General features: G+C 58.6%; 190 protein-coding genes, 3 tRNA genes, 3 rRNA genes and 13 pseudogenes (2 of these 209 running past the window's edge). 108 read left to right on the forward strand and 101 right to left on the reverse strand.

Annotation, left to right across the window (positions count from 1 at the left end; translation table 11 throughout):
• From ACYZT2_RS01870 to rrf (ACYZT2_RS01880), 3 genes are all read left to right on the forward strand, one after another.
• A 23S ribosomal RNA gene (locus tag ACYZT2_RS01870) occupies window positions 1-1,718 on the forward strand (it extends 1,174 nt beyond the left edge of the window).
• A 171-nt stretch (window positions 1,719-1,889) separates the two neighbouring features.
• A 5S ribosomal RNA gene (rrf, locus tag ACYZT2_RS01875) occupies window positions 1,890-2,005 on the forward strand.
• A gap of 107 nt (window positions 2,006-2,112) precedes the next feature.
• Window positions 2,113-2,228: ribosomal RNA gene (gene rrf / locus ACYZT2_RS01880) — 5S ribosomal RNA — on the forward strand.
• A 65-nt stretch (window positions 2,229-2,293) separates the two neighbouring features.
• Here rrf (ACYZT2_RS01880) and ACYZT2_RS01885 read toward each other — a convergent pair.
• From ACYZT2_RS01885 to ACYZT2_RS01900, 4 genes are all read right to left on the reverse strand, one after another.
• On the reverse strand, window positions 2,294-3,490 hold the full coding sequence (locus ACYZT2_RS01885) for a PepSY-associated TM helix domain-containing protein (RefSeq protein ID WP_461969653.1): 1,197 nt from the start codon (window positions 3,488-3,490) through the stop codon (window positions 2,294-2,296).
• Between the two features lie 71 nt (window positions 3,491-3,561).
• On the reverse strand, window positions 3,562-6,063 hold the full coding sequence (locus ACYZT2_RS01890; protein ID WP_461969655.1) for a TonB-dependent siderophore receptor: 2,502 nt from the start codon (window positions 6,061-6,063) through the stop codon (window positions 3,562-3,564).
• Window positions 6,064-6,150: 87 nt separating this feature from the next.
• Window positions 6,151-7,164, reverse strand: coding sequence for a FecR domain-containing protein (locus ACYZT2_RS01895; protein WP_461969657.1), 1,014 nt, complete (start codon window positions 7,162-7,164; stop codon window positions 6,151-6,153).
• Window positions 7,164-7,664, reverse strand: coding sequence for a sigma-70 family RNA polymerase sigma factor (locus ACYZT2_RS01900; protein WP_461969659.1), 501 nt, complete (start codon window positions 7,662-7,664; stop codon window positions 7,164-7,166). Before ACYZT2_RS01900 ends, ACYZT2_RS01895 begins: the two co-directional genes overlap by 1 nt.
• Before the next feature lie 298 nt (window positions 7,665-7,962).
• On the opposite strand from ACYZT2_RS01900, the gene ACYZT2_RS01905 reads away from it, so the two are divergent.
• Window positions 7,963-9,843: a methyl-accepting chemotaxis protein gene (locus ACYZT2_RS01905; RefSeq protein ID WP_461969661.1), complete on the forward strand. Its 1,881-nt coding sequence runs from the start codon at window positions 7,963-7,965 to the stop codon at window positions 9,841-9,843.
• Window positions 9,844-9,998: 155 nt separating this feature from the next.
• On the opposite strand, the gene ACYZT2_RS01910 is transcribed toward ACYZT2_RS01905, so the two are convergent.
• The 5 genes from ACYZT2_RS01910 to ACYZT2_RS01930 form a co-directional block, all read right to left on the reverse strand.
• Window positions 9,999-10,466, reverse strand: a complete 468-nt coding sequence (locus ACYZT2_RS01910) for an SRPBCC family protein (protein ID WP_461969663.1) — start codon at window positions 10,464-10,466, stop codon at window positions 9,999-10,001.
• 29 nt (window positions 10,467-10,495) lie between these two features.
• Window positions 10,496-13,912, reverse strand: coding sequence for an amino acid adenylation domain-containing protein (locus tag ACYZT2_RS01915; protein ID WP_461969665.1), 3,417 nt, complete (start codon window positions 13,910-13,912; stop codon window positions 10,496-10,498).
• A gap of 13 nt (window positions 13,913-13,925) precedes the next feature.
• Complete coding sequence (locus ACYZT2_RS01920) at window positions 13,926-14,855, reverse strand: diiron oxygenase (RefSeq protein WP_461969667.1); 930 nt, start codon at window positions 14,853-14,855, stop codon at window positions 13,926-13,928.
• Window positions 14,852-15,628: a DUF3050 domain-containing protein gene (locus tag ACYZT2_RS01925; RefSeq protein WP_461969669.1), complete on the reverse strand. Its 777-nt coding sequence runs from the start codon at window positions 15,626-15,628 to the stop codon at window positions 14,852-14,854. Before ACYZT2_RS01925 ends, ACYZT2_RS01920 begins: the two co-directional genes overlap by 4 nt.
• 907 nt (window positions 15,629-16,535) lie before the next feature.
• On the reverse strand, window positions 16,536-17,246 hold the full coding sequence (locus tag ACYZT2_RS01930; RefSeq protein WP_461969671.1) for a GntR family transcriptional regulator: 711 nt from the start codon (window positions 17,244-17,246) through the stop codon (window positions 16,536-16,538).
• 266 nt (window positions 17,247-17,512) lie between these two features.
• On the opposite strand from ACYZT2_RS01930, the gene lapG reads away from it, so the two are divergent.
• The 3 genes from lapG to ACYZT2_RS01945 all read left to right on the forward strand — a co-directional run bounded on the left by lapG (window position 17,513) and on the right by ACYZT2_RS01945 (window position 20,916).
• A complete protein-coding gene (gene lapG / locus ACYZT2_RS01935) occupies window positions 17,513-18,205 on the forward strand; it encodes a cysteine protease LapG (RefSeq protein ID WP_461969673.1) in 693 nt (230 codons plus the stop codon).
• Between the two features lie 14 nt (window positions 18,206-18,219).
• Window positions 18,220-20,166, forward strand: coding sequence for a cyclic di-GMP receptor LapD (gene lapD / locus ACYZT2_RS01940; protein ID WP_461969675.1), 1,947 nt, complete (start codon window positions 18,220-18,222; stop codon window positions 20,164-20,166).
• Window positions 20,167-20,643: 477 nt separating this feature from the next.
• On the forward strand, window positions 20,644-20,916 hold the full coding sequence (locus ACYZT2_RS01945) for a DUF6124 family protein (protein WP_123357192.1): 273 nt from the start codon (window positions 20,644-20,646) through the stop codon (window positions 20,914-20,916).
• A gap of 156 nt (window positions 20,917-21,072) precedes the next feature.
• Here the strand turns inward: ACYZT2_RS01945 and ACYZT2_RS01950 are convergent, their stop codons facing one another.
• Together ACYZT2_RS01950 and ACYZT2_RS01955 are read right to left on the reverse strand one after the other, a co-directional pair.
• Window positions 21,073-21,411 carry a tryptophan synthase subunit beta gene (locus tag ACYZT2_RS01950; RefSeq protein ID WP_429431170.1) on the reverse strand — a complete coding sequence of 113 codons (339 nt, stop codon included), beginning with the start codon at window positions 21,409-21,411 and terminating at the stop codon, window positions 21,073-21,075.
• Between the two features lie 147 nt (window positions 21,412-21,558).
• The gene (locus ACYZT2_RS01955; RefSeq protein ID WP_461969677.1) at window positions 21,559-33,585 is read right to left on the reverse strand and encodes a retention module-containing protein; all 12,027 of its coding nucleotides are present in this window, start codon (window positions 33,583-33,585) and stop codon (window positions 21,559-21,561) included.
• Between the two features lie 358 nt (window positions 33,586-33,943).
• Here ACYZT2_RS01955 and ACYZT2_RS01960 point away from each other — a divergent pair, with 358 nt between their 5' ends.
• The 5 genes and pseudogenes from ACYZT2_RS01960 to ACYZT2_RS01980 all read left to right on the forward strand — a co-directional run.
• A complete protein-coding gene (locus tag ACYZT2_RS01960; RefSeq protein WP_038978391.1) occupies window positions 33,944-35,296 on the forward strand; it encodes a TolC family outer membrane protein in 1,353 nt (450 codons plus the stop codon).
• A 39-nt stretch (window positions 35,297-35,335) separates the two neighbouring features.
• Window positions 35,336-37,492, forward strand: a complete 2,157-nt coding sequence (locus ACYZT2_RS01965; protein WP_461969680.1) for a type I secretion system permease/ATPase — start codon at window positions 35,336-35,338, stop codon at window positions 37,490-37,492.
• Window positions 37,482-38,849, forward strand: a complete 1,368-nt coding sequence (locus tag ACYZT2_RS01970; protein WP_461969682.1) for an HlyD family type I secretion periplasmic adaptor subunit — start codon at window positions 37,482-37,484, stop codon at window positions 38,847-38,849. The genes ACYZT2_RS01965 and ACYZT2_RS01970 overlap by 11 nt, the downstream gene beginning before the upstream one ends.
• 299 nt (window positions 38,850-39,148) lie before the next feature.
• Window positions 39,149-39,772: pseudogene (locus ACYZT2_RS01975) on the forward strand (TauD/TfdA dioxygenase family protein); the annotation flags it as partial.
• A 1-nt stretch (window position 39,773) separates the two neighbouring features.
• Window positions 39,774-40,259, forward strand: a pseudogene (locus ACYZT2_RS01980) (ABC transporter permease); the annotation flags it as partial.
• Window positions 40,260-40,406: 147 nt separating this feature from the next.
• On the opposite strand, the gene ACYZT2_RS01985 reads toward ACYZT2_RS01980, so the two are convergent.
• The 3 genes from ACYZT2_RS01985 to ACYZT2_RS01995 are packed head-to-tail and all read right to left on the reverse strand — an operon-like array spanning window position 40,407 to window position 42,069.
• Entirely contained in the window at window positions 40,407-40,763 is a 357-nt protein-coding gene (locus tag ACYZT2_RS01985; RefSeq protein WP_461969684.1) for a DUF6124 family protein, read from the reverse strand.
• Window positions 40,760-41,518: a slipin family protein gene (locus tag ACYZT2_RS01990; RefSeq protein ID WP_008009522.1), complete on the reverse strand. Its 759-nt coding sequence runs from the start codon at window positions 41,516-41,518 to the stop codon at window positions 40,760-40,762. Before ACYZT2_RS01990 ends, ACYZT2_RS01985 begins: the two co-directional genes overlap by 4 nt.
• 2 nt (window positions 41,519-41,520) lie before the next feature.
• On the reverse strand, window positions 41,521-42,069 hold the full coding sequence (locus tag ACYZT2_RS01995; protein ID WP_461969686.1) for an NfeD family protein: 549 nt from the start codon (window positions 42,067-42,069) through the stop codon (window positions 41,521-41,523).
• A 215-nt stretch (window positions 42,070-42,284) separates the two neighbouring features.
• On the opposite strand from ACYZT2_RS01995, the gene ACYZT2_RS02000 reads away from it, so the two are divergent.
• Both ACYZT2_RS02000 and ACYZT2_RS02005 read left to right on the forward strand, forming a co-directional pair.
• Window positions 42,285-42,752, forward strand: a complete 468-nt coding sequence (locus ACYZT2_RS02000) for an aminoacyl-tRNA deacylase (protein ID WP_461969688.1) — start codon at window positions 42,285-42,287, stop codon at window positions 42,750-42,752.
• Window positions 42,753-42,854: 102 nt separating this feature from the next.
• On the forward strand, window positions 42,855-43,100 hold the full coding sequence (locus ACYZT2_RS02005; protein WP_008068578.1) for a DUF2789 domain-containing protein: 246 nt from the start codon (window positions 42,855-42,857) through the stop codon (window positions 43,098-43,100).
• A gap of 145 nt (window positions 43,101-43,245) precedes the next feature.
• Here the strand turns inward: ACYZT2_RS02005 and ACYZT2_RS02010 are convergent, their stop codons facing one another.
• Complete coding sequence (locus ACYZT2_RS02010) at window positions 43,246-43,386, reverse strand: type II toxin-antitoxin system RelE/ParE family toxin (protein ID WP_461969691.1); 141 nt, start codon at window positions 43,384-43,386, stop codon at window positions 43,246-43,248.
• Complete coding sequence (locus ACYZT2_RS02015; RefSeq protein ID WP_008068580.1) at window positions 43,383-43,661, reverse strand: hypothetical protein; 279 nt, start codon at window positions 43,659-43,661, stop codon at window positions 43,383-43,385. The genes ACYZT2_RS02010 and ACYZT2_RS02015 overlap by 4 nt, the downstream gene beginning before the upstream one ends.
• A 197-nt stretch (window positions 43,662-43,858) precedes the next feature.
• Between ACYZT2_RS02015 and ACYZT2_RS02020 the strand changes: the two genes are divergently transcribed.
• The 8 genes from ACYZT2_RS02020 (at window position 43,859) to ACYZT2_RS02055 (ending at window position 51,794) form a co-directional block, all read left to right on the forward strand.
• Window positions 43,859-44,287 (forward strand): MarR family winged helix-turn-helix transcriptional regulator, encoded by a 429-nt coding sequence (locus ACYZT2_RS02020; protein WP_461972968.1) that lies wholly within the window; start codon window positions 43,859-43,861, stop codon window positions 44,285-44,287.
• Window positions 44,284-46,353, forward strand: coding sequence for an FUSC family protein (locus ACYZT2_RS02025; RefSeq protein ID WP_461969694.1), 2,070 nt, complete (start codon window positions 44,284-44,286; stop codon window positions 46,351-46,353). Before ACYZT2_RS02020 ends, ACYZT2_RS02025 begins: the two co-directional genes overlap by 4 nt.
• A complete protein-coding gene (locus tag ACYZT2_RS02030; RefSeq protein WP_461969696.1) occupies window positions 46,350-46,559 on the forward strand; it encodes a DUF1656 domain-containing protein in 210 nt (69 codons plus the stop codon). Before ACYZT2_RS02025 ends, ACYZT2_RS02030 begins: the two co-directional genes overlap by 4 nt.
• Window positions 46,556-47,443, forward strand: coding sequence for an efflux RND transporter periplasmic adaptor subunit (locus tag ACYZT2_RS02035; protein ID WP_461969698.1), 888 nt, complete (start codon window positions 46,556-46,558; stop codon window positions 47,441-47,443). Before ACYZT2_RS02030 ends, ACYZT2_RS02035 begins: the two co-directional genes overlap by 4 nt.
• A complete protein-coding gene (locus ACYZT2_RS02040; protein WP_461969700.1) occupies window positions 47,440-48,888 on the forward strand; it encodes an efflux transporter outer membrane subunit in 1,449 nt (482 codons plus the stop codon). The genes ACYZT2_RS02035 and ACYZT2_RS02040 overlap by 4 nt, the downstream gene beginning before the upstream one ends.
• A gap of 81 nt (window positions 48,889-48,969) precedes the next feature.
• Window positions 48,970-49,605, forward strand: a complete 636-nt coding sequence (locus ACYZT2_RS02045; protein ID WP_123357223.1) for an NADH:ubiquinone oxidoreductase subunit N — start codon at window positions 48,970-48,972, stop codon at window positions 49,603-49,605.
• Between the two features lie 239 nt (window positions 49,606-49,844).
• Complete coding sequence (locus ACYZT2_RS02050) at window positions 49,845-51,356, forward strand: YdgA family protein (RefSeq protein WP_461969703.1); 1,512 nt, start codon at window positions 49,845-49,847, stop codon at window positions 51,354-51,356.
• 99 nt (window positions 51,357-51,455) lie between these two features.
• Window positions 51,456-51,794 (forward strand): hypothetical protein, encoded by a 339-nt coding sequence (locus ACYZT2_RS02055; RefSeq protein WP_461969705.1) that lies wholly within the window; start codon window positions 51,456-51,458, stop codon window positions 51,792-51,794.
• Window positions 51,795-51,890: 96 nt separating this feature from the next.
• Here the strand turns inward: ACYZT2_RS02055 and ACYZT2_RS02060 are convergent, their stop codons facing one another.
• Window positions 51,891-52,949: an IS110 family RNA-guided transposase gene (locus ACYZT2_RS02060; protein WP_461972970.1), complete on the reverse strand. Its 1,059-nt coding sequence runs from the start codon at window positions 52,947-52,949 to the stop codon at window positions 51,891-51,893.
• Window positions 52,950-53,289: 340 nt separating this feature from the next.
• Between ACYZT2_RS02060 and pgaA the strand changes: the two genes are divergently transcribed.
• From pgaA to pgaD, 4 genes are read left to right on the forward strand one after another with little or no spacing between them, the layout of a single operon-like run.
• Window positions 53,290-55,770, forward strand: a complete 2,481-nt coding sequence (gene pgaA, locus ACYZT2_RS02065; protein WP_461969707.1) for a poly-beta-1,6 N-acetyl-D-glucosamine export porin PgaA — start codon at window positions 53,290-53,292, stop codon at window positions 55,768-55,770.
• A 12-nt stretch (window positions 55,771-55,782) separates the two neighbouring features.
• Complete coding sequence (gene pgaB / locus ACYZT2_RS02070) at window positions 55,783-57,780, forward strand: poly-beta-1,6-N-acetyl-D-glucosamine N-deacetylase PgaB (RefSeq protein WP_461969709.1); 1,998 nt, start codon at window positions 55,783-55,785, stop codon at window positions 57,778-57,780.
• A gap of 1 nt (window position 57,781) precedes the next feature.
• The gene (gene pgaC / locus ACYZT2_RS02075; RefSeq protein ID WP_461969711.1) at window positions 57,782-59,137 is read left to right on the forward strand and encodes a poly-beta-1,6-N-acetyl-D-glucosamine synthase; all 1,356 of its coding nucleotides are present in this window, start codon (window positions 57,782-57,784) and stop codon (window positions 59,135-59,137) included.
• Window positions 59,134-59,661, forward strand: coding sequence for a poly-beta-1,6-N-acetyl-D-glucosamine biosynthesis protein PgaD (pgaD, locus tag ACYZT2_RS02080; protein ID WP_461969713.1), 528 nt, complete (start codon window positions 59,134-59,136; stop codon window positions 59,659-59,661). The genes pgaC and pgaD overlap by 4 nt, the downstream gene beginning before the upstream one ends.
• Window positions 59,662-59,814: 153 nt before the next feature.
• On the opposite strand, the gene ACYZT2_RS02085 is transcribed toward pgaD, so the two are convergent.
• Window positions 59,815-61,344: an FAD-dependent oxidoreductase gene (locus ACYZT2_RS02085; protein ID WP_461969715.1), complete on the reverse strand. Its 1,530-nt coding sequence runs from the start codon at window positions 61,342-61,344 to the stop codon at window positions 59,815-59,817.
• Window positions 61,345-61,481: 137 nt separating this feature from the next.
• Between ACYZT2_RS02085 and ACYZT2_RS02090 the strand changes: the two genes are divergently transcribed.
• The 7 genes and pseudogenes from ACYZT2_RS02090 to ACYZT2_RS02120 form a co-directional block, all read left to right on the forward strand.
• Window positions 61,482-62,042 (forward strand): YbhB/YbcL family Raf kinase inhibitor-like protein, encoded by a 561-nt coding sequence (locus ACYZT2_RS02090; protein ID WP_461969717.1) that lies wholly within the window; start codon window positions 61,482-61,484, stop codon window positions 62,040-62,042.
• An 86-nt stretch (window positions 62,043-62,128) separates the two neighbouring features.
• A complete protein-coding gene (locus ACYZT2_RS02095; protein ID WP_461969719.1) occupies window positions 62,129-63,874 on the forward strand; it encodes a vWA domain-containing protein in 1,746 nt (581 codons plus the stop codon).
• Window positions 63,875-63,891: 17 nt separating this feature from the next.
• Window positions 63,892-64,473, forward strand: a complete 582-nt coding sequence (locus ACYZT2_RS02100) for an RNA polymerase sigma factor (protein WP_461969721.1) — start codon at window positions 63,892-63,894, stop codon at window positions 64,471-64,473.
• Window positions 64,470-65,090, forward strand: coding sequence for a hypothetical protein (locus tag ACYZT2_RS02105; protein WP_461969723.1), 621 nt, complete (start codon window positions 64,470-64,472; stop codon window positions 65,088-65,090). Before ACYZT2_RS02100 ends, ACYZT2_RS02105 begins: the two co-directional genes overlap by 4 nt.
• 21 nt (window positions 65,091-65,111) lie before the next feature.
• Complete coding sequence (locus tag ACYZT2_RS02110; RefSeq protein WP_207189013.1) at window positions 65,112-65,378, forward strand: hypothetical protein; 267 nt, start codon at window positions 65,112-65,114, stop codon at window positions 65,376-65,378.
• A gap of 67 nt (window positions 65,379-65,445) precedes the next feature.
• Window positions 65,446-65,538, forward strand: a pseudogene (locus ACYZT2_RS02115) (type II toxin-antitoxin system HicA family toxin); the annotation flags it as partial.
• Window positions 65,535-65,717: pseudogene (locus ACYZT2_RS02120) on the forward strand (type II toxin-antitoxin system HicB family antitoxin); the annotation flags it as partial. The pseudogenes ACYZT2_RS02115 and ACYZT2_RS02120, both read left to right, overlap by 4 nt.
• A gap of 180 nt (window positions 65,718-65,897) precedes the next feature.
• Here the strand turns inward: ACYZT2_RS02120 and ACYZT2_RS02125 are convergent.
• From ACYZT2_RS02125 to ACYZT2_RS02155, 7 genes and pseudogenes are all read right to left on the reverse strand, one after another.
• Complete coding sequence (locus ACYZT2_RS02125) at window positions 65,898-66,191, reverse strand: DUF3077 domain-containing protein (RefSeq protein WP_461969726.1); 294 nt, start codon at window positions 66,189-66,191, stop codon at window positions 65,898-65,900.
• A 363-nt stretch (window positions 66,192-66,554) separates the two neighbouring features.
• A pseudogene (locus tag ACYZT2_RS02130) lies at window positions 66,555-66,722 on the reverse strand (transposase); the annotation flags it as partial.
• Between the two features lie 269 nt (window positions 66,723-66,991).
• Window positions 66,992-68,611, reverse strand: a complete 1,620-nt coding sequence (locus ACYZT2_RS02135) for a type I restriction-modification system subunit M (protein ID WP_461969728.1) — start codon at window positions 68,609-68,611, stop codon at window positions 66,992-66,994.
• Window positions 68,604-69,842 (reverse strand): AAA family ATPase, encoded by a 1,239-nt coding sequence (locus ACYZT2_RS02140; protein WP_461969730.1) that lies wholly within the window; start codon window positions 69,840-69,842, stop codon window positions 68,604-68,606. Before ACYZT2_RS02140 ends, ACYZT2_RS02135 begins: the two co-directional genes overlap by 8 nt.
• On the reverse strand, window positions 69,839-71,095 hold the full coding sequence (locus tag ACYZT2_RS02145) for a restriction endonuclease subunit S (RefSeq protein ID WP_461969732.1): 1,257 nt from the start codon (window positions 71,093-71,095) through the stop codon (window positions 69,839-69,841). Before ACYZT2_RS02145 ends, ACYZT2_RS02140 begins: the two co-directional genes overlap by 4 nt.
• Entirely contained in the window at window positions 71,085-74,123 is a 3,039-nt protein-coding gene (locus ACYZT2_RS02150) for a type I restriction endonuclease subunit R (protein ID WP_461969734.1), read from the reverse strand. The genes ACYZT2_RS02145 and ACYZT2_RS02150 overlap by 11 nt, the downstream gene beginning before the upstream one ends.
• A 150-nt stretch (window positions 74,124-74,273) precedes the next feature.
• Window positions 74,274-74,350 (reverse strand) — tRNA-Arg (locus ACYZT2_RS02155).
• Window positions 74,351-74,699: 349 nt separating this feature from the next.
• On the opposite strand from ACYZT2_RS02155, the gene gabD reads away from it, so the two are divergent.
• From gabD to ACYZT2_RS02170, 3 genes are all read left to right on the forward strand, one after another.
• Window positions 74,700-76,142, forward strand: coding sequence for an NADP-dependent succinate-semialdehyde dehydrogenase (gabD, locus tag ACYZT2_RS02160; protein WP_461969736.1), 1,443 nt, complete (start codon window positions 74,700-74,702; stop codon window positions 76,140-76,142).
• 188 nt (window positions 76,143-76,330) lie between these two features.
• Window positions 76,331-77,608 (forward strand): 4-aminobutyrate--2-oxoglutarate transaminase, encoded by a 1,278-nt coding sequence (gene gabT / locus ACYZT2_RS02165; RefSeq protein ID WP_461969738.1) that lies wholly within the window; start codon window positions 76,331-76,333, stop codon window positions 77,606-77,608.
• A gap of 123 nt (window positions 77,609-77,731) precedes the next feature.
• Complete coding sequence (locus ACYZT2_RS02170; RefSeq protein ID WP_461969740.1) at window positions 77,732-78,946, forward strand: HDOD domain-containing protein; 1,215 nt, start codon at window positions 77,732-77,734, stop codon at window positions 78,944-78,946.
• Between the two features lie 126 nt (window positions 78,947-79,072).
• Here ACYZT2_RS02170 and ACYZT2_RS02175 read toward each other — a convergent pair whose 3' ends face one another.
• On the reverse strand, window positions 79,073-80,062 hold the full coding sequence (locus ACYZT2_RS02175; protein ID WP_461969742.1) for a GGDEF domain-containing protein: 990 nt from the start codon (window positions 80,060-80,062) through the stop codon (window positions 79,073-79,075).
• A gap of 249 nt (window positions 80,063-80,311) precedes the next feature.
• Window positions 80,312-81,493, reverse strand: coding sequence for a delta-9 fatty acid desaturase DesA (desA, locus tag ACYZT2_RS02180; protein WP_461969744.1), 1,182 nt, complete (start codon window positions 81,491-81,493; stop codon window positions 80,312-80,314).
• Window positions 81,494-81,640: 147 nt separating this feature from the next.
• On the opposite strand from desA, the gene dibA reads away from it, so the two are divergent.
• From dibA to ACYZT2_RS02210, 6 genes are all read left to right on the forward strand, one after another.
• On the forward strand, window positions 81,641-83,560 hold the full coding sequence (gene dibA, locus ACYZT2_RS02185) for a phosphodiesterase DibA (protein WP_461969746.1): 1,920 nt from the start codon (window positions 81,641-81,643) through the stop codon (window positions 83,558-83,560).
• Between the two features lie 286 nt (window positions 83,561-83,846).
• Window positions 83,847-84,029 (forward strand): sulfur starvation response protein OscA, encoded by a 183-nt coding sequence (gene oscA / locus ACYZT2_RS02190; protein ID WP_274075040.1) that lies wholly within the window; start codon window positions 83,847-83,849, stop codon window positions 84,027-84,029.
• Between the two features lie 143 nt (window positions 84,030-84,172).
• A complete protein-coding gene (locus ACYZT2_RS02195) occupies window positions 84,173-85,186 on the forward strand; it encodes a sulfate ABC transporter substrate-binding protein (RefSeq protein ID WP_461969748.1) in 1,014 nt (337 codons plus the stop codon).
• Window positions 85,187-85,408: 222 nt separating this feature from the next.
• Window positions 85,409-86,227 carry a sulfate ABC transporter permease subunit CysT gene (gene cysT / locus ACYZT2_RS02200; RefSeq protein ID WP_007899634.1) on the forward strand — a complete coding sequence of 273 codons (819 nt, stop codon included), beginning with the start codon at window positions 85,409-85,411 and terminating at the stop codon, window positions 86,225-86,227.
• Window positions 86,228-86,239: 12 nt separating this feature from the next.
• Complete coding sequence (gene cysW / locus ACYZT2_RS02205) at window positions 86,240-87,109, forward strand: sulfate ABC transporter permease subunit CysW (protein ID WP_007899636.1); 870 nt, start codon at window positions 86,240-86,242, stop codon at window positions 87,107-87,109.
• Window positions 87,110-87,112: 3 nt separating this feature from the next.
• Window positions 87,113-88,102 (forward strand): sulfate/molybdate ABC transporter ATP-binding protein, encoded by a 990-nt coding sequence (locus ACYZT2_RS02210; protein WP_461969750.1) that lies wholly within the window; start codon window positions 87,113-87,115, stop codon window positions 88,100-88,102.
• Window positions 88,103-88,192: 90 nt separating this feature from the next.
• Here ACYZT2_RS02210 and ACYZT2_RS02215 read toward each other — a convergent pair whose 3' ends face one another.
• Window positions 88,193-88,711, reverse strand: coding sequence for an Mpo1 family 2-hydroxy fatty acid dioxygenase (locus tag ACYZT2_RS02215; RefSeq protein WP_461969752.1), 519 nt, complete (start codon window positions 88,709-88,711; stop codon window positions 88,193-88,195).
• 84 nt (window positions 88,712-88,795) lie between these two features.
• Here ACYZT2_RS02215 and ACYZT2_RS02220 point away from each other — a divergent pair, with 84 nt between their 5' ends.
• The 4 genes from ACYZT2_RS02220 (at window position 88,796) to ACYZT2_RS02235 (ending at window position 91,552) form a co-directional block, all read left to right on the forward strand.
• Complete coding sequence (locus tag ACYZT2_RS02220; protein ID WP_461969754.1) at window positions 88,796-89,482, forward strand: Crp/Fnr family transcriptional regulator; 687 nt, start codon at window positions 88,796-88,798, stop codon at window positions 89,480-89,482.
• A 118-nt stretch (window positions 89,483-89,600) separates the two neighbouring features.
• Complete coding sequence (locus ACYZT2_RS02225; RefSeq protein ID WP_461969756.1) at window positions 89,601-89,966, forward strand: response regulator; 366 nt, start codon at window positions 89,601-89,603, stop codon at window positions 89,964-89,966.
• Window positions 89,967-90,078: 112 nt separating this feature from the next.
• Window positions 90,079-90,327 (forward strand): helix-turn-helix domain-containing protein, encoded by a 249-nt coding sequence (locus tag ACYZT2_RS02230; RefSeq protein ID WP_447787870.1) that lies wholly within the window; start codon window positions 90,079-90,081, stop codon window positions 90,325-90,327.
• Window positions 90,320-91,552: a type II toxin-antitoxin system HipA family toxin gene (locus ACYZT2_RS02235; protein WP_461969759.1), complete on the forward strand. Its 1,233-nt coding sequence runs from the start codon at window positions 90,320-90,322 to the stop codon at window positions 91,550-91,552. The genes ACYZT2_RS02230 and ACYZT2_RS02235 overlap by 8 nt, the downstream gene beginning before the upstream one ends.
• A 128-nt stretch (window positions 91,553-91,680) precedes the next feature.
• Here ACYZT2_RS02235 and ACYZT2_RS02240 read toward each other — a convergent pair whose 3' ends face one another.
• On the reverse strand, window positions 91,681-92,685 hold the full coding sequence (locus ACYZT2_RS02240; protein ID WP_461969761.1) for an AraC family transcriptional regulator: 1,005 nt from the start codon (window positions 92,683-92,685) through the stop codon (window positions 91,681-91,683).
• A 100-nt stretch (window positions 92,686-92,785) separates the two neighbouring features.
• Here ACYZT2_RS02240 and ACYZT2_RS02245 point away from each other — a divergent pair, with 100 nt between their 5' ends.
• The 8 genes from ACYZT2_RS02245 (at window position 92,786) to ACYZT2_RS02280 (ending at window position 100,509) form a co-directional block, all read left to right on the forward strand.
• Entirely contained in the window at window positions 92,786-93,859 is a 1,074-nt protein-coding gene (locus tag ACYZT2_RS02245; RefSeq protein WP_461969763.1) for a fatty acid desaturase, read from the forward strand.
• A gap of 471 nt (window positions 93,860-94,330) precedes the next feature.
• Complete coding sequence (locus ACYZT2_RS02250; RefSeq protein ID WP_461969765.1) at window positions 94,331-94,912, forward strand: alpha/beta hydrolase; 582 nt, start codon at window positions 94,331-94,333, stop codon at window positions 94,910-94,912.
• 56 nt (window positions 94,913-94,968) lie between these two features.
• The gene (locus ACYZT2_RS02255; protein WP_461969767.1) at window positions 94,969-95,901 is read left to right on the forward strand and encodes a sigma 54-interacting transcriptional regulator; all 933 of its coding nucleotides are present in this window, start codon (window positions 94,969-94,971) and stop codon (window positions 95,899-95,901) included.
• 302 nt (window positions 95,902-96,203) lie between these two features.
• Complete coding sequence (locus ACYZT2_RS02260; protein ID WP_461969769.1) at window positions 96,204-96,986, forward strand: MetQ/NlpA family ABC transporter substrate-binding protein; 783 nt, start codon at window positions 96,204-96,206, stop codon at window positions 96,984-96,986.
• A 560-nt stretch (window positions 96,987-97,546) separates the two neighbouring features.
• Window positions 97,547-98,212: an amino acid ABC transporter permease gene (locus ACYZT2_RS02265; protein ID WP_007941049.1), complete on the forward strand. Its 666-nt coding sequence runs from the start codon at window positions 97,547-97,549 to the stop codon at window positions 98,210-98,212.
• A complete protein-coding gene (locus tag ACYZT2_RS02270) occupies window positions 98,193-98,852 on the forward strand; it encodes an amino acid ABC transporter permease (RefSeq protein ID WP_461969771.1) in 660 nt (219 codons plus the stop codon). Before ACYZT2_RS02265 ends, ACYZT2_RS02270 begins: the two co-directional genes overlap by 20 nt.
• Entirely contained in the window at window positions 98,849-99,631 is a 783-nt protein-coding gene (locus ACYZT2_RS02275) for an amino acid ABC transporter ATP-binding protein (RefSeq protein WP_461969773.1), read from the forward strand. Before ACYZT2_RS02270 ends, ACYZT2_RS02275 begins: the two co-directional genes overlap by 4 nt.
• Window positions 99,628-100,509: a transporter substrate-binding domain-containing protein gene (locus tag ACYZT2_RS02280; RefSeq protein ID WP_461969775.1), complete on the forward strand. Its 882-nt coding sequence runs from the start codon at window positions 99,628-99,630 to the stop codon at window positions 100,507-100,509. The genes ACYZT2_RS02275 and ACYZT2_RS02280 overlap by 4 nt, the downstream gene beginning before the upstream one ends.
• A 146-nt stretch (window positions 100,510-100,655) precedes the next feature.
• On the opposite strand, the gene ACYZT2_RS02285 is transcribed toward ACYZT2_RS02280, so the two are convergent.
• Window positions 100,656-101,852, reverse strand: a complete 1,197-nt coding sequence (locus ACYZT2_RS02285; RefSeq protein WP_461969777.1) for an AAA family ATPase — start codon at window positions 101,850-101,852, stop codon at window positions 100,656-100,658.
• 157 nt (window positions 101,853-102,009) lie between these two features.
• Between ACYZT2_RS02285 and ACYZT2_RS02290 the strand changes: the two genes are divergently transcribed.
• From ACYZT2_RS02290 to ACYZT2_RS02305, 4 genes are all read left to right on the forward strand, one after another.
• A complete protein-coding gene (locus tag ACYZT2_RS02290; protein WP_461969779.1) occupies window positions 102,010-103,113 on the forward strand; it encodes an efflux RND transporter periplasmic adaptor subunit in 1,104 nt (367 codons plus the stop codon).
• The gene (locus ACYZT2_RS02295) at window positions 103,110-104,177 is read left to right on the forward strand and encodes an efflux RND transporter periplasmic adaptor subunit (RefSeq protein ID WP_461969781.1); all 1,068 of its coding nucleotides are present in this window, start codon (window positions 103,110-103,112) and stop codon (window positions 104,175-104,177) included. The genes ACYZT2_RS02290 and ACYZT2_RS02295 overlap by 4 nt, the downstream gene beginning before the upstream one ends.
• Complete coding sequence (locus ACYZT2_RS02300) at window positions 104,174-107,227, forward strand: efflux RND transporter permease subunit (RefSeq protein WP_461969783.1); 3,054 nt, start codon at window positions 104,174-104,176, stop codon at window positions 107,225-107,227. The genes ACYZT2_RS02295 and ACYZT2_RS02300 overlap by 4 nt, the downstream gene beginning before the upstream one ends.
• A gap of 100 nt (window positions 107,228-107,327) precedes the next feature.
• Window positions 107,328-109,586, forward strand: coding sequence for a glycoside hydrolase (locus ACYZT2_RS02305; protein WP_461969785.1), 2,259 nt, complete (start codon window positions 107,328-107,330; stop codon window positions 109,584-109,586).
• A 40-nt stretch (window positions 109,587-109,626) separates the two neighbouring features.
• Here the strand turns inward: ACYZT2_RS02305 and ACYZT2_RS02310 are convergent, their stop codons facing one another.
• The 12 genes from ACYZT2_RS02310 to ACYZT2_RS02365 all read right to left on the reverse strand — a co-directional run bounded on the left by ACYZT2_RS02310 (window position 109,627) and on the right by ACYZT2_RS02365 (window position 122,220).
• A complete protein-coding gene (locus ACYZT2_RS02310) occupies window positions 109,627-110,256 on the reverse strand; it encodes a class I SAM-dependent methyltransferase (protein ID WP_461969787.1) in 630 nt (209 codons plus the stop codon).
• A gap of 195 nt (window positions 110,257-110,451) precedes the next feature.
• Complete coding sequence (locus ACYZT2_RS02315; protein WP_030128490.1) at window positions 110,452-111,096, reverse strand: methionine ABC transporter permease; 645 nt, start codon at window positions 111,094-111,096, stop codon at window positions 110,452-110,454.
• Window positions 111,086-112,219 (reverse strand): methionine ABC transporter ATP-binding protein, encoded by a 1,134-nt coding sequence (locus tag ACYZT2_RS02320; RefSeq protein WP_461969790.1) that lies wholly within the window; start codon window positions 112,217-112,219, stop codon window positions 111,086-111,088. Before ACYZT2_RS02320 ends, ACYZT2_RS02315 begins: the two co-directional genes overlap by 11 nt.
• Before the next feature lie 2 nt (window positions 112,220-112,221).
• Entirely contained in the window at window positions 112,222-113,031 is an 810-nt protein-coding gene (locus ACYZT2_RS02325) for a MetQ/NlpA family ABC transporter substrate-binding protein (protein WP_461969792.1), read from the reverse strand.
• A gap of 129 nt (window positions 113,032-113,160) precedes the next feature.
• Window positions 113,161-114,519, reverse strand: a complete 1,359-nt coding sequence (locus ACYZT2_RS02330; protein WP_461969794.1) for an LLM class flavin-dependent oxidoreductase — start codon at window positions 114,517-114,519, stop codon at window positions 113,161-113,163.
• The gene (locus ACYZT2_RS02335; protein WP_461969796.1) at window positions 114,519-115,712 is read right to left on the reverse strand and encodes an SfnB family sulfur acquisition oxidoreductase; all 1,194 of its coding nucleotides are present in this window, start codon (window positions 115,710-115,712) and stop codon (window positions 114,519-114,521) included. Before ACYZT2_RS02335 ends, ACYZT2_RS02330 begins: the two co-directional genes overlap by 1 nt.
• A 38-nt stretch (window positions 115,713-115,750) precedes the next feature.
• On the reverse strand, window positions 115,751-116,992 hold the full coding sequence (locus tag ACYZT2_RS02340) for an SfnB family sulfur acquisition oxidoreductase (protein ID WP_461969798.1): 1,242 nt from the start codon (window positions 116,990-116,992) through the stop codon (window positions 115,751-115,753).
• Window positions 116,993-117,463: 471 nt separating this feature from the next.
• The gene (locus ACYZT2_RS02345) at window positions 117,464-118,222 is read right to left on the reverse strand and encodes a hypothetical protein (RefSeq protein WP_461969800.1); all 759 of its coding nucleotides are present in this window, start codon (window positions 118,220-118,222) and stop codon (window positions 117,464-117,466) included.
• Window positions 118,223-118,727: 505 nt separating this feature from the next.
• Complete coding sequence (gene tcyN / locus ACYZT2_RS02350) at window positions 118,728-119,477, reverse strand: L-cystine ABC transporter ATP-binding protein TcyN (protein ID WP_008068688.1); 750 nt, start codon at window positions 119,475-119,477, stop codon at window positions 118,728-118,730.
• Window positions 119,478-119,481: 4 nt separating this feature from the next.
• A complete protein-coding gene (gene tcyL, locus ACYZT2_RS02355; protein WP_253417273.1) occupies window positions 119,482-120,147 on the reverse strand; it encodes a cystine ABC transporter permease in 666 nt (221 codons plus the stop codon).
• The gene (tcyJ, locus tag ACYZT2_RS02360) at window positions 120,147-120,944 is read right to left on the reverse strand and encodes a cystine ABC transporter substrate-binding protein (protein ID WP_461969803.1); all 798 of its coding nucleotides are present in this window, start codon (window positions 120,942-120,944) and stop codon (window positions 120,147-120,149) included. Before tcyJ ends, tcyL begins: the two co-directional genes overlap by 1 nt.
• 283 nt (window positions 120,945-121,227) lie before the next feature.
• On the reverse strand, window positions 121,228-122,220 hold the full coding sequence (locus tag ACYZT2_RS02365; protein WP_461969805.1) for a D-cysteine desulfhydrase: 993 nt from the start codon (window positions 122,218-122,220) through the stop codon (window positions 121,228-121,230).
• Between the two features lie 190 nt (window positions 122,221-122,410).
• Here ACYZT2_RS02365 and epsC point away from each other — a divergent pair, with 190 nt between their 5' ends.
• Window positions 122,411-123,337 carry a serine O-acetyltransferase EpsC gene (gene epsC / locus ACYZT2_RS02370; RefSeq protein ID WP_007903111.1) on the forward strand — a complete coding sequence of 309 codons (927 nt, stop codon included), beginning with the start codon at window positions 122,411-122,413 and terminating at the stop codon, window positions 123,335-123,337.
• A 427-nt stretch (window positions 123,338-123,764) separates the two neighbouring features.
• The gene (gene betT / locus ACYZT2_RS02375) at window positions 123,765-125,720 is read left to right on the forward strand and encodes a choline transporter BetT (protein WP_174160214.1); all 1,956 of its coding nucleotides are present in this window, start codon (window positions 123,765-123,767) and stop codon (window positions 125,718-125,720) included.
• Window positions 125,721-125,744: 24 nt separating this feature from the next.
• Here betT and ACYZT2_RS02380 read toward each other — a convergent pair whose 3' ends face one another.
• On the reverse strand, window positions 125,745-126,005 hold the full coding sequence (locus tag ACYZT2_RS02380) for a hypothetical protein (protein WP_461969808.1): 261 nt from the start codon (window positions 126,003-126,005) through the stop codon (window positions 125,745-125,747).
• Window positions 126,006-126,330: 325 nt separating this feature from the next.
• Here ACYZT2_RS02380 and ACYZT2_RS02385 point away from each other — a divergent pair, with 325 nt between their 5' ends.
• Entirely contained in the window at window positions 126,331-126,795 is a 465-nt protein-coding gene (locus tag ACYZT2_RS02385; protein ID WP_173667514.1) for a type II toxin-antitoxin system HicB family antitoxin, read from the forward strand.
• A gap of 165 nt (window positions 126,796-126,960) precedes the next feature.
• Window positions 126,961-127,998 carry an L-glyceraldehyde 3-phosphate reductase gene (mgrA, locus tag ACYZT2_RS02390; RefSeq protein WP_461969810.1) on the forward strand — a complete coding sequence of 346 codons (1,038 nt, stop codon included), beginning with the start codon at window positions 126,961-126,963 and terminating at the stop codon, window positions 127,996-127,998.
• Between the two features lie 165 nt (window positions 127,999-128,163).
• Here mgrA and tauD read toward each other — a convergent pair whose 3' ends face one another.
• The 7 genes from tauD to ACYZT2_RS02425 form a co-directional block, all read right to left on the reverse strand.
• Complete coding sequence (tauD, locus tag ACYZT2_RS02395) at window positions 128,164-129,006, reverse strand: taurine dioxygenase (RefSeq protein ID WP_461969812.1); 843 nt, start codon at window positions 129,004-129,006, stop codon at window positions 128,164-128,166.
• Window positions 129,007-129,126: 120 nt separating this feature from the next.
• Window positions 129,127-129,960 (reverse strand): taurine ABC transporter permease TauC, encoded by an 834-nt coding sequence (gene tauC, locus ACYZT2_RS02400; protein WP_461969814.1) that lies wholly within the window; start codon window positions 129,958-129,960, stop codon window positions 129,127-129,129.
• Complete coding sequence (tauB, locus tag ACYZT2_RS02405; RefSeq protein WP_461969816.1) at window positions 129,957-130,751, reverse strand: taurine ABC transporter ATP-binding subunit; 795 nt, start codon at window positions 130,749-130,751, stop codon at window positions 129,957-129,959. Before tauB ends, tauC begins: the two co-directional genes overlap by 4 nt.
• A gap of 16 nt (window positions 130,752-130,767) precedes the next feature.
• A complete protein-coding gene (gene tauA, locus ACYZT2_RS02410) occupies window positions 130,768-131,745 on the reverse strand; it encodes a taurine ABC transporter substrate-binding protein (protein ID WP_461969818.1) in 978 nt (325 codons plus the stop codon).
• Between the two features lie 242 nt (window positions 131,746-131,987).
• Window positions 131,988-133,571 carry a glutamate--cysteine ligase gene (gene gshA, locus ACYZT2_RS02415; RefSeq protein ID WP_461969820.1) on the reverse strand — a complete coding sequence of 528 codons (1,584 nt, stop codon included), beginning with the start codon at window positions 133,569-133,571 and terminating at the stop codon, window positions 131,988-131,990.
• A 383-nt stretch (window positions 133,572-133,954) separates the two neighbouring features.
• Window positions 133,955-134,338, reverse strand: coding sequence for a PaaI family thioesterase (locus ACYZT2_RS02420; protein ID WP_461969822.1), 384 nt, complete (start codon window positions 134,336-134,338; stop codon window positions 133,955-133,957).
• Window positions 134,338-136,662 carry a Tex family protein gene (locus ACYZT2_RS02425; protein WP_461969824.1) on the reverse strand — a complete coding sequence of 775 codons (2,325 nt, stop codon included), beginning with the start codon at window positions 136,660-136,662 and terminating at the stop codon, window positions 134,338-134,340. Before ACYZT2_RS02425 ends, ACYZT2_RS02420 begins: the two co-directional genes overlap by 1 nt.
• Before the next feature lie 118 nt (window positions 136,663-136,780).
• On the opposite strand from ACYZT2_RS02425, the gene ACYZT2_RS02430 reads away from it, so the two are divergent.
• From ACYZT2_RS02430 to ACYZT2_RS02440, 3 genes are all read left to right on the forward strand, one after another.
• On the forward strand, window positions 136,781-137,050 hold the full coding sequence (locus ACYZT2_RS02430) for a hypothetical protein (protein ID WP_461969826.1): 270 nt from the start codon (window positions 136,781-136,783) through the stop codon (window positions 137,048-137,050).
• Window positions 137,025-137,765, forward strand: coding sequence for an osmolarity response regulator transcription factor OmpR (gene ompR, locus ACYZT2_RS02435; protein ID WP_007903084.1), 741 nt, complete (start codon window positions 137,025-137,027; stop codon window positions 137,763-137,765). The genes ACYZT2_RS02430 and ompR overlap by 26 nt, the downstream gene beginning before the upstream one ends.
• A gap of 113 nt (window positions 137,766-137,878) precedes the next feature.
• Window positions 137,879-139,192 carry an ATP-binding protein gene (locus tag ACYZT2_RS02440; protein ID WP_461969829.1) on the forward strand — a complete coding sequence of 438 codons (1,314 nt, stop codon included), beginning with the start codon at window positions 137,879-137,881 and terminating at the stop codon, window positions 139,190-139,192.
• Window positions 139,193-139,232: 40 nt separating this feature from the next.
• Here ACYZT2_RS02440 and rimK read toward each other — a convergent pair whose 3' ends face one another.
• Together rimK and rimB are read right to left on the reverse strand one after the other, a co-directional pair.
• Window positions 139,233-140,138 carry a 30S ribosomal protein S6--L-glutamate ligase gene (gene rimK, locus ACYZT2_RS02445; RefSeq protein WP_008005189.1) on the reverse strand — a complete coding sequence of 302 codons (906 nt, stop codon included), beginning with the start codon at window positions 140,136-140,138 and terminating at the stop codon, window positions 139,233-139,235.
• Window positions 140,135-140,614: a retropepsin-like aspartic endopeptidase RimB gene (gene rimB / locus ACYZT2_RS02450; protein ID WP_461969832.1), complete on the reverse strand. Its 480-nt coding sequence runs from the start codon at window positions 140,612-140,614 to the stop codon at window positions 140,135-140,137. Before rimB ends, rimK begins: the two co-directional genes overlap by 4 nt.
• A 214-nt stretch (window positions 140,615-140,828) precedes the next feature.
• On the opposite strand from rimB, the gene ACYZT2_RS02455 reads away from it, so the two are divergent.
• The 3 genes from ACYZT2_RS02455 (at window position 140,829) to ACYZT2_RS02465 (ending at window position 144,085) form a co-directional block, all read left to right on the forward strand.
• Complete coding sequence (locus tag ACYZT2_RS02455) at window positions 140,829-141,236, forward strand: RNA-binding S4 domain-containing protein (protein WP_007903079.1); 408 nt, start codon at window positions 140,829-140,831, stop codon at window positions 141,234-141,236.
• A gap of 225 nt (window positions 141,237-141,461) precedes the next feature.
• Window positions 141,462-142,364 (forward strand): Hsp33 family molecular chaperone HslO, encoded by a 903-nt coding sequence (hslO, locus tag ACYZT2_RS02460; RefSeq protein ID WP_038978495.1) that lies wholly within the window; start codon window positions 141,462-141,464, stop codon window positions 142,362-142,364.
• A gap of 179 nt (window positions 142,365-142,543) precedes the next feature.
• Window positions 142,544-144,085 (forward strand): phosphoenolpyruvate carboxykinase, encoded by a 1,542-nt coding sequence (locus ACYZT2_RS02465; protein ID WP_461969835.1) that lies wholly within the window; start codon window positions 142,544-142,546, stop codon window positions 144,083-144,085.
• A 53-nt stretch (window positions 144,086-144,138) separates the two neighbouring features.
• Here the strand turns inward: ACYZT2_RS02465 and ACYZT2_RS02470 are convergent, their stop codons facing one another.
• Window positions 144,139-146,028: a hypothetical protein gene (locus ACYZT2_RS02470; RefSeq protein WP_461969837.1), complete on the reverse strand. Its 1,890-nt coding sequence runs from the start codon at window positions 146,026-146,028 to the stop codon at window positions 144,139-144,141.
• Between the two features lie 555 nt (window positions 146,029-146,583).
• Here ACYZT2_RS02470 and ACYZT2_RS02475 point away from each other — a divergent pair.
• Window positions 146,584-147,840, forward strand: coding sequence for an IS256 family transposase (locus ACYZT2_RS02475; RefSeq protein WP_461969170.1), 1,257 nt, complete (start codon window positions 146,584-146,586; stop codon window positions 147,838-147,840).
• A gap of 107 nt (window positions 147,841-147,947) precedes the next feature.
• On the opposite strand, the pseudogene ACYZT2_RS02480 reads toward ACYZT2_RS02475, so the two are convergent.
• Both ACYZT2_RS02480 and ACYZT2_RS02485 read right to left on the reverse strand, forming a co-directional pair.
• Window positions 147,948-148,236, reverse strand: a pseudogene (locus tag ACYZT2_RS02480) (helix-turn-helix domain-containing protein); the annotation flags it as partial.
• An 82-nt stretch (window positions 148,237-148,318) separates the two neighbouring features.
• Window positions 148,319-148,672 (reverse strand): DUF1493 family protein, encoded by a 354-nt coding sequence (locus tag ACYZT2_RS02485; RefSeq protein WP_461969839.1) that lies wholly within the window; start codon window positions 148,670-148,672, stop codon window positions 148,319-148,321.
• A gap of 206 nt (window positions 148,673-148,878) precedes the next feature.
• Here ACYZT2_RS02485 and ACYZT2_RS02490 point away from each other — a divergent pair.
• Together ACYZT2_RS02490 and ACYZT2_RS02495 are read left to right on the forward strand one after the other, a co-directional pair.
• Window positions 148,879-150,088: pseudogene (locus ACYZT2_RS02490) on the forward strand (S-type pyocin domain-containing protein).
• Window positions 150,085-150,315 carry a DUF7683 domain-containing protein gene (locus ACYZT2_RS02495; protein WP_461969841.1) on the forward strand — a complete coding sequence of 77 codons (231 nt, stop codon included), beginning with the start codon at window positions 150,085-150,087 and terminating at the stop codon, window positions 150,313-150,315. Before ACYZT2_RS02490 ends, ACYZT2_RS02495 begins: the two are co-directional and overlap by 4 nt.
• A gap of 18 nt (window positions 150,316-150,333) precedes the next feature.
• Here the strand turns inward: ACYZT2_RS02495 and ACYZT2_RS02500 are convergent, their stop codons facing one another.
• The 4 genes and pseudogenes from ACYZT2_RS02500 to ACYZT2_RS02515 form a co-directional block, all read right to left on the reverse strand.
• Entirely contained in the window at window positions 150,334-150,516 is a 183-nt protein-coding gene (locus ACYZT2_RS02500; protein WP_461969843.1) for a YhfG family protein, read from the reverse strand.
• Window positions 150,517-150,641: 125 nt separating this feature from the next.
• Window positions 150,642-150,940, reverse strand: a pseudogene (locus ACYZT2_RS02505) (hypothetical protein).
• A gap of 336 nt (window positions 150,941-151,276) precedes the next feature.
• On the reverse strand, window positions 151,277-151,441 hold the full coding sequence (locus ACYZT2_RS02510; protein WP_461972972.1) for an antitoxin PaaA2 family protein: 165 nt from the start codon (window positions 151,439-151,441) through the stop codon (window positions 151,277-151,279).
• A gap of 83 nt (window positions 151,442-151,524) precedes the next feature.
• The gene (locus tag ACYZT2_RS02515; RefSeq protein ID WP_461969845.1) at window positions 151,525-151,818 is read right to left on the reverse strand and encodes a hypothetical protein; all 294 of its coding nucleotides are present in this window, start codon (window positions 151,816-151,818) and stop codon (window positions 151,525-151,527) included.
• A 310-nt stretch (window positions 151,819-152,128) separates the two neighbouring features.
• Between ACYZT2_RS02515 and ACYZT2_RS02520 the strand changes: the two genes are divergently transcribed.
• A complete protein-coding gene (locus ACYZT2_RS02520) occupies window positions 152,129-152,632 on the forward strand; it encodes a polysaccharide deacetylase (RefSeq protein WP_461969847.1) in 504 nt (167 codons plus the stop codon).
• A 285-nt stretch (window positions 152,633-152,917) separates the two neighbouring features.
• Window positions 152,918-154,852: a RecQ family ATP-dependent DNA helicase gene (locus ACYZT2_RS02525; protein ID WP_461969849.1), complete on the forward strand. Its 1,935-nt coding sequence runs from the start codon at window positions 152,918-152,920 to the stop codon at window positions 154,850-154,852.
• Window positions 154,853-154,876: 24 nt separating this feature from the next.
• Here the strand turns inward: ACYZT2_RS02525 and ACYZT2_RS02530 are convergent, their stop codons facing one another.
• Window positions 154,877-156,379, reverse strand: coding sequence for a Fic family protein (locus tag ACYZT2_RS02530; RefSeq protein ID WP_461969851.1), 1,503 nt, complete (start codon window positions 156,377-156,379; stop codon window positions 154,877-154,879).
• A gap of 309 nt (window positions 156,380-156,688) precedes the next feature.
• On the opposite strand from ACYZT2_RS02530, the gene ACYZT2_RS02535 reads away from it, so the two are divergent.
• Entirely contained in the window at window positions 156,689-157,915 is a 1,227-nt protein-coding gene (locus ACYZT2_RS02535) for a 3-hydroxyacyl-CoA dehydrogenase (RefSeq protein WP_461969853.1), read from the forward strand.
• 191 nt (window positions 157,916-158,106) lie between these two features.
• On the forward strand, window positions 158,107-158,538 hold the full coding sequence (locus ACYZT2_RS02540; RefSeq protein ID WP_461969855.1) for an acyl-CoA thioesterase: 432 nt from the start codon (window positions 158,107-158,109) through the stop codon (window positions 158,536-158,538).
• Between the two features lie 69 nt (window positions 158,539-158,607).
• Here ACYZT2_RS02540 and ACYZT2_RS02545 read toward each other — a convergent pair whose 3' ends face one another.
• The 4 genes from ACYZT2_RS02545 to ACYZT2_RS02560 all read right to left on the reverse strand — a co-directional run bounded on the left by ACYZT2_RS02545 (window position 158,608) and on the right by ACYZT2_RS02560 (window position 163,620).
• Complete coding sequence (locus ACYZT2_RS02545; protein WP_461969857.1) at window positions 158,608-159,102, reverse strand: glycine zipper domain-containing protein; 495 nt, start codon at window positions 159,100-159,102, stop codon at window positions 158,608-158,610.
• 353 nt (window positions 159,103-159,455) lie between these two features.
• The gene (locus ACYZT2_RS02550) at window positions 159,456-161,804 is read right to left on the reverse strand and encodes an FdhF/YdeP family oxidoreductase (protein WP_461969859.1); all 2,349 of its coding nucleotides are present in this window, start codon (window positions 161,802-161,804) and stop codon (window positions 159,456-159,458) included.
• Complete coding sequence (gene fdhD / locus ACYZT2_RS02555) at window positions 161,801-162,640, reverse strand: formate dehydrogenase accessory sulfurtransferase FdhD (RefSeq protein ID WP_461969861.1); 840 nt, start codon at window positions 162,638-162,640, stop codon at window positions 161,801-161,803. The genes ACYZT2_RS02550 and fdhD overlap by 4 nt, the downstream gene beginning before the upstream one ends.
• A gap of 92 nt (window positions 162,641-162,732) precedes the next feature.
• Window positions 162,733-163,620, reverse strand: coding sequence for a LysR family transcriptional regulator (locus tag ACYZT2_RS02560; RefSeq protein WP_461969863.1), 888 nt, complete (start codon window positions 163,618-163,620; stop codon window positions 162,733-162,735).
• Window positions 163,621-163,757: 137 nt separating this feature from the next.
• On the opposite strand from ACYZT2_RS02560, the gene lysM reads away from it, so the two are divergent.
• Window positions 163,758-164,198: a peptidoglycan-binding protein LysM gene (lysM, locus tag ACYZT2_RS02565; protein WP_461969865.1), complete on the forward strand. Its 441-nt coding sequence runs from the start codon at window positions 163,758-163,760 to the stop codon at window positions 164,196-164,198.
• A gap of 123 nt (window positions 164,199-164,321) precedes the next feature.
• Here the strand turns inward: lysM and yrfG are convergent, their stop codons facing one another.
• Complete coding sequence (gene yrfG, locus ACYZT2_RS02570; RefSeq protein WP_461969867.1) at window positions 164,322-164,984, reverse strand: GMP/IMP nucleotidase; 663 nt, start codon at window positions 164,982-164,984, stop codon at window positions 164,322-164,324.
• 90 nt (window positions 164,985-165,074) lie between these two features.
• Between yrfG and nudE the strand changes: the two genes are divergently transcribed.
• Complete coding sequence (nudE, locus tag ACYZT2_RS02575; protein ID WP_461969869.1) at window positions 165,075-165,641, forward strand: ADP compounds hydrolase NudE; 567 nt, start codon at window positions 165,075-165,077, stop codon at window positions 165,639-165,641.
• The gene (gene cysQ / locus ACYZT2_RS02580) at window positions 165,638-166,471 is read left to right on the forward strand and encodes a 3'(2'),5'-bisphosphate nucleotidase CysQ (protein WP_461969871.1); all 834 of its coding nucleotides are present in this window, start codon (window positions 165,638-165,640) and stop codon (window positions 166,469-166,471) included. Before nudE ends, cysQ begins: the two co-directional genes overlap by 4 nt.
• Window positions 166,472-166,607: 136 nt before the next feature.
• On the opposite strand, the gene ACYZT2_RS02585 is transcribed toward cysQ, so the two are convergent.
• The 6 genes and pseudogenes from ACYZT2_RS02585 to ACYZT2_RS02610 form a co-directional block, all read right to left on the reverse strand.
• Complete coding sequence (locus ACYZT2_RS02585; RefSeq protein ID WP_461969873.1) at window positions 166,608-167,063, reverse strand: thioesterase domain-containing protein; 456 nt, start codon at window positions 167,061-167,063, stop codon at window positions 166,608-166,610.
• Between the two features lie 40 nt (window positions 167,064-167,103).
• Window positions 167,104-168,501 carry a sigma-54-dependent transcriptional regulator gene (locus ACYZT2_RS02590; protein WP_461969875.1) on the reverse strand — a complete coding sequence of 466 codons (1,398 nt, stop codon included), beginning with the start codon at window positions 168,499-168,501 and terminating at the stop codon, window positions 167,104-167,106.
• Window positions 168,498-170,306: a sensor histidine kinase gene (locus ACYZT2_RS02595; protein WP_461969877.1), complete on the reverse strand. Its 1,809-nt coding sequence runs from the start codon at window positions 170,304-170,306 to the stop codon at window positions 168,498-168,500. Before ACYZT2_RS02595 ends, ACYZT2_RS02590 begins: the two co-directional genes overlap by 4 nt.
• A gap of 106 nt (window positions 170,307-170,412) precedes the next feature.
• Window positions 170,413-170,958 carry a dTDP-4-dehydrorhamnose 3,5-epimerase gene (gene rfbC / locus ACYZT2_RS02600; protein WP_461969879.1) on the reverse strand — a complete coding sequence of 182 codons (546 nt, stop codon included), beginning with the start codon at window positions 170,956-170,958 and terminating at the stop codon, window positions 170,413-170,415.
• 131 nt (window positions 170,959-171,089) lie between these two features.
• Window positions 171,090-171,341, reverse strand: a complete 252-nt coding sequence (locus ACYZT2_RS02605; protein ID WP_461969881.1) for a colicin E3-like toxin immunity protein — start codon at window positions 171,339-171,341, stop codon at window positions 171,090-171,092.
• 15 nt (window positions 171,342-171,356) lie between these two features.
• A pseudogene (locus ACYZT2_RS02610) lies at window positions 171,357-172,033 on the reverse strand (colicin E3/pyocin S6 family cytotoxin); the annotation flags it as partial.
• A gap of 194 nt (window positions 172,034-172,227) precedes the next feature.
• Between ACYZT2_RS02610 and ACYZT2_RS02615 the strand changes: the two are divergent.
• The 12 genes and pseudogenes from ACYZT2_RS02615 (at window position 172,228) to ACYZT2_RS02670 (ending at window position 185,212) form a co-directional block, all read left to right on the forward strand.
• Entirely contained in the window at window positions 172,228-175,140 is a 2,913-nt protein-coding gene (locus ACYZT2_RS02615; protein WP_461969883.1) for an aminotransferase, read from the forward strand.
• A 303-nt stretch (window positions 175,141-175,443) separates the two neighbouring features.
• A complete protein-coding gene (gene aguB / locus ACYZT2_RS02620; RefSeq protein ID WP_461969885.1) occupies window positions 175,444-176,322 on the forward strand; it encodes an N-carbamoylputrescine amidase in 879 nt (292 codons plus the stop codon).
• A 3-nt stretch (window positions 176,323-176,325) separates the two neighbouring features.
• Window positions 176,326-177,432 (forward strand): agmatine deiminase, encoded by a 1,107-nt coding sequence (gene aguA / locus ACYZT2_RS02625; RefSeq protein WP_461969887.1) that lies wholly within the window; start codon window positions 176,326-176,328, stop codon window positions 177,430-177,432.
• A 245-nt stretch (window positions 177,433-177,677) separates the two neighbouring features.
• Window positions 177,678-177,890 carry a hypothetical protein gene (locus ACYZT2_RS02630; RefSeq protein WP_461969889.1) on the forward strand — a complete coding sequence of 71 codons (213 nt, stop codon included), beginning with the start codon at window positions 177,678-177,680 and terminating at the stop codon, window positions 177,888-177,890.
• Between the two features lie 354 nt (window positions 177,891-178,244).
• Window positions 178,245-178,916, forward strand: a complete 672-nt coding sequence (locus tag ACYZT2_RS02635) for a DsbA family protein (RefSeq protein WP_461969891.1) — start codon at window positions 178,245-178,247, stop codon at window positions 178,914-178,916.
• 17 nt (window positions 178,917-178,933) lie between these two features.
• A pseudogene (locus ACYZT2_RS02640) lies at window positions 178,934-179,319 on the forward strand (nuclear transport factor 2 family protein).
• Between the two features lie 237 nt (window positions 179,320-179,556).
• On the forward strand, window positions 179,557-180,843 hold the full coding sequence (locus tag ACYZT2_RS02645; protein ID WP_461969893.1) for an OprD family porin: 1,287 nt from the start codon (window positions 179,557-179,559) through the stop codon (window positions 180,841-180,843).
• A gap of 485 nt (window positions 180,844-181,328) precedes the next feature.
• Window positions 181,329-182,750 (forward strand): group II intron reverse transcriptase/maturase, encoded by a 1,422-nt coding sequence (ltrA, locus tag ACYZT2_RS02650; RefSeq protein WP_461968168.1) that lies wholly within the window; start codon window positions 181,329-181,331, stop codon window positions 182,748-182,750.
• A 246-nt stretch (window positions 182,751-182,996) separates the two neighbouring features.
• Window positions 182,997-183,743 carry a 2OG-Fe dioxygenase family protein gene (locus ACYZT2_RS02655; RefSeq protein ID WP_253547144.1) on the forward strand — a complete coding sequence of 249 codons (747 nt, stop codon included), beginning with the start codon at window positions 182,997-182,999 and terminating at the stop codon, window positions 183,741-183,743.
• 46 nt (window positions 183,744-183,789) lie between these two features.
• Entirely contained in the window at window positions 183,790-184,203 is a 414-nt protein-coding gene (locus tag ACYZT2_RS02660; protein ID WP_429432617.1) for a GNAT family N-acetyltransferase, read from the forward strand.
• Window positions 184,200-184,916, forward strand: coding sequence for an AzlC family ABC transporter permease (locus ACYZT2_RS02665; RefSeq protein WP_007897519.1), 717 nt, complete (start codon window positions 184,200-184,202; stop codon window positions 184,914-184,916). The genes ACYZT2_RS02660 and ACYZT2_RS02665 overlap by 4 nt, the downstream gene beginning before the upstream one ends.
• Complete coding sequence (locus ACYZT2_RS02670) at window positions 184,895-185,212, forward strand: AzlD domain-containing protein (RefSeq protein ID WP_038978526.1); 318 nt, start codon at window positions 184,895-184,897, stop codon at window positions 185,210-185,212. The genes ACYZT2_RS02665 and ACYZT2_RS02670 overlap by 22 nt, the downstream gene beginning before the upstream one ends.
• On the opposite strand, the gene ACYZT2_RS02675 is transcribed toward ACYZT2_RS02670, so the two are convergent.
• On the reverse strand, window positions 185,129-186,055 hold the full coding sequence (locus ACYZT2_RS02675; protein WP_461969896.1) for a LysR family transcriptional regulator: 927 nt from the start codon (window positions 186,053-186,055) through the stop codon (window positions 185,129-185,131). The genes ACYZT2_RS02670 and ACYZT2_RS02675 overlap by 84 nt on opposite strands.
• 623 nt (window positions 186,056-186,678) lie before the next feature.
• Between ACYZT2_RS02675 and ACYZT2_RS02680 the strand changes: the two genes are divergently transcribed.
• Together ACYZT2_RS02680 and ACYZT2_RS02685 are read left to right on the forward strand one after the other, a co-directional pair.
• Window positions 186,679-187,089, forward strand: coding sequence for an MbcA/ParS/Xre antitoxin family protein (locus ACYZT2_RS02680; RefSeq protein WP_305424164.1), 411 nt, complete (start codon window positions 186,679-186,681; stop codon window positions 187,087-187,089).
• A complete protein-coding gene (locus ACYZT2_RS02685) occupies window positions 187,089-187,766 on the forward strand; it encodes an RES family NAD+ phosphorylase (RefSeq protein WP_461969899.1) in 678 nt (225 codons plus the stop codon). Before ACYZT2_RS02680 ends, ACYZT2_RS02685 begins: the two co-directional genes overlap by 1 nt.
• Window positions 187,767-187,840: 74 nt before the next feature.
• Here the strand turns inward: ACYZT2_RS02685 and ACYZT2_RS02690 are convergent, their stop codons facing one another.
• A complete protein-coding gene (locus tag ACYZT2_RS02690) occupies window positions 187,841-188,122 on the reverse strand; it encodes a DUF3077 domain-containing protein (RefSeq protein WP_461969901.1) in 282 nt (93 codons plus the stop codon).
• A 710-nt stretch (window positions 188,123-188,832) separates the two neighbouring features.
• Between ACYZT2_RS02690 and ACYZT2_RS02695 the strand changes: the two genes are divergently transcribed.
• The 3 genes from ACYZT2_RS02695 to ACYZT2_RS02705 are packed head-to-tail and all read left to right on the forward strand — an operon-like array spanning window position 188,833 to window position 190,460.
• Window positions 188,833-189,054, forward strand: coding sequence for a tautomerase family protein (locus ACYZT2_RS02695; RefSeq protein ID WP_461969903.1), 222 nt, complete (start codon window positions 188,833-188,835; stop codon window positions 189,052-189,054).
• The gene (locus ACYZT2_RS02700; protein ID WP_461969905.1) at window positions 189,051-189,707 is read left to right on the forward strand and encodes a DsbA family oxidoreductase; all 657 of its coding nucleotides are present in this window, start codon (window positions 189,051-189,053) and stop codon (window positions 189,705-189,707) included. The genes ACYZT2_RS02695 and ACYZT2_RS02700 overlap by 4 nt, the downstream gene beginning before the upstream one ends.
• Before the next feature lie 42 nt (window positions 189,708-189,749).
• Window positions 189,750-190,460, forward strand: coding sequence for an SDR family NAD(P)-dependent oxidoreductase (locus tag ACYZT2_RS02705; protein ID WP_461969907.1), 711 nt, complete (start codon window positions 189,750-189,752; stop codon window positions 190,458-190,460).
• 294 nt (window positions 190,461-190,754) lie between these two features.
• Here the strand turns inward: ACYZT2_RS02705 and ACYZT2_RS02710 are convergent, their stop codons facing one another.
• The 3 genes and pseudogenes from ACYZT2_RS02710 to ACYZT2_RS02720 all read right to left on the reverse strand — a co-directional run bounded on the left by ACYZT2_RS02710 (window position 190,755) and on the right by ACYZT2_RS02720 (window position 194,572).
• Complete coding sequence (locus ACYZT2_RS02710; RefSeq protein WP_461969909.1) at window positions 190,755-193,127, reverse strand: TOTE conflict system archaeo-eukaryotic primase domain-containing protein; 2,373 nt, start codon at window positions 193,125-193,127, stop codon at window positions 190,755-190,757.
• Between the two features lie 196 nt (window positions 193,128-193,323).
• Window positions 193,324-193,599, reverse strand: coding sequence for a hypothetical protein (locus ACYZT2_RS02715; protein WP_461969911.1), 276 nt, complete (start codon window positions 193,597-193,599; stop codon window positions 193,324-193,326).
• A pseudogene (locus ACYZT2_RS02720) lies at window positions 193,596-194,572 on the reverse strand (integrase domain-containing protein). The gene ACYZT2_RS02715 and the pseudogene ACYZT2_RS02720 overlap by 4 nt, the downstream one beginning before the upstream one ends.
• A gap of 1,144 nt (window positions 194,573-195,716) precedes the next feature.
• On the opposite strand from ACYZT2_RS02720, the gene ACYZT2_RS02725 reads away from it, so the two are divergent.
• Window positions 195,717-197,705 (forward strand): RNA-binding domain-containing protein, encoded by a 1,989-nt coding sequence (locus ACYZT2_RS02725; protein WP_461969913.1) that lies wholly within the window; start codon window positions 195,717-195,719, stop codon window positions 197,703-197,705.
• Window positions 197,706-197,714: 9 nt separating this feature from the next.
• On the opposite strand, the pseudogene ACYZT2_RS02730 reads toward ACYZT2_RS02725, so the two are convergent.
• From ACYZT2_RS02730 to ACYZT2_RS02790, 13 genes and pseudogenes are all read right to left on the reverse strand, one after another.
• A pseudogene (locus tag ACYZT2_RS02730) lies at window positions 197,715-199,027 on the reverse strand (tyrosine-type recombinase/integrase).
• Between the two features lie 172 nt (window positions 199,028-199,199).
• Window positions 199,200-199,275, reverse strand: a tRNA-Thr gene (locus ACYZT2_RS02735).
• Between the two features lie 78 nt (window positions 199,276-199,353).
• Window positions 199,354-200,178, reverse strand: coding sequence for an FkbM family methyltransferase (locus tag ACYZT2_RS02740; protein ID WP_461969915.1), 825 nt, complete (start codon window positions 200,176-200,178; stop codon window positions 199,354-199,356).
• A 343-nt stretch (window positions 200,179-200,521) separates the two neighbouring features.
• Window positions 200,522-201,751: a methyltransferase gene (locus tag ACYZT2_RS02745; RefSeq protein WP_461969917.1), complete on the reverse strand. Its 1,230-nt coding sequence runs from the start codon at window positions 201,749-201,751 to the stop codon at window positions 200,522-200,524.
• Window positions 201,732-202,421 carry an ABC transporter permease gene (locus ACYZT2_RS02750; protein ID WP_461969919.1) on the reverse strand — a complete coding sequence of 230 codons (690 nt, stop codon included), beginning with the start codon at window positions 202,419-202,421 and terminating at the stop codon, window positions 201,732-201,734. The genes ACYZT2_RS02745 and ACYZT2_RS02750 overlap by 20 nt, the downstream gene beginning before the upstream one ends.
• Window positions 202,421-203,113 carry an ABC transporter permease gene (locus ACYZT2_RS02755; RefSeq protein ID WP_461969921.1) on the reverse strand — a complete coding sequence of 231 codons (693 nt, stop codon included), beginning with the start codon at window positions 203,111-203,113 and terminating at the stop codon, window positions 202,421-202,423. Before ACYZT2_RS02755 ends, ACYZT2_RS02750 begins: the two co-directional genes overlap by 1 nt.
• A 78-nt stretch (window positions 203,114-203,191) precedes the next feature.
• Complete coding sequence (locus ACYZT2_RS02760; protein WP_461969923.1) at window positions 203,192-203,938, reverse strand: ABC transporter substrate-binding protein; 747 nt, start codon at window positions 203,936-203,938, stop codon at window positions 203,192-203,194.
• 13 nt (window positions 203,939-203,951) lie between these two features.
• A complete protein-coding gene (locus ACYZT2_RS02765) occupies window positions 203,952-204,725 on the reverse strand; it encodes an ABC transporter ATP-binding protein (protein ID WP_052962829.1) in 774 nt (257 codons plus the stop codon).
• Between the two features lie 358 nt (window positions 204,726-205,083).
• Entirely contained in the window at window positions 205,084-205,449 is a 366-nt protein-coding gene (locus tag ACYZT2_RS02770) for a PIN domain-containing protein (protein ID WP_461969926.1), read from the reverse strand.
• Window positions 205,394-205,846 carry a hypothetical protein gene (locus ACYZT2_RS02775; protein ID WP_461969928.1) on the reverse strand — a complete coding sequence of 151 codons (453 nt, stop codon included), beginning with the start codon at window positions 205,844-205,846 and terminating at the stop codon, window positions 205,394-205,396. Before ACYZT2_RS02775 ends, ACYZT2_RS02770 begins: the two co-directional genes overlap by 56 nt.
• A 6-nt stretch (window positions 205,847-205,852) precedes the next feature.
• Window positions 205,853-206,269 (reverse strand): hypothetical protein, encoded by a 417-nt coding sequence (locus ACYZT2_RS02780; protein ID WP_461969930.1) that lies wholly within the window; start codon window positions 206,267-206,269, stop codon window positions 205,853-205,855.
• A 37-nt stretch (window positions 206,270-206,306) separates the two neighbouring features.
• Window positions 206,307-207,281 carry an alpha/beta hydrolase family protein gene (locus tag ACYZT2_RS02785; protein ID WP_461969932.1) on the reverse strand — a complete coding sequence of 325 codons (975 nt, stop codon included), beginning with the start codon at window positions 207,279-207,281 and terminating at the stop codon, window positions 206,307-206,309.
• A gap of 69 nt (window positions 207,282-207,350) precedes the next feature.
• Window positions 207,351-207,999, reverse strand: a pseudogene (locus tag ACYZT2_RS02790) (DUF1016 N-terminal domain-containing protein).
• Window positions 208,000-208,261: 262 nt separating this feature from the next.
• Between ACYZT2_RS02790 and ACYZT2_RS02795 the strand changes: the two are divergent.
• A complete protein-coding gene (locus ACYZT2_RS02795) occupies window positions 208,262-208,711 on the forward strand; it encodes a carboxypeptidase regulatory-like domain-containing protein (RefSeq protein WP_461969934.1) in 450 nt (149 codons plus the stop codon).
• 85 nt (window positions 208,712-208,796) lie between these two features.
• Here ACYZT2_RS02795 and ACYZT2_RS02800 read toward each other — a convergent pair.
• The 5 genes from ACYZT2_RS02800 to ACYZT2_RS02820 all read right to left on the reverse strand — a co-directional run bounded on the left by ACYZT2_RS02800 (window position 208,797) and on the right by ACYZT2_RS02820 (window position 213,025).
• A tRNA-Phe gene (locus ACYZT2_RS02800) sits at window positions 208,797-208,872 on the reverse strand.
• Window positions 208,873-208,975: 103 nt separating this feature from the next.
• Window positions 208,976-209,248 carry an oxidative damage protection protein gene (locus tag ACYZT2_RS02805; RefSeq protein WP_461969936.1) on the reverse strand — a complete coding sequence of 91 codons (273 nt, stop codon included), beginning with the start codon at window positions 209,246-209,248 and terminating at the stop codon, window positions 208,976-208,978.
• The gene (gene mutY / locus ACYZT2_RS02810) at window positions 209,245-210,312 is read right to left on the reverse strand and encodes an A/G-specific adenine glycosylase (RefSeq protein WP_461969938.1); all 1,068 of its coding nucleotides are present in this window, start codon (window positions 210,310-210,312) and stop codon (window positions 209,245-209,247) included. The genes ACYZT2_RS02805 and mutY overlap by 4 nt, the downstream gene beginning before the upstream one ends.
• The gene (locus tag ACYZT2_RS02815; protein ID WP_461969940.1) at window positions 210,309-212,543 is read right to left on the reverse strand and encodes an AsmA family protein; all 2,235 of its coding nucleotides are present in this window, start codon (window positions 212,541-212,543) and stop codon (window positions 210,309-210,311) included. Before ACYZT2_RS02815 ends, mutY begins: the two co-directional genes overlap by 4 nt.
• 77 nt (window positions 212,544-212,620) lie before the next feature.
• Window positions 212,621-213,025: an acetyl-CoA sensor PanZ family protein gene (locus ACYZT2_RS02820; RefSeq protein ID WP_461969942.1), complete on the reverse strand. Its 405-nt coding sequence runs from the start codon at window positions 213,023-213,025 to the stop codon at window positions 212,621-212,623.
• Between the two features lie 336 nt (window positions 213,026-213,361).
• Between ACYZT2_RS02820 and ACYZT2_RS02825 the strand changes: the two genes are divergently transcribed.
• The 7 genes from ACYZT2_RS02825 to ACYZT2_RS02855 all read left to right on the forward strand — a co-directional run bounded on the left by ACYZT2_RS02825 (window position 213,362) and on the right by ACYZT2_RS02855 (window position 219,180).
• Window positions 213,362-215,026, forward strand: a complete 1,665-nt coding sequence (locus ACYZT2_RS02825; protein WP_461969944.1) for an OFA family MFS transporter — start codon at window positions 213,362-213,364, stop codon at window positions 215,024-215,026.
• Between the two features lie 275 nt (window positions 215,027-215,301).
• Window positions 215,302-215,895 carry an imidazoleglycerol-phosphate dehydratase HisB gene (hisB, locus tag ACYZT2_RS02830; RefSeq protein WP_007939452.1) on the forward strand — a complete coding sequence of 198 codons (594 nt, stop codon included), beginning with the start codon at window positions 215,302-215,304 and terminating at the stop codon, window positions 215,893-215,895.
• A complete protein-coding gene (gene hisH / locus ACYZT2_RS02835; protein WP_461969947.1) occupies window positions 215,895-216,533 on the forward strand; it encodes an imidazole glycerol phosphate synthase subunit HisH in 639 nt (212 codons plus the stop codon). Before hisB ends, hisH begins: the two co-directional genes overlap by 1 nt.
• A complete protein-coding gene (locus ACYZT2_RS02840) occupies window positions 216,534-216,791 on the forward strand; it encodes a DUF2164 domain-containing protein (RefSeq protein WP_461969949.1) in 258 nt (85 codons plus the stop codon).
• A gap of 42 nt (window positions 216,792-216,833) precedes the next feature.
• Entirely contained in the window at window positions 216,834-217,571 is a 738-nt protein-coding gene (gene hisA / locus ACYZT2_RS02845) for a 1-(5-phosphoribosyl)-5-[(5-phosphoribosylamino)methylideneamino]imidazole-4-carboxamide isomerase (RefSeq protein WP_123500042.1), read from the forward strand.
• 9 nt (window positions 217,572-217,580) lie between these two features.
• Window positions 217,581-218,351 carry an imidazole glycerol phosphate synthase subunit HisF gene (gene hisF, locus ACYZT2_RS02850; protein ID WP_007897430.1) on the forward strand — a complete coding sequence of 257 codons (771 nt, stop codon included), beginning with the start codon at window positions 217,581-217,583 and terminating at the stop codon, window positions 218,349-218,351.
• A gap of 73 nt (window positions 218,352-218,424) precedes the next feature.
• Window positions 218,425-219,180 (forward strand): substrate-binding periplasmic protein, encoded by a 756-nt coding sequence (locus ACYZT2_RS02855; RefSeq protein WP_461969953.1) that lies wholly within the window; start codon window positions 218,425-218,427, stop codon window positions 219,178-219,180.
• 38 nt (window positions 219,181-219,218) lie between these two features.
• Here ACYZT2_RS02855 and ACYZT2_RS02860 read toward each other — a convergent pair whose 3' ends face one another.
• The 5 genes from ACYZT2_RS02860 to gpmI form a co-directional block, all read right to left on the reverse strand.
• Window positions 219,219-220,637 (reverse strand): trypsin-like serine peptidase, encoded by a 1,419-nt coding sequence (locus tag ACYZT2_RS02860; protein ID WP_461969955.1) that lies wholly within the window; start codon window positions 220,635-220,637, stop codon window positions 219,219-219,221.
• A 200-nt stretch (window positions 220,638-220,837) separates the two neighbouring features.
• A complete protein-coding gene (locus ACYZT2_RS02865; RefSeq protein WP_461969957.1) occupies window positions 220,838-221,623 on the reverse strand; it encodes a divergent polysaccharide deacetylase family protein in 786 nt (261 codons plus the stop codon).
• A 1-nt stretch (window position 221,624) separates the two neighbouring features.
• The gene (locus ACYZT2_RS02870) at window positions 221,625-222,950 is read right to left on the reverse strand and encodes a S41 family peptidase (protein ID WP_461969959.1); all 1,326 of its coding nucleotides are present in this window, start codon (window positions 222,948-222,950) and stop codon (window positions 221,625-221,627) included.
• Window positions 222,951-222,981: 31 nt separating this feature from the next.
• Window positions 222,982-224,274, reverse strand: a complete 1,293-nt coding sequence (locus ACYZT2_RS02875) for a murein hydrolase activator EnvC family protein (protein WP_461969961.1) — start codon at window positions 224,272-224,274, stop codon at window positions 222,982-222,984.
• 252 nt (window positions 224,275-224,526) lie between these two features.
• Window positions 224,527-226,056 carry a 2,3-bisphosphoglycerate-independent phosphoglycerate mutase gene (gene gpmI, locus ACYZT2_RS02880; protein ID WP_461969963.1) on the reverse strand — a complete coding sequence of 510 codons (1,530 nt, stop codon included), beginning with the start codon at window positions 226,054-226,056 and terminating at the stop codon, window positions 224,527-224,529.
• A gap of 153 nt (window positions 226,057-226,209) precedes the next feature.
• On the opposite strand from gpmI, the gene ACYZT2_RS02885 reads away from it, so the two are divergent.
• From ACYZT2_RS02885 to secB, 3 genes are read left to right on the forward strand one after another with little or no spacing between them, the layout of a single operon-like run.
• On the forward strand, window positions 226,210-226,623 hold the full coding sequence (locus ACYZT2_RS02885) for a rhodanese-like domain-containing protein (protein WP_038978558.1): 414 nt from the start codon (window positions 226,210-226,212) through the stop codon (window positions 226,621-226,623).
• Between the two features lies 1 nt (window position 226,624).
• On the forward strand, window positions 226,625-226,879 hold the full coding sequence (grxC, locus tag ACYZT2_RS02890; protein WP_018929204.1) for a glutaredoxin 3: 255 nt from the start codon (window positions 226,625-226,627) through the stop codon (window positions 226,877-226,879).
• A 55-nt stretch (window positions 226,880-226,934) separates the two neighbouring features.
• On the forward strand, window positions 226,935-227,420 hold the full coding sequence (gene secB, locus ACYZT2_RS02895; RefSeq protein WP_007897410.1) for a protein-export chaperone SecB: 486 nt from the start codon (window positions 226,935-226,937) through the stop codon (window positions 227,418-227,420).
• A gap of 131 nt (window positions 227,421-227,551) precedes the next feature.
• On the opposite strand, the gene ACYZT2_RS02900 is transcribed toward secB, so the two are convergent.
• On the reverse strand, window positions 227,552-228,007 hold the full coding sequence (locus ACYZT2_RS02900) for a tRNA (cytidine(34)-2'-O)-methyltransferase (RefSeq protein ID WP_007949025.1): 456 nt from the start codon (window positions 228,005-228,007) through the stop codon (window positions 227,552-227,554).
• Between ACYZT2_RS02900 and ACYZT2_RS02905 the strand changes: the two genes are divergently transcribed.
• Window positions 228,006-228,446 carry a hypothetical protein gene (locus tag ACYZT2_RS02905; RefSeq protein ID WP_461969966.1) on the forward strand — a complete coding sequence of 147 codons (441 nt, stop codon included), beginning with the start codon at window positions 228,006-228,008 and terminating at the stop codon, window positions 228,444-228,446. The genes ACYZT2_RS02900 and ACYZT2_RS02905 overlap by 2 nt on opposite strands.
• A gap of 553 nt (window positions 228,447-228,999) precedes the next feature.
• Here the strand turns inward: ACYZT2_RS02905 and ntrC are convergent.
• On the reverse strand, window positions 229,000-229,005 hold the 3' portion of the coding sequence (gene ntrC / locus ACYZT2_RS02910; protein WP_461969968.1) for a nitrogen regulation protein NR(I). The gene runs 1,431 nt beyond the window's last position; only the last 6 of its 1,437 coding nucleotides appear in the window; the start codon falls outside the window, past its right edge — the gene reads right to left on this strand; its stop codon occupies window positions 229,000-229,002.

A 229,005-nucleotide genomic window follows, 5' to 3' on the forward strand; every position in this document is an offset into this window, starting at 1 on the left:
GTAGAGGAGCGTTCTGTAAGCCTGTGAAGGTGAGTTGAGAAGCTTGCTGGAGGTATCAGAAGTGCGAATGCTGACATGAGTAACGACAATGGGTGTGAAAAACACCCACGCCGAAAGACCAAGGTTTCCTGCGCAACGTTAATCGACGCAGGGTTAGTCGGTCCCTAAGGCGAGGCTGAAAAGCGTAGTCGATGGAAAACAGGTTAATATTCCTGTACTTCTGGTTATTGCGATGGAGGGACGGAGAAGGCTAGGCCAGCTTGGCGTTGGTTGTCCAAGTTTAAGGTGGTAGGCTGAGATCTTAGGTAAATCCGGGATCTTAAGGCCGAGAGCTGATGACGAGTTACCCTTTGGGTGACGAAGTGGTTGATGCCATGCTTCCAAGAAAAGCTTCTAAGCTTCAGGTAACCAGGAACCGTACCCCAAACCGACACAGGTGGTTGGGTAGAGAATACCAAGGCGCTTGAGAGAACTCGGGTGAAGGAACTAGGCAAAATGGCACCGTAACTTCGGGAGAAGGTGCGCCGGTGAGGGTGAAGCATTTACTGCGTAAGCCCATGCCGGTCGAAGATACCAGGCCGCTGCGACTGTTTATTAAAAACACAGCACTCTGCAAACACGAAAGTGGACGTATAGGGTGTGACGCCTGCCCGGTGCCGGAAGGTTAATTGATGGGGTTAGCTAACGCGAAGCTCTTGATCGAAGCCCCGGTAAACGGCGGCCGTAACTATAACGGTCCTAAGGTAGCGAAATTCCTTGTCGGGTAAGTTCCGACCTGCACGAATGGCGTAACGATGGCGGCGCTGTCTCCACCCGAGACTCAGTGAAATTGAAATCGCTGTGAAGATGCAGTGTATCCGCGGCTAGACGGAAAGACCCCGTGAACCTTTACTATAGCTTTGCACTGGACTTTGAATTTGCTTGTGTAGGATAGGTGGGAGGCTTTGAAGCGTGGACGCCAGTTCGCGTGGAGCCAACCTTGAAATACCACCCTGGCAACTTTGAGGTTCTAACTCAGGTCCGTTATCCGGATCGAGGACAGTGTATGGTGGGTAGTTTGACTGGGGCGGTCTCCTCCTAAAGAGTAACGGAGGAGTACGAAGGTGCGCTCAGACCGGTCGGAAATCGGTCGTAGAGTATAAAGGCAAAAGCGCGCTTGACTGCGAGACAGACACGTCGAGCAGGTACGAAAGTAGGTCTTAGTGATCCGGTGGTTCTGTATGGAAGGGCCATCGCTCAACGGATAAAAGGTACTCCGGGGATAACAGGCTGATACCGCCCAAGAGTTCATATCGACGGCGGTGTTTGGCACCTCGATGTCGGCTCATCACATCCTGGGGCTGAAGCCGGTCCCAAGGGTATGGCTGTTCGCCATTTAAAGTGGTACGCGAGCTGGGTTTAGAACGTCGTGAGACAGTTCGGTCCCTATCTGCCGTGGACGTTTGAGATTTGAGAGGGGCTGCTCCTAGTACGAGAGGACCGGAGTGGACGAACCTCTGGTGTTCCGGTTGTCACGCCAGTGGCATTGCCGGGTAGCTATGTTCGGAATAGATAACCGCTGAAAGCATCTAAGCGGGAAACTAGCCTCAAGATGAGATCTCACTGGGACCTTGAGTCCCCTGAAGGGCCGTCGAAGACTACGACGTTGATAGGTTGGGTGTGTAAGCGCTGTGAGGCGTTGAGCTAACCAATACTAATTGCCCGTGAGGCTTGACCATATAACACCCAAGCAATTTGCAGGCTTCGAGCTGAAAAGCGAAAAGGCACCAGATTGCGGTGTGTGAAGACGAAACGAACCGAAAGTTCGAGATACTCACAAAACACCAAGCTGTCACATACCCATTCGCTGGAGCGTGAGCCGCAAGGCAAACGACCTGGCTACCGAATTTCTTGACGACCATAGAGCATTGGAACCACCTGATCCCATCCCGAACTCAGCAGTGAAACGATGCATCGCCGATGGTAGTGTGGGGTTTCCCCATGTGAGAGTAGGTCATCGTCAAGATCAAATTCCGAAACCCCTATCTGCGTATGCAGGTAGGGGTTTTGTTTTAGTAGAAGTCACCGATTTTGCCAGCACGTTACCACTGTAACGGGCTGGTCACAGAATTTCTTGACGACCATAGAGCATTGGAACCACCTGATCCCATCCCGAACTCAGCAGTGAAACGATGCATCGCCGATGGTAGTGTGGGGTTTCCCCATGTGAGAGTAGGTCATCGTCAAGATTGAATTCCGAAACCCCTGTCTGCTTATGCAGACAGGGGTTTTGTCTTTCTGGGCTATAGAAACCTCAATCCGGTATGGGGCACATCCCGCTCTTGCGTGCCTTGCTACTCCTTCGAGCCAGCAACTTGCGCCACCAGATATAGATTCCCGTCACCGACAGTACTGCAATGAAAACACCCAACAACACGATCATCACTTGCCCGGTGAGCCCAATGATTCGCCCTCCGTGTATCGGCAATTGCAGCCGATAAAAACGCTCCCCCAAGGTGCCTTGGCCTGCGATTTCCTGTCCCAGTAAACGCCCGTCCGTGCCATGGAAGAACAGCCAGGACTTTCCATGGGCCTCGGTATCATGTTGCCCAAACCCCGCCCCATAAAAGTTGTACTCAAAGCTGTAATACAACTCCCCGATCGCTGCTGTCAGCCCCAGCCTTTGCCCTTCCTGCAACGCACGTTCATAAGCCTGTTGATAACTCAGCCGCGTAACTCCCAGCTCCTCGGCAGGCATGCGTCCGCGGGCCTCGTAAACGCTCGGCTCAATCGGTGAAAACAGTGAAACGGCAGGCTTGAAGACCTGGCTCGGCAGGTTCATGGCGACACTGCTGACCGCAATCGGTAGCAGCAATAACCAAAGCCACAAACCACCGGCCCGATGCAGGTCGAAGTTCCGCCGGTAGGCATGCCCGCCTTTGATCTTCCAAGCAGTCGACCACTTCTTCCAGAATGGTTTCCCTCGTGGAAGCGTCAGCCAAAGCGCGATGAAACAATCGACAACCCAGGCGATCGCGACCAGTCCCATTAACAACAATCCCCAGTTATTCGGCAGAACCAGGTTGTAGTGGAACTCAAGAATGAACGGGATGAAGTTCTCTCGCTGAAAGCAGCATTCTCCCCAGAACCGCTGCCCTTTCTGCTCGCCATTGATCGGGTCCAGATAGAACACCTGATTGGGTTCGGCAAAAGGTTTTCCGGTCGCAGGGTCATTGCGCGGTACCGCAGCCAGCAATGCGGTATGACCCGGTTCTGACGGGTACTCCATGTACCAGACTTGCAACCTCGGATGCTCCGCTTGCAGGTTGTCGACCAAAGTGCCGGGCGGCAAACGCTGACCGTCGGCAGACGCTGAATAGAACTCCGGATTGAGCCACTCATCCAGCTCATGATTGAACGCCAGAATGCTGCCCGTAAGCCCGGCCATCAGCAAAAACAGCGCAGTCGCGAGACCGATGTAGCGATGAAGTAAAACCAGAAATGCACGCATGGAATTTTCCTGCAGAGACGAAAAAGCCAGCCCCTGGATTCAGGGGCTGGCTTTTTTTGGATAACAAGTCGTTAGAACTGGTAGCTCACGGTAGCGGCGACGTTGCGCTCTTCACCCAAGTAGCAGAAGTTCAGGCTGGCGCAGGAGGCCATGTAGGACTCGTTAGTCAGGTTGTTCGCATTCAGACGTACGTCCACGCCCTTCAAACCCACCTTGCCCAGGTCATAGCCGACAGACGCATCGAACAATGTGTAGGACGGCACCTTCAGTGTGTTTTCCGCATCGGCCCAGCTGTAACCGACGTAACGCACGCCGCCGCCCAGACGCAGGCCATCAAGCGCTGCGCTGTCGAATTTGTAGTCCGCCCACACCGAGGCCATATGACGTGGCGCCTGAGTCGGCGAGTTGCCCTTGTTTTCGATTACGTCGGTGTCGGTGCTCAACGTACTGATCATCGACTTCGAATACTCGATGTCGGTGAAGGTGTAGCTGCCGAGGACTTTCAGGTTATCGGTCAGCTGCATGTGCGCTTCCAGTTCCAGACCTTGGGAGCGGACGGCGCCTACAGCGCGATAGAAGTTTTCCTGCGGCAGTTTGGTCGCCAGGTTTTCCTGATCGATGCGGAACAGCGATGCCGTGAACAAGTTGTCGGTGCCCGGCGGCTGGTATTTCAGGCCCACTTCCCACTGGGTGCCATCGGTCGGTGCCAGAGGATTGCCGGCGCTGTCCGCGTAGGAGTTCGGGTTGAACGACTCGGAGTAGCTGATGTACGGCGCAATGCCGTTATCGAACAGGTACAACGCCCCAGCCCGGCCCGTCAGCTTGGTGCGTTCGTCACTGATTTCCGTGCCTACAGGGCGTCCCGCTTCAGTCAGCCGGTTTTCATCGGAGGTTTCAACCCAGTCCTGACGCAGGCCCAAAGAGAAGCGCCATTTATCCATCTCGATCAGGTCTAGCAGGTAGACGCCGGTCTGTTCCAGGCGGCGCAGATAGCTGGTCGGGCTGTAGAAGTCGCTGGCCGAATTACCGTACACCGGATTGAACGCATCGATCGGCGCAAGACCGCCACTGGTCCAGTCGACCACCGTTTTGCGTCGCTGGTAGTCGGCGCCCATCAGCACGGTGTGTTGGGTTGCGCCGGTGAAGAACTCGGCTTGCAGCATGTTATCGACGATAAAGGCGTGGAGCTTTTCGTCGCCGCCGGTGTAATAGCGGTTCAACTCGTTACTGGTGGGAGTGGTCCAGCCATACGCGTAAACCTGATCGATCTTCACCTTGGAGTCGAGATAACGGAAGTTCTGCCGCGCGGTAAAGACGTCGTTGAAGCGGTGTTCGAACTGATAACCGAAGGACTGTTGATCACGCTGGAAACCATCAACGCCCGGCTCGCCTTCGAAGAAGTTTGGAGAGATCCGATTGCCGTTGCGCTGATGGATTGTGCCATCGGCCGGGACGCCGCCGTGATAGCCACCGTCGGGATCGTGTTGCAGGTAGGCTTGCAGCGTCAGCGAGGTATCTTCGGTGAAATCGATGCTGACCGTCGGTGCCAATGCGAAGCGCTTTTCCTTGTTGTGGTCGAACTGCGTGTCGGACTGATCCGCCAACCCTGTCAGGCGATAGGCAATACGTTTGTCATCATCCACCGGCCCGCTGAAGTCGAAACCCATGCCGCGCTGGCCTTGGGTGCCCACCGTGGCCTGAACCTGATGATAGGGCTCATACAACGGTTTCTTGCTGGTCAACGCCACCAGCCCGCCCGGTGAACTGCGACCGTAGAGCACCGACGACGGACCTTTGAGAATATCGACCCGTTCGAGGAAATACGGGTCCACCTGCATGGTGCTGTAGGTGCCGCTGTCGCCCATGGATTTGAGGCCGTCGAGATAGATGTTATCCACCGAGCCGTCGTTGAAACCGCGCATCGCCACGTAGTCATAACGGTGGGTTGCGCCGTAAGGGTTGGTCAGCACGCCGGGGGTGTAGCGCATCGCCTGGGACACGGTTTGCGAGCCTTGGTCGTCCATTTGCTCGCGGGTCACCACGGACACGCTTTGTGAGGTTTCCAGCAGGGCGGTACTGGTTTTGGTGGCGATCTGGCTGTGTGTCGCGTTGTAGCCATCCATACTGCCCAGCGCATTACCCAAGGCGAAGCCTTTGATGTCGGTGGTGGGCAGCGCCAGGGCTTCGGTTTCAGCAACGGGCCGCAGCACATAGCTGCTGCCATCCTGACTGACGGCCACCAGCCCTGTGCCATTGAGAAAATGGCTTAATGCCTGATCCGCCGAATAGTCGCCCTGTAATGCCGGCGATTGAAGGCCCTGAGTTTGAGCCGGAGTCGTCGACAGCGTGATGCCCGCCTGCCGCGCGAATTGGTTGAGCACATCGTTCAAGGGGCCGGCGGCAATGTTGTAGCGGTGGCTAGTGGCTTCGCTGGCCTGGGCTGCAACGCCAAGTGTCGGCAGCAGGCCGACACCCAATGCGGTCGAGAACAGCGCCGCCCGGATGGCGTGGCGCAATACGCCTGATTCCGCGGCGAAATGGAGAGGGTTCTTACTGATGGCGCGCACAGTCATTGTAGGTTTCCGTAGGAAGTCGCTGAAGGCAGAGTTGAAGTGCTTACTGACTAAGCCGGACTTGTTTGGAAAACCCGCCAAAAAAATTCAGGCGTGTCGCTCCAGCGTCACCCACCAGCGAGTGCGATAGCGCAGTTGCACCGGCAGGGTGTGCGGCAAGATGGCCAGCAGTTTGTCGGTGTCTTCGAGACGGAAAACCCCGGACAGCCGCAAATGGGCAATGTCCGCTGCGCAGGTCAGATAACCGGGACGGTAACGCCCGACTTCATTAATGAAGTCCCCGAGGCGCATGTTGCGGGTGACGATCAGGCCGTCGACCCAGGCGCCGGCATCCATGTCTTGAGGCGGTGCCAACTGTGCGCGACTGCGATCGATCAGATAACTCTGCCCGGCCTGCACCTGAATCGGCGGGCCGTCGGCGGCCCGTGGCGAATGGATTGCGACCATGCCGCTGGTAACGCTGAGCCTTGTGCAGTCGGCGTCCTGACGAACGATGAAGCGTGCAGCCACACTGTCGAAAACGCCGTGACGGCTTTGCACCCGCAACGGTCGATTAAACGAAACCCCTTCACTTGCCCCACCGCACGTCACGATGATTTCGCCGCGAGTCAGTCTGATCAGGCGCTGCTGCGCGGTGTAGTCCAGATCCACCGCGCTGGCGGTGTTGAGTTCCAGGCGCGCGCCATCCGGTAACTGGAAACCACGACGCTCGCCCGTGACGGTGGCGAAGTCGGCGGTCCACTGTTGCCAACCGACCAGATCCTTGCCCAGCCATGCCGCCGAACCCATCAATAACGCGCCCGACAGCAGCTTCAACGCCTGGCGCCGCCCGAGTCCCTGTGCGCTGTTTTCCAACGTGTTGAAAGCGACTTGGGCGCCGGGCACCGCGCGCAGATTGCTGCTCAACTCGGCTTGCAGGGACTGCACCCGTTGCCAGGCCAGTTCATGCTCACGGTGCTCCGCGCGCCAGACGTTGCATTGCTGGCGCAGTCTGGAATTGGTCGCGTTGTTACGCAGGCGCAGCAGCCAGTGGATGGCTTGCTTGACCACCTGCTGATGGGGTTCGCCGCGGCGGTTCAGTGCTGAGTTATCCACAGGCATCACGCTTCATACCGCAGCACGTAGCAGTGATACAGCGCGTCGGCCACATAACGTTCCACTGAGCGGAGGGATAATCCCATGTGTTCGGCGATCTGCTTGTGGGTAAGCCCTTCGCACTGGGCCAGTAGAAATGCCTGACGCACTTTCGGCTTCAGGCCTTCAAGCATGCGAGCGATGCTTTCCAGCAATTCGAGCACCAATGCCCGCGCCTCGGCGCTCGGGGTTTCGGCCTCGGGCAAATGGGCGGTGGTTTCCAGGTACGCGCGCTCGATTTCCTCACGGCGCCAGTGGTCGATCACCAGGCCGCGGGCGATGGTTCGCAGAAAGGCGCGGGGGGCCTTGAGCTCCAGGCGTTCGGTTCTTTGCAGCAGACGGACGAACGTGTCTTGAGCCAGATCCGCCGCATCGGCCGCGTTACCCAATCGAGCGCGCAGCCACGTGTTGAGCCAACCGTGATGACTGCTGTAAAGCGCCTGTACTGCAAACTCAGGTGAAGACATGAACGCGACAGCCCGACGTCACAAATGATAATTAGTCGCATTGTCATCAAGGGTCGAAAAATTTGCAACTGCCGTTCGAGCAACCACCAGCAAACACTGTTATTCGGGCGCTCTAGCACACCATTCGGCGGGTATCTGACGGGTTTCGTACAAATCCCTAAGATTTCTCCCACTCGTGCCGACAGACTGGTGAGACATGCGTGCACCAAAGTAGAGCGGCCTCAGAATGTCCGTCTGCGCTGTTACATGGAATGTTGCAACCCGGAACGCCCACTTTTTGCATAAGAAGTCCCATGAAATGAATCTCAAGTTCAGCCATAAAATCCTGCTGGCCGCTTCAGGCGTCGTGGTGCTGGCTTTTGCGTTGTTCACTTTGTACAACGACTATCTGCAGCGAAACACCATCCGACAAAACCTCGAGTCTTCCGTTGAGCAAGCTGGCGAGCTGACCGCCAGCAGCGTGCAGAACTGGATGAGCGGCCGCGTGCTGGTCCTGGAAAACCTCGCGCAGAACGTCGCTCATCAAGGCGCCAATGCCGACTTGTCGGGGCTGGTCGATCAACCTGCCCTCACCTCGAACTTCCAGTTCACCTACGTCGGGCAGGCCAATGGTGTGTTCACCCAGCGCCCTGACGCGAAGATGCCGGACGGCTACGATCCGCGTCAGCGCCCCTGGTACAAACAAGCCGTGGTCGCCGACAAGACCATGCTGACCCCGCCTTATATGGCAGCGGTCGGCGGGTTGGTGGTGACCATCGCCATGCCGGTGAAAAAGCAAGGCGAACTGCTGGGCGTCGTCGGCGGCGACCTGAGTCTGGAAACCCTGGTGAAGATCATCAACTCGGTAGACTTCGGTGGCATCGGTCACGCGTTTCTCGTCAGCGCCGACGGTCAGGTGATCGTCAGCCCGGACAAGGATCAGGTGATGAAGAACCTGAAAGACATCTATCCGGGTTCCAGCGTCCGAATCGGGAAAGGCATCCAGGAAGTAGAACTGAACAAGCAGGACCGCATCCTCTCGTTCACGCCGGTGAGCGGTTTGCCGAATGCCGAGTGGTACATCGGTCTGTCGATCGACAAGGCCAAGGCCTATGCACCACTGAGCCAGTTCCGCACCTCGGCGCTGATCGCGATGTTCATCGCCGTGACCGCCATTGCAGTGCTGCTGAGTCTGCTGATTAATGTGTTGATGCGTCCGCTGACCACGATGGGCCGTGCGATGCAGGACATCGCTCAGGGCGAGGGCGACCTGACCCGTCGTCTGGTCGTAGAAAGCAAAGACGAGTTCGGCGAGTTGGGCGGTTCCTTCAACCAGTTCGTGGAGCGGATTCACGCGTCGATTTCCGAAGTGTCCTCGGCGACCCGTCAGGTTCATGACCTGTCGCAACGGGTGATGGCATCGTCCAACGCTTCGATCATCGGCTCCGACGAACAAAGCGCCCGCACCAACAGCGTGGCTGCGGCGATCAACCAATTGGGCGCCGCCACCCAGGAAATCGCCCGCAACGCGGCCGATGCTTCGCAACACGCCAGCGGCGCGAGCGAGCAGGCCGATGACGGTCGTCAGGTGGTGGAAAAAACCATCCTGGCCATGACCGAGCTGTCGCAGAAAATCAGCCTGTCCTGCACGCAGATCGAAACCTTGAATGCGAGTACCGACAACATCGGCCACATTCTCGATGTGATCAAAGGCATCTCCCAGCAGACCAATTTGCTGGCGCTCAACGCGGCCATCGAAGCGGCCCGTGCCGGTGAGGCCGGTCGTGGTTTTGCGGTGGTGGCGGACGAGGTGCGTAACCTTGCACATCGCACCCAGGAATCGGCGGAAGAGATCCACAAGATGATCAGCTCGCTGCAGATCGGTTCTCGCGAAGCGGTGACCACGATGAATGCCAGTCAGGCGTCCAGCGAGCAGAGCGTCGAAGTAGCGAACCAGGCCGGCCTGCGATTGGTCAGCGTGACCCAGCGCATCGGCGAAATCGACGGCATGAATCAATCGGTAGCCGCAGCGACCGAAGAGCAGACCGCCGTGGTTGAGACCCTCAACGTCGACGTCAACCAGATTAACCTGCTGAACCAGCAGAGCGTGGCCAACCTCAATGAAACATTGAAGGATTGCGATGCTTTGTCCCAGCAGGCCAATCGGTTAAAGCAGTTGGTTGATAGTTTCAAGATCTGATTGAGGTCAGTTCTACCGCGTTATCGTTCAATCGCGAGCAGGCTCGCTCCCACATGGGATTTTCAGTGATCACAACATTTGTGAATGACTGAGAACCCCTGTGGGAGCGGGCTTGCTCGCGAAAGCGGTCTAGTAATCACCGCTGAACCGAAGCCTTACACAAACAGCTTCAACACATTCCCCATCGCGTCATCGGCAAACCCCTGAACGAAATTTTTGAACCCCGGTAGAGCTTCGGCGCCACCCTGGGCCGGTTCGGCGATGATGGTCCAGGTCGCCCGCGACTTGCCCGCCCCCAAGGATTCAACATTCATCGCCGCCCACAAATTGGCCACGCCCAACGTGTTGTAGATCGTCGTCCAGGTCATGTTCAGCGTCTGGTCGTCCCGGGAGTTGAGTTGTTCGACCACCAGGTTGCCGTCCTTGAAGAATTTCTTGCGTAGCGACGACACGCCTTCGCCGGTCATCTCGATGTGCGACAGCGCCGGAATGAATTGATCGAAGCCGGCAAAATTGCCGACCACCGCCCAGACTTGTGCCGCATCGATCGGTACTTCCACCGAAGACACAACGTGGCAGCCGTGAGGATTTTTGATCAGGGTATCGGGTTGCAGAGTATTCATGGTTTTGCTCCTCGCAGGATTAGGGTGAATCAGATGAAGTTGATTTCTTTGAGGTAGTCGCAGCCGCGCCGCAGCAGCGCCGGAGATTTTTCCGGGTAGTGCGCGCCCATCTGCCGAACGCCGGCCTGGGCGTTGTCGTGGCCGATCATCGAGATGTCGCCGATGTCTTCTTCGAAGCCGTTGAGGTAGAAACCCAGCACGCCAAACAGCGCGTTATCGCTGTCGACGCGGTCCAGTTGCTGCTGCCAGTCGGCGACGCTGACCATGGCGAATTCCCGACCGGCCTCGCGAAATGACGCTACGTAGGAATCCCAGCTCAGGGGCTCGGGGTTGTGCAGGTTGAACACCGCTTTTTCGGCCTGGTAACGGCTGGCGTGGAAGGCGATGAAACGGGCGAGGAAATCCACCGGCATCAGGTCGAAATTCAACGCGAACTCCGGCACTTGGCCGAGTTGGATCGAGCCCTTGAGCATCAGCATCAAGCGATTCTTGTGGGGCTGGCAGACACCGGTGAGGCTGTTGAAGCTGATGTTGCCGGGGCGATAAAGATTGACCCGCACCCCACGCTCCCGCGCTCGTTCGAGAATCCGCTCGCCGACCCATTTCGACAGGTTGTAGCCGTTCTTGATATAGATCGGTGGTGTCTGCGCGGCGGGCAATTCCAGGACTCGGCCATCGTCGGAAATCGTGCTGGACGCCGAGAGCGTCGAGACGAAATTGAAAATTTTCTTGCTGCGCCCTTCACACAAGCGCAGGCACTCGAAAATCGGCTCGACGTTGTCCCGCGCCAACGACTCGTAATCGAGGACGTGATTGACGTTGGCGGCGTTGTGCACCAGCGCGCCGAACTCGCGGTCCAGCTGCTCGTAAACATCTTCACTGAGCCCCAGTTGCGGGCGAGTGATGTCCGCCGCGTAAACTCGCACCCGGCTCAGGTCCAGATGCTCCAGACGGTTTTCCCGCAACGCCTGAGCAAAGCGTTGCGCCGCCGATTGCCCGCCGCCATCGCGCACCAGGCACGCTACTTCGCTGGCGCCCCAGGCCAGCAGTGCTTCGACGATATGAACACCGACAAAGCTGTTGGCGCCGGTGACGATCACCTTGTGCACATCGCCCATTCGGCTGATCGGCAACGGCTCGATATTCAGTTCGCGGAAGGCATCGGCCAGGGCTTTTTTGCTCAGCACTTCCTCGGTCCCGGAGCCGCGCACCAAGGTCGCCAGTTTCGCAATCGTCGGCAGCTCGATGAAGCGGTTGATCGAGATACTGCGGCCGAACTCCTCACGCAAACGCAGCAACATGCGCGACAGCAGGATCGAGTGCCCGCCGAGATTAAAGAAGCTTTCATCGGTAGAAATGTCACTGGCGGGCAGCTCCAGCAGTTCGGCCCAGATCTCCAGCAATAGCGCTTCATCGGCGCTGGCGGGCAAACGTCGTTGGCTGTTTTCGGTCACGTTGACGGGCAGTTCCATCAGCGCTTTACGGTCGACCTTGCCGTTGCTGGCGAACGGCATGCTCGCCAGTTCGGTCCATGCGGTCGGCTGCATGTAGTCCGGCAGAAACTGCATTGCGTGGGCTTTCAAGGCTTCGCGAGCCGCACCGGGTTGCTCTTCCTGAGGCTGCGCGAGAAAGGCCAGAATCCGTCGATGACGGTCGATGACCACCGCCACCTGACGGTACAGCTGACTGTCGCGCAGGCAGCGTTCGATCTCTTCCGGCTCGACCCGAAAGCCGCGAATCTTCACCTGATTGTCTCGCCGCCCGCACAGCTCAATACCGTCGCGGGTCCACTTGGCCATGTCGCCGGAGCGGTAGGCGCGCAGGCTCTGGCCATTCGGCAGACTCAGGTCCAGATAACGTTCGGCAGTCTGCTGCGGGTTGTTCAGGTAACCCAGACATACCCCTGGGCCGACGATGTACAACTCACCGACGGTTTGCTCGGCCACCGGTTGAAAGTCCTCATCGAGGATCAGCACTTGGCTGTTGGCAATCGGTGCACCGAGGGTCCGGTTGCTGTCGCCGGTACGCAGTTGTCGCGCAGTGATCAGTACCGTGGCTTCGGTCGGGCCGTAGAGGTTGTAGAGATTGCCTTGGCGAGTCAGTTGCTCGATCACATAAGGTTCGCAAACATCGCCACCGGTCATCACATGGTCGAGGACTTGCAACTGCTCCAGCGGCAGGATGCTCAACAGCGCCGGTGGCAAAAAGGCGTGGCTGAGTCGTTGGTGACGGATCAGCTCGACCAGTTGCAACGGGTCGCGACGTTGATCCTCGTTGGGCACGATCAGTTCGGCGCCCTGAAGCAACGTCGGGAAAATATCGATCAGTGACGAGTCGAAACTCAACGATGAAAACTGCAACGCCCGACTCTGTTCGGTCAGCTGCACGTAATCGGCGTACCACGCGGTGAAGTGCGCGAGATTGGCCTGGCTGAGCAACACGCCTTTGGGGTGCCCCGTGGTGCCCGAGGTATAGAGCGCCATGCACGGCGCGTCGAGATCAGGTCGTTGGCGCATCAAGGGTTGATCGAGATTCACATCGCCGATGTCGATGCGGCTGATGTCCAGCCCAGGCATCGTCTCGCTGAGCGGATGTTCTCCGTCATGCAGCAACAACACCGCGCCGGCGTTTTCCAGAATGTACTGCTGACGTTGCAGTGGGTGGCTTGGTTCCAGCGGCAGGTACACCGCGCCGCTGCCCAGAATCGCCAGAATCCCCGCATACAACGCGCTGCATTTTGGCAGACAGATCCCGATCACCAACGGTCCTTGATGCTGATCGAGCAATGGTTGCAAGCGCTGCTGGATGGCGCGGCTGTGGGCGTGCAATTGCCGATAGCTCAGCGACGTGCCGGCGATGTTCAGCGCTGGCCGCTCGGCGCACTGGATGAAGCGCTGTTCAAGCCGCTCGATCATCGGGATCTGGCCGAGCTGCAGCAGCCATGGTTCAGCCGTGGCGTTGAGCTGATGGACGTAGGCCAGGTGTTCTAGAAACAGTAGATTTTCCACCTGCTCAAAGTGCGCAGGAATTGGAGGTTCGACGAGAAGAAAATACTCGGCACCCCGGGAGAAGCGGCTGACCAGCAATGCCACGTGATCGACCAGATCGGCCACCGCTCGCAGGCGCAACGCCTGGCCGTTGCCGGACAGTTCTTCGGCGACTGGTACGCGACTTAGCTGCATCGATTTGTACGTGCACAGCAGGTCCAATGCTGGCAGACCCGAGGGGCCCGGCACGCCGATACCCAACTGCAGCGTCAGGCGCGGTGCATCGTTGAAGTCCTGAAACGGCAGGCTCGTATCGTCGATCAGCAAGTCAAACGTGCTTGGCGGCAGTTCCTCCAGATTCGCCAGCCGCACCAGGGAATGACCGTGTTGTTCGAGTTCCAGCGCCAGGTCGGTCAGGGCCTGGCTTTGCCCAATGAGCAAAATATCGAGACGTCTCATGATGTTCTCCTCGTTAAACCAGGTAGTCGCTCAGGGCGCTTTGCACGCACGGTGAATCGAGCAGCGAACTGCTGCGGAAAAACCGCACGATGTTGGCGACTAGCGGGTGATGGCGATTGATCGGGAAGGCCAGTCCCGAGACTTCGCTCTTGAGTGCTCGGCGTGCTGCGTCGCTGATCTGCAAGGCGTCGATCAAGCGGAAGTCGAAGGACTTCTGGATGTCGTTGGTCAGGTAATGGCCGATGAACACCGGCAGGATTTGCGCGATGCACTGGCGATCGTCTTCGCTTGCAGTGTGCCAATAGATGCGCACCAACCGCGCCCAGAACCCGGAGTGACGGCCCTCGTCGAGCAAGTGGTCGGCCATCAGGCCCTTGATCGATTGCTTGACCGTGTCGTCCTTGGCGAACGCCGCGACGTCGCCGGTCACGGTGTTCTCGGCGATGGCCACGCAGATCAGCTCCACGGCGCTGCGCAGGTGTTCCGGTGCGAGGGCCACCGCTGCCGGAATGGCACGGCTCAGTTCGATTTCATCCGGCAGTGCGATCGGCACGATGCCGGTCATGGCGACGGTTTGCTGCATGAAATCCATGGCCACCAGGGCGTGGTAATCCTCGTCCACCACCACGGTCATGGCGTCGTAGCGACAGGCGAACGGGAACGCCACGCTGAAGCGGTTCTTGGCGATGCTGCGGGCGGTCTTGTCGACGATCTCGGTTTCGAAAATCACCACGTCGTTGATGAACTTGTAGAGCGTCTGCACCAAGGCGAAGTCCCGTTGTTCCGGGCATTCGCGCAGGAAGGTCTCACTCAGCACCAGCGGCTGACGGCTCAGCGGATAGATCAGTTTGTCGTCGTTCTCCAGTAAGCGCCGGGGGCGGGTGCGAATGGTCGCGCGGCTCTCCCAGGCGTCGGCGAAGGATTGGTAGTCGGCGGCGTTCATGCGTTCACCTCTGCAACCGGTTCGCTCATGCTCAGGCGCAAGCCGTCCCACAGGGCGATGCGGCTTTCCACGGCGGCAATGGCGCTGGCGTAGACGTCTTCTTCGCGTTGCGGATCGCCATCGACCAGGCGAGCGAGGAGTTTTTCCGCCGCCGGGCCGTGGTCTTCGGAATCGACTTCGATGTGCCGTTCCAGGTAGTAACGGAAGGTCGGCGCTTGTTCGATGCCGATACCCCAGTCGTCGAGAATTCGCTGGAACATCTGCGGAATGACACTCTCGCGGCCATGCAGAAACGCCGCCGCCACACTGTGCCCCGGCGCATGTAACGCGGTGTGCAAGGTGTGGCGCACGAACTGCGCGGCCGCCGGGTCGACGTCCACGCTTTGCAGTGCCACGTCGTAGCTCACGCCTTCTTTTTGCAGCGCCACGAAGCGTTCGACAGCGGCCGTGCTTGCACCGACTTCGCGCATCGCATCCAGGTACAACTCGAAATGGCTGTAGTGACCTTGGGCGGGGCGAACATCAGACTCTTCACCGAGCACGATCTCGTTGATCAACCGCGCAGCCTGAGGATCTCGCGGCGGCAGCCAGGGCAGCTGAACGCAGGTCAGCTCCTGTTGCAGGCGCTTGGTCAACGACATGAAATCCCACACCGCAAACACATGGGTTTCCATAAAGCGTTGAAGGACCGATAACGAATGTATTTCAGAGAAGATCGGGTGCGCACTAAGTTCTGCTTTCTTCTGATTAAGACGATCTTTAGTCGGTTTCATGAGCGAGCCTATAAGTGATCTGGAATACCGTTGAGGGTGGTGTTGATCAATGACTGACGGTTGCATGAAGTTTTTTGTTGGCGAACGGGGGCCTCAATTGAATTGATGTTTTTCAGGGGTGTAATTACTAAGTAGTGCTTGGCGCCCAGTGTTTGTGGGCGGCGGAGAAAAACTAATACACGAATAAAGTGTCGGGCAAGTCATTTTTTAATTAATTTAAAGTTTATCTTTCTCGAGCGCGACAAGTGTCAATAAGACTTTTATATGAAGTTTTATTTGGGCGTAGTTGCTCCTTTCGACTTGTATAAGCCAAAATTTAAATAAAGAGTGAATACCTCACTCAAAGCAACTTTCTACTGGGTTCTTTAATGTGATCTGAGGGGGTGGAAGTTGGCTGGGAGCGACGCCGGTTCTTCCTTTCCCGTGGCAAGACTCCTTCCGTAGGTTCTTGATGCGTCGACTGCTTCGCGGGTGCGGTGCGTCGCCCGTCATTATTCGTTGGCAGCTCAAGAGTGAGCGTAATTCACGGCAGTCGCTATCGCCCTGCATGATCTGCCAGGTGCAATTGTCGGGCTGGAAGATGGCGGGGGCTTTGGGGAACAGGCATGAAGTCGCTGCACACCGGTCCGATGCGAGCAAAAAGGGGGGGTAAGCTAATGCCGGTCAGTTAAGTCGTAATGTGATCCGTAGCAGCTGGCGAAGCCTGCGTTCGGCTGCGAAGCAGTCGTGAGTACGGCTAACGCGGTCTGCCTGACGTATCGCAATCTCTGATTTTACGACTGCTTCGCAGCCGAACGCAGCCTCGCTGGGGCTCGACAGCTGCTACAGAGTGCGCGTCGCAGTTGAAATGGTCGCGGCAAGCGAAAGCGAGCCGCTCAATGGGCTCGCTCGGGGCTGTCGCTGCGGGTTACTTCGAGGTTTTCCTGCGCTGCGGTTCAGAGCTTTCGAGGTAGCGGGTGATGACTTCGACACCCCGGTTGAGGTGGTTTTCGAGCAACGTCACTGAGCGCTCGACGTCCCGCTCTTCGGCGGCTCGCAATAACGCTCGGTGATCTTCCTGGGACAGTTTGCCCAGGCCCATGGCTTCCAGGTTGAAGCGCAGGAAGCGCTCCTCTTCGTTCAACCCGTCCTCGACGAGTCTCAGCAGACGCTGGTTGGGGGCCTTTTTGTAAAGCGCCATGTGGAACAGGCGATTGAGCCGGCCGATCTCGGTGTAGTCGTGTTCTGTTTCCAACTCGTCGATATAGCGCGCTGCCTGTTCGAAATCGGCGGCTTCAAGCAGGGGGATCGACCGACGCAGGGCTTCGGACTCCAGCAGGATTCGCAGCTCATAGGTTTCTGCCGCGTCTCCCTGGACCAACGGTGCAACCACCGCACCTTTATGGGCGACCACATTGAGCAGCGATTGCGCTTCGAGCTGGCGCAAGGCTTCGCGGACCGGCATGCGGCTGACGCCGAACAAATCGGCGAGGTCTTGCTGACGCAGGGCGATGCCGCAAGGAATGCGACCGTCAAGAATCGCCGCGCGCAGGGTTTCTTCGATCACCGAGCGCGCCAGATGGGCGGGAATCGGCCCGTTGACCTTGATACTGCTGAGAGGGTTGGGCTTCTGTGTCACAACAAACGCACCCTGTTTGGTTGAAATATTTGGATCCAAATGGACACTAGTGACTGCTTGGCGGGTTGTCAAACAGTCCAAAGATCGCAGCCTTCGGCAGCTCCTACAGATTTCGGCGTAGGAGTTGCCGAAGGCTGCGATCTTTTTATTGCTCCCGCAATTCAAAGTTTAGCGCGTTGCCAGTGATCTCACCGTGCCATTGTCTTTTAGCAGGCTAGCCTTCACCATCACGCAGATTCCCACCTGCCTGACCTGGATGCCTCGCATTGGCGGTACGTTTCTCGATCCCTCGGACCTTGCGCTGGCTAGGCTGCGCACTGCTGCTGGCCGGCGTCATGCTGGGCGGGCTGCATGCCGATTGGGATTTTTCGCTGATCAGCCGCCGCGCGCAGGCATTGTACGGGCCTTTGGGTGAAGGGCAGCAGCGCATTGATGCCTGGCAGCAATTGCTGGCCACGCAGAAGCAGATTGGCGAGCTGGAACAGCTCAACGTGGTCAACCGATTCTTCAACAAGCAGATGCGTTACGAAGAAGACATCGACCTGTGGCACGAGGTCGATTATTGGGAAACACCGATCGAAGGCCTATGGAAAGGCGCCGGTGATTGCGAAGACTACGCTATCGCCAAGTATTTCAGCCTGCGCCATCTCGGTGTCTCTAGTGACAAGCTGCGCATCACCTACGTCAAGGCTTTGCGCCTGAACCGCGCGCACATGGTGCTGACCTACTACTCGAGCCCCGAGGCCATGCCTTTGGTGCTCGACAGCCTGATCGACACGATCAAGCCCGCCAGCCAGCGAACCGATTTGCTGCCGGTCTACTCTTTCAATGCCGAAGGGTTGTGGTTGCCGGGTGCCAAGGGTAACAAGAAGGTCGGAGACACCAAACGCCTGTCCCGCTGGCAGGATGTGTTGAAGAAAATGCAGGCCGAAGGTTTCCCGGTCGAGACGACTAACTAGGAGCACGCGCTCAGATGTCTTTGTTCAAACAGCTGTTGATCGCTATCTGTCTGTTCCTGGTGGTCGCCTTCACCGGCAGCTTCATGGTCAGTCTGGAAAGCTCGCGGACCCAGTACGTCAACCAGTTGCGCTCCCACGCCCAGGACGCAGCCACGGCGTTGGCGCTGTCCCTGACACCGAACATCGACGACCCGGCGATGGTCGAGTTGCTGGTCAGTTCGATCTTCGATAGCGGTTATTACGCGAGCATCCGTGTGGTCGATCTGGCCAATGACAAGACGATTGTCGAGCGTAGCGGCATCCCGGCGGTCACCAACGTACCGGACTGGTTCGTCAAACTGATCGGCCTGGAACCGGCCGGTGGCGACGCGCTTGTCAGCCGTGGCTGGGAGCAGGCCGCGCGGGTCGAGGTGGTCAGCCATCCGATGTTCGCGTTGGCCAAGCTGTGGCAGAGCGCGTTGGGCAGCCTCGGCTGGTTGCTGATCTGCGGCGCGGTGAGTGCAGTGCTGGGCGCGCTGTTGCTGCGCCGGCAACTGAAGCCGCTGGATTACATGGTCAAGCAATCCCACGCCATTGCTCGCCGCGAATTCCTCAGCCTGCCGGAACTGCCGCGCACCCCGGAACTGCGTCGGGTGGTGCAGGCGATGAACCAGATGGTCGAGAAGCTCAAGGCACTGTTCCAGGAGCAGGCCGAACGCAGTGAAAAACTGCGAGCCGAATCCTATCAGGACAACCTGACCGGCTTGGCCAACCGCCGCTATTTCGAGATGCAACTGAACGCGCGAGTGAGCAATCCTGAGCAGACCAGCTCAGGCTATTTGCTGCTGCTGCGGGTCAAGGATCTGGCTGGTTTGAACCAGCGGCTGGGTGGTCAGCGCACCGATGAATTGTTGAAAGCGGTGGGCGAGCAATTGTCCCGTGAGTGCGCCAAGTACCCGGAAACCCAGAACCTCGTCACGCGCATTCGTGGCGGTGAATTCGCTGTGCTGGCGCCGGGGCTGGTGCGCGAAGAAGCGCTGCAACTGGCGAGTAACCTCGACAGTGCACTGGCGAGCCTGCATGCGACGGGCGCCACGGACGTGGCGTCGGTGGCCTCGATCGGGCTGGCGCCGTTTGCCCATGGCGACTCGCCGCAAGCGGTGATCAGTTTGGCGGACCAGGCCCTGGCCCAGGCGGAAAGTCAGGGCGAACCAAGCTGGGCGTGCCTCGATCACAGTGCATCGGCCCGGGTTGGCGATGACCACCATGCCTGGCACACCTTGCTGGATCGGGCGTTGGATCAGCAGCGTTTCGAGCTGTACTTCCAGCCGGTTGTGGCCAGCCACGACACGCAGGTGGTGCTGCATTACAAAGTGCTGTCGCGCCTGCTCGACGAGCAGAACCAGACCATTCCCGCCGGGCGTTTCTTGCCGTGGCTCGAGCGTTTTGGCTGGACCGCGCGGCTGGACCGTTTGATGCTGGAGCTGGTGCTCGAGCAGATGGCCGACCATGAAGAGTCGCTGGCACTGAACCTGTCTTCGGCGACACTGGCGGATCCGCAGGCGCTGAACAAAGTGTTCGACATTCTGCGTCAGCATTCGAATCTCGGCGAGCGACTGACCCTGGAAATCGGCGAAGAACAATTGCCTGAACAAGCGGTGCTGGAACAGCTGACGCGGCGTCTGCGTGAACTGGGGTTCTCGCTAAGCCTGCAGCGTTTTGGTGGGCGCTTCAGCATGATCGGTAACCTGGCGCGGCTGGGGTTGGCGTATCTGAAGATCGACGGCGGTTACATCCGGGCGATTGATCAGGAGAGCGACAAGCGTCTGTTCATCGAGGCGATTCAGCGGGCGGCGCATAGCATTGATTTGCCATTGATTGCCGAGCGGGTCGAGACCGAAGGGGAGTTGGCGGTGATTCGTGAGATGGGGCTGTATGGGGTTCAGGGGCAGTTGTTTGGTGAGCCGAAGCCTTGGCAGTAGGGTTTTAGTGCAGAGGTGCCAGTCAGTCCGTCTTCGCGGGCAAGCCTCGCTCCTACAGGATTTGTGTCATGCCGCATCGCGTGAACCAACACAACCCCCGTAGGAGCGAGGCTTGCCCGCGAAGGCGCCAGCACAGGCGCCGGAAATATCTGATGGCAAAGTCCTAGGAGATTTCCTTCAAGTTGTAGCGGTTTTGGTGAACTTGTTCCGGCCGAAGTCCAAGGCTAGTCTGGCCTTGTCACTGAATAATCGGTGACACGGACGTGCAAGTCCGACCAAACTGTTTAGGTAGCGTGCTGCCATTCCCTCAATGAGCATTTCGATGTTCACTGCTTTATGGCGGCTGCGCGCAGGAGATCCTCGGATCTGCTGGGTGTCCTAAACAGTCCCGGTCTTGCACACCTGCGCACGGCCGCCACCCCTATTCGCGTGCAAGCGAACGGTGACGGCTCCAACTTACTGTTTAGGGTATTTCTTATGTTCAAAGTAACGCCGAATCCGCCTGCTCCCCGCAAAGGCCGCCTCTTCACCGTCTCCCCCGACATCGACACCGAAGCCCTTCTCGCCAACGCCTCCGAAGACCTACTCTCCATCAGCGCCATCGCCGCCGACCTCGCGGATGATGTGGAAGGCTCACGGCGCTCAGTAGCCTTGGCTCTCAGCCGAATGGCCGATGGCGTGCAGTTATTGGTGGAACGGGCGCTGGATCACCTTGAATCGCCGCAGATGCAGGCTCGGGCCGAGGTTTAGCAGGTTAGAGCGGTGGTGAGCTGAAGATCGCCTTCGCGGGCAAGCCTCGCTCCTACAGGATTTGTGTCGTGCCGCAATCGCGTGAACAAACGCAACTCTGTAGGAGCGAGGCTTGCCCGCGAAGGCGTCAGCACAAACAACAACCAAGGCGGGACGTTAGATCAACCCCGTCTCATCATCATCGATCAATTGGCTCAACCCGCCCAACGCTTCACGGGCCTGGGTCCGGTCCATCAGCTTGGCTTGTGCGGCGGCCGGCAGGTCGGTGACGCGGATCACGCCTTTTTGGGTCAATACCTGAATCAAGTCGTCGAGTACCCGGATCATTTCCAGGTCGCTCTGCTTGAGCTGCTTGAGGCTGGTTTCAACCACTTCGTGGGCAAACCAGGCCTGGATTTCATGGTTGTCGGCCGGCAGTGTTTCCGTGGCTTCGGCGTAGGCCGTGGCTTCCACGCGCACTAACTGACCTTGCGCATCGCGTTGCACGTAAAACATTGAGCATCCCTCGGAAATGGACCAGCGTCGTGCTGTCAGCAGCATAGGCCAACGCAGGCGAGTATGCGGTGCGACGAAGAAATCGTCACCCGTGAGGTGGACGCAAACGTGACGGCCGCCCGGTTTGGGCGGTCGTCAGCCTGCTGATCAGCTGTTGTTGTGATCGACTTTAATGGTCGGGTCACTGCCGGCAATCAACGAGTTGATGCTGGCGCTGGACCAATTATTACCTTCCAGTTTGATCGTCACATCCGGGGTGGCCGCTGCGGCATCGGCGCCGTTGAACTTGCCGCCAGAGCTGACTTGCAGGGAAGACACACCATCCACCGTGGTGATCTTCAGGAAGTTATCGATGGTGCTGCCGCTTTCGCCCTGCAACAGATCACGCAGGTCGATGCGGTCGCCTTCGCTGGCCTTGAAGTCCTTGATCACGTCGCTGCCGGTGTCGCCAGCCTTCCAGATGAAGGTGTCGGCACCCGAACCGCCAATCAGAATGTCGTTGCCTTGACCACCGATCAACGAGTCATTGCCGCTGCCGCCGAGCAGGATGTCATTGCCCTTGCCGCCGTCGAGGAAGTCGTTGCCACCCTGGCCGAAGAGAATGTCGTTGCCCGCGCCACCCAGCAGCGTGTCGTTACCGTCGTGGGTGCCAGACACGTCGAACGCGGTGTAGTGCTCGGTGATGTACTGGTGCACGTTGCTGGTGGTGACTTTGCTGACGTCGACTCCGGTCTGCTGGGCCACGAACGCCTGCATGGCCTGATAACCCTCACCGGCAACGCCATTGAAGCTCACCAGATCGCCGAACAGAAGATCATTGCCGTCACCGCCATTGACCGTGTCGGCGCCCGGCATCGTCGCTTCGGTATGGCCGATGATCGAGTTGGCCAGGTCTTTCGGGTCGATATTGGTTTGTGGCGTTTGATTCGAGTCGTACGGCTTGAGGTCGCCGAGGGTGACGTCTGTGTTCAGGCCGATCGCTTCCACCGTCGATACTTTGCTCAGCAATGTGAAGCCACTGGTGGAGTTGTCGATGGCCGTGGAGTCGGTGCTGCTGCCAGTGCCATCGCGATAGGACAGTTCGTAGGTGCCGTTGCCTTCGGCATGAAGCGTGCCCAGTTCGGAACTGTTCCAGTTACCATTTTTTTTCTGAGTCTGCAGCGTGACGTTGCCGGCGCTGTCGATGGTCAGGTAGTGAGTGCTGTCCAGGTAGCCGGAATAGGTCTGCCCCAATTTGTGATTGGTGGTGGTGATGACGTCATCGAGCCTCACATTGCCGTACAAGGTCGGGTTGGTCTGCTCGCCGCTCTGGTAGTAGGTCGGTTTGCCATCGGTGATGAAGTACGTGAGGTTCTTCGCACCGGTGTTGGCAATGGCGTCGGCGCTCTGGAACCAGTTGGCCGTGGTTTTGAACACGTCCTCGTAGTTGGTGCCGCCGCCGGACGACATCGAATCCAGAACGGATTTGAGCAAGGTCAGAGCGTTCGGGTCATTCAGGTTCACCGACACCGACTTGTTGACCTGGTTATCGAAGTCCGCCAGGAAGATGTTCACCGTCCCGGAGTTGCCGCCCATGCTTTGCTTGAGGGTGTTGAACACCGCGGTCAGCGAATCCTTGGCGGCGCTGATCGAAGAAGCGCTCATGCTGCCCGAGCTGTCGACCATGAATGCGATGTTGTAGTTGGTGCCCGGCACCACGGTCAGCCCGCCGATGTCGGCGACCATGATGTCGTTGCCATCGGTGCCGGTGATGGTGTCGTCGGCTGCAGTGGCGGTCACCGCGTTATAGACCGACGGGTACACCGTGACCGGAATCTGCGCGGTGCTCGGTGCCGAACCGCCATGGGCTTCGGTGGATGTCGATGTCACGGTCAGGGTGAACTGGCCGTTGTAATACGGCGGCGGAGTAACGGTCAGCGTGCCGAGGTTCCAGCCGGTGACGTTGGCTTCGCCATTGGTCGTGCTGGCAGTGAAGGTGTGGCCTGCGCCATCGGTGAGCACCGAGCCCGCCGGGATGCCGCTGATCTTCACGCTCAGGCTTTCAGAGCCGTCGGTGTCGGTCAGTGCCGTTTTGATCGCGGACAGGTGAACGCTGGTGCCTTCGGCGCCTTCGTTGAGTTTGTAGCCGTCGTAGTAGCCTTCGCCATTGGTGCCGTGCAGGTCGGAAACCGTTACGCCAGAAGCGGCCAGATCCGTCACACCGGTGTACAGCGGCACGCCGGCACTGCTCAGGTCGACCGCCGCGCCGCCGTTGACCGACAGGTTGACGTCATAGTTGCCCGGGCCGCTCTGGTTGTGGTGGTAGATGTCCAGGGTGTAGTAACCGCTGGTGGTCGGGATGAACGAGCCGTTCAGGTTACCGCCCGCCCCCCAAGTGATTGCGGCCACGTTTTTACCGCCGATGGTCACCAACAGGCTGTCGTCACCGGTACCGCTGAAGGTGTACGTCTTGCCGGCTTCGAGGTAAATCAGCCCGGACGTTTTCGAAGCGGTGCCGGCTGTGACACTGCCGTTGGACTGCACGTTGGTCACGGTGCCGCTGGAGTTCGGCGTACCCGCGCCGTCGATGATCGATTTCAGTGTGCCGGAAGCTGCGCCGCTGCCATCGGTGCCGAGGCCCGACAGACCGGTCCAGACTTCCTTGATCAGCCCGGTCGACTTGACGCTGTTGTCCGCGACGCTCAGGGATGGCGCGTCGGCAACCGGTGTGATGTCGATTTTCACCGTGCCGGTGCTGCCCAGCAATTGACCATCGGTTGGCTGGAACTTGATTTGCGCGTAGTCGGCCTGTTTGTTGCCCGCACCGCTGCCACCGTAAGCATCGACGCCCGATTCGTTGGCATCTGGGGTGAAGCGCAACTTGCCGGCGTCGATGTCGGCTTTGCTGAAGGTCTGGTTGGTCGCCACGTCTTTCCAGGTCGCACCGTCCAGGTACTGCAATTTGCCTTCGCCCGGCAACTGAGTGATTTTCACCCCCAGGTTGGCAGCAGGGCTGTCGACATCGCTGACGCCGAAGGTCGACCAGCCGAGGATCAGCGGGGTGTCTTCGGTGCCGGTGACGTTAACCGGTGCGGCGGTTGGCGCGTCGTTCACAGCCACCACGTTGACGGTGGTGGTCGCGGTGTTGGAGTAGTTGCTGCCATCGGTCACCGTCACGGTGATGATCCGCGGCACGGTGCTCGGATCTTCACTGCTGTTGGTGAAGCTGATGTTTTTGATCTGCTGCATGTAGTCGGCCAGCGTCGCGTTGCCCGATAGGGTCAAGGTGACGGTGCCGTCCTGGCTATTGGCGTTGATGCTGATGCCATTGACGCTGTTGCCCAGGTTTAGCGCATCGCCCGGCTGGCGGTTGGTCAGCACGATGGTCGCGCCGGTCAGCATCGTGCTGTCCGGGTCGGTGATTTTCAGGTCGGTGTCGCCGATCGAGACGCCCTTGCCTTCAGTGAAGGTCACGTTGTAGTTGGCCCCGGTGGCGCCGCTGGAGTTGTTGGCGTCCAGGTCGAGAACCGGCGCTGCATCGTTGTCGATGATCGAGGTGCTGACGCTGCCGTTGGAGGCACTGACCGCGAGGTTTTCGAAGTTACCGCCGGTGGCCGAGTCAATCTTGACCACGAAGTTCTCGGTGCCTTCGGTGAGCTTGTCATCCAGCGTCGCTACGTTGAAGCTCGCGCTGCTGGCGCCTGCCGGGATTTTCACGGTGTACACGCCGGTGAAGTCCGAACCGTCGGCGGCGGTGCCGCTGTAGACGATTTTCAGGGTCACTTCGGTCTGTGCCGGGTGAGTCAGGCTGACGGTGTAGCTGGCGGTCTGGCCTTCGGTGACCGAGGTGCTGCCGCTGATGCTGGCTTCGGTTTTGTCGATCGTGTCGGTGACAGTCGTGACCGCAGCAGTGTTGCTGGTGACCAGGTTTTCGAAGTTGCCACCGGTGGCGGTGGAGATGGTTGCCTGGACAGTGCCGGCGTCTTTGTAGACGTCGTCCTTCGGCGCATCGACAGTCACGGTGCCGGTGGTTTTGCCGGCGCCGATGGTGATGACGGCGCCATTGCTCAACGTCACGGTCACCGGAGTACCGGCGGCGTTGGTCAGGGTCGCGGTGTAAGTGATCTGGCTACCTTCGGCGACCGAGTTGGTCGCGCTCAGGCTGAGGCTGGTGGTGTCGACGGAGTCGGTCACGGTGGTGCTGACCGGCGTTTTATCCGCCACCAGGTTCTCGTAGTTGCCGCCGCTGACGCTGGTGATCGAGTTGGTCAGCGGAGCATGACCTGCCAATGCGTCGTTCGGTGCGGTGGTGGTCACGGTACCGGTGGTTTTACCGACTTCGATAGTGATCGTCTGACCATTGGCCAAGGACACGGTGACCGGGCTGCCCGTCACCGGTGCACCGACAGTCGCGGTGTAAGTGACGGTGCCGCCTTCAGTTGCCGAAGCGCTGGCGTTCAGAATGACGGTCGAGGTGTCGATGGTGTCGGTGATGCTGGTTACTGCTGGGGCAGTGCTAGGCACCAGGTTTTCGAAGTTGCCGCCAGTGGCGGTGGAGATGGTTGCCTGGACAGTGCCGGCGTCTTTGTAGACGTCGTCTTTTGGTGCGTCGACGGTTACAGAGCCGGTAGTTTTACCCGCTTCGACGGTGATGACAGCGCCGTTGCTCAGCGTGACGGTCACTGGTGTTCCGGCTGCGTGGGTCAGGGTTGCCGTGTAGGTGATCTGGCCGCCTTCATCCACGGTGCCGGTCGCGGTCAGCGACAGGTTGGTGGTGTCCTGGGTATCGGTAACCGAGGTGTCCGCCGACTTGCCGTCGACTTCCAGTTTCTCGTAGTTGCCGCCCTTGGCGTCGTCGATCTTGACGCTCAGGGAGCTGCCACCGGTCAGGGCATCGTTTGGCGCGGTGAAGTTGATAGAGCCGCTGCTCGCGCCGACCGGGATGGTGATGGTCTGGCCGTTGGACAGGGTTACGACGACTGGCGAGCCGGTGACCGGTGCGTTGACGGACGCGGTGTAAACCACGGTGTCGCCTTCGGCGACGGTGGACGTCGCGGTCAGATTCACGGTCGAGGTGTCGAGGGTATCGGTCACGTCGGTGACCGCTGGCGCCGGGTTGGTTGCCAGGTTTTCGAAGTTGCCGCCCGTAGCGTCCTTGATGGTCACTTCGATTTTGCCGGCGTCTTTGTAGACGTCATCTTTTGGCGCATCGACGGTCACGCTGCCGGTAGTCGCACCGGCGGCGATGGTGATGACGGCACCATTCGACAAGGTCACGGTGACTGGTGTGCCGGCGGCGTTGGTCAAGCTCGCGGTGTACACGATGGAACCACCTTCGGCGACTGAATCGGTAGCGCTCAGGCTGAGGGTAGTGGTGTCCTCAGTATCGGTGACCGAGGTATCCGCCGACTTGCCATCCACATCCAGCTTCTCGTAGTTGCCGCCTGTTGCGCCGTCAATTTTGACGCTCAAGGAACCGCCACCAGCCAACGCATCGTTCGGCGCGGTGAAGTTGACGCTGGCGCTGCTCGAGCCGACCGGGATGGTGATGGTCTGGCCGTTCGACAGGGTCACGACGACTGGCGAACCGGTGACCGGCGACGTCACGGACGCCGTGTAAACCACGGTGCCGCCTTCGGCGATACTCGAAGTCGCAGTCAGATTGACCGTCGAAGTATCGAGGGTGTCGTTAACGGTGGTCACCGCCGGTGTATCGCTGGTGACCAGATTCTCGAAATTGCCGCCGGTCGCGTCTTTGATGGTCGCTTCGACGGTGCCGGTGTCTTTGTAGACGTCGTCCTTTGGTGCATCGACGGTCACGGAACCGGTGGTTTTGCCCGCTTCGATGGTGATCACCACACCGTTCGACAAGGTCACGGTGACCGGCGTGCCGGCCACATTGGTCAGGATCGCGGTGTAGGTGATCTGGCCGCCTTCATCCACGGCGCCGGTCGCGGTCAGCGACAGGTTGGTGGTGTCTTGGGTATCGGTCACTGAGGTATCCGCCGACTTGCCGTCGACTTCCAGCTTCTCGTAGTTGCCGCCTGTAGCGCCGTCAATTTTGACGCTCAGAGAGCTGCCACCAGCCAACGTATCATTTGGCGCAACGAAGTTGACAGAACCGCTACTCGAGCCGACCGGGATGGTGATGGTCTGGCCGTTGGACAGGGTTACGACGACTGGCGAACCGGTCACCGGCGCGGACACGGATGCGGTGTAAACCACGGTGCCGCCTTCGGCGACGGTAGACGTCGCGGTCAGGTTCACGGTCGAAGTGTCGAGGGTATCAGTCACCTCGGTGGCCGCAGCCGCTGGGCTGGTGGCCAGGTTTTCAAAGTTGCCGCCCGCGGCGTCCTTGATGGTGACTTCGACGGTGACCGCGTCTTTGTAGACGTCGTCCTTCGGTGCATCGACGGTCACGGAACCGCTGGTGGCGCCGGCGGCGATGGTGATCACGGCACCGTTGCTCAGGGTGACGGTCACTGGCGTGCCAGCGGCGTTGGTCAAGGTCGCGGTGTAAACGATGGAGCCGCCTTCAGCGACCGAATCCGTAGCGCTCAGGCTGAGGGTTGTGGTGTCCGCAGTGTCAGTGATCGAGGTGTCTGCTGACTTGCCATCGACGTCCAGCTTCTCGTAGTTGCCGCCCTTGGCGTCGTCGATCTTGACGCTCAGGGAGGTGCCACCGGTCAACGCATCGTTCGGCGCGGTGAAGTTGACGCTGGCGCTGCTCGAGCCGACCGGGATGGTGATGGTCTGGCCGTTGGACAGGGTGACAACCACCGGCGCACCGGTGACCGGCGCTGACACGGACGCGGTGTAAACCACGGTGCCGCCTTCGGCGACGGTGGACGTCGCGGTCAGATTCACGGTCGAGGTGTCGAGGGTATCGGTCACGGCGGTGACCGCTGGCGCCGAGTTGGTCGCCAGATTTTCAAAGTTGCCACCCGCGGCATCCTTGATCGTCACTTCGACTTGGCCGGCGTCCTTGTAGACGTCGTCTTTTGGCGCATCGACGGTCACGGAACCGGTGGTCGCACCGGCGGCGATGGTGATGACTGCACCGTTCGACAAGGTCACGGTGACCGGCGTGCCGGCGGTGTTGGTCAGGGTCGCGGTGTAAACGATGGAACCGCCTTCGGCGACCGAGTCAGTCGCCGAGAGGCTGAGGGTGGTGGTGTCCGCAGTGTCAGTCACCGAGGTGTCCGCCGATTTGCCGTCGACTTCCAGCTTCTCGTAATTACCGCCCGTTGCGCCGTCAATCTTGACGCTCAGGGAGCTGCCGCCCGCCAGTGCATCATTTGGAGCAACGAAGTTGACAGAACCGCTGCTCGAGCCGACCGGAATGGTGATGGTCTGGCCGTTCGACAGGGTCACAATGACTGGCGAACCGGTCACCGGCGCAGACACGGACGCGGTGTAGACCACGGTGCCGCCTTCGGCGACATTCGCGGTGGCTGTCAGCGAAACGGTGCTGGTGTCGATGGTGTCATTGACGGTGGTCACCGCAGGCGTATCGCTGGCGACCAGGTTCTCGAAGTTGCCGCCGGTAGCGCCTTTGATGGTCGCTTCAACGGTGCCGGCGTCTTTATAGACGTCGTCCTTCGGTGCATCGATGGTCACGGATCCGGTGGTCGCACCGGCGGCGATGGTGATGACTGCACCGTTCGACAAGGTCACGGTGACCGGCGTGCCGGCGGTGTTGGTCAGGGTCGCGGTATAGGTGATCTGTCCGCCTTCATCCACGGTGCCGGTTGCGGTCAGCGACAGGTTGGTGGTATCAGCGGTGTCGGTCACCGAGGTGTCCGCCGATTTGCCGTCGACGTCCAGTTTCTCGTAATTACCGCCTGTTGCGCCGTCAATCTTGACGCTCAGGGAGCTGCCGCCCGCCAGGGGGCTGTTTGGCGCGACAAAGTTCACGCTGCCGGTGGTTTCGCCGACCGGGATGGTGATGCTCTGGCCATTGGACAGGGTGACGACCACTGGAGCACCGGTGACGGGTGCGCTGACCGTCGCGGTGTAGACCACGGTTTCGCCTTCGGCGACATTCGCGGTGGCTGTCAGCGAAACGGTGCTGGTATCGATGGTGTCGTTAACGGTGGTGACCGCCGGGGTGTCGCTAGCCACCAGATTCTCGAAGTTGCCACCGGTCGCGCCTTTGATGGTCGCTTCAACGGTGCCGGTGTCCTTATAGACGTCGTCCTTCGGTGCATCGACGGTCACGGAGCCGGTGGTTTTGCCCGCTTCGATGGTGATCACGGCGCCGTTCGACAAGGTCACGGTGACCGGCGTGCCGGCAGCATTGGTCAGTGTCGCGGTATAGGTGATCTGTCCGCCTTCATCCACGGTGCCGGTCGCGGTCAGCGACAGGTTGGTGGTGTCCTGAGTATCGGTAACCGAGGTGTCCGCCGACTTGCCGTCGATTTCCAGCTTCTCGAAATTGCCGCCCTTGGCATCGTCGATCTTGACGCTCAAGGAGCTGCCGCCAGCCAACGCATCATTTGGCGCAACGAAGTTGACAGAACCGCTGCTCGAACCAACCGGAATGATGATGGTCTGGCCGTTGGACAGGGTCACAACCACCGGCGAACCGGTGACCGGTGCGCTGACGGACGCGGTGTAAACCACGGTCCCGCCTTCGGCGACGGTGGACGTCGCGGTCAAATTCACGGTCGAGGTATCGAGGGTATCGGTCACGTCGGTGACCGCCGCCGCCGGGTTGGTCGCCAGGTTTTCGAAGTTGCCGCCCGCAGCGTCCTCGATGGTCACTTCGATTTTGCCGGCATCTTTGTAGACATCGTCTTTCGGCGCGTCGACGCTCACGGAGCCGCTGGTGGCACCGGCCGCGATGGTGATCACCGCACCGTTCGACAAGGTCACGGTCACTGGTGTGCCGGCCGCGTTGGTCAAGCTCGCGGTGTAGACGATGGAACCGCCTTCCGCGACCGAGTCGGTTGCGCTCAAACTGAGGGTGGTGGTTTCCGCAGTATCAGTCACCGAGGTGTCCGCCGACTTGCCGTCGACTTCCAGTTTCTCGTAGTTGCCGCCCTGGGCATCGTCGATCTTGACGCTCAGAGAGCCGCCGCCGGCGAGGGCATCGTTTGGCGCAACGAAGTTGACAGAACCGCTGCTCGAGCCGGCCGGGATGGTGATGGTCTGGCCATTCGACAGGGTCACAACCACCGGCGAACCGGTGACCGGTGCGCTGACGGACGCCGTGTAAACCACGGTCCCGCCTTCAGCGATACTCGAAGTGGCAGTCAGCGAAACGGTGCTGGTATCGATAGTGTCGTTGACAGTGGTGACTGCCGGGGTGTCGCTGGTGACCAGCTTCTCGAAATTGCCGCCGGTCGCGTCTTTGATGGTTGCTTCGACGGTGGCGCCATCTTTGTAGACATCGTCCTTCGGTGCATCGACGGTCACGGAGCCAGTGGTTTTGCCCGCTTCGATGGTAATCACGGCGCCGTTCGACAAGGTCACGGTGACCGGTGTGCCGGCGGCATTGGTCAGTGTCGCGGTGTAGGTGATCTGGCCACCTTCATCCACTGAACCGCTGGCGGTCAGCGACAGGTTGGTGGTGTCCTGGGTATCAGTCACCGAGGTGTCGGCTGATTTGCCGTCAACTTCCAGCTTCTCGTAGTTGCCACCCTTCGCATCGTCGATCTTCACGCTCAGCGAGCCACCACCAGCCAACGCATCGTTTGGCGCAACGAAGTTGACAGAGCCGCTGCTCGAGCCGACCGGAATGGTGATGGTCTGGCCATTCGACAGGGTCACAACCACCGGCGAACCGGTGACCGGTGCGCTGACGGAAGCCGTGTAAACCACGGTGCCGCCCTCCACAACGTCTGCGGTAGCCGTCAGCGAAACGGTGCTGGTGTCGAGGGTGTCAGTCACGTCAGTGACCGCTGCCGCCGGGTCCGTCACCAGGTTTTCAAAGTTGCCACCGGCGGCGTCCGCGATGGTGACTTCGACCTTGCCGGCATCTTTATAAACATCATCGGCAGGTGCATCGACGCTCACGCTGCCGGTGGTCGCGCCGGCGGCGATGGTGATCACCGCTCCGTTACTCAGGGTCACGGTGACCGGTGTACCGGCCGGATTGGTCAGTGTCGCGGAGTACAGAATCTGACCACCTTCGGCCACTTCGGTGGACGCCGACAGGCTCAGGCCGGTGTCGTCTTTCGAATCGGTAATGGTGGTGAGTGCCGGCTCGGTGCTCGGAATCAGTTGCTCGAAATTGCCGCCGGTGGTGCCGGTGATCGTCGTGCTGACGATGATGCCATTGTTGTAAACGTCGTTGGCCGCGGTATCGACTATCACGCTGCCGGTGGTCTTGCCCGCTTCGATAGTAATGACCGAGCCGTTGCTCAAGGTCACGGTCATCGGCGTGCCGGCCGGGTTGGTCAGGGTGGCGGTGTAGGTGATCTGGCCGCCTTCGACGACGGTGCCGGTGGCGCTGAGGCTCAGACCGGTGTTGTCGATCGAGTCGGTGATGGTGGTGACTGCCGGCGTGGTGCTCGGTACGAGATTCTCGAAGTTGCCGCCGGTAGCGCCGGTGATTGTGGTGCTGACGGTGCTGCCGTTGTTGTAGACGTCATTGGCCGAGGTGTCGACGTTCACGGAGCCGGTGGTTTTACCGGCTTCGATGGTGATGGTCGAACCGTTGGACAGGGTGACGGTGACCGGCGCCTGCGCCGGGTTGGTCAGGGTCGCGGTGTAGGTGATCTGGCCACCTTCAGTAACGCTGTCGGTGGCGGTCAGGGTCAGGCCGGTAGTGTCGACCGAGTCGGCAATGGTGGTGACGGCCGGCGTCGGGTTCGGCACCAGGTTCTCGAAGTTGCCGCCGGTAGTCCCGGTGATCGTGGTGCTGACGGTACTGCCATTGTTGTAGACGTCATTGGCCGGCGTCGGAACGTTCACGTTGCCGGTGGTCTGGCCGGCATTGATGGTAATGGTCGAACCGTTGGACAGGGTGACGGTGACCGGCGTCTGCGCCGGGTTGGTCAGGGTCGCGGTGTACGTGATCTGACCGCCTTCGGTGACGGTCGAGCCTGCCGTCAGCGTGACGGTGGTGGTGTCGGCGGAATCGGTAATGGTGGTGACGGCCGGGGTCGGGTTCGGCGCCAGATTCTCGAAGTTGCCGCCGGTAGTCCCGGTAATCGTGGTGCTGACGGTACTGCCATTGTTGTAGACGTCGTTGGCCGGCGTCGGAACGTTGACGCTGCCGGTGGTGTTGCCTGCGGCGATAGTGATGGTCGAACCGTTGGATAAAGTGACGGTGACCGGCGTCTGCGCCGGGTTGGTCAATGTCGCGGTGTAGGTGATCTGACCGCCTTCGGTGACGGTCGAGCCCGCTGTCAGTGTGACGGTGGTGGTGTCGACGGTGTCGGTGACCTGGGTCACGGCCGGAACGGTCGGCGGGGTGACCACGATACCGCTGCCGCCCGTGGTGCCGGTGACGGTCACGTTGATCTGGTTCGGATCGTTATAAACAGTGTCGTTCGGTGCCAGCGGAACGTTGACGGTGCCCGTGGTTTGGCCGGCTGCGATCACGATCACCGAGCCGTTGGACAGGGTGATAGTCAGGTCGGTCAGCGGCGCTTCGGTCAAGGTCGCGGTGTAAACCAGCACGCCACCGGCTTCAGTGATGGTCGGCGTTGCGCTCAGGCTCAGGGTCGATTCGCGCAGGGCATTGGCGCTGGTATCAGCAGTCTGGCCGCCGGTGGTGTCTTGTGTTGCCAAAGCGGCAGTAGCGATGCCCTCTGTCGGGAAGCCAATGGTCGGGTCGACCCGGGCAGCGGTTGCCTCCAGGGCCACGAAGCTGTGGCCACCGCCGGTAGAGCCGCCCCCGCTCGCAGCCGTAGGGCCAGCGGCGGTGGCTTCAAGGGCGGTGGTCGGGTCGACACCAGCGGCGATGGCTTGTTGCAATTCGTCAACCGATGGCGCGGCTTGTGCAGTGGCTTGCGCAAGGTCGGTGCTGGAATCCGGATCGCTGCCGCTCCATTGAGTGTCGCGGCCCAGGTCCAGAGTCCGGCCATCAGCCAGTTCGAGCGTAATGGCGCCGGCGGCACCGGTATCTACCTGATCGCCGACCAACAACCGGTCGCCTTCAACGAGTACGCGGCGGACGCCTTCTGGCGACACCGCGAAAACCTGACCAACAATGCTTTTGACGATGGCAACAACACTGCTCATTGAAGACTCTCCGGGTGTCACGTTCAGTTGACTTCCATGAACCGGGCGGCATGTTCGCCGATCGGGGCTGGACGTACTTTCAAAGATGTTTGATGCATAACTTTGACGCAGTAACCGTCAATAATCTGGCTATATTTTTTCGAAATTAACTTTATGCCAAACTATTGACCTTAAGGGAGCCATCCTAAACAATCGTCCTAGTAATGTCACATTGATATTTAAGCGGCGACCTGTCCTACAGCGTGTGATCCTGTTCCGATTTTGAACTTTCCGACATACGGTCATTCCGGTTGCCATCATCCGATGCAGCGCCACGTTCTGCAGTGATTCAAGACAAGAAGTCCCGGGAAATTCCACTATGCGTTTGCACTTGTTCAAGGTTCTACCCTTCGCCCTTGCCGCCAGCTTTGTTCAGGCGCAAAGCCTCCCGCAGGCCATGCAGCAGGCGCTGGATGTCCATCCGGAAATTCAGGCAGGGGTTAACAGCCGACTGGCCGCGGATTATCAGTTAAAGGCAGCCAAAGGTGGATACCTGCCACGGGTCGATCTGCTCGGTGGTTATGGTCGCGAAGGCACCGACAGCGTCACCACCCGTGCCGCCGGCAACAACAATCACTGGGAAACGTTGAATCGCAGCGAGTCAAGTTTACGTCTGTCGCAGATGGTATTTGACGGTTTTGCGACGTCCAGCGAAGTGGGGCGTCAACAAGCCACCGTTAATTCCCGTGCTTATTCCTTGCTCGGCACATCGGAACGTACCGGGCTGACCGTCGCTCAGGTCTATCTCGATGTATTGACCCGCCGCGAATTCGTGCGCCTGGCCGAAGACAATCTGAAGAACCACGAACGGATTCTTGACCAGATCAAATTGCGCACCCAACGCGGCGTGGGCAGTGGCGCCGACCTGGATCAGGCCGATGCGCGTATGGCCCAGGCCCGCAACAACCTGATCACTGAACAGACCAACCTGGCCGATGCCGAAACCAACTTCCTCAGCGCCGTCGGCCAGATGCCCGATCAGCTGGAGCGGCCTGCCGATTTCATGGCGCTGTTGCCGGCCAACCTGAATGAAGCCCGGGCGCAGATGCTGGAAAACAGCCCGATCCTGCGTTCCGCCGAATCCGATATCGCTGCCGCCGAGAAGCAGTACGAAGCCGCCAAGTCGAGCTTCTATCCGCGCTTCGATGCCGAATTGGGTCGCAGCGCCGACAATGATCTCGACGGTCAGAACGGTCACAGCAATGAATGGCAGGCCATGCTGCGCATGCGCTTCAATTTGTTCGCCGGTGGCAGCAACAAGGCTGATCTGGAATCCAAGTCCTATCTGTCGAACCAGGCGCTGGATATTCGCAACAACGCCCTGCGCGTGTTGAACGAAGAGCTGGGCCTGGCCTGGAACGCCCTGAACAACGCCAACGCCCAAGTGCCAATTGCCCAGCAATATGTCGATCGCAGCGCCAGTGTGCGCAGCGCGTATCAGAAGCAGTTCAGCCTCGGCGAACGCACCTTGCTCGATCTGCTCGACAGTGAAAACGAGCTGTTCAGCGCTTCCCGTCGGTTGGCCGAGATCAAAAACATTCAGTTATTTACTCAGTACCGAATCAAGGCGACCATGGGCGAATTGCTCAAAAGTCAGGGCGTGGTCGCACCGTTGGCATCCGTTGTGCAAAACGACGTGAAGCCCAAGGTTCAGTTGCCCGGGATGAATTGAGTCCTGCCCCATTTTAATCGTTAGCCAAGAGTGTCGAGCGTGGAATCAGAAGTCAGTGGAGTTCAACTCATTCATGATCCGCGCGCGCTGCATGACGATCCGTTACTGGACGGCCTGCTAGCCCTTTGCACTTTGCACCAGAAACCGGCCAGCGCCGCGATGCTGACCACCGGCCTGCCGTTACCCAAACAACGCCTGAGCGTCGAACTGCTGCCCCGCGCGGCCGCTCGCGCCGGGCTGCAAGGACGGGTACTGCAACGCAAGCTGGAGCAGATTCCGGCGATTGCCATGCCGGCGCTGTTGCTGCTCAAGGAAGGTCGCAGTGCGGTGTTGCTCGGCTGGCACGGTGAAGACCAGGCCCGCCTGCTGCTTAGCGAAAGCGATGGTGGTGAGGTCTGCGTCAGCCGTGAACTGCTGGCCGACGATTACAGCGGCAAAGTCTTCTTCGCCCAACCCCAACATAAATTCGACGTCAACCACGGCACGCTGATCCCGCGCGCGCGCTCGTGGTTTCGCGACACCCTCAAGCGTTCGCGCTGGCTGTACGCCGACGCCATCGCTGCCAGTTTTCTGATCAACATCATTGCCATGGCCGCGCCGCTGTTTGTGATGAATGTTTACGACCGCGTGGTGCCAAACCAGGCCGAGTCGACTCTTTGGGTCCTGGCTATCGGCATCACGGGCGCTTATCTGTTCGACCTCATCCTCAAGAGCCTGCGCAGCCTGTGCCTGGATCTGGCCGGCAAGAAAACCGACCTGATCATCTCCGCGACGCTGTTCGAGCGCATCGTCGGCATGTCCATGAAGTACCGCCCGGCGCGGGTCGGCAGCTTCGCCCAGAACATCCATGAGTTTCAGAGCCTGCGCGACTTCCTCGCGTCGCTGACTCTCACCAGCCTGATCGACCTGCCGTTTACGTTGCTGATCTTCATGGTCATCGCGATCCTGGGCGGGCATCTGGTGTGGATTCCAGTGCTGGCGTTCCCGATTGCCTTGCTGATCGGTTATGCCTTGCAGAAGCCGCTGGTGGCGACCATGGAACGAACCATGGCCCTGGGCGCCGAGCGCCAGTCGAGCCTGATCGAAACCCTCGCCGGCCTCGATGCGGTGAAGGTCAACAACGCCGAAAGCGAACGCCAGTATCAGTGGGAGCAGACCATCGGTACCCTCAGCCGCCTCGAGCTGCGGGTAAAAATGCTGTCCGGTCTGGCGATGAACATCACCTTGCTGATTCAGCAACTGGCCGGGGTGATCATGATCGTCTTCGGCGTGTACCAGATCATCGACGGCCACCTGAGCATGGGCGGCTTGATCGCGTGCTACATGCTCAGCGGTCGTGCCCTCAGCCCATTGGCTTCGTTGTCCGGCCTGCTGACCCGCTACCAGCAGGCCCGCGTGACCATGACCTCGGTCGATCAGATGATGGAGCTGCCGCAGGAGCGCAATTTCGACGAGCGTCCGCTGAGCCGTAAAGTGCTGCAAGGCGCCATTGAATGCCGTCAGCTGAGCTTCACTTACCCGGACCAGCAGAATCCCGCGCTGAAGAACATCAACCTGATCATCAAGCCCGGCGAGAAGATCGGTATCATCGGTCGCAGCGGCTCGGGCAAAAGCTCCCTGGCCAAACTGCTGGTGGGCCTCTATCAGCCGGACGACGGCGCGCTGCTGGTGGATGGTGTGGATATCCGTCAGATCGACGTCAGCGAACTGCGCCACAACATCGGCTACGTGCCCCAGGACATTCAATTGCTCGCCGGTACCTTGCGCGACAATCTGGTCTCGGGCGCGCGCTATGTTGAAGACGAATTGGTGCTGCAAGCCGCGGAACTGGCCGGCGTTCACGAATTTGCCCGCCTGCACCCGCAAGGTTATGAGCTGCAAGTCGGTGAGCGTGGGCAGAACCTGTCCGGCGGTCAGCGCCAGAACGTCGCCCTGGCCCGAGCGCTGCTGCTCAACCCGCCGATCCTGTTGCTGGACGAACCGACCAGCGCCATGGACAACACCGGCGAAGAACGCCTCAAGCAACGCCTCGCTGCGGTGGTTGAAAACAAGACCGTGGTGCTGGTGACGCACCGGGCTTCGCTGTTGTCGCTGGTGGATCGTTTGCTGGTGATCGACCGTGGACAGATACTCGCCGATGGCCCGAAAGTCGCCGTGATGGAAGCGTTGAAGAAGGGGCAGATCAGTGTTGCTTAAGTCCGGGGTCAAAGACTCCATCCGCCGTTACTTCAAAGGCTCCGCATCACTGCAAGGCCAGCCCCTTCCCGAGGTCAACAAAGCGCTGATCGAAGACGCCCCGCGCGTGGTGCGATTGACGATCTGGGCGATCATCGGCTTCTTCGTATTCCTGATGCTCTGGGCCAACTTCGCGGTGGTCGATGAAGTCACCAAGGGCGACGGCAAGGCGATTCCGTCGTCGAAGATCCAGAAAATCCAGAACCTTGAGGGTGGCATCGTCTCCGAGTTGTTCGTCACCGAAGGGCAGATCGTCGAGGCCGGCGCGCCGCTGATTCGTCTCGACGACACGCGGTTTGCCTCCAACGTCGGTGAAACCGAGGCCGATCGGCTGTCGATGCTGCTGCGTGTGGAGCGCTTGAGTGCCGAGGTCGATGACCGTGCGCTGAACTTCCCCGCCGATGTGCTCAAGGCTGTTCCCGTCCAGGCTGCCAGTGAAGAGTCGCTGTACATCAGCCGTCGTCAGCAACTGCACGATGAAATCGGTGGTTTGAAGGAGCAGTTGATCCAGCGTCAGCAAGAGCTGCGCGAGTTCACCTCCAAACAGTCTCAGTATCGCAACGCATTGTCGCTGCAACGTCAGGAAATCAACATGTCCGAGCCGTTGGTGGCTCAGGGCGCAGTGTCACCGGTGGAAGTTTTGCGACTCAAGCGTGCCGAGGTCGAAACCCGTGGCCAACTGGACGCCACTACCTTGGCGATTCCTCGCGCCGAATCGGCGATCAAGGAAGTGCAGCGCAAGATCGACGAGACTCGCGGCAAATTCCGCAGCGAAGCCCTGACTCAACTCAACGAAGCACGAACCGATCTGAACAAGGCCCAGGCCACCGGTAAGGCGCTGGAAGATCGAGTCAGCCGGACGTTGGTGACATCGCCGGTGCGCGGCATCGTCAATAAGTTGCTGGTGAACACCATCGGCGGCGTGATTCAGCCGGGCAGCGATCTGGTGGAGATCGTGCCGCTGGACGACACCTTGCTGGTGGAAGCCAAGATTCGACCGCAAGACATCGCGTTCCTGCATCCAGGGCAAGATGCCACGGTGAAGTTCACAGCTTACGACTACACCATTTACGGTGGGCTGAAGGCCAAGCTTGAGCAGATCGGTGCCGACACCATCACCGACGAAGACAAGAAGACCACGTACTACATCATCAAACTGCGCACCGAGCGCAGCCACCTCGGGACGGATGAAAAACCCTTGCTGATCATCCCGGGGATGGTGGCGTCGGTGGACATCATTACCGGCAAGAAGACTGTGCTCAGTTATTTGCTCAAGCCGATTATTCGGGCTCGGGCCGAGGCGTTGCACGAGCGGTAGTTTTGCGGCGCGGCTGATGGCCCTATCGCGAGCAGGCTCGCTCCCACATGGGATTTGTGTCGATTATAAGACCCCTGTGGGAGCGAGCCTGCTCGCGATGGCGGTTTAAAAGACACCGCACTTCAAAAGCCATATCGTTATTCACTAACGGTATTTAAATTTCAATTCTTATACCTATAAAGTCACTTCCCTGCGTACCTGCCGACCAATCGGCGCGCCGCACGACACGAACCACGGGACCTCCGTGAGTTTCTGATCGACGCGCGCCCTTGAGCGTGCCGTGCGTGGGAGTGATTTTTATGTCAGCCGTCTCTTTTTCTCCAAAGCTTGCATCAACCAGCGCCGCCGCCATCCTCGCGTCGCAAGTCTTTGAAGTCCGACCATTCAGCGGTGCCGTCGGTGCCGAAATCATCGGCCTGGACCTGTCCCGCCCGATCAATGACCAGGACTTCGCCCGCGTCCATCGCGCGCACCTGGATCATCACGTCGTGGTGTTCCGCGACCAGCGCATTACCCCCGAACAGCAGATCGCCTTCAGCCGCCGTTTCGGTGTGTTGCAGATCCACGTGCTCAAGCAGTTTCTGCTGGCCGGGCATCCGGAAATCCTCATCGTTTCCAACATCATCGAAAACGGCCAATCCATCGGCCTCGGTGACGCCGGCAAGTTCTGGCACTCGGACCTGTCCTATAAAGAACTGCCAAGCCTGGGCTCGATGCTGCACGCCCAGGAGCTGCCGTCCGAAGGCGGCGACACGCTGTTCGCCGACATGCACAAAGCCTGGGACAGCCTGCCCGAGGCGCTGCGTAAAGCCGTCGAAGGTCGCTCGGCCGCGCATTCCTACACGGCGCGCTACAGCGAGACAAAATTCGAGGGCAACTGGCGCCCGACCCTGACACCGGAGCAACTCGCTCAGGTTGCCGAAGTCGATGTTCAACCCGCTGCCGGCCATTGCGCTGTTGCCGCTGGCGCTGCTGTGGTTCGGGCTGGGGCAGAACAGCCTGATTTTTGTACTGGTGCATTCGGTGCTCTGGGCGTTGGCCTTGAACACGTATGCCGGGTTTCTTGGTGTCTCGGAAACCTTGCGCATGGCCGGGCGCAATTACGGCCTCAAGGGCATGCGTTTCGTGCTGTTCATCCTGATCCCGGCCGCGTTGCCGTCGATCCTCGCCGGACTAAAAATCGGCTGGGCCTTCGCCTGGCGAACGTTGATCGCTGCTGAGTTGGTGTTTGGCGCCACCAGCGGCAAGGGTGGCTTGGGTTGGTACATCTTCCAGAATCGTAATGAGCTGTACACCGACAAGGTATTTGCCGGGTTGGCGGTGGTGATCTTGATTGGGTTACTGGTGGAGAACCTGGTGTTTGACACGCTGGAGCGGGTGACGGTGAAGCGGTGGGGGATGCAGCGCTGAGTTTTGCGGTGACTGATCTGGCCTCTTCGCGAGCAAGCCCGCTCCCACATGGGTTCTTTGTCGGACACAAAATCTGCAACCACTGAAGATCAATGTGTGCGGGCTTACTCGCGAAAGCGATCTTCAATTCACCACAAATCTACCGGGCTAGACCTTGGCCCGAGCCTGCACCAGCGACTCCTCCCAATGATCCAGCGCTCGCTCCACCAACAACTGCACGCCATCGGCCAAACGGCTGAGCGCCAAGGCTACCGAGCGCCGCGTCCCGTCCACATCGTCCGCCAGATCGGCAGCAATGGCGCTGATGGAGAGCAGGTCTTCGGAGGCGTTGGCCAGAAGGGCTTCGGTGTCGATGTCGGGAGAGACGTTGAAGAGGTTACCTTTACGGCGTTTCGGCGGTTTTTCAAGATCGCAGCCTTCGGCAGCTCCTACGGGAGCCGGGTTGGCCGCATGTCGGGTTGAAACACCGTCTGTAGGAGCTGCCGAAGGCTGCGATCTTTTCAAGGTTTTGACGACAAATCCGCCATCCCCTTGAGCAACTCGATTGGCAGCGGGAAGACGATGGTCGAACTCTTGTCCCCGGCAATCGAACTCAGCGTCTGCATGTAACGTAATTGCATAGCCCCCGGCTGACGCCCGAGCATTTCAGCAGCCTGCATGAGTTTTTCCGAGGCCTGCAATTCGCCTTCGGCGTGGATCACCTTGGCCCGACGTTCCCGTTCGGCCTCGGCCTGTTTGGCGATGGCACGAATCATCGATTCATTGAGGTCCACGTGCTTGATCTCGACGTTGGCCACCTTGATGCCCCAGGCGTCGGTTTGCGCATCGAGCACTTGCTGGATGTCGACGTTCAGGCGTTCCCGTTCGGCCAGCAATTCATCGAGTTCATGCTTACCGAGCACCGCCCGCAATGTGGTCTGAGCCAGTTGGCTGGTGGCCATGAGAAAGTCTTCGACCTGAATGATCGCCCTCTGCGGGTCGAGCACGCGGAAATACAGCACCGCATTGACCTTGACCGAGACGTTGTCGCGGGTGATCACGTCTTGCGGCGGTACGTCGAGCACCACGGTACGCAGGTCGACGCGCACCATTTGCTGAACCACCGGAATCAGCAGGATCAGGCCAGGGCCCTTGACCTGCCAGAAGCGTCCGAGCTGGAACACCACGCCGCGTTCATATTCGCGCAGGATGCGGAAGGTCGACCCCGCCAGTGCAATCAGCAATAACAGGAGCGCGGCAAAACCCAGTTGCAGGCCCATGACTATTCTCCGCCATCATTGTTCATTGCGGGCGCCGCGTCAGCCGCGGCCACTTCCAGCAGTAGACCCTTGCGTGCCACCACCCGGACCTGTTGACCCGGTTGCAGCGGTGTTGCGCTCAATACCTGCCATTGCTCGCCTTGCAGATGGACCCAGCCGATGTACGCATCGCCAGCCTGCAACGACGTTACCGGCGTCACGCTGCCGAGTAATTCGTCATCGCCGCTGACGTTGCGACGCGGTCGGGTTTTCAAGGCGCGGATCAGCAGGAAAGCCAGTAGCAGTGCGCTGATCAGGCCCAGACCGATCATCAGAGGAACAGGGACTTCGGCATTGGTCAGAATTACCGCGCCGATCACGAACATCACCAAGCCGCCCAAGCCGACCACGCCATAATTGGGCAAGGCCGCCTCGGCGATCAGAAACGCAATGCCGAACGTGATCAGCCAGAGCCCGATGGGATCGGGAACCAGCACTACGACGGTGTCCGCTGCGAAAACCGATCCGCTCAAGGCCAGCAGCAGCGCCATTGCACAGCAACGAATGTTCACTTGACCCTCCGCAAGAGTCATTCCGTCCACGCGTCGTTCATGACTCTGTATACAAGTCTAGTTGAGCCTGCATTTGTCTGAATTTTGACCCGTTGTCGACGGCGTCCGGCGGGCGGATTTCCCGCCGGATCCCCTCGGCGGGCCTAGACTTTTAAGGGAGACAAAAAAGTTAACTATCGTCCGCGATTTCGTTGCTACGGACACCGAGGTGCATCATGCGTATGGCAAAAACCGTGCAGAACAGCCTCGAAAAGGCTCACTGCGAATATGACATCGTTTCTCACCCGCACTCGGCCAGCAGCCTTGAAACGGCTCGGCTCGCGGGCATTCCTGCCGAACGGGTCGCCAAATCGGTGATTCTCGACGACAACCACGGCCACTACTTGATGGCCGTATTGCCCGCCAGCTGTCACCTGGACCTGAGCAAAGTACGGGGCAGTAGCGAATGGCAAATCACCCGGGAAAGCAACCTGCCGCGCCTGTTCGATGATTGCGAACGTGGCGCCGTACCTGCATTGGGTGAATCCTACGGGATGGACATGGTCATCGACCCACTGCTGACCCGGCAGAAAGACATCTACCTCGAAGCCGGCAACCACAACAACCTGGTACACATGAGCGTGCCGGAATTTCTGAAAATGGTGCCGCATGCCCAGGTGTGCGAGTTGAGTCAGTCGGCATAGCGTCGACATCGCAGGCAAGCTTCGTTCTGTAGGAGCGAGGCTTGCCCGCGAACAGCCGCGCCGCAATTCCCCGCCAATACGCCATCACGAAGGAGCCCCGACATGGAATCCCCTACCCACAGCCTCCCATCCCTCTTCAAACAACTCGGCCTGCCTGATGACGCCGAAAGCATCGATAAATTCATCGCTACCCATTCACCACTCAAACCCGAGTTGCACCTGGCGGACGCGTTCTTCTGGAGCGAGAGCCAGGCAGAGCTGCTGCGTGAGGAGATTCTGGATGATGCGGATTGGGCGGAGGTGGTGGATCAGCTGGATGTGCTGTTGAGGAAGGGGCGGGGGGTGTAACAATCATCTTTCTGGTGGCCGCTGTCGGGACGTGTGCGCTAGAGCGAGTATCCAGATCCCCTCTGGCCTTGGTTCATAAACGACGCGATAGCTCTGATGTGGAATTAACTCGGGGGTACCTGCAATGATTCCGACAGGGCCGCTTTCAGCGGTATTGGGCAATGCGGGATATCGCGTCCCTGAAGCGGTTGTCCATGTCGATGGCGGCTTTCGGGTTGACGGCATGCAGGGAATCCCAAATGTCTGCACGATCCTGTGCTGCTGTTGGCGTCCAGATTATCTTCATTCTTGTATGGCTGCTCGCACTCGCCTGGCGGTGAATTCTGCTTCAACTTCTTCATTGGTCAGGCCATCCCCAGCGCGCATGGAAACTCGGGCCTTGTCGACCTTACGTTGCAGGAATGCTTCGTACTCGCGCGATTCTCGTTGGGTTTGAACGAATTGACGCATCATTTCCCTGACGATTTGAGAGGCAGGACGATGCGAAGCTTCTGCTTCGGCCATGAACTGTTCACGCAATTCGGGTTCGAGTTTCATCGTAAAAACGGCTTGTTTTGACATGTCCAAGTCCTCGGATTATGTACTGACGAAGTATATACATCTTCACTACTCTCTTTGGTTCAAACGGGGCTTGTCACGACAGACGGCGGTAAATTGTTTCAAAACTTGACCAACATTCCCCCCGAATGCCATATTGATAGTTAGCAAACTAACAGTATATGCACTCCCTCATGCCAAAGCACCTCGCCGCTCTCCAGATGAACATCAGCAGCTCCATGGTGGTGGCCGCCAGGCATTGGCGGAAGATCTGTCAGACCACGCTGGTCAACTATGGAATCTCCGAAGCCTGCGCCGTCCCGTTGTTGATGATCGGGCGTTTGGGCGAGGGTGTGCGGCAGGTGACGGTCGCGCAGGCGGCGGGGATGGAGAGTCCTTCTCTGGTGCGTTTGCTGGATCAGCTGTGCCATGCCGGTTACGTCTGCCGTACCGAAGACGCCCAAGACCGCCGCGCCAAGTGCCTGAGCCTGACCGAGACCGGTCGCGAACTGGTGCAGGCAGTCGAAATCGAGTTGGTGCGTTTGCGCCATGAAGTGCTCGAAGGGATCGCTCCGAGTGATCTGGAAGCGGCGCTGCGGGTACTGAAAGCTTTCGAAGCGGCCAATCATCCAGCGGTGGCTCAACCTTGAGCGGATTTTTCACCGGCGTGCCCCCGGCGCGGGACTGGTTCTACGGTGTGCGCACGTTCGCGGCATCGATGATCGCGCTGTACATCGCCATGCTCATGCAAATGCCTCGTCCGTATTGGGCGATGGCCACGGTGTACATCGTTTCCAGCCCGTTCGTCGGCCCCACCAGCTCCAAGGCGTTGTACCGCGCCGTTGGCACGTTGCTCGGTGCGGCGGCGGCGGTTTTTTTCGTGCCGATGTTTGTGCAGAGCCCCTATGTGCTGGTGGTGGTTATCGCGCTGTGGACCGGAATTCTGCTGTTCCTGTCCTTGCACTTGCGCACCGCCAACAGCTACGCCTTGATGCTCGCCGGTTACACCTTGCCGCTGATCGCATTGCCGGTGGTGGATAACCCGCTGGCGGTGTGGGACGTGGCCGAGGCGCGCACCGAAGAGATCTTTCTCGGCATCGCCTGCGCGGCGGTGGTCGGGGCCATGTTCTGGCCGCGGCGGCTGGCGCCGGTGTTCAACGATTCGGTGAATAAATGGTTCGCCGATGCCTCGACCTACAGCCTGTGCTTCCTCTGCCGCAACGTGCAGCCGGACGAAGTCAGCGCTCTGCGTTCATCGATGGTGGCGAACTTCAACAGCCTGGAATTGATGATCGGTCAGTTGTCCCACGAGGGCGCGCGACCGCAGACAGTGCGTAATACCAAGGACCTGCGCGGGCGAATGATCCATCTGCTGCCGGTGATCGATGCCCTCGACGACGCGCTCTATGCCCTCGAGCGACGAACGCCGGAGCTTGTGGATAAGTTCGCGCCACTGTTGACCGCGACCACCGAATGGCTCGACTACAAAGACGCTGACCTCGACCGCTGGCAGGCACTGAAAAACCAGCTCGAAGCGCTGCAACCAAGTGCCGAGGCGCTGGACGATCGCAAGCAGTTGCTGTTCTCCAACGCCCTGTATCGCCTCGGCGAATGGATCGATGTGTGGCAAGACTGCCGCAGCCTGCAACACGCCATTCAGTGCGAGAGCCAGGACAGTTGGCGCGCGGTGTATCGGCACTGGCGCCTCGGTCGGCTGTCGCCGTTTCTCGACCGTGGCTTGATGCTCTATTCGGCCGCGTCCACGGTCACCGCCATTATTGTCGCCTCGGTGCTGTGGATTCTGCTCGGCTGGACCGACGGTGGCAGCGCAGTGATCCTGGCGGCGGTAGCGTGCAGCTTTTTCGCTTCGATGGACGACCCTGCGCCGCAAATCTACCGGTTCTTTTTCTGGACCGCGATGTCGGTACTGTTCGCCAGCCTTTATCTGTTTCTGATCCTGCCGAATCTGCATGACTTCCCGATGCTAGTGCTGGCGTTTGCCATCCCGTTCATCTGCGTCGGCACCCTGACGGTGCAGCCGCGTTTCTATCTGGGCATGCTGCTGACCATCGTCAACACGTCGTCTTTCATCAGCATTCAGGGCGCCTACGACGCGGATTTCCTCAGCTTCGCCAACTCCAATCTGGCCGGTCCCATTGGCTTGCTGTTCGCGTTCATCTGGACCCTGATCGCCCGGCCATTCGGCGCGGAGCTGGCGGCCAAACGCCTGACCCGTTTCAGCTGGCGCGACATCGTCAGTCTGACCGAGTCGGCCACGCTGGCCGAACACCGGCACATGGGCGTGCAGCTCGATCGCCTTATGCAACATTTGCCGCGGCTGGCCATGACTGGCCAGGACACCGGCATCGCGCTGCGAGAAGTACGCGTGGCGCTGAACCTGCTGGACCTGCTCGCCTATTCGCCGCGAGTGTCTGGTGCGCCGCAAACGTTGCTGCGTCAGGTGGTGGCCGAAGTCGGCGAGTACTTCAAGGCGTGTCTCAAGGCTGACGAACGTCTGCCGGCACCAAGCCCGTTGCTGATGACCCTCGATCGCACCCGTCGCGCCCTCGGTGGCCAAAGTGATGACGAAACCCGTCTGCACCTGCTGCACGCCTTGAGCGGTCTGCGTCTGGCCCTGTTGCCGGGGGTCGAATTTGTCGGCGCGGGTGAGCTTGAAGAACCGCTTCCCCATGGCATCGATGGAGCGCCTTTATGATCGGTGATCTGGATATCAGTGGGGTGTTCCTGCCCACGCTGCTGGTGCTGATGGGCATTACCTACGTGTTGTACCTGTTGATGCACGGGTTGCTGACGCGCCTGCACTTTTACCGTCTGGTCTGGCACCGGGCATTGTTCAACGTGGGTCTCTACGCCTTGCTCCTCGGCGCCGTGGACTCACTCAGTCGATACCTGATGACATGAAAAAACCTTTTTTGACCCTCGGCCGCGTGGTCTTGACGCTGTTGATCGTGACCTTCGCCGTTGTCGTGGTCTGGCGCATGGTCATGTATTACATGTTCGCGCCCTGGACCCGGGACGGCCACATCCGCGCCGACATCGTGCAGATCGCCCCAGACGTGTCGGGGCTGATCCAGCAAGTGGAGGTGCGCGACAACCAATGGGTGAAACGCGGCCAGGTGCTGTTCAGCATCGATCAGGACCGTTTCAAACTGGCGCTGCGCCAGGCAAAAGCGGTCGTCGCCGACCGCCAGGAAACCCTGGCCCAGGCCCAGCGCGAGGCCAAGCGTAACCGTGGCCTCGGCAATCTGGTCCCGACCGAGCAACTGGAAGAAAGCCAGTCCCGTGTCGCCCGCGCCGAAGTGGCGTTAATGGAGGCGCAGGTGACGGTGGACAGCGCCCAGCTCAACCTCGACCGCTCGCTGATCCGCAGCCCGGTGGATGGCTACGTCAACGACCGTGCGCCGCGTTCCCAGGAGTTCGTCACCGCCGGGCGCCCGGTGTTGTCGGTGGTGGACAGCAATTCCTTCCACATCGATGGTTATTTCGAAGAAACCAAGCTGGATGGCATTCATGTCGGCCAGAGCGTCGACATTCGGGTCGTCGGCGACCGCGCTCGCTTGCGTGGGCACGTGGAAAGCATCGTCGCCGGCATCGAAGACCGCGACCGCAGCAGTGGCAGCAATCTGTTGCCCAACGTCAATCCGGCGTTCAGCTGGGTGCGGCTGGCGCAGCGGATTCCCGTGCGTATCGCTTTCGACGACGTGCCGGCGGACTTCCGCATGATTGCCGGTTGCACGGCCACGGTGTCGATCATCGACGATCAAACCCGGGAGCCGGCGCAATGAGCAGGGGCTCGGGGTTGGCGGTGGCCGGGTTAGGGCTGTTGCTGTCGGCCTGTCAGGTGGTCGGGCCGGATTATCATTTGCCAGACGAGGCCGCCGTGCACCGTGAAGACTTTCAGGGCGAGCTGGCGGTGAACGGCAAGAATGTCGTCTCGGCACCGGTGCCCAGTGATTGGTGGCGGCTGTATCAGGATCCGCGTCTGGACCAATTGGTGCAGCAGGCCATGGCCTCTAACACCGATTTGCGGGTGGCGGCGGCGAATCTTTTGCGGGCTCGCGCTCAGGTCGACGAAGCACAGGCGGCGGGCGGTTGGAGCGGCGGCGTGAAAGTCGGTGCCCAGCGTTTGCAGGAGTCCGGCGAAGCGTTCTTGCTGGCGGATAAAGTGCCGGTGGCCAATGTCGGCGATATCGGCATCACTACGTCCTATCAGTTCGACCTGTTTGGCACGTTGCAGCGCGGCATCGAAGCGGCCAAAGCCAATGCCGATGCGACCCAGGCGGCAGCGGACACCGCGCGTATCACGCTGGTGGCCGATGTGGTGCGGGCTTACACCCAAGTCTGCGCGGCCAACGAAGAGCGGGAGATCGCTCAGCATTCCCTCGACCTGCAAGCCCAGAGCACCACGCTGACCCAGCGCTTGCGCGACGCCGGGCGCGGTGATGAAACCCAGGTCACCCGTTCGCAAACCCAATTCAAATCCTTGCGCGCCGAATTGCCGCGTTATGAGGCTGCACGTCAGGCCGGACTGTTCCGCTTGTCGATGCTGCTGGCCAAACCGGTCGAGCAATTGCCGGCGGGCACCTCCGACTGCGCCGAGCTGCCGAAAATTGCGCAATTGTTGCCGGTGGGTGACGGCGCCACGCTGCTCAAGCGTCGACCCGACGTGCGGCAGGCCGAGCGCAGATTGGCCGCGGCGACGGCCGGTATCGGCATTGCAACCGGCGAGTTGTACCCGGACATCAGCATCGGCGCGACCGTTGGTACGGTCGGGATTCTGGAAAACCTCGGTAAACCGGCGACCAATCGCTGGGGCTTCGGCCCGTTGCTGAGCTGGACCGTGCCGTCCAACGGCTCCCGCGCGCGGATCCGTGAGGCCGAGGCCGCGACCCAAGGCGCGCTGGCGCATTTCGATGGCGTGGTGCTCAACGCCATCCGCGAGACTCAGACCGGCCTAGCGCAATATTCCGCGCAGCTTCAGCGCCGCGATGCGTTGGCAGATGCCGAGCAATCGGCACTACTGGCGGCAGACCAGACCCACCGCTTCTTTCAGGCCGGTCGCGCCTCATTCCTGGCGGACCTGCAAGCCACCCGCACCTACACCGACGTACGGGCGCAACTGGCCTCGGCCAACACTCAAGTCGCCATGAGCCAGATCGATTTGTTCCTTGCTTTGGGCGGCGGCTGGGAAAGCGGACGAACGCAAGGGTCACAACCCGGCAAACCCTGAGGCCGTTGCTATGCTTTGATTTGATGGGGGCGCGCGGCGAACCCGTCGATCAAGGCTTGCGTTGGTCATGGGGATCTAATAATGAAAAACCCTTACGCTCCCGGCTTCTGGTGCGCCATTGCAGCATTGGTTTTGCTGTCGGCCACCTATTTCTACGGCGTCATGCTGGCCCACCAGCTCGACACGGCGCTGATATTCCTCGACAGCGCGGTGGCGTTGATCGCCGTGATGGCGATCGTGGTGGTCGCCTGGGCTTCATTACAGGGCCAGCGCATCAAGAAACGACAACTCGAACAAGGCAAGACCCTGGTGCTGATCTGGGACACCAAGGTGGCTTTGCGTCGCGTCGAAACGGTATTCGACCGGTATTTCTGGGGCAGTTACTGGCAACCGGGGCGCACGTTCCAGGAAGTCATGGGTGAGCTCACCGGCACACCGCTGGAAAAAAGCCTCGAAACCTTGAAGAAACAATGCCTGGCGCTGGACAAGCAAGTGGCCGACGAGGGGTGGCACTGGCTCAACAATGCGCGCGAGCTGTCCGATGTCGCCAACGCCATGGCCCGCGAGCGCTATCAACTGGACTTCTGCGACCCGCGCGCGGAAGTGACCGGCGGGGCGGTGATCAATCGGGATTTTGAAGTGCTGGTGTATACGTGGACTGCGCGGCTGAAGAGCTTTGATCATCAATTGGATGAAATTGAGGTTCAGTATTCCTGAATTGAGGTTGGCAGGACTGACGCCTTCGCGGGCAAGCCTCGCTCCTACAGGATTTGTGTCGTTTCATGAATATTACGCACGACGCGAACCTGTAGACACTCTTTCACCTTTAATCATTGCGCCGCTTTGCGGCGCAAATGCTAATCTCCATCCCACTTTTAGCGAAGTCGAGCCGCAACCCGTCACGGGTTCAGGGAAGACGACCACACTTTCAACAACGGACATTGAACGGATACTTCATGAATAAATCAGCAGGCGTGCTTCTAGGAATTGTCGTGGCCATTGGTGCAATCAGTGCCGGCGGTGCGTGGTACACCGGCAGCAAACTCGATGGGGTGCTGAACACCTCGATCGCCGACGCTAACAAAGAGTTGCAAGCCGCGCTGGCAGGTTCCAACGGCACAGCGTCGCTGGAGTTGGTGTCGCTGGACCGCCATGTGTTCAGCAGCACCGCGCACTACCGCCTCAAGGGCGAAGGCGAGATGTTTGGTGAAGCGCCGGTCGAGTTGCTGTTCGTCGACCGCATCGAACACGGCCCGCTGCCGTTCTCGCGCCTGGTGTCGCTGAAGTGGTTGCCGGTCCTGGCCACCAGTCACTACGAGCTGGAAAAAACCCCGCTGACCGAGAAGTGGTTCGCTGCCGCCAAGGACAAATCCCCGGTCAAGGGCGTGGTCAACATCGGCTACGACAACTCCACCAAGGGCACCCTCGAGTTTCTGCCGCTGGAAACAGCACTGGATGACAAGTCCAATCTGACCTTCTCCGGTATGAAACTCGACGTAGCCGCCAGCGCCCAGGCGCAAAAGGTCAAGGCAGACGGTTACATGGACAGCCTGAAGCTGACCACCGTGGCCGAAGATCAGACCCCGGTGCAGGTCGAGCTCAACGGCTTGACCGTGGCCAGTAACCTGAACAAAAGCACGTACGGTTATTACACCGGCGAAAACACCATCGAGCTGACCAACAGCAAGACCACCTTCGGGGCCAAGCAGTCGGTACTGGGCGTCAAGAACTTTGAAATGAAGAACAAGACCGAGGAATCGGGCACCAACGCTTCGGGGCGTGCCGATTACAAGGTGGGTGAAGTGTCCTTGAACGGCAAGGTTATCGGCTCTGCGCAGATGGCCATGAGCCTGAAAAACCTCGACATCCCGTCAACGATGTCGCTGATGCAGATCTACCAGACCAAACTGCAACCGTACGAGAAGGCCGCCACTGAAGCCGCTGCCGCCGGTCAACCGGCGCCGGAACTGAACCTGACCCCGGCCGAAGAGGCACAGGTCAAGGCCGGTCTGGAAAAACTGCTGGCCGCCGGCCCGCAGGTGGCCCTGGAAAACCTGTCGTTCAACACCAGCAACGGCGAAAGTCGCGCCAATATGGTGCTGGACCTGACCAAACCACAGTCCATGGATCTGCCGCCAGACCAGTTGGTCAAGCAGTTGATCGCGCTGCTGGACTTCAACCTATTGGTGTCCAAGCCAATGCTGGTTGACGTGCTCACCGTGCAATCGCAAATCGACGGCCAGACCGACGCCAAGCTCATTGCCGATCAGGCGAGCGCAACCGCCGACATGTTCGGCAGCATGGCGGTCGGCACACAATTGGCGAAACTGGACGGTAACAACGTCGTCACCAAGCTGCACTACGCCAACAATCAGGTGGACTTCAACGGCCAGAAAATGACCCTTGAAGAATTTGTCGGCTTCGTGATGAGCAAACTCGGCGGCGCGGGCAACGTCACCATCCAGTAAAGCCGCAGGCTTCAGCGCAACGCCCGGCCTCTGCAACACGCAGACGCCGGGCGTTTTGCTGTCTGGGGGTTGGAAACGGGGGAGGGGAAGGAGGCCCTGATGTCTTATGCCAATCAGTTAAGCCGTAATGCGATCCGTAGCAGCTGCCGAGCCTGCGAGGCTGCGTTCGGCTGCGAAGCAGTCGCAAAATCAGCAATTACGGTGCGTCAGGCAGACCACTTTTGCTGGACTCACGACTGCTACGCAACCGAACGCAGCCTCGCAGGCTCGGCAGCTGCTATGTATGGACTCGCCCCCACTGTCTACCCGCTTTTGAAAAAACCGTCGCCCTGTTGCATCTATGTATTAGGCCTATTCGTGGAAGCCGTCTTCGGCTTCTGGCCAAAATTGGAAAAGCTCGTGGTATGCCGATTACAGTCAGGCCTCGAAGGCCAGTAGCAGCTTAGGCATCAATCCACGCCGGTCTTACCTGGGGTCAATTTTTCTTCAGCAAAGGGTCGGACAGTCAGTACCTCGGTGGCAGAACTCTGTCGCTCAGTGGCTCATCGTCGCTTGCTGGCCATCACCAGCGTGGCGACGATAAGTCTGGTCATTCTGTAGAAGCACCCAGACGATTCGCAGGTTGCGGTTGGCTAGCCTGATCGCAGCCTCCTTACGACCCAGCCGGCTCATCCAGCGCAACAAGCGGCGGTCATCGGGTTGCTGGGAATCAGGTCGTAGTTGTTGCAGCACCGCATGGGCTCCCTGGATCATCAGGCTGCGTAAATAAACATCACCTCGCTTGGTCATGTCCCCCAGCCGGACCGTCTGCCCGCTGCTGTGCTGGTCAGGCACCATGCCAAAGTACGCGGCAAACTTGCGGGCATTGGGAAATCGCTCAGGTTTGGTTTCCTTGGCCACCAGTGCCGTGGCAGTGACTGGGCCGATGCCGCGCACAGTCATCAGTCGCTTCGCCGTCATGTCGGCATTGGCGGCCACTTCCAGGCGTCCCGTCAGCACGCTGATGCGCTCGCCCAAATGGCGCCACTCGGCCAACAGTTCGTCGATCAGTTCACGCAGCAGGCCTGGCACCGGCTGGGTAGCATCTTCCAGTACCCGCGGAATTTTCTGGCTGATCGCAACATCGCCCTGCGCCAAGGCCACGCCGTGCTCGAGCAGCAGGCCGCGCATCTGATTACTTACCGCCGTGCGTCGACGCACGTAGCCCTGACGGGCGCGATGCAACGCCTGCATTGCCAGCGCCGCAACGCTTTTGACCGGTACTGCGCAGATTTTTTCATCGCGACCAGCCCGCAGAATCGCCAGCGCATCGTTGCGATCATTTTTAGGCCCGCTGCGGTGTGTGGCCACCAAACCGGCTGGAAGAATCCGCGCCAGATTGCCTTGGTCTTGCAGCTGCCGGGCCCAGGCTTGAGCGCCCGGACCGGTTTCCATCAAAACCACGACATGAGGCGGCAGCTGTTGAAGAAATTCATAAAACGCCTCGCGCGACTTGATCCGCTGCTCATAGCGCACCTGGCCGAGGACATCTTCACCGGCAACCTGAAAGACCTGCTTGGCCAGATCGACCGCCAAGGTTGTGCAGGCCGACAAATCGGAAGAAGACAGGGATTGATCAATCGAACTATGATTTTTCATGGACTCGCCCTCGCTGTCGTTGGCTGTTTAGACTGCCACCGTGGCGCATTGACGCCTCGGCTTGGGCGAGTCCATCCAATTACAGAAGTGCAGCGCGGCCGAAATGCTTGGCTGACTGGCACCAGAGAAGGCGTGAACGTCACGAATCTGAACAATTATTGTGCTCTGAATAGTTGACTTCGCTTGCATGCAAAACTGCGTCGATAAAGCCTGGCTGGGTCTTTCGATCCGGCTTTCCGCTACGAATGGGCAAGGGGACATTGCGATCCGGCTGGCCATGTAAGGATGCTGACGAATGCCGTGTATTGCTGGTCCCTTTATTCATCGTGGTTTGCGCCCCTTGTTTCGCGTTGCGCTGTGCGGCCAATTGTTGTGGCCGGCGCTGGCGTTCGCCGATACGCCTTATGACCAAATGGTTCGCGATGCACGGGCCGGCAACTACACGCCTGCGCTGACGGTGTTGCGCCAGGTGCCGGTAAACCAGGCCACCACGGGCCAGATCAGCGATCATTTGCAGATCGCCAGCTGGGCGGGGCTGGATGCTGAAGTGGTCCAGGTTTATGAAACCCAAGGGCATAAGCGGGCCCTGCCGGTTCAGGCCCTGACCGCCACCGCGCGTGCCTATCGCAACCTCAAGCGCTGGGACTCGGCGACCCGGGTGTACAACAAGGCCCTGGCCCTTGAGCCGCAAAATGCCGACCTGCAGCTGGGGTTGGCGATGACTCAGGCTGACGCCGGTAAACCTGACGAGGCGGTTACCCGCGCCAGAGCGCTGGTGGCGGCGAAACCGGATGATCCGTCCCGCCGCTTGGCCCTGGCCTATGCCTTGACCCGCGCCGGAGCCACCTACGGCGCATTGTTTGAATACGATCAGGCCTTCATCCGCGCCGGCAGCAAGCCCGACGTCGCTCGGGAATACGTGATTGCCCTGCAACGCGCCCGCCTGCCGGAACCGGCCTTGCGCCTGGCGGATCAGCGGCCGGGGTTACTGGATCCGGTTACGCTGCGACGCCTCGAAGGTGACTTGGCCGCAGAACGCGTGCGCCTGGCCGAGCTGGCCGCTCGTAGCGAAAAAGAACGGTATGTGATCGCCGATCGGGCTCTGGCCGATTACGGCCAGTTATTGGCGACCTGGACGCCGGATCCTCAGGCCCACGATGACGTCATCCGCTGGCGAATCGACCGCATGGGCGCCCTCAAGGCCCGTGCGCGCACCGCCGATGTGATCGCCGAATACCAGAAGCTGCTCGCCGAAGGCGTGAAGATTCCGACCTATGCCCTGCGTTGGGTGGCGTCGTCCTATCTGGACCAGCGTCAGCCAGAAATCGCCACCGATTTGTATCGTCAGGTGCTGGTCGCGCCGGATGCCGATGTCGGCGACCGCCTGGAAGACAGCGCCGCGCTCTATTACGCCTTGCTCGAAAGCGATAAGGCCGATGAAGCGCGTCAGGTCGCTGAAGACCTGGCCAAGACTCAGAAGCCACGGGTCGAGCTCAAGGGCTTGCCGGTGGGCAATCCCAATGATGAATGGATGGATGCGCAGCTACTCGCTGCCCAAGCCGGCACCTACGGCGCTGATCTGCCGTCGGGCGAGCAGCGTTTGCAGACGCTGGTGGCGCAGGCCCCGGGCAACCTCGGCCTGCGTCTGGCCCAGGCCGATCTGTACCTGGCTCGGGACTGTCCACGGCGCGCCGAAAACCAGCTCAAGGAAACCGAGAGCATGGCCCCGCGGGACATCGGGCTGGAAATCGCTCAGGGCCATACCGCCATGGACCTGCAGGAATGGCGGCAGATGGATGCACTGACCGACGATGTGGTCGCGCGTTTCCCCGACAACCGTCAGGTCCAGCGTTTGCAGCGTCAACGTGCGGTCCATGACATGGCCGAGCTACGAGTGGAGGCCTACGGCGGCAAGAGTTATGGCGGGGGCAACGGCGACGCCGGGGCGGTCAACGGCAGTCGCGATTTCGGCATCGAAACCACGCTGTACAGCCCGCCCATCGATGAAGACTGGCGCGTGTTCGCCGGTGCCGGTTACGCCACCGGCGACTTCCAGGAAGGCACCGGCCACCATCGCTTTCAGCGCGTCGGGCTTGAACGTCGGACCCGCGACATGACCCTGGAAGCGGAAGTCTCCAACCATTCCTATAGCTTCGGTGACAAGCAGGGCGCGCGCCTGGCGATTGCCCGAGACATCGACGATCACTGGCAGTACGGCGGCAGCCTCGAATACTTGTCGGCACAAACGCCGTTGCGGGCCCTGAACAGCGACATCACCGCCAACGGCGGCAGCGGTTTCATCCGTTGGCGCGCCAATGAAAGCCGCGAGTGGAAACTGGCGGTCAGCCCCTCGCACTTCAGCGACGGCAACAACCGTGTCGAAGCCTTGCTCACCGGTCGCGAGGGTGTTTACCGCGCGCCGGGGTTGCAGGTCGACCTCGGCCTGGAGGTCGGCACCAGCCATAACTCCAAGTCCGACGACGTGCCGTACTTCAACCCCAAATCCGACTTCAGCGTGCTGCCGACGGTGAACGTCAATCACCTGCTTTATCGCCGCTACGAAACTTCCTGGAGCCAGCAGTTCCAGGCCGGTGCGGGCACCTATAGCCAGCGTGATCACGGGACCGGCGGCGTCGGCCTGCTGGGTTACGGCCAGCGCTACAGCTGGAACGACGTATTCGAGGTGGGCGGCCTGCTGAGCGTGATCAACCGGCCTTATGACGGCGACCGCGAAACCGATCTGCGCCTGCTCGTCGACCTTACTTACCGCTTCTAGAAGAGTTTGAAGATGCCTTTTATTTCGCGTTTCATCCTTCTGCTGGGAGCGCTGTTGATCAGCGCCTGCGCCCAGCAAACCCCGGCCTTCGCACCGCCGTCCGAACGCCCGGTGCCGGCCAATGAAAAGCCGTGGCCGAAAAACCATGTGTTGGGGATCTCGTACCACGATGTCGAAGACCGCGACCCCGATCAGGCGGTGGTGGCCGTGCGCACCGAGCGCCTGCTCGAGCAACTGGCGTGGCTGCGGGAGAACAACTACAAACCGGTCACCGTCGACCAGATCATGGCGGCGCGCAACGGTGGCCCCGAGCTACCGCCACGGTCGATCCTGCTGAGTTTCGACGACGGTTATTCGAGCTTCTACACCCGCGTGTTGCCGGTGCTGCGCGCCTACAACTGGCATGCCTTGCTGGCGCCGGTCGGGGTATGGATCGATACGCCGCTGAACCAGCCAGTGGATTTCGCCGGGACACCGCGCAAGCGTTCGGATTTCCTGACCTGGGAACAGATCCGCGAGATTTCCCGATCCGGCCTGGTGGAGATCGCCGCCCACACCGACGCCAGCCACAAAGGCGTGTTGGCCAATCCGCAAGGCAACCTGCAACCGGCGGCCGCCACTCGGCGTTATGACGCTGCTATCGGCCGCTATGAAACCGAAGCCCAATTCCAGGCCCGGATGCGCGCCGACGTGACGGCCATCTCGGAGAAAATCCGCAAGGTCACCGGTTACAAACCGCGTGTCTGGGTCTGGCCCTACGGCGCGGCGGACGGCACCTCGCTGCAAGTGATCAACGACCAGGGTTATCAGATGGCCCTGACCCTGGACGAAGGCCTCGATGCCCTCGACAATCTGATGAGCAGCCCGCGCTTTTTGGTGGCTTCGGACCCGAATGGCGAACGCTTCGCCAACAGTATCGTCTCGGTGCAGTCCAAAGCGCCGATGCGCGTGGTGCACGTGGACCTGGACAACGTCTACGACCCTGACCCGGCCCAACAGGAAATCAATCTCGGCAAACTGATCCAGCGCATGGCCGACATGGGCGCCAATACGGTGTTCCTGCAAGCCTTCGCCGACCCAGCGGGCGATGGCCTGGTGCACTCGTTGTACTTCCCCAACCGTCACCTGCCGGTGCGCGCCGACCTCTTCGACCGCGTGGCCTGGCAGTTGCGTACTCGGGCTAACGTCAAGGTCTTCGCGTGGATGCCGGTGCTGAGTTTTGCCCTGGACCCGACGTTGCCACGGGTCACTCGCTGGGACCCGAAAACCGCTACCACGTCGATCGATCCGGACCAGTACAAACGCTTGTCGCCATTCGATCCGAACGTGCGACGCATCATTGGTGACATCTACGAAGACGTGGCACGCCTGACCTCGGTCGACGGCATTCTCTATCACGATGACGCGGTGCTGTCGGACTTCGAAGACGCCGGGCCTGAAGCCCTGAAGGTCTATGCCGCCAACGGTCTGCCCAGTTCGATTGCCGCCCTGCGCGACGATCCGGCCACGTTGCAACGCTGGACTCGGTTCAAGAGCCGCTACCTGATCGATTTCACTCACGAGCTGACCGCCAAGGTCCGTGCCATTCGCGGCCCGCAAGTGCAAACGGCGCGCAATATTTTCGCCGAGCCAATGCTCAACCCCGAGAGCGAAGCCTGGTTCGCGCAGAACCTCGACGACTTCCTGGGCGCCTATGACTGGACGGCGCCAATGGCCATGCCACTCATGGAAAAACAGAGCCGCAAGCAATCCGGCCCTTGGCTCGAAACGCTGGTGGCGACGGTGAAATCGCGCCCCGGCGCACTCGATCGCACGGTGTTCGAATTGCAGGCCCGCGACTGGACGAAAAACACCGACGCCGACATCGACGGCGAGCAGTTGGCCGACTGGATGGGCCGCCTCAAGCGTCAGGGCGCCACCAGTTTCGGCTACTACCCGGACAACTTCCTCGAGAACCAGCCGGATCTGAAAACCGTGCGGCCCGCGCTCTCCAACAAGTGGAATCCATAACATGCTGGATAGACTTCTGGCCCTGCTGGTTCTAGCGATCGTCCTCGGGGTTCCCCTCGGGCTGATCTTTCTGCTCACCGGGCAATTCCTGATGGACTTCGTGTTCTTTTATCCATTGTTCATGTCGGGATTGTGGATCGCCGGCGGCCTGTATTTCTGGCTGCACTGGGAACGGCACTGGCCGTGGCAGGACGATACTTTGCCGCCACCGCTGGCCGGCGAGCCGCTGATCTCGATCCTGATCCCTTGCTACAACGAAGGCGATAACGCGGCTGATACCATCCACGCGGCGCTGGCCCAGCATTACCCGAACATTGAAGTGATCGCGATCAACGACGGCTCCAGGGACAACACCGCCGCGGTGCTCGATGCACTGGCGGCGCAGGATCCACGTTTGCGGGTGCTGCATCTGGCGGAGAACCAGGGCAAGGCTGTGGCCCTGCGCATGGGCGCCATCGCGGCGCGCAGCGAATATCTGGTGTGCATCGACGGTGACGCATTACTGGCGCCGAACACCGCGGCGTATCTGGTGGCGCCGATGCTCGACAATGCGCGACTGGGCGCCGTGACCGGCAACCCACGAATCCGCACCCGTTCGACCTTGATCGGCCGCGTACAGGTCGGCGAGTTCTCGTCGATCATCGGCCTGATCAAGCGCACCCAACGGGTGTTCGGGCGGATCTTTACCGTCTCCGGGGTGATCGTTGCCTTCCGTCGCACGGCGCTGAACCGGGTCGGTTACTGGAGCCCGGACATGATCACCGAAGACATCGACATCAGTTGGAAGCTGCAACTGGATCACTGGAGCATTTTCTACGAGCCCCGCGCGTTGTGCTGGATCCTCATGCCGGAAACCCTCGGCGGCCTGTGGAAACAGCGTCTGCGCTGGGCTCAGGGCGGCGCCGAGGTGCTGTTCAAGAACATCCGTGGCATCTGGCAATACCGCCATCGTTACCTCTGGCCGCTGCTGTTCGAATACTGCCTGTCCACCGGTTGGGCCTTCACCTTTCTGCTGTCGGTGATCTTCTGGGGCGTTGGCAAATTTGTCGAAATGCCGCCAGCCATTGCCGTCGATCACCTGATGCCACCGGCGTTTACCGGGCTGCTGTTGGCGGTGGTCTGCCTGGTGCAATTCGCGGTCAGCATCCTGATCGACCGCCGTTATGAAAAGGGCCTCGGCAAGACCATGTTCTGGGTGGTCTGGTACCCGCTGGTGTTCTGGTTCGTCAGTCTGCTCACCACCCTGGTCAGCTTCCCCAAAGTGCTGTTCGGCCAGCATCAGAAGCGCGCGCGCTGGGTCAGCCCGGACCGGGGCATCAAGCCGCTGAATGACGATGAAGAGGAGGTCATCAAATGAAAATCATCAGAACCCGGCAGCGGCCCTTTCTGGTCGTGATCGATGTTTTTCTCACCGTGCTCGCCTGGGTCGGGCTGCTGTATTTGCTGACGCAAGGTGTATGGCCGTTGTTCGATACCCATGACGGCCCGCGCATCGATGCGTCATTTTTCGACGCCCTCGGCACGTTGCAGATTTACCTGTGGGTGGCGTTGTTGAACGCGGTGATTCTGATCACATGGGCGCGTTATCAACAGCGCAAAAGCAAGCGCTTCGCCCAGCGCCGTTTGCCGGCGCCGGTGGTCGATGATCAGGGGCTCAGCAAAAGCTTCAAGCTGACCGGCGACCGGCTGGCGAAACTGCGCACGCCGGGCTCGATGACCATTCACAACGATCAGGATGGCGATGTCAGTCATGTCGTGACGCACTTCTTCCCGGTCGACCCGGCCCAGCTGCCACCGCCTTTGGCGCCACTGGAGCATTCGCTGGTGATCCGCCTGCAGGCCGAAGATGACGACAACCGAGAGCCGATAAGTCACGTCTGAACCCGTTCGGCGAGCATCGCTTGGCCCGCTCTTTGTAGGAGCTGCCGAAGGCTGCGATCTTTTGATTTTCAGCGGTTTTGAATATGCCAAAGATCAAAAGATCGCAGCCTGCGGCAGCTCCTACGGGGGAGTGCGGAGCATTGACTATGTCTGTCAGGCGAAATCCCGAATCAGGCGCCAGGCCTCATCCACCGACAACGGCTGTTTCATCCGTTCGGCGAGCATTGCCATCGCCCGTTCCTGATCGCAGGCAACGGCCGCCGCCACCACGCCATTCTTGCCGAACAGGCCGATAAACGGTGGATGGTCAGGGTCGCCCTTGAACTCGACCTCGTCCCAAGCCTCGGCGTGTCCGAGGTAGTCGTAGTTTTTGCCGAAGTGCCAGGTCCAGAAATACGGTACATCGAGGTAGCGCTCGTCACCGCCGAGCATATTCGCTGCCGCAATTCGCGCCTGTTGCTGGGCCAGGCGCCAATGCTCAATCCGTTGGGGTTGGCCGTTGAGCGGGAAGGTTGCGATGTCGCCGACGGCCCAGAGCCCATCGGTCACGCGCATTCCGCCATCCACCTTCAGAGACTGGTCTTTTTCTTTTGGCAGATCAGTAAACGGGGCCGTTGCCGGGGTGACGCCAATGCCGACCAACACCAGATCCGTCGGCAAGCGCTGACCGTTATCCAACAGCACCGCTTCGACCTTGCCTGTGCCTTCGATCTGCGCCGCTTCGCCATCGGTATGAAACACCACGCCGTTGGCCTCGTGCAGGGCGCGAATTGACTTGCCAACGGCATCGCCGAATTGCGCCTCGAAAGGGATGGCATGGCGCGCCAGGACGGTGACGTCCAGGCCGTACTGACGCAGGGATGAAGCAGACTCCAGAGCAATGAAACTGTCGCCGACAATCACTGCCCGTTGCCCGGGTTTTGCGGCTGTCAAAATCCGTTGCGCCTGATCCTTCGAACGCAGCACGAACACCTGCGGCAGATCGGCGCCAGGCAGTGAAAGATGGTTGGGTGCGCCGCCGGTGGCGATCACTGCGCCGTCATAGCTCAGCGATTGACCATCGGCCAGGCGCAGTGTCCGGCTCGATGCATCCAGACTTGTCACTTCGCTGTTTATCCGTTCAATGCGCTGTTCACGATAAAAACTTTCATCGCGCAGCGGCGGCACTTCGTCCGGCGGCATCTCCCCGGCAATCACGAATTTGCTCAATACCGTACGGTCGTAACCGGCCTCGGGCTCGCGGTCGATCAGCAACACCCGGCCGCCGAAACCTTTCTCTCGCAGCGCCGCTGCACAGGCCGTACCGGCGGCGCCGGCACCGATGATCACAAAGGTTCGCTTATCGTCCGCCGGTGGGGTGCTGGCGGCGGGCATCGGCTGGTCGTCGACCCAGACCTCATCGTCGCGGATTTCAAGCGGGTAGCGCCGCAGACTGTCCAGGGACGGTGGCTCGCATAACGCGCCGTCTTCGAGCCGATAAGCCGCCTTGTGCCACGGGCAGATCAGCCGTCCCTCACACAGCGCACCTTTAGCCAAAGGAGCCCCTGCGTGGGGACATTTGCCCTGATAGGCACGCCATTGATCGCCGACCCGCAGCAAGACGATTTTCGTCTTATCGATCCGAACTTCAAGGCCACGGTCGTGGGGCACATCGGCGACACGGGCGACACGATGCAGTGCCATGATCGATCTCCAGGGGTGTATCACTTAGGAGTTTGGAGCCTATGCCGAGGTTCAGCCAATTCCCCCTGCCACCGCACGAACGGTCCGGCTATAGTTTGCCAGCCGACCACGGCCCCACCCGCACAAGGTGCTCCGGTATGACCCGATTGACCTCTTTGAACCCTTGGCTGGCGGCCATTGCAGTCGCCCTTTGCGTGCAGTTTCCGGCGCAGGCCCAGGAGCGTTTCACCCTCAGCATTCCCGGTGTTTCGGACAATCGTCTGTTCACGTCGGTGGCGGCCAGCGATGCCAACGGTTGTGGCGGCAAAAACCAGTCCCCGGCCCTGAGCTGGAACGCCGGCCCTGCGGGCACCCTCAGCTACGCCATCGTCATGCACGACCCGGACGGTCAGAAAGGCTTGGGTGTCGACCATTGGACTCATTACGGCATCAAAGCCACCACGCGTCAGATCCCGGCCGGTGTCGGCGCCAAATCCGCCCTCGAAGGCGTGGGCGGCAGCAACAGCAAAGGCTCCACCGGTTACATCGGCCCTTGCCCGCCTGTCGGCGACAGCTCCCATCACTACCTCATTCAGCTTTACGCCCTGGACCTGGCGCCAGACGCCTTGCCTGCCGGCCTGACCCGCGCGCAGCTGATGGAGCAGATCAAAGGCCATGTGCTGAAAAACAGCAGCGTGGTGCGGCGTTATCACCGCTGAAGATTTTTTGGGTGAGTTAACCCGAACCTGCCGGGCTGTCCGTCTCAGAGGATGAATGAGTCAATTTCCTCCTGAGGTCAGCCCCCATGTCCCTCCCTCTGCACTTCCTCCGCCCGGCCGCCCAGGGTTTCGCCGCCGGGTTGTTGCTGGCCATTGCCGGTTGCGGCGCTTCGTCCGCGCCAGACTCTAAGATGGACAACCCGGCGGTGGTTGCGCCCCCGGCTCAAGGTGAGCTGAAAACTGAAGTGTTGGTGCGTGAGACGGCCATGGCAGACACCGCGCAGGCCAAGCGCAGCGCGCGACCGGCCCCATTGGTCGCTTTCGCGCCCATGCCGGCCGGTGAAGCTTATCCACAGGGCTATCGGGACGAGCAGCGGGAGCAATATCAGGCGCTGGCCGATAACCCGATTCACAGCGTGACCGAGGCGCCGGTCTCGACCTTCAGTGCCGATGTCGATACCGGCGCTTATGCCAACGTCCGGCGCTTGCTCAATCAGGGGCGTTTGCCTCCCGAAGGGGCGGTGCGGCTGGAAGAAATGGTCAATTACTTCCCGTACGATTACGCCTTGCCCACCGATGGCTCGCCGTTCGGCGTGACCACCGAGCTGGCGCCCTCGCCCTGGAACCCGCATACCCGCTTGCTGCGCATCGGCATCAAGGCCTCTAATCGCGCGGTGGCGGAACTGGCCCCGGCGAACCTGGTGTTTCTGGTGGACGTGTCCGGCTCGATGGACCGGCGCGAAGGCTTGCCCATGGTCAAAAGCACGCTGAAATTGCTGGTCGATCAACTGCGCGAGCAGGACCGGGTTTCGTTGGTGGTGTATGCCGGAGAATCTCGCGTGGTGCTGGAGCCGACTTCCGGACGGGAAAAAGCGAAAATTCGTACCGCCATCGATCAATTGACCGCAGGCGGCTCGACCGCCGGCGCATCGGGTATCGAACTGGCCTATCAAATGGCCCAACAGGCGTTTATCCCCAAGGGCATCAACCGCATCCTGCTGGCCACCGATGGTGACTTCAACGTCGGCATCAGCGACTTCGACAGCCTCAAGCAAATGGCTGTGGATAAACGCAAGACCGGCGTGTCCCTGACCACCCTGGGTTTTGGTGTGGATAACTACAATGAACACCTGATGGAACAACTGGCCGACGCTGGCGACGGTAACTACGCCTACATCGACAACCTGCGTGAGGCGCGCAAGGTGCTGGTGGATCAGCTCGGCTCGACCCTGGCGGTGGTGGCGAAAAACGTGAAGCTGCAGGTGGAGTTCAATCCGGCCCAGATCAGCGAATATCGGCTATTGGGTTATGAGAATCGCGCCTTGAAGCGTGAGGATTTCAGCAACGACAAAGTCGATGCCGGAGAAATCGGTGCAGGGCATACGGTGACGGCGTTGTATGAAATTGTGCCCAAGGGCGAGAAGGGCTGGCTGGAACCACTGCGGTATGGCAATCCTGGGGCCGATGTTTCTGCAAAAAACGGGGAATTGGCGATGCTGCGAGTGCGTTATCAGCTGCCGGAAGGTGGGAACAGTCGCTTGATCGAGCGGCCAATCTTGAGTGGAGAGCTGAACGGTGAGGCTGGCAAGCTTTTGGCCGCCAGCGATGACCTGAGATTTGCCGCCGCCGTCGCCGCATTTTCCCAGCAGCTCAAGGACGGGCGTTATACCGGTGAGTTCAGCCTGAAAGACACCGAAGCCCTGGCCCGTGGCGCACGGGGCGATGATCAGTTCGGCCTGCGCAGTGAATTCGTGCAATTGGTGGAGTTGGCGCAGAGCCTGCGAAACTCGACCGCCTCGACTCAACAGCCCAATGACAACCGGATAGAGTGAAAGAGGCCAGCGCTGACATGTCCGATTCTAAAATCAGCTCCGCCGCCGGCAGCGACGAATCGCTGCTGGCGCGCTACCGCTCTGGCGATGGGCCGGCGTTTGAAGTTTTGTACGCCCGTCATCGCCAGGGCCTTTATCGATTCCTCCTCGGCCTCAGCGGCAAGCCCGAACTGGCCGAAGAGGTGTATCAGGAAACCTGGCTAAGCCTGATCCGCAGCACCAGTCAGCCACAAGGTCGGGCGAATTTTCGTACCTGGCTTTACCAGATTGCCCGTAACCGACTGATCGACCACTGGCGCAAACACGGAATTCACAATCCCTTGCACGACAGCTATGACGAACAAACCCACGCCCTGATCGATAACGCGGCCGACCCCGAACAACTGCTGAGCCTGAGCCGCGACGGTCAACGCCTCGAAACCGCCCTGCAAAGCCTTCCCGCCGACCAGCGCGAAGTGTTCCTGCTGCGCGCCCACGGCGACCTCGACCTGCCGCAGATCGCCACCCTCACCGAAACCCCGCTGGAAACCGTCAAAAGCCGCTTGCGCTACGCCCAGCAAAAACTGCGTCGGCTGCTGGCCGAGGAGGTACTGACATGACTGACGCCAAACAGACACCACCATCGCATGACGATGAAGTGCTCAAGCATTTCCGCGACCACGCCACCGGCGAACCACCGGCGCATCTCGATGCGTTCATCCTGACCACCGCGCATCGCGAAGCCCCTGCGCCGAAGCTGAACCTGTGGCAACGCTGGCTCCGCGCCTGCCAACAGCCTCGGTGGCAAGTCGCTTTCGCCAGCCTCGTCGGCGTCGCCCTGATGCTGGCGCTGGTGCAACGCACGCCGGAACAACTGCCGAGTTATGACTTCGCGCCAGCGCCTAAAGCGTCCGCGCCGACCGCCAAACCGGAAGCCGCTCCTCGCTCCGAAGCTGCACCAACCGGCGCTATATCAGCTCCGGCACCTGCGGCGCCCATGGCGGAGTTCTCGGCACCATTGCAGCGCGAGTCGATCAACAGCGAAATGGCAGACGAAGCCAAAGTCAGCAAACGCTTAGCCGCGCCGGCCAAGTCACTGGATGATCAATTACGTGAAGTGATACGCCTGCAAGAAACCGGTCAGGCACAAGCCGCCGAGGCGCTGCTGACAACACTGCACAAGCGCTTCCCCAAGGAAAACCTCACGACCCGACTCAAGGATTTGCAGAAGAAATGAAGTGAACAGTGGTCGGCAAATTTGGCATCGACACCCGAAAGCGCGCACTATCGGCCCATAGCCGATGCGTTGGAGGATGCCGTGGCACAAAAAATCGACCGCATCGCCCAAATGCTCAACTGCCCGGTGAAGGGTGAGGAATTACGGCGAGCAGTGACTGAGAGTCGTAAGGAGTTTCTTCTGGCGAAGCAGGCAGAAGAAGCGCTTGAGGAAGACGTTCTTGATGATGAAGTGGTCGAGGACGAAGAGGATGATGATTACGACGAGTTTGACTGGACGACAGAATGAAAAAACCGCTTCGGCGGTTTTTTGCCATTGAAAGAAATGCTGTTTGACGTTGGCATCAAGGCGAACCACCTTTCACCGACCACACCCGGACAAAGAAGCAGAAACCTGCCAGGTTCGTGATGCTCGGGCTTTCCTTGAACAAGCAGGAGTCACCCCATGAGCGTAATGAATTACAAAGGCTATGCCGCCCGAATTGAATACAGCGAGGAAGATGGCCTGTTTGTCGGCCATATCGCTGGTATTAAAGATGTCGTTGGGTTTCACGGCGAATCAGTTCAGGAGCTTCAAAATGCATTTGAAGAGGCCGTCACTGATTATCTGGATACTTGCGCCAAGCTCTGACGCGCGCCGCGCGCATAGCTATGCAGTTGCATGAAGTGGTAGACGCCAGAAGTCAGCATCAACGCCTCCGCTGATTCGTGTGCCAAATCTTGTGGGAATCAGAGCGTGGCCACGCGTTCACATCTGACAATTTTGGAGGCCCCGAAAAACGGGGCGCATTTCAAGGGTGAGTTGCCGCTATTCTGCGGCTTGTTGCGTCGCCGTCTGCGGTGGTCGCGTCAGAACTTTCACCACATCATCAATCACTGCCTTGCCCATCGCCGTAAAATAGTGCGCGGCCCACGCATGGCGGTCAGTGTCTTTCGAGTAAGCAGCATCCTCAGCAAACGACTTGGCCAGGAACAACAGGTCGGACGCCTGCGCCAACGCTTCTCCGATGGGCACACCACCATTCACTCGAAACAACGGTTCAACAGAGCCGTAGTGGAAGGGTGTGAAGCCGATGGTTTTCAATTCAGATTGCTCGCTCATTGACCACCTCCGATGTTGGCGAAGCGTGCATGAAAACGAGCGGTGGGGCGTTCCACGATGTGGAAACGAGGTGAGGGAAAAGCCGAAATTTGTACGGATTAATGCTGCGCATTGTTCACTTCCTTGATTTGAGAAGCTGCCGCATTCGTTTCCAAGCGAATGGGTGACAGCTGTGCGCAGGTTGGAAAACCGGGAATCAAGGAAACCGGCACGTCAGAAGACGTCCCACGCACAGCCGCCATAACACAAGATTGCAGGCGAAAAAAAACGCCTGCAATCTTGATGGGGCGCTGTTGCGCCTTGATGTCGTCGGGTTTCCAAGCCCGGTCGCTGAATTGGCAGCGACGGCAGAAGGGTAACGCGCAGGCTGATCTTGGTTTCGGCTGACCAGTTCTGAGTCGATTGCTTGTTTTCGGACACTGCATTTCCTTCAGAACTGAGCTGCTTGCGCCAGTTGGACAAAGACATTTCGCTGACCCCTTCGCGCCGGGAAACCTCGGCCATCGACAGGTTCAGCGGGGGAAGCAGCATCTTGAGTAATGCGGCTCTGCGTTCAGGTGAACAATACGGCACGACCAGTCTCTTTCCGCCCCCGATGTACTTTTTTAGGAAAATTCGGAGAGGCGACAACTATCCTGGCACCGGGGGATACTGAAGGGCAGTAGGCGACCAAAAGCGGCCGGTCTACCCTATAAATAAATCGTCCCCTTTTCATCTTTCAGTAATTTATAGACGCATAACAAGGCATTGCTGTCCGTGCAGTGCCTTGTTATACGGTCTCATTAAAATCGCTTTGCGGTTCACAAGGGTGGCAGTCCCAGCTCTTTCAGGAAGGCATTGTGTTTGTCCCGTGCCGCCTGAATGTTTTTTTCCAGTGTGAACAGTTCGGTATTCACGGTTTGTAAATCAATCTCTGCCTCTGCGCTTGCCGTGCTGATGTAGCGAGAGATATTCAGGTTGTAGCCGTTCTTCTCGATCTCCTCCATCTCTACCCGGCGGGCATAGCGAGGCTCCTCTTTGCGGAACTGGTAAGTTTCGATGATCTTGGCGATGTTCTCATCGGTCAGTTGGTTCTGGCGTTTACCTTTGATGAAGTGTTCAGCCGCGTTGATGAACAACACGTCGTCCGGTTGCTTGCACTTTTTGAGCACGAGAATGCACACCGGAATACCTGTTGAATAAAACAGGTTGGAGGGCAAGCCGATCACCGTGTCGATGTGGCCGTCTTTTAGCAGCTTGGTGCGGATGCGCTCCTCCGCACCGCCTCGGAACAGCACGCCGTGGGGCAGGATGATGGCCATCACGCCCTCGTCTTTCAAAAAGTGAAAGCCGTGCAGCAGAAAGGCAAAGTCGGCAGCCGATTTAGGGGCCACGCCGTGGTTTTTGAAGCGCACGTCATCGGCTATGGCTTCTGTCGGGTCCCAGCGGTAGCTGAAGGGCGGGTTGGCAACGATGGCGTCGAATGCGGGTTTTTTAGCGGGGTTTAGCTCGCGCAGAATGTCCCAATCGTTGCTCAAGGTGTCGCCGTGGTAAATCTCGAACTCGGTGTCCTTCACCCCGTGCAGCAGCATGTTCATGCGGGCCAGGTTATAGGTGGTGATGTTCTTTTCCTGGCCATAAATCTTGCCAATGCCATGCGGTCCCATGCGTTTGCGCACATTTAGCAGCAGCGAGCCGGAGCCGCAGGCGAAGTCCAGCACGCTTTCCAGGCGCTTCTTGGTGCCGGTTTTTGGGTCTTGGCTGTCGAGGGTGACGATGGCGGAAAGGATGTCGGACATCTGTTGGGGCGTGTAGAACTCGCCCGCCTTCTTACCTGAGCCAGCAGCAAACTGGCCAATCAGGTATTCATAGGCATCGCCCAGCGCATCACTATCTGTGGAGAAGTCTGCTAGACCCTCGGCGATCTTTTGGATAATCACGCATAGCTTGGTGTTGCGCTCCGTGTAGTTTCTGCCCAGTTTGGGAGAACCCAGATCGATTTCCGAGAAAAGGCCTTGGAAGGTGCTCTCAAAGGACTCGGTTTCGATGTATTTAAAGCCCGCCTGCAGCGTAGCGAGCAATTCATCGTCCTGGGTGCGGGCCATATTGGCTATACTGTTCCACAGGTGCGCCGGCTCAATGACGTAATGCACCTTGCGGCGCATCTGCTTCTCAAAGGCCGGGATGTCCGCTTTGTTCTCCTCATACCAGACTTGCAGAGGAGTCGATGCTCCCGTTTTTAGCAAAACGTCAATGGGCAGCTCTGGATAGTCTTTTCCAAGTTCCTTCCTGGCCGCTGTCTCGTAGTTGTCCGAGAGGTAGCGCAGGAAGAGGAAGGACAGCATGTAGTCGCGAAAATCATCTGCATCCATAGCGCCGCGCAGTTGGTCAGCAATGGCCCAAAGGGTTTGGCCAAGTTGTTTTCTATTGGTGTCATTCATGTGCTGGTTTCGCTTGTGGGCCTGGGGTGGGTGCGGCAGCCGCTGTGGCTGGTTTCGCACCTGATAGGTCAGGCAGGACAAATTTAAATGTGCTGATGAAGTCTTTGAGAATGCGGCGGAATAGGTCTTTGTTGTCCTCGCCCATTTCGGTCGGCTCATGGATGGCGTATTTGCCATGGCTCAGCAGGTTGAGGGCACGGTTGTAGAGCGCGGTGTCTTCCTCACTCGCGAGTGCGTTAAGGCAGAAGGAAATATCGGCATGCCCAAAGAATGAGGCCGTCTTCTCCATGATGCTGCGCAGCGCATTGAAGTGAAAGGTGTAGAGCTTGCCGGAGTTTTGATCGGCGGCCGCCTGCAGTTCGGCGAGGGCCGCAACGTGATGGAAAAACGGCGTGTCCTCAGTGGCCCTAAGGGTATAGGCCCCCTCACCATTCGGGCGGTGCAGAAAGTAACGTTTGTGAGTCACCCTCGGCTCCCCTTCCTTCGTCCTGCCGATCTCATTGCACATCACATTGAAAAAGAGGGCGTGGTGGGAAGAGAAAATTATCTTAATGGGCGCGGAAGCGCCGTTCTGGTCTGTCCGGCTGGCAGCCCGGCGCAGGAGTTTGGCGAGATCGCAGGCAACGGCGATAGCGTTATTGTCATCGAGCGAGGAGATGGGATCGTCGATATACAGAAACTTCACCCATAGATAGGACTCGTGACCGTCGAGCATGCGTTCGCAGATAGCGATGAAGAGGCACCAAATAAAGATGTTCTGCTCGCCTCGGGAAATTTTGATGTTCTCTGCTTCGCCTTTGCGGAAGGTGATCTTCCATGACTCGTAGTCAATATCGAATTCAAAATCGGCGTAACGACTGAGGTAGCCTGCGATGGTTTCGTCCAAAGCCAGCTCATGTAGAGCATCGAAGAACTTTGATTTTTCATTGAGCTGGAGATGGCGGGCACTGTCGCCTTCCAGATCGTTTTCCCAAGTGAATAAGTCCTCAGTAAACGCATTGAAGTAAAGTGTGTCGGCATTACCCTCAGGGTTTTTTTTGCTCTTACGCTTACCCGCGTCCTTGAACTCCATAGAGAGTCTGGTCTTGCCGGTGCGGTTGTAAGCGTAAATAAGTAGGACGGCTGCTGGTTTATTAACAACTTTCTTTTGGGATTCGGTCTCGCGTTGATTGAGATCGTCGCGCAGCCGTGTCACCAGCGTGTGCAAACTCTGGTAAGTGCGAACGCTCATGCCTCCACCTCCGCTGGCGCCGGGAAAAGTTGCTGCATCAGTCCCTTTTTGTGAGTCTTGAGGGCTTCGAGCTTTTGGAGTTCAGCGGTGATCAGGACATCCAGTCCGGTCAGACAAGAGGCGATGCGTTGTTGTTCGGGTGGGGCCGGACACTGCAATGGAATGCTTGCAAAATCATCGTAGTAGAGACGCAAGCGGTCTTTGGTGAGACCTCGTGAGTGCGATGTCAGCAAGAGTATTGTTGCAGGCAGCTTGAACAGGTATTGGAAGAAGGTTGGCACGGCGTCTTTCATCGGTGCCAACACAATGTAGGCGGGGCTTACCAAGCAATCTTCCGGGGCAACGCCTAAGGCACCTTGCCACATTCGCATCATGTTGTAGGCGATGTCTTCCTTGCACACCTTCTTGTTCCGCGCAGCGTCTTCGATGTCGTAGAAGTTCCGGTCGAGCGAGTCACGCTTTACCATCCCGTCGTGCATCGTGACTGAGTAAATGGGAAGACCTTGTTCACCCTTCGTCACTCGATTCGCGAATAATGTCCCTGCTTTCCTGGGCTCCCACTCCCCGGCGTTTTGGAATTCGGGGAAGCGGAGGCGCGGTTGGGTTTCGTCTTCGCGAGGAAAAAGCTGCTGCATCAGCCCTTTTTTGTGGGTCTTGAGCGCATCCAGCTTCCGCCCTTGCGCGGCGATCAGCTCGTCCACGGAACTCAGGCACTCGGCGATTCTTTGTTGCTCTGGGGGCGACGGAACCGAAATGAGAAGCTCTGAAAACTGCGCGTAGCTGATCATTTTGCCGTCGCGCAAGCCTTCAAGGTTCTTTGTGAGGATGCCGATGAACCTCTCTGTCTTGAAATAGTGCCTGAAGTATTCGGCGACATCTTTAAGGTGAAGTCTGAGAATGACATAGGCCGGGCTACAGATGCCGTGATACTGCGAATACTCGATGCCGCCTTGGAACGATCTGAGGCTGATAATAAAGTCGCCTACCCGAACGACTTTGTAGCTTTCGATGCTCTTCTCTGTGACCGAGACATGGTAGTCGATCAGGTGTCGAGGGATTGCACCGTGCTCCTGGGTAATTGCGAGAACGTGAAGGCCTGGCTCCGGATTTCGATCATTGATTTGATCAAACAAGGCGTTACCGGTTTGTCCCTTCCACCCCGCCGCCTCCCGAAACTCCGGAAAACGCAGCTTAGGCACCAGCGCGGGCGTGCTGTCTTCCATCGCGCCGGTTGTTTTTGTCTTACTGCTCATATGCGCTAAGTCCTGAAATTTCGCGGCCTTGGGCACGTTTAATAAGTAGGTCGTGCAATTCTTTCATCAGTGCCAGTTCGGCCTGCGCGCGGGCTTTCCAGCCGAGGTCGAGCGGGGCCATCAGGTCACTGAGTTGTTCGCCGTCGAAGATCATGCGTTGCAGAATGCCCTCCACAAAGTCTTGCAAGGCTTCTGGGGCCAGCTGGTGTTTGTTGGCGATAGCGGCGAGTTCGGCGGCGTCTTTTTGTTGTTTAAAGCGGCTATAGCCCTTACGAATAGCCGTTTCGCTCAGGCCCTCGCCGGCCTTGAGAGTGGCGATATAGGCGGCAATATCGTCACGCTCGTTCATAAACTTGGCATCGGCTTGTATCAGCCCAATGAGTTGGTCGCGACTCATTTTCTGTTTGCTCGGCTCTTGCTGCGAGAAACGCGACATCAGCCCCACGATGTAGTCGTAGTCAATAACGGCAGAGGCGAAGAGCACGAACTCGAAATCGAGTTGGTCCACTGCCTCGGTTTTGCCATCTGCGTTTTTACCGCTCTTATCTTGCTGTGCCTTGAGGCGCTGGGCCGTTTCCAGATAAGCGCCGCGAAAGCCCAGCAGACTTTCCTTGGGCAGGATGTGTTCGATGGCGGCGGCGTTGTCTTCGGTGAGGTCGGTGTATTGGTCGAGCTGGGTTTTGAGGCGCTGCACTTCCTTGAAGTGGCTGATAAAAGCGGCACGGGCATCGTCGCCTTTCAGGTTATGCACGGCCTCCGGTGCGCAGGCCACGCTTTGCGATTGCATAAAATCATCCAGCTTTTGTACAGCAGCCTGTAGTTTTTCAATCACCACGGGGGCTTTGTCCACTAGCCAGATTTCGCGGTCCTGCGGGCTGGACTTTTCGCCAGAAAATAGGCTGATGGCTGTATCCACAGCCTCTTGCTGATGGCGGAAGTCAAGGATGTTGCCGAATGGTTTTATCCCGGTAGGCCCCTTGTCGGGTGGCTGAACGCAACTGAGCACGCGATTGGTGCGCGAGAAGGCTTGGATCAAACCGTGGTACTTGAGGTTTTTATCCACGTACAGGGTGTTCAGGTATTTGGAGTCGAAGCCGGTTAGCAGCATGTCGACCACGATGGTGATGTCGATTTTCTGCGTATGAGGGTGGTCAACATTAGGCCACTGCTGGTCTTTGATGCGCTTTTGCACGTCCTGGTAGTAGAGGTCGAACTCGCTGATGCTGTGGTTGGTGCCGTAGCGGGTGTTGTAGTCGGCCAGGATGGCTTTGAGCGCCGCTTTTTTGCCTTCTGGGTCGTCTTCGTTGTCCTGCTTTTCTTGCGGCAGGTCTTCCTGAATCTGCTTGACGTCCGCATTGCCTTCGGCAGGCGGCGAGAACACGCAGGTGATATTCAGCGGCTGGTAGTCAGGATCGGCCAGTTGTTTGGCGTATTGCAGCTCGGCAAACAGGCTGTGGTATTCGATGGCGTCGTTGATGCGGGCTGTCGCCAAAATGGCATTGAAACGGCGCTGGGCGGTGGCCATGTCGTGCTTGGCGAGAATGGCTTCGACCACGGCTCGCTTGGCCAAGCCTTCCCCAGGCTTGGGTGTTTTTTTGCCTTCTGGTTTGAAGTAGTCGATATGGAAGCGCAGCACGTTGGCGTCGTCAATCGCGTGGGTAATGGTGTAAGCGTGCAGCTGCTTCTGAAACAGCTCATCTGTGGTTTGGTAAGAAGCCTGCTGGTCTTCCACTTTTACCCGTGAGGCGTTTTCTTCAAAGATGGGCGTGCCGGTAAAGCCAAACAGCTGGGCTTTGGGGAAGAACTCTTTGATGGCTTTGTGGTTCTCGCCAAACTGGGAGCGATGGCATTCATCGAAGATAAACACAATGCGTTTATCGCGCAGTGGGGCCAATTGCTCTTTGTAGGTGAGCTGGTCATTCCGTTTGCGCTGCTTGTTACGTTTGCTGTTTTCAGCCAGGGCGAGGCCGAGCTTCTGGATGGTGGTGACGATCACCTTGTCGGCGTAGTCCTCGGACAGCAGGCGACGCACCAGCGCAGCGGTGTTGGTATTTTCTTCGACGCAGCCTTCCTGGAACTTGTTGAATTCCTCACGGGTCTGGCGGTCGAGGTCTTTGCGGTCGACCACAAAGAGGCATTTCTCGATTTCTGGGTTGTCCTTGAGCAAGGTGGACGCTTTGAAGGACGTGAGTGTTTTGCCGCTGCCGGTGGTGTGCCAGATATAGCCGTTGCCACAGTTTTGCTCGATGCAGTCGACAATGGCTTTGACGGCATAGACCTGATACGGGCGCATGGTCATGAGCTTCTGCTCGCTCGCTATTAGCACCATGTAGCGGCTGATTGTTTGGCCAAGCGTGCATTTGACGAGGAAAGTCTCGGCGAAGCGGTCGAGGTAGGTAATCTTTTTGTTCGCCTCGTCAGCAAACTGATAGATGGGCAGGAAGCGCTCATCGGCGTTGAATGAGAAGTGACGGGCGTTATTGTTGGCGAAGTAGTAGGTGTTGTCGCGGTTGCTGACGATGAACAACTGCAGGAAACACAGCAGTGTTTTGGTGTGGCCGTTGCCGGGGTCGTTTTTGTATTCGACGATTTGCTCCATGGCGCGGCGCGGGTTGACGCCCAGCGTTTTCAGCTCTATTTGAACGCACGGCACACCGTTGATGAGGATGAGCACATCGAAGCGATGGTGACTGTTGTCGGTATTGATGCGCAGCTGGTTGACCACCTCGAAGCTGTTTTTGCACCAGTCTTTGATGTTGACCAGCGTGTAGTTCAGCGGAGTGCCGTCTTCGCGGGTGAAGGCATTACGCTCGCGCAGGGCGCGCGCCGCCGCAAACACATCAGGGGTGACGATCTCGTCGAGAAGACGGGCGAATTCGCCATCAGTGAGGCGAACGCGGTTGAGGGCCTCGAATTTCTCGCGAAAGTTACGTTCTAGCGAGGCGCGGTCGGTGATGTCGGGCCGGTAGGTGTATTTGAGCTCAACGAGCTTGTCGACAAAGCTTTGTTCGATTTTTTGCTCACTCATTGTTGGTGCTCTGTGCTCTTCAAATAACCCGTAGTAAAACATGACTATTGTTGTTGCTGCTCGCTCGAATCTAACTGAATAGTTTGATTTTGGTGAAGCACAAAAAAGCCCCAGACCCTAAAGATCTGAGGCTTTCTCGTTTCTACATTATGGTGCACCAGGCGGGATTCGAACCCACGACCCCTGCCTTCGGAGGGCAGTACTCTATCCAGCTGAGCTACTGGTGCAATGCGGGCGCCATGATACTCATATGCGTTGCGGGCGTCCATGCTGCTGAATCAGCAGCGCTTTTCAAAAGCGTAACCTGCGTTTGCTACGCTGATCTGAAAAAATAGGCAAATGCGCCGTTTTCGTTCTTTTTTTCGAACAGCCTATTGTCCTTTACCCCCTTTGATCCTAGGATTCGTTTGAGATTTCAAACGCTCTTGTCTGGGTGCTGAACCGCACGAGTTCGATTTGTGCGCTATTTATGTGCTTCAGCCCGGTGAATGATTTCCCTGACGGCAGCCTATAAGGCGCCTTTCTACAATCATAATTCGCTCCGCGCTTGCCGCGGTGCTGTTAAGGAAAGCCGACATGCAGCTTAAAGACACCCAGTTGTTCCGCCAGCAAGCCTTTATCGATGGCGCTTGGGTCGATGCGGACAACGGTCAGACGATCAAGGTCAACAACCCGGCAACGGGCGAAATTCTGGGCACCGTGCCGAAGATGGGCGCTGCCGAAACCCGTCGTGCGATCGAAGCCGCGGACAAAGCACTGCCGGCCTGGCGTGCGCTGACCGCCAAGGATCGTGCGAACAAACTGCGTCGCTGGTTCGAGCTGATCATCGAGAATCAGGACGACCTGGCTCGCCTGATGACTCTGGAGCAGGGCAAGCCACTGGCTGAAGCCAAGGGTGAGATCGTTTACGCCGCTTCCTTTATCGAGTGGTTCGCTGAAGAAGCCAAGCGCGTTTACGGTGACGTGATTCCGGGTCATCAGCCAGACAAGCGCCTGATCGTGATCAAGCAGCCGATCGGCGTGACTGCTGCGATCACTCCGTGGAACTTCCCGGCCGCGATGATCACCCGTAAAGCCGGCCCGGCGCTGGCTGCCGGTTGCACCATGGTGCTCAAGCCTGCTTCGCAAACGCCTTTCTCGGCTTTCGCTCTGGCTGAACTGGCTCAGCGTGCCGGTATTCCGAACGGTGTGTTCAGTGTGGTGACCGGCAGTGCTGGCGACATCGGCAGCGAGCTGACCGGCAACCCGATCGTGCGCAAACTGTCCTTCACCGGTTCGACTGAAATCGGTCGTCAGCTGATGGCCGAATGCGCCAAGGACATCAAGAAAATCTCGCTGGAACTGGGCGGTAACGCGCCGTTCATCGTGTTCGACGACGCGGACCTGGATAAGGCCGTCGAAGGCGCGATCATTTCCAAGTACCGCAACAACGGCCAGACCTGCGTCTGCGCCAACCGTCTGTACATTCAGGATTCGGTCTACGACGCGTTCGCCGAAAAGCTGAAAGTGGCCGTGGCCAAACTCAAGATTGGTAACGGTCTGGAAGACGGCACCACCACTGGCCCGCTGATCGACGAAAAAGCCGTGGCCAAGGTTCAAGAGCACATTGCTGACGCTGTAAGCAAAGGCGCAACCGTGCTGTCCGGTGGCAAGAGCATGCAAGGCAATTTCTTCGAGCCGACCATCCTGACCAACGTGCCGAACAACGCTGCCGTGGCCAAGGAAGAAACCTTCGGTCCATTGGCGCCACTGTTCCGCTTCAAAGACGAAGCCGACGTGATCGCGATGTCCAACGACACCGAGTTCGGTCTGGCCTCCTACTTCTATGCTCGTGATCTGGGTCGTGTGTTCCGTGTGGCTGAAGCCCTGGAATACGGCATGGTCGGCGTCAACACCGGGTTGATCTCCAACGAAGTCGCGCCGTTCGGCGGCATCAAGGCGTCGGGCCTGGGCCGTGAAGGCTCCAAATACGGCATCGAAGATTACCTGGAAATCAAATACCTCTGCCTGGGCATCTAAGCTCGGCCCGGCAAGGCATTGCTTCAATCGCAAAGGACACGAGAGCGCTGTCCTTTGCGACGCTTCAAACGGAATTTTCTCTGTGGCCGGGAAAGCTGTGGCAGTCGATCATCGCATGCTGCCGTAGTTGCCTCCCCGCCGCATTTTCCTTGAACCACGCCGCCCGATGAGCGGTGAATGAGGACACTATGAGCAAGACTAACGCATCCCTGATGAAACGCCGCGAAGCCGCTGTACCGCGCGGTGTTGGCCAGATTCACCCGATCTTCGCCGAGTCCGCGAAGAACGCCACCGTGACCGACGTTGAAGGTCGCGAGTTCATCGACTTCGCCGGCGGTATCGCTGTGCTGAACACCGGTCACGTGCACCCGAAAATCATCGCCGCCGTTACCGAGCAGCTGAACAAGCTGACCCACACCTGCTTCCAGGTTCTGGCCTACGAGCCGTACGTGGAAGTGTGCGAAAAAATCAACGCCAAGGTGCCAGGTGATTTCACCAAGAAAACCCTGCTGGTGACCACCGGCTCCGAAGCCGTGGAAAACTCCATCAAGATCGCCCGAGCCGCCACTGGCCGTGCCGGTGTGATCGCGTTCACTGGCGCTTACCACGGTCGCACCATGATGACCCTGGGCCTGACCGGTAAAGTCGTGCCTTACTCGGCCGGCATGGGCCTGATGCCAGGCGGCATCTTCCGCGCACTGTACCCGAACGAACTGCACGGTGTGAGCATCGACGATTCGATCGCCAGCATCGAACGCATCTTCAAGAACGACGCCGAGCCGCGTGACATCGCTGCCATCATCATCGAGCCGGTTCAGGGCGAAGGTGGTTTCTACGTCGCGCCTAAAGAGTTCATGAAGCGTCTGCGCGCCCTGTGCGACCAGCACGGCATTCTGTTGATCGCTGACGAAGTTCAGACTGGCGCTGGCCGTACCGGCACTTTCTTCGCCATGGAACAGATGGGTGTTGCCGCCGACCTGACCACCTTCGCCAAATCCATCGCCGGCGGTTTCCCGCTGGCCGGTGTGTGCGGCAAGGCCGAATACATGGACGCCATTGCTCCGGGCGGCTTGGGCGGTACTTATGCCGGTAGCCCGATCGCTTGCGCCGCGGCCCTGGCCGTGATGGAAGTGTTCGAAGAAGAGCACCTGCTGGATCGCTGCAAAGCGGTCGGCGAACGTCTGGTGACTGGCCTGAAGGCCATCCAGGCCATGTACCCGGTCATCGGCGAAGTGCGTGCCTTGGGCGCGATGATCGCGGTCGAGCTGTTCGTCGACGGCGACAGTCACAAGCCGAACGCTGCTGCCGTGGCATCGGTTGTGGCCAAGGCTCGCGACAAGGGCCTGATCCTGCTGTCGTGTGGCACCTATGGCAACGTTCTGCGCGTACTGGTGCCGCTGACCTCGCCGGACGAGCAACTGGACAAAGGCCTGGCGATCATCGAAGAGTGCTTCGCCGAGCTCTGATTGATTTGTGACCTGATCGACAAAAAACCCGCTTCGGCGGGTTTTTTCATAGCGCTTGAAACGCATCACTGTATCGAATGGCCATCATTGACTAAGGTGCAAGCATTGCCGTTGGAGTGTGCGATGACTGCTGTGGTGTTACCCGCTGTGCCGCGTGTGCTGATTGCCGAGGCTGACCCCTGGTCCCGCGACCTGCTCAAGCAGGTGTTGTTGAATGTGCGCTGCGACGCGCGGCTGGACCTGTGTGCTGATGGCCAGGAAACACTGCATCTGTTGGCGGAGAATCCTTACGATCTGGTGATCGTCGACTGGGAGTTGCCTGGCGTCGATGGCCTGAACGTCTTGCGCAGTGTCCGTCAGCGCAAGCGTAATCCGCCGCTGCCCTTCATCCTGATGAGCAGCCGCAACGACAGCACCAGTGTGCGCGAAGTCTTGCCCCTGGCGCCCACGGCGTACCTGACCAAACCCTTGAACATGGAAAGCCTGACCCAGCGCCTGCAGGATTTGTTGCTGAATGCCGGTGAAGAGGTGTCCTGCGAGGTGCCTTCACTGGCGCCGGGCATGACCTTGTCGGTGTATCTGGAGCGGCGGCGCGAACTGGCGGAAGGTGCGCCGTTGATGACCGACGTGCAGGTGGCGATCAAACGTAGCCTCAATCCCAATGGCCTCGATCTGACGCGGCTGGGAGACGAAATCCGCACCGACCCGCAAATTACCGCTGTCCTGATCGCCGCCGCCAACAGCGCAGCCCAGCATCATGGCGTCGCTGTGCAAACCCTGACTCAGGCGCTGCATCGCTTGGGCACCGGGCAAAGCATGAACCTGATTCTGGGGCTCGCCCTCAAGCGTAGTGCCCGGCTTAGCGATCCGCAGCTGGCGGACTATGCCGAGCGTTATTGGGAGTTGTCGCTGCACACCGCCGAATACGCGCGGACGTTGGCGCGCTTGCTGGATCTGGATCAGGAGCGCTGTTATTGCGCAGGCATGCTGCATCGCCTCGGCGACCTGGCGTTGCTGCGTTGTTTGCAGGAGTGGAAGCAGGCCGGCGGTGAGCTGGATGAATGGCAGGAAGTCGGCGAAGCCTTGGCCGAATTCGGCGCGGCCTACGGTTCGGCGCTGCGAGCCCGATGGCGCCTGCCTCTTGAGCTGCGGGAGCTGATTGCGGCGGTTTACCAGTTCGGTGGCGGGGTTTACTCCCGCGAAGCGCTGGTGATGAACATGGCCGCGCAACTGGCGCGCCTGACCGGACATGAAGGGATCGAGGCGTTGTCCAAAAGCCGCACAGCGCGATTGCTCAAGATCGGATTGCCGGAGCTGATGCGTTTGCGCAAGAAGTGAATCTGACACCAAACCCCTGTGGGAGCGGGCTTGCTCGCGAAAGCGATGTGTCAGCCACATTTATGCTGACTGACACACCCTCTTCGCGAGCAAGCCCGCTCCCACATTTGGTCTGTGTTGGGCCGATCAGCCAGAGATAATCCGGTTCTTGCCCTGACGCTTGGCCTGGTACATCGCCGCATCGGCACGGGCGAACAGGCTGTCGATGCTTTCATCCTCGTGCGTAAGGCTGCTCAGGCCCTGGCTGACGGTGATGCCGAAGGTCTGGTCGTCATGGCTGAAGCTCAACCGCTGAATTTCCCGTTGCAGGCGCTCGGCCACTTGCATGGCCATGTCCGGTGCACAGCCGGGAAATACCGCGGCGAATTCCTCGCCGCCGATCCGTCCGAACAGGTCACCACGCCGCAGGGCCGCGCGGCCGCTCTCGGCGATACGTTGCAGGACCTTATCGCCTTCCTGATGGCCGTAGGTGTCATTGACTACTTTGAAGTCATCGATGTCCAGCAGCAGGAACGCCATCGGCGCACCGTTCAGCCGCGCCTGCTCGAACTCATGATTGGCGCATTCGAAGAAATGTCGGCGATTGCTGCTTTGGGTCAACACATCGGTGCTGGCCAGGCGTTGCAGCTCGGCTTCCATCTGCTTTTTTTCGGTGATGTCTTCGGCAATGCCGACGATGATCACCGGTTGGCCCGGCTCGGCCTGACGGTTGATGAAGCACTTGTCGCTGAGCCAGCGAACCTGGCCGTCGGCGGCGATGATTCGGTATTCACGATCTTCAACGGCGCCTTTGTCCAGCACTTGCGCGAGGCTACGCTCGGCGTAATCCAGATCGTCGGGATAGACGCTGTCGCGCCAGTGGTTGAAGTCGGACAGCAACAGGCCGGCGGGGCGGCCGAAAATCCGGTCATAGGCCGGGCTGACGTAGAGCACCTGACGGGTTTCCCAGTTGAACGCCCAAAGCACGGCATTGACGCTGACCAGCAGCGAACTGAACAGCTGTTCCCGTTCGCTCAGGCGCGCCACTTCACCTTGGGCATGCATCAGCGCCATCAGCGTTTGCGCGGCTTCTGGCCACTGCGGAAGGGATGTGTCTTGTAGGTTTTTATGGACCATCGGCACAAATCTCAAAGGGCGTGCCGCTATGTCGACAGCGGCCAGAACAAGGCCCGCCTGGATGGCGAAGTGTCTTTGAGATAGGGGATTTGGAGCGAAGTTCCCGCTCTTCATGGCGAGAGAGCTTGCTCCCGCCGGGCGGTACTGGCACGTTTGTAGGAGCTGCCGCAGGCTGCGATCTTTTGATTTTGCTTTTAAAACAAGATCAAAAGATCGCAGCCTGCGGCAGCTCCTACAGGACTGGTCAGGTCAGGTTGCAGGGCGCAGGGAGTAGGTTTTCAACTGGTCGGCGAACTCACGCAGGGATTGAATCCCGCTGGCCTCGGCCTCGTGTACCCAATCCTTGATGGCAGCCAGCATGTCGTGACCATTTGAGCTGGTCTTGACCCAGATCTGTTGCAAGGCCAGGCGTTTCTCGTAAATTACTTTCAGCGCCTGGCTGTGCTCGAGCATGGTCTGGATGCGCATATGGTGTTTGTCGTCCAGCAGGCTGGTTTCCCGCGAGAGCAAACGCTTGGCCCGGTGGAACTGGTGGCGGACCGAGTGATCGACCTTTTCCAGCTCTTGCTTGACCAGCGGCGCGATCACCAGCTTGCGGTACTGGGCCATGATCTGGAAGCGGTTGTTGAGGATCGCCATGGCGGTGTCCATGTCCAGGTTGCCTTTGCCCTCGACACGGTGGGCGATCGGTGCAATCCGCTGGACCTTGGCCAGACGCAAGAAGCTGAAGACCTGGATCCAGGCCCAGCCGAGGTCGAATTCCCATTTCTTCACCGACAGTTTGGCGGAGTTAGGGTAGGTGTGATGATTGTTATGCAGTTCTTCGCCGCCGATCAGGATGCCCCAAGGCACCAGATTGGTCGCCGCATCGCGGCATTCGAAGTTGCGGTAGCCGATGGCATGGCCCAGGCCATTCACCACGCCGGCGGCCCACACCGGGATCCACATCATCTGGATGGCCCAGATGGTGATGCCAATGGTGCCGAACAGCAGCAGGTCGATGACGCCCATGATTGCCACGCCCAGCAGCGGGAAGCGGCTGTAGAGGTTGCGTTCGATCCAGTCTTCGGGGCAGTTTTTGCCGTAGATGCGCAGGGTCTCGGGGTTTTCCGCTTCGGCGCGGTACAGCTCGGCGCCTTTGCGCAGAACAGTGGACAACCCCTTGATGACCGGGCTGTGCGGGTCATCGACGGTTTCGCATTTGGCGTGATGCTTGCGGTGAATAGCCGTCCACTCGCGGGTGTTCTGTGCCGTGGTCAACCACAGCCAGAAGCGGAAGAAATGTTTCAGGCCGGCATTGAGCTCGAGCGAGCGATGGGCTGAATAGCGATGCAGATAAACCGTGACGCCGACGATCGTCACGTGGGTCATCAGTAGGGTGACTACCACCAGTGACCAGGGCGATAAGCCAAGAAAACCTTCGTACCACATAGCCTATAGGACCCTCGATAAAGAAAAAAACAACCATCGCATTATCACTTAGCTCACAGATAAAACCAGTCGCCCTTTCAGATAAGAGTGGCTGGATGTGTCTTTAATCTATAATTCCAGCCTTTTTGTAGGGACATGGACGCTCTAATGTCAGCCATCTATCGCGATGCTTTGCGTGCAGCGCTGCTCTATCTGGTGCTTTCCGTAGCCTGGCTCCAGTTTAGTGGTTATTTACTGAACAGGTTCTTCGATAGTTCGATTGACCTGCTGCGCTGGCAACTGATCAACGGTTATGCCTGGGTGGCGTTCAGTACGGGGCTGATCTTTATTGCGCGGGCCCGATTGTTTCGCTGCCTGGGCGTCGGCGCCAAACTGCGGGAGCGAACTGCCGACCGGGAGCGTCTGCGTCAGGCGGCAGCGGTGTTCGATTGCACCCGTGAAGGGGTGCTGGTCACTAATAGCAAAGGGTTGATCGTCCATGTGAACCGGGCGTTCATGGAAATCACCGGCTACCCGCGCGAGGAAGTGCTGGGGCAGCGACCGAACATGTTCAAGTCGGGCCATCACCCGCCGGGTTTCTACCAGGTGATGTTCGCGACACTCGACGGCCTCGGCGAGTGGAGCGGGGAAATCTGGAACCGTCGTAAAAGCGGCGAGATCTACCCACAATGGCAGACGATTCGCCTCATTCGCGACGATCAGGGGCGGCTCAGTCAGTACGTTGCGGTATTTTCCGACATCAGCGCGATCAAGAACTCCGAGCATGAATTGACGCACCTGGCCCACCACGATCCGCTGACCGATCTGCCCAATCGTCTGCTTCTTTCCGACCGTGCCGGGCAGGCCGTCGCCTCGGCGCAGGTCCATAAGCGCGGTTGCGCGTTGCTGATGATCGACCTGGATCATTTCAAGTTGATCAACGACAGCCTCGGCCACAGTGTCGGTGACCAACTGCTCAAGGCTGTGGCTGAGCGCCTGAATGTCTTGTTCGGCCCGGGCATCACGCTGGCGCGGCTCAGCGGTGACGAATTTGCGGTATTGGCTGAAAATTGCCCGCAGCCAGGACACGCCGCAGCATTGGCTCAGCGGGTCATCGATGGCCTTAAAGAACCGTTCCAGATCGACGGGCATCCGCTGTTCATCAACGCCAGCATCGGCATCAGCCTGTTCCCCAGCGATGCCTTGAGCGCCGAGCAGCTATTGCGCAACGCCGATTCGGCGCTGTTCAAGGCCAAGAGCGCTGGCCGCGACGGCTATGCCCTCTATACCGAGGAATTGACCGCGCATGCCCAGCAGCGCGTCGAGATCGCGTTCGAGTTGCGCCGAGCGCTGGAGCAGCAGGAATTGCGGGTTTATTACCAGCCCGTGCATGACCTCAAAACCAGTCGCCTGATCGGCGTCGAGGCGCTGGTGCGTTGGGAGCATCCGCAACGCGGTTTGGTATCGCCGGCAGAGTTCATTCCCATCGCCGAACGCACCGGGCTGATTGCCGAGATCGATGCCTGGATCATGCGCCAGGCCTGCCAGCAGATGTGCCAATGGCAAGCGGCGGGCGTGGTGTTGTCGTTTGTCGCGGTGAATGTTTCTTCTCGTCTGTTCGCCCGACGCGAGTTGTATCAGCAAGTGGCTCAGGTGCTGCACGACACCGGGCTGGATCCTGCGTATCTGGAGCTGGAAGTCACCGAAAGTGCGGTGATGGATGACCCGGAAGTGGCGCTGGAGCAGATGCATCGCTTGCGCGAGTTGGGCGTGCGGCTGGCCATCGACGACTTCGGTACGGGCTATTCATCGCTGCTGCGGCTCAAGCGTTTGCCGGTGCAGAAACTCAAGATTGATCAGGGATTTGTCGCAGGCTTGCCGGGTGATGAGGACGATGCGGCGATTGTGCGGGTGATCATTGCGCTGGCGCAGAGCATGGGGATGCAAGTGCATGCCGAGGGGATCGAACAGGTCGAGCAGGCGGCTTTCCTGCTCGAGCACGACTGTGATTTGGGGCAGGGGTACTGGTTTGGAAAGCCAGTGCCGGCGGCATCATTGGATTGGGTCCGGGCGCCAGTGATTTCCTGAAAGCGAAAAGATCGCAGCCTTCGGCAGCTCCTACGGGGATTTGGGTGCAACCGGATATCCGATGCGCACGCTGACCCCGTAGGAGCTGCCGAAGGCTGCGATCTTTTGATCTTCAAGGGGGGTAGCCATACCGCAACCCCTTGTCCTATCAAATAATCTATTCTGGTTATATAAACATTCTTAAATAGTCTTTTTAAGAATATCCGCGTCTAACTACTATTGCTCTCACGCCGTAAGCAGTGCCCGCCGCCACTGCCAGGCACATCTCATTTAAAGGAGCAGCACCATGAGCGCATCCCTACGTAGTGTTGACGGGCAGGACGAAGCCACCATTTTGCGTGAGATCCAGAGCGCCTTGCGCGATTTGCGCTTCGGCGCAGTGGAAATCACCGTGCACAACGCCCAGGTGGTTCAGATCGAGCGCAAAGAGAAATTCCGTTTGCAGCAGCCGGGCAACAAACCGGCCTGAGGCGAAAGATCAAAAGATCGCAGCCTGCGGCAGCTCCTACGCGCCTGTGGGCGCCGCCGAAGGCTGCGATCTTTGCGACAGGCAACCCGTTAGACCAGACCATAAGAAAAAGCCACACACCAAGAACTCCAGGAGCTTTCACCATGTCGTCGATTCGCCATTTTGCTTTGGCCGCCCTGGCCAGTGCCTTTTTTGCTGGTTCCGCGGTTGCCAAGGATTACGAGCTGCTCAACGTGTCGTATGACCCGACCCGTGAGCTGTATCAGGACTACAACGCCGAGTTCATTAACTTCTGGAAGAAAGACCACGCTGGCGACAACGTGAAGATCCAGCAGTCCCACGGTGGTTCGGGCAAACAGGGCCGGGCAGTGATCGACGGTCTGCGGGCCGACGTAGTGACTCTGGCCCTGGCCGGTGACATCGACGAAATCGCCAAGCTCGGCAAGAGCCTGCCGGCCGACTGGCAGAAGCGTCTGCCGGAAGCGAGCACGCCTTACACCTCGACCATCGTGTTTCTGGTGCGCAAGGGCAACCCGAAAGGCATCAAGGACTGGGGCGACCTGACCAAAAACGGCGTGGAAGTCATTACCCCAAACCCGAAAACCTCCGGCGGCGCACGCTGGAACTTTCTCGCGGCCTGGGCCTATGGCCTGAAAGCTAACGGCGGTAACGAAGCCAAGGCCAAAGAGTACGTGCAGACGCTGTTTAAACACGTGCCTGTGCTGGACACCGGTGCTCGCGGCTCGACCATCACCTTCGTCAACAACGGTCAGGGTGATGTGTTGCTGGCTTGGGAAAACGAGGCCTTCCTCGCGTTGAAAGAAGACGGCGGCGCCGACAAGTTCGACATCGTTGTACCGTCGCTGTCGATCCTGGCCGAACCCCCGGTGGCCGTGGTCGACAAGAACGCCGAGAAAAAGGGCAACACTGAAATCGCCGAAGCGTACCTCAAGCACCTGTACAGCCCGGCTGGCCAGGAAATCGCGGCGAAAAACTTCTATCGTCCACGCGACAAGGACGTAGCCGCCAAGTACGCCAAGCAGTTCCCGACACTGGAACTGGTGACCATCGACAAGGACTTCGGCGGCTGGAAAACCGCGCAACCGAAATTCTTCAATGACGGTGGCGTGTTCGACCAGATTTATCAGGCGCAGTAACCTGAAATGGACCTGATTCCAGTCAGTTAAGGTGCAGAACCTGTGGGAGCGAGCCTGCTCGCGATGACTCCGGTACATTCAGCATAAATGCTGACCCGCCGCTATCGCGAGCAGGCTCGCTCCCACAGGGGTTGCGGTGTCCAAATCCTTAACTGGCTGGCATTAGTCAACAGGCCCCGATTTCACCGTCGGGGCTTAGCGCATTTTCAACCAAGGACTTTTATGTCGCGTCGTATCTCCCCCGTCATACCCGGCTTCGGGCTGACGCTGGGCTACACCTTGGTGTACCTCAGCCTGATTGTGCTCATTCCACTGGCGGCGATGTTCGTGCATGCCGCTCAACTTACCTGGGACCAGTTCTGGGCCATCATCTCGGCGCCACGGGTGCTGGCGGCGTTGAAGCTGAGCTTCGGCACCGCGCTCTATGCCGCGATCATCAACGGCATCATTGGCACGCTGCTGGCCTGGGTGCTGGTGCGCTATACCTTCCCTGGACGCAAAGTCATCGATGCGATGATCGACTTACCCTTCGCATTGCCCACCGCCGTGGCCGGTATCGCGCTGACTGCGCTATACGCGCCCAATGGTTGGGTGGGTCAGTTTGCAGCGGACCTGGGTTTCAAGATCGCCTATACCCCCCTCGGCATCACCCTTGCCCTCACTTTTGTGACACTTCCATTCGTAGTACGTACCGTACAGCCAGTATTGGCCGATATCCCTCGTGAAGTGGAAGAAGCGGCGGCGTGCCTCGGTGCAAAACCGCTACAGGTTTTTCGCCATATTCTGGTGCCCGCCCTGTTGCCAGCCTGGCTGACCGGTTTCGCGTTGGCGTTTGCCCGCGGCGTCGGCGAGTACGGTTCGGTGATTTTCATCGCCGGCAACATGCCGATGAAAACCGAGATCCTGCCGCTGCTGATCATGGTCAAACTCGACCAGTACGATTACACCGGCGCCACGTCCATTGGTGTACTGATGCTGGTGGTTTCCTTCGTCCTGTTGCTGCTGATCAACTTGCTGCAACGACGCATCGAAACCCCATAAGGAGGCGCAAAAATGTCCCAATCGTCTATTGCTGCTGCTTCCTCGAACGCCGCCCGCCGTGGCAGTGCTTCATCGCGGCGAATCCTGATCGGCCTTGGCTGGCTGGTGTTCGCCCTGTTTCTGTTGCTGCCGCTGGTGATCGTGGTGTCTCAGGGCCTAAAGCTCGGAATCGGTGCGTTCTTCACCGCGATCTTCGAGCCGGACGCCTTGTCGGCGTTGAAACTCACCGTGATCGCGGTACTGATTTCGGTGCCGCTGAACCTGGTGTTCGGTGTCAGCGCGGCGTGGTGCGTGAGTAAATACTCGTTCCGCGGCAAGAGCATGCTGGTGACCCTGATCGACCTGCCGTTTTCGGTGTCGCCGGTGATCGCAGGTTTGGTCTACGTGTTGATGTTCGGCGCCCAGGGGCTATTCGGCCCGTGGTTGCAGGATCACGACATCCAGATCGTCTTCGCCTTGCCGGGCATCGTGCTGGCGACGATTTTCGTCACCGTGCCGTTCGTGGCACGTGAGTTGATTCCGCTGATGCAGGAACAAGGCACCCAGGAAGAAGAGGCCGCGCGCCTGCTCGGCGCCAATGGCTGGCAGATGTTCTGGCACGTCACCGTTCCCAATATCAAATGGGGCCTGATCTATGGCGTGGTGCTGTGTACGGCCCGGGCCATGGGTGAATTCGGTGCGGTGTCGGTGGTTTCCGGGCACATTCGCGGGGTGACCAACACCCTGCCGCTGCACGTCGAGATCCTCTACAACGAATACAACCACGTGGCCGCGTTCGCCGTGGCGAGCCTGTTGCTGATCCTGGCGCTCTTCATCCTGCTGCTCAAGCAGTGGAGCGAAAACCGTATTAACCGCCTGCGCGCCAGCGCCGCGGAGGAATAAGTCATGTCGATCGAAGTGCGTAACGTCAGCAAAAACTTCCACGCGTTCAAGGCGCTGGACAACATCAGCCTGGACATCCAAAGCGGCGAGCTGGTGGCGCTGCTGGGGCCGTCCGGCTGCGGCAAGACCACATTACTGCGGATCATCGCCGGCCTGGAAACCCCGGATCAGGGCAACATCGTGTTCCATGGCGAAGATGTCTCCGGCCACGACGTGCGTGATCGCAATGTCGGTTTCGTGTTCCAGCACTATGCTCTGTTCCGGCACATGACGGTGTTCGACAACGTCGCGTTCGGCCTGCGCATGAAGCCGAAAAACCAGCGTCCGAATGAAAGCCAGATCGCGGTGAAAGTTCACGAACTGCTGAACATGGTGCAGCTGGACTGGTTGTCCGATCGCTACCCGGAACAACTCTCCGGTGGACAGCGTCAGCGCATAGCGTTGGCCCGCGCCTTGGCGGTGGAGCCGAAAGTACTGCTGCTCGACGAACCCTTCGGTGCGCTCGACGCCAAGGTCCGTAAAGAACTGCGTCGCTGGCTCGCACGCCTGCACGAAGACATCAACCTGACCTCGGTGTTTGTGACCCACGACCAGGAAGAGGCGATGGAAGTCGCCGACCGTATCGTGGTGATGAACAAGGGCGTGATCGAACAGATCGGCTCACCGGGTGACGTTTACGAAAACCCGGCCAGCGATTTCGTCTATCACTTCCTCGGCGATTCGAACCGTCTGCATTTGGGCGAAGACCGGCAGGTGCTGTTCCGTCCACACGAAGTGTCGCTGTCGCGGCATGAGCTGGAAGACCACCACGCAGCTGAAGTGCGGGATATTCGTCCGCTGGGTGCCACCACGCGGGTGACGCTGAAGGTCGAAGGCCAGAGCGAACTGATCGAAGCTGAAGTGGTGAAGGATCACGACAGCCTGGTTGGCTTGGCGAAGGGTGAGACGTTGTTCTTCAAGCCCAAGGTCTGGCAGAAAGTCGCCAACCTTTAAAATTAAAAGCATCGCGAGCAGGCTCGCTCCCACAGTGATCTGTGTCGTTCACAAATCCCCTGTGGGAGCGAGCCTGCTCGCGATGGCGTCTTACGTTGCTGCGTTTTTCTGACGCAAACGCACACCACCCGCCCGCGCCTCGATCTGCTCTTTCAGCTCATGCCGCAACCCGAGCAAAAACGCCAACTCAACCACCACAAACAACGGCCCGACAATCAACCCCGTCGCGTCATCGACAAACGCCGGTTTGCGTCCCTCGTAATGATGACCGACAAACTGAATCGCCCACCCCGCCACAAACATCCCTATGCCGCTTGTGAGCCAAACCAGCGTGCTGTGCTGCGCAAGAACTTGACCCGCCCAAATGCACAGACCGAGCAACACGGTCATCAACACCCCAAGACGCACCTCCAGGCGCAGGTAAAACCACGCCGATGCCATCGCGACCAGCACTGCCGGCGAAACCCAGCCTCCGCCCCATTGCGGCCGCGACAGCAACACCGCGACCGCCACTACAATCAGCGGGATACCGATAAAGTGGCTGGCGATATTGCGCGGGTCACGGTGGTAGGCGGCGTATTGACTGAGATGGTCAACGAGGCTTTTCATTGTTATTCCTCCAGTAGGGTGATGGATGATGCCCCGGGTTTCATTCTCGCTCTGTCAGCCAGGTGACAATCTCCAGGAGTTTCCATGGACATGCAGGTTTGGCGTTCGCGCCTGGATACGGGGCAGTGGTTCAGTCATTTACCTGTTCCTTTACAGGATAGTCTGCTGGCTGCGGCCCGGGTTCGACGCCTGCCGTCGGGGCAACTGCTATTCAAACGCGGTGATCCGCCGTGCGGGCTATACGCTGTGCTTGAAGGTTCGGTGCGCATCGGCGCGGTGAACGAGCAGGGCAAGGAAGCACTGCTGAGCCTGGTGGAAGTGCCGCACTGGTTCGGCGAAATCTGCCTGTTCGATGGCCAGCCGCGAACCCACGATGCCTACGCCGTTGGCCAGTGCACCCTGTTGCACATCCCGCAGGCGACGCTGCTGAAGTTGCTGGATCAACAACCGGAGTACTGGCGGCAACTGGCATTGTTGATGAGCCACAAACTGCGCCTGACCTTCATCAACCTTGAACAGCTGAGCCTGATGCCAGCCCCGGCACGCCTGGCCCATCGCTTGCTGATGATCGCCGAGGGTTACGGTGAAATCGACCCGCCGCGCCGTGTTCTGCAACTGCCTCAGGAGCAACTGGCGTCGATGTTGTCGCTGTCGCGCCAGACCACCAATCAGCTCCTCAAGGATTTGCAGGGACAAGGAATTCTGAATCTCAAGTATGGCGAGATCGAGATTCTGGATGCCGAGCGGCTGCGGGCGTTGGCGGTGATTTAAGAAAGATCGCTGCCCTATGTAGGAGCTGGCGAAGCCTGCGATTTTTAACAACCGACGTTATAGGTAGGCTTTGTCCATGAACGCGCCTAGCCTGTGACAACGATAATCGAGGTGTGCCATGCGTGTATTGCTAGTGGAAGACGAACCCGAGACCGCCAGTCTCCTGGCCAAAGGCCTGAGCGAAGCAAGTTACGCGGTAGATGTGGCGCTCAATGGCATGGACGGCCGGCGCTTTATCGAATCCGGCGAATACGAACTGATTATCCTCGACGTGATGCTGCCGGGGCTCAACGGCTGGCAGTTGCTGCAGCAGATCCGCAAGCTCGGCGGCACGCCGGTGCTACTCCTCACCACCAGGGACGGCATCGAAGATCGCCTGCGCGGGCTGGAATTGCATGAGGATGATTACCTGCTCAAGCCGTTTGCTGTCAGTGAACTGGTGAAGCGGGTGCGCAAGCTGTTGCGGCGGGATCGCGGTCGCTGAAAGCGAGTTTTGCCAAGAAAATTAGCTAGACTTTGACTTATCAGTGCATTAAATACGATGCATATACGTTTGGTTTTGTAAATTTGCACTGTATATGATGCGAGTGTCTCGAATGGAAACCCTTGGCGAACTGATCAGGTTACTGCGCAAAGAGCGAAAGATGTCTCAACAGGATCTGGCAAAGCAGTACGGAATGAGCCGTGCCACGATTTCTGGCATCGAGAACAATACTGTTTCCGAAATCGGTATCCGCAAGGTTGAAGCGATCCTGAACGGTTTTGGATACGAACTTACAGCCGTGCCTCGGCAGTCGAAGCGCCCGACCCTGGACACCCTGAAAAAGGTCAACTTCCATGGCTGAAAAGAGCGATGTGGACAGGCTGGATATCAGTGTCTCGGGCATCACAGTGGGTGCCTTGGGTCGCGGACAGTCTCGTATCGATTCAGTGTTTACCTATGCGCAAAATGCACTGGAAGAAAACGCTGTCTCGCTGACCATGCCCGCTCGCCTCGAGAGCTACACGTGGGAGCGAGGGGTGCCGCCGGTTTTTGAAATGAATCTGCCAGAAGGTTCTCTGCGCGATGAGTTGGTTCGTCGCTTCAGCAAAGCGGTGCGAGGATTCGACGACTTCGCAATGCTGGCGATCGTCGGTCCGCATCAGCTTGGACGCGTGGGAATCGCCAATGCTCTGAGTGCTAACGAGCGGCCCCCTGAAACCAGCCTTGCGGACATTCTGGTTCATGACGGTGCTCAGGGTCTGTTCGATGATCTGTTGCACACTTATGGTCAGTACTCAGGCGTTTCGGGAGTACAGCCAAAGGTGCTTGTGCGCGACAGTGCGACAACCATTGACCGCCTGACCCATCGAGGGGCAACGCACCTGGTCAAGTCCTTTCGTGCAGAAGAATACCCGGAGCTGGCCGCCAACGAGTACTTCTGCATGCGAGCCGCACTGCATTCGGGGCTTGAGGTGCCGAAGTTCGAACTCAGTGAACGGGGGAAATTTCTGATCGTTGAGCGCTTTGATCTGAATGACATGGGCTATTTGGGTTTTGAGGATTTCTGCGTACTCAATGCCTGGCCTTCGAGGGCCAAATACGATGGTTCATACGAAGGTGCTGCCAGGCAAATCAAGGAGTTTGTCTCCCCACCATTGCTCAACCAGGCTCTTGAGTCTTTTTTCAAAATCGTTGCTCTTTCGTCCGGTTTGAAGAATGGCGATGCTCACCTGAAGAATTTCGGCGTGTTGTACGAACATTGCGGTGCTGACGCGCAAATCAGTCTGGCTCCGGCCTATGACATCGTCACAACTTCGGTCTACATCAAGGCCGACAGCATGGCGTTGCTGTTGGGCGGATCGAAGGCATGGCCCAAGTACAAAATGCTCATGCGGTTTGGTCGTTCTGCCTGCAACCTGACAGAAGGACGCTGCAATGAGCTGCTGCAACAGGTTGCTCACGGGATGGATGTGGCGATGGGGGAGATGGCTCACTACATCAGAGCCAATAGCGGTTTTGCCGAGGTTGGCGACGCGATGATGGATCAGTGGAAATCAGGCCAAGCGCGCAGTCTGGTTAAAGGTTAAAAGATTTTGCGGCGTTGCGATGGACGCCTTCGCGGGCAAGCCTCGCTCCTACGGGAATACGCGGTCATCTGTAGGAGCGAGGCTTGCCCGCGAAGAGGCCATAAAACTCAATACACCTCCCGGATCTGTCACCGCAACCCATCCCGAAACTGCCCCGGCGTCATCCCGGTCCAGCGTTTGAACGCGCGGCTGAAGCTGCTGGTGTCGGCGAAACCCAGCAGATAACTGATCTCACCCAACGAGCACAGTGGGTCGCGCAGGTGCAGCAGCGCCAGGTTCTCCCGGCTTTCGTTGAGCAGCGTATCGAACCGACAACCTTCGTCCGCCAGATGCCGTTGCAGGCTGCGCAGACTCAAGTGCAGCGCCTGTGCGATGCGATCGGCCGACGGTTCGCCTTCGGGTAATTGCTCTTCAATGGCGTCGCGAACCTTGCGTTCCCAGGTCAGCGGTTTGAGTTGCGCCAGGGTGCGTTTGAGCACGGTTTCGTTGTGCTCGGCGAGTTCCGGGTTGGCGTCGTCCAGGTGGCTGTCGAAATCCGGCAGAGCGAACTCCAATCGGTCTTCATCGGCGTTGAAATACACCGGTGAGCGGAACACTTTGTGCCATTGATGCGGGTCGGCAGGTTCCGGACGGCGCAGGTAAACCGCCAGCGGGGCGTAGTCACGGCCCAGGCGATTGCGGCAAGTGCGCACGTAAATCGCCGCGAAGGCATCGATGGCTTCGAAGGCTGGCGCGGGGTTGCCTTGGGGGATTTTCAGGCGGAAGTAGTAGCGATCCTCGGCGCGGATCAGCTCCAGATCCAGCGCGTCGCTGACCACGTGGTGATAACGCACGATGCGCTCGAAGACTTCCCGCAGGCTTCCACTGGCCACCAACGCATAACCCAGCGCATGAAAGGTGGTGGGGCTGACAAAACGCGACACTCGCAAACCAATCGCCGGATCGCCACTGACCTGCACCGCGATTTGCCACAGGCGCGTGGTGGCGGACAACGGGTAACGGGCGTTCGGGTCGTCCATCAACTGCGGGTCGAGCCCCGCCTGTTGGCACAGGGCGGTGCTGTCGAGCCCCAGCGCATCGAGCTGCTTGCGCAGGGCGCGGGTCCAGCTGGCGAGGGAAGTCGGTTCTGTCATGTTGATTGGCGCGTCCGGTCAACAGGTTGGCGTTCACGGCTACCGCTCTGCAAAGCATCACAGGGCAGGATGCGAACATCAATAACCAGAGGATGGAAGCATGGACGGTACTTCTGCAAGTCCCCAGCGACTGAATGCAGCACAGAAATCAGCGCATATTCGCCAGGTGGTATTGGCCAAGGGCGTCGAACTGCGTCAGCGCTACCCGATTCTCAATCATCAGGACGCCTTGGGTGCGGGCATTCTGGCCTTCGCGTTGGCCGGGATGATCGGTTCGGCCGTGCTGTACATCACCGGGTACATGGCGTGGTGGGTGTGTCTGTTACTCAACGCGTTTTTCGCCTCACTGACCCACGAGCTGGAACATGACCTGATCCACAGCATGTATTTCCGCAAACAACGGGTGCCGCACAACCTGATGATGGGCCTGGTGTGGCTGGCGCGACCGAGCACCATCAACCCCTGGATCCGCCGCCATTTGCACCTCAACCACCACAAGGCGTCCGGCACCGAAGCCGACATGGAAGAGCGGGCAATCACCAACGGTGAGCCTTGGGGCATCGCACGGCTGTTGATGGTCGGCGATAACGTGATGTCGGCCTTCATCCGCATGCTGCGGGCGAGGACTTGGGCGCACAAGTTCAGCATCATCAAGCGTTTTCTGAAGGTTTACGCACCGCTGGCGCTGGTGCATTGGGGGGCGTGGTACGTGTTTCTCGGTTTTCACGCCGCCAACGGCATTGCGCATCTGCTGGGTGCGCCTATCGAGTGGTCGGCGACTACGTTGACGGTGATGCAAGCGATCGACATCGCTGCCGTGGTGATCATCGGCCCGAACGTGTTGCGTACGTTCTGCCTGCATTTTGTCAGCTCGAACATGCACTACTACGGTGACGTGGAGCCGGGCAATGTGATCCAGCAAACTCAGGTGTTGAGCCCTTGGTGGATGTGGCCGTTGCAGGCGTTCTGCTTCAACTTCGGCAGCAGCCACGGGATCCATCATTTTGTGGTGAAAGAGCCGTTTTACATCCGCCAGATGACTGTGCCGGTGGCGCATAAGGTGATGCGCGAGATGGGCGTGCGGTTCAATGATTTCGGGACGTTCGGACGGGCGAACCGGTTTGTGCGTGAGGACACCCTGGCGACGCAGGAGGTGCCTGCCGCTCAGGTTTGATAGATATGCCCGGAAACTCAAACGTTGGTCATCAATTTGACCCAAAGGAACGTTACGTTGTGACGCAAGCAGCGGTGGCGTGAGTGCATCGCAATGATTGGTATATGCGATTTTGACCTAATAAAGTAATTAAATATTCCTTTATGGGATAACCGTTTCAGCCAATCATCACATTCCAGCGATGTGGTTCGCGCTACAGATTTTGAGTTTCCGGGGCCGTCTCCTTGGCAGGGTGCGGCCCCTTTTTTATTCCTGGCAAACACCAAACCCTGTGGGAGCCTGCTCGCGATAGCGTCGCCACATCCAACATGGAGGTCGACTGATCTACCGCTATCCGCGAGCAGGATCGTCCCACAGGGGATCGGTTTATATTCGATATAGGTCTTAATAAATAGCTTCTTATTCCTTAACGGATATAACTCTCCTCCCTATACTCGGTCACGAACAGACACGCAGCAGGAGAGCTCCCCCATGCGCAACGAATCAATTCGCTACCTGATTGTGCCGGGCTGGCAAGGATCGCCAGAAAACCATTGGCAAACCCATTGGCAGAACAGCCTGCCGAACAGTGCGCGGGTGGAGCAGGCCGACTGGTTGACGCCTCGTCGTGAGGACTGGGTCGCGGCACTGGCCGAGGCGATTGCCGTCGACAGTACGCCAGTGATTCTGATCGCCCACAGCCTGGGTTGCATCACTGTCGCGCATTGGGCGGCCACGGCACCGCTGCCATTTTTGCGTCAGGTGCGCGGCGCGTTGCTGGTCGCGCCAGCGGATGTCGAGCGCCCGGCTTGCGCGCCGGCCCTGCGCAATTTCGCACCGATCCCCACCCATTTATTGCCGTTCCCGAGCCAGGTCGTCAGCTCCGACAACGACAGTGCCGTGAGCGCGCCACGAGCGCTTGAACTGGCGCGCCAGTGGGGCGCCGAGGCGGGGATTTTATCGGGGGCCGGGCACATCAACGTGAAGTCCGGTCACCAGCGTTGGGAGCAGGGTTTTGCGTATCTCTATCGTCTGCAAAACCGCATGGAACAGCACGCCCTGCGCCGCGCTTGAACCTTGTCCTTTATTGAACGCCCCCGCCTCCCGGCGGTTTTGGGCGGGAGTCTGCCATGAGCTTGCATGAAACATTCGGTCAGCCGCTGCTGACCTTTCCCGATGCGGAAAAAAGCCCGCTGAGCATTCGCGCCAAGGCGTTGGTGTTCGTCGACCCGCGTTCCCGGCAGTTGCGCCAGGAGCTGGAACAACTGGCGCCACGTTCGATCTCGGTATTGATCCGCGGTGAAACCGGCAGCGGTAAAGAACTGCTGGCGCGACATATCCATCGCGCCAGTGACCGTGGTGGATTGTTCGTGTCAGTCAATTGCGGGGCGATCAGCCCGACCTACGCCGACGCTGAATTGTTCGGCTATGCCGCCGGCAGTTACAGCGGTTCGGCCAGCAGTCGCGCCGGCTGGTTTGGTTCGGCCAATGGCGGCACGCTCTATCTGGACGAGATCGGCGACTTGCCGTTGCCAATCCAGATCAAGTTGCTCGCCGCCCTGGAAAACCACGAAGTCACCCGCGTCGGCGCTCAGCAGCCAAGCCCGGTGGATGTACGTCTGGTGGCCGCCACCAGCATCGATCTGGCTCAGGCCGTGGCTGCCGGAAAATTCCATGAACGGCTTTATCACTACCTCAGCGAAGGCCAGCTCGAACTGCCGGCCTTGCGTGAACGGGTGGGCGATATTTTGTCGCTGGCCGAATACTTCCTCGGCATCTACAGCCAACGCCTCGACCTGCCGGTGCCATTGATCAGCGACGCCGCGCAGCATCTGCTGGAGCAGCACAGTTGGCCGGGCAATACCCGGGAGCTGGAGAACGTCATTCACTTTGCGCTGTTGGTGAGTACCGGCGACGAGATTTTGCCGGAGCATTTGAATCTGCCCGAGGCGCCCGTGTCGCTGCTACAGATCGAGCAGCAATTCAAACAGATTCTCGGCAACGGTTCCGCCGCCGAGAAAGATGCCTTGAAACAACTGCTCAACGACGCCGGGCTTCTGTAGGAGCGAAGCTTGCTCGCGAAAGCGGTGTGCCAGGCAACATTAATGTCGACTGACACTCCCTCTTCGCGGGCAAGCCTCGCTCCTACAACGATCGCGTGCGCTTTGATGTGCGAGTTAGAGCAGGTGACGGTTGTATGAACAAAATGGAATATGAAAGTGAATAAAAGATATTGTTCGGGAATAAAAAATCCCGGTATTGTCCGCCTCACGCCAGCGATAGCACTTCGCTGGCACTTAACAAAAACCACCTGACTGTTTAGCCGTCGTCGATGACGACCGTGATTTTTCGATAAGGACACTGCATGAAAAAGGTTCTGTTGTTCACCGCATTGGCGGCTGCCCTGACTGCGGGCCTGGCCCAGGCTGGCGAGAAACTGGTGGTTGCGGCGACGCCGGTTCCACATGCCGAGATTCTTGAACTGATCAAGCCTGCCCTCGCCAAAGAAGGCGTGGACCTGGAGATCAAAGTTTTCACCGACTACGTTCAGCCGAACGTGCAGGTCGACCAGAAGCGTCTGGACGCCAACTACTTCCAGACTCTGCCGTACCTGAAAAACTTCAACGAAGGCAAAGGCACTAACCTGGTGACTGTGATCGGCGTGCACGTCGAACCATTCGGCGGCTACTCGAAGAAAGTCAAAAGCCTGGCTGAGCTGAAAGACGGCGCAACCATCGCCATCCCGAACGAAGGCAGCAACAGCGGCCGGGCCCTGATCCTGCTGCAGAAGGCTGGCCTGATCGAGTTGAAAGACCCGAAAAACGCCGTGTCCACCCCGAAAGACATCGCCAAGAACCCGCACAACTTCAAGTTCAAGGAACTGGAATCAGCCTTGCTGCCGCGTGTGCTGGACCAGGTCGACCTGGGCATGATCAACACCAACTACGCGCTGGAAGCGGGTCTGAACCCGGCTAAAGATGCGTTGGTGATCGAAGGTGCCGATTCGCCTTACGTGAACTTTCTGGTGGCTCGTCCAGACAACAAGGACAGCGTCGCCATCCAGAAGCTGGCCAAGGCCCTGACCAGCCCGGAAGTGAAGGCGTTCATCGAGAAGAAATACGGCGGCGCGGTACTGTCGGCGTTCTGATTGATCGCAGTCTCGATACCCTTTCAAGGTTTCAACGCCGACGGCTAATACAGCGTCGGCGTTTTTTATTGCGCCAGATCAAAAGATCGCAGCCTCGTTTCACTCGACAGCTCCTACATTGAAATGCGTATCCGCTGTAGGAGCTGTCGAGTGAAACGAGGCTGCGATCTTTTGCTTTAAGGTTCAGGCCACTCTGGCCTTCAGCGCCTTGCGCAACGCCACCAGCAATTTCACGATGTCTTGCGGATCCAGCCGCTGTGGCACGTTTACGTCAGCCATTTTTATCTTCCTTGTAATGGTTCGGCCGGGAGTCTGGCCAAAAACTGCACGTCCTTGGAGGGGTATTCTGAAAAAAAGATCCTTCCTACAGCGCAAAGGAAAATAGTCGTCCTCCGCTGCCGCCGCAAATCCGCAGGATAGTATTTTGCGTGATATCAATATGCTTTAACGGTATTTAAATTCTTCTTTTTATACCTTTAAAGTCGGTGCCTGCCGGGTGGTTATCCACTGCCCATGGACTGCGCCATCGTCGCTTACCGAGCGGCGTCCAGGGATGTTCAATGACGTTCGATTACGCTTTTATCCTCAGCACCCTGCCGGCGTTTCTCAAAGCCGTGGGCGTGACGCTGCAGGTCGGCTTTATCGCCATCGGCACTTCGTTGCTGGTGGCGTTGATCAACGCGACGATTCTGGTGTTTCGTACACCCTACCTGCAACGCCTGGTCGGGCTGTACGTGGAGCTGGCGCGCAACACGCCACTGCTGATTCAGCTGTTCTTCGTCTACTTCGCCTTGCCGGCCCTGGGCATCAAAGTTTCGGGCTTCGCGGCGGCGATCATCACCATGACTTTCCTTGGCGGCGCCTACCTCACCGAAGTGCTGCGCGCCGGTGTGGATGCGGTGCCCCAGGCGCAACTTGAGTCCGGCCGCTCCATCGGCCTGTCTCACGGGCAATTGCTGCGCTACGTGATCCTGCCGCAAGCCGGCATCCTCAGCCTGCCGTCGCTGTTCGCCAATTTCATTTTCCTGCTCAAGGAAACCACCGTGGTCTCGGCGGTGGCGGTGCCGGAGATTCTCTACACCACCAAGAGCTACATCGCGCTCTATTACAAAACCTACGAAATGCTCGCCGTGCTGACGCTGATCTGCGTGCTGCTGTTTTTGCCGTTGTCGCTGCTGCTCAGTCGTCTGGAAAGGAGGCTCCAGCATGGCCAGTTCGGGTCTTGAGCTGCTCTGGGTGTCGTTGCCGCAACTGGGCAAGGGCGCTGCGCAAACCCTGTCGATCTCTTTTCTGAGCATCGCCATCAGCACTGTCGGCGGCGTGCTCTACGGCGTGTTGCGCACATTGAATTCGAAATGGCTGAACGCGATTCTTCGGATCTATCTGGAATTGTTCCGGGCGATCCCGGTGCTGGTCTGGCTGTATTTGCTGTTCTTCGGTCTGCCGATTTTCTTCGGCCTGAGCATTCCGAGCTACTGGTGCGCGGTGCTGGTGTTGTCGCTGTGGGGCGCCAGCGAAGTCGGCGAAGTGGTGCGCGGTGCGTTGCACTCGTTGCCTCGCGGGCAGCGTGAGGCAGGGCTGTCGATTGGCCTGAACGGCCCGCAACTCTACGGCTACGTGCTGCTGCCTCAAGCGCTGAAGCGCATGACGCCGCCGACCATCAACGTCTACACGCGCATCATCAAGACCAGCTCCCTGGCGGTGCTGATCGGCGTGGTGGACGTGATCAAAGTCGGCCAACAGATCATCGAACGCACCTACGAATCAGTGCTGATCTACGGCGCGCTGTTCCTGTTTTTCTTTTTCATCTGCTACCCGCTGTCGGCCGCCTCGCGCGTGCTGGAGCGGCGCTGGACGCAAGCATGAGTGCATTGATCGAGTTCAAGGGTTTCAACAAGTTTTTCGGCGAGCAGCAGGTGCTCGACGGCATCGACCTGAAGGTGAAACCGGGCGAAGTGATCGTCATTCTCGGTCCCAGCGGCTGTGGCAAAAGCACCTTGCTGCGCTGCCTCAACGGCTTGGAAGTGGCTCACAGCGGCAGCTTGAATTTTGCCGGGCGCGAGTTGCTGGATAAGGGCACCGACTGGCGCGAAGTGCGTCAGCAGATCGGCATGGTGTTCCAGGGCTACCACCTGTTCCCGCACATGAGCGTGCTCGACAATCTATTGCTCGGCCCGCTCAAAGTGCAGAAACGCGAACGTCGCGAAGCCCGCGCTCAGGCCGAAGCTTTGCTGGCGCGCGTGGGCCTTTTGGACAAACGCGACGCCTTCCCGCGCCAGCTCTCCGGCGGCCAGCAGCAACGCATCGCCATCGTTCGTTCGCTGTGCATGAACCCCAAGGTCATGCTCTTCGACGAAGTCACCGCCGCCCTCGATCCGGAGATGGTCAAGGAAGTGCTCGAGGTGATTCAGGGTCTGGCCCGCGAAGGCATGACCCTGCTGATCGTCACCCACGAAATGGCCTTCGCCCGCGCCGTGGCCGACCGCATTGTGTTCATGGATGCCGGGCGCATTCTTGAGCAAAACCCACCCGAGATTTTCTTTACGAACCCGCAAACCGCACGAGCGCAGCAGTTCCTGGAGAAGTTCTCCTACGTCGCCGCACTACCCAAAACGACTCAAACAAAGGAATTGGAACTGCCATGAAAACTGCCAAGTCTTCTCTGCTGCTACTCCCGCTGTTCGGCCTTGCGCTGCTGGCCGGCTGCAATAAAACCGAAGAACCGACGAAGCCGAAAGTCGTAAGCGCGAGTACCGCACCGGCCGGTTACCTGGAAAAAATCAAAGCACGGGACAAGCTGATCGTCGGCGTCTTCACCGATAAACCGCCGTTCGGTTTTGTCGACGAGGCCGGGCGCTACGTGGGGTTCGATACCGACATCGGTCGCCAATTCGCCAAGGATCTGTTGGGCGATGAGAACAAAGTGGAGTTCGTTGCAGTGGAGCCGGCGAGCAGGATTCCGTTCCTGCAAAGCGACAAGGTCGACCTGATCCTGGCCAACATGACCGTGACTCCGGAGCGCAAGGAAGCCGTGGACTTCACCAACCCGAACCTCAAGGTTGCGGTGCAGGCACTGGTGCCGCAGGCGAGTTCGGTGAAGAGCCTCGATGACCTGGCGACCCGCACCACCATCGTGACCACAGGCACCACGGCGGATATCTGGCTGACCAAGAATCATCCGGACTGGAAACTGCTGAAGTTCGAGAAAAACTCCGAGTCTTTGCAAGCCCTGGCCAATGGTCGCGGCGACGCTTACGCGCAGGACAATCTGGTGCTGTTCAGCTGGGCCAAGCAGAACCCGGGTTACCGCGTGCTGGAGGAAAAACTGGGTGCCGAAGCACCGATCGCTCCTGCGGTGAAGAAGGGCAATATCGAACTGCGCGACTGGGTGAATGTGGAGTTGGCGAAGTTGGGCGAGGAGAAGTTTTTGCTCAAGCTGTACGACCAGTATGTGCGTAAAGAATTGAGCGATGACACCAAGCCGGAGAGCGTGATTGTCGAGGGTGGGAAGTGGCAGGGGTGATTCTCTGAGCTATGCGGTGACTTTCCGATCGCTATCGCGAGCAGGCTCGCTCCCACAGGGGGATCTTCGATGAACACAACATCTGTGTCAGTCGCCGATCCAGTGTGGGAGCGAGCCTGCTCGCGATTCGGTTGTTCAAGCGCCGATCAATCCGGCCAATGCCACGCCGGCTCATCCAGCATCCGCTGCCCGACCATCCCGGTCTGGCCGAAATTCTTCTCCAGCACAATGCAGTTGCATTCCGGGTCTTGCTGCAACGCCGAGATCAAGCGCCGCGCATGGGACACCACCCACACCTGACACTGCTCGGACGCTCGAATAATCAACCGTGCCAACGCCGGCAGCAGGTCTGGATGCAGACTGGTCTCCGGCTCGTTCAACACCATCAGCGTCGGCGGCCGGGGTGTCAGCAACGCCGCAACCAGCAACAAATAGCGCAACGTCCCGTCCGATAACTCGGCGGCGGACAACGGCCGCAACAATCCTTCCTGATAAAACTCGATCGCAAACCGGCCACCCTGCAGCGGTGCGATATTCAATGTCGCGCCGGGGAACGCATCGCTGATCGCTGCCTGCAAGGCTTCGGGATCGCCGATTTCGCGGATGGTCTGCAATGCGGCGGCCAGATCCCGGCCGTCGTGGTGCAACACCGGCGTGCGGGTGCCCAGTTGCGGTTGGCGCACTGGCGCGTCGGCGTCGCTGCGAAAGTGATCGTAGAAACGCCAGCGGCGGATGAACTCACGCAGCTGCATGACTTCCGGCGAGGTGCGAAAACTGCCGACCTGATCGAACAGGCTGTCGAAGTTTGGCGTGTGCTGGGCCAGTACATCCCAGCTGCGATTGGCTCGGGCACGGATCATCGGGCCGTCGCGATCCACCAGCAGGCTGGCCGGCCGATAAATCGGCCCGGCCCAGACGCATTCACGCTTGATTTGCGGGTCGAGGTTGAAGCGTGACGGAATAGGTGCGCTGTGTTCGGGCAGCATGAAGTGGCCGTTGGAATCGGGCAGCCCGAGGCTGATCGAATAGCTGAAATCCTCACCGGCAAACCCCAGCCGCAGGCGTTTGACGCCGTGTCGTACGCTAGCCTCGATCGGGACTTCGCCGTCGCGCATGCGTCGGGTGATGTTTTCCGGACCCGCCCAGAACGTCGAATCCAGCCCGCCCTCACGGGCCAACGCATTGACCACCCCGCCCTGAGCAGTTTCCGCCAGCAGGCGCAAGGCGCGATAGAGGTTGGATTTACCGCTGCCATTGGGGCCGGTGATCAGGTTCAACCGGCCCAGCGGAATCACCAATTTATTGATCGAGCGGTAATTGGCCACCGCGAGGGTTTTGAGCATGGGTAGCTTCCTGCTGCGTGGTGCGCGATTCTGCCTTATTGTCGACGTCATCGTGCGCCAGGCTTTATTTCAAACCGTGAGGCGCACCCTTTGAACCCTGTTCTAAGCTCGCAGTCGTATCGTCACTGGCACGAACGTGCAACGCAAAGGAGTCTGCATGGTGGGTCCCGGATTGAAAACAGTGGTTGGCCTGAGCCTCCTTGTCCTGCTGAGCGCCTGTGGCGATAAAAAATCGGTCGAAAAGGACCGTCCGCGGGTATTCGTGCAAGAGGTAAAACCTGCGGATTACGCGGCGACGGTGACCTTGACCGGTGATGTTCAGGCGCGGGTCCAGACCGACCTGTCGTTCCGCGTTGCCGGCAAGATCATCCAGCGTACAGTCGATGTCGGTGATCGGGTTTCGGCCAGACAGGTTCTGGCAAAACTCGATCCCAAGGACCTGCAAACCAACGTCGACTCGGCTCAGGCGCAGGTTGTTGCCGAACAGGCCCGAGTCAAACAGACCGCCGCCGCTTTCGTTCGCCAGCAAAAACTCCTGCCCAAGGGCTATACCAGCCAAAGCGAATACGATTCCGCCCAAGCCGCCTTGCGCAGCAGCCAAAGCGCCCTGACGGCTGCCCAGGCGCAACTGGCCAACGCCCGCGAACAACTGAGCTACACCGCGTTGGTCGCCGACGCGCCGGGGGTGATGACCGCGCGTCAGGCCGAGGTTGGCCAAGTAGTGCAGGCCACCGTGCCGATTTTCAGCCTGGCCCGGGACGGTGAGCGCGACGCAGTGTTCAACGTCTACGAATCGCTGCTGACAGAGCCGCCAGAGGGCAAAACGGTGGCCGTCAGCCTGCTCGACAACCCCGCGATCAAAACCACTGGCACCGTTCGGGAAATCACCCCGGCCGTCTCCGCGCAGACTGGCACGGTGCAGGTCAAAGTCACTCTCAACGGACTACCGGAAGGCATGCAGCTCGGTTCGGTGGTGAGTGCCACGGCCAAGACGCCAGGCAAATCGGCGGTCGAATTGCCCTGGTCAGCGCTGACCAAAAACCTCAGCGACCCGGCCGTGTGGCTGGTGGACGGCGAGGGCAAGGCACAACTGCACACCGTCACGGTAGGCCGCTACCTGACGGGCAAAGTGATCATCAGCGCCGGCCTGAAGGGTGGCGAAAAAGTAGTCATCGCCGGCGGCCAGTTGCTGCACCCCGGCGTGAAGGTGGAGATCGCCGAAAATACCTATAAGGATTTAGCCGAGGGAGCCCGGCCATGAAGCGTCTGTTACTGGTATGCGCCGGTGTGATGCTGGTGGCCTGCTCGGAAAAGGAACCGCCTCCGGAGCCTGTACGCCCGGTGTTGTCCATCAAGGTCCAGGCCCTGGACGAGGAAAATCTTGGCCGCTTCGCCGGCAGCATCCAGGCCCGTTATGAAAGCAATATCGGCTTCCGGGTGCCGGGCCGAATCGCCAGCCGTAACGTCGATGTCGGTGCCGAAGTCGAGAAGGGTGCCTTGCTCGCAACGCTTGATCCCACTGACCAGCAAAACCAGTTGCGCTCGGCCCAGGGCGATCTGGCCCGTGTGCAGGCGCAGTTGATCAATGCCCAGGCCAACGCCCGGCGCCAGCAGGAACTGTTCGATCGCGGGGTCGGTGCGCAGGCACAACTGGACATCGCCCAGACCGATCTCAAGACTACGCAGGCCTCCCTTGATCAGGCCAAGGCGGCGGTCGACCAGGCCAAGGACCAACTCGACTACGTCGAACTGCGCACCGACCACAAAGCCATCGTCACCGCATGGAACGCCGAAGCCGGGCAAGTGGTGACCGCCGGCCAGCAAGTGGTGACCCTGGCGCAGCCGGACATCAAGGAAGCGGTGATCGACCTGCCCGACACGCTGGTCGATCAGTTGCCGGCGGATGTGGTGTTTCAAGTCGCCGTGCAACTGGACCCGAGCGTTACCACTACCGCCATCGTTCGCGAAATCGAACCCCAGGCCCAAAGCGCGACCCGTACCCGGCGTGCCCGTCTGAGCCTGACTGATACGCCGTCGGGGTTTCGCCTCGGTACGGCGATCAGCGTGACCCTCAGCTCCGCGATCAAATCGCGCATCGAATTGCCGGTGAGCGTGCTGCAAGAGGTCGATGGAAAACCGCGGATCTGGGTCATCGATCCGCAGACCCAAACCGTTTCCCCGCGAGAGGTCAGCCTGATCAGCCGTACTGACAGCACAGTGGTGCTGGCCGACGGTGTGAAGTCTGGCGAGCGGGTGGTCAGTGCCGGTGTGAACAGCCTGAAACCGGGGCAAAAAGTGAAAATCGATGAGGACAGCCCGCAATGAAAGGGAGTTTCAACTTATCCGAGTGGGCCCTCAAGCATCAGTCGTTTGTCTGGTATTTGATGTTCGTCGCGCTGCTGATGGGCGTGTTCTCGTACATGAACCTCGGACGCGAGGAAGACCCGTCGTTCACCATCAAAACCATGGTGATCCAGACCCGGTGGCCGGGCGCGACCCAGGAAGAAACCCTCAAGCAGGTCACTGACCGGATCGAGAAAAAACTCGAAGAGCTCGACTCTCTCGACTACGTGAAAAGCTACACCCGCCCCGGCGAGTCGACGGTCTTCGTTAACTTGCGTGATACCACCAGCGCCAAGGACATTCCGGAAATCTGGTATCAGGTGCGCAAGAAGATCAACGACATTCGCGGCGACTTCCCTCAAGGCCTGCAAGGGCCGGGATTCAACGATGAATTCGGTGACGTGTTCGGCTCGGTGTACGCCTTTACCGCCGACGGTTTGTCGATGCGCCAATTGCGCGATTACGTCGAGCAGGTCCGCGCCGAGATCCGCGAAGTACCGGGGCTGGGCAAGGTCGAGATGGTCGGCGAGCAGGACGAAGTCCTCTACCTGAACTTCTCCACCCGCAAACTGGCGGCGCTGGGCATCGATCAGCGTCAGGTGGTGCAGAGCCTGCAATCGCAAAACGCGGTGACACCGGCCGGGGTGATCGAGGCCGGCCCCGAGCGGATTTCCGTGCGTACGACGGGGCAGTTTGCCTCCGAGAAAGACCTGGAAAACGTCAACCTGCGACTCAACGACCGCTTTTACCGATTGGCCGACGTCGCTCAGATCAGTCGTGGCTATGTCGACCCGGCGACGCCGGAGTTCCGCTTTAACGGCCACCCTGCTATCGGCCTGGCCATCGCCATGAAGAAGGGCGGCAACATCCAGGTGTTCGGCAAGGCTTTGCACCAGCGCATGACCGACCTGACTGCGGACTTGCCGGTGGGCGTCGGTGTGCATACGGTTTCCGACCAGGCCGAAGTGGTAGAAAAAGCCGTCGGCGGCTTCACCAGCGCACTGTTCGAAGCGGTGGTGATCGTGCTGATCGTCAGCTTCATCAGCCTCGGCGTGCGCGCCGGATTGGTGGTGGCCTGCTCGATTCCGCTGGTGCTGGCGATGGTCTTCGTCTTCATGGAATACAGCGGCATCACCATGCAACGGATCTCCCTCGGCGCCCTGATCATCGCCCTCGGCTTGTTGGTGGACGACGCGATGATCACCGTCGAGATGATGGTCACGCGCCTGGAAATGGGCGAGACCAAGGAGCAAGCGGCCACGTTCGCTTACACCTCGACGGCGTTCCCGATGCTCACCGGTACGTTGGTGACGGTGGCCGGTTTCGTGCCCATCGGCCTGAACGCCAGCTCGGCCGGCGAGTACACCTTCACGCTGTTCGCGGTGATCGCGGTGGCCATGATCGTGTCGTGGATTGTCGCGGTGCTGTTCGCCCCGGTGATCGGCGTGCACATACTCAGCGCCAACGTGAAACCTCACGATGCAGAACCGGGACGCATCGGTCGGACGTTCAATTACGGCATGCTCTGGGCCATGCGCAATCGCTGGTGGGCGATCGGCATCACCATCGCGCTGTTCGTGGCGTCGGTGTTTTCCATGCAGTTCGTGCAGAACCAGTTCTTCCCGTCCTCGGACCGCCCGGAAATCCTCGTCGACCTGAACCTGCCGCAAAACGCCTCGATCGCCGAGACCCGCAAAGCTGTGGACAAGCTCGAAGAGACCCTCAAGGGCGACCCGGACATTGTGCGCTGGAGCACCTACATCGGCGAAGGTGCAATCCGTTTCTACCTGCCCCTCGACCAGCAACTGCAGAACCCGTATTACGCGCAACTGGTGATCGTCAGCAAAGGGCTGGAATCGCGTAACGCGCTTAGCCAGCGCTTGCGCGAGCGCCTGCGCAAGGATTTTGTCGGTATCGGCAGCTACGTCCAGGCGCTGGAAATGGGCCCGCCAGTGGGGCGGCCGATTCAGTACCGGGTCAGCGGCAAGGACATCGATCAGGTGCGCAAGCACGCCATCGCCCTGGCCACCGAACTGGATAAAAACTCGCACATTGGCGAGATCATTTATGACTGGAACGAACCGGGCAAAGTCCTGCGCATCGACATTACTCAGGACAAGGCGCGGCAATTGGGGCTGTCGTCGGAAGACGTGGCCAATCTGATGAACAGCATTGTGGTCGGTGCACCGGTGACTCAGGTCGACGACGATATCTACCTGATCAACGTAGTGGGGCGTGCGGAAGACGCCGAACGCGGCACCCCGGAAACCCTGCAGAATTTGCAGATCGTCACGCCGGGCGGCACGTCGATTCCGCTGCTGGCGTTCGCCACTGTGCGCTATGAACTTGAGCAGCCGCTGGTCTGGCGCCGCGACCGCAAACCGACCATCACCATCAAGGCGGCGGTGCGCGATGAGATTCAGCCGACCGACCTGGTGAAACAACTCCAACCCGACATCGACAAATTCGCCGCCAGTTTGCCGGTGGGCTACAAGGTCGCCACCGGCGGCACGGTGGAGGAAAGCGGCAAGGCCCAGGGGCCAATTGCCAAGGTTGTGCCGTTGATGCTGTTTTTGATGGCGACCTTTCTGATGATCCAATTGCACAGTGTGCAGAAGCTGTTCCTGGTGGCCAGCGTCGCGCCGCTCGGCTTGATCGGCGTGGTGCTGGCGCTGATCCCGACGGGCACGCCGATGGGCTTTGTGGCGATTCTGGGGATTCTGGCTCTGATCGGCATCATCATCCGCAACTCGGTGATTCTGGTGACGCAGATCGATGCCCTGGAGAAGGACGGTCATGCGCCGTGGGATGCCGTGGTACAAGCCACGGAGCATCGGCGCCGGCCGATTCTGCTGACGGCTGCGGCGGCGAGCCTGGGGATGATTCCGATCGCCCGGGAAGTGTTCTGGGGGCCGATGGCCTACGCGATGATTGGCGGGATTATTATTGCGACGTTGCTGACGTTGCTGTTTTTGCCGGCGCTTTATGTGGCTTGGTACAAGATTCGCGAGCCGAAAAAAGAAGCGCAGTAATTGATGCGTTGATCGTTCCCGAGTGACGCTTGGGAACGGTCCTACTTACATGGCCGGTGCGTTGCTGTACGGTCCCTTTCCAAATGGAGGAGGGACTTCGATGTCACCGATGACCTATTGTCTGCGCTATGTGCTGTTGCTCGGCGCTCTGTTGTGTTCACCCCCGACGCTGGCCGGCAGCGTGCTGGAAAATTCGCTGTGGCGCGTCGAACTCGATCCCGCCACGCTGGCGATCCGCGTCATCCCCGCACAAAATTCGCCAGTGCAAGCCTCGTCGGGCGTTACTGGGTATAAGGTCAGCAACCTCAAGCAAAGCGCCAATCGCATGGACTGGCAGTGGGATGACGGCGCCTGGACGCTGAGTGCCGCCCTCGATCAGCGTGACCTGTCCCTGTCCATCACGGCCCGTGATCCCGGTGAGCTGAGCTTTCTGAAACAGCCCGGCAGTTCTATGGGCAAAGGACTGATCTTGCCGCTGGCCGAGGGGCGTTACGTGCCTGCCGGTGATCCGCTGTGGCAAACCTTTCTGCTCGATCAGGGGGCGTTCAATACCACCCAAGACCTGAGTTTGCCGCTGTGGGGCGTTGATCACGGTGGCTTCACGCTGAACTGGCTGATGACCAACCCTTACAACAATCGCCTGATCTTCAGCGCCGAAAACAACAACACCCTTGCTCTGACTGTCCATCATCAATTCACCTCCCTTGAGCCCAATGCACCGCTAACGTTCAAGCTGTCGTTGGGTGATGTCGATCTGTTGGCGGGTGCCAAGCGCTATCGGAAATGGTTGGTCGACAGCGGGCAATACGAAACCTTGAGCGACAAACTGCTGAAGACTCCCGAAGCCAAAAAGCTCCTGGGAGCCAGTCATGTTTATCTGTGGGGTAACGACCTGCTCGGACCGGACGATGTTCAAAGCTGGCCAGCCTTGCTGCAAGGGTTGCGCGGTAACGGCGTACTGGCCAGCGAGTTACGTAACAGTTTTGACGCCCCAAGCTCGCAGTTACTGGCCCGGGCTAAGCCACCGCTTGATCGTCACCAGCAAGTCACGTTGCTACGCAGCCTCAATGCTGCGCTTAACAAGAAGGCTCGCAGCGGCTGGCAGTCTGTCGTCGAACCGGACATGCAAAAACTGGCTGACGGCTACGGCTTATTACGTGCAGAACTGGCAGTGGCGTTCTCCGATGCTGTGACGGCAATACCGGAACGCTGGGGCAATACCTTGTCACCAACGACTATCGAACAACTGAAAGCTGCGGGCTTGTCGCGATTATGGTTAGGCCTTGGCGAGGGTTGGGAAGGAGGTCTCTGGCACCCTGAAACGGTGCGTCAAGGCGTTGCCGCAGGCTACCTGGTGGCGCCTTATGATTCCTATGAGACGGCACTGACCATCACTGAAAACCCGGACTGGACCACTGCGCATCTGGGCTCCAGAGCCAATCAGGAATGTGCGATCGTGTTGGAAACCGGGGCGTTCAAAAGCGGGTTTCAGCAATCGGGGCATTACACCGAGCCGCGTTGTGTTCGGCCATTGCTTGAGGCGCGCATCAGGGCTGTACATAGCAAGGCCGGGTTCAATAGCTGGTTTCTGGATGCCTACGCCACCGGCATGCTGTTCGACAGCTACCGTGTGGGAGCGACCATGACTCAGTTGCAAAATGCCGAGGGCAACATCGACGCCTCGCGCTGGGTCAACGAGACGTTGAAGCTACCGACCGGCTCCGAGGATGGCAACGCCACCACGGCCCAAGGTGTACTGTTTGCCCATGGGATGCAGACACCGGTGATCGGCTGGGGGGATTCGGATATGAGCAAGAATCCGAAGTCGCCCTATTACCTGGGCCGCTGGTTTCCTAATGAACAGCCGCAGGTTTTCTTCAAAACCGTGCCACTCAAGGAACCCTACCGCACGGTTCACTTTGCTCCGCAAACGCGCCTGCCGCTTTATCAGGCGGTGTTCCATGGCTCGGTGATCACCACCCATCATTGGCTGTTCGACAGCCTTAAATTGAGCAATGTGCGCGCCGAGAATGAGCTGACTCAATTGCTCTACAACGTGCCGCCGCTGTATCACCTGAGTGCGGCGACGCTGAAGCAGCGGTTGCCGGTGATTGCTCGTCAGGATGTTTTCTTCCGCCCGCTGCATGAGCGTCTGGCGACTCAGGCGATGACAGATTTCCGTTGGCTGACTGAGGATCGTCAGGTACAGCAGACAACGTTCGCCGATGGCACCAGACTGGTGGCGAATTTTGATTTACGCGAACGTGAGGTTGATGGGCGACAGCTGGCCGATCGAAGCATCACCGCGTTTGACGCGAATGGTGGAGTGGCAACCTATCAAGTCGCTGTGCAACGTTAGAAAACCTTCGCGAGCTTGCTCGCGATTGCGTCCTGACAGGCTACGCCGGCTTACGCCAAACACTCGCCAACCAAGGCTGCTGCTCGCGCGGCAGTCCCGCCGGCCGGTAGTAATGCTCCAGCTCCACAAACCCCGCCGCCGTCAGCAATTGCTGCCACGTCTCAAGATCGTGGTACGCCCCATAACGCGGCCCGTTCCACCCCTCCTGATTCTCACCGCGCGGATTGGAACTGAACAACACCCCGCCCGGCTTCAAAGTCCCGCGCAACTCCGTCAATACCCTAGGCAATTCCTGACGCGGAATATGGAACAACACCGCATTGGCGAAGATCCCGTCAAAGCGCTCGGCCGGCAAATCCAGCTTCAGAAAATCCTTCTGCCAGACTTCACAACCGCTGTCTTCGCGCGCCATCTGCGCAAACTTCTCCGAGCCATCAAGCCCGACAGCGGTGTGGCCCATGCGCGTGAAGGTTTGCAAATCACGCCCCGGCCCACAGCCAAAGTCGAGAATGTCGAACGGTGCTTCCCCCTGAATATGCCGCAGCAGCGCATCAATGTTCTGGCTGACATCATGATCGCGAGTCCCTTCGCGAAAACTTTCAGCCACCGAGTTGTAATGGCCCAGGGTGGTGGAGGTGATCTGCTCGAGATCGGTGGGGGTCTGTTTCATGGTCGGCTGCGCAGGCAATTGGGATTTGCCGAATATACGCCAAGGCGCCGGTGGCTGCTTCGCAGCCATTCGCGAGCAGGCTCGCTCCCACAGTTGACCGGCAGTGAACACAAGATTTGTGTACGACGCGATCAATGTGGGAGCGAGCCTGCTCGCGAAAGCGGTGTCACTGACGACCAATGACTTGAGCCAGACTCAACGCTTGTTCAACCCCCGTGCCAACCGATCCCCGCCCAACTGAATCACCGCCACCAACACCACCAGCAACACAATCACCGTCAACATGATCTGGCTATCAAACCGCTGATACCCGTAGCGATAAGCGATGTCCCCCAGTCCACCCGCACCGATCGCCCCCGCCATGGCCGATGAGTTGATCATGGTCACCAGGGTGATGGTGAAACCACCGACAATCCCCGGCAGCGCCTCAGGCAACAGCACGTGCCAGACGATATGCCAGCGCCGGCAACCCATCGCCTGCGCCGCTTCGATCAACCCGTGATCGACCTCACGCAAACTGACTTCGGCAATGCGCGCAAAGAACGGCGTGGCGGCGATGGTCAGCGGCACCACGGCCGCCCACACGCCGTACGTGGTACCGACGATCAACCGCGTAAACGGAATCAGCGCCACCATCAAAATCAGAAACGGAATCGAGCGAAACAGGTTCACGAACGCGCCCAGCGCGCGGTTCAGCGCTGGCGCTTCATAGATGCCGCCCTTGGAGCTGGTGACCAGGATCACCGCCAGCGGAATGCCCGCCAGCAGCGCGATCAATGACGACACGCCGACCATCAGGAAGGTGTCGATGAAGCCTTGCAGCAAGCGATCAAACCACATAACCCAGCACCTCCACTTGTTGCGCCCAGTTGCCGGCGCGTTGACGCAATTCCTCTGCGCCGAGGGACGAGCCGGTCACCGCCAGCAGCAATTGCCCGAGGGCATGGCCCTGAATCCGTTCCACGCCACCTTGCAGCAAGCGCACGCGACCGCCGAGAGCACTGAACAACGCCGCCAAGTCTGGCTCGTCGCCGGCACTGCCGGTGAACTGCAAACGCAGCACAACAGCGGCGTCCGAGGACTGTGGATGTGCCTGCAAGCGGCGTTGCAGTTCTTCCGGCAAACCGTGTTGCAAAGGCGCCAGCAAGGTTTTGCTGACCTCGTGCTGCGGGTTGCCAAAGACTTCCCAGACCGGGCCTTGTTCGACGATTCGTCCGTGTTCCAGCACCACGACCCGATCACAGATATCGCGGATCACCGCCATCTCGTGAGTGATCAGCACGATGGTCAGGCCCAGGCGCTGATTGATCTCGCGCAGAAGGCCGAGGATTGATTGCGTGGTTTCCGGGTCCAGTGCCGAAGTGGCTTCGTCGCACAGCAGAATCGCCGGGTCATGCACCAAGGCGCGGGCGATGCCGACGCGCTGTTTCTGCCCGCCGGAAAGCTGCGCCGGGTAGGCCTTGTGTTTCTCTTGCAGGCCCACGAGCTCCAGCAGTTCTCGGACTTTCTGCTCGCGTTTTTCCTTGGGCACACCGGCGACTTTCAGCGGCAACTCGACGTTCTGCCATACCGTCTTGGCCGACATCAGGTTGAAGTGCTGGAAGATCATGCCAATGCGCCGACGCAGCGCCACCAGGCGGTCTTCATCGAACTCGCCGATGTCGACCTGATCGATCAGCACGCGGCCCGTGCTCGGTTGTTCCAGGCGGTTGATGGTGCGAATCAGCGATGACTTGCCGGCGCCGCTGCGGCCGATAATGCCGAACACTTCACCGCGCTGGATCGCCAGGTCGATGCCGTGCAGTGCCGCTACCGGACCTTGCTGGCCGTTGTAGGTTTTGCCCAGGCCGATGAAGCGCACATGAGCGCGGTTCAGGTCTGGGTGCAGTTCGGTTTGTATAGCATGCTCTGGGGTATGGCGAGGCTCTGGAGTTTCCAGTCGCAGTTGGGTGGCTGCCCTCATATTCAGCTTTCCCAGCCAGCTTGATAGAGCTTGCCGTGGGCCTTATCCAGCGCCGCGCGAACGGCCGGCGAATGCTGGTAGATGTCGACGAATTTGATCAGGCGCGGGTCGGTTTTGCTTTTCGGCTGGATCACGAACTGGATCACGTATTCCTTGTGATCGAGGCCATCGAACAGCAGGGCGGAACTGGCATCAAAGGTCTTCGACAGGCGGATGTAGGCCGGGTAGCCCTGAACCAGATCGGCGTCGTCGTAGGCGCGCACCAGTTGTACGGCTTCGACTTGAAGGATTTTGATTTTCTTCGGGTTGGCGATGATGTCTTCTTCGGTGGCCTTGTAGCCGACACCCGGTTTGAGCGTGATTAGCCCGGCCTTGGCCAGCAGTTGCAGGCCGCGACCGCTGTTGATCGGGTCGTTGGCGATGGCCACGCTGGCGCCTTCGGGCAACTCGGCGAAGCTTTTGTATTTTTTCGAGTAGAGGCCGACGTTGTTGATGATCCCCGGGGCGAATGGCACCAGATCAAAACCGGCGGCGGCCTTGGCGTTTTCCAGGAACGGGATGTGCTGGAAATAGTTCACGTCGATGTCGCCCGAGGCGAGGCTGACGTTGGGGGCGATCCAGTCGCTGAACTCTACCAGTTCGACTTTCAGGCCTTGTTTGTTGGCTTCTTCTACTGCTGCTTCCAGGGGAATGGCGAAGGCGGCGGTGGTGCCGACTTTCAGTGGTGCGTCAGCGGCGAAGGTGATGGAGCTGAAGAGGCCGAGGGCCAGGGCCAGTGCTTTGACTGGGTGAGTTAAGAGTTTCTTGGTCATGATGGTTATTCCAGTCAGTGCATTAAATGTGTGGTGTTTGGTCGGGCCTCTTCGCGAGCAGGCTCGCTCCCACAGGGATTTTGTGAACACCCGAGATCCAATGTGGGAGCGAGCCTGCTCGCGATGCTTTTAGCGGCGGAACGCCGAACCTGTGTGTTGCTCAGGCAAACGCGCTTCGCCGTGAAACAGCTTTTCCCGCAGGCTGCCGTTGTCGTAAGCGGTCTTGTACGACCCTCTGCGCTGCAACTCCGGAATCACCAAATCTATGAAATCCACATAGCTTTCCGGCGTAACAATCCGCGTCAGATTGAAACCATCCAGCCCGGTCTCCGCGATCCACGATTCCAGCTCGTCAGCCACCTGCTGCGCCGAGCCGACCACGGTGATGTAGCGGCCACCGAGGGCGTGTTGCTCCAGCAATTTGCGGCGGGTCCAGTCGTTGTTTTTCAGGTTCTTGGTGGCGGACTGGATGGCGTTGCTTTTCACGTACTGGATCGGTTCGTCGAGTTCGTATTCGGAAAAATCGATCCCGGTGGACGCCGAAAAGTGCGCCACACCAGCCTCGGCACTGGCGTAGCTCAGGTACTCGGCATGCTTGGCCCAGGCCAGCTCTTCTGTCTCACCGACGATCACGTTCAAGCCCATGAACACCTTGATGTCCCAGGGATTGCGACCGGCCTCGACGGCGCTGGCGCGAACCTTGTCCACTTGAACCCTGGTCGCCGGTTTGTTCTGACCGCTGATGAACACGCACTCGGCGTGCCGACCGGCGAACAGCAAACCGCGATCGGAACTGCCGGCCTGGAACAGCACCGGCGTGCGTTGCGGCGATGGCTCGCAGAGGTGATAACCCTCGACCTGATAGAACTCGCCCTTGTGCTCGACCTTGTGCACTTTCGCAGGCAAGGCGTAGATCCGTTGCTCGCGGTCGTTGAGCACCGCGTCGTTTTCCCAGCTGCCTTCCCAGAGTTTGTAGAGCACTTGCAGGTATTCATCGGCCTGGTCGTAACGACGGTCGTGTTCCACCTGTTCACTCAGGCCCATGGCCTTGGCGGCGCTGTCGAGGTAGCCGGTGACGATGTTCCAGCCGACCCGTCCGCGACTCAGGTGATCGAGCGTCGACAGGCGCCGGGCGAACAGATATGGCGGTTCGTAGGTCAGGTTGGCTGTCAGGCCGAAGCCGAGGTTTTTGGTGACGGCGGCCATGGCCGAGACCAGCAGCAGCGGGTCGTTGACCGGCAACTGGATCGACTCTTTGAGCGGCACGTCCACCGAGTTTTGATAGACGTCGTACACGCCGACGATGTCGGCGATGAACAGACCGTCGAACAGTCCGCGTTCCAGCAACTGCGCCAGTTCAGTCCAGTATTCGATGGTTTTGTATTGGGTTGAATTGTCCCGTGGATGCGTCCACAGGCCGTGGTTGATGTGCCCGATGCAGTTCATGTTGAACGCGTTGAGCAGGATTTTCTTTTTGGCATCAGCCATCAGATGGTCCCCCGCAACGGCGGGTTTTCATCGTTGAGGTAGTAATTGCCCACCGCGTGATACTTCCAGCGCACCGGGTCGTGAAGGGTGTGCACCCGGGCGTTGCGCCAGTGGCGATCCAGGCCGTGTTCGACCAGAGTTGCCTGACTGCCGGCCAGTTCGAACAATGTGCTGCCGGCGGCGAGGGAGATTTCGGTGCTGATGGCCCGGGCTTCGGCAACCGCAATTGAGGCGGCGGCGACGGTCTCGGCATTGGTGTCGGCCTGGGCCTGATCAAGGAATTCGCCGGAGCGTTCCAGCAAGGCCTCGGTGGCGTGCAGGCGAATAGCCAAGTGGCCGAAACTCTTGATCGTCAGCGGGTCTTCGGTGGCTTTGTCGTTGCCGGAATCAATCCAGGGCCGGGTCTTGGTGCGCACAAAATGCAGTGCATCTTCGTAAGCCGCGCGGGCGATGCCGGTGTCGATGGCGGCATGGAGAATCTGTGCCAACGGGCCGACGGTGGTCGGGCGCTCGAACGCGCTTTGAAACGGAATCACATCCTCGGCGGCGACGTAGACGTCCTCGAACACCACTGAACCGCTGCCGGTGGTGCGCTGGCCGAAGCCGCTCCAGTCGTCGATTACCGTCAGGCCTTTGCTGTTGCGCGGGACGAAAGCCAATTGTTGCACACCGTTTTCGTCCACCACTGACGTCGGGATGCGCTGGGCGTAAATCGCGCCGGTGGCGTAGAACTTGCGGCCGTTGATGCGGTAGCCGTTGCCATCGCGAGTCAGGCTGGTGACGCGATCATGGGCGGTTTTGGTGCCCAGTTCCGCGAGTGCGTTGCCGAAGCGCTGGCCGGCCAACACTTCGGCGTAGAGACGTTTTTTCTGCCCATCAGTGCCATTCACGCGCAGCACTTCGAGGGCGTAGAAATGGTTTTGTGGAATCTGTCCGAGGGAGCCGTCGGCCTGGGCGATCAGCGCGATGACCTTGGCTAGGGTGACGTTGGAAACCCCAGCGCCGCCATATTCTTTTGGCACGCTGATGCCCCAAAGACCCGAACGGGAAAACACTTCCAGTTCCGGGTACGGCAAACGACGCTCGCGGTCGCGCAGGGCGCTGTCGCGTTTGAAATCGTCGGCCAGGTCACTGGCGACGATCAGGGCTTGCTCATCGCTGGTGATGACCGCGACGGGGTGAGAAAGAGTCATGTGTTTCTCCAGAGATCTGGTCAAAAGGGGTCTGGTCGTCAGATCCAGGAATGCCGCGCAGGCAAGGTTCCATTGAGGTGGTAAGCGCCGACCGCGTGATACTTCCAGCGCACCGGGTCGTGCAGCGTGTGCACCCGGGCGTTGCGCCAGTGGCGGTCGAGATTGAATTCGGCGAGGGTGGCGCGGCTGCCGGCCAGTTCGAAGAGTTTTTCGCTGGCCAGCAGCGAGATCTCGGTGGTCAGCACTTTGGCTTCAGCCACGGCAATCGAGGCGCGCGCAGCGGACTCGGCAGTGAGCGGCGCGGCGTTGACCTGATCGAGTACTTGCCCGGCCTTGCGCAACAACGCTTCGGCGGCATGCAGTTCGATTTTCAGCTTGCCGATGTCGGCGATCACATAGAGGTCGTCGCTGGCCCGGTCGACCTTGGCGTCGATCCACGGTCGTGCGCGTTTTTGCACGAACTCAATGGCGTCATCGATGGCGCCCCGAGCAATGCCGACGTCGATGGCTGCTTGAATCAACTGCGACACGGCGCCTTGGGTATTCGGGCTGTCGTTGATTTTCCAGTTATCCACCACCAGCTCGGCGTCGACCCGCACGTTATTGAGCAAAATGGTGCCGCTGGCGGTGGTGCGCTGGCCGAAACCCGACCAGTCATCAACGATGCGCAGGCCCGGAATACCACGACGAACGAAGGCCAGCACTTGCTTGCCATCGTCGTTCAGCGCCTTGACAGCCACCCAGTGGGCGAACAGGGCGCCGGTGGAATAGAACTTTTGCCCGTTGATGACGAAGCCATCGCCGTCGGCGGTGATCCGCGCCTTGAGCTCCAGGGTATTTTTGGTCCCGCGCTCCGGCCCCGCGTTACCGATTCGCCAGCCTTCGAGCACGCTTTTGAACAGCTGTTTTTTCTGCGACTCGGTAGCGCTGCCGAGTATCAGGTGGAGAATGCCGAACTGGTTCTGCGGGATCTGCCCCAAAGCCGGATCGGCCGCGGAAATGATCGCGAACACTTCGGCAAGGGTAACGAATGAAACCTGCGGGCCACCGTACTCACGCGGGATGGCAATGCTGCCCAGGCCGCTGCGGGTAAACTGTTCGATTTCCGACCACGGCAGCTTGCGCTGCTGGTCACGTTTGGCTGCTTGCAGGCGGGCGACTTGCGCCAGCTCATGGGCAGCCTTGATGGCTTGTGCGTCGTTGCGCAAGACCTGTGCGGGCAACAACAATGGGGCGATGTCCAGATCACTCTGGACGATTGCATCTGCCAGACTGGACATCAGTGCCGCTCCTTGGCTGCACGCAATGCCCTGGCGATTTGCACTGGGGTGATTGTGTTCCGGACCATACCTACCTCACATCTCATGAAAGCGCCGCAAGGGTTGCGGCGAACGAAAAACACGAATGTCCGGTGGTCCGGTGTATATACCCTAAACGTGTATAAATAATTTATGAACTAACTTTTAGGAATATGCATAGAAGGTCGTTACCCTTTAAGCCGCCAGGATCGCAGCCTTCGGCAGCTCCTACAGGGAATGCGTTCGCGTAGGAGCTGCCGATGGCTGCGATCTTTTGATCTTGTAGCAGCTGGCGAAGCCTGCGTTCGGCTGCGCAGCAGTCGCAAAATTGTGCGCCGCGGTCATTCAGGTTAATCGCGGACTCAGGATTAACGACTGCTGCGCAGCCGAACGCAGCCTCACAGGCTCGACAGTTGCTACGGCCGAACGCAGGCTTCGCCAGCTGCAGGGACCTCATCGGCTGCGGGATTCAGCGGCCATGAGCGCTTCTTTCGGCGGCACTTTCAGGTAGGGATTGGCACAGCCGATCTTCAGTGTGCGTGCCGGTGCCCACCGCGAATTGTTACCCACCCGATCGAGGATGCAGTAAGTCACTTCCAGTCGAAGGTCTTCGCCGGCTTCGAGAATGATCGCCGGGGGCACCCAGACCTGAATCGGCTGCCCCACATCGCAAGCCTTGAGCTTGGGCAAGTCCATGCGCACATCGCCCCAGCGCAAGGTGATTTCGTCGTCGGCGGCCATGTTCAGGTACGGCTCGATGGTCAACGGGACACCGCGTTTGACCTGGTTCGGATTGACTCCCTGACGACGAATGGTCTCAGGGATGAACACCGGTGCCAGGCTCTGGTTTTCCTCATCGCAAAGCAGCAGGCCGCCCGGGCAATCGAGCTTGATCTGGACGCGCGCCGCCGGTGATACCGCCGGCCCTTGCCCGACCTGCATGACCTTGTAATGGACGCGGGCAGAACCATTGGCAATGAAGCTTTCCGGCACCCGCAGGCTCACGGCTTTGCCGCCATGGTCGGACCCCAACACGCTGGAGGCGACATAGCAGTTGTCCCAAAACAGCTCGATCAGATCGCCTTCGTCCATGCCGGGATAGGGCGGCACGTCGATCATAAGGTGAGCGGCGGAGGTGCTGTTGATACCGGCCTTGTGGCTTTGCGCCAGGGTCGGGGCTGCAAGTTCAGGTTTGTTTGAAGTGCTTGTCATGAGTTTCTCTCCTTGAAGCTTTGCCGCGAAGTCCATTTCTGAAAGATCGAAAGGGGTGAATTACCAAGCAACAAAACGATTCACTATTTGCGCGCTTAAACAATGATTGAGTGTGATGGCTGTTACCTGTTGGAGACTAGATAAGAGTGCGCTTGAATAAGTGTCAATAGCGTTGGTTGGTTAAAGGTTAGTTCTTGCGTGATTCAGAAAGCTCCTACGCGGTATGGTTAATAAACCGCATCGCGCTGTCGAATAAAGGCCGATATTTGGTGGATTTTATGCCTTTGAGGCAGAAACCCTTTGAGCGAGGGCAGCAGGGTGTTTTATAAATTTTAGGCGATATGAATCTGTTGCAGGACATATATATGTACCGCATGGGGTGGCGGGAAGTTATTTATGATGAGGGTGAATCAAGACAATGTTGAAAGGCGGCTATAGGCTTTTATAAGACGGGCTTAATGTCACTTCCATCCCTGGAAGTTGACTGTTTCCGAGTTAGGCAGCACTAAGCGTTATTAAGAAACTTGCTAAGAAACTGCTTCGTCCGTTCCTCTTTCGGATTGGCAAACAGTGCCTTGGCTTCGCCTTGTTCGACGATCACACCCTTGTCGAAAAACACCACACGGTTGGCCACGTCCCGGGCAAAGCCCATTTCGTGGGTGACGATCACCATGGTGCGTTTCTCCTCGGCCAAGCCGCGGATGGTCGCCAACACTTCGCCCACCAGTTCCGGGTCCAGCGCCGAGGTCGGTTCATCGAACAGGATCACTTCCGGTTCCATCGCCAACGCTCGGGCAATCGCCACACGCTGTTGCTGACCGCCGGAAAGGCGTCGCGGGTAAGCGTCTTCCTTGCCCGCCAGGCCGACCTTGGCCAACAGCTTTTTACCCAGGGCAACGGCTTCGGCGCGCGGGATCTTTTTCACCACCAACGGGCCTTCGATCACGTTTTCCAAGGCCGTGCGATGGGGGAACAGGTTGAAGTTCTGAAACACAAAACCCACGTGCTGGCGCAAGCGCCGTACCAGGCTCTGCTGCTGGTTCAGAGGGCGGCTGCCATCGATCTCGATGTCACCGACCTTGATCCGGCCGCTGCTAGGCTCCTCGAGAAAATTCAGGCAACGCAGGAAGGTGGTCTTGCCCGAGCCGCTGGGGCCGATGATCGCCACCACCTCGCCTTCCTTCACCTGCAGATCGATGCCGTTGAGCACCACTTGACCCTTGAACTGCTTTGTCAGTTTTTCCACGACAATCATTGGGTCAGGACTCCTGGTCGTGCCGATTGACCCGCGCTTCCAACTGGTTCTGGAAGTGCGACAGCACCGTTGCCAGAATCCAGTAGATCACCGCGGCGGCAAGATACATGGTGAAAATTTCGAAGGTGCGGGCGGTGATCAGCTGCGCCTGACGGAACAGCTCCGGTACTTGAATGGTGGCTGCCAGCGCGGTGTCCTTGACCAGCGAAATGAAGCTGTTGCCCAGCGGCGGCAACGCCGTGCGCATCGCTTGCGGCAGGATGGCCCGGCGCAGGGTCTGCGCGCGGGTCATACCGATACTCGCAGCGGCTTCCCATTGGCCGCGTTCAATCGAACTGATCGCGGAACGGAGGATTTCACAGGCATAAGCGGCCATGTTCAGCGAGAGGCCGATCAGGGCTGCCGGTATCGGATCCAGTTCGAGACCCAATTGCGGCAAGCCGAAATAGATCATGAACAGTTGCACCAGCAACGGCGTGCCGCGAAAGAACGACACGTAGATGCGGGCCAGCCAGCTCACCAGTTTGAGGCGTGACAGGCGCATCAACGCCAGGCCGAAGCCCAGCAGCAAGCCGAAGAACATGCTGCCCAGGCTGAGGATGACCGTAAAGTACACGCCCTTCAGCAGGAAGGGCATGGACTCCAGTACGAGTTGGAAAGCCGCTTCCATTATTTAGTGACGTCAGCGCTGAAGTATTTTTCCGAAAGCTTGGTCAGCGTACCGTCGGCACGCAGCTTGTCGATGGCTTTGTTCACCGCAGCCAGCAGCTCAGGCTCGCCTTTGCGCAGGGCAATACCGGCTTCCTGGCGGGAGAACGCTTCGCCGGCGGCGGCAGTGTCCTTTGCCTTCCTGGCATATTCCAGCGCGGCCAGGCGGTCGATCAGGATGGCATCGATGCGGCCGACGCGCAGATCCTGGAACTTGCTCGGGTCATCATCGTAGGTACGCACGTCGGCCTTAGGCACATTCTCTTTCACCCACTGCTCGTAGTTGGTGCCCAGGCCGACGCCGACTTTCTTGCCGGCCAGATCGGCGGAGGTCTTGATGGTGTCTTTGTTTTTGGTCAGGGTCAGCGCCTGAATCCCGGAAACGGTGTAAGGCGTCGAGAAGTCGTACTTCTTCTTGCGCTCTTCGGTGATGGTCACCTGGTTGATCACCGCGTCCAGACGCTTGGATTCCAAGGCTGCGAGGATGCCTTCCCATTTGGTCGGCTGCAGTTTGACCTTCACGCCCAGCTCTTTGGCCAAGGCTTCGGAGAACTCGACTTCGAAGCCGCTCAGTTTGCCGGCCTCGTCGACGAAGCTGAACGGTGGATAAGTGCCTTCCAGACCGACGTTGATCACGCCTGCGTCCTTGATCTTTTGCAGCTGCTCACCGGCCACTGCCTGCCCCAGCAGACCGGCGCTCAGCGCCAGGCCCAGCGAACCCACCAGCAGATTTCGACGTAATGATGCGGAGAAATTCATGACAAGCCCCTGTGTTTTCTTATGGAAGACGCTTAAGGAAAGTTGGCAAATTCGGGATTTGAACGACTGCGATATCCTGCCCTAAAGCAGCTTATGCGTCTTGCAGCAAATTCGCCTGCGGCGCGACTATATGATGTTGTCTTTAGATAGGAAAATACTAAATATTCAGTTTGTTATTCTTTTTTAAATATGAGGTGTCATCGAAAAGATCGCAGCCTGCGGCGGCGCCCACAGGCGCGTAGGAGCTGCCGCAGGCTGCGATCTTTTGATCTTCCGGTAACTGTTACAGAAAGTCTTTGTAGGCAAACAACGCCGGCGCCCCACCGGTGTGCAGGAAGATGATCGGGCCGTCATTGAAGCGCTGGCGTCCGATGCCGTCGAGCAAACCGGCCATGGCTTTGCCGGTGTACACCGGATCCAGCAACAACCCTTCTTGACTCGCCAGCAGCTTCAACGCCGACAATGTCCCGGCATTTGGCTCGCCATAACGCGGACCGAAATATTCGTCCCACAGTTCGATTTTGAAATTCGCCGGCAGGCTCACGCCCAGCAGCTCGGCCGTGCGCTCTGCGAGGCCCTGGACTTTCGGTCGTTGCGCTTCATCGCTACGGGAAACGGTCACGCCGATCACTGGCAAATCCGGCAGTGCTTCGCTCAATGCCAGCGCCAGGCCGCTGTGGGTGCCGGCACTGCCAGACGCCAGCACCACCGCGGCGAATTGCAGCCCGGTGTCCTTGATCTGTTCGGCCAGTTCCAGGCCCGCACGGACATAACCCAAAGCGCCCAATGCATTCGAGCCACCAATAGGCACCAGATACGGCTTTTTGCCGTTGCTGCGCAGACGTCCGGCCAGCGCTTCCAATTGCTCGTCGGCATTTTCGAGATTTTCCACCAACTCGACCTTGGCATCGAACAGGTCCAGCAACAGCCGATTGCCGTTGCCGACATAGTTGCTGTCGTCGGTGCCGAGCGGATTTTCCAGCAGCGCCACGCAGCCCAGGCCAAGCTTGGCCGCAATGGCGGCGGTCTGGCGCACGTGGTTGGACTGGATCGCGCCTGCAGTGATCAACGTATCAGCGCCCTGGGCCAAGGCATCGGCGGCCAGGTATTCGAGTTTGCGCAGCTTGTTGCCGCCCAGTGCCAATGGCGTCAGGTCATCGCGTTTGACGTACACATCGCGGCCCAGCCAGGTCGACAGGCGTTCGAGTTTTTCCAGGGGAGTAGGATGACCGAGCAGGTCGAGGCGGTTAAAGCGGGCAAGCTGTTGTTTGATCATGGGGCCGTACTGGCGGAGGAAGATGTCAGGACTATAGGCAGGGGTATTTAGTGGGGCAACTGCCAATCGCTTATAGCCAAAAGTATTGAGCAAAGCACTATTGGTTCTTAATTCGGCCGCAAGCCGTTGCCGTAAAGTAATCGCGGTTAACGCGGCCAGACAGTCCGGCCGCCCGTGAGGAGTTTTTACCGTGAGCGAGCGTTCCAGCCATTGGCAATTGCAGACCATCGTCAGCCAACTGCGTACGGCGCGCGAGCAGTGGCGTGCACAAAACGGCCGTGCCAGCGGCGAGCAGGGCGGTCGCGAGTTGCCGTCCCGAGCGGCCATGGCGGACATTCTCGAAGCCTTATGCGGTGCGCTGTTCCCGATGCGTCTGGGCCCGGTAGATTTGCGCGAGGAAAGTGAAGATTTCTACGTCGGCCACACACTCGACGTCGCACTGAACGCGTTGCTGGCTCAAGCGCGGCTCGAACTGCGTTATGCCGCTCGCCACAGTGCCCAGGCCGACACTGAAGTCGAGGCCAAAACCATTCAGATCATTCAGGACTTCGCCCTCGCTTTGCCGGGGCTGCGCACTCTGCTGGACACTGACGTACTGGCGGCCTATCACGGCGACCCGGCGGCTCGCAGTGTCGATGAAGTGTTGCTCTGCTATCCGGGAATCCTGGCGGTGATTCACCATCGCCTGGCCCATCATTTGTATCGCGCGGGCTTGCCGCTGCTGGCGCGGATCAGCGCGGAAATTGCCCACTCGGCCACCGGCATCGACATCCATCCGGGGGCGCAGATCGGTCGCAGTTTCTTCATCGATCACGGGACGGGTGTGGTGATTGGCGAGACCGCGATCATTGGCGAGCGCGTGCGGATTTATCAAGCGGTGACCCTGGGCGCCAAGCGCTTCCCGGCGGACGAAGACGGCCAGTTGCAGAAGGGCCATCCGCGGCATCCGATCGTCGAGGACGATGTGGTGATCTATGCCGGCGCGACGATTCTGGGGCGGATCACCATCGGCAAGGGTTCGACCATCGGTGGCAACGTCTGGCTGACCCGCAGCGTGCCGGCGGGGTGCAACCTGACCCAGGCGAATCTGCAGCATGATGATGGGACGCAGAAGTAAGCTCCCTGATCTTTGCTGACTGATCTGGCCTCATCGCGAGCAGGCTCGCTCCCACAATGATCCTTGTCGTTCACAGCTATTGTGTTCATCAGAGATCAACTGTGGGAGCGAGCCTGCTCGCGATTGGTTGTAAGCCGAGCCGGGATAGTGGCATTTAGCTTATTTCGTGGTGAACGAATCCTCCAAAACCGCCGTCATACCCTTCCTTGAGCTAGCGTAGGAAAGCTACCGCCGAGCTCTACGATTAGTCCTTAGCCCCCTATCCATGTTTAACTTGAACGCTCATTCAAGTTAAACCGCCGGTTTGCTGCCCGCTCACAACAGGAGGCTTGCCTTTGCCGAGTCCGTTATTGATTGCCCTGTTTCACCCTCTTGAGGTGTACCTTTCATGAGTGCATCGTCCACCCCCGCAAGCGGCCAGGTCCGCATGAATCCGCCGGTGTTTTATTTCGCGGCGACCTTTATTTTGTTGTTCGCCGTTGTGGTCATGGCGATACCTGAACAGGCCGGTGCCTGGCTGTTGCAAGCGCAAAACTGGGCGGCCAATACGGTCGGCTGGTACTACATGCTCGCGATGACGCTGTATCTGGTCTTCGTGGTGGTCACCGCCTTGTCTGGCTACGGCAAGATCAAGCTCGGTGCCGACCACGACGAGCCCGAATTCAGCTACCTGTCCTGGGCCGGCATGCTGTTCGCCGCCGGTATCAGCATTACGCTGTTTTTCTTTTGCGTGTCCGAACCACTGACTCACCTGGCGCAACCGCCCCAAGGCGAGGCTGGCACGGCGGATGCGGCGCGCCAGGCGATGCAGATTCTGTTTCTGCACTGGGGTCTGCATGGCTGGGGCGTGTTTGCTTTCGTCGGCATGGCGCTGGCCTATTTCGCCTATCGACATAACCTGCCCCTGGCCCTGCGTTCGGCGCTGTACCCGCTGATTGGCAAGCGCATCAACGGCCCGATCGGTTACGCGGTGGATGGCTTCGGCATCATCGCCACAGTGTTCGGCCTCGGCGCCGACATGGGCTTTGGCGTATTGCACCTCAACTCGGGCCTGGACTACCTGTTCGGCATCGCTCATACCCAGTGGATTCAGGTCGGTCTGATCACGCTGATGATGGGTGCGGCAATCATCGTCGCGGTGTCCGGCGTCGATAAAGGCGTGCGGGTGATGTCCGACATCAACATGCTGCTGGCCTGTGCGTTGCTGCTGTTCGTGTTGTTCGCCGGCCCCACCCAGCACTTGCTCAACACGCTGATCCAGAACATCGGCGACTACCTCGGCGCCTTGCCGATGAAGAGTTTCGACCTCTACGCCTATGACAAACCCAGCGACTGGCTGGGTGGCTGGACGGTGTTCTACTGGGCCTGGTGGATTGCATGGTCGCCGTTCGTGGGCCTGTTCATCGCGCGGATTTCCCGTGGCCGGACCATCCGCGAATTCGTCTTCGGTGTGCTGCTGATTCCGCTTGGTTTCACCCTGGCGTGGATGTCGATCTTCGGCAACAGCGCCATCGACCAGGTCCTCAACCACGGCATGAGCGCACTCGGTATGTCGGCCATCGACAACCCGTCGATGACCCTGTACCTGCTGCTGGAAACCTATCCATGGAGCAAAACCGTGATTGCGGTCACGGTGTTCATCAGCTTCGTATTCTTCGTGACATCCGCCGACTCCGGCACTGTGGTGTTGTCGACGTTGTCCGCCAAGGGCGGTAACCCGGATGAAGACGGGCCGAAATGGCTGCGAGTGTTCTGGGGCGCGATGACGGCGTTGGTGACCAGCGCGCTGTTGTTCTCCGGCAGCATCGATGCATTGAAGTCAGCAGTGGTGCTGACCTCGTTGCCGTTTTCGATGATTTTGCTGCTGATGATGTGGGGGCTGCACAAGGCGTTTTATCTGGAATCGCAGAAGCAGATCGCGCAACTGCATTCCCTCGCGCCAGTGTCTGGAGCACGGCGCGGCGGATGGCGTCAGCGCTTGAGTCAGGCGGTGCATTTCCCATCGAGGGATGAGGTCTATCGTTTCCTCGATACCACGGTGCGCCCGGCGATTGAAGAGGTGACGGCAGTGTTCGTCGAGAAGGGCTTGCACGTGGTCACTCAGCCCGATCCGGCCAATGACAACGTCAGCCTGGAGATCGGTCATGGCGAACTGCATCCGTTCATCTATCAGGTGCAAATGCGCGGTTACTTCACGCCGTCCTTCGCCCGGGGCGGCATGGGTTCCAAGGAACTCAACAATCGTCGTTACTACCGCGCCGAAGTGCATTTGAGCGAGGGCAGTCAGGACTACGATCTGGTGGGCTACACCAAGGAGCAGGTCATCAACGACATCCTCGACCAGTACGAACGGCACATGCAGTTTTTGCACCTGGTGCGTTGATTGAGGAGGGGGGCTGACGTCTGGTCAGGCGTCAGTGCTCATCGTCATGAACAACACCAGCGCCGCCACCGGTACGCCGAATACCGCGCTGCCCACCACCAGTTCCGTGCTCAACGGCTGGCCGGCGTTGACCATGCCGACCGCGCCGTTGATCAAGGTCAACGCCAGCCACAGCACGACAAAGCTGTAGGCCAGGGTCTGGCGGGGGAAACCGATGTTCTCGCCGATGAACAGCATCAGCGCCAGAAGGACCAGGCCGAAGAAGATGATGATGGTGGTGTGCATGATGCGTTCCTCTCCTTCAGATTTGTGGTGTCTTTGAGGCCGTCTTCGCGGGAAGCCTCGCTCCTACAGGATTTCCGTCAATCGTGTGTCCGACACAAAACCCGTAGGAGCGAGGCTTGCCCGCGAAGGCGTCCCTACTGCTCACCCCAATACATCGAGCATAGTTAAACCAGCCCACCATTCACCCGCAGGATTTGCCCATTACCGATGGTCCGCGGGCAATCTGGCTTGCTTGAGTTCGGCTAATATTTATCAGAGTGTGTATCGTGTGTATTAAGGATGTGATCATCACGTAATGTGCTCAGCAGATGCTGCGGGGTCTGAAATGAGGCCCGACATCGGAAACGAGAGCCTCGAAGGGGCCACATCACAGGAAGGACTCATCGAAATGAAATTCCCGGTCGTTCTGCACAAGGATGCCGACTCAGAATACGGAGTGATTATCCCGGACGTGCCGGGTTGCTTCTCCGCGGGCGCTACTGTGGCGCAGGCATTTGAAAACGTGAAAGAAGCGTTGGCTTTGCACTATGAAGGCTTGGTCGCCGATGGTGATCCACTGCCGCAGGTGCGTGAGATTGACGCTCATCTTGATAACCCTGACTACGCTGGCGGTGTATGGGGTGTGGTCGACTTCGATATCACGCCTTACTTCGGCAAGTCGGTGCGCTTCAATGCCACGCTCCCTGAACAATTACTTGAGCGTATCGACCAGACGGTCAGACGAGATCAGCGATACAGCTCAAGATCTGGTTTTTTGGCGGCTGCCGCGTTGCGTGAGTTGTCGGCATAAACGTTGGGGGTGGATATCGGCTCTATGCGGTGGGTCAGATTTATTAATCTGTGAAACGTTTCAGCATTTTCTCGAGTCCGAGGTTTATCGGCGTTTGTCCAAGCGTATGCTGGGCAACTTGCAAAGCAGTCGATACCACATTCAAGACAGACAAGAGAGGATTCGATGACCTACACCGCTGCCGAAAACCGTTACGATTCCATCCCTTACCGCCGCGTGGGTCGCAGCGGGTTGGTGCTGCCGGCACTGTCCCTGGGCTTGTGGCACAACTTCGGCGACAGCACGCCAATCGATACCCAGCGTTCGTTGCTGCGCACGGCATTCGATCTGGGCATCAACCACTTCGACCTGGCCAATAACTATGGCCCACCGTATGGCAGCGCCGAGATCAATTTCGGCCGTTTGCTGCGTGAAGACTTCAAGCAGTACCGTGACGAGTTGATCATCTCCAGCAAGGCCGGTTGGGACATGTGGGCCGGTCCATACGGTCAGGGCGGAGGTTCGCGCAAATACGTGCTGGCCAGCCTCGACCAGAGCCTGCAACGCCTGGGCTTGGACTACGTGGACATCTTCTATTCCCATCGCTTCGACCCGGACACGCCGCTTGAAGAAACCGCCAGCGCACTGGCCACCGCCGTGCAGCAGGGCAAGGCGCTGTACATCGGCATCTCGTCCTATTCCGGGGTGAAAACCCGTGAAATCGCCGGGTTGCTGAAAGAGTGGAAAGTCCCGTTGCTGATCCACCAACCGGCTTACAACCTGCTGAATCGCTGGGTGGAAAAGGACCTGCTGGGCACCACCGACGAACTCGGCACCGGCGTGATTGCCTTCACGCCACTGGCTCAGGGTCTGTTGACCGACAAGTACCTCAATGGTGTGCCAGCGGATGCGCGGGTCAATCGTCCGGGTGGTGGTTCGTTGCAGGCATCGCACCTGTCCGAAGCCAACATCGCCCATGTGCGGGCGCTCAATGAAATCGCCAAACGCCGTGGTCAGAGTCTGGCGCAGTTGGCGCTGGCCTGGACCCTGCGTGATCCGCGGGTGACCTCGGCGCTGATTGGCGCGAGCCGGCCGGAGCAGATTATCGAGAACGTCGGGGCGTTGAAGAACCTGAGTTTTAGCGTGGAGGAGTTGGCGGAGATCGATCGGTTTGCCCAGGAGGGTGGGGTCAATTTGTGGGAGAAGCCTTCGACGGCGGAGTAGGTGTTCGGCGCCGGATATTCTGGCGCCCGTTCTGGCGCCATCGCGAGCAGGCTCGCTCCCACAGTGGACCTGCGTTGACCACAAATTCTGTGGTCAACCGATAACCCTGTGGGAGCGAGCCTGCTCGCGATGGCGCCATCAATTTCAGTACAAATAACTGGCTGATCACCGAAAAAACGGCACATCCCCCAACACCGTCGCCCGCTGCATCACCCGCCGCGCCGGGCGGTAATCATCCACCGCGTGATGCTGGGTCACACGGTTGTCCCAGAACGCGATGTCGTCTTTCTGCCAGCGCCAGCGGATGGTGAACTCCGGCCGTGTAGTGTGGACGAACAAGAATTTCAGAATCACCTCGCTTTCGGTTTCCGACAGCTCATTGATCTTTGATGTGAAGCCTTCATTGACGAACAACGACCGGCGTCCGCTCACTGGATGAGTGCGAATCACCGGGTGCGACAGCGGCGGATTTTTTCTGCGCGCTTCTTCCCACTGGGCCAAGGCTTCCGGCGTGTTGCCATAGCGCTCCAGCGGGAACGAACGAGTGAAATCGTGGGTAGCCGTCAGCCCTTCGAGCAAGGACTTCATCGGCGCGGACAGCGCTTCATACGCCGCGATACCGCTGGCCCACAACGTGTCACCACCAAACTCCGGCAACAACTTGGCGCTGAGCACCGCGCCCAGAGCCGGGGTCGGCAGGAAAGTCACGTCGGTATGCCAGATGGCGTTGTCGCGCACGTCAGTAACGGCGGTGTCGAGGATCAGCACTTCGGGCTGTTCTGGCACATTCGGGTAGATCGGGTGAATGTGCAGGTCGCCGAAATTGGCGGCGAAACGTGCCTGCTGCTGGGGTGTGATCGGCTGATCGCGGAAGAACAATACTTGATGCTTGAGCAGTGCCTGCTCGATGGCGTCGCGCTGTTCCAGGTTCAGTGGCTGGCTGATGTCGACGCCGCTGATGTGTGCGCCGAGGGCGTAGCTTAAGGGGACGATGGTCAGGTTGCTCATGGTCTTTCTCTTCAATCCGACTGTGGGAGCGAGCCTGCTCGCGAAAGCGGTGTATCAGTCACAGCAATGTCGCATGACACTCTGCATTCGCGAGCAGGCTCGCTCCCACATGATGAATATTCAGTGAGCCTGGCCATGCCATGGCACCAGTTTGCGTTGCAGCGCACGCAGGCCCATTTCCATGACGAAGGCGATCAGCGCGATCACCAGAATCCCCAGCACCACCACATCGGTGACCAGAAATTGCGCGGCCGACTGCACCATGAAGCCCAAACCGCTGGTGGCGGCGATCAATTCAGCGGCCACCAACGTCGACCAACCCACACCCAGACCAATCCGCACGCCGGTCAAAATGTCCGGCAAGGCACTGGGCAGAATCACATGGCGAATCAACTGCGCCCGGGTCGCGCCCAACGACTGCGCGGCGCGCAATTTCGCCGGGTCGACGGTGCGCACGCCAGTGGCGGTGGCAATCGCGATCGGAGCGAAGATCGCCAGGTAGATCAGCAACACTTTCGACAGCTCACCGATACCGCACCAGATCACGATCAGCGGCAGATAAGCCAGCGGCGGAATCGGGCGATAGAACTCGATCAGCGGATCAAGAATGCCGCGAGCGACGCGGTTGTGGCCAATGGCGATGCCGACCGGCACGGCGGTCAGCACGGCGAAACCCAGGCCCAGGCCAATACGGCTGAGGCTTGCGCCCAAATGCTGCCACAAGGTCGAATCCATGTAGCCAGTGGTCATCAGCAGCCAGCCTTTTTGCAGCACGGCGGAGGGTGGCGGCAGGAACAGCGGTTCGATCAAACCGGTGGCCGTGACGGCCCACCAAATGGCAACGAGAGCGACCAGCGTCAGTACGCTGATCCAGCGCGTGTTCAAACTGCGACGCAGCGGAACTACCGTCGAGCTCGATTTCACCGTCGCGGCTGGAATTTCATAGGTGCTCATGCGCGCTCCTGCCGCTGGACGGTACTGCGTTGGGAGAACACTTTGGCGAGCACGTGTTCGCGGGTTTCGATAAAGCGCGGGTCGGATTTGATCGCCCGCGCCGATTCGCCGGCAGCGTAACGCTGACCGAAGTCCAGGCTCAGACGCTCGACGATTTGCCCGGGGTTGGGCGCCAGCAGAATCAGATCCGTGGCGAGGAACACCGCTTCTTCAATGTCGTGGGTAATCAGGAACACCGGTTTGGCGGTGCGCTGCCAGACTTGCAGCAACAGCTCCTGCATCTGTTCGCGGGTGAAGGCGTCGAGGGCGCCGAAGGGTTCGTCCATCAGCAAAACCCGAGGGTCTGCTGCGAGGGCGCGAGCGAGGCCGATACGTTGTTTCTGCCCGCCCGAGAGCTGCCAGATTCGGCGATTTTCGAAACCGGAAAGGTCCACCAGCGCGAGCATTTCCCGGGCGCGCAGTTCACGTTTTTCCCGCGCAATGCCGGCCAGTTCCAGACCGAAGCCGACGTTGGCCAGCACGTCCTGCCAAGGCAGCAGGGCGTCGTCCTGGAACACCACGCCGCGCTCGGCGCTCGGGCCTTTGACCGGCACGCCGTCGAGGGTGATGCGCCCGGCACTGGGTTCGACGAAACCGGCAATCAGATTCAACAGCGAGGTCTTGCCACTGCCGGACGGGCCGAGGGCGACCAGCAACTGCCGGGGCCCCAGGCTCAGGGAAATATCCGCCAGCACAGGTTCCGTGCTGCCTGGGTACTGTGCGCAGATGCGCTCCAGCTGTAGCAAAGCCATCGCGGTTAACTCCCGATCAATTGGTGATGTATTTGGCGCTGACGTACGGCGCGTAGTCCGGCAGCACGGCCTCGACCTTGCCCTGTTCCTTGAGGAACACCGCGGTGTCGGTGATGGCCTTGGTGGTCGGCGCGCCGAGGGTGATCACCTGATCAGCCGCGAGCGGGAAGACGTTGCCTTGCAGCAGCAATGGAATGTCGCTGGCCTTGGCACCGGAGAGCTTCACCAATTTGTCGACATTACTTTGGTTGGCGAGCCAGGCTTTCGGGTCTTTGCGGTAGTCGGCGTAGGCATCCAAGGTCACTTTGGCGAACGCGGTGACGATTTCCGGGTGCTTCTGGGCGAAATCCTTACGCACGATCCAGGCATCGAAAGTCGGTGCGCCGAACTTGGCCAGTTCGCCCGAGGTGATCAGCACTTTGCCGTTTTCCTTGGCCACGCCGAGCGCCGGGTCCCACACGTAGGTGGCGTCGATATCACCGCGTTTCCAAGCTGCGATGATTGCCGGTGGCGCGAGGTTGAGCACGGTGACTTTCGATGGGTCGATGTTCCAGTGTTGCAGCGCGGCCAGCAGGCTGTAGTGACCGGTGGAAACGAACGGTACGGCGATTTTCTTGCCGATCAGGTCTTGCGGGGTCTTGATCCCGGAACCGTCGCGAGCGACCAGCGCTTCGGCGGCGCCGATCTGGGTGGCGATGAGGAAGGTTTCTACCGGGACTTTGCGGGTAATTGCAGCCGTTAGGGGGCTGGAACCGAGGTAGCCGATTTGCACATCGCCGGAAGCGATGGCGGCAATGATGTCGGCGCCGTTGTCGAATTTGCGCCAGTCGATGTTGGCGTTGGTGGCTTTTTCATAGGTGCCGTCGGCCTGGGCGACTTTGGCCGGGTCAACGGTGGTCTGGTAGGCGACGGTCACATCTGCCGCCTGAGCCAGGAAACTCGCCGAGGCCAGAAACGCGGCGACCAGAAGGCCAAGAGGGGAAGTCAGTTTCATCGGGAAGCTCCTTGTCAGGCGACCGAGAGTCGGCGTGAAAAGGAGACTAAATGATATAAGAATCCGAAAATAAATAACTTTTTCGAATTACCTTATGAGCGGAAAATTCTAAGAGACCGTGGTGCGGCCTTCGCGGGCAAGCCTCGCTCCTACAAAGTATGTGTCGTGCCAAATCATGCGGCACACATAAAACTTGTAGGCGCGAGGCTTGCCCGCGAAAAGGTCCGAAGGACCTTCAGAGATTAATTGCTGATCGCCAGAATACTCGCCTGATACGACCCGACAAACACATCGAAATCGCCGACTTCGTTCTGTTCCAGCTCCACTTGTTGAGCCAGCGACGAGCGGGCCAGCTCTTCAAATCTAGCCTGTTCTTCGCCTGAAAGCGGCTCGCTACGGAAAAATTCCGCATGCACCTGACTCTGGCGCAAGGAGAACCGGGCAAAGCTTTCCTTGTGCTCGGCCATCGCCCCCAACACCTGAGCCGATGGCGTCAGGGACGAGTCCTTGACCTTGGCCCGTTGTGCGTCCAGTGCCTTGCTGTGAGCTTCGCCGCCATGGCTTTGATCCAGCAATGCCGCTAATGGCGCAATCTTTTCCAGCAATTCGCCGGCCCATTCCTTCAGGTCTACCGGGTGGCCGTCCCGTTGCAACTGCAGGCCCGGACGACGACCTTCCTTGACTACGCTGAGGAAGTTCGACGTCGCGTTGCCGCAGCTGGTGCTGGTCAGCAGCGGGCTGTCGTTCAACGCGCAATACAACAGGAACGCATCAAGGAACCGCGACTCGGTGAGGTCGATGCCCATCGGCAGGAACGGGTTGATGTCCAGGCAACGCACTTCGACGTACTGGATGCCACGGGCCACCAGCGCCTGGATCGGCCGTTCGCCGGTGTAGGTCACGCGTTTCGGGCGAATGTTGGAGTAGTACTCGTTTTCGATCTGCAGGATGTTGGTGTTGAGCTGAACCCACTCACCGTCCTGATGCGTGCCGATTTCGACGTACGGCGCGTAAGGCGTTGCGACCGCTTTGCGCAAGCTATCGGTGTAGCTGGCCAGATCGTTGTAGCACGGCGTCAAACCGGCCTGGGCGTTGCTCTGGTAACCCAGATCGCTCATGCGCAGGCTGGTGGCGTACGGCAAGTACAAGGTGTCCGGGTCCAGTTGTTCCAACTGGTGCGAACGACCGCGCAGGAAACCGGCGTCCAGCGCAGGCGACGCGCCGAACAGGTACATCAGCAGCCAGCTGTAGCGACGGAAGTTGCGGATCAGCGCGATGTAGGCTGACGACTGATAGTCGCGATCGGTGCCGACAAAGCCTTCGGCCTCTTTAAGCAGCGGCCAGAGCTTTTCCGGCAGGGAAAAGTTGTAGTGGATCCCGGCGATGCACTGCATGGTCTTGCCGTAACGCAGCGCCAGGCCCTTGCGATAGACGTACTTGAGTTGACCGATGTTGGAGCTGCCGTAATAAGCGATCGGGATGTCTTCCTCGGCCGGCAACGGGCACGGCATCGATGGACTCCACAGGTACTCGTTGCCGAGTTTGCTGTAGGCAAACCGATGGATCTTATCGAGGCTCGCCAGGGTATCCGCCGGGTCTGGCAGGGCCGGCGTGATGAACTCCAGCAGCGACTCGGAATAGTCGGTGGTGATTTGTTCGTTGGTCAGCGCGGAACCCAATGCTTCGGGGTGCGGCGTTTGCGCCAGGCGCCCTTCGCCTGTCACGCGCAGGCATTCACGTTCGATGCCGTGAAGGCACTGTTCGAGCAGAGAGAGGTTTGCGCGCTCGCCAAGCAGAGCCAGGCGGCGGTTGAGAAGTTCGCTCAAGTTGGATTCCTTCACGCGTCAGTCGCCCCAATATGGGGGTGGGCAAGACGGTCTACAAGGGTGAAGTTAAAACTGGCGTTTTCGCCTGGTTCTTGAGTCGCACAGAACAGATGCCAGCCAGTTAAGGATTGATCACCGCAATTCCCTGTGGGAGTGGGCTTGCTCACGAAGAGGGCGTGTCAGTCAACATTGAAGTCGCCTGACACACCGCCTTCGCGAGCAAGCCCGCTCCCACAGGTTGCGCACCTTAACTGACTGGTATCAGTCGCACAGGCTCACATTTTAAAGGCCAACTTCATTCCCTGAATCTGGCTATCGCGCGCGAAGAAAACTCCGACGCTGCAGTCACAGCGCCGAAATTAACTCAAATTGATGATTGGGGGCTACAGGACAGCGAACGTGCCTTGTGCTTTTGCGACGAGTTTGTCGCCTTGCATCACGTCGGCTTCAACCACCAGCGTGCGGCGGCCCGGATGGATCACCCGTGCCGTGCACATCACTTCACCGTCGGCGACGGCGCGGATGTAGTTGATCTTGCACTCGATGGTTGCACTCTGCTGGTCAAAGCCGTGGGTGCTGGAACAGGAGAGCCCCATGGCAATGTCCACCAGACTGAACAAGGCGCCGCCGTGCAGCTTGCCGCCGCGATTGCGCAGTTCTGGCTCAAGCGCCAGGGCGACTTGCGCCACCCCGGTTTCCAGACTGTGCAAGCGACACCCCAGCAGCTTGAAAAACGCGCTTTCGGTCAAGCCGGCCGGGATTTTCATCAGCGTTTTTTCAATTGTTTGGCGTTGGCGAACAGCGAGGCCATGGCGTTGTTGGCCGGGGCTGTTGCCGTGGTTTCCTTGCGCGGTGCGGTGTTCTGGGATTGGCGTGGTGCCGAACCCGGACGCGCGCCACGGGCACCGTCGATCTTCTCGCCCGGGGTGTCGCTCATACGCATCGACAGGCCAACGCGTTTGCGCGGGATGTCGACTTCCATGACCTTCACCTTGACCACATCACCGGCCTTCACCGCTTCGCGCGGATCCTTGATGAACTTCTCCGACAGCGCCGAGATGTGCACCAAACCGTCCTGATGCACGCCGATGTCGACGAAGGCGCCGAAGTTGGTCACGTTGGTGACCACGCCTTCGAGGATCATCCCCAGCTGCAGGTCCTTGAGGTCTTCGACGCCTTCCTGGAACTCGGCTGTCTTGAACTCGGGACGCGGGTCGCGGCCGGGTTTTTCCAGTTCTTGCAGGATGTCGGTGACCGTTGGCAGACCGAACGTTTCGTCGGTGTACTTTTTCGGATCGAGACGCTTGAGGAAGCTCGCGTCGCCGATCAGCGAGCGAATGTCACGGTCGGTTTCAGCGGCAATGCGCTGCACCAGCGGATAGGCTTCCGGGTGAACCGCGGACGAATCCAATGGGTTGTCGCCATTCATCACGCGCAGGAAGCCGGCGGCCTGTTCGAAGGTTTTCTCACCCAGACGCGCGACTTTTTTCAGCGCCGCACGGGTTTTGAACGCACCATGCTCGTCGCGGTGGCTGACGATGTTCTGCGCCAGGGTCGCGTTGAGACCGGAGATGCGCGCCAGCAGCGCCACGGAGGCGGTGTTGACGTCGACGCCCACGGCGTTCACGCAGTCTTCAACTACGGCGTCCAGGCCACGCGCCAGTTTCAGCTGCGACACGTCGTGCTGGTACTGGCCGACACCGATGGATTTCGGATCGATCTTCACCAGCTCGGCCAGTGGATCCTGCAAGCGACGGGCAATCGACACCGCGCCACGGATCGATACGTCGAGGTCCGGGAATTCCTTGGACGCCAGTTCCGACGCCGAGTACACCGATGCACCGGCCTCGGAAACCATGACTTTGGTCATCTTCATGGCTGGGTATTTTTTGATCAGCTCAGCAGCAAGCTTATCGGTTTCACGGCTGGCGGTGCCGTTGCCGATGGCAATCAGGTCCACCGAATGCTTGGCGCACAGGGCGGCGAGCACGGCGAGTGTCTGGTCCCACTTGTTGTGCGGCACGTGCGGGTAAACCGTGGCGTGATCCAGCAGCTTGCCGGTGGCATCGACCACGGCGACCTTGCAGCCGGTGCGCAGGCCCGGGTCGAGGCCCAGGGTGGCGCGCGGGCCGGCCGGGGCCGACAGCAGCAAATCGTGCAGGTTGTGCGCGAACACGTTGATCGCTTCGGTTTCCGCGCCGTCGCGCAGCTCGCCCAGCAGGTCGGTTTCCAGGTGAGTGTAGAGCTTGGCCTTCCAGGTCCAGCGCACCACTTCGCCCAGCCATTTGTCGGCGGCACGGTTCTGGTTCTGAATGCCGAATTGTTGGCCGATCATGCCTTCACAAGGATGCATGGTGCCCGGCAGTTCATCGCCGACTTTCAGCGCGGAACTCAGAATGCCTTCGTTGCGGCCACGGAAAATCGCCAGCGCGCGGTGCGATGGCATGCTTTTCAGCGGTTCGTCGTGTTCGAAGTAGTCGCGGAACTTGGCGCCTTCCTCTTCCTTGCCGGCGATCACGCGGGCACTGAGGATAGCTTCCTGCTTGAGGTAGTTGCGCAACTTGTCCAGCAGGCCGGCGTCTTCGGCGAAGCGCTCCATGAGGATGTACTTGGCGCCTTCAAGGGCGGCTTTCACATCGGCCACGCCTTTTTCGGCGTCGATGAAGCGCGCGGCTTCGGCTTCAGGGTTCAGGCTCGGGTCGTTGAACAGGCCGTCGGCCAGTTCGCCGAGGCCGGCTTCCAGGGCGATCTGGCCCTTGGTGCGGCGCTTCTGCTTGTACGGCAGGTACAAGTCTTCGAGACGAGTCTTGGTGTCGGCGAGTTTGATGTCGCGTTCGAGTTGCGGGGTCAGTTTGCCCTGCTCTTGGATGCTGGCGAGGATGCTGATCCGCCGTTCGTCGAGTTCTCGCAGGTAGCGCAGACGCTCTTCCAGATGACGCAACTGGATGTCATCGAGGCTGCCGGTCACTTCTTTCCGGTAGCGGGCGATGAAGGGAACGGTAGAGCCTTCATCGAGTAGCGCGACGGCCGCTTCGACCTGTTGTGGGCGGACGCCGAGTTCCTCGGCGATGCGGCTGTTGATGCTGTCCATAAAACCACCTGACAAATTGTGAAAGCAGGCTCGCAGGCGCAGAGATAAGGGCTCGGCGAGTCTGGTTGAGCGGCCTGGCCTGCGCCGCTACCTGGATCAAAAGGTATCCCGTTGACCCGTGAAATCGAACAATTACTGCCTGCGCCATGAAAATAAAAAACGGCCACCTACAGTAATGATCAGACGTTGCCTGACACAAAAGGCCGCGCATTATAACCAGCGTTCTGTCCATTCGGGGGCATCGCGGGTTGTAGGCACAATGCCCGGTTTTCTGGCGGTGAAGGAAAAATCTGCTAACAATGCACACGGTGCGTATAACGGCAGCTACGCCATAATGCGCGCCGAGATCAAAGGAGCATCCAATGAGCAGCACTGCAAACATTGCTGAAGGCGAAAAAATTCTTATTGTTGACGACGATCCTGGGCTGAGCAGCCTGCTGGAACGCTTTTTCGTCAGCAAGGGCTACCGCGCCCGCGCCGTCCCGAACACTGAACAAATGGATCGCCTGCTGGCGCGTGAAGTGTTCAACCTGGTCGTCCTCGACCTGATGCTGCCCGGCGAAGACGGCCTGACCGCTTGCCGCCGCCTGCGCACGGCGAACAATCAGATTCCAATCATCATGCTGACCGCCAAGGGCGATGAGCTCAGCCGCATCAAGGGCCTCGAACTGGGCGCCGACGATTACCTGGCCAAACCGTTCAACCCGGACGAGTTGATGGCTCGGGTCAAAGCGGTTCTGCGTCGTCAGGCGGCACCGGTGCCGGGCGCCCCGGGCAGCGAAGACGAAAGCGTGACCTTCGGTGACTACGAACTGTCCCTGGCCACCCGCGAACTCAAACGCGGCGACGAAGTGCACATGCTCACCACCGGTGAGTTTGCGGTGCTCAAGGCGTTGGTCATGAACGCGCGTCAACCACTGACCCGCGACAAACTGATGAACCTGGCCCGTGGCCGCGAATGGGATGCCCTGGAGCGTTCCATCGACGTGCAGATTTCGCGTCTGCGCCGGATGATCGAGCCCGATCCATCCAAACCACGCTACATCCAGACCGTCTGGGGTGTGGGTTATGTGTTCGTTCCGGATGGCGCCGCCACGAAGTGATTGGTGATTTGTAGGAGCGGGTCTTGCGGGCAAGGGGTCAGATGACCTTCCCGCAGACCCGCGATCCGCAATATGCGAGCATGCTCGCTCCTGCAAGTGTGTAGCGGTTACCCATGAAAACCCCTGTTTGGTTCCCCCAGAGCTTCTTCTCCCGCACCCTGTGGCTGGTGCTGATCGTCGTCCTGTTCTCCAAGGCGCTGACCCTGGTTTATCTGTTGATGAACGAAGATGTGCTGGTGGATCGCCAATACAGCCACGGCGTCGCCCTGACGCTGCGCGCCTATTGGGCTGCCGACGAAGAAAATCGCACCAAAATCGCCGATGCCGCGACCCTGATTCGGGTGGTGGGTGCCGGTGTGCCGGAAGGTGAACAACACTGGCCCTACAGCGAGATCTATCAGCGACAGATGCAGGCCGAACTGGGTGACGACACCGAAGTGCGATTACGCATGCACTCGCCGCCGGCCCTGTGGGTTCGGGCGCCTAGCCTGGGCGATGGCTGGCTGAAAGTGCCGCTTTACCCGCATCCGTTGCGCGGCCAGAAAATCTGGAACGTACTCGGCTGGTTCCTCGCTATCGGTCTGCTGTCCACCGCTTCGGCGTGGATCTTCGTCAGCCAGCTCAATCAGCCATTGAAACGTCTGGTCTATGCCGCGAGGCAACTCGGCCAGGGCCGCAGCGTGCGCCTGCCGATCAGCGACACGCCAAGTGAAATGACCGAGGTTTACCGCGCCTTCAACCAGATGGCCGAAGACGTCGAACAGGCGGGCCGCGAGCGCGAATTGATGCTGGCCGGGGTGTCCCACGACTTGCGTACACCGCTGACCCGTTTGCGGTTGTCTCTGGAGCTCATGGGCGACCACAGCGACCTGACGGACGACATGGTCCGCGACATCGAAGACATGGACGCGATTCTGGATCAGTTCCTGGCCTTCATTCGTGACGGACGTGACGAGTCGGTGGAAGAAGTGGACCTGAGCGATCTGGTTCGCGAAGTTGCCGCGCCGTACAACCAGAACGAAGACAGAGTGCGCTTGCGCCTGGAACCGATCCAGCCGTTCCCGCTGCGGCGGGTGTCGATGAAACGGTTGCTGAACAACCTGATCGGTAATGCTCTGCATCACGCCGGCAGCGGCGTTGAAGTGGCGGCTTATGTGTCTGGGGATACCAGTGCGCCGTATGTAGTACTGAGCGTCATGGACCGTGGTGCGGGAATCGACCCGTCGGAGCTGGAGGCGATCTTCAACCCGTTCACCCGTGGCGATCGGGCTCGGGGAGGGAAGGGGACCGGGTTGGGGTTGGCGATCGTGAAGCGGATCGCTTCGATGCATGGCGGGAATGTCGAGTTGCGCAATCGGTCCGGTGGTGGGCTGGAAGCGCGGGTGCGGTTGCCGCTTGGGTTAATGCTGCCGCGGGATGCGGTTTAACGGTTGAAAAGATCGCAGCCTCGCTGCGATCTTTTCAGGCTCAACCCTTCCCTTTGGTCCGAGTCATATTCGGCCCACCGTTCTTCTCCAGATGCTCGATGATGATCCCCGCCACGTTCTTCCCAGTGGTGGTTTCAATCCCTTCAAGCCCCGGCGACGAGTTCACTTCCATCACCAGCGGGCCGTGATTGGAGCGCAGGATATCCACCCCCGCCACCGCCAACCCCATGACCTTCGCCGCACGCAACGCAGTCATGCGTTCTTCCGGCGTGATCTTGATCAGGCTCGCACTGCCGCCGCGATGCAGGTTGGAGCGAAACTCCCCCGGCTTGGCCTGGCGTTTCATCGCCGCGATTACTTTGTCGCCGACCACGAAACAACGAATGTCCGCACCGCCCGCTTCCTTGATGTATTCCTGAACCATGATGTTCTGCTTCAGGCCCATGAAGGCCTCGATCACCGATTCCGCCGCGGTGGCCGTTTCACACAGCACCACACCGATGCCTTGGGTACCTTCCAGCACCTTGATCACCAGCGGCGCGCCGTTGACCATCTCGATCAAGTCGGGAATGTCATCCGGGGAGTGGGCAAAACCGGTGACCGGCAAACCGATTCCCCGGCGCGACAGCAATTGCAGCGAGCGCAGTTTGTCTCGCGAACGGGCGATGGCCACCGATTCGTTGAGCGGAAACACGCCCATCATTTCGAACTGACGCAACACCGCGCAGCCATAAAACGTCACCGATGCACCGATCCGCGGGATCACTGCATCGAAGCCCTCGAGCGGTTTGCCACGGTAGTGGATCTGCGGCTTGTGGCTGGCAATGTTCATGTAGGCGCGCAGGGTGTCGATCACCACCATTTCATGGCCACGCTCCATACCGGCTTCGACCAGACGACGGGTGGAATACAGACGCGGGTTCCGCGACAGCACAGCGATCTTCATGCAACACCTGTGGAGAAGGTAGATACCGGGAACACCGGCTTGTCTTGTACATATTTAATGCCCGGATTGACCACCAACTGGCCGTCGATCAGAGCTTTGGAACCGAGTAACAGGCGATAACGCATGGACTTGCGGCAGGCGAGGGTGAACTCGACCCGCCAGACCCGATCACCGAGGGCCAGGGTGGTGCTGACTACATAGCGCATCTGCGCATGGCCATTGGAGCTTTTAATGGTTTTCCTCGTTACCAGCGGGGCCTCGCAGCGCCGGTGACGCAGTTGCACTACCGTCCCCAGGTGCGCGGTAAAGCGCACCCATTGATCGCCGTCGCGCTCGAATGGCTCGATATCGGTGGCGTGCAGGCTGGAGGTGCTGGCGCCGGTGTCGATTTTTGCCCGAAGGCCAGCGACTCCCAAATCCGGGAGCGCCACCCACTCGCGCAGACCGATAACGGTCAAATGATCAAATGTCTTCAAAAGTGCTCAACCGGTAAAAACCGCTCTGGCCGCGTGCGGCTGAATTCGCGGTATTCACGCAGAATAATGGGTAAAAGGCGACAGATATCTACTGCCCGAATTTCCATCCCTCAATGTGCCGGGGAATGCCTGCATTCTAATCCACAGTGTGAGGATTCATGGCACGACAGAAACGGTAGTACAGTTCTTCGATATTTCAGAATGAGGTGATCCGATGGCACAAAAAAGCGAAGAGGACGACAAGGTCCGTCTCGATAAATGGTTGTGGGCCGCGCGTTTTTATAAAACACGTGCCTTGGCCAAAGCCGCGATTGAAAGCGGCAAGGTGCATTGCCGGGGCGAGCGCTGCAAGCCAGGCAAGGAGCCGAGGGTCGGCGATGAGTTTCAGATTCGCACCGGCTTCGAAGAGCGCACGGTGGTGGTCCAGGCGCTGTCGATCGTGCGCCGTGGCGCGCCGGAGGCTCAGGCCCTGTATGCCGAAACCGAGGCCAGCATTGCCAAGCGTGAAGCGGCTGCGGCCATGCGCAAGGCCGGGGCGTTGGGCGTGAGCACCGATGGCAAACCGAGCAAGAAACAGCGCCGGGATCTGTTCAAGTTTCGCGGTAACAGCAACGACGAGTAGTGACGGCCGTCGGGCGCAGACTTGCAATCGCGCACCTGTGTAGCCATATGGGTGTACTCGACAGCGGCAAAGCGAAAACGCCGTTCGTCGAAAACCGAGGTTTGACCTTGCTTGGAACAACCCCGGATTGTTCATAAAATGCCTTTACGGCTGAACTTTGCCCGCCCAAACATGCGGAAATGACGCGATTTTCATTTTTTGTCACCCTTTCAGATACCCAGACCTATGACCAATCTATCGGATAACGACTATACCCAACGCTTCATCTTCGATGACAGCGACACCCGCGGCGAGCTGGTTGGGTTGGAGCGTAGCTATGCCGAAGTCCTCGCCAAACACGCCTATCCGGAGCCGGTCGCGCAACTCTTGGGCGAGCTGATGGCGGCGGCAGCGTTGCTGGTTGGCACCTTGAAGTTCGATGGCTTGCTGATTCTGCAGGCCCGTTCCGAAGGCCCGGTGCCGTTGCTGATGATCGAGTGCTCCAGCGAGCGCGAAATCCGTGGCCTGGCGCGTTACGAAGCCGATCAGATTGCCCCCGACGCGACCCTCGCCGACTTGATGCCCAATGGCGTGCTGGCGCTGACTGTCGACCCGACTCAGGGCCAACGCTACCAAGGCATCGTCGACCTCGACGGCGAAACTCTCTCGGAATGCTTCACTAACTACTTCGTCATGTCTCAGCAGGTCGGCACGCGATTCTGGCTCTACGCCGATGGCCGTCGGGCCCGGGGCCTGTTGCTGCAGCAATTGCCTGCCGACCGTCTGAAAGACGAAGAAGAACGCGCCGCCAGCTGGCAGCACATCACCGCCCTGGCCAGCACCCTGACCGCCGATGAACTGTTGAGCCTGGACAACGAAACCGTGCTCCATCGCCTCTATCATGAAGAACAGGTGCGCCTGTTTGACGTGCAGAACCTGCGCTTCCATTGCAGCTGCTCTCGGGAACGCTCGGGCAATGCGCTGGTCAGTTTGGGTCTGGATGATGCTCAGGCACTGGTCATCGAACACGGTGGCGCCGTCGAGATCGATTGTCAGTTTTGCAACGAACGCTACCTGTTCGACGCCGCCGATATCACTCAATTGTTTGCGGGTGCCGGGGTCGATACGCCGTCAGATACCCGTCACTAAAACGTTTTAGTGCAGGTAAATTCACTGCTTAGCGCCGGAATAACGCCGTTCTGACGGGAGGGCCCTACACTTTTTGGGCTTTTCTGGCATAATCCGGCCCACTTTTTTCGCGGTAGTAGTGCATGACTTTCTACTACAAAACGTTTGGAGCACTCGGCCACTGGCCGACGGGGAACCTCATGACGCAAGCCAATAACGCCGTGTACACCGATCTGAGTGTTGATGATCTGGTTAAAGAAGCCCTGAATCGCGGTGAAGGCGAGCTTGCCGATACCGGCGCGCTGGTTGTTCGCACCGGTCACCGTACCGGCCGTTCGCCAGTCGATCGTTTCATCGTTGAAGAGCCGACCACCCAGGACGCCATCGCCTGGGGCCCGATCAACCGCAAGTTCCCGGCCGACAAGTTCGATGCCCTGTGGGCTCGCGTCGAGGCCTTCAACAACGCGCAAGAGCATTTTGTTTCCCACGTGCATGTAGGTGCTGCCGAAGAGCACTACCTGGCCGTGAAGATGACCACCCAGACTGCCTGGCAGAACCTGTTCGGTCGTTGCCTGTTCATCAACCCGGCCCAGTACAACCCGGCTGGCCGTGAAGAGTGGCAAGTCCTCAACGTCGCCAACTTCGAATGCGTGCCAGAGCGTGACGGCACCAACTCCGACGGCTGCGTGATCCTCAACTTCGCACAGAAGAAAGTGCTGATCGCCGGCATGCGTTACGCCGGTGAAATGAAAAAAGCCATGTTCTCGGTGCAGAACTTCCTGCTGCCGGCCGCTGACGTACTGCCAATGCACTGCGCTGCCAACATCGGTGAAGCAGGCGACGTAACCCTGTTCTTTGGCCTGTCCGGCACCGGTAAAACCACCCTGTCCGCCGACGAAAGCCGTTACCTGATCGGTGACGACGAGCACGGTTGGGGCGAGGGCGTGGTGTTCAACATCGAAGGCGGTTGCTATGCCAAATGCATCGACCTGTCCGAGAAGAACGAGCCGGTCATCTGGAAAGCCATCAAGCACGGCGCAGTCCTGGAAAACGTCGTTATCGATGACGCCAAGCACGCCGACTACGCCGATGTCAGCCTGACCCAGAACAGCCGCGCTGCTTATCCGCTGGAGCACGTTGCCAAGCGTTCCGAGAAGAACCTCGGCGGCGAGCCAAACGCTGTGATCTTCCTGACCTGCGACCTGACCGGCGTCCTGCCGCCAGTCTCGATCCTCAGCGAAGAACAAGCGGCCTACCACTTCCTGTCCGGCTACACCGCACTGGTGGGCTCGACTGAAATGGGTTCCGGCAGCGGCATCAAGTCGACCTTCTCCACCTGCTTCGGCGCACCGTTCTTCCCGCGTCCGGCTGGCGAATACGCTGAACTGCTGATCAAACGCATCCGCGGCTTCGGCTCCAAGGTCTACCTGGTCAACACCGGCTGGACCGGCGGTGGCTACGGCGTCGGCAAACGCTTCAACATCCCGACTACTCGCGGCGTGATCGCAGCGATCCAGAGCGGCGCGTTGATCGGTGCTGAAACTGAGCACCTGGACACCATCAACCTGGACGTGCCGTTGGCTGTGCCGGGCGTTGAGACTGGCCTGTTGAACCCACGTAATACCTGGGCTGACAAGGCTGCTTATGATGAAGCTGCTAAGGCGTTGGCTGGGTTGTTTGTTGAGAACTTTAAAAAGTTTGAAGTGAGCGATGCGATTAAGGCTGCTGGGCCGAAGTTGTAAGAGTTGGTCGCAGTTTGATTGAACAAAAAGCCGCCCTTCGGGGCGGCTTTTTATTAGGGTTTAACACCATCAGCTACGACATATAGATCAGCATTTACTCCCATCGCAGATATCTGTAATCCATGTAGTAAGGTTCTGAGTTGCTCGGGGCCAATTCCAGTTATTTCTTTTTTCGGAGGGTTTTTTGTGTAGTAGTTATTAGCTAAGACGTGAGGTTGAATTATCACGATTAGCAGTTCAGTTTTTGAAGTTATTTTCTTGAGTTCGGCAATGAAGCGTGCGGACGTACCTGTGGGAGTTGTGCTGTTCCAGCAGTTATTCCATATTTTGTGGTTGGAATTGGATGCTCTGCGTTCAATTCGGTTTAACAGTCTTTCATTGTCCATGTCGATTACGTTTTTTATTGCCTGAGCTACAACTACCTCATAAGGTGTTGGAACTGGTTTCCTGTTCTGACTGCTATTTTTTGCACCTTTTACATGAATCAATGCAAGAATTGATTTTTTCCCATCATGATGTAGATATACAAAATCGGCAATTTCTCGACTGTTGTCATCACAATAGAGCCAGGTTTTACCGGCGCTTGATAGTAGCGGTAGCCCCGGAATGTTAAATGCGTTTGTATTGGAAAGCTGTCCGGATGCACTCTTTATGCACCAAGTAAAAAGGCTGTTATCTTTTGGCTTTGACCAGATATCTGAAAAAGTATCGGGTTTTTCTTTTGTTACATCGAATTCACTATGTTTTAGGAAGTCGAACCAAATCCATTTGTCGAAAGTTGAGTTTCTTCTCTTTATAGAACATAGCTGGGCTGCTGCTATTGTATGGTAGCTTTCGTACCAGCACTTCCAGATTTCTGGGTTTTGAGTTAGTGCGTTGACAGCTTTATTAAATGCGCGGAGTGTGTTGGTTGGTGTGTAGTCGAAAATTATTGAGTTTGAAAGTTGTGTGAATTTAGGTGTTACGTTTATTGTGATGGTTTTAGTGTTGTCTCTTGAGAGACTAATTTTCAAGTCGAATTTTTGGTCTGTGTTGCTGGGGGTTTGTGGCTCGAAAATATATAAATTATTGATCTCTCTTATTGTTGATTTAGAGCTCTTTGTGTCCATGCTTTCTTCTTCGGCTATGTCAAAGTCAAACGCATTAGTTACTCCTGCAAAACTCTCCAGTGCGTTCATTAACATAGGGATTGCGGGTTTATAGCCACTACTGGCATAAACTGCTTTGCCGGCATCTATTTTGCTGATTATTGTAAGAATCTCGTTTTGATACTCGCTGAAGTTAGAATTTGGGCCTCGCCAAATTGCTGAGCGTCTTGGAGTGATCCCATATGAGGACGCTCCCTGTGTTTGCGCTCTTGCTGACCGAGCAATAAATGTTTGATCTGCTAAGGGGTCTAGAGCATATTCTAGGCTGTCGCCGTTCAGTAACTTTGCATTGGCCTTTACAGATGTTCTTTTGTGACCACCAGCAGGCCAAAGGGCTTTAATTTGCGCGTCTTGTAAAAATGCTATCTCGAGTATTCGAGGGTTTACGAATGGAGAGGCCTTTAACATTGGGAAATTGGTGGGGTTTGTTCTTATCTCACGTTCTATTATTGTGCGCACCTCGCCATCGGAAAGGTGTATGCAAAGATAATCTCTATAGAAGCTTGCGCAGACCAATACATTAATAATGTCAAGTGTTTGAATGGGGCCAATGTTCCATGTTGCAAGTCTAGATTCTTCAATTACAAATCCAGATGAGAGAAACTCGTGACCTCCCAAAGTTACTGTGTGTGGAGATAAGCTTCTTTTCACTATTCGCTGAGGAAAGTCAGCGGTCGGAGTTGGCGTTTCTAAGGTGGATTTGAGAACTGTTATCGTTTGGTCTCTTATTGCTAATGACGCCGTTGCAGATAACTCTAGGACTATGATGGTGCTATAGGGCGATGTTGTTTGCATCTGCAACTCCTTGAGATTTTGTATTCCTGTATTTGCTTTTTTAGAATGTAAGTCCTACAAGACTAGACGGTGCGCTTCATTTGGCCAGCATTGCGAATTTTATTTTTTCTTGAGCGGAAGTTGTGTGATGTTTTCTATTGGTGACGGCCTGATTTTTTAATTTGTATGACTTGTCTGTATTGATGGCTGGTACTTATGGTATATGGAGTGGGAGAAGATATAGGTTGGGTTTAGTTGGCGTGACTGCAGTCCATATTTTTTAGGAACACAAATCGCCGCCTTCAGCTTTGGAAGTAGTGCCAAGTGGCGTAGTTTATATAGAACAGTCCGTCCGGCGTTAACACCATGCTCACTTATGTGTTGGGCTCGGCCCCCTTTTTGCGGACCAGCAACGCCGACAACGAATGAGTGTTGAGGGGAAAGAGAAGAGGCTCGTTTGCGCTAAGCTTCGATTTTCTGGCGGCTTGCGGTTCCTGCGAGCGGTTCGGTAGAGGGTGTAATTAGTTTTGTGTAAACGGTCATTTGGCAGGAGACTGCCTACCCCAAGGAAATCCAATGACCGAGTCAAAACCCAAGCGCGCCAAACGAATCAAGCCTGATCCTGAGCTGGTCAAACTGGCTGACAGCCTGCTGACCAACTACAAAAAGCCTGAAGACCTCATCGGCGAAAACGGCCTGCTCAAACAGCTGACCAAGATGCTGGTCGAGCGGGCCCTTGAGGCCGAGATGACCGAACACCTGGGGCACGATAAAAGCGCTACGATCACCAACACCGCCGCCAATGCCCGCAACGGCCACAGCGGGAAAACCCTCAAGGGTGATTTTGGCGAACTGCCGCTCGAGATCCCCCGCGATCGGCAAGCGTCCTTCGAGCCACAACTGGTCGCCAAACATCAAACCCGCTGGACAGGCTTCGACGACAAGGTCATTTCCCTCTATGCCCGAGGCTTGAGCGTCAGAGAAATTCAGGCTCACTTGCAGGAAATGTACGGCACAGAAGTCTCTCCCAGCCTGATCTCGGCGATTACCGATGCAGTCAGTGACGAGGTCAAGCTGTGGCAAGCCAGACCGCTGGACGCGCTGTACCCGATCCTTTACCTGGACTGCATTCACGTCAAAGTGCGTGACGCTGGCGCCGTGCGCAATAAGGCGGTTTACCTGGCTATCGGCGTCAACATGGCCGGTCACAAGGAAGTGCTGGGGCTGTGGATCGCTCAAACCGAAGGCGCAAAATTCTGGCTGCAAGTGGTGACCGAACTCAAGAATCGGGGCGTGCAGGACATCTTCATCGCCTGCGTGGACGGCCTCAAAGGTTTCCCTGAGGCGATTGAAGCGGTTTACCCGAAAGCGGTCGTTCAGCTATGCATCGTGCACATGGTGCGCAACAGCTTGAACTTCGTATCATGGAAAAAGCAGCGAGAAGTGGCGGCTGATCTCAAGCTGATTTACACCTCGGCCACCGCCGAGTTAGCGGAGCAACGGCTCTGCGAATTTGAAACCAAATGGGACGCTGAGTACCAGTCGATCAGTTTGTCCTGGCGGCGAAACTGGGCACGGGTCATCCCGTTTTTTGATTATCCAGCCGAAATTCGCAAGGTGATCTACACCACCAACGCCATCGAGTCGATCAACATGAGTCTGCGCAAAGTGATCAAAACGCGTGCGTCGTTTCCGACCGATGAGGCGGTGATGAAGCTGTTTTATCTGGCGCTGAACAACATCAGCAAGAAGTGGACAATGCCGATCAGGGACTGGAAAGCGGCCTTGAATCGCTTCAGTATCCAGTTCGAAGATCGGCTGCTGTCGGTTTAACAGAAATCCCGTTTACACAAAATCTGGGACACCCTCGTTCGGTATCAACGACTCGGTCCCAATCACGCTGTCTTCCCGTCTGGGTTTTTTAGTCCGCGGATTCGATGCTCGGGTTAACTGAGCATCCTGCAGATGACGTCCCATTTCATCGGCAGCACCAACCGTGTTCAAGTCTTGCTCCAGACCCAATACGTGCATCACCGACAGATAAGCCCCCATCGTCACCCCCGTACCACCCGACTCCAGAGAGCGCAATGTCATGACGGACATACCGGCTCGCTCAGCCACTTGTTTAGCTGTCAGCCTTCTACGCAAACGAGCCAGTTTTAGGCGTTCGCCGAGGTCGGCAAGCAATCGTGCAATACGCGGGAGCAGTGGCGCTGTTTTTCTAGCCATACAGCTAATATTCCTTCACTTCTGAGGTAATAACGCCAGAATAATTGCACTTATGAGAGCCGTTTCAGGCGTGGCGTCTGCTCTATTGGTTCTCCAGCTCCCGCGTATCCCACCGTTGCACCTTGATCGCTTGGTAAAGCATGCCAATGGTCAACGGCACCTTCTCGCCACGCCCCTTCGCCCGACGCTTGAGAAACACATCAAACCCTTCCGGCTGAAAATACCGATACGCATCGTAGTCGACGAAATCAATGGCGAACTGTTCCTCCAGCGCTTCCATCAGCTGCCGCGCGTCTGCGCCATCACAGCTCAGGTCGAAGTTGATCGAGGTGGTGAGGCTGATGGTTTTTCGTTCGGGCAGGCCGAGTTCTTCGTGCAGCAACTGCATGAGCAGGTGCATGGCGTGGTCATCGGGGAAGTTGGGGGCGAGGTTCATGGTGCATCTTCCATTAGGGGCATGCCGATGAATCGGCTCGGGCCGGATTTTGCGGCAAGTTTGGAGCGGAATCATTCGCAATAGACGATCAAGAAGGATCGCACGGCAGGATCAGATTAGCCCTACAACCGTACTTTCCAACACTCGGTAACTTCACCGGCCTCGGCATTGAGCCGTGGTTTTATTGGTGACCGAGAGGGGAACGGATGGGCAAGGACACACCGCAAGTGTGGCAGCACTACGATAACGATGGTGGGGGGTTACCGTCGGCTACGGGACATGACCGCTACTGAATTGGCGGAGAGGGAGGCCAGGCAAAACGCCTACGAAGCCATGCTCGCCAGGCAGGACGCATTCGAAAAGAGCCGGGAAGTGGCGTTTCAGAAAAAGCGCCAGTCGCTCACCGGTTGTGTCTTTGCCAAGTCTTGTAAGTTGCCGGATTCAATCATCGACTACACCAGCCCATGGGGGGTTTTACCGACGGATAGCGTTGGTGAGTATGGTGAGCTCACCTTATTGGGAGGTCGTCACGCCGATGGCTCTGGCCGTTTGCCGCTCAAGAAGATCAGCGGTGTTTTGCCAGTAGGCATCGGCTCTTTGGCATTGGGTGGGGCAGCGATTGCTCCGGCAACGACCTCTGTTGCGGGCACTGGCGCCGGAGTCGTCACTGCCGGCGTTGCTGCGGGTGCATTAGTGGGGTTGGTTGCTTTGCTCGCGCCATCGAGTCTGGGTGATGGCGCGCTGTATACCGACAATCAACTCAGATCACTCAAACAAGCGCGAACGCGAGTTCGTCTGCGGGTAGAGGAGCAGGCTGACGGAACGCTCAAAGGCTACGGGTACAACACTCAGAGCCGACGTGATTGGGAGATGATCCCTGTCGTGATGTTTGAAACGCGTGGATCTCAGCAGGTGGCTGACTTTGGCGGCGGGATTGAGTTGATTTGGACTCCTGCAGAAAACCCGGCAGATACGATGGGTATCCCGGCGCTGGAAGCGGCACCGCAAGCTCCCCAAGTCTGGATTTTTCCGCCGACGGAGCAGGCGGACAACATTATCGTCAGCCCGGTTTATCCACCGGAATACCAGGATTTCATTCTGGTGTTTCCGGCGGACTCGGGGGTTCGGCCGCTGTACATCGTATTAAGCATGCCGAGGGATTTCAGCTATCGCCCCGCCCCAGAGGAGTTGCTTGCGTTTCCAGATACCTATCCGGTGCCATCGAAAACCTCTGTGAGGGGGGGCGGAAAGAGAAGAGCGCGTTGGCTGGATTCGAAAGGCCGAATTTATGAGTGGGACTACATGCACGGAACGGTTGAGCAATACACTAGGCAAGGTAAACATCTAGGCGAGTTCAATGCAGAAACTGGCAGGAGACTATCGGACGCGGACCCGGAAAGGAGCACGCAGAAATGAAGCATTCCGTCAGAGCGTTTTATAAAGAAACGGAGCGGCTGGCATTCCGAGTTGGTATTCCCGCAGAGCATTTTGAGCAGCTCAAAGAGCTGATGGAGTGGAGGGAACCAGACGATCCCATCTATGAGTACGAGCTATCGCACGAGCAAATAAACAGCCTGGAGGTACTCATTGGGAAGAAATTCGACAGCCCGGACTATCTGTTTTTTTTGTCTTGCAGCGCGTGAGAAAGTGGGAATTTCCTGTCAGGACGGACGTTGGATTTTGTCTTGTCGGTATTTGGCGAGTGCTTCGTTGCGGGTAGGCAGTGGTCTTTCGAGGTCTGCTGGTGACGTGTCGAAGCCTGCGAGCCGCAAGCTGGCCAAGTAGTTTGAGCGACGCACTTTGTCGTAGTGCGCTTGTTTTTGTTTGAACGTTAATTCGCTCATCGCGGTTGTCTCGGGTTACGAGTGTTCGATCATTGCCACGGGTACGTTCCGCTCTCCAAGAGCCGAACGTGGAGCGTCCGTAGAGGCATTCCCACGCGGAGCGTGGGAACGATCTTCACTCAGCGTCAGGCAGGCGCTTTCCAGCCCATCATGCGTTGCTGGGCGACTTGTAGCAGGTCGCAGCCGTCCTGGGTTAACAGGAAGAGCGCGTGGGTGATGTGGGGGATGTCTTCGATGTCGCCGTGTTTGAAGCAAACGCAGTGCAGGGTTTTGAGGAGATCACTGGAGGCTCGGATTCGCTGGAGGGCGGCTTCGAGGATGTCTTGGGGATTGGCCTCTGTGTCGATGATCAGGGGCGGGGTGTCGGTGAGATTAGTGTTGAGAGGATGTAGCGAATATTTGTAAGCGGATTCCATTTATTCATAGTGAGAATTCTCAAGTGCATCGGGAGAAACCGCCGCCATCGTGACCAAGCGATGGGAGGCGGACTGTGTTCGGGTTGGTCAAACCGGTGAGAACTCACTTTGCCGGTACGCCCGAAGGCGTCCCGAACACAGCCACCATATAGCGTGCAGCACTTGAGGTGCCGCAGCATACAACGGAAGCGAAATGAGTTCTCTATTCGGGTGACCAAGCCCGAGTCGCTGATTTGGCAGCGACAGTCACGACTATAGGTTTGAGTCACCAGGCAGCGATAGGCGACAAGGTGTCTTCGGTTGTAGGAACGGTATGAAGTTTTGATAGGTCGTTGCCTACGGACTTATCCCTTCTGCAATTTGTCTCGTTTGATTGACTTCAGGTGTCTGACTTCTTCATCTGGAATGCTGGGGCGAGGGTCGTCGAGACTGGCTTGTACTTGTGCTCTGAACCATGCGTCGTAGGCCGCTTTGTCGAGTTGTTGAGTGGCGGACATTTCGTTTTTCATCAGGTGGACCGCGTTATCGTTCATCGCGAGCAGGCTCGCTCCCACAGGGGGTTGTGGTTGGGTTGGAATTTGTATTTTTTGCATCAAACGGCTGTGGTTTTCGGCAGGCGTTGCCGGGCGACTTCAAGCAGTTCGTGACCATCCTGGGTCAGCAAGTAAAGTGCGTTGACGATATTGGGAATGTCTTTCACGTCGGCCTGTTTGAAGCACAGGCAATAGAGCGTTTCGAGCAGGTCGCTGGCGGCGCGGATGCGTTGCTGGGCGGCGTCGAGAATCTCGTGAGGATTGGCTTCTGTGTCGATGACCAACACGGGGGTATCGCTGTAGCGGGTTTTGAGCGGGCGATAGCGGTCTGTTAACGGGTGGAACGTGTTCATCGAGGTCAATCCTGTGGGAAGTCGGGCAGTCTCGCCGGCAGGCCGACACAATGTTTTCAGCCGCGACGAAAACTATAGAGGGCCGTGGCGAGGCGTCGCAAGGTGGCGCAAATGGACAGGTTTTGTAGGTTGTTTACCGGCGCTATCGGTCTTTGCCTACGTGCACTCCAACTATTTTTTAAGCTTTTCCCCTGGGGGTCGATATTCCTACGGGCCTGTCAGGCTTAACGCATCAAAGCTCTGTAGGGTGCGCGCCAGAATTTGTAGGACGTTTCGAAGCGTCTGAGTCGACTCTTAAAGGGAATTAGGTATGCAATGGCTACGGATGGCTTCGATTTTATTGTTGTGGGCTGGTGCTTGTCGGATGGCGGGCGCTGCTGACGTCGCTCATTCGCTGGTCCTCGCCAACATGGACCGCAACGGTTGGCCGCAGGCGCTGACCACTCAGGCAGACGTCGACACCGTCTCTCGCGCCGAGGTGTTGATGGTGGGCAAGGCGCTGTTGGCCAGCGAAGCGCTGGATGAGCAGGGTCTGAAACAACGGCTGGGTGTGCAGGATGTGAAACTCAAGTCGGTCAGGCACGTGCGTGACGGGTTGTGGGATCGGTTACTGGTCACCTACCGAAACGCCAGTCAGAACTGTGACGGTGAACCCTTTTGTCCCCGTGTGCGAAGTGTCGCGGATTTGCGTCAGTTGGCGGCGGCGTTCACGGGTGAAATCAGCCCGGCCCATGCGATTTGGGCGAGCAAGAGCCAGGTGTTTCATGAGCAGGCGCTGGATGAACAACTGCGGGTGGCGGTGTTGGTGCCCTGAGTGAGTTCATGATTTTTATGGTGACTTGGCTGGCGTCATCGCGAGCAGGCTCGCTCCCACAGGGTTTCTCGGTCGTGCACAAAATCCAGGTTCGCTGGAGATCAAATGTGGGAGCGAGCCTGCTCGCGAAAGCGATTTGCCGGCCGCCCCATTCCCCACGGTTTGCAGTCTCCCCGAACTATCCGCTGTATCATCCCGTATCGTTTTTGCCCCCGACCTTTTCTCGACTCGCTGCGTTCGCCGGCTAGGCTTTGGGCTTCGCAGCGGTCAACGGAGTGACAGCTTATGCACAACACCCTGGAACAGGTTTTCGGTTATCCACAGTTTCGGCCCGGCCAGGAGGCGGCGGTCAGCGCTGTGTTGGCCGGGCGCTCGGCGGCGGCGATTTTCCCTACCGGTTCGGGCAAGTCTCTTTGTTATCAATTGCCGGCGCTGTTGCTGCCGCACCTGACATTGGTTGTGTCGCCCCTGTTGGCGCTGATGCAGGACCAGTTAGCGTTTTTGCAGCGCCACGGCATTGCGGCGGGCAGTATCGATTCGGCCCAGAGCCGCGATGACGCCAGCGATGTGATGGCCCGCGCAAAGTCCGGGGAGCTGAAGATTTTGATGATTTCCGTGGAGCGTCTGAAGAACGAGCGCTTCCGTAATTTTTTGCAGCAGGTGCCGATCTCGCTGCTGGTGGTGGACGAGGCTCACTGCATCTCTGAATGGGGCCATAACTTCCGCCCCGATTACCTCAAGCTGCCGGACTATCAGCGCCAGTTCAATATCCCTCAGGCTTTGCTGCTGACCGCCACCGCGACACCCAAAGTGATCGCCGACATGGAGGCCAAATTCGCCATCGCCCCCGAGGATGTGGTGACCACCGGTTTCTACCGACCCAACCTCAATCTGTTGGTGGAACCGGTCCGCGGCCAGGACAAGCGCCGACGCCTTGTCGAGTGGATGTGCCAGCGTCCCGGCCAGCCGAGTATCGTCTACGTCACCCTGCAGAAAACCGCCGAGGACATCGCCGAACATCTGGGCCGAAACGGCATCCAGGCCGAGGCCTATCATGCCGGTTTGCCCCATGAACAGCGGGAAGGGATACAGAAACGGTTCATGGGCGGGCAATCCAATTGTATCGTCGCCACCATTGCCTTCGGCATGGGCATCGACAAAAGCGATATCCGCAACGTGGTGCATTTCGATCTGCCTAAATCCATCGAAAACTACAGCCAGGAAATCGGCCGCGCCGGGCGTGACGGGCAGCCATCCGATTGCCTGGTGCTGGCCAACCGCGACAGCCTCAACGTGCTGGAAAATTTCGTCTACGGCGACACGCCGGAACGGGACGGCATTCGTTGCGTGCTCGAGGAGTTACAAGCCGCTGTGCCCGAGGGGCAGTGGGAGTTTCTGCTGGGACCTTTGGCCGATCTGAGCAACATTCGCCAGTTACCGCTCAAGACCTTGCTGGTACAGCTGGAGCTGCGCGCAATAATTGCGCCGCGTTATGCCTATTACGCCGAATACCGCTTCAAGTATTTGCAGGAGCCCGAGGCGTTGCTGGCCCGTTTCGAAGGTGAGCGCAGGGACTTTGTCTCGGCGATCATCCAGACCTCCAGCCGCGCACGGACTTGGGCCACGGTGAATTTCGATGCGCTGTATGAGCAGTATTCCGCCGAGCGCAGTCGGGTAGTCAAGGCGCTGGATTACTTCCAGGAGAAGGGCTGGGTGGAGGTCGAAAGCAAGCAGATGACTGAGGTCTACAGCCTGCTGCAAGCGGACTTTGACTCCCAAACCCTGAGCGCCGAATTGCACGCCTACTTCACCCAACACGAACGCACCGAGATCGCACGGATTCACGCCATGCTCGATCTGTTCGCTACCGACCACTGCCTGGGCTATCGCCTGGCGGAATACTTCGGCGACGAAAACGCACCGAAGCAGTGCGGGCATTGTTCCGTGTGTCACGGTCAGGTAGCACGATTGCCGGCACCGCCGGAATTGCCAGCGCTTGTGGATAAAAATTTCGAGGCGCTGTGTGGTGATTTTATCCACAGGCACGAGCAGCACACGGGCAACGTCCCTTCGGCTGAACGCGTAACAAGATTTCTATGTGGGATCAGTGTGCCGCTGTTTACCAAGCTCAAGGCGCGGGCGATTCCGGGGTTTGCGGCGTTGGAGGATTATCCGTATGGCGACGTGCGGGAGTGGGCTCAAGCGCACCTGCCAAGTTGAAACGCGGCCTCCCACAGAGACCGTTCAAACGTCTTCAGGAGACTCACCGTAAGCATCGGCCAATAGCGCCTGAGCTTGTTGCTCAAGAAAATCGAAGACCTCTTCCTGAATCGATCCTTGGTACTGTTTGCGACGGCCTTTGGACACGATGCCGTTTTGATCCAGGCACTGCATGACTAGCCTGGACAAAAGATTGCCTCGTACGTCGTAGTTTTCGTTTACAACCTTCACGAGAGTATCGAATCGCTGAAGAAAATCGGTTTCCTCTCTCAGCTCCACCTCGAGGGCTCGTTTGGCCATTTCCATCGTGAACTCCACGCAATCGGTGGCATCCCAATAGCGATAGATACTAGGATCGCCGATGAAGTTGAAGTTCATTGTTTCCGCATCGATCCAGCGAACATCCCAAAACTCACGGACTGGCTTTGAGAAAGACTGTAGTGCTTCCAGATAGTGTTGTTCTTCACGCTTCATAGCGACCGAAACAGGTAGCAAGAGGCCGTTTTCGAGAGCACCGCCTCGGCACAGAGCCAGGTGGATCAGGAAGCGCGAAAGACGGCCATTGCCATCCATGAAGGGGTGCAGAAAGACGAAGCCAAAAGACGCGATGCCTGCGGCGACTAATGGGTCGAGTTGCTCTGGCGCTCTGTTGGCAAAGGTCATCAGCTCTTCCATCAACTCACGGCAGAGCTCGGGGTCTGGTGGCACGTAGGTCACACCAGCAGCACCGCGAAATGAATTACTCAGGTGGTTTTGTTCGTGTCGGAATGCTGCTGCACGATCAAAGGGGTTGGAGATCGCGCTGTTCTGCAGCGCGACGAGATAATCTTCCGTAAGCGGCAGGCGCTCATGTGCCTGGCGGAGCAGTTGCACAAATCGTTGCGCTTTCTGCTCACTGGGGGCTTCCTTCTCGATTGCGAACGAGTTTTCAGTTTCGCTCAGATACGCCCAATTGATCGTCCGATCCATCATTTCTTTTGGGAGGGAGCCAATAAAGGCTTTTGATCGACCAAGAATGTCATAGTCGAGCAGGGTCTGAATCTCAGCTGTGCGTTCGACTGTTGCGCAATATCGAAGCGTGCCAAGCCCATTGAAGTCGACTCGCCAGCGCGAGTTTCGGACTGATGGCCCGGTGATGTAATTGTCCGGATCAAATAGAAAAGTAGCGGTGCCGCGTGGGTTATCGGGATAGTCCAGGTGCTGGTCGGTGAAAAATTCCCAGAGGAAGCAAATTTTGCGCAGGTAGGCACTACTGGGAGCTTCGGTGATGGCTTCGACCAATATTTGGCCATCAATGCGGGGGAGTGCCTGAGCCAGAATGGGGAGATTGACGCCCTCATGCTTTAGCGCAAACATGATGTGTGAGAGGTAGTCTTCTTTCGCTGGCGCAACACTCAGCGGAACGGACAACGCACCGCCGATTTTCTCCAGGCGGGTGACTGGCTGGATGAGCGCTGGCCGTTTCACCTCGATAGCTTTTAGATCCAGCGCATCAATCAAATGGGCATAGCCCACGCTGTTTCCCATCGCAGTTCCCCTATCTGGGCAAGATTTTTTTTACCACACCAAGATTTTTTTTAAAATCATCAAATCAGATAAGAAAATTTTAACCTGATTAAAGTTGTTGGCTAGCACCCATTTGGGTCTGGTTCACTCCTCTGTGGTTTCTTTCTGAGTTCGGGTCCCCAGAGCAGGTCGCGGTTGTGGGAATGGGCTTCCCGCAATGAATGGCACATCCATCCCCTGAATGTCGCTCATCACAGGAATAAATTTCAAAAAAGCCCAGCGCCTGACTATGGTGAGGACTGTCTTTGGATCGCTAACAAGAGAACAACCATGAGCCAGACACCGTTCGATATTCAGCGCGCCGCCGTGATCGGCGCGGGCACCATGGGCCGTGGCATTGTCATGTGCCTGGCCAACGCCGGCGTGCCGGTGCAGTGGGTCGACAACGATCCGCAGATGCTTGAGCAGGCGCTGACCAGCGTGGCTGAGACTTACGCCCACAATGTGCGTCAGGGACGGATCGATCAGGCCGAGGCGGATGCGCGTATTGCACGGGTGACGGCGGCTGCCGATTACGCAGCGATCCGCGATGTCGATCTGGTCATCGAAGCGGTCTACGAAAACCTCGAGTTAAAACAGAAAATCTTCCGCGAACTCGACGGCTTGATGAAACCTGAAGCGATTCTGGCGAGCAATACCTCGGCGCTGGACATCGACGCGATTGCTGCTGCTACTCGCCGTCCGCAGCAGGTCCTGGGCCTGCATTTCTTCAGCCCGGCGCACATCATGAAATTGCTGGAGATCGTACACGGTGCCCAGACGCTGCCGGCGGTGCTTGATGCGGCGCTGGAGCTGGGCAAGCGCATGGGCAAGGTCAGCGTGGTGTCGGGCAACTGCCACGGTTTTATCGGCAATCGCATGCTGCATCCGTACGTGCTCGAAGCGCGCAAGATGCTGCTTGAGGGCGCTTTGCCTTATCAAGTAGATGCTGCGCTGCAAGAGTTTGGTTTCGCCATGGGGCCGTTCCGCATGTATGACGTGGTCGGCATCGATCTGGAATGGCGTGCTCGGAAGCTGGCTGGCAAGGGCCAGGATGCGCCGGAGGTTCAAGTGGACAACCGCTTGTGCGAGCTTGGGCGTTTCGGACAGAAGAGTGGCGACGGGTATTACCACTACGAACCGGGCAGTCGTCAGGCTGAACACGATCTGGAGGTCGATGCGCTGGTACTGGAAGTCAGCGAAGGGTTGGGGTTCCAGCGTCGCGAGATCGACCCTGAAGAGGTTCTGGAGCGTTGTTTGCTGGCGCTGGTCAACGAAGGGGCGAAGATTCTTCAGGAAGGTATTGCGACGTCGGCACATGACATCGATCTGGTGTACCTCAATGGCTATGGCTTCCCGGCAGAGAAGGGTGGGCCGATGGCCTGGGCGGATCATCAAGGGTTGGAAGATATTCATCTGCGGTTGTTGCAGCTTGAGACCAAGCAGGGTGATCACTGGGCGCCAGCGCGGTTGATTGGGGAACTGGTGGCAGAGGGTAGAGGCTTTGCTGACGTGTGATTCTATGTGGCGTCTGTGAAGGCCCCTTCGCGAGCAAGCCCGCTCCCACACTGGATCTTCATTGAACACAGATTTCGTGTACGACCAAGATCAACTGTGGGAGCGGCGGTGCGGCGATCCGACTTGCTCGCGAAGAACGATAACGCGGTTTTCGCTTTAGACTCGCTGTTCAACTCCAGGAACCAACACTGATGTCCAACCCGATGCCCCAACGCACCGACTACCCGCACTTCCAGCCCATCACCACCCGCTGGCACGACAACGACGCCTACGGCCACGTCAACAACGTCACTTACTACAGCTTTTTCGACACGGCGGTGAATACCTACCTGATCGAAGTCGGCGGTCTGGATATCCATGACGGCGAGGTGGTGGGTTTCGTGGTGAGTTCGGCCTGCGACTACTTTGCCTCTATCGCCTTCCCGGACCGGATCGAGATCGGCCTGCGGGTCGGCAAGTTGGGCAACAGTTCGGTGCAATACGAGTTGGCGGTGTTCAAGGTAGGAGAAGACGAGGCCTGCGCGGCGGGGCGCTTCGTGCATGTGTTCGTGGATCGGACCACGAATCAACCGGTGGCGATTCCTGCCGGATTGCGCGGGGCATTGGAGCGGCTAGCGGTTTGAGGGGCAAAAAAAATCGCAGCCCGAGGGCTGCGATGTTTTGATCTACCGGTAAACGAGGCGATTAAAACTTCAGTCGTCGTCGTGGTAGCGGTGTTTATGTTTATGCTTGCGATGGCCATAGGCATGGCCACGACCTGGATGGCCGTCACGGTAGTAGCGACGATCGTCACGGTCACGATAGGAACGACGATCATCGTCGCGATCACTCTCTCTGCCCATGTAGTTACCCAGCGCACCACCGGCGCCGCCGCCTGCTGCGGAGCCGATCAGGCTGCCGGTGGTGCCGCCCATGCTGCGGCCGACCACGTTACCGCCTGCTGCGCCCAACGCACCACCAATGGCAGCTTCGCCACGGCTGCGTTTGTCTGCGCCGACTGCGCTACCACCCGCGCCGCCCAAGGCCGCGCCAATGGTTGAACCTGTATTGCCGCCTAACGATTGACCGACGACCGAGCCAAGAACCCCGCCCAATGCGCCGCCCACACCTGCTTCGGTGGTGCCGCCTGCAGAAGCGAAGCCACTGACCAGGCCAAGGGACAACAAGAGAATCGAGGAGAACTTCATAGAGGAACCTCAAGGGGATGACGGCGCGATCCTGAGGCTGTGTTGTGGTGGTGACAACCGAAATCCGACGAGTAACACGACTTGAGCACATTTCTATAAGTTGCTGTTTTTTGGGCGGAACTTAAGTATTTTTCGCCGGTCTTTAGCTACTTCACAAAGGCCGTTTTTATACAAAAACGGCTTTTTTGTGGGCGATTGGAAAGTGCGGATCGGAAGAATGTGTTGAGTGTTCTACCGCCATCGCGAGCAGGCTCGCTCCCACAGTGGATCTCGGTCAAACACAAATGCTGTGTCCACTGAAGATCTAATGTGGGAGCGAGCCTGCTCGCGATGGCGTCAGCTCAGACGCCGCGTTATGCCGACTTGGCCATGATCAACCCAGTCTCACTCGCCGCCTCCAACCGAATCGCCACAAACTTCGACGTCGGCGTATGGCTGCCATCCCCGGTGCTTTCCAGCGGCACCAGCGGGTTCACTTCCGGATAGTAAGCGGCCGCTTGCCCGGCAGGAATATCAAACGCCAGCAGCGTGAAACCTTTCACCCGCCGCTCACGGCCATCATCCCAAATCGAAACGATGTCAGCCTTCTGCCCTGGTTTGAACCCGAGGCGAATGATGTCGGCTTCATTGACGAACAACACATCCCGCTGACCTTTCACCCCGCGATAACGGTCATCAAGACCATAAATCGTGGTGTTGTACTGATCGTGGGAGCGCATCGACTGCATGATCAGGTCCGGCAGCACGCCGGTGGCGCGGGTGCGTTCGTGCACCAGATCTTTGGGCAGCATGTTCGCACGGAAGTTGGCCCGACCCGATGGGGTATTCCAGCGACGTGCGCCGGCGCTGTTACCCAGGTAGAAACCACCCGGGTTCTTGATTTTCTCGTTGAAGTCCCGGAAGCCCGGGATAGTGTCGGCGATCAGGTCGCGGATGCGGCTGTAATCGGCCACCAGCCAGTTCCAGTCCACCGGTTTGCTGCCCAGGGTCGCGGCGGCGATGCCGGCGATGATTGCAGGCTCCGAGCGCATCTGGTTCGACAGCGGTTGCAGCTGACCGTTGGAGGCGTGGACCATGCTGAACGAGTCTTCCACAGTCACCGCTTGGGCGCCTTCGGTCTGGATATCGATGTCGGTTCGGCCCAGGCACGGCAGGATCAGCGCGTCTTTACCGTGGGCCAAATGGCTACGGTTGAGCTTGGTGCTGATCTGCACGGTCAGGTCGCAGTTACTCAAGGCCTGGAAGGTCCGTGGGCTGTCCGGGGTGGCTTGGGCGAAATTGCCGCCCAGGCCGATGAAGACTTTTGAGCGGCCGTCGGCCATGGCGTGAATCGCCTCGACCACGTTGTGGCCGTTTTCACGGGGCACCTTGAATTGGAAGCGCCGTTCCAAAGAATCGAGGAACGCCACCGGCGGACGTTCGTTGATGCCCATCGTCCGGTCGCCCTGCACATTGCTGTGGCCACGCACCGGGCACAGACCGGCACCCGGCCGACCGATGTTGCCGCGCAACAGCATCAGGTTGGCGATTTCCTGGATGGTCGGCACCGAATGACGATGCTGGGTGATGCCCATGGCCCAGCACATGATCACGTTCTTGCCTTTGGCGTACATGCGCGCCGCTTGCTCGATCTCCACCTGAGTCAGCCCGGACTGCTCGACGATCTGTTCCCATGGGGTGTCGTCGATGACGCCCATGTATTCCAGCACGTTGACGGCGTGTTCATTGAGGAAGTCGTGATCGAACACCGCCGGGGCGCCGGTCTTCTGCGCGTCGCGTTCCCATTGCAGCAGGAATTTCGCCATGCCGCGCAGCACCGCCATATCGCCGCCCAGCGCAGGACGGAAGTACGCGGTATTGGTCGGTTTATCGCCGTTGGTGAGCATTTCCAGTGGGTGCTGGGGATGCTGGAAGCGTTCCAGGCCGCGTTCTTTCAGCGGGTTGATGCACACCACCTGAGCGCCGCGTTTCACCGCTTCGCGCAGGGGCTCGAGCATCCTGGGGTGGTTGGTGCCCGGGTTCTGGCCCCAGACAAAAATCGCATCGGCGTGTTCGAAATCACCGAAGGTCACGGTGCCTTTGCCAACGCCGACACTTTGCGCCATGGCCACACCGCTGGCCTCGTGACACATGTTCGAGCAGTCGGGAAAGTTGTTGGTGCCGAAGGCGCGCACGAACAGCTGATAGAGGTACGCCGCTTCGTTGCTGGCGCGCCCCGAGGTGTAGAACTCGGCTTGATCCGGGCTCGACAGGCCCTGCAAATGTTTGCCGATCAGCGCGAAGGCCTCATCCCAGCTGATGGGTTGGTAGCGGTCGGTCTCGGCGTTGTAGCTCATCGGCTCGGTCAGGCGACCCTGATATTCAAGCCAGTAGTCGCTCTGTTCCAACAGCGAGGTGACGCTATGTTTGGCAAAGAATGCAGCGTCGACACGCCGTTTGGTCGCTTCCCAGTTCACCGCTTTGGCGCCGTTCTCACAGAACATCACCATGCCCTTTTCCGGAGAATCGCCCCAGGCGCAACCGGGGCAGTCGAAGCCGCCGTTCTGGTTGGTCTTGAGCATTATGCGCAGGTTTTTCAGCGCGTTATCGCTGGTCAACCAGGCCTGGGCGACGCTGATCAGCGCGCCCCAGCCACCGGCTGGGCCTTTGTAGGGCTTGTAGCGGGGGACGGGTTTCTGGTCGGCTTGACGATGTTGACTCACGCTTGATTCTCCGACGCTGGGCTGTAGACCCGCGGTGCGCTTTTCTGCGGCAGGTGGATGAGATTGAGGTTGTGACGACGGGCCCATTGCACGGCAAGGCCTGTGGGCGACGACAGGCTGACCAGGGTCTGGATGCCGGCGCGTAAAACTTTCTGGATCAATTCGAGACTGCAACGACTGGTGACAATCGCCAGGCCACCGGTAGTCGGGATCTTCTGGCGGATCAACCCGCCGATCAGCTTGTCGAGGGCGTTGTGCCGGCCGATGTCTTCGCGGCCCAGCAGCAATTCGCCGTTGCCGTTCATGAACACCGCTGCATGCACCGCACCGCAATGCTGGCCCAGCGGCTGGAATTCGCCGATGCGCTGGCGCAGGCCGTCCAGCCATTGCGCCGGGGGCAGTGGGGCGCCGGGCAAGACTTTGAGGTCGGGCAGCGCTTGCTCCACCGCTTCCACACCGCAGAGGCCACAACCGCTGGTACCGGCCAGTTGCCGACGCTGCTGCTTGAGGTTCCAGAAGGCACGATTGGCGATGGTCACTTGCGCGTATTGCGCCGAACCTGTGCCACTGAGTTGCAGGTCGTAGATGTCTGAAGCGTCTTCGATGATGCCGCTGCCGAGGCTGAAGCCGACGATGAAGTCCTCAAGATCCGTTGGCGTCACCAACATGACCGCCTGGCTGATGCCGTTATAGGCAATTGCCAACGCGACTTCCTCGGCCAGCGCGGTGCTGGCCGATTCGGTGTATTCAAGGTTGCAGTAGCTGTATGTCTGGCTTGCGGCGGTCGCGGGCGTTTCAACAGCAGGCGCCGCGCGGACAGGGCGCTTGGCGTTCATGGGCATCACCACGGTTTGGTCAGCTTTAAGCCTAGGCGCGTCAACTTGTCGCGTCTAATTGCTATTACTGATCTACCGATAGATGGCGTCGATCAAGAGCCTGTCATTGATTGCTGATAGATCGCGAAACAGGCTTCTGCAAGCGCCGAACGCGGAGCGCTGCGACGCATGATCAGCCCCAGCCGGGCGAGGGTCTGGGCGCTTTCGATGGGCTGCAGGCGCAAGTGATCGGTGAGGTTTTCGAGACCGCCATCCAGCGGCATCACGGCGCAGCACAGGCCGCCGTGTACCGCTTGTAACAATTGGTGGACTGCATCGGTTTGCAGCAACGGTTGAGGGGTCAGGCCACGACTGTGGAAGTTATGGTCGATGGACTGGCGAAAATGCATGCCGCTGGTGAGCATGCCCAGCGGCAGTTCAATCAACGATTTCCAGCTTAAGGGCGCGTCGCCGAAACTGAAGAAACGCTGATCGTAGAGCAAGCCCATGCGGGTTTCGCTGAAGGCCAGGGAATCGAAACGTTCGCCGTCCAGGCGTTCCAGGTAGGACACGCCGAGGTCGAGGCGATTGTTCGCCAGTTGTTCGAGGATCTGTTCGGAACTCAGGGCCGAGAGTTCGAAGCGCAGGTTCGGGTGTTCTGCGTGCAAGCGTTGCATCAGCGGTACCGGGTCGAAACTCGACAGTGGCACCACGCCCAGACGCAACGTACCCACGAGGTTGCCGCGACAGGCTGCCGCTTCGGCCTGTAAACCGTCATAGGCCGCCAGCACCGTACGCGCCCACGCCAGCACGCGCTCGCCCGGCGCGGTAAAACCTTCGAAGCGTTGGCCACGGTTGACCAGCGGCAGGTCGAGCTCTTCTTCGAGGCTGCGCAGGCGCATGGACAAGGTCGGCTGGGTGATGTGACAACGCGCGGCGGCCTGGCCGAAGTGCCGGGTTTCGTCGAGAGCGATGAGGAATTTGAGCTGCTTGATGTCCATCTTCGCTCCAGGGCGCGGGCAAGGTTTTCGATTCTACCGCCTGGGCGGGGTTGGGTCATTGGTCGGCTGGGAGCCGGACTTTGCAAGGCTGGTCTAGTCTTTGGCGTCTGGAACCTAAACCCCAAGGAGCGTGCACCATGAGTATTTTTAGCTTTGTGAAAGAAGCAGGCGAAAAGCTTATTGATCTGCTGACACCTGGCAATGCCAATGCCAGCGAGCAGTTGAAGGAACACATCAGCAAGGTCGGCCTGGGTAATCCGAATGTTCAGGCGACCATCGAGGGCGACAAAGTCATCGTCACCGGTGAAGTGGGAAGCCAGGAAGAGAAGGAAAAAATTCTGTTGGCCGTGGGTAATATCCAAGGTGTCGGTAGCGTGGATGACCAGATTACTGTGACTGGGCCGGTGGCGAAGGCTGCTCGTTTCGTTACCGTGAAAAAGGGCGACACCCTCAGCGCGATTTCCAAGGCTGAATACGGCGACGCGAACAAGTACAACAAAATCTTCGAGGCCAACAAACCAATGCTCTCGCATCCGGACAAGATCTATCCGGGGCAGGTGTTGCGGATTCCTGAATAAGGTTCGAGACCGTGTGATGGCCTTCGCGGGCAAGCCTCGCTCCTACGGATTTGTATCGTGCGCGGAATATGCGCACGACCAGGACCTGTAGGAGCGGCTTGCCCGCGAAGCAGACGACTCGGTCTAAAGCCCGGCAATCAATTCCCGATAATCCCCCACCGCCGCAAACTCGGCCGTGTCCTTCGGCCCTTTGCGGCTGTCCGGCTCGCTCACGGCCAGCAGATGCGCCACGCCAAAATTGCGAGCACTGCGCAGAATCGGCAACGTGTCGTCGATAAACAGACTGCGCGTCGGGTCGAAGCCGATGTCGGCCTGCAAGGCATCCCAGAATTGCGGGTTTTCCTTGGGGAAACCGTAATCGTGAGAGCTGATCAACCGCTCGAAATACGGCGCCAGTTCAATTCGCTCCAGCTTCAATGACAGCGAGTCGCGGTGGGCGTTGGTGATCAGTACCACGCGTTTTCCGGCCTGTTTGATCGCCGCCAGAAAAGTGTCCGCATCCGGGCGCAGGGCGATCAGGTGCGCGGTTTCGAGTTTCAGTTCGCGCACCGACAGCTTCAGCTCGGCGCTCCAGAAGTCCAGGCAGTACCACTGCAACTGGCCGGCATTGCGTTCGAACAGCGGCTGCAACTCCAGCTCCGCCATGGCCCGACTCACCCCGTGCAGCTCGGCATAACGTTGGGGCAGGTGTTCCATCCAGAAATGGTTGTCGTAGTGCAGGTCCAGCAGCGTGCCGTCCATGTCCAGCAAAACGGTATCGATGTCGCGCCAGGGCAGCAGGGACATAAAAAACTTCTCCAGCGGTAAAAAAGATATCCGAGGTAAACAATCAGGATAGGCCGGGTATAGTAACCCGCTTACGCCAAGGAGCCATCTATGCGCCAGAAACCCACCGTACTCGCCCGCGAGATCGTCGCCACCAGCCGTTTGTTCTGTGTCGAAGAGCTGAAGTTGCGCTTTTCCAATGGCGTGGAGCGCACTTACGAGCGTTTGGTCAGCAAAGGCACCGGCCATGGCGCGGTGATGATCGTGGCGATGCTCGACGCGGACCACGCGGTGTTGGTGGAGGAATACTGCGGCGGCACCGATGCTTACGAACTGTCCCTGCCCAAAGGCTTGATCGAGCCGGGCGAAGACGTGTTGGCGGCGGCCGAGCGGGAGCTCATGGAGGAGGCTGGGTATGGCGCGCGGCAGCTTGAACATCTGACCGAGTTGTCGTTGTCACCGGGCTACATGAGCCAGAGGATCCAGGTGGTGCTGGCCACCGACCTGTACGAAGAACGTCTGGAAGGTGACGAGCCCGAGCCGATGGGGGTGGAAAAGATCAACCTGCGTGAGTTGTCAGCCCTGGCGCAAAACCCGCGGTTCACCGAGGGCCGTGCCTTGGCGGCGCTGTATCTGGCCCGTGATCTGCTGACTCAACGTGGGGTGTTTCTGCCATGAAGTTGAATTTCCCCCATCCGTTGATGGCGCCAGTCGTTGAACTGGCTTTGAAGGCTGGCGAGGCGATCCTGCCATTTTGGCGCGTCAACGTTGCGGTCACTGCAAAGTCCGATGATTCCCCCGTTACAGCCGCCGACATGGCCGCTCATCATCTGATTCTGGCCGGGCTGACGGCGCTGGATCCGAGCATTCCGGTGCTGTCCGAAGAGGACGCCAATATTCCCCAGAGCGTGCGCGCTGGCTGGCAGCGCTGGTGGCTAGTCGATCCGTTGGACGGGACCAAGGAGTTTATTTCCGGCAGCGAAGAGTTCACCGTCAACATTGCGCTGATCGAGCAGGGGCGTGTGGTATTTGGCGTGGTGTCGATGCCGACCAGCGGGCGTTTTTATGTCGGCGGTGCCGGGTTGGGTGCCTGGCGTGGCGATAAAGGCGCCGAGCCGTTGCCGATTCAGGTTCGCGAGATTCCGGCTGCGGGTGAAGCGTTCACGGTGGTCGCCAGTCGTCGGCATTCGAGCCCTGAGCAGGAGCGGTTACTCGCAGGGTTGAGCGACAGTCTGGGTGAGTTGCAGCTGGCGAATATCGGCAGCTCGCTGAAATTTTGCCTGCTGGCGGAAGGGGCGGCGGATTGTTATCCGCGGTTGGCGCCGACGTCGCAGTGGGACACGGCGGCTGCGCAAGGTGTATTGGAAGGCGCGGGGGGGGAGGTGCTGGATTTGAGTGGTGAGCCATTCTGCTATCCGGCGCGGGAGTCGTTGCTGAACGAGTTTTTCCTGGCGCTGCCGGCTAAGGCGGCATGGCGAGAGAAGTTGTTGGCTTTGGCTCGGGGTTGAAGATCAAAAAGATTAAAAAGATCAAAAGATCAAAAGATCGCAGCCTCGTTTCACTCGACAGCTCCTACAGAGAAACGCGTCCCCTGTAGGAGCTGTGTAGGAGCTGTCGAGTGAAACGAGGCTGCGATCTTTTGCTTTACCGGTGAAGGACGTACTGCCCGGTAAACTTCACCGCATCCTCTTCACTCCCGGTATTCACGATCCGCGAATGCAGCGTCAACCGCGCTCGTCCATATCGCTCATACATCGCCAAAAACTTCTTCCACACGGCCGCACTCGGTGCCCGACACATCGCCGTCGCGTCCATGGTGACCGGCAGCGGGTAGCTGATCTGCCCTTCCTGAATCACGATGTGCCCGTCCTCAATGCCTGCTTCGTGCAGCCGCAAATGCAACCAGCCCCAGCCGGCCAGCACGGCGCCGCAATACAGACTGCCGCCGAACATGGTGCTCTTGTGATTGACGTTGGCCTCCAGTGGCAGGTGCAGGCGTAATTGTTGGTCGTGCCAGTCGAGCACTTTGAGGCCCATCTTCCGTGTGAGGGGGATGTCGGAATGGAGGATCGATTCCAGGTGACGACTGTCGCGGTTCATTCACGGGCCTTTTGTTTGAGGGGGATGATTTTACGGTAGCTCAATCAAGGTCGTCGGTTTGGCTGCTGGCACCGCTGTCGGCGAAATTGAGGCCATGCTTGCGCAGTTTGTCGTGCAACGTTTTGCGCGGAATGCCGAGCGCTTCGGCGAGGCTGCGCACGGAGCTGTGCGAGCGTGCCAGTTCGGCGGCAATCAGGCTCTTCTCGAAGTTCTCCACTTGCTCGCTCAGACCGCCGCTGACCACTTCAATCGTGCTGCCGACGCCGCCATCCGGCGTGTTGTTGTTGTCCAGCGCCAGTTCCAGGCCCAAGGCAAAACGTTCGGCGGCGTTCTGCAGTTCTCGCACATTGCCTGGCCAGGTGTGGCGTAGCAGCAATGCCCGGTGCCCCGGTTGCAATTCATGGGGCGGCAAGCCGTGGCGGGCGCTGGCTTCATCGGCGAAATGCTGGAACAGCATCAGCGCATCTTCGCCCCGCTCGCGCAGCGGTGGAATGCGCAGCGGCGCGACGTTCAGGCGGTAATACAAGTCGGCACGAAAGCGCCCCTGATCGGCGGATTGACGCAGGTCTTCCTTGGTCGCGGCGATGATGCGGATGTCCAGCGGGATCAGCTGGTTGCCGCCCAAGCGCTCGACGACCCGCTCTTGCAGCAAGCGCAGCAGTTTCACCTGCACATCCAGGCTCATGCTTTCGATTTCATCGAGGAACAACGTACCGCCGTTGGCGAATTCGAACTTGCCGATGCGGCGCTTCTGCGCGCCGGTGAAGGCGCCAGGCTCGTGACCGAACAGCTCGCTTTCCACCACCGACTCGGCCAAGGCTCCGGCGTTGATCGCCACGAACGGGCCGTTACGCCGACTCGACAAATCGTGCAGCGCCCGGGCCACTACTTCTTTCCCCGCACCGGTTTCACCGAGGATCAGCACGTCGGCCTTGGTCGCCGCCAGTGCACCGATCTGCTCGCGCAGGCGCAGCATCGGCGCCGATTGCCCGACGAGTCGAGCGCTCAGTTCGTTGCGATCGCTCAGAGCCAGACGCAGGCTGCGGTTGTCCAGCACCAGCCGGCGCAGGTCCAGGGCACGACGTACGCTGTCGAGCAGGGAGTCGCTGGCGAAAGGTTTTTCCAGAAAGTCATAGGCCCCGGCGCGCATGGCTTGTACCGCCAGCGGCACATCGCCGTGGCCGGTGATCAGCAACACCGGCAGCTCCGGGTCCTGGGCGTGAAGTTCGGTCAGCAGTTCGAGACCGTCCATGCCCGGCATGCGGATGTCGCTGACCACCACCCCCGGCCAGTCACGCTCCAGTTGCCCGGCCAGACCTTTGGCTTCAGCCAGCGGCAGGATTTTCAGGCCGGCCAGGTCCAGGGTCTGGCTCAGGGCCTGACGCAGGTGGGGATCATCGTCAATCAACACGACCTGGATGCGGTTGTCGATGGTCATGCACTTCGGTCCTCGGACGGTTGCAGGCTCACGCCCGGTGCGCCTGCGCGCAGTTTCAGGGTAATCAGGGCGCCACCTTCCTTGTGGTTGGAGAACGACAGTTCACCACCGAAGGCGCGCATCAGGGTGTCGCAGATCGCCAGCCCCAGCCCAAGCCCCTGAGTGCGGGTCTTGGTGGTGTAAAAGGGCTCGCCGGCACGACCCAGCGCTTCCAGGCAGAACCCGGGGCCGTTGTCGCGAATGTACAGATTGACGCCGTCGGCGGTGGACTCGGCACTCAACCACAGTTTACGCGGCGGGCCTTTTTCCGTCAGGGCATCGAGGGCATTGGCAAGCAGGTTGCCGAGTACCTGACGCAAGCGCGTTTCCCCAGCCTCGACCCATAGGGTGGCGGCCGGCAGGTCACGGATCAACTCGACTTCCATGCTGCGCCGACGCTTGGCCAATAACGCCAGCGCGTCGTCCAGTGCCGGTTGCAGGGCCACGCTTTCCGGGGCGTGACGATCACGGCGGGCGAAGGCGCGCAGGTGGGCGATGATCGAGGCCATGCGCCCGGTCAATTCGCTGATCAGCTTGAGGTTGCCGCGGGCATCCTCGGTGCGCTGATGATCGAGCAGTACTTCGGCGTTTTCCGCGTAGCTGCGAATTGCCGCCAGCGGTTGATTGAGTTCATGGCTGATGCTTGCGGACATCGTCCCCAGCGCCGAGAGCTTGCCGGCCTGCACTAGGTCATCCTGCGCGCGCACCAGTTCTTGCTGAGCGTGTTCGCGCTCCAGCACTTCCTGCTTCAGTCGACGGTTGAGGCCTTCGAGGTCGCTGGTCCGTTCGGCGACCCGGCCTTCCAGTTCCTGGCGGGCCTTGCCTTCGAAGGCAATCCGCTCCAGGTAATGGCGCCGGCGTTGCATCATCAGGCCGAGCAGCAGCATCAATACCAGCAGCGTTGCGCCGCCGATGGCCACGACCGTGCGTACCGGGCGGTCGATCAGGGTACGCGGCGCAAGGATTCTGACGCTCCAACCGGTTTCTTCGATCTGACGGGTTTGGGTCAGCCAGGCGTTGGCGTCGAGATTCAACGGTTTGGGATCGCGGGTCGGGTAGGGTTGAATCGCGGTAATGGCCTCGCGCTCTGCGTCGCTCAATGGGCGGGTCGAGCGGAAACGCCACTCGGGCCGCGACGTGAGGATGACCACGCCATTGTGGTCGGTCACCAACAGTTGTTCCGGGGTTTTGCCCCAGAGGCTTTCGGTGTGGTCGAGGTCGACCTTGACCACCAGCACGCCGATGATTTTTTCGCGTTCACGTATCGCTGCCGCAAAGAAGTAACCGCGCTTGGCCGAGGTGGTACCCAGGCCGAAGAAGCGCCCCAAACGCCCGGCCATGGCCTCGCTGAAATAAGGACGGAAAGCGAAATTGCGGCCAACGAAGCTGTCGTGTTTGTCCCAGTTGGAGGCCGCCAGCGTCTTGCCGGTGGTGTCCATCAGGTACATGACTTCGGCGCCGGTCTGGGCACTGATGTTTTTCAGCAGGCGATTGGCATTGCCCTGAATCACGCCCTCGTCGGGCGCGGCCAACGTCGTGCGCAGTGCGGGCAGCTCGCCGAGAATTTGCGGCAACACTTCATACCGATGCAGGGTGCCCAGCAGGTTGGCGACGTAGAGGTCGAGGGTCTGACGGTTCTGGCCAGCCAGTTCGCTGCGGTAGTAACGCTCGGCCAAATGCTCCAGCGGCCACAGCAAGGGCGCCAGGCACAGCGCTAAAAGCGCCAGGCTGCGCCAGCGAGGTCTGCGGGGAAGGGTCGGAGTCATGAGCATCAAGCGCCTGGGGGAACAGATGCATTATGCCTAGGCTTGCGGGCGCAGTCTGCGCACCTGGGATCAAGTGCGCGCTGGCGGTGAAAATTCACACAGCAATTCAGGAAAAGACTTCAGCGTCCTTGAAGAACGCGGCGGACTGATCCTTGGCCGACAGCTTCGGTGCTTCGTCCAGCTGCCAGTCGATGCCCAGGTCCGGATCGTCCCAGCGAATGCTGCGCTCGGCCGACGGGGTGTAGTAGTCGGTGGTTTTGTAGAGGAACTCGGCGAAATCGCTCAACACCACGAAACCATGGGCAAAACCTTCCGGCACCCAGAGTTGGCGATGGTTGTCGGCGGACAGGCGCACCGCCACCCATTTGCCGAAATGCGGCGAGCTGCGGCGAATATCCACCGCCACGTCCAACACCTCACCGGCGGTGACACGTACCAGTTTGCCCTGAGTATTCTCCAGCTGGTAATGCAAGCCGCGCAGAACGCCTTTTTGCGAGCGGGAATGGTTGTCCTGAACGAACTGAGTGTTCAGGCTGGTTGCCTCTTCGAAAGCCTTGGCGTTGAAGCTCTCATAGAAGAAGCCGCGCTCGTCACCAAATACCTTGGGTTCGATGATCAGAACACCGGGCAGGTCGGTGGTGACTACATTCATGGTGTTTCTCCAGCAATAGGGGTGATGGCCGACATTCTTACGCAAAGTGGCGGCGGGTGCGAGGGGGGCAGTGGTTCAGGCGATAAAATCCTTGAAGTGTCGATGTCGCCAAGGAGCCTTCTACTCTTGAGTCAGTAATCCTTTCGATCACGAAAAGATATTTGATAATCGAAACAATCGGGGTCTATCCGATGTTGAAAATGTGGCTGAATCACTGCTATCCATGGTGAGCAGATGTCATAGCCTCCATCAAATATTTCGGGTTCTTTATCCAGGCCAAGAGCGACAAGCAGGCTGTCGTCCTCGCCGAAGTTTGCATATTCATTGGACTCTAATGCTTCGGTTTTTTTGTCGTACCATTCCAGCCTGATTTCTATTCCCACAGGGATGACCTCTAGTTACCTATTTATGCGTCGTTTATTTTTTGGCCCGTCCAGGCGTTCGCCTGTGTAAGGATCGAAGGCGCCAAGGTGGCTAAGATCACTATCCCTGTAAGCCTCCAATTCGGCTTTTTTTGAGTCCCATTCATAAATTGTTCTGCCTTTGGCGTCTTTCCATCTTTCCCGGGGAGTCCGCTGCCGCCTTGTTTCGGAGTTTTCCTTTTTTGTTCTATCAATCCTGGGAATCCAGTTATCTCACTGGTTTTTGGTGCTGGGAAGTAATCGTGATCTGGGTTCCTACGCCCTTTCCATAGCTCGCTAACTACCACGTACAGCGGACGTACCGCTGAATCCGGGGGGAAAACCAGAATGAAGTCCTGATATTCCGGCGGGTAAATCGGGTTAACGAGAATGTCGCGGCTTGCCTCTGTAGGAGGGTAGACCCAGATCGTCGGTGCTTGAGGTGCCGCCTCCAATGAAGGGATGCCGAGAGTCTCGCCAGGGTCTACGGCCGGGGTCCAAATCAACTCCAAGCCTTCACCGAATTCGGCTACCTGCTGGCTGCCTCGGTCTTGAAACTGAATGACCGGAACCCTCTGCCAATCGGCGTTTTTACCAGTGTAAAAGGCGTAACCCTTAAGGGAGCCGTCGGCCTGCTGTTCGATGTTCAGCCGCACACGTGAGTTGGCTTGTTGAGGGAATCAGCTTATGGGCTTGGTTGATTCCCGGACATTCCTGCCGGTCGATACGTTGCGTAGGAAAGTTCATTTGAGCAATCGCTGACGGGAAACCATCCCCAATGCCGACTCCCTGACCGGTATAAGAGGGTTGCGTATCGCCCCAAGCAATGGCGATATAAGCGCCTAATAAAATTTCAGGGGGTCGTTGTATGCCGCTCGCCACGTTGATTCACCGCGCCAGTCTGCCCAGCCCGCAAGTGTCTGCAGCACAAGCGCTAGAGCTGCTGGAAGAGCATTACGGGCTGAACGGGCGGTTGCAGGCCTTGGGCAGCCAGCAGGATCTCAACTTCCGGGTCGACAGTGATCAGGGGCGTTTTGTCCTGAAAATCTGCCGTGGTGATTACTCGGCGCTGGAGCTGCAAGCCCAGCACGCAGGGCTCAAGCATCTGACTGAACATTCCGGCGTGCCGGTGCCTAGAGTGATTTTTGCCAAAAACGGCGCAGACCTGCTCTCTTTGGACGTCGATGGCCAAGCCGTGCATGTGCGCCTGCTCGATTACATCGACGGGCAGTCCTTGACGCACCTCGATCATCTAAGCCAGTCAGTAGTCGCCGGTTTCGGTCGGCTCTGCGGCGAAATGGACTTGGCGCTAGCCGGATTCGATCATCCGGGCCTTGAGCGCACCCTTCAATGGGACGCCCGCCACGCCAACGCGTTGATCGCGCATTTGCTGCCGGTGATCAAGGATGAGCGGCAACGAGCGTTGATTGCTGAAGCGGCCGAACAGGCCGAGCGCCATTTGCAGCCGCTGGTGGATAAGTTGCTGGTGCAGGCGATTCACATGGACATCACCGACGACAACGTGGTCTGGCAGCGGGATTCGCAGCGCCAATGGCAGTTGCAGGGCGTGATCGATTTCGGCGACCTGGTCCGAACCTGGCGGATCACTGATCTGTCGGTGACCTGCGCCGCGCTGCTGCACCATGCCGATGGCGATCCGTTCTGCATTTTGCCGGCGGTTCGGGCTTATCACGCGGTCAATCCGTTGCGGCATGAAGAGTTGCTGGCGCTATGGCCGCTGATCGTCGCCCGCTCGGCGGTGCTGGTGCTGAGTGGCGAGCAACAGGTCAGCATCGATCCGGGCAACGGGTACAGTCGCGACAACCTGACCCATGAGTGGGAAATTTTCCGCGTTGCCACATCGGTGCCGTTGGAGTTGATGGAGGCGGGGATTTTTACCGCTGTCGGGCAAAGCCTGCCGAGCATCGGCAGCGAGGGCTTCGCGCCATTGCTGCCGAGTCTGGTGGGGCGTGAATTTGCATTGATCGATCTGGGCGTGCTCAGTCCGCATTTCGAGGCGGGTAACTGGGAGCAGCAAGGAATCGATCTGCGTTTGTTGACGGAAGCCGCCGCGGCTCACGGTCTGGCAGCCAGTCGATATGGCCAGCATCGTCTGTCCCAAACCCGCCCGGACAGCGCCAGCGAACCGGACACTTTCCCGTTGCACGTTGCACTGCGAGTGCCCGACGGCACGACGGTCGAAGCGCCGTTTGCCGGCGTTATCCATATCGAAGGGGAAAACCTGCTGCAACTGGACGGCCCAGAACTGAGCGTCCGGTTGTGGGGGGTGACTCCGTCGGTGCGCAGTGGCGCAGCACTGGTCAAAGGCCAGGTGCTGGGTTCGGTCAGCGGGCCATTGATCGTGCAGTTGTGTCGAAGCGCTCAGCTCGACGCGCCGTTGTTTTGCACGCCTTCGCGCGCGGCAGCCTGGCAGGCGTTGTGTCCTTCACCTGCCGTGTTGCTGGGCCTGGCCTGCGATGCGGAAGAAGAACTCGACCCGCAAACATTGCTCGCCCGCCGTGACGCGAGTTTCGCTCGCTCCCAAAGACACTATTACTTCGACCCGCCGCGCATCGAGCGTGGCTGGCGCAATCACCTGATCGACATGCAGGGCCGCTCCTACCTCGACATGCTCAATAACGTCGCGGTCCTGGGTCATGGCCATCCGCGCATGGCTGCCGTCGCCAGCCGGCAGTGGTCGTTGCTCAACACCAACTCGCGTTTTCACTACGCGGCGATTGCCGAGTTTTCCGAGCGCTTGCTGAAGCTGGCACCGGACAACATGGACCGCGTATTTCTGGTCAACAGCGGTACCGAGGCTAATGACCTGGCGATTCGTCTGGCCTGGGCCTACAGCGGCGGTCGCGACATGCTCAGCGTGTTGGAGGCTTATCACGGCTGGTCGGTGGCGGCGGATGCGGTCTCGACTTCGATTGCCGACAACCCCAAGGCCTTGAGCAGCCGTCCGGACTGGGTGCATCCGGTGACTGCGCCGAATACCTATCGCGGTGAATTTCGTGGCGTCGACAGCGCACCGGACTACGTGCGCAGCGTTGAGCACAACCTGGCGAAAATTGCCGAACAGAAACGCCAGCTAGCCGGTTTTATCTGCGAGCCGGTGTACGGCAATGCCGGCGGTATCTCGCTGCCGCCGGGCTATTTGAAGCAGGTCTATGCGCTGGTCCGCGCTCAGGGCGGAGTGTGCATCGCCGATGAGGTGCAGGTCGGTTACGGTCGTATGGGTAAATTCTTCTGGGGTTTCGAAGAACAGGGCGTGTTGCCGGACATCATCACCATGGCCAAAGGCATGGGTAACGGCCAGCCGTTGGGCGCAGTCATTACCCGACGGGAAATTGCCGAAGCGCTGGAGGCGGAGGGCTACTTCTTCTCGTCGGCCGGTGGCAGCCCGGTCAGTTGCCAGATCGGCATGGCTGTGCTGGATGTGATGGAAGAAGAAAAACTCTGGGAAAACGCCCAGGTCGTGGGCGGGTATTTCAAGGAGCGTCTTGAAGCATTGATGGACCGGCATCAGTTGGTGGGAGCGGTGCATGGTTCCGGTTTTTATCTGGGCGTGGAGTTGATCCGCAATCGAGAAACTCTGGAGCCCGCGACCGAAGAAACCACGGCGTTGTGCGATCGCCTTCGTGAGTTGGGGATCTTCATGCAGCCGACTGGCGATTATCTGAACATTCTCAAGATCAAACCGCCGATGGTCACCTCGCGTCAGAGCGTGGATTTCTTTGTCGATATGCTGTCGAAGGTTCTCGAAGAAGGGTTGTAAACACATACCTTGTGGGAGCGAGCCTGCTCGCGAAAGCGGTCGAACATGCAGTATTGATGTCGACTGACCCACCGCTATCGCGAGCAGGCTCGCTCCCACAAGGCATCGCGCTAAATTCGATTATTATCTGGTTTAAGTGGGTTATTTTCGGCGGAAGGAATATTTATCGCTTTAAAAGCCGATTTTTATCGGCTATAAAGTCGCCACTGCCCGCGGTGTGGACGAACCACGCCCGGTGCTGCCTCTTTCTGTCATCGGTCGATGCCACCCTCGACCTTCAAGCACTTGCCCAGGAGATGATTCATGAGCCGTATCGTTACCGTCGCCGCTACCCAGATGGCCTGTTCCTGGGACCTTGAAGCCAACATCGAGACCGCTGAGAAGCTGGTCCGTGAGGCCGCGGCGAAAGGCGCGCAAATTATCCTGATCCAGGAGCTGTTCGAGGCGCCGTACTTCTGCCAGAAACCGAACCCTGATTACCTGCAACTGGCCACGACGGTCGAAGCAAACGTGGCCATCAAGCATTTCCAGAAAGTTGCCAAAGAACTGCAAGTTGTGCTGCCAATCAGCTTCTACGAGCTGGCCGGTCGCGCGCGTTTCAACAGCATCGCGATCATCGATGCGGACGGCAGCAACCTCGGGATTTATCGTAAAAGCCACATCCCGGACGGCCCTGGCTACCACGAAAAGTACTACTTCAACCCGGGCGATACCGGCTTCAAAGTCTGGAATACTCGTTACGCGAAAATCGGCGTGGGCATCTGCTGGGATCAGTGGTTCCCTGAGTGCGCCCGCAGCATGGCGCTGCAAGGCGCGGAAATTCTGTTCTACCCGACTGCCATCGGCAGCGAGCCACACGACAAGACCATTTCGTCCCGCGACCACTGGCAACGCGTGCAACAGGGCCATGCCGGCGCCAACCTGATGCCGCTGATCGCCAGCAACCGCATCGGCAACGAAGAGCAGGACGGCTACGACATTACCTTCTACGGCTCGTCGTTCATTGCCAACCAGTTTGGCGAGAAAGTCCAAGAGCTGAATGAAACAGAAGAAGGCATTCTGGTTCACAGTTTCGACCTCGATGGGCTGGAGCACATCCGCAGCGCATGGGGCTCATTCCGTGACCGTCGCCCGAACCTGTACGGCGCGATCAAAACCCTCGACGGTTCCCTGGAGTCCTGAACCATGACCACTTTGAACAGCACCCCTCGCACCGACGGCTTTTACATGCCAGCCGAATGGGCACTACAGACCCAGACCTGGATGGTCTGGCCCGAGCGCCCAGACAACTGGCGCCTGGGCGGCAAACCGGCACAAGCCGCGCATGTGGCGGTGGCCAAGGCCATCGCGCGTTTCGAACCGGTGACCGTGGCGGTTTCCGCCGGCCAGTACGAAAATGCTCGTGCCCGTCTCGATGTGCCGAATATTCGTGTGGTGGAGATGTCCAGCGATGACGCTTGGGTTCGGGATACGGGACCGACGTTCGTCATCAACAACCGCGGCGAAGTCCGTGGTGTGGATTGGGACTTCAATGCCTGGGGCGGTTTCGACGGTGGTCTGTATTCGCCGTGGAACCGTGACTCGCAGGTGGCGGGCAAGATCCTCGAAATCGAGCGCAGCCCGCGCTACCGCACCGAAGGTTTTGTGCTCGAAGGCGGCTCGATCCATGTCGATGGCGAAGGCACCCTGATCACTACCGAAGAGTGCCTGCTCAATCGCAATCGCAACCCGCACATGGACCGTGCGCAAATCGAAGCGGTGCTCAGTGCAAATCTGGCTGTGGATAAAATCATTTGGCTGCCGGACGGTTTGTTCAACGACGAAACCGATGGCCATGTGGATAACTTCTGCTGCTACGTGCGCCCGGGCGAAGTACTGCTGGCCTGGACTGACGATCCCCAGGACCCGAACTACCCGCGCTGCCAGGCGGCAATGAACGTGCTGCAAAACAGCACCGATGCCAAGGGGCGCCCGTTCACAGTGCACAAGATGCCGATTCCGGGGCCGCTGTACGCGACCGAAGAAGAGTGCGCAGGTGTCGATCCGGTAGACGGTACTCAGGAACGCAATCCGACTGTTCGTCTGGCCGGCTCTTACGTGAACTTCTTGATCGTCAACGGCGGCATTATCGCGCCGAGCTTCGACGATCCGCTGGACGGTCCGGCCAAGGAGATCCTGCAGAGTCTGTTTCCGCAGCACGAAGTGATAATGGTGCCTGGCCGCGAACTGTTACTGGGGGGCGGTAACATCCACTGCCTTACCCAACAACAGCCCGCACCGCACAAGGAGTGAGTGGGCTCGTAACAGCTTGAGTTGATTGAAAAATCGATTGAGCAACAGTTAAGCCTCGTCCTTTCTCGGAAAGCCCGCAGCCCATCAGGACTGCGGGCTTTTTTTGTATCACTTGTCGATACTTCGAAGACATTGGCACAGCTCTTGTATCTTCGATGAGGTAACAAGGTGAAGGAGAGAACTTCGATGTTCTGTCATAAACCTTGGATAAGTTAGCCGCTCACAAACCAGGAGAGAGCGCTGAGATGAACGCCGAAATGAATGTGGTGAGCGAGCGGGCATTGCATCCCTTGGCAGTTAATGGCGAATCGCTCCAGCTTTTGGCGCACTGGTTGAAGTCCAATGGAACGCGTCAGATCAGGGAACCTGATCCGCGCCGGATGATGATCGAGCGCTACCCCGCTGGTTTATTCAGCGAGGCGGAACTGGAAGCACTGTGGGATGTGATGGAAGGATAGGAAGAAAAACAACGGATTGATAAAAGCGCTGCCGGGAAGGCGGCGCTTTTTTATGGGCGAAGGTTTTTATGATCACTGGAGATCAAATGTGAAGCGGGTTTGCTCGCGAAAGCGGTATGCCAGTCAACGAAGATGTTGAACATGATGGCCCCTTCGCGAGCAAGCCCGCTCCCACAAGGTTTTGCATTGTTTAGAAGATATAGGTTCCGGTCATGTCGGCCATAATCTGGCGGAAACAGAAGTATTCGACCGATTCATGAAACAGACTGAAAGCCATTCCAGCGTTTTTCCGAAACTGTCTGGGGATTAACCTGCCGGCATTGAGTTTTCCTACTTTGTTGCCGGAGTCTTCCCATGATCCTTCACTACATTTACGACCCATTGTGCGGTTGGTGCTACGGCGCCAAACCATTGGTGCAAGCCGCCCAAGCCGTGTTGCCTGTCATCGCCCACGGTGGCGGCATGATGACCGGCGCCAATCGCCAGACCGTCTCGCCACAACTGCGTAACTATGTGATGCCTCACGACCGACGCATCGCCGAGTACACCGGCCAGCCGTTTGGCGAGGCGTATTTTGAGGGTTTGCTGCGCGATGAGACCGCGGTGTTCGATTCCGCGCCGCCGATTGCCGCTGTGCTGGCAGCCGAGCAGATCGCTGGACGCGGTCTTGAATTGCTGGGGCGTTTGCAGACGGCTCATTACGTGGAAGGTCGACGCATCGCTGATAACGCCGTGCTGCTGGAACTCGCCACACAAATAGGCCTTGAACCTGAGGCCTTTCAACAGGCATTTACTGACGCCGACACAGAGCGCCATATCAATGACAGTCGCGCACTCTTGGCTAATGTTGGCGGTCAGGGTTTCCCTACTTTCGCAATGGAACAAAATGGCCAGTTCACCTTGGTCGACATCGGTCCGTGGCTCGGCAAGCCGCAAGTTTTCGCCCAATGGCTGGGTCAGTCGTTTGTGGCAAAAGAGTCATCATCCGCCTTTCAAGCCTGTGGCCTCGACGACTGCGCCCATTGAATTCACCTGGAGTCACCATGGATAACTTGAGCCTGATCAAAAGCACCTACGAAGGCGCCAACTCTCAGGAGAACGCTCGCAACACCGCCGCGGCGCTGGCCGATGACGCTCGCTGGACAGAGGCCGCGGGTTTCCCATACGCCGGGACCTATGTCGGTTTCGACGCTATTGTCGATAACGTCTTCAAACGTCTGGCCACCGAGTGGGAAGATTTTCAGTTCAAGGTCGAGAACTACGTCGCACAGGGCGACAAGGTGTTTGCCTACGGCAATTACAGCGCAATCTACAAAGCCACCGGCCGCCCGATGAACGCTCGGGTCGGACCCTGGCCAACGGCAAAGTCACGCATTTCGAACAATTCGTCGACAGCCACACCGTGCAATTGGCTATCGCTGACAAGTGATTTCTTAGACGATTTTCGCCTATTTACAGACGATTCATGAAATTGACACCTTATTAAGGGCGCAGATAGGATGCGCCCCAACGCCTGTGGCTAACCGCCATGACTCACAAAACAATAAAAGGCCCGCCGCGAATTCTCGTGGGCGGGCCTTTTTGTTTTTGCGGTGAAAAAAGAGCGCGATAGCGCCGTTTCAGTGGTTCGACACAGCGCGTATCAACCCGTAATAAGGAAAATAACATGTTGAACAAGCGAATCAGCCTGATCGCACTGGGGATGTTGAGCGCCACTCAGGCCATGGCTAACGACCAGGCCGAGTCCAAGGGTTTTGTTGAAGACAGCAGCCTCAAAGTGCTGCTGCGCAACGCCTACATCAATCGTGACTATAAAGACGGTAATCAGGACAAAGCCGAGTGGGGCCAAGCGGCCATCGGTACTTTCTCGTCCGGTTTCACCCAGGGCACCGTCGGTGTGGGTGTGGACGCCTTCGGTCTGTATGCACTGCGTCTGGACGGCGGCAAAGGCCGCAGCGGTGCCCAAGGTATCGACTTCTTCAAACAGGGTGACAGCGGCAACGCAGCTGACGACCTGTCGAAGGGGGGCGCGGCAGTCAAGTTCCGTCTCTCCAGCACCACGCTGACCTATGGTGACCAGATGCCGGCCTTGCCGGTGCTGAACTACGACAACTCGCGCCTGCTGCCGGAAAGCTACACCGGCACCTTGATCACCTCCAAGGAGATCAAAGGTCTGGAGCTGAACGCCGGTCGCTTCACCGCCGAATCGCGAAAAAGTGCTGAAGGCCGTGACAGCGGTGGCTTGAAGTCGATCAACGTGTTGGGCGGTAGCTACCAGTTCACCGAACAGTTCAAGGCTGCGCTGTACGCATCCGACGTCGAAGACGTGCTGAAGAAACAATACGTGAACGCCAACTACGTGTTCCCGATCGACAAGGATCAGTCCCTGACCCTGGACTTCAACGGCTACCGCACCAAGCTGGACGATTCTTACGTCCGCGAAAGCGGTGCTACCGGCGACGACAACAAGATCTGGAGCCTGGCAGCGACCTTCGCCACTGGCCCACACTCGTTCACTCTCGCTCACCAACGCAGCACCGGCGACAGCAACCTGGGCTACGCCTACGGTGGCTATCAGAAGGATCAAGGTCGCGTCGGCGATGGCGGCAACACCATCTATCTGGCCAATTCCTACTGGTCCGACTTTAACGCCGAAGACGAACGCAGCTGGCAGTTGGGCTACGGTCTGGACTTCCGCGCTTTCGGCGTTCCGGGCCTGAGCTACAACTTTGCCTATGTGCGCGGTGACAACATCACCACTTCCACCAGCGAAGGCGGTACCGAGCGTGAGATCTTCAATCAGTTCAAGTACGTCGTGCAAAGTGGCCCGGCCAAAGACCTGAGCGTGAAGGTGCGCAGCTCGATCCTGCGCGTATCGCAGAAGTCCAGCGAGTACAACGTCAGCGGCAACGAACTACGCGTATTCGTGGATTACCCGATCAACATCTTCTGATGATCGGTTGAGTTGTTCAGACTTGATAAAAACCCCGACGGGTTCGGGGTTTTTTTTGGTGCGCCAGGCATGGCGCGTTGCGCGCAAGCGCAACCAGCTGGGCTGTGGTGGCCACGCTGGTGACTTGGAGGTGAAAGTCCTCTACACACCCGGCAAGGGGAAGTGTTAGCCAGAGGCAAGGGTGTCGCGGGTGACTGCGAATCTGAAGGAAGCCCGAGGCAAAATGCTGGCCTGACGAACAGGAAGCGGATAGAGGCGGCGCAGCGGGGTAAGAAGGCCAAAATCTTCAAAGCCCAGTACTTGCACGGAACGCTGTGACGTAGATCCGACAGGCATAAGCAGGAAGGTCGCGCGAATTACCCTGGGAGATCTGCACGTTTGCCACTGTGCTACCGCGCGTCGAGAGGCGACGGGATGAGCGTGCAGAAGTCAGCCGAGGCCGTAGTAAGTGGCAAATAACCCTGCCACCAAGGGCCGAACAGGTTATGCCGCCAGTAGGCGTCAGAGTCTCGTTGAATACCGAAATGCAGAAATTTCTCCCAGAGAAGACTGTTACTCCGAGTCCCGGACAGAATCCGAGGATGACGGCTGATAGCGCAAAGGTATCGACGGCGTCTGTGACGTGGACGAACGCGGAGCCGGACACGCTGATGGCGCGGGTGCTTGCACCCGCCAACCTCAGACGTGCGTATCATCGCGTAGTCAGCAACAAGGGCGCGCCGGGTGCCGATGGCATGACGGTCGACCAGTTGGCGGACTATGTGAAACAGTATTGGCCGACCCTCCAGAAGAGGTTGCTGGCCGGCGAGTACCACCCGCAAGGTGTACGCGCCGTCGACATCCCCAAACCCAAAGGCGGCACCCGGCAGCTGGGTATTCCCAGCGTTGTGGATCGCCTGATCCAACAGGCATTGTTGCAACAGCTCACGCCGATCTTCGACCCGCTGTTCTCGGACTATAGCTACGGTTTTCGTCCGGGCAGAAGCGCCCACCAAGCCATCGAAGTAGCCCGCGCCCATGTGGCGGCAGGGCATCGCTGGTGCGTGGAACTTGATCTTGAGAAGTTCTTTGATCGGGTTAATCACGACATCCTGATGGCTTATCTGGCGCGCCAAATCGAAGACAAGCGGGTGCTCACGCTGATCCGTCGTTACCTCGAAGCGGGATCGATGTCGGGCGGACTCGTCAGCCGTCGGCAGGAAGGGACGCCGCAAGGCGGCCCGCTCTCGCCGTTGCTGTCGAACATCCTGCTCAACGAACTCGACCGCGAGCTGGAACGACGGGGTCATCGCTTTGTGCGCTATGCCGACGATGCGAACATCTATGTGCGCAGCCCTCGTGCTGGCGAACGAGTGATGAGGAGTGTTGAGCGCTTCCTGAATCAGCGCCTGAAACTGACGCTGAACCGGGACAAGAGCCGAGTTGCGAGGTCTTGGAAGTGTGATTACCTGGGTTACGGGATGAGCTGGCATCAGCAACCGAAGCTGAGAGTGGCGACGATGAGTCTAGGTCGTTTGCGCGACCGACTCAGAGGCCTGCTGCGCAAAGCGCGGGGCCACAAGATGGCGAATATCATCGAGCGGATAAACCCCGTGCTGCGCGGTTGGGCGGGCTACTTCAAGCTGAGCCAGAGCAAGCGGCCACTTGAGGAACTGGACGGCTGGGTGCGGCACAAGCTTCGCTGTGTCGTCTGGCGTCAATGGAAGCGGCCCTCTACGAGGGCGCGCAACTTGATACGCTTGGGACTTAATGAGGCGCGGGCGTGTAAATCGGCAGTCAATGGCCGAGGCCCATGGTGGAACTCGGGAGCGCCTCATATGAATCAGGCGCTGCCGAAGAAGCTGTGGGACCGACTCGGGCTGATCTCGATACTGGATACGATAGATCGGCTTAGCCGTGTAACCTGAACCGCCGTATACGGAACCGTATGTACGGTGGTGTGAGAGGACGGCGGATGTAAATCCGCCTCCTACTCGATCGTCCCATGAACGTAGAAAAATCCGAAAAATGGGTGTTTTCGATCGTAAAAAGTCGAATTAAAGCAACTTCATACCGCGTTTCAATCAACGTTTGATATGCCTGAAATTCTTTCTCATGGGCTGCAAATCCTGCACCTACTAGATTAAGCCGCTAAATGCAGCGGAGACCTAGTAATGATCGTTTTGAACAGAGAAGTTGGCGAATCGCTACGGCGCGACAAGTATGTCAACGTCCAGGGAGCCGACTTCAATCTCTTCGGTCATTTTTCCGACTTCGTCAGATTGACCAAAAGTTGGGAAAGCATGGAGCCGGACAGTTATTACGGCCAGGCCGAGGCGGGCATGCGTTTCCGTCGTTACAGCGATTTCGAATACAACCCGGTCACCCGTGACTTGACGCAGCTGGAACACCGCGCCTACGTGCAATCGAAGGCCAACAACAGTTATGTCGGTGGACTGGAGCGACACTTCCAGGACTTCTCCAATGAAGTCATCAACTCGCCGGTGATGCGCAGCCTCATCGATGCGGATTTCGAGGTGTACAAAAACGTATTGCCGCCGGAGTTGCACGATGAGATCTGGCAATGTCAGATCCATCAGATCCGCATCGAGATCAAGCCAGGCAAGCAACTGGAAATCACCCCTGAAGGTATTCACTGCGACGGTTATCCGTTCAGCGGTGTGCATTTCTGGGGCCGCAACAACGTGGATGGGGCGGAGAGCCGTTTGTATTCGGCCCAAGAGGAACAGCTGGCGGCGACGACTTATCTGGAAATCCTCGACACCACCTACTTCCTCGATCGCGACATGCGTCACTACGTGACGCCAGCACGCAACACCCACGCTCACGAAATGGCCTATCGGCAGATTCTGGCTATTTCCTTCTCGCGGCCAGGGACCGCTTTCGACATTGTTCGCTGAACAGCTAGACCCCATGTTGCACATCGCCGAGTGCCCTGCACCGGTGATGCTGCAGCGCGCGACGGCCAAGGATGCCCAGCGCCTGGAACGCTTCTTTCGACAATTCGAAGAAGTGTCGTTCTGTGAATGGCAGGACGCCAAATGCCTGCGCGGTGTGTTGGTGCAAAAAACCACCGCTGCGTTCCTCGCGCTCGATATCCGTGGCGAAGTGGTCGGCGCGGTGTTGGGCGGCATGCTCGGCAGCCGTGGCACCATCAATCACCTGGCGGTGAGCCCGGCCTATCGCAGCCAGGGTGTCGGTCAACGTTTGGTTGAAGCGGCGTCGGCAGACATGAAACGGGTCGGTGTGCTGCGGATGTTCCTGTTCGTCGACGATGCTAACCTTGCCGGCAAACGTTTTTGGAGTGCCCAGGGCTTTTGCGAGCCGCGCGGCGAAACGACCTTTGAGAGGGACCTATGAATGAGACGTCCAGCAGCCAGCCGCTGATGGTCGAGCCCCAGCCCTCGCGCACGTTCGCTGAAGCCAGCCCGGTGATTGCGGGCTACTTCACGGTGTCGTTTGTGTTCGGTTTGATGGCCGTCAATGCCGGATTGCCCGTGTGGCTGCCGGTCGCGATGTGCCTGTTCGTCTACGCCGGTGCCTCGCAGTTCGCCGCCCTGGCGCTGATCTCAAGCGGCGCGTCGCTGACCACCATCATCCTCACCACGTTTCTGATCAACGCGCGGCACATGCTGATGTCGGTCTATATGGCCAAGGCCTTGCAGGCGATGGGGCTCAGTCGTCTCGAGCGCTGGTGTTATGCCGGTGGGCTGACCGATGAATCGTTCGCCTTCCACAGCGTCAAACTGGGCAAGGGCTCGCCGGTCAATGTGCGTTACCTGATCGGCTTCAATCTGTATTGCCACACGTCGTGGGTACTCGGCGGTTTGCTGGGCGCAATCTGCGCGCAGTACGCGGCGCACCTGATCAAGTACCAGCTCGACTATGCGCTGACCGCGATGATGCTCTACGTACTGGTATCGCTGTGCAACACCCGCAATAAACTGATCGCCGCACTGGCCGCGGTCGCCTGCATGGGTGTCCTGAGCCTGATCGGCAATTCACCCTTCAACGTGTTCATCGCCACATTCGTGGGCTGCGGGGTGGGCGTATGCCTGACCAAACGTTCCTGATCCTGGTCGTCGTGCTGATGATGGCCGTGACGTTCCTGCCGCGCGCGTTGCCGCTGCAGGTGAGCACTGACCATTGGCCACCCCTGGTTGCCCGGGCGCTGGAATACCTGCCGGTGGCGATCGTCGCTGCAATCAGCCTCACGCCGCTGTTGATCAAGGATCAACAGGTGCAGCTCGATCGCCCGGAATTTTATGCAGCCATTCCGACGTTGTTATGTGCGTATTTCAGCAAAAACCTCTTTCTCAGCGTAGCGGTTGGAACGGCAGCGTACATCGCGCTCGGATCGTTCATGTAGCGACAGAGCGACCACATCGTTCAATGCCTGGCCCGACAACTCGGGGTTATTGACCGCCAACCGCACTTCGAGAGAGTCCTCGAAACCCGGGAAAATGGTCAGGCCGTTACGCAGGGCCGCCTCACGGGAAACCATACCGAGGCCGTCCATTTGCGTGATCAACGACAGGGTCAGGGTCTCGCTGCAGGAATAGATCATCCGCTTGCCTGACTCGTAATTGCCAAGACCGGCGTCGAGAAAGCGCAAGAAGCTGTGGGAATACGGACAATCGTCGGCTGGCCGAACCTGAAACTTATTGCCGAGCAGCATCAGCGGATCGTTTTCCTGACCGCAATGAGCACCGACCACCTGCACCTGCACATCGGGCAGGGCAATGCTGGGTAACCCCGGCTGTTGCGGCCCGATCAGCACGGCCAGGTCGAAGTCCTCATTCTTCAACTTGCTGAGGTTTTCCATCGACTCGGCGTAGCTGAATTCCAGCTGATAATCAGGAAACACCTCAATGAGGCGTCCGATCATTCGCCGGTTGAAGTCGGCCGCGAGCGTGGTGTTAAGCGCAACCTTGAGCGTGCGCTGCCCGGGCACCTTGAGCGCGGCGACTTTTTCTTCCAGTTGCCGCGTGGCGACCAACACCTTGTCCATGTAGGGCGTGAGCTCCGTGCCCTGCGTTGTCAGAGTCAGCCCCTTGTTGGAGCGACGAAACAACCGAAAACCGAACTGCTCTTCGACCTTGTTCAACTGCGCGGCCAAGGCCTGCACGGTCAAACAGGAATGCTCTGCCGCCGCCGACAATGAGCCGGTCTGCACAATGCGCATGAGGTTACGTAAGGTTCTGCTATCCATTTGGGTAATGCCCTCTAAAGTGGGCTGGCTATTGTTGTGTACCTGACCGCCCCGGTGGGCGTCGGTCGCGTGCTGGCTATGATCCTGCACCTGAGCATGCTTGTCCCGAGTTTAGTAGCGAAATGATTCTGCGTCCGATGGTTGGAGGCTTACACAGGATCGGGGTTTTTGGTGGGGCGTAGGTGATCGGGGTCAGAAAATGGCCTGGATGGGGGATGTGTGGGCGATTTTTGGATATCAGCGAAGCCTTTTCCAAGGCAAAAAAAAGCAGCCTGATCAGGCTGCTTTCATGAATAGGTGCTTGATATTGTGCTCCCTCAAGCAGGGGAGAAGAGGTCTCACCAAGCGCTGATTTCCAAGTCATCAACGGGGTTCCTACGCCGACTATTGCCACCTGGAGGCAGTCGGTTTCGCGCTCTCGATTTAATTGTCTGCCCCTGTAAGGCGGGTGTCAACGAGTGTCTTTGACCGTGTGTCGGCGTCTTTTCGGGCTGCGAAAAAGCTGCGCGAAAGTTCTTTTCGAAGAGGGGGAAGGACGATACGTTTGCGAATTAAAATTTCATATTTGTTCGTATCTGTACTAGTCTGAAATCAAGATATCGCACACCCAAGGAGGCCATCCCATGCCTGCCTCAACCATCGCCCTCAGTCCACAGCAACAACTCGAGACTCCCGAAGCCGGTCGAGTCGCGCTAAAATTTTTCTTCAATCTCATGGAGCGCTGGGGCTGCACCGCCGAGCAACAACGCACGCTCCTGGGCAAAGTCGGCAACACCACTTTCTACAAGTACAAACACCTGCCGCCCAACGTGCGCCTGCCCCACGACACGCTGGAACGCATCTCGTATTTGATGGGTATCCACAAAGCGCTGAGCATCATCTTCAGCAACAGCCGCGAGCGTGCCTACACATGGGTCAGCAGCCCCAACACCGCCGCGCCGTTCAATGGCCAGTCGGCGCTGTCCTACATGCTGGCCGGCCGCGTGGTCGACATCGCTGACGTGCGCCGCTACCTCGACGGAGTGCGCGGTTGATGGCGCCGGAGCTGGCCGATCCGCAGTGGCCGCGGGCTTACCGGATCGTCAACAGCTGCTTCCCGCCGATAGCGTTATTTGAAGACGTGCTCGACCCCGAAGACCTGCCCACCGCCTACGCGCTGGAAGCCCTGACCAACGATCGGCTGATGGAAGAAGCCGGCGTGCTCTCCCGGGTGCGCCCCGAAGACCGCATCTCCGGCCCCGGCTCCACGCCGGTCATGGCCGCGTTCACCCACATCGGCAAAACCAGCCGCTTCACCGACGGCACCTTCGGCGTCTACTACGCCGCCAGCAGCCAGGCCGCCGCCATTGCCGAAACCAGCTATCACCAGGAACGCTTCCTCGACGCGACCAACGAACCGGACCTCGAGTTGACCATGCGCACCTACGTCAACCGGGTCGTCAAACCGCTGCACGACATCCGCCAAAATTATTCTCACTTTCATGACCCGGACCCAACCGCGTACGGCCCATCGCAGGCCTTCGCCCGTCAATTGCGCGAAACATTGTCCTGGGGATTGCTCTACAACAGCGTTCGTTTGCCGGGACATGAGTGTGTTGCCGCGTTTCGGCCGCCGGCTGTGTCCATTCCGAGGCAGGGGAAGCACATTCGGTATGTGTGGAGTGCGAGCAGTCGGAAGATCTCGTTTGTGTTTGAAGTTAGCGAGATGTGAGTTCGACGAAACGCAAAAAGCCCCGATTGATTCGGGGCTTCTTTATGCGCGCGGCTTAGATTTACGTGACGACGTTACTGGTGGTGATTGTTACCCGGTGCGTCGAGTACCTTCACCACATCATCGATAATCGCCTTACTCATTTCCTGTAAATAATGCGATGCCCAAGCGTGCCGGTCGGTGTCGCGAACCATGGCGGCGTCTGAAGCGAGCAGTTTGGCGATGTGGAGCAGATCGGAGGCGTGGGAGAGGGCTTCGACGACCGGAACGCCGGCGTTGATGCGGAACAGCGGTTCATCGGCGTGGAAGGAGAAGTGGGTGAGGCCGATGGTTTTAAGGTCTTTGGGGTTGTTCATTGGGCACCTCCGGTGGTTAGGCGGTGGTGGGCGTGAACCGGTGGAGCAGAAGCGCAAATTGTGGATGAATCGATAGCGGACATTAGCAAAAACTCCTGAATCAAAGTTAGAGCTACCACGTTCGTTCTCAGGCGAATGGGTGGCAGCTATGCGCGGGCTGAGAAACCGGAGATACAGGAATCCGGCAGACCCGAAGGTCTCCCACGCACAGCCGCCATTACACGGAAATGCAGGCGCAAAAAAAACGCCAGAGATCGTGATTTGCGGCGCTTGTGCGCCTGTATCTTACTCGGGTTCTCAGGCCCGGTCGCTGAATTGGCAGCGACGGGTTGAAGGTAGCTTGAGGGGGAAGGATGCGCAATCGTGGCTAGGTGGTGGCGTGGGTTGAACGTTTTAGTGATTTTTATGGCTGGGCAATAATTTTCTCTCCTGCTAACTGGCATCAATCAACGCTCAAGCCTGAGCCAGACTTCCCCACTGCTCGGCCAATTCCCCAATGTGTTGAACGCTTCAATACTGAGTGCGCTCCTATCAGTGTTCTTTTGAGATTTTTCGGGCCGAGCGTTGGTTTTCAGTGCAGACCCTCCACTCATTACACCAGGTAACTAATGATGTTCCCGCCCCCACCTTTATCCCGCTGACCCAACCTCATACATTCATCTCCAACGCCTCCTCATCATTTCGATGAGAAGACCACTGGAGATTTCCCCATGCCTTTCGTAAGCGTACGCATCACCCGCGATGGCGTTACTTCAGAGCAAAAAGCTCAGGTTATCGCCGAAATCACTGAAACCCTGGAACGCGTCCTCAACAAACGCCCGGACCTGACCCACATCGTGATCGAAGAAGTTGACACCGATAACTGGGGCTATGCCGGGATGACCACCACCCAATACCGAAAACAACTGGCTGAGTCGGAAGGGCAGTCATGACTACGTCCGTCACCATCGATTTCGTCTCAGATGTGGTGTGCCCATGGTGCGCCTTGGGCGCGACGGCGCTGGAGCAAGCGATCGAGAACGTGGCCGGTGAAGTCTCCGTCGAGCTGACCTTCAAGCCCTTTGAGTTGAACCCGGACATGCCCGCGGAAGGCGAAAACGCGGTCGAACACTTGATGCGCAAGTACGGACGCACCGCCGAGGAAGTTGCCGCTGGCAAAGCGATGCAGATCGCTCGTGGTGAGGCCATCGGGTTCAAGTTCGATCTGGAGAAGCGCAGCCATTTCTACAACACGTTTGATGCTCACCGTTTGTTGTTCTGGGCGTCGCAGGAAGGGCGGCAGATCGTACTCAAACGAGCGTTGCTGCGCGCTTACTTCGCCGACGGCCAGAACCCGAGCGATCACGAGACGCTGGTGCGTTTGACGGCTGAGGCAGGACTGGATGCGGAGCGTGCAGGCGAGGTACTGGCGTCCGGAGCATTCGCCAAAGAGGTGCATGAGCTTGAAGCGTTTTACCGCGAGCGCGGCATCAATTCGGTACCGGCCGTGATGCTTAACGGTCGTCACCTGGTGTCGGGTTCGCAATCGGTCGAGTACTACGAACAGATGCTGAGGCAAATGGCGCAGGCCCCCGCCGAAGCGTGATTGATCACTTTCCAAACCATCATTTATTAGTAGAGGTTCATCATGAGTAATTCGAAAAAAGTCATCGTTATTACTGGCGCCTCCCAAGGTCTCGGCGCAGGCATGGTCAAGGCCTTCCGTGATCTCGATTACCGGGTTGTCGCCACTTCGCGTTCGATCCAGCCATCCACCGACCCGGACATCCATACCGTTGCCGGCGACATCGGCGACCCGGCGATCGCCCAGCGAGTCATTCGTGAAACGATCGAACGTTTCGGCCGTATCGATACCCTGGTCAACAACGCCGGGATCTTCGTAGCCAAGCCGTTCACCGATTACACCCACGAAGACTACGCCGCGGTGCTGTCGGTGAACCTGAATGGTTTTTTCTACATCACCCAACTCGCGATCACCGAGATGGAAAAACAGGGCAGCGGCCACGTCGTCAACATCACCACCAGCCTGGTGGACCACGCCATCGACGGCGTACCGTCGGTACTGGCCTCATTGACCAAGGGTGGCCTGAACGCTGCAACCAAATCCCTGGCCATCGAGTATGCCAAGCGCGGAATTCGGGTGAACGCGGTTTCCCCAGGCATCATCAAAACGCCGATGCATAGTGAGGAAACTCACGAAGCACTGGGGAATTTGCACCCGGTTGGGCACATGGGGGAGATCAGCGATATTGCTCAGGCTGTGGTGTATCTGGACAGCGCCAACTTTGTCACCGGCGAGATCTTGCATGTTGATGGTGGGCAGAGTGCGGGGCACTGAGACCTGGTTTTCCAAAGCCCAGAAACAACAAAGCCCTCGCATTTCTGCGAGGGCTTTGTTTTGTATGGTGCGGCACCAGGAGTCGAATAATTTCATAAGCTAATGAATTAGCTGATTAATTAATACTTAAAGACCTGTGCGACTCTACCTCTAAAACTACCTCAAGGTCCTCGTACGCCTGAGGATCTTGCTTGACGTGACTAACGGCGAAGGGCCGGAGTTGCCCCCACAGCGGCCGGTCATTCGTCTATGAAAGTGAGGCCGTTGATGTGTCAACGGTCAACCACGTTAGAGTTAGAGTAGGTCCATGGTGGCCATGGAATCAGCCATGCGGTAGCCCATCGCTTTGTAACCCGCCTGGCGCTTATCCCACATCCTCAGTAGCGCGACATTACCCTCGTCAACGAAGTCGATCACTCTCACGTCGGCCTTTTCGGCATGCGATCGATGCAATCGTCCCGCATATTGCTGAAGGATACCCTTCCATGAGATGGGCATTGCCAGCACCAGCGTGTCCAACGGCGGATGATCGAAGCCTTCACCTACTAGTTTTCCTGTTGCCAACAGCACTCGTGGAGCATCAGGGGGAAGGGACTCAAGCTCATGCATACGGGAAATCCGCTGTTTCTTAGGCACTCGCCCATGAAGCGTGAAAAGGTTATGCACGCGCTGCTTCAATTCTAATTCAAGGGCATCCACATGTTCCGTCCGCTCCGTTAACACTAGAATTTTTCTACCCTCGTTGTACGCCAGCTCAATCTCCGAGACGATTTTGGCTGTCCGCTCAGAGTCGTCGGCTAGACGCCGAAAAACGTCCTGAATCCCAAAGCCGTCGGGGACCACTATTGGTTTGGGCAGCAATCGAGGCACGACAGAGAGGTCATGGGGCGCACTCGCTGGTCGAGCAGCAGTATGTCGGATCGGTCCGCACTGCATGAAAATAATGGGCTGCTGCCCATCTCGGCGCACTGGGGTTGCTGTGAGTCCCAGTACGTACCGCGCGGTCGCGCTCCTCAGTAGTGCCTCGAATGACACTGCTGATAGGTGATGACACTCATCAACGATGATCTGGCCATAGTTTTTTACCTGATCGCTGATCTCGCCTTTTCGCGATAACGACTGCATTACGGCAATGTCGATGATGCCTGTAAGCTTCGCTTTTCCGCCCCCAAGAGTACCAACGACACCATTCCCGACTCCCAAGAACGCCTGCAAGCGCTCTTGCCACTGCCTTAACAGCTCCGTCCGATGCACAAGCACCAACGTGTTAATGCCACGTGCGGCAATCAACGCAGCAGCACTCACCGTTTTACCGAAAGCTGTCGGTGCGCAGAGGATACCGGTGTCATGACTTAGCATTGCGCTGACAGCAGCCTCTTGGTCAGAACGCAGGGTCCCGAGAAAGCTCACGTCGATGAGGTCGCCCGCGAAGCGTTCGTCTTTAAGAATAGGGGTAACCCCGTTTTCCTCTAAAAGCTCCAGCGCAGCATCCAAACAGCCACGTGGTAACGCAATATGTTTGGGGAAGTTCTGGGCACAGCCGATAATCCTTGGCTTGTTCCACACTGACATGCGCATGGCCTGAGCTTTGTAGAACTCAGGATTTTGAAAGGCAGCGAGCCGGACAAGCTGGTTTGCCAATGGCTGTGGCAATTCCGACTTTTCAAAGTAAATTAAGTTAGCCAGCGTGATGTTGACAGCAGCAGGCAACGGGCATGTCAATTTACGTGATCTCGATTCACGATCTTTCCAAGGTTCTGCATCACCTTCGTCATCGACATAGGCGACCCCTAGAGGGTCCCGATTACCCATCGCCTGGATAATAACGGGCTGGATATCTTCTGGACTCATGCGCTGAATCGATGCCAGGAAGGCCCATTGATCAGGATGAGGCTCAAGCGAGTCGTCTACAAAAACGCTATTGTTTTGGGCCCTGGCCCGCTTTTGTAAAGGGAGTGCGATGAGATTTCCAAAGCCGCCTTTGGGCATATAGTCCTGGTTTGGAAACAGTCGATCATAGGAGCTGAGCGCCAACTGCCGGGTGCGCTCACAGGCATGACTGATGATTGCGGCACCGAGGCGGCGCGCATCGCAGGCAGGAACATTACGCTCAAAGAAAATCCAGCCATGAGCCCCTTGGCCTGAGCGCGATATTTCCAGCGCCACCGGGACGTTCAGCTCATGGCATGACTGCACAAAAGCTATGGAATCATCACGCCATTCGGCCTCATCGAAATCGACCGCCAAAAAATAACAAGTGTCATCAGAGAGTAGGGGGTAGATACCAACGACCACTTCGCCCGCCAGATGGCGATAGACCACCTCATCGGTCAGCGGAAGCAGCTGGCGGTTACCGCAGTCGCCACATTTAATTCGGGGCTTCTCACAAACGCCAGGCCTCCATTCGTTTGCGCAAGCGGGTGCGTATCCTGATTTGCCTGCCTTGCTTTCCCAGCGGATGGGATAAACGTCCGTCCTGCCACGAAACAAGCTTCGGAATAGGGCAAGCTTTCCTACAGTATCGAGTTGCTGTGATTGCTCTGCTTGGACAATCGCTATCTTGACTAGCTCAGCAGGCGGGCGCCATTCGATGCCATGAGCATCCAGCAAGGCAACCAATCTTGCATTCTCAGCCCTTAGCTTCGCCACCAGACTAGTGTCTATCACCGCCTTCAGCCTCTACGTCTCAGGTGAAGCCTGTAGCCTCGAGCTACAACCCTCAGTCCATCAGTAAAACATAGAGGTTATCAAACAACAGAGGTTAGGTTCAGGGGCTCAAGAGGTCCGCCCTAGTCCCAATCAAATCGTTGGCTGGCTCAATCTGCCGGTGAGGGATACAGAGCGCGCAGTTGCTGGCATTCGACTAGCGTGGAAAGTTCCAGGATTTTCCTAGGCGCAGAGTGATCAGGTTTGTAGTCAGCAGGTAGTAGTAGCGCGTCGATTTCGAGTTTGAGTTCATGTGGTGGTTCAAAAACCAAACGAGATGTTTTCTTTGCCATGTCCATGGATTATCTCGGTTCCAGCGTTCAGAAATGGCTGCTTGAATAGTCTTGGCCTGGCGGATGTGACGTTCGCGTGTGGCATGTGCTCCAGTCAGCACCCCGGCCAAGAAGATCTCCATATCGAATGGTTTATTCATACCCGACCACCGATATACGCCGATACCACGTCGATTCGACCGTGTCCCATCTCATAGCTGATTTGTAAGCGTGCCTCTCGATCAAGGCGTGGATCGAGACGCCTGCACCTGCCACCGTTGATGGGCGCTAGGTGATGGGTGATTCATAGCGTTCGCACGTATAAGCCGCGCGCAGTTCGTGGAAGCCTTTGAGGTTGTGCGTATGGAGGATATCTCGGGCGGGGCGGACGATTTCCCGTTGGAAATCGAAGTAGCTCTCGTTCGGTGCCAGCAGGTTGCGGCTACCGTCGGGAGAGACCTGTTCGGCGTACCTGAGCGCTTCGCGAATATGGTCATCCACCGTGATCCAACGAGGCGCGGTTGCGCCGCCGCGGCCACCTTTGGTGCCGTCTTGGATGTTGATCTTGTCGTAGTGTTCGGCTTCTCTTTGCAGGCGCGGAAGGTCGGCCAAGATGGCCTCGCGCAAGCGCATGCCGGTGGCTCGCGCCAACTGGGCGATGGCCGCCGCGCGCGGCATTTGGTGTTCGCAGAGCACGTCGACGATCCGCTTCACGTGTTCGCGGTCTTGGCCTTGCGGCACCGAGCGACGAACACTGTTCCGCCGCATTCCCAGCGTTTTGCTCGGACTCGGCACCTCCACAAATTGATCACCGCGAAGCGCGGCCATGGTCCGGTTGACGCTGGACAACCGGTTTTGCGCTGTGGCGATGGCTAGCTCCCCCAACTCAACTTTTTGACGCAAGTGCTCGGCGTAGTCCAGCAAAGTCTGGCGATCAATCCGCCGCGCATCGTTAAACCCTGGTCCATCCTCCGAACGACACCAGCGTACAAACGCCTGCCATCGATCACTGTGAGCTTTTACCGTGCCGTAATGCCCGCCGCCAAATAGGTCGAGCAACGCCTGCGGTCCGGCATAACTCAGCTGCCGGCCATATCCAAAATTACGCCAGTCGCGTCTACCTACTAGCGCCATGATCAAATTCCTCTCGAAGCCAAAACGTTGAAGCTTTTCCCCACGTCATCCCGCCAAGAATGTTGAGTGTTATCAGGGATCAAGGCCCCTGCGACCTGTGAGGGTTGTCCACTAACGCGGGACTTGCGGCTCCTTACGACCGGGAGCTTGGGCATCTCATGATCTGGCCTCCTGAACACTTCCGAGGAAGTGGGCGGGTGGAGGCTGTACTGGCTGACGAGACCGGCGCCGCGAGATCCTGAGTCGGGTGAAGGCAGTGAGGCGATGACAGGAGCATGCCTGACTGTCAGTCAGGTGCAGTCCATTCCTTGGGCTGCGGCACCATCATCTGCGTCGCTGTTGTTGGTGACTTCGGTGTTTGTCACGCCGATTGTCACGAGGGGAAATGCCGCAATGCCTTGTACGAGTTGGGCTGCAGCAGCGGTAGGAGCGCCCGTCTCTTTCCGGAAGAAAGAGACGGGCGCAGGTTGGCGCAAGAAAATGGCCAAGCGGATAGGTTGCTGCAGGGCAGCTATGAAAGAGTATGAGTTGCCGCGGTGGGCACACTGATAAAAGTAGGCATCCATCACATCGCTGTGACCGTGCGAGCCGCCGGACGCTAATCGCACTTTGGGTGAACCACCACGGTGTGGCGTAGCCTTAAAGGTTCTGGCTACCTGGGTTGCTGTCAACGACAGCGCTTTACCCGATCTTTTCTACGCCTGTGGATAATTTGGGTCAAGGCTCGAATTTTCGGGAGTTCTGCGGCTGTGGATGAAATTATCCACCGGTGGAAATCAGTGGTTTTCCACAGACAGTTGCGTGGGCTTTAAATTTTTTAAGTGAGGTCCATCCAAGCAGGGCGGCTTTGCAGCCCTGTTTGGATGGACCCGCGTGGACAAACGGATCATCGAGATTTCGAGAACGTACGCTTACTTTGCTGCGCCGCGATTGGCTTTTGGCCGTGTGACGTTCTTGCAAAGTCGTGAGGAGTGACATCCTCCTGCTGATTGGTGACTGCGCATCGGCTCCACCAGTTCATGATAAGTCTCCGCTCGTCGAGTTGCGTGCGACTATGGAAGACTGAGTACAATCCCCACACGAATGTTTTTTCTTCGACCTTTTGCAGCTACGTGAAGCAGGCTGATCATTTAGGAAGTCTTTGATGTCACTCAATCCCCACACTCTTGAAGACCTGCCCTCGCTGGTTGAATCTGTCGAGCTCGAATGCAAGCTCGCTCAGGGGCAGGATGGGAAGGGAGAGTTGCCTAAGGATTTCTGGTTAACCTACTCCGCTTTTGCTAACACTCAGGGTGGGGTAGTACTGCTTGGCGTGCGCGAGAAGGATGGGCAGTTCAGCGTCGCAGGCCTATCAAATATCGAGAAAGTACGTACTGACCTGTTCAATACCCTCAACAATCCGGCCAAGGTCAGTGTCAATCTGCTGACTGACCGGGAGGTGGTCGTCAGAGAGCTGGAGGGCAAGCAGGTACTTGAAGTGAAAATCCCGGCGGCTTCGCGTAAGCAGAAGCCGGTATTTCTCAATGGTCAGCCGTTAGGTAACACTTATCGTCGATTACATGAGGGTGATCGGCGTTGCTCTGAGGAAGATGTTCGCCGCATGTTCGCAGAGCAAGTGGAGGACTGTCGGGACGAGCGGATTTTGCCGAATTACGACTTCGCGGACATTGATCCGGACAGTCTGCGTATCTACCGCCAGATGCTTAGCGACATAAAACCAGGCCATCCAGCGCTGGAGCACCAAGGGATTGAGTTTCTCCGACAGATAGGAGGTTGGCGTAAGGACCGCGCGAACGGAGTCGAAGGGCTGACTCTGGCAGGTTTACTCATGTTCGGACGCTGGCTTTCGATCCAAGAGAGTGTGCCGCATTACTTTGTGGACTATCAGGAGCGGCCGTACGCCAAAACAGAACTACGTTGGGTGGATAGGCTCGTCCCCGATGGAACCTGGTCAGGAAATCTGTTTGATTTCTACCGGCGGGTTTATCGCAAGTTGGTTGAGGACTTAAAGGTACCGTTCGTTCTCAAAGGTGATCAGCGCCAGGATGACACACCGGTACATGAAGCTCTGCGCGAGGCTTTGGTTAATACCTTGGTCCATGCCGACTATACCGGGCGGGTTTCTGTTTTAGTCGTGAAGCGTCCTGACTTGTTTGGCTTTCGCAATCCTGGCGGCTTACGTTTACCCCTTGAGCAGGTGTTGCAAGGTGGTACCAGCGATTGCCGGAACAGGCTAATGCACCAAATGTTTCTTCTTATCGGCCTTGGCGAGCGTGGTGGTTCTGGGGTTCCAAAAATCTACAGCGGGTGGCGCAGCCAGCATTGGCGACCGCCAGCCCTTTATGAAAAGCCCGAGCCCGAGCAAACCCTTCTTGAGCTTCGCATGTTGGACTTGCTTCCTGAAGGGGTGGTGGAACAGTTACGAGGGCGATTTGGAGTTCGTTTCGAGAGCTTGGAACATACTGCCAGGTTGATTTTGGCCACGGCCGCGATTGAGCGAGTGGTCAGCCATAATCGTCTCCTTGAGATTTGCGATACTCATGCTCATGACTTGAGCCAGCTGCTTGCGCGGTTGGTGCGCGAGAGATTCCTTGTGCCCGACGGGCGCTCGCGGGGCATGATTTATCACCTGCCGGGTGAGCAACTGCCTACGCCGGAGCAAGTGTTCGCAGGTCCGCTGCAGAGCTCCGAACATTACGCCGGCAGCTCCGAACATAACGGGGCTAGCTCCGAACATAACGCAGGCAGCTCCGAACATAAGGTCGAGCTGGATATGCAGCGAAACGGTGATGGCTGCTTGTTGAGCGATCATATTGACGCGCCGCTGATCGATGCTTTGGACAGGCTTGACGCAGGGTTTCGAGAAAAGCTCGAAATACTGGCTGAGGAGCCGCGCAATCGAGAGCGCATGCAAAAGGATCGTATGCAACAGGTGATTATCACCCTTTGCAAGGAGCACTATCTGACGCTCAACGTTTTGGCTAATTTGTTAAAGCGCAGTCCAGATGCCCTCCGCCAGCAGTACCTGAATGGAATGGTGAAAAGCAGGCAGATTCAGTTGGCATTTCCGTCCAAGCCGACTCATGAAAGGCAGGCGTACAAAGCGCACATTGGTGGACAGGATGAGGAGTAGCCTACTCCCTCAGCTGCTTTTCGCCTTGAGCCGCGTGACGTTCGCTCCGGTCTGGTTCGCGAATTCGTGGGGAGTGACATGCTCCTGTCGGTTGGCCTCCAGATACCGGCTCCACCAGTTCATGATCAGCCTGCGCTCCTCGATGAACTCTGCCTTGTGGATGTAAGCGGCGCGAACGTTGTTGCGTTCCTTGTGGCTCATCTGCCGTTCAATAGCTGTCTCCGACCACAATCCTGACTCGATCAGTGCGCTGCAGGCCATCGAACGAAACCCATGCCCGCAGATATCGGTTTTGGTGTCGTATCCCATCGTCCGTAGCGCGTTGTTCACGGTATTTTCGGACATGGGCTTCCAGGGTTTGGCGTCACCTGCGAAGACCAATGCGAATTTACCTGTGAGCGCATGGATTTGTTCGAGTAGCGTCACTGCTTGCGGCGATAAGGGTACAAGATGGATATCCCCTGCCATCTTCGTACCCCTTGTGGAAAAGGGTACTCCCTCCAACGCTGGCCGAGTGTCTGGGATTTCCCAGGCGCCGCGCTTGAGGTCGAACTCGCTCCAGCGTGCGAAACGCAGCTCGCTGGATCGTACAAACACATGCAGCGACAGCATCACCGTCAGACGGGTAAGTGCCCGGCCTTTATAGGTGTCGATCCGCTCCTGCAGTTCCGGCAGTCGCGATAAGGGTAGAGCGGGGCGATGAACCACCCGCGGGGCTTTGATCGAGCCTTCGAGGTCGTAAGCAGGGTTTGCGGTGATAAGCCGGAGGCGTTTTGCCTCGCGCATTATGCTCTGCAGGTAGTTTTGTACCCTTAAAGCAACGTCTATCGTTCCGTGCTTCTTAATCGCTTCCAAGGGCTGCATGAGGTCATGGGTGTCGAGGTCGACAATGGCGCGGGCGCCGATCAGCGGGAACACGTGGGTTTTGAGGCGGCTCATCACAGTCTTGGAGTGGCCTGGTGCCCACTTGGCCGACATTTCCGTGTGCCAGTCCAGCGCAACGGTTTCAAAGGATCTGCCTTTGATCAGAGAGTCCGCCTTGGCTTGGTGCTTGGTCTCTATGGGATCAATGCCGTCCGCCAGCATTCGCTTCACTGCCAAGCGCTTGCGGCGCGCATCGGCGAGGCAATTACGGGGTAGTTGCCGAACGAGGTCAGGCCTTCCCGTCCGTCAGGTTTGACGTAGCGGAGCCGCCAGCCTTTGCGGCCATTGGGTTGGACTAGAAGGTAGAGGCCGTCGCCGTCGAAAAGCTTGTAGGCGCGGTCGGTGGGCTTGGCTGAGCGGCAAGCCGAATCAGAGAGTGGAGCAGTGGTGCGCGACATAAGGGTACTCCCTTTTATCGAAGTGACCTTTACCCCAAACTCTACCCTTAAACCGGTTGGAATCCACCAGGATTCACCGGAATCCGACAGAACCCCAAAACGAAAAAACCCGCCAGAAGGCGGGTTTTTCGGGGGTTCCAGAGATTTTGAAAGCCTTCTCTGGAACCTTGTATGGTGCCGGCACCAGGAGTCGAACCCGGGACCTACTGATTACAAGTCAGTTGCTCTACCAACTGAGCTATACCGGCGTGTTAGGGCGACGATTATAGCGATTGGGTTGGTTCTGTAAACCCCTGAATTCAGACTATTTTTGCGCAGGCGTTTGATCAGGTGCGAACCAGTACTTTCTTGAGTTTCTGAAGGGTGCGCCAGGCTCGGCTGTTTTGCATCGCCCGCACCTGCGCTTCGGCATGTTCAGCGCGCTGCAGGGCGGCGACGAGGTGGTTTTCAGCGTCGGTGACGGGGTGGCTGAAGTTATGGCCTTTGCAGAACTGGAAGTCATCCAGGTTGCACGGCGGGATGTCGAAGGCGGGTTTGAGGGCCAGGTGTTCTTCGGCGAGATAGTAGGTGTTGATGCCGTCGAACAGGATGGACTGGTAGCCGGCATCGGTGACGAGGGTTTCCCAGGTCTGGTCGCGTTCCCATGGGGTTTCGATGAGGATGATCCACGGCCGCCATTGGGTGAAGTCCATGCCGCGCAGAACAGTTTCTTCGTGGCCTTCGACGTCGATTTTCAGGAAGTGGATGGGGCGGTTCCGGGCGTGTTGTTCGCAGATGGAGGCCAAGGTGCGGGATTTGACGGTTTGGCTGCGCACGTCCATGCCGGCATCTTTGTGTTGCTGGGCCAGGGCCGGGTCGAGGGTCGACAGGCCGGTGCCGGCGATGCCGTAGAAGGTCAGATCGTCGGCGCTTTCGCCGGCCACGCATTGCATATTGGTGTCTTTTGGACGTTGCTGGCACAGGGCGTTGTAGTAGTTCGGCACGGGCTCGACATTGATGCCGGTCCAGCCGCGGTCATAGAAGGCTTTGGTGACGGAGTCCTGGGTGGGGTCGTTGGCCCCGATGTCGATGTAAAAGCCGTTTTCGACGTATTTGAGGGCGCGCCACAGGCGGATGTCTTCGAAATTCTGTGCGTAAGAAATGAACGTCACGGTCGCATCCTGTCGGTCAGATTTTTCTTGTTCATGGCCGCGCTGTCGGCGTCCTTGTATGCGTGTATAGCAAGGGGCGTTGCAAGGCGCAATTTTCCGCTACGGATGTCCGGTGTTCGGCGGTTATGTCGTTTTGATTAAATGCTTATGCACAATGGAGCAGGGGCGATTGTCTGTTCATTACGTTTTTGTGGACTCGTTCTCATTTGTTCGCAAATGCCTGTTTTGCGGGTTTTTTATTTGTGTGAACAAAAAATGACCAGCAGTGTTTCAAGCGTAAAACAGTGTGGATATTGGATCCACGATAATTCCATCAACAGAGTTATCCACAGGCGTTGGTTGTTTAAGGGCGTTCAGCAAGGAGTAGGAAATTGCGCGGTGTGAGTGGGGTTTCACAGAAGGTGCCGAGGCGAACGGCATAACCCTGCTCGAGGAGGAAAAGTGCTCGATCAAGTACCAGCCACAGCTCCAGAGGCCGTCGGAAAAGGCCTCGCATCAGCTCCAGGTTGCGCACTTCTGCCAATCGCTGGCAACCGGCGGCTTCCAGCGCGGCCCAATCTGGCGCTCCAACTGTGGATAAGTCTTTGAGTGCGGCCAGATCGCGGCAGTAATCGACGAAAGGTTTGTCCAGCCAGGCGCTGGGCAGAGAAGGGGTTGGCAGGTATTCATTGACGCCGCGCAGTTGCCGTTGCAGCAGGTCGAACGCCAGGCGCCGGGCCATGGAGGTGTCGCGCTGGCGTCGGACGCGAGCACCGGCGGTGACGGTTTCGCTCATCGGCAGCGCAAGATCATCGAGGGAAAGGTGTAGGTCAGAGCGCTGAGCCGCACGGGAAAGCGGCTGATAGGTGTTCAGACTGATCCGGTTGTAGCAGCAGGGCGCGATGGCCAGGTGTTTGCAACCGGCGGCGCTGGCGAGCTGGATCAGCCGCACATGCAGATCACCGCAGGCGTGCAGCGCGACCGGCGTATGATCGGCGTTCAATAAAGAGGCTGCGCCGGGCGCGAGTACATCCTGCTCGACATGCAGCGCATGCAATTGATGACGCTGGCTGAGCGCCTGGCCGCTGGCAACCAGCGTTGGGTCGTATTCCAGGCAGGTCAGTTGTTGCCCGGTTTGCAGCAGGCGTCGCCCTAAATGGCCCTTGCCGGAACACCAGTCCAGCCAATGCGTCGGTGCATGAGCAAACTTTAAACAACTGGCGAACGCTTCAATCTGCTGCCACTTGCGTCCAGGCACATCCACATTCAAGCGATGTCCCGCTGCTTCAAGCGCATGAGCCGGCAATTCACCCACCGTGCTCAGTTCAGCAGATATCGCCGCCAATGAAGCAAACGGCTCCGGCGCATCGAGCAAGCAAGGTTGGTTATGACTGCTTTCCGCATCCTCCAGCGACCGCCCGCGTAGCCATTGAGCCAATTCCGGGTAGGACGCTTCCCAAGGCAATTGCAGATGGGTAAACGGTCGAGGCTTCCACAGCGCCTGATGCTCGATCAGAAAAGCATCCAGCGCGGTGAAACGGGCGAGTAAGGACTCGCCCGTCAGCACGCAGGAATCAACGCCCTTGGCAGGCATCGACGCGCAGCCAGCGCTCCAGCTGACGGAATGCTTGCACCAGCACAAACGACATCAGCAGATAGAACACCCCAGCGGTGAAGAACATATCCACTGTCAGGTAGTTGCGGGCAATGATCGTGCGGGCCATGCCGGTGAGTTCCAGCAAGGTTACGGTGCTCGCCAGTGAGCTGGCCTTGAGCATCAGAATCACTTCGTTGCTGTAAGCCGGGAGGCCGATACGCGCCGCGCGCGGCAGGATGATATAGAACATTGCCTTGGCCCTGGACATGCCCAAGGCACGTGCCGCTTCGATCTCACCCGGCGGAATCGCCTGAATCGCACCGCGCAGGATCTCCGCGATGTAGGCCGCGGTATGCAGGGTCATGGTCGCGGTGGCGCACCAGAACGGGTCGCGCAGGTAAATCCACATCGAGCTGTTGCGCACGGCGTCGAACTGCGCCAGGCCGTAATAGACCAGGAACAATTGCACCAGCAGCGGGGTACCGCGAAAGAAAAAGATGTAGGCATAAGGGAAAGCGCGGACGTACCAGAGTTTGGAGGAACGCGCGATGCCCAAAGGAATGGCCAGCAGCAAGCCGAGTATCACCGCGATGCCCACCAGTTCCAGCGTCAGGGTGGCGCCCTGGATGAACTTCGGTAGCCACTTGTAGATGACTTCCCATTCCATTACGTCGTCCTCACAAAGCCGCGGGCAGCTCGTTTTTCCAGAAAATGCATGCTAGTCATGGCCAGGACTGTCAGGCCCAGATACATCAGGGCCGCGACCATGAAGAAAGTGAACGGATGCTTGGCGAAGGTCACGGCGTTTTGTGCGTGACGCATGATTTCTTCCAGGCCGATCACCGACACCAGTGCAGTGTCTTTCATCAGGATCATGAACAGGTTGCCCAGACCGGGCAGGGCGATGCGCCACATCTGGGGCATGATCAGGCGTGTGAAGATGCGCCATTTCGAAAGGCCTAATGCTACGCCGGCTTCACGGTGGCCTTTGGGAATCGCCAGGATCGCACCACGAAACACTTCCGTGGCGTAGGCACCGAAACACAGGCCAAGGGCGGTCACGCCGGCGACAAAAGGACTCAGGGCGAGTTCGGGATTACCGAAGTATTCACCCAGGGCGCTCATCAAGTTGACGGTGCCGTAGTACATCAACAGAACCCATAACAGTTCCGGTACACCGCGCACGAGGGTCGAGTAGGTTTCGCCAAGCCATTGCAGCGGCTTGTACGGGGAAGTCTTGGCCAAGGCGCCGAGCAGACCGAGCACCAGCCCCAGGCACAGGGCCGAGAGTGCCAGTTTCACAGTCATCAGCGCGCCAGCGGCAAGCGCCGGGCCGAATCCGTAGAGGTCGATAGTCATGGAATTCTTTTCAAATCGCGGCAGGCAATGCCAAGGACCGGCGCCGTCAGCGAACGGCGCCGGTCAGGCAGGTCAGAATCAATAGATGCTGAACGGGAAGTACTTGTCGTTGATCTTCTTGTAAGTGCCGTCTTCGACGATTTCTTTCAGGGCAAGGTTCAGCCTCGCGCGCAGGGTGTCGTCTTTACGCACGGCGATACCAATCTTGTCACTTTCTTCCACTGGGTCACCCTTGAATTCATACGAGCGGCCGGCGTCGCTTTTCAGCCACTCGTAGTTGACGTACTTGTCGGCCAGGATGCCGTCCAGACGTCCGGAAGTCAGATCCAGATAAGCGTTTTCCTGGGTGTCATAGAGTTTGACTTCAACGCCGGGCATGTTGTCTTCCATCCAGGTGCCGGCGAGGGTCGCGCGTTGTGCGCCGATCACTTTCCCCTGCAGGGAATCCTTGTCGGTTTTGAACTCTTTGTCTTTTGGCGCGATGAACTGCAGTTTGTTGGAGTAGTACGGTTCGGTGAAGTCCACCGCTTGCTTGCGTTCGTCAGTGATCGACATCGAGGAGATCAGGAAGTCGAACTTCTTGGCGTTCAGGGCCGGGATGATGCCGTCCCAGTCGGACGTGACCACGGTGCACTCGACTTTCATCTTGGCGCACAGGGCATCGCCGATTTCTCTGTCGAAGCCGACGACATTGCCACTGGCATCTTTGTTGTTGAACGGCGGGTAGGCCGCTTCGATGCCCATCTTCAAAGTCTCGGCGGCGGCACCGGCACTGAAAGCCAGGGTGACAGCAGCGGCCAGGAAGATTTTTTTGTAGTTCTGCATGCGGGTAGCTCCGTTAGCGGTTGCTGGACATGAATTGTTTGCAGCGCGCCGAAAGCGGGTTTTCGAACACCTGCTGCGGCGATCCTTGTTCTTCTACCAGGCCTTGGTGGAGGAACACCACTTCGCTGGAAACCTGACGGGCAAAGCCCATTTCATGGGTCACGAGCAGCATGGTGCGGCCTTCTTCGGCCAATGCGCGGATGACATTAAGTACTTCCTGGACCATTTCCGGGTCAAGGGCGGAGGTGGGCTCGTCGAACAGAATGACCTTGGGCTGCATCGCCAGCGTGCGGGCGATGGCCGCGCGTTGCTGCTGGCCGCCGGAGAGTTGCGCCGGGTAGGCATGACGCTTGTCAGCGATGCCGACCTTGGCCAGCAAGGCTTCGGCGACTTCGATGGCGTCGCGTTTGCTTTGGCCGAGCACGCGGCGCGGGGCTTCGATGATGTTGTCGAGCACGCTCATGTGCGGCCAGAGATTAAAGTTTTGAAATACAAAACCGATCTCGCTGCGCAGGCGATTGATCTGTTTGCCGTCGGCAGCGACCAGTTCGCCGTTCTTGGCGGCTTTGAGTTTGAGTTCTTCGCCGGCCACCAGGATCTGGCCCTGGTGCGGGTTTTCCAGCAGGTTGATGCAACGCAGGAACGTGGACTTGCCGGAACCGGAGGAACCCAGGATCGAGATCACGTCGCCGTCGCGGGCGGTCAGCGAGATGCCTTTGAGCACCTCAAGCTGTCCGTAGCGTTTGTGCAAGTTGCGGATTTCAAGCGCGGGCGTGGCCTCAGCCATGTGCGTTCCTCATAGTGTTTTGCGCTCCTGCTATTGGCGGCCTTCCTGGCGAGGCGGCCAAGCTAGCATAGCGTTCGAATGGCAGCCAACAGCGCTACGGACGGTAAACGGGTGGCATGTGGCAGGTTGTCGCATCGGCACAGCAGACTGTCGCCCCATCAACAACCGAACAGCCGTTTGAACACTGCTTTTTAAATGAAAAGCGCGGCGGCTGTCGAAAAAAAGGCGCGATGTTGCCAGCTTTGGCGGGGTGTTGGAAGCGCTAACCGGACAAACGTTCCTGATCTGCACTTTTATTGTGCGCGCCAGCTGTCAGTGATGACGAGCGGCCGTTTTTGTTTTGTCCAGTGTGCTCGATTCAATCGGGGTGGACCCAGTCTTCAACCCGTAAACCGGATACACGCTCGAATTCCCGAAGGTTATTCGTCACGATGGTGAATCCTCGTGAGCGCGCGTGCCCGGCAATCATGTGGTCATAAGGGCCTATTGGTGTCCCTGCTTTAACCAGTTCCGAGCGAATCATTCCGGTGTGTGCTGCTGCTTCATAGTCGAAAGGAAAAATCTCAAGACGGGCAACAAAGCCTTCAATGACAGCGAGGTTTTTTTCCGGTGCGGCAGATTTCTCGGCACAGTGATGACAAGCGGCCGTTTTTACTTCCGGAGTGGCCTTACTCGGCTTTTTCCACCGGCAGGTCCAGCGACGAACGATAACTGTCCAGCGCATCGCCAAAGTCAGTGATGAATTGCGGGTCGGTCAGCCAGGCCTGGGCGGCGTCGCGGTCCATGCCATCGGCCCACATGCGGTAGTCGATCAGCATGTCGGCGGCCAGGTGCGTGGCGGCCATGGCTTCGTTGTCGGCGTTTTCCATGTCCAGCAGTTCTGGATGATCGCTGATGATTTCGGCGAGGTTCGACAGCAGAGTCAGCAGCATGTCGTTGCGGCTGGTAGCCTCGGCGTCACGCATTTTGCTGAACATCGCCAGGGTGTATTCCGGGATCGGCTCGCCGATTTCCCCCAGATCATCGTCCAGTGCGGCGGGTTTTCTGCCGTGGATATTGATTTGCCTGGCTTTGATCTTGGCGCGTTTGGCGCGTTTCTGTTGCTTGTTCAGGGATGCCATGGGAACTCAGTTTGGTTTCTGTTGGGTTTGGGCCGCGATGGCGTCGGACGCCGCCACGTAGTCAGCCTGGAAGGCCGCAGACTCGATCCACGCCAGCGCGCCGGCTTCGTCTGTCTCGGTGGACCATTGACGGTATTCGATCAGTGCCGCGAGGATGAAGTCCATCGCGCCTTCTTCGCCTTCCTGCTCGTACACCAGTTCCAGCAGCGGGTCTTCGAGGAAGGTTGCGCACATTGCTTGCTGGCCGATTTTTTCGGCGTCGATCATTTTCTTGAACAGTTCGGTCAGGTCTACCGATTCGAAGTCGATGCGATCGTCGTTCGGGTCCAGCTCGACCGGCGCGACAGCTCGCTGGGTGCGGTTCTGCTTGGCCTTGGCTTTGGCGCGGGAGGCGCGTTTGTTCTGCTTGTTGGCGGAGGCCATGGGCGTCGTTCCGTAATTCGTTGAGAGGGCGCATCCATCAACTGCGTGGCACTCGTCGCCCGGGTGTATCGGGGGCCAGCTCGCCGGTCTGCAGCCAGGACAATGCAATGGGCCATAGTGTGGCTTGGTATGCGCTGCGAAAAAAGGCGAAATGTCCGACTTCTTTTTCGCCGATGTCTTCAGGGGCGATTCGCAGGTGGGTGTTTGTACTGCCAGTGAAGTAGCCAAGCAGGCGTTCGATGGCCGGAATCGTGCCGTAGGGATCGTCGCTGAGACTGATCGCCAGGGTTTGGGCGGTGACGTTGGCGAAGGGGAGCTGACCGTTTTTGGCGTGGATGACACGACCGCTGGGGCGTTTCTCGTATCGGGCTGCGGGCATGCTCCAGTCGCGAACTACGCCAGCCGGGGTGTCTTCGAGCCATCCGAGGCGTTTGCCGGGAAAGTAGCCGTAAAACATGGTCATCAATGGCATCACTACATGCCACTTGCCAAACATTCGCCAGCGATGAGCGGGAGCATAGTCGCGCCAGTAAGCGAACTGCGCACCTACCGTCACCAGGCGTCGGATCACATGCCCGGAGCCTCCCAGCCCCGCTGCGCAACCGCCGAAGCTGTGACCGACGACATTGATGGGTTGTTGCGCAAACTCGCGTTGCGCCCTTTGCAGCATCGCCTCGAAATCCAGCGCGCCCCAGTCGGACCATGAGGCCTCAAGCCCCTTCAGCGACGCAGGGCGCGACTCGCCGATGCCACGGTAGTCATAGGTGATCACGTCGAAGCCGTTGGCGAACAGGTAGTCGGCGAAGCGCGAGTAGTGTCGGCAACGGACTGAAGTAGCGGCGTTGATGATCACCACCGGACGGGTTGGGTCTTGATTCGCATGCCGCCAGGTGAAGCCGCCAAGGATGAAGCCGTCGGCGGCGGGTTCCTTGAAAGAGTGACCAGGTGTGCCGGTGGGTAACGGCAATTCAAGTTGCGTCGGGGCCAGTGAGGGCATGTCCTGCAAATTCATCGGCGTTGAACCTTTGCGGTTAGCCAATCACCATAGTCTTCACGCCGTTTATGAACAATCTACCCGTGCCTATCGGAGCCTCTGTTTGAGTAACCGCTCCTCAAGCACCGCCCATTCCCGATCCAGTTCTGTGCGAAGTTCCTCCTCGCTCGGCAGCACCAGTCTGTAGGTACTGGCGAACAGTTGTTCGTTGCCTTGCAGCACTGAATAGCGCACCACCGAGTTTGACGGCAGCCCGGTCGCGGCTCGCCAGCAGGCGTTCGTAATAGAGGGTATTGATCTGGCGCTCGAGGGCGCGACTTGACCAGTTCTGCAGAGCGCATTCGTTCATGTACCAGTGACGAGCGTTGTCGTTGTCGACTCGTAGCAGTCTGCGGTAGTGGGTCCAGTTCAATTCGGAACGCACTGCGTTCCAAATTGGAAAGGTCTGATAAAAGTCCCGCATGTATCGCAGGTTGCGTTCGTCAAAACCTTTCCCAAACTCCGACGTCAGTACTTTCGCCAGCGTCGATAGCAGCTGCTTGCCATACGCCGCCCGTCGAGCGCCTTCCTGCTCGAACTCCACAATATGCCGTCCGATCTGCCAGCAGGTTTGCACCTGAACGGTATCGACCGCTCGCAGCACTTTCTGGCGCGCTTCCTTGATCAATTCGCCAAGATTGCCGAGCAGTGAAGTGATCTGTGGATCTTGAGTGTTACCGGGTTTGAGGGAGCTCATGAGATTTTCCGCGGCTGAAGGAAACAGGCGCAAGAGGATGGCAAGAGAGTGATGGTCCGCGATGCCGGGCGCGGCTGGTAAATCGGAAGGAAAGGCGAATTCGTTTTGCAGGACCACGCCGATGACAGACGCTCCTTGAGGAGCGCAGCACGTAGTCCGATTCGCAGTGATCCCAAGTTCGAATCAATCTAAAACTTGAACATTCAGCAACAAATCTAAAAAGAGTAACGATTGGGTTCTGCGTAACCCTGGAGTCGCCATCATGAAGAACGTCCATTCATTCATGCTGTCCATCGCCGCTGTCGGCGTACTGATGTTTCCAGTCGTGCTTAACGCCGCCAGTCTTGAACCGATCGACAGCACAGGCGTGCAAGTCCAGCAGCAACAACAAAACGGGATTACTTACCTGTCCGGGGGGATCGGAGAGGATGAGGCTCGAGCCATTCAACAAGCGCAGGGCTACAACCTGCACATGACTTTCTCCATCGGGGCGGAGGGCAAATATGTTCCGGATGTAAATCTGGTCATTCAGAAAGACCCGGGGCAACCTGTGCTGACGCTGAGCGAAGCCGGCCCGTTGGTTTATGTTCAGCTGCCACCGGGCAAGTACACTGTCGTCGCGACACGCAATGGTGAGGAGCGGCGTGATACGGCGGATGTAGGAAGTGGTGCCGCTCGCAATCTTGTCTTCCACTGGAATACTGAAAACTAGCCCAAGAGAAACGACTTACTCGATATCTGATCAAATCGCGAGCATAAAAAAACCCTGAATCTTGCGATTCAGGGTTTTCGGTATTTGGTGCCCAGAGACGGAATCGAACCGCCGACACGGGGATTTTCAATCCCCTGCTCTACCGACTGAGCTATCTGGGCAACGGGGCGCATTAAACTGGTTTTTCAGGGGGTCGTCAAGAAAGTTTTCAAAAAAATTTTAATTATTACCGTCGCTTACGATCCGACCCCCGAAAAAACGGGATTATTCAGCCGGCGGAACGTAGCCTTCGGCCTTGGCGTATTCCTCGCCGGAAAAGAACTTGTCCATCTCACCCTGAAGGTATTTGCGGTCTTCGGGGTTCATCATGTTCAGGCGTTTTTCGTTGATCAGCAGGGTCTGGTGTTTCTGCCAGTCGGCCCAGGCCTTGGCCGAGACGTGGTCAAAAATGTCCTGACCTTTTGCACCCGGAAATGGAGCGCGCTCCAGGGCGGGCAATTCTTCTTTGTACTTGCGGCACATGATGGTGCGGGTCATGACGACTCTCCTGCGTTCAATACGGCGGCCGCGCGTTCGAGCAAGGTTTTGACCGGGGCGGCAAGGCCCAGGCGCGGCGGGGTGGCGAGGTTATACCAGAGCCAGTCGGCCTCGGCCACGTGGTGGCCGGCCTCCTGGACCTGAACCAGCCAGGGTTCGATGGATAACTGAAAGTGGCTGAAAGTGTGCACCAGGCTCGGCAGTGCCTGTTGGCTGCGCAATTCCAGCGAATGCTGCGAAGCCAGATGCTGAAGGTCGTCGAGGTCGTCGAGTTCCGGCAGGCTCCAGAGACCGCCCCACAGGCCCGTGGAGGGGCGACGGTAAAGCAGAATTGCCCCTTCGCCGTTGGCGAGCATCGGCATCAGCGTGCGCTTCTGTGGCACGGCTTTGCGCGGTTTGGGGATCGGGTAGCGGGTTTCCAGGCCAAGCATGTGCGCCTCGCAGCCTTTTTCCAGCGGACAAAGCAGGCAGCTCGGTTTGCTGCGGGTACAGAGCGTGGCGCCCAGGTCCATCATCGCCTGGGTGTAGGCGTTGACACGGGTCTGTGGCGTGAAGCGCTCAGCGTTGGCCCACAGCTGTTTGGCAACCTTGGGCTCGCCCGGATAACCCTCTTGCGCGGTAAAGCGCGCCAGCACGCGTTTGACGTTGCCATCGAGGATCGGCGCCCGCAGGCCCATGCTCAGGCTGGCAATCGCGCCGGCGGTGGACAGGCCGATACCCGGCAGATCGGTAAGTTTCTCCACATCACGGGGAAACTCGCCGCCATATTCGGCAACGACAATCTTCGCGGTCTTCTGCAAGTTGCGCGCGCGGGTGTAGTAACCGAGGCCGGTCCACAGGTGCAGCACTTCGTCTTCCGGCGCGGCGGCCAGGGCTTCGACTGTCGGCAACGAAGCCATGAAACGGTCGAAGTAATTCAGCACGGTGCTGACCTGGGTTTGCTGCAACATGATTTCCGAGACCCACACCCGGTAAGGGGTGATGCCCTGTTGCCAAGGCAAATCATGGCGGCCGTGGCGGTCGTACCAATCCAGCACCGCCGTTGAAAACTGCTCGGCTCTCATCGCTTGAACAGCCCCTTGAGCGCGTTTTTCAGTTCCGGGCTGACTTTATCGCCAAGCTTCTCGTCGATTTTTTCGCTGATCCGCTCGCCGGCCAGTTTGCTGGCGACTTGTCCCATGCGTTCGTTGTCGATGCGGCAAGCCTTGGCGCCCAGTTCCAGCGGGCCGCGGCAGCGCAGCGGCCACTCGATGCCGACGAAGCGCTCGCTGACCTGGCAGGCCGGGTCCGGCATGTCGCTCTTGTCGCCTTCGACGATCGCGCCGACGCGGTAATCCATGCCCAGCACCCGCAGGTCGATGTCGCCGTTACCGTTGACGGTCATGCCCGGGATGCGCACTTTCAGGTCCGGGTTACTGGCCACGCCGTTGCGCAAGGTCAGGTTGCCCTTGAGCTCTTCGAATGGTGTGTCCTTGCCCCGTGGCTCGCCCGTGAGGGTTTTGCGATTCAGGGTGGCGATGCCTTTGCACAGTTGCTGCTCAAGGTTGGCATTGAGCAGCACGCCGTTGTTGATGACGAAACTGGCATTACCGTTGAGGTTATCAATCAGCACGCTCTGGCTATTGCCGCTGCTGGTCAGCGCGCTATCGAGCGTCACCAGGCCTTGGACCGGTGGATTTTTCCCCTGGCTTTCGAGGATTTTTTCTACAGGCACTTTGCTGATGCGCGTCTGCATGTTCAGCGCCGGCACTTGTTGGCGCACGTCCAGGGTGCCTTTGGCTTCGAAGTTGCCGTCGTACAGGTCGCCGCGCAGGTTCTCCAGCGTCAGCAGGCCGCCTTGGCCGGTGGCCTTGAGTGCAGCATTCTGAATCGGCAGTTTGTCGAGGGTCAGTTGGCCGAAGGTCAGGTCGGCGTTCACGTCGAGTTTGTTGAGACGCTCTACCGGCAACAGGCGCTCGGTGCTCCACGGGCCTTTGGTCGGTGAGGGTGGCAGCGGTGAACTGCCCGCGCCGGCCATGGCCTCGCTCTCGGTGTTGGCCACTTCAGCCTGACGCACCTGTTTCGCGCTGTTGGCTTCGGCGGATTTTGGCGGCAAGTAACGATCGACGTTGAAGGTGTCAGCCTTGAGGTTCACTCGCAGCGATTGCTTGGCGAAGTCCTCGACAGCGATGCGACCGCTGAAAGTGCTGTCGTCGAGTTTCAGGTTGAGGCTGTCGAGGGACAGACTGGTCGGCGTGGCGGCAACCTGGCTCACCAGCTCAACTTTGCTCAGACTGCCTTCGGCCATCGCCGGGAGTTTCTGGCCGATGCTGTCGACGAATTTCGCCAGATCGAACTGGGCAATCGACAGGCCGCCGCTGATTTGCGGAGTCTTGTCGAGGTCGTTGGCCTTCAATTCGCCCAAGGCACGCAGCTGATTGGCGGAGATTTTGATGCCGGTCCATTCGGCGACGTTGGCAGCCCTGTCCAGCAGCAGCTGACCTTGAGCGGCGAAGGTCATGGTCTTGCCTTGCAGTGGATCGCCAGCGACTTCACCGGAGAGTTTCATGTCTTCGAATTTGTAGCGCTGCAACGCACGCTCGAAACGCAACTCGCCGGCCAGTTCGGTCCGTACCCGCAGAACCGGTTGGTTGGTACCGAGGAACGCGGTGAGTTTGACCGGGATGTTGGTCGAGTCATGTACCGGGCCAGTGCTCAGCTGGATGCTTTCGGCGCTGAACTGCTTGCCGGTTCTTTCGTCGCTGTATTCAACGCGGGCGTTATTGACGGTCAGGCTGTCGATGTCCAGGCGGATCGGCTGGGCCGGTTTTTCTGCCTGAGCGGTAGTCGTTGGCGCAGGTTCGCCGGTAGCGGCGGGCGGCGTGGCCGAGGGACTCGGGGTGGCAGGCGCCGGGGCCTTGCCGATGTCTTCCCAGTTGCCGTGGCCGTTCTTGTCGCGATTCAGGCGCAGGTTCAGACCTTCGACGCGCACATCACTCATCTGCACTTCGCGGCGCAGCAGCGGAATCACGCGGACCGACAGGCCGAGCATCTGCAAGTCTGCAAACGGCTCGGTAGGCTTGGCCAGGGTCGCAACACTGGCTTCGTGCAATTCCAGGCCCAGCCAGGGAAACAGGCTCCAGCCGATATCGCCATTGAGCGTCAGCTCGATGTGGGCCTTGTCGCGGGCAATCTGGCGAATCTCGTCTTTATAGTCGTTGGGATCGAAGAGGTGGGTCAGGGCAAAGCCCAGCGCCACAATGATCAGCAACAGCCCGAGAAGTACCAGACCCAGGATTTTGCCGAACGCTTTCATGGGCGAGTCCTTGTATTAGTCGAATTCGAAATTTAGCCGGGGAGTATAGCGCTCCGAAGTGGCTGACCGGTCAGCGATCACGTCGGGAGCTCATCCAGCGGTACCTTCAACTTAGCCGCCAGCGCTTGAGCTTCGAGGTGCCCGGCAGGCGCCAACAGCCGCAATGTCGCGCCCGATTGCGACGCCATTTTCTGCGCTTCGTTCACCAGACGCTCGGCAACGCCACGACGACGGGTGATTTTTCGTACGCATAAATGGGACATATGCCAGGCGTCGTGGTGCCGTTGCAGACGGGCCGCACCCAACAGCCGATCGTTGAAGCGTCCGGCGATCAGCGAACCGTCCTGCAGGCAGTCTTCGATCAGCTGTATGTCCCCGGTGAATGGCGCAAACAGCCAGTCCGGGGCGTCGCGGTAGATCTTTTGCAGATCTTGCTGATCCTGGTAAGTGGCGTGGTTCAGCAGCTCGACAATGATCGGCATGGTGTCTCCCTTGAAAGCTAAACCGGTCCCGTAGGAGCTGCCGAAGGCTGCGATCTTTTGACTTTCTCTTCAGGTTACAAAAGATCAAAAGATCGCAGGCTTCGGCACCTCCTACGGGTGAACACAGTGGTACGAGAACAGATGACATACAAAAGGTGATATCAGTTTGGTTTTTCTGTCACGTGCAAATGGTAACCTCTGCCCGTTCGTCCGTCCCTTCTGCGACGTGATGTCGCAACAAAATGGAGCTTCACCTACAAAAAGTCATGCCTGCGTGCATAAAGGCTGGGGGTGAAGTATGGCTGGCGAACAATACTAATAATTGGGGGAAATACCATGACCACGAGCATCACGGCGGACGGCCTCAAAGCCGATCAGCCCGCGTTCCTGTCCAAGGAGCGCATCATCGCCAAGCCCGGTTTTAACCGTTGGCTGGTTCCACCGGCCGCTCTGGCCATCCACCTGTGCATCGGCATGGCCTACGGCTTTTCGGTGTTCTGGTTGCCATTGTCCAAAGCCCTGGGCGTCACCAAGGCCGTGACTTGCGCGCCAGACATGAGCTTCATCGCTCAAGTCTTTTCGTCTCAATGCGACTGGCCGATCTCGATGCTCGGCTGGATCTACACCCTGTTCTTCATCTTCCTTGGCTGCTCGGCAGCCATCTGGGGCGGCTGGCTGGAACACGCGGGTCCTCGCAAGGCCGGTGTGGTGTCGGCACTGTGCTGGTGTGGCGGTCTGCTGATTTCGGCGCTGGGGGTCTATACCCACCAGATCTGGCTGATGTGGATCGGCTCCGGGGTCATTGGCGGCATCGGCCTGGGCCTGGGTTACATCTCGCCGGTCTCGACCCTGATCAAGTGGTTCCCGGACAAGCGCGGCATGGCCACAGGCATGGCGATCATGGGCTTCGGCGGCGGCGCGATGGTCGGCGCTCCACTGGCTGCAGCCTTGATGGGCCACTTCGCTTCGCCAACCAGCGTGGGCGTATGGCAGAGTTTCCTGGTAATGGCCGCGATCTACTTCGTGTTCATGATCGGTGGCGCGCTGTCCTACCGCGTTCCGCCAACTGGCTGGAAGCCTGAAGGCTGGACTGCTCCGGCAAAAAAAGCGTCGAACTCGATGATCACTCACCGTCACGTCCATGTGAATGTGGCGTGGAAGACCCCGCAATTCCGTCTGGTGTGGCTGGTGCTGTGCCTGAACGTTTCGGCCGGTATCGGCATCCTCGGCATGGCTTCGCCACTGCTGCAGGAAGTGTTCGGCGGCAAACTGATCGGTGTTGATCTGCCATTTGGTCAACTGGACGCTGGTCAACTGGCCTCGATCGCGGCGATCGCTGCCGGCTTCACCGGTTTGTTGAGCCTGTTCAACATTGGCGGTCGTTTCTTCTGGGCCTCGTTCTCGGATTACCTGGGGCGCAAAAACACGTATTTCGTGTTCTTCGCGCTCGGTTTCGCGCTGTACGCGTTGATCCCGAACCTCGGTCACCTGGGTAGCGTTGCGCTGTTCGTGGCAGCGTTCTGCCTGATCCTGTCGATGTACGGCGGTGGTTTTGCCACAGTGCCGGCTTACCTGGCTGACCTGTTCGGTACGCAGATGGTTGGCGCGATCCACGGTCGTCTGCTGACGGCCTGGGCAGCGGCGGGCGTGTTGGGGCCGGTGTTGGTGAACTACCTGCGTGAATATCAGCTGAGCATCGGCGTTGAACGTGCCGCGGCTTACGACATCACCCTGTACATCCTCGCGGGTTTGCTGGTGCTGGGTTTCATCTGCAACCTGCTGGTGCGTCCGGTGGCAGACAAGTACTTCATGACCGACGCTGAACTGGCCGCCGAACAGGCGCTGGGCCACGACAAGGGGGCTGACGCCAGCACCGTGCTGGAGTGGAAAGCGGATGCGGGCACCAAGCCGTTGGCGGTGGCTGCATGGCTGGTGGTGGGCATTCCGTTGGCGTGGGGTGTTTGGGTGACGCTGCAGAAAACAGCTGTTCTGTTCCATTAATAACCTCGCGCCCGACATGTCGGGCGCACCGCAATACCTGTAGGAGCGAAGCTTGCTCGCGAAGCGGACGCCGCGGTTTTTCAGACATTGCGCGTCATCGTTCTTCGCGGGCAAGTCGGATCGCCGCACCGCTCGCTCCTACATGTCCTTACAGGTATATCGCCGACGGTGCTGGATTCACTCCGTCAGTGATATCACCTCTCGTGTTTCTGTTTAGCGCCCGCGACCCTATAATGGCTGCCTTTTTCGCCCCAATGATTTTTGCGGAGCTGGTGATGGCCGAACGTATGGCGTCTGTCGAGCGCGACACTCTGGAAACCCAGATCAAAGCCTCGATCAACCTGGATGGCACCGGAAAGGCCCGATTTGATATCGGTGTACCTTTTCTTGAGCACATGCTGGACCAGATCGCCCGTCACGGGCTGATCGACCTGGATATTGTCAGCAAGGGCGACCTGCATATCGACGACCACCACACGGTGGAAGACGTTGGTATCACCCTGGGGCAAGCCTTCACCAAAGCCATCGGCGACAAGAAAGGCATCCGTCGCTACGGCCACGCCTACGTGCCGCTCGATGAAGCGCTGTCGCGCGTGGTGATCGACTTCTCCGGCCGTCCTGGCCTGCAGATGCATGTTCCCTACACCCGTGCCACCGTTGGCGGCTTCGACGTCGACCTGTTCCAGGAATTTTTCCAGGGCTTCGTCAACCACGCCAACGTCACCCTGCACATCGACAATCTGCGTGGGCACAACACCCACCACCAGATCGAAACCGTGTTCAAGGCTTTCGGCCGCGCGCTGCGCATGGCTGTGGAGCTGGATGACCGCATGGCCGGACAAATGCCTTCGACCAAAGGCGTTCTGTAATGCAGACGGTCGCGGTTATCGATTACGGCATGGGCAACCTGCACTCGGTGGCCAAGGCCCTCGAGCACGTCGGTGCCGGCAAGGTCCTGATCACCAGCGATGCCGATGTGATTCGCGAAGCCGATCGCGTGGTATTCCCCGGCGTCGGCGCGATTCGCGATTGCATGGCGGAGATCCGTCGCCTGGGCTTCGACTCGCTGGTGCGTGAAGTCAGCCAGGACCGTCCGTTCCTTGGCATTTGCGTCGGCATGCAAGCCTTGCTCGACAGCAGCGAAGAGAACAACGGCGTGGACTGCATTGGCCTGTTCCCTGGTCAGGTGAAGTTCTTCGGCAAAGATTTGCATGAAGACGGCGAACACTTGAAAGTCCCGCACATGGGCTGGAACGAAGTGAAGCAGACGGTGAGTCACCCGCTGTGGCACGACATTCCGGACCTGGCGCGTTTCTACTTCGTGCACAGCTACTACATCGCTGCCGGCAATGCGCGGCAGGTGGTGGGTAGCGGTCGCTACGGTGTCGATTTCGCCGCCGCGCTGGCCGACGGCTCGCGTTTCGCCGTGCAGTTCCACCCGGAGAAGAGCCATGCCCATGGCCTGCAATTGCTGCAGAACTTCGCTGCGTGGGATGGTCGCTGGTAAATGGGTGCCAAAAAGAAGCCGCCGATCCTGACCCTCACTCCCGAGCAGGAGAACGAGGCCAATCAGAAGATCAAACGCTTCATGGAGGATCGCTTCGAGCTGGACCTGGGTTCGTTCGAAGCGGCTGAAATCCTTGAGCTGTTTACCCGCGAAATTGCTCCGCACTATTACAACAGGGCGATTTTCGATGTGCAGACGCACCTCAAAGAGAGGTTCGAAAGCATCGAAAGCGACCTGTGGGCGCTCGAGAAAAACTGATTTTCGAGTGAAGCTGAACAATCGAATTTGAAGGTTTGCCAGATGCTGATTATTCCCGCTATCGATCTTAAAGACGGTGCCTGTGTTCGTCTGCGCCAGGGCCGCATGGAAGATTCCACGGTGTTTTCCGATGACCCGGTGAGCATGGCTGCCAAGTGGGTGGAGGGCGGTTGCCGCCGTCTGCATCTGGTCGACTTGAACGGTGCTTTCGAAGGTCAGCCGGTCAATGGCGAAGTGGTCACCGCCATCGCCAAGCGCTACCCGAACCTGCCGATTCAGATTGGCGGCGGTATCCGCTCGCTGGAAACCATCGAACACTACGTGAAAGCAGGCGTGAGCTACGTGATCATCGGCACCAAAGCCGTGAAAGATCCGGCTTTCGTTGCCGAAGCCTGCCGCGCGTTCCCGGGCAAAGTGATCGTCGGTCTGGATGCCAAAGACGGTTTTGTCGCCACCGACGGCTGGGCTGAAATCAGCACCATCCAGGTGATCGACCTGGCCAGGCAATTTGAAGCCGACGGCGTGTCCGCGATCGTTTATACCGACATCGCCAAAGACGGCATGATGCAGGGCTGCAACGTTTCGTACACCGCCGCCCTGGCCGCTGCGACAAAGATTCCGGTGATCGCTTCCGGCGGTATCCACAATCTGGGTGACATCAAGTCGCTGCTCGACGCCAAGGCGCCAGGCATCATCGGCGCTATCACGGGCCGGGCGATTTACGAAGGCACCCTCGATGTCGCTGAAGCGCAAGCTTTCTGCGATTCGTACAAAGGCTGAGGACTCACCATGGCGCTGGCCAAACGCATCATCCCTTGCCTGGACGTGGATAACGGCCGGGTGGTGAAGGGCGTCAAGTTCGAGAATATTCGCGATGCCGGCGACCCGGTGGAAATCGCCCGTCGTTACGACGAGCAAGGTGCCGACGAGATTACCTTTCTCGACATCACCGCCAGCGTCGACGGTCGCGACACCACGCTGCATACCGTCGAGCGCATGGCCAGCCAGGTGTTCATTCCGCTGACCGTGGGTGGCGGCGTGCGTACCGTGCAGGACATTCGCAACTTGCTCAACGCCGGTGCGGACAAGGTCTCGATCAACACCGCAGCGGTGTTCAACCCGGAATTCGTCGGCGAAGCGGCCCAGCATTTCGGCTCGCAATGCATTGTCGTCGCCATCGACGCGAAGAAGGTCTCCGGCCCGGGCGAAACCCCGCGCTGGGAAATCTTCACCCATGGTGGTCGCAAGCCAACCGGCCTCGATGCGGTTGAATGGGCGAAGAAAATGGAAGGCCTCGGTGCCGGTGAAATCCTGCTGACCAGCATGGACCAGGACGGCATGAAAAACGGCTTCGACCTGGGCGTCACCCGCGCCATCAGCGATGCGCTAGGGATTCCGGTGATCGCATCCGGCGGTGTTGGCAACTTGCAGCACTTGGCCGACGGCATTCTCGAAGGCCACGCCAGCGCGGTGCTGGCGGCGAGTATTTTCCACTTCGGCGAATACACCGTGCAGGAAGCCAAGGCCTACATGGCTCATCGCGGCATCGTGATGCGTTAAACCCTACAGGCCAGTGGACAGTATGGCGGGCTCAAGGCACTCTTGAGCACGCCATGGATTCCGGTAGCCCGACATGCTTAAACGTCTTCTTCTTGTCCTCGCCAGCGCCTCTTTGTTGTTTATCAACGGAGCTCGCGCCGAAGAAAGTCCCGCCACCGACCTGGTGCTGCTGACGGAAAACTTCCCGCCGTACAACATGGCGAAGAACGGCAAAAATTTCGCTCAGGACGAGAACATCAACGGCATCGCCGTGGACATCATTCGTGAGATGTTCAAGCGCGCGGACATGACCTACAGCCTGACGCTGCGTTTTCCGTGGGAGCGAATCTACAAGCTTGCTCTGGAGAAACCGGGTTACGGCGTGTTCGTGATGGCGCGTTTGCCGGACCGCGAAAAGCTGTTCAAGTGGGTCGGTCCGATTGGTCCGGATGACTGGATCATGCTGGCCAAGGCTGACAGCAAGATCAGTCTCGAAACGCTGGATGACGCCCGCAAGTTCAAGATCGGCGCGTACAAGGGCGACGCGATCGCCGAGACGCTGGCCAAGCAGGGTCTCAAGCCCATTGTCGTGCTACGTGATCAAGATAACGCGAAGAAACTTACCAGCGGCCAGATCGACCTGTGGGCGACGGGTGATCCGGCCGGACGCTATCTGGCCCGCCAGGACGGTGTGGTCGGACTTAAAACCGTGCTGCGTTTCAACAGCGCCGAGCTTTACCTGGCGCTGAACAAGGGGGTGCCAGACGAAGTGGTGGCCAGACTTCAGGCGGCGTTGGATCAGCTGCGCAAGGAAGGCGTGGTGGACGACATCATGGCACGATATCTCTGATACTCCGGTGGGTGAAATTTTGTTCCCTATAGAAAGTATTATCGAGCTCCAGGGGGTGGCGTTACCAAATCAAGTCGCGTTGCCGAGGGTTGCAGGTCTGACTCATTGCTGGCGTAACTACATACTTTCAAAGGGCTGTCTGGAGGCAGCAACTCTAACTCCGCTGCTTTCTTGTACCGCTCGTCACGGAAACCGGCACAGGGCGTGCTATCGACGCTCGTTGAATAGAAAAAATGCGAGCTGAAATCAGGATATGCACCTTCCCATTGCATCGATGTAAATTTTTTATTATGGCCAAACGCTGGTTCAGGAGCGGGCTCTGCAAAATGGGCGGCGTGGGTGAAAGTATTCTTCAGTAATAGAGTTGTCAGCTTTTGTTCTTTCGAGCGGACACCGATTATGCACAGTACATGCATGCGCGTTTCGGGGCCTACAGAATCGTTAATATGGCCGTTTGTAGCGCTGATGGCGGCGCTATAGTTTTCTGGTTTCTCGCAACCGAGGGCGTCTCGCACAGTCTTGTATCGGTAATAGGGAGTATCGATATTGAATGAAAAATTCCATGTCGGCATTGTTTCATTGCCCAAATAGTCCATTTCAGGCCGAAGTTTGGTTCTTAGAAACAAGCTCTCGAAGTCGATGCTCACGTTGATTTGTTGTAAATCGCAGGTTGCAGTGCCATTGCTGAATAGTCCATTTATAAAACAGCTTGATAAAAACGCGGGCGAAAAACCGTAATGGCGTTCGGAAACAATACTCGTTATTTGGTTTGTTCGCCGATCAACCATTGGGCTACCGGAGCTCCCGTAATCCAAATCCTTGCACTCGTTCACTAACCCTCCGGGAAATGCGGGCGGTATACCGGAGACAGTCCTGGACACTTCCTGGGTGCAGGCACTCATGCGTAAGGTCTTGGTGGTGAAGGTGCCGGGTGCACCGACATTGAGCACGTCATGAGAGAAGAAGGGGGGCGTGGGTGAAATTTTGAGAGGCATGATCTGGTTTTGCAATAATGCCGACAGTGGCTTCTCAAGCTCGAGTATCGCTAGATCTGTTCCTGACATGCTTGTCCAGATTGCCGTACGAACTTTGTATATTTTGTGATTGGATGCCGTGTCTTGAAAATAATTGAAAGTTACGTTTGCGTTGAACTCATGATTCAGCCTTGAAGTACCATATTCAGCTAATACGCAGTGGCCGGCAGTGATGACATAGGCGGGCGCAGTATTCGTCCAGCCGGAATCTCTGGTGTCAATAAGAACTGCGGTGCAAGTACCTTTTGGCATATTCAAGAGGCCAATTCCCGTCCAGCGTGAATGGCGGTTGTCACTGTTTGTTAACGGTTTGGAAGGGGAACCATTCTTTAAATTGTCTCCGATATCAGTTTGTGCGGCTTCAGCGAACAAAAAGAAGTGACTGATCAGGTAAATTGTCAGAGTGATATGTTTGAATATCATTTTGCCATCCTTGGCGATAGATGTTTGTGGTGACAGGAAAGCAGACTCCAATGCCTGCTGTGTGATTTATAACGTCGAGGTAGGGTGACGATTATTCGCAGGGGCAGGTGGTACATATTTATATAGTCGGCCGCAGCGTAATGGCGGAATCAAATCACGCACGCCATGGATTCCCGAGGGCTGGTAAATAACCAGATTGGTTAATTAACGAGAGGCGTCCGGTAAATGCCGTCCTTCCCATGCCCATCCATCGCCCGATTGCCGCGCACGCTGATCATCTGTTGGATATCGATCCAGTCAATGCCCTGAGCCTTGAGCTTGGGCAATTCACGTTCGAGCACCGCCAATGTCTGCGGATACGGATGCCCGATCATCACTGCAGAACCCTGCTTGCGCGCCAGGCTGATAGCCGTATGTAGCTGAGTAAAGATCGCGGCTTCAGTGGGCTCGTCATCCAGGAACACATCCCGCGAAACGCTCGCCAAACCGATCTTCTGCGCCTCGGCGGCCGCCACGGTTTGCGCGCTGGTGCGGCTGTCGACGAAGAACTTGTGTCGACGCTGCAAGTCCGCCATCAGCCAGGCCATGGCCGGTTGCTGAGCGGTCATGCGGCTGCCCATGTGGTTGTTGATGCCAGCGGCATACGGCACAGCCTTGAGCGCCGCGTTCAAGCGCTTCTCGAGTTCTTCGATGGGTAACTCGGGATGCCAGGCAAACGGTCCGGTGGCCGGGGCCATGGGCATGTGCAGGATGACGATCTTGCCGGCGCGATGGGCTTGGCGGGCAAACTCGGTGGCGTGGGGTGTGTCGGGCATGATTGCCGCGGTGACCGGGCCGGGTAGCGCCAGTACGCGGCGATCCTGGAGCAGGTTCTGCCCCAGGTCATCGATGATCAGGCTCAGATAAGCCTTCGCAGGCGTGGCAGGCGCCGCGTGAGCGACACCCGCCAGACAGCACAGCAGGCCGAGGAGCAACCGCAGGCGCATCTCAACGGCCAGAAGTGATGCTCAGCCCTTTGAGCAGGCTCAGGGCCTGGGCCAACTGGTAATCGTCATCCTGCGGCATGGCCTTGGCTTTGCCACCGGAACCGGAACCGGTCGGTTTATCGGCGCCGCCGTTGCCATTGCCCAGGTGACCTTGCAGATCGGCTTCCTTGAAGTATTCGCCATCCTGTTCGTTGGTGATCTTGGCCCTGCGCACTTCGATGTCCGGGACGATGCCCTGCGCCTGAATCGAGCGGCCGTTCGGCGTGTAGTACAGCGCCGTAGTGATTTTCAATGCGCGTTCGTTGTTCAGCGGCAACACGGTTTGTACCGAACCTTTGCCGAAACTGTTGGTGCCCATGACCACTGCGCGTTTCTGATCCTGAAGGGCGCCGGCGACAATTTCCGAGGCGGAGGCACTGCCACCGTTGATCAGCACGACCATTGGCACGGCTTCACTTTCGTCCTTGCCGGTGGCGGAGAAGCGCAGTTCGGAGTTGGCGATGCGGCCCTTGGTGTAGACGATCAGGCCCTTGGTGATGAAATGGTCGACCACTTCCACCGCCGATTGCAGCACGCCGCCCGGGTTGTTACGCAGGTCGAGGACGATACCGCTGAGCTTCTTGCCGTTGTCCTTGCGCAGCTTGGCCAGGGCCTTGGAGACTTCTTCGCCGGTCTTGACCTGGAACTGGGTGATGCGGATGTAGCCGTAGCCGGACTCCAGCAACTGGCTCTTCACGCTCTTCACTTGAATGATGGCGCGGACCAGGGTCACGTCGAACGGCGCACCGCCATCGCGCACCAGGGTCAGGGTGATTTTCTGGCCGATCTTGCCGCGCATCTTGTCCACGGCTTCGGTCATGCTCTGGCCGCGAGTCGGCTGGCCGTTAATCTTGACGATGAAGTCGCCGGCCTGAATGCCAGCCTTGGAGGCTGGGGTGTCATCAATGGGCGAAACCACTTTGATGAAACCGTCTTCGGCGCCGACTTCGATGCCCAGGCCGCCGAATTCGCCGCTGGTGCTTTCCTGCAATTCAGCGAAGTCTTCCGGGCCAAGGTACGCGGAGTGCGGGTCGAGGTTGCTGAGCATGCCTTTGATAGCGTTTTCCAGCAGGGTCTTGTCGTCCACCGGTTCTACATAGGCTGCCTTGATCCGGTCCATGACCTCGGCAAAGGTGCGCAACTCGTCCAGCGGCAATGGCGCCTTGGTGGTCGCAGCGGTGCCGGCAGGTGCGACCACCGGGGCAGGCTCAGCGGCAAACGCCAACGGTGCGCCGATCACCAGGGCAATCGTCAGGGCCAGCGAGGTAAGGCGGGACAAATACAGCATGTCGAACGAACTCCTGAAGTAGATGGCGTACTTATCCTTGCGCACGACACCATTGCGCCGGATCACTCGGGTGACCCTGCTGACGAATAGCGAAATACAGCGCTGGTGTGTCCTGCCCGCCACTGCTACCGACAGTGGAGATGGACTCACCGGCTTTTACCACGTCACCCGCAGACTTGAGCAGTGTCTGGTTGTGACCGTAAAGACTCAAAAAACCGTTGCCATGGTCGAGAATCACCAGCAACCCGGCGCCTCGCAACCAATCGGCAAACACCACGCGTCCGCCGTGTACGGCATGCACCTGGCTGCCGGCGGAGGCGCTGATCATCACGCCGTCCCATTTGGTGCGGGCATCGTCGCCACGGCTTTCACCGAAGCGTGCCAGCAGTCGACCATCAACCGGCCATGGAAGTTTGCCGCGGGAGGAAGCAAAGGGGCCGCCAAAGGTTTCGCCTGAACTTGAAACCAATGCGCCGGGTGTCGATTTAACGGTTTTGCGTGGGGCGTCAGTGGCATCTGCTTCAGCCTGAGCCTCACGTAAACGCTTTTTTTCGGCTTCCTGCTGGGCGATCAGCGCTTTTTGCCGCGCCTCTTCTGCCTCTCGGGCCTGACGGGCCAAGGTTTCTTCAATGGTTTTAAGGACTTTAGACAGGTCCGCCTGATCCTGCTCGCGCGCCGCCAGTTTCTGATCGCGGGCCTTCACATCGTCACTGAGTTTGGCCAGGACTTGCTGGCGCTCCTTGCGGACCTTGTCGAGTTCGTCGCGCTGGCTGTCGAGGCTGCTTTTCTGCACCAGCAATTGCGCCTGCTGCATGGCGATGTCTTTTTCGACATTGGCCAGTTGGCGCAGGGTTTCATTGAAATTCTTCAGCTGCTCCAGGCGGGCCTGGCTCAGGTAGTCGTAATAGGTGAGGGTGCGGGCGAATTTTTCCGGGTTCTGCTGGTTGAGCAGCAGCTTCAGGTACTCCTGACGGCCATTCTGATAGGCCGCGCGGGCCTGGATGGCGATCAGTCGTTGCTGTTCAATGCGCGCGCTCTGGAGTTTTTTTTTCTCGGTATCGAGTCGCTGTAGCTCGGATTCGCTTTTCTTCAGCTCTTTTTGCAGGGCTTCGACCTGCTTCTCGAGCTTGCCCATCTCGGTTTCGGTGCCCTTGAGGTCTTTCTGCACCCCGGATTTTTCTTCCTGGAGTTTACCCAGCAGTTTCTTCAGCTCGGCAATGTCCTGACGCGTGGCGTCCAACTGTTGTTGGGTTTGCGTGCGCTCGTCGGCAAAGGCCGGTTGAAGCAGGCAAGTCAGGGCAAGGGCTATCAGGACGCGAAGCATAGAGGCGGGCGACACCAGGGAAAGGGACGGCCTAGTATGCCCGCCAAGCGCAGCAAAAAAAATGCCCAATTGGGGCTGTGTGATGACTGGACCGGGTTGCGGAGAAAATTGTTCTATCAAACCACCCAAAACCAATGTGGGAGCGAGCCTGCTCGCGATGGCGTCCTAATATTCAACATCGATGTTGGCTCTCAGATTGCTATCGCGAGCAGGCTCGCTCCCACAGGGATTAGTGGTATTTGAACGATCGGGTTACACCAGAATCGAAGTGCCAGTCATTTCCGCCGGTTTTTCCAGGCCCATCAACATCAGCATGGTCGGTGCCACATCCGCCAGCACGCCGCCGTCGCGAACCTTGAAGTCACGCTTGCCGACATAGATAAACGGCACCGGTTCGGTGGTGTGGGCGGTATGCGCCTGGCCGGTGGACTCGTCGGCCATCTGCTCTACGTTGCCGTGGTCGGCGGTGATCAGCGCTTCGCCGCCGACTTTTTCCAGCGCATCGACGATTCGGCCGACGCACAGGTCCAGGCACTCGACCGCTTTGACTGCCGCGTCGAACACACCGCTGTGGCCGACCATGTCGCCGTTGGCGTAGTTGACCACGATAACGTCGTAACGCTGGTTTTCAATGGCATCGACGATGCGGTCGGTGACTTCCGGGGCGCTCATCTCGGGCTGCAAGTCATAGGTGGCGACTTTCGGCGACGGGATCAGGATGCGTTCTTCGCCCGGGAACGGTTCTTCGCGACCGCCAGAGAAGAAGAAAGTCACGTGGGCGTACTTCTCGGTTTCGGCGATGCGCAGCTGCGTCTTGCCGTTTTTCGCCAGGTAATCGCCCAACACGTTGTCCAGGCTGCTCGCGGCGAAGGCCGCCGGCGCGGGGATGCTGGCGGCGTATTGAGTCAGCATGACGAAACCTGCCAGTTTCGGCTGGCGAGCGCGTTCGAACTCCTTGAAATTGTCTTCGACGAACACGCGGGTCAGTTCGCGAGCGCGGTCGGCGCGGAAGTTCATGAACACCACGGCGTCGCCGTCTTCGACTTTAACCGGCTCGCCGATGGAGGTGGCTTTGACGAATTCGTCGCTTTCGCCACGTTCGTACGCCGCTTGCAGGCCTTCCTGAGCGGTGGCGGCGTTGAATTCGCCGTTGCCATCGACAATCAGGTTGTAAGCCTGGGACACGCGGTCCCAACGGTTATCGCGGTCCATGGCGAAGTAACGGCCGACAATGCTGGCGATCCGGCCTTTGCCGAGGGCCTGGAAGGCCGCATCCAGCAGTTCGATGGACGACTGAGCGCTTTTCGGCGGCGTGTCGCGGCCGTCGAGGAAGGCGTGCAGGTAGATTTTTTCAGCGCCGCGCTTGAAAGCCAGTTCAGCCATGGCAACCAGGTGATCCTGGTGGCTGTGAACGCCGCCACCGGACAGCAGACCCATGAAGTGCACGGCTTTGCCGGCAGCAACTGCTTTATCCACCGCGGCGCAGATGGTCGGGTTCTCGAAGAACTCGCCGTCGCGGATCGCTTTGGTCACACGCGTGAAGTCCTGATACACCACGCGGCCGGCGCCAAGGTTCATGTGGCCGACTTCGGAGTTGCCCATCTGGCCGTCCGGCAAGCCGACGTCCATGCCGCTGCCCGAGATCAGGCCGTTCGGCACGGTGGCCCACAGGCGGTCCAGTACGGGCTTCTTCGCCGCATAGATGGCGTTGGATTCCTGGCTGTCACTGTGACCGAAGCCGTCGAGAATCATCAGGACCAAAGGTTTAGGCGTGGTAGTCATAGATTCCACTCGTGGCTGAGTTAAAAGAAGGCGATGGAAAAGGGAGTGGCAGTTTAAAGCGAAGTTCCGACCGCGTCACCGCCGGACGGGGTTTGGCCCACCATAGTGGCTGTGTATACTGGCCGACATTTTAACGCCCTGGAACCTCCTTCGATGGTTGCTCACCTGATTGAATTTGCCACTAACCACTATTTGCTCGTCGGTATCTTCGTCGTACTGCTGGCGTTGCTGATCGCTTATCAGATGCAGGGCGGCGGTCGCAGCCTGAGCACCGGTGAACTGACCGGGCTGGTCAACAAAGACGCAGGCGTGGTGATCGACATCCGTCCGATCAAGGATTTCACCGCTGGTCACATTGTTGGCGCATTGAACATTCCTCACGACAAACTGACCGCTCGTGTCGGCGAACTGGAAAAGCACAAGGCCAAGACCATTATCCTGGTCGACGCCATGGGCCAGACTGCTGGCACCCATGCCCGTGAACTGATGAAGTCAGGCTTCACCGCCGCCAAGCTGTCCGGCGGTATTTCCAGCTGGAAAGCCGACAATCTACCGCTGGTGAAGTGATATGAACAATGTCGTCGTCTATTCCAGCGATTACTGCCCTTATTGCTCGCGAGCCAAGTACCTGCTCGAGAACAAAGGCGTAGCCTTCGAAGAAATCAAGGTCGATGGCAAGCCGCAGGTGCGTGCTGCAATGGCTCAGAAGGCCGGACGAACGTCCGTGCCGCAGATCTGGATCGGCAACACCCACGTTGGCGGCTGTGATGATTTGTTTGCCCTGGAGCGCGCCGGCAAGCTCGACGCCATGCTCAAGGCCTGACTGCCTTACTTGAAATAGCCAACCCTACAAGACCCGAGATCAGAAAGGATCTGAGATGACTGACCAACAGAACACTGCAGCTAGCGAAGAAGAAACCGCACCGCAATTCTCCTTGCAGCGCATCTACGTACGCGACTTGTCCTTCGAAGCCCCGAAAAGCCCGGCGATCTTTCGCCAGCAGTGGGAGCCGAGCGTCGGTCTGGATCTGAACACTCGCCAGAAGGCTCTGGAAGGCGACTTCCACGAAGTCGTGCTGACCCTGTCGGTCACCGTGAAAAACGGTGAAGAAGTGGCGTTCATTGCTGAAGTGCAACAGGCCGGGATCTTCCTGATCAAGAACCTGGACGATGCTTCGATGAGCCACACCCTGGGCGCATTCTGCCCGAACATCCTGTTCCCGTACGCTCGCGAAACCCTGGACAGCCTGGTGACCCGCGGTTCGTTCCCGGCCCTGATGCTGGCCCCGGTGAACTTCGACGCACTGTACGCACAAGAGCTGCAACGCATGCAGGCGGCTGGCGAGACTCCAACCGTTCAATAAGCGGTCTGTGCGTCAAAGCAAGTCCAATGTGGGAGCGGGCTTGCTCGCGAAAGCGGTGTAACAGTCAACGAAGATGTTGAATGTTATGGCCCCTTCGCGAGCAAGCCCGCTCCCACATTTGTTATGCGGGGTTACTTGAACCCGAGCTGGCGCCAGCCTTCGTACACGGCGACCGCTACGGTGTTGGACAGGTTCAGGCTGCGGCAGCCTTCGCGCATCGGCAAACGCAGGCGTTGTTCGCCGGGCAGGGCGTCGAGCACCTCGGCCGGCAAGCCACGGCTTTCCGGGCCGAACAGGAAGGCATCGCCCTCGGCGAAGCTGGCGTCGTGAAATGGCCGTGAGCCCTTGGTGGTAAAGGCGAACAGCCGAGGATGGCCGAGGCTTTCCAGGCAGCTGGCGAGGTCTGCATGGCGTTGCAGGGTGGCATACTCGTGGTAATCGAGACCGGCCCGGCGCAGACGCTTGTCGTCCATCTCGAAACCCAGCGGTTCGATCAAATGCAGGTGGCAGCCACTGTTGGCGCACAGCCTGATAACGTTGCCGGTATTCGGCGGAATTTCTGGTTGGAAAAGGATGACGTGAAACATGCACGGCTCCGAAGGTAAAGATGACGGGCATTCTACGCCGCCAAAGGACCCTCGTTCGAAACTATTCCCGCGAGTGATGGCTTCGCTGGCGATTGTCGGGATGATGGTGGGCCTGATGATCGGTCGCCTGACCGCGCCTGAGCCCAGCGTTTTAGAGCAAGTCGAGGTGACGAGCGATGGGCTGGTGGTGTGGTTCAACAACGAACCCAAAACCCACGGCGAGCTGGTCGACGGCAGCATTGCGCTGTTATTCGAGGCCGAAGGCCAGACGCAGAAAGGTCAGCTCAAACTCGATGATAAGAGCGTGAACTGGCGAGTGCGTTTGAGTGATGGGGGGTTGTTGCTGACGGTGGTGGCAGCCCGGCCACTGCAGGGCGAGTGGGCCGGTAACGAGGTCGATGACCGCTGGCGGCTGGAGATCCATCTCCGAGAGCAATAAAAGAGGGAATCCCCGGCCTGCCTGTACCAAGGTCCCCAAAACGGGAGGGCTCGCACATTGCGGCGTGAGCCCGGTGTAAAGAAGGAACCCCTGACCTGCCTGTATCAAGGGCCCCAAAACAGCTTGGGCTCGTCGCTATTAGCGGTGTGAGCCCGATATAAAGAGGGGGATCCCCGGCCTGCCTGTACCAAGGTCCCCGAAACCGGGTAGTGAACTGAATCACTGAATGGACTATTGCAGGGGGCGTGCCAGGTTTTAACAAGTTGAAACAGAATGTTGTTTTGAAACGCTGAAAGCCCCGTGATTCGGGGCTTTCGTATTTCTGCGATATGGGTTTCTTTGCAGGTGATGGCGGGATCTCGGACCGGTTGTCGTGCGCGATTGCGGTTCACGGTGCATTGCCACGGTGCGTGGTGGCCCTAAAAACATCGCGAGCAGGCTCGCTCCCACAGGGTTCAGTGGTGATCACAAAATTGTGAAGCACCCAAAATCCACTGTGGGAGCGAGCCTGCTCACGATTGGATCTGAAGATCAGCGAAGAGCCAAAGGTTGTTTAACC

Source organism: Pseudomonas sp. MDT1-85 (assembly GCF_054898065.1).

Excerpts from the sequence above, each read along its gene's own strand:
- ACYZT2_RS01885 (WP_461969653.1), bottom strand. The coding sequence starts at position 3,490 with ATGCGTGCATTTCTGGTTTTACTTCATCGCTACATCGGTCTCGCGACT.
- ACYZT2_RS01890 (WP_461969655.1), bottom strand. The coding sequence starts at position 6,063 with ATGACTGTGCGCGCCATCAGTAAGAACCCTCTCCATTTCGCCGCGGAA.
- ACYZT2_RS01895 (WP_461969657.1), bottom strand. The coding sequence starts at position 7,164 with ATGCCTGTGGATAACTCAGCACTGAACCGCCGCGGCGAACCCCATCAG.
- ACYZT2_RS01900 (WP_461969659.1), bottom strand. The coding sequence starts at position 7,664 with ATGTCTTCACCTGAGTTTGCAGTACAGGCGCTTTACAGCAGTCATCAC.
- ACYZT2_RS01905 (WP_461969661.1), top strand. The coding sequence starts at position 7,963 with ATGAATCTCAAGTTCAGCCATAAAATCCTGCTGGCCGCTTCAGGCGTC.
- ACYZT2_RS01910 (WP_461969663.1), bottom strand. The coding sequence starts at position 10,466 with ATGAATACTCTGCAACCCGATACCCTGATCAAAAATCCTCACGGCTGC.
- ACYZT2_RS01915 (WP_461969665.1), bottom strand. The coding sequence starts at position 13,912 with ATGAGACGTCTCGATATTTTGCTCATTGGGCAAAGCCAGGCCCTGACC.
- ACYZT2_RS01920 (WP_461969667.1), bottom strand. The coding sequence starts at position 14,855 with ATGAACGCCGCCGACTACCAATCCTTCGCCGACGCCTGGGAGAGCCGC.
- ACYZT2_RS01925 (WP_461969669.1), bottom strand. The coding sequence starts at position 15,628 with ATGAAACCGACTAAAGATCGTCTTAATCAGAAGAAAGCAGAACTTAGT.
- lapD (WP_461969675.1), top strand. The coding sequence starts at position 18,220 with ATGTCTTTGTTCAAACAGCTGTTGATCGCTATCTGTCTGTTCCTGGTG.
- ACYZT2_RS01945 (WP_123357192.1), top strand. The coding sequence starts at position 20,644 with ATGTTCAAAGTAACGCCGAATCCGCCTGCTCCCCGCAAAGGCCGCCTC.
- ACYZT2_RS01950 (WP_429431170.1), bottom strand. The coding sequence starts at position 21,411 with ATGTTTTACGTGCAACGCGATGCGCAAGGTCAGTTAGTGCGCGTGGAA.
- ACYZT2_RS01955 (WP_461969677.1), bottom strand. The coding sequence starts at position 33,585 with ATGAGCAGTGTTGTTGCCATCGTCAAAAGCATTGTTGGTCAGGTTTTC.
- ACYZT2_RS01960 (WP_038978391.1), top strand. The coding sequence starts at position 33,944 with ATGCGTTTGCACTTGTTCAAGGTTCTACCCTTCGCCCTTGCCGCCAGC.
- ACYZT2_RS01990 (WP_008009522.1), bottom strand. The coding sequence starts at position 41,518 with ATGGGCCTGCAACTGGGTTTTGCCGCGCTCCTGTTATTGCTGATTGCA.
- ACYZT2_RS02000 (WP_461969688.1), top strand. The coding sequence starts at position 42,285 with ATGCGTATGGCAAAAACCGTGCAGAACAGCCTCGAAAAGGCTCACTGC.
- ACYZT2_RS02005 (WP_008068578.1), top strand. The coding sequence starts at position 42,855 with ATGGAATCCCCTACCCACAGCCTCCCATCCCTCTTCAAACAACTCGGC.
- ACYZT2_RS02010 (WP_461969691.1), bottom strand. The coding sequence starts at position 43,386 with ATGAAGATAATCTGGACGCCAACAGCAGCACAGGATCGTGCAGACATT.
- ACYZT2_RS02015 (WP_008068580.1), bottom strand. The coding sequence starts at position 43,661 with ATGTCAAAACAAGCCGTTTTTACGATGAAACTCGAACCCGAATTGCGT.
- ACYZT2_RS02020 (WP_461972968.1), top strand. The coding sequence starts at position 43,859 with ATGAACATCAGCAGCTCCATGGTGGTGGCCGCCAGGCATTGGCGGAAG.
- ACYZT2_RS02030 (WP_461969696.1), top strand. The coding sequence starts at position 46,350 with ATGATCGGTGATCTGGATATCAGTGGGGTGTTCCTGCCCACGCTGCTG.
- ACYZT2_RS02035 (WP_461969698.1), top strand. The coding sequence starts at position 46,556 with ATGAAAAAACCTTTTTTGACCCTCGGCCGCGTGGTCTTGACGCTGTTG.
- ACYZT2_RS02040 (WP_461969700.1), top strand. The coding sequence starts at position 47,440 with ATGAGCAGGGGCTCGGGGTTGGCGGTGGCCGGGTTAGGGCTGTTGCTG.
- ACYZT2_RS02045 (WP_123357223.1), top strand. The coding sequence starts at position 48,970 with ATGAAAAACCCTTACGCTCCCGGCTTCTGGTGCGCCATTGCAGCATTG.
- ACYZT2_RS02050 (WP_461969703.1), top strand. The coding sequence starts at position 49,845 with ATGAATAAATCAGCAGGCGTGCTTCTAGGAATTGTCGTGGCCATTGGT.
- ACYZT2_RS02055 (WP_461969705.1), top strand. The coding sequence starts at position 51,456 with ATGTCTTATGCCAATCAGTTAAGCCGTAATGCGATCCGTAGCAGCTGC.
- pgaA (WP_461969707.1), top strand. The coding sequence starts at position 53,290 with ATGCCGTGTATTGCTGGTCCCTTTATTCATCGTGGTTTGCGCCCCTTG.
- pgaB (WP_461969709.1), top strand. The coding sequence starts at position 55,783 with ATGCCTTTTATTTCGCGTTTCATCCTTCTGCTGGGAGCGCTGTTGATC.
- pgaC (WP_461969711.1), top strand. The coding sequence starts at position 57,782 with ATGCTGGATAGACTTCTGGCCCTGCTGGTTCTAGCGATCGTCCTCGGG.
- pgaD (WP_461969713.1), top strand. The coding sequence starts at position 59,134 with ATGAAAATCATCAGAACCCGGCAGCGGCCCTTTCTGGTCGTGATCGAT.
- ACYZT2_RS02085 (WP_461969715.1), bottom strand. The coding sequence starts at position 61,344 with ATGGCACTGCATCGTGTCGCCCGTGTCGCCGATGTGCCCCACGACCGT.
- ACYZT2_RS02090 (WP_461969717.1), top strand. The coding sequence starts at position 61,482 with ATGACCCGATTGACCTCTTTGAACCCTTGGCTGGCGGCCATTGCAGTC.
- ACYZT2_RS02095 (WP_461969719.1), top strand. The coding sequence starts at position 62,129 with ATGTCCCTCCCTCTGCACTTCCTCCGCCCGGCCGCCCAGGGTTTCGCC.
- ACYZT2_RS02100 (WP_461969721.1), top strand. The coding sequence starts at position 63,892 with ATGTCCGATTCTAAAATCAGCTCCGCCGCCGGCAGCGACGAATCGCTG.
- ACYZT2_RS02105 (WP_461969723.1), top strand. The coding sequence starts at position 64,470 with ATGACTGACGCCAAACAGACACCACCATCGCATGACGATGAAGTGCTC.
- ACYZT2_RS02125 (WP_461969726.1), bottom strand. The coding sequence starts at position 66,191 with ATGAGCGAGCAATCTGAATTGAAAACCATCGGCTTCACACCCTTCCAC.
- ACYZT2_RS02135 (WP_461969728.1), bottom strand. The coding sequence starts at position 68,611 with ATGAATGACACCAATAGAAAACAACTTGGCCAAACCCTTTGGGCCATT.
- ACYZT2_RS02140 (WP_461969730.1), bottom strand. The coding sequence starts at position 69,842 with ATGAGCGTTCGCACTTACCAGAGTTTGCACACGCTGGTGACACGGCTG.
- ACYZT2_RS02145 (WP_461969732.1), bottom strand. The coding sequence starts at position 71,095 with ATGAGCAGTAAGACAAAAACAACCGGCGCGATGGAAGACAGCACGCCC.
- ACYZT2_RS02150 (WP_461969734.1), bottom strand. The coding sequence starts at position 74,123 with ATGAGTGAGCAAAAAATCGAACAAAGCTTTGTCGACAAGCTCGTTGAG.
- gabD (WP_461969736.1), top strand. The coding sequence starts at position 74,700 with ATGCAGCTTAAAGACACCCAGTTGTTCCGCCAGCAAGCCTTTATCGAT.
- gabT (WP_461969738.1), top strand. The coding sequence starts at position 76,331 with ATGAGCAAGACTAACGCATCCCTGATGAAACGCCGCGAAGCCGCTGTA.
- ACYZT2_RS02170 (WP_461969740.1), top strand. The coding sequence starts at position 77,732 with ATGACTGCTGTGGTGTTACCCGCTGTGCCGCGTGTGCTGATTGCCGAG.
- ACYZT2_RS02175 (WP_461969742.1), bottom strand. The coding sequence starts at position 80,062 with ATGGTCCATAAAAACCTACAAGACACATCCCTTCCGCAGTGGCCAGAA.
- desA (WP_461969744.1), bottom strand. The coding sequence starts at position 81,493 with ATGTGGTACGAAGGTTTTCTTGGCTTATCGCCCTGGTCACTGGTGGTA.
- dibA (WP_461969746.1), top strand. The coding sequence starts at position 81,641 with ATGTCAGCCATCTATCGCGATGCTTTGCGTGCAGCGCTGCTCTATCTG.
- oscA (WP_274075040.1), top strand. The coding sequence starts at position 83,847 with ATGAGCGCATCCCTACGTAGTGTTGACGGGCAGGACGAAGCCACCATT.
- ACYZT2_RS02195 (WP_461969748.1), top strand. The coding sequence starts at position 84,173 with ATGTCGTCGATTCGCCATTTTGCTTTGGCCGCCCTGGCCAGTGCCTTT.
- cysT (WP_007899634.1), top strand. The coding sequence starts at position 85,409 with ATGTCGCGTCGTATCTCCCCCGTCATACCCGGCTTCGGGCTGACGCTG.
- cysW (WP_007899636.1), top strand. The coding sequence starts at position 86,240 with ATGTCCCAATCGTCTATTGCTGCTGCTTCCTCGAACGCCGCCCGCCGT.
- ACYZT2_RS02210 (WP_461969750.1), top strand. The coding sequence starts at position 87,113 with ATGTCGATCGAAGTGCGTAACGTCAGCAAAAACTTCCACGCGTTCAAG.
- ACYZT2_RS02215 (WP_461969752.1), bottom strand. The coding sequence starts at position 88,711 with ATGAAAAGCCTCGTTGACCATCTCAGTCAATACGCCGCCTACCACCGT.
- ACYZT2_RS02220 (WP_461969754.1), top strand. The coding sequence starts at position 88,796 with ATGGACATGCAGGTTTGGCGTTCGCGCCTGGATACGGGGCAGTGGTTC.
- ACYZT2_RS02225 (WP_461969756.1), top strand. The coding sequence starts at position 89,601 with ATGCGTGTATTGCTAGTGGAAGACGAACCCGAGACCGCCAGTCTCCTG.
- ACYZT2_RS02230 (WP_447787870.1), top strand. The coding sequence starts at position 90,079 with ATGGAAACCCTTGGCGAACTGATCAGGTTACTGCGCAAAGAGCGAAAG.
- ACYZT2_RS02235 (WP_461969759.1), top strand. The coding sequence starts at position 90,320 with ATGGCTGAAAAGAGCGATGTGGACAGGCTGGATATCAGTGTCTCGGGC.
- ACYZT2_RS02240 (WP_461969761.1), bottom strand. The coding sequence starts at position 92,685 with ATGACAGAACCGACTTCCCTCGCCAGCTGGACCCGCGCCCTGCGCAAG.
- ACYZT2_RS02245 (WP_461969763.1), top strand. The coding sequence starts at position 92,786 with ATGGACGGTACTTCTGCAAGTCCCCAGCGACTGAATGCAGCACAGAAA.
- ACYZT2_RS02250 (WP_461969765.1), top strand. The coding sequence starts at position 94,331 with ATGCGCAACGAATCAATTCGCTACCTGATTGTGCCGGGCTGGCAAGGA.
- ACYZT2_RS02255 (WP_461969767.1), top strand. The coding sequence starts at position 94,969 with ATGAGCTTGCATGAAACATTCGGTCAGCCGCTGCTGACCTTTCCCGAT.
- ACYZT2_RS02260 (WP_461969769.1), top strand. The coding sequence starts at position 96,204 with ATGAAAAAGGTTCTGTTGTTCACCGCATTGGCGGCTGCCCTGACTGCG.
- ACYZT2_RS02265 (WP_007941049.1), top strand. The coding sequence starts at position 97,547 with ATGACGTTCGATTACGCTTTTATCCTCAGCACCCTGCCGGCGTTTCTC.
- ACYZT2_RS02270 (WP_461969771.1), top strand. The coding sequence starts at position 98,193 with ATGGCCAGTTCGGGTCTTGAGCTGCTCTGGGTGTCGTTGCCGCAACTG.
- ACYZT2_RS02275 (WP_461969773.1), top strand. The coding sequence starts at position 98,849 with ATGAGTGCATTGATCGAGTTCAAGGGTTTCAACAAGTTTTTCGGCGAG.
- ACYZT2_RS02280 (WP_461969775.1), top strand. The coding sequence starts at position 99,628 with ATGAAAACTGCCAAGTCTTCTCTGCTGCTACTCCCGCTGTTCGGCCTT.
- ACYZT2_RS02285 (WP_461969777.1), bottom strand. The coding sequence starts at position 101,852 with ATGCTCAAAACCCTCGCGGTGGCCAATTACCGCTCGATCAATAAATTG.
- ACYZT2_RS02290 (WP_461969779.1), top strand. The coding sequence starts at position 102,010 with ATGGTGGGTCCCGGATTGAAAACAGTGGTTGGCCTGAGCCTCCTTGTC.
- ACYZT2_RS02295 (WP_461969781.1), top strand. The coding sequence starts at position 103,110 with ATGAAGCGTCTGTTACTGGTATGCGCCGGTGTGATGCTGGTGGCCTGC.
- ACYZT2_RS02300 (WP_461969783.1), top strand. The coding sequence starts at position 104,174 with ATGAAAGGGAGTTTCAACTTATCCGAGTGGGCCCTCAAGCATCAGTCG.
- ACYZT2_RS02305 (WP_461969785.1), top strand. The coding sequence starts at position 107,328 with ATGTCACCGATGACCTATTGTCTGCGCTATGTGCTGTTGCTCGGCGCT.
- ACYZT2_RS02310 (WP_461969787.1), bottom strand. The coding sequence starts at position 110,256 with ATGAAACAGACCCCCACCGATCTCGAGCAGATCACCTCCACCACCCTG.
- ACYZT2_RS02315 (WP_030128490.1), bottom strand. The coding sequence starts at position 111,096 with ATGTGGTTTGATCGCTTGCTGCAAGGCTTCATCGACACCTTCCTGATG.
- ACYZT2_RS02320 (WP_461969790.1), bottom strand. The coding sequence starts at position 112,219 with ATGAGGGCAGCCACCCAACTGCGACTGGAAACTCCAGAGCCTCGCCAT.
- ACYZT2_RS02325 (WP_461969792.1), bottom strand. The coding sequence starts at position 113,031 with ATGACCAAGAAACTCTTAACTCACCCAGTCAAAGCACTGGCCCTGGCC.
- ACYZT2_RS02330 (WP_461969794.1), bottom strand. The coding sequence starts at position 114,519 with ATGGCTGATGCCAAAAAGAAAATCCTGCTCAACGCGTTCAACATGAAC.
- ACYZT2_RS02335 (WP_461969796.1), bottom strand. The coding sequence starts at position 115,712 with ATGACTCTTTCTCACCCCGTCGCGGTCATCACCAGCGATGAGCAAGCC.
- ACYZT2_RS02340 (WP_461969798.1), bottom strand. The coding sequence starts at position 116,992 with ATGTCCAGTCTGGCAGATGCAATCGTCCAGAGTGATCTGGACATCGCC.
- ACYZT2_RS02345 (WP_461969800.1), bottom strand. The coding sequence starts at position 118,222 with ATGACAAGCACTTCAAACAAACCTGAACTTGCAGCCCCGACCCTGGCG.
- tcyN (WP_008068688.1), bottom strand. The coding sequence starts at position 119,477 with ATGATTGTCGTGGAAAAACTGACAAAGCAGTTCAAGGGTCAAGTGGTG.
- tcyL (WP_253417273.1), bottom strand. The coding sequence starts at position 120,147 with ATGGAAGCGGCTTTCCAACTCGTACTGGAGTCCATGCCCTTCCTGCTG.
- tcyJ (WP_461969803.1), bottom strand. The coding sequence starts at position 120,944 with ATGAATTTCTCCGCATCATTACGTCGAAATCTGCTGGTGGGTTCGCTG.
- ACYZT2_RS02365 (WP_461969805.1), bottom strand. The coding sequence starts at position 122,220 with ATGATCAAACAACAGCTTGCCCGCTTTAACCGCCTCGACCTGCTCGGT.
- betT (WP_174160214.1), top strand. The coding sequence starts at position 123,765 with ATGAATCCGCCGGTGTTTTATTTCGCGGCGACCTTTATTTTGTTGTTC.
- ACYZT2_RS02380 (WP_461969808.1), bottom strand. The coding sequence starts at position 126,005 with ATGCACACCACCATCATCATCTTCTTCGGCCTGGTCCTTCTGGCGCTG.
- ACYZT2_RS02385 (WP_173667514.1), top strand. The coding sequence starts at position 126,331 with ATGAGGCCCGACATCGGAAACGAGAGCCTCGAAGGGGCCACATCACAG.
- mgrA (WP_461969810.1), top strand. The coding sequence starts at position 126,961 with ATGACCTACACCGCTGCCGAAAACCGTTACGATTCCATCCCTTACCGC.
- tauD (WP_461969812.1), bottom strand. The coding sequence starts at position 129,006 with ATGAGCAACCTGACCATCGTCCCCTTAAGCTACGCCCTCGGCGCACAC.
- tauC (WP_461969814.1), bottom strand. The coding sequence starts at position 129,960 with ATGAGCACCTATGAAATTCCAGCCGCGACGGTGAAATCGAGCTCGACG.
- tauB (WP_461969816.1), bottom strand. The coding sequence starts at position 130,751 with ATGGCTTTGCTACAGCTGGAGCGCATCTGCGCACAGTACCCAGGCAGC.
- tauA (WP_461969818.1), bottom strand. The coding sequence starts at position 131,745 with ATGAAACTGACTTCCCCTCTTGGCCTTCTGGTCGCCGCGTTTCTGGCC.
- ACYZT2_RS02420 (WP_461969822.1), bottom strand. The coding sequence starts at position 134,338 with ATGAAAATCCCGGCCGGCTTGACCGAAAGCGCGTTTTTCAAGCTGCTG.
- ACYZT2_RS02425 (WP_461969824.1), bottom strand. The coding sequence starts at position 136,662 with ATGGACAGCATCAACAGCCGCATCGCCGAGGAACTCGGCGTCCGCCCA.
- ompR (WP_007903084.1), top strand. The coding sequence starts at position 137,025 with ATGAGCAGCACTGCAAACATTGCTGAAGGCGAAAAAATTCTTATTGTT.
- ACYZT2_RS02440 (WP_461969829.1), top strand. The coding sequence starts at position 137,879 with ATGAAAACCCCTGTTTGGTTCCCCCAGAGCTTCTTCTCCCGCACCCTG.
- rimK (WP_008005189.1), bottom strand. The coding sequence starts at position 140,138 with ATGAAGATCGCTGTGCTGTCGCGGAACCCGCGTCTGTATTCCACCCGT.
- ACYZT2_RS02455 (WP_007903079.1), top strand. The coding sequence starts at position 140,829 with ATGGCACAAAAAAGCGAAGAGGACGACAAGGTCCGTCTCGATAAATGG.
- hslO (WP_038978495.1), top strand. The coding sequence starts at position 141,462 with ATGACCAATCTATCGGATAACGACTATACCCAACGCTTCATCTTCGAT.
- ACYZT2_RS02465 (WP_461969835.1), top strand. The coding sequence starts at position 142,544 with ATGACGCAAGCCAATAACGCCGTGTACACCGATCTGAGTGTTGATGAT.
- ACYZT2_RS02470 (WP_461969837.1), bottom strand. The coding sequence starts at position 146,028 with ATGCAAACAACATCGCCCTATAGCACCATCATAGTCCTAGAGTTATCT.
- ACYZT2_RS02475 (WP_461969170.1), top strand. The coding sequence starts at position 146,584 with ATGACCGAGTCAAAACCCAAGCGCGCCAAACGAATCAAGCCTGATCCT.
- ACYZT2_RS02485 (WP_461969839.1), bottom strand. The coding sequence starts at position 148,672 with ATGAACCTCGCCCCCAACTTCCCCGATGACCACGCCATGCACCTGCTC.
- ACYZT2_RS02495 (WP_461969841.1), top strand. The coding sequence starts at position 150,085 with ATGAAGCATTCCGTCAGAGCGTTTTATAAAGAAACGGAGCGGCTGGCA.
- ACYZT2_RS02500 (WP_461969843.1), bottom strand. The coding sequence starts at position 150,516 with ATGAGCGAATTAACGTTCAAACAAAAACAAGCGCACTACGACAAAGTG.
- ACYZT2_RS02510 (WP_461972972.1), bottom strand. The coding sequence starts at position 151,441 with ATGAAAAACGAAATGTCCGCCACTCAACAACTCGACAAAGCGGCCTAC.
- ACYZT2_RS02515 (WP_461969845.1), bottom strand. The coding sequence starts at position 151,818 with ATGAACACGTTCCACCCGTTAACAGACCGCTATCGCCCGCTCAAAACC.
- ACYZT2_RS02520 (WP_461969847.1), top strand. The coding sequence starts at position 152,129 with ATGCAATGGCTACGGATGGCTTCGATTTTATTGTTGTGGGCTGGTGCT.
- ACYZT2_RS02525 (WP_461969849.1), top strand. The coding sequence starts at position 152,918 with ATGCACAACACCCTGGAACAGGTTTTCGGTTATCCACAGTTTCGGCCC.
- ACYZT2_RS02530 (WP_461969851.1), bottom strand. The coding sequence starts at position 156,379 with ATGGGAAACAGCGTGGGCTATGCCCATTTGATTGATGCGCTGGATCTA.
- ACYZT2_RS02535 (WP_461969853.1), top strand. The coding sequence starts at position 156,689 with ATGAGCCAGACACCGTTCGATATTCAGCGCGCCGCCGTGATCGGCGCG.
- ACYZT2_RS02540 (WP_461969855.1), top strand. The coding sequence starts at position 158,107 with ATGTCCAACCCGATGCCCCAACGCACCGACTACCCGCACTTCCAGCCC.
- ACYZT2_RS02545 (WP_461969857.1), bottom strand. The coding sequence starts at position 159,102 with ATGAAGTTCTCCTCGATTCTCTTGTTGTCCCTTGGCCTGGTCAGTGGC.
- fdhD (WP_461969861.1), bottom strand. The coding sequence starts at position 162,640 with ATGAACGCCAAGCGCCCTGTCCGCGCGGCGCCTGCTGTTGAAACGCCC.
- ACYZT2_RS02560 (WP_461969863.1), bottom strand. The coding sequence starts at position 163,620 with ATGGACATCAAGCAGCTCAAATTCCTCATCGCTCTCGACGAAACCCGG.
- lysM (WP_461969865.1), top strand. The coding sequence starts at position 163,758 with ATGAGTATTTTTAGCTTTGTGAAAGAAGCAGGCGAAAAGCTTATTGAT.
- yrfG (WP_461969867.1), bottom strand. The coding sequence starts at position 164,984 with ATGTCCCTGCTGCCCTGGCGCGACATCGATACCGTTTTGCTGGACATG.
- nudE (WP_461969869.1), top strand. The coding sequence starts at position 165,075 with ATGCGCCAGAAACCCACCGTACTCGCCCGCGAGATCGTCGCCACCAGC.
- cysQ (WP_461969871.1), top strand. The coding sequence starts at position 165,638 with ATGAAGTTGAATTTCCCCCATCCGTTGATGGCGCCAGTCGTTGAACTG.
- ACYZT2_RS02585 (WP_461969873.1), bottom strand. The coding sequence starts at position 167,063 with ATGAACCGCGACAGTCGTCACCTGGAATCGATCCTCCATTCCGACATC.
- ACYZT2_RS02590 (WP_461969875.1), bottom strand. The coding sequence starts at position 168,501 with ATGACCATCGACAACCGCATCCAGGTCGTGTTGATTGACGATGATCCC.
- ACYZT2_RS02595 (WP_461969877.1), bottom strand. The coding sequence starts at position 170,306 with ATGACTCCGACCCTTCCCCGCAGACCTCGCTGGCGCAGCCTGGCGCTT.
- rfbC (WP_461969879.1), bottom strand. The coding sequence starts at position 170,958 with ATGAATGTAGTCACCACCGACCTGCCCGGTGTTCTGATCATCGAACCC.
- ACYZT2_RS02615 (WP_461969883.1), top strand. The coding sequence starts at position 172,228 with ATGCCGCTCGCCACGTTGATTCACCGCGCCAGTCTGCCCAGCCCGCAA.
- aguB (WP_461969885.1), top strand. The coding sequence starts at position 175,444 with ATGAGCCGTATCGTTACCGTCGCCGCTACCCAGATGGCCTGTTCCTGG.
- aguA (WP_461969887.1), top strand. The coding sequence starts at position 176,326 with ATGACCACTTTGAACAGCACCCCTCGCACCGACGGCTTTTACATGCCA.
- ACYZT2_RS02630 (WP_461969889.1), top strand. The coding sequence starts at position 177,678 with ATGAACGCCGAAATGAATGTGGTGAGCGAGCGGGCATTGCATCCCTTG.
- ACYZT2_RS02635 (WP_461969891.1), top strand. The coding sequence starts at position 178,245 with ATGATCCTTCACTACATTTACGACCCATTGTGCGGTTGGTGCTACGGC.
- ACYZT2_RS02645 (WP_461969893.1), top strand. The coding sequence starts at position 179,557 with ATGTTGAACAAGCGAATCAGCCTGATCGCACTGGGGATGTTGAGCGCC.
- ltrA (WP_461968168.1), top strand. The coding sequence starts at position 181,329 with ATGCCGCCAGTAGGCGTCAGAGTCTCGTTGAATACCGAAATGCAGAAA.
- ACYZT2_RS02655 (WP_253547144.1), top strand. The coding sequence starts at position 182,997 with ATGATCGTTTTGAACAGAGAAGTTGGCGAATCGCTACGGCGCGACAAG.
- ACYZT2_RS02660 (WP_429432617.1), top strand. The coding sequence starts at position 183,790 with ATGCTGCAGCGCGCGACGGCCAAGGATGCCCAGCGCCTGGAACGCTTC.
- ACYZT2_RS02665 (WP_007897519.1), top strand. The coding sequence starts at position 184,200 with ATGAATGAGACGTCCAGCAGCCAGCCGCTGATGGTCGAGCCCCAGCCC.
- ACYZT2_RS02670 (WP_038978526.1), top strand. The coding sequence starts at position 184,895 with ATGCCTGACCAAACGTTCCTGATCCTGGTCGTCGTGCTGATGATGGCC.
- ACYZT2_RS02675 (WP_461969896.1), bottom strand. The coding sequence starts at position 186,055 with ATGGATAGCAGAACCTTACGTAACCTCATGCGCATTGTGCAGACCGGC.
- ACYZT2_RS02680 (WP_305424164.1), top strand. The coding sequence starts at position 186,679 with ATGCCTGCCTCAACCATCGCCCTCAGTCCACAGCAACAACTCGAGACT.
- ACYZT2_RS02685 (WP_461969899.1), top strand. The coding sequence starts at position 187,089 with ATGGCGCCGGAGCTGGCCGATCCGCAGTGGCCGCGGGCTTACCGGATC.
- ACYZT2_RS02690 (WP_461969901.1), bottom strand. The coding sequence starts at position 188,122 with ATGAACAACCCCAAAGACCTTAAAACCATCGGCCTCACCCACTTCTCC.
- ACYZT2_RS02695 (WP_461969903.1), top strand. The coding sequence starts at position 188,833 with ATGCCTTTCGTAAGCGTACGCATCACCCGCGATGGCGTTACTTCAGAG.
- ACYZT2_RS02700 (WP_461969905.1), top strand. The coding sequence starts at position 189,051 with ATGACTACGTCCGTCACCATCGATTTCGTCTCAGATGTGGTGTGCCCA.
- ACYZT2_RS02705 (WP_461969907.1), top strand. The coding sequence starts at position 189,750 with ATGAGTAATTCGAAAAAAGTCATCGTTATTACTGGCGCCTCCCAAGGT.
- ACYZT2_RS02715 (WP_461969911.1), bottom strand. The coding sequence starts at position 193,599 with ATGAATAAACCATTCGATATGGAGATCTTCTTGGCCGGGGTGCTGACT.
- ACYZT2_RS02725 (WP_461969913.1), top strand. The coding sequence starts at position 195,717 with ATGTCACTCAATCCCCACACTCTTGAAGACCTGCCCTCGCTGGTTGAA.
- ACYZT2_RS02745 (WP_461969917.1), bottom strand. The coding sequence starts at position 201,751 with ATGCCTGCCAAGGGCGTTGATTCCTGCGTGCTGACGGGCGAGTCCTTA.
- ACYZT2_RS02750 (WP_461969919.1), bottom strand. The coding sequence starts at position 202,421 with ATGGAATGGGAAGTCATCTACAAGTGGCTACCGAAGTTCATCCAGGGC.
- ACYZT2_RS02755 (WP_461969921.1), bottom strand. The coding sequence starts at position 203,113 with ATGACTATCGACCTCTACGGATTCGGCCCGGCGCTTGCCGCTGGCGCG.
- ACYZT2_RS02760 (WP_461969923.1), bottom strand. The coding sequence starts at position 203,938 with ATGCAGAACTACAAAAAAATCTTCCTGGCCGCTGCTGTCACCCTGGCT.
- ACYZT2_RS02765 (WP_052962829.1), bottom strand. The coding sequence starts at position 204,725 with ATGGCTGAGGCCACGCCCGCGCTTGAAATCCGCAACTTGCACAAACGC.
- ACYZT2_RS02770 (WP_461969926.1), bottom strand. The coding sequence starts at position 205,449 with ATGCGCTGGACAGTTATCGTTCGTCGCTGGACCTGCCGGTGGAAAAAG.
- ACYZT2_RS02775 (WP_461969928.1), bottom strand. The coding sequence starts at position 205,846 with ATGGCATCCCTGAACAAGCAACAGAAACGCGCCAAACGCGCCAAGATC.
- ACYZT2_RS02780 (WP_461969930.1), bottom strand. The coding sequence starts at position 206,269 with ATGGCCTCCGCCAACAAGCAGAACAAACGCGCCTCCCGCGCCAAAGCC.
- ACYZT2_RS02785 (WP_461969932.1), bottom strand. The coding sequence starts at position 207,281 with ATGAATTTGCAGGACATGCCCTCACTGGCCCCGACGCAACTTGAATTG.
- ACYZT2_RS02795 (WP_461969934.1), top strand. The coding sequence starts at position 208,262 with ATGAAGAACGTCCATTCATTCATGCTGTCCATCGCCGCTGTCGGCGTA.
- ACYZT2_RS02805 (WP_461969936.1), bottom strand. The coding sequence starts at position 209,248 with ATGACCCGCACCATCATGTGCCGCAAGTACAAAGAAGAATTGCCCGCC.
- mutY (WP_461969938.1), bottom strand. The coding sequence starts at position 210,312 with ATGAGAGCCGAGCAGTTTTCAACGGCGGTGCTGGATTGGTACGACCGC.
- ACYZT2_RS02815 (WP_461969940.1), bottom strand. The coding sequence starts at position 212,543 with ATGAAAGCGTTCGGCAAAATCCTGGGTCTGGTACTTCTCGGGCTGTTG.
- ACYZT2_RS02820 (WP_461969942.1), bottom strand. The coding sequence starts at position 213,025 with ATGCCGATCATTGTCGAGCTGCTGAACCACGCCACTTACCAGGATCAG.
- ACYZT2_RS02825 (WP_461969944.1), top strand. The coding sequence starts at position 213,362 with ATGACCACGAGCATCACGGCGGACGGCCTCAAAGCCGATCAGCCCGCG.
- hisB (WP_007939452.1), top strand. The coding sequence starts at position 215,302 with ATGGCCGAACGTATGGCGTCTGTCGAGCGCGACACTCTGGAAACCCAG.
- hisH (WP_461969947.1), top strand. The coding sequence starts at position 215,895 with ATGCAGACGGTCGCGGTTATCGATTACGGCATGGGCAACCTGCACTCG.
- ACYZT2_RS02840 (WP_461969949.1), top strand. The coding sequence starts at position 216,534 with ATGGGTGCCAAAAAGAAGCCGCCGATCCTGACCCTCACTCCCGAGCAG.
- hisA (WP_123500042.1), top strand. The coding sequence starts at position 216,834 with ATGCTGATTATTCCCGCTATCGATCTTAAAGACGGTGCCTGTGTTCGT.
- hisF (WP_007897430.1), top strand. The coding sequence starts at position 217,581 with ATGGCGCTGGCCAAACGCATCATCCCTTGCCTGGACGTGGATAACGGC.
- ACYZT2_RS02855 (WP_461969953.1), top strand. The coding sequence starts at position 218,425 with ATGCTTAAACGTCTTCTTCTTGTCCTCGCCAGCGCCTCTTTGTTGTTT.
- ACYZT2_RS02860 (WP_461969955.1), bottom strand. The coding sequence starts at position 220,637 with ATGATATTCAAACATATCACTCTGACAATTTACCTGATCAGTCACTTC.
- ACYZT2_RS02865 (WP_461969957.1), bottom strand. The coding sequence starts at position 221,623 with ATGCGCCTGCGGTTGCTCCTCGGCCTGCTGTGCTGTCTGGCGGGTGTC.
- ACYZT2_RS02870 (WP_461969959.1), bottom strand. The coding sequence starts at position 222,950 with ATGCTGTATTTGTCCCGCCTTACCTCGCTGGCCCTGACGATTGCCCTG.
- ACYZT2_RS02875 (WP_461969961.1), bottom strand. The coding sequence starts at position 224,274 with ATGCTTCGCGTCCTGATAGCCCTTGCCCTGACTTGCCTGCTTCAACCG.
- gpmI (WP_461969963.1), bottom strand. The coding sequence starts at position 226,056 with ATGACTACCACGCCTAAACCTTTGGTCCTGATGATTCTCGACGGCTTC.
- ACYZT2_RS02885 (WP_038978558.1), top strand. The coding sequence starts at position 226,210 with ATGGTTGCTCACCTGATTGAATTTGCCACTAACCACTATTTGCTCGTC.
- grxC (WP_018929204.1), top strand. The coding sequence starts at position 226,625 with ATGAACAATGTCGTCGTCTATTCCAGCGATTACTGCCCTTATTGCTCG.
- secB (WP_007897410.1), top strand. The coding sequence starts at position 226,935 with ATGACTGACCAACAGAACACTGCAGCTAGCGAAGAAGAAACCGCACCG.
- ACYZT2_RS02905 (WP_461969966.1), top strand. The coding sequence starts at position 228,006 with ATGCACGGCTCCGAAGGTAAAGATGACGGGCATTCTACGCCGCCAAAG.
- ACYZT2_RS02900 (WP_007949025.1), bottom strand. The coding sequence starts at position 228,007 with ATGTTTCACGTCATCCTTTTCCAACCAGAAATTCCGCCGAATACCGGC.